Origin of the sequence: Geosporobacter ferrireducens, from assembly GCF_001750685.1 — a bacterium.
GTDB lineage: Bacteria > Bacillota > Clostridia > Peptostreptococcales > Thermotaleaceae > Geosporobacter > Geosporobacter ferrireducens.
In genome coordinates this window covers 3,460,291-3,690,976 of record NZ_CP017269.1, presented here as the reverse complement: position 1 = coordinate 3,690,976, position 230,686 = coordinate 3,460,291, and the positions used below count along the sequence as shown (strand labels likewise).

The 230,686-nt window shown below is 39.6% G+C and carries 203 protein-coding genes, 9 tRNA genes, 6 rRNA genes, 5 riboswitches and 4 other annotated features (1 of these 227 cut by a window edge); of the genes, 26 read left to right on the top strand and 192 right to left on the bottom strand.

The window, feature by feature from the left end:
- From cysE to Gferi_RS17180, 17 genes are all read right to left on the bottom strand, one after another.
- Nucleotides 1-123, bottom strand: partial view of a serine O-acetyltransferase gene (gene cysE, locus Gferi_RS17260; RefSeq protein ID WP_456297970.1) — the start only. Its footprint begins 540 nt before the window's first position; only the first 123 of its 663 coding nucleotides appear in the window; the start codon lies at nt 121-123; the stop codon falls past the left edge of the window.
- Between the two features lie 53 nt (nt 124-176).
- Nucleotides 177-390 (bottom strand) — a binding site (T-box leader).
- A 127-nt stretch (nt 391-517) separates the two neighbouring features.
- Complete coding sequence (gene gltX, locus Gferi_RS17255) at nt 518-1,996, bottom strand: glutamate--tRNA ligase (protein WP_069978658.1); 1,479 nt, start codon at nt 1,994-1,996, stop codon at nt 518-520.
- Between the two features lie 170 nt (nt 1,997-2,166).
- Nucleotides 2,167-3,609: a proline--tRNA ligase gene (proS, locus tag Gferi_RS17250; protein ID WP_069978656.1), complete on the bottom strand. Its 1,443-nt coding sequence runs from the start codon at nt 3,607-3,609 to the stop codon at nt 2,167-2,169.
- 104 nt (nt 3,610-3,713) lie between these two features.
- Nucleotides 3,714-3,935 (bottom strand) — a binding site (T-box leader).
- A 49-nt stretch (nt 3,936-3,984) separates the two neighbouring features.
- Nucleotides 3,985-4,482: a 2-C-methyl-D-erythritol 2,4-cyclodiphosphate synthase gene (gene ispF, locus Gferi_RS17245; protein WP_069981491.1), complete on the bottom strand. Its 498-nt coding sequence runs from the start codon at nt 4,480-4,482 to the stop codon at nt 3,985-3,987.
- 53 nt (nt 4,483-4,535) lie between these two features.
- Nucleotides 4,536-4,868 (bottom strand): hypothetical protein, encoded by a 333-nt coding sequence (locus Gferi_RS17240; protein WP_069978654.1) that lies wholly within the window; start codon nt 4,866-4,868, stop codon nt 4,536-4,538.
- Nucleotides 4,869-5,077: 209 nt separating this feature from the next.
- On the bottom strand, nt 5,078-5,341 hold the full coding sequence (locus tag Gferi_RS17235; protein ID WP_236932620.1) for an HPr family phosphocarrier protein: 264 nt from the start codon (nt 5,339-5,341) through the stop codon (nt 5,078-5,080).
- 24 nt (nt 5,342-5,365) lie between these two features.
- The gene (gene lpdA, locus Gferi_RS17230; protein WP_069978650.1) at nt 5,366-6,787 is read right to left on the bottom strand and encodes a dihydrolipoyl dehydrogenase; all 1,422 of its coding nucleotides are present in this window, start codon (nt 6,785-6,787) and stop codon (nt 5,366-5,368) included.
- A gap of 34 nt (nt 6,788-6,821) precedes the next feature.
- On the bottom strand, nt 6,822-8,150 hold the full coding sequence (locus Gferi_RS17225) for a 2-oxo acid dehydrogenase subunit E2 (RefSeq protein ID WP_069978648.1): 1,329 nt from the start codon (nt 8,148-8,150) through the stop codon (nt 6,822-6,824).
- A 12-nt stretch (nt 8,151-8,162) separates the two neighbouring features.
- Nucleotides 8,163-9,161 (bottom strand): alpha-ketoacid dehydrogenase subunit beta, encoded by a 999-nt coding sequence (locus tag Gferi_RS17220; protein WP_272481978.1) that lies wholly within the window; start codon nt 9,159-9,161, stop codon nt 8,163-8,165.
- Nucleotides 9,154-10,110, bottom strand: a complete 957-nt coding sequence (locus tag Gferi_RS17215) for a thiamine pyrophosphate-dependent dehydrogenase E1 component subunit alpha (RefSeq protein ID WP_069978646.1) — start codon at nt 10,108-10,110, stop codon at nt 9,154-9,156. The genes Gferi_RS17220 and Gferi_RS17215 overlap by 8 nt, the downstream gene beginning before the upstream one ends.
- Before the next feature lie 19 nt (nt 10,111-10,129).
- The gene (locus tag Gferi_RS17210; protein ID WP_069978644.1) at nt 10,130-10,930 is read right to left on the bottom strand and encodes a Cof-type HAD-IIB family hydrolase; all 801 of its coding nucleotides are present in this window, start codon (nt 10,928-10,930) and stop codon (nt 10,130-10,132) included.
- A 74-nt stretch (nt 10,931-11,004) separates the two neighbouring features.
- Complete coding sequence (locus Gferi_RS17205) at nt 11,005-12,294, bottom strand: NAD(P)H-dependent oxidoreductase (protein WP_069978642.1); 1,290 nt, start codon at nt 12,292-12,294, stop codon at nt 11,005-11,007.
- 30 nt (nt 12,295-12,324) lie between these two features.
- Nucleotides 12,325-12,678, bottom strand: a complete 354-nt coding sequence (locus Gferi_RS17200; RefSeq protein ID WP_069978640.1) for a PTS glucitol/sorbitol transporter subunit IIA — start codon at nt 12,676-12,678, stop codon at nt 12,325-12,327.
- Nucleotides 12,679-12,765: 87 nt separating this feature from the next.
- Complete coding sequence (srlE, locus tag Gferi_RS17195) at nt 12,766-13,758, bottom strand: PTS glucitol/sorbitol transporter subunit IIB (RefSeq protein WP_069978638.1); 993 nt, start codon at nt 13,756-13,758, stop codon at nt 12,766-12,768.
- 12 nt (nt 13,759-13,770) lie between these two features.
- Complete coding sequence (gene srlA, locus Gferi_RS17190; RefSeq protein WP_069978636.1) at nt 13,771-14,301, bottom strand: PTS glucitol/sorbitol transporter subunit IIC; 531 nt, start codon at nt 14,299-14,301, stop codon at nt 13,771-13,773.
- A 111-nt stretch (nt 14,302-14,412) separates the two neighbouring features.
- Nucleotides 14,413-14,796, bottom strand: a complete 384-nt coding sequence (locus tag Gferi_RS17185) for a transcriptional regulator GutM (RefSeq protein WP_069978634.1) — start codon at nt 14,794-14,796, stop codon at nt 14,413-14,415.
- 12 nt (nt 14,797-14,808) lie between these two features.
- Nucleotides 14,809-15,756 carry a sugar-binding transcriptional regulator gene (locus tag Gferi_RS17180; RefSeq protein WP_069978632.1) on the bottom strand — a complete coding sequence of 316 codons (948 nt, stop codon included), beginning with the start codon at nt 15,754-15,756 and terminating at the stop codon, nt 14,809-14,811.
- A gap of 475 nt (nt 15,757-16,231) precedes the next feature.
- Here Gferi_RS17180 and hprK point away from each other — a divergent pair, with 475 nt between their 5' ends.
- Entirely contained in the window at nt 16,232-17,143 is a 912-nt protein-coding gene (hprK, locus tag Gferi_RS17175; RefSeq protein WP_069978630.1) for an HPr(Ser) kinase/phosphatase, read from the top strand.
- Nucleotides 17,144-17,184: 41 nt separating this feature from the next.
- Here the strand turns inward: hprK and ispD are convergent, their stop codons facing one another.
- From ispD to Gferi_RS17160, 3 genes are all read right to left on the bottom strand, one after another.
- Nucleotides 17,185-17,877 (bottom strand): 2-C-methyl-D-erythritol 4-phosphate cytidylyltransferase, encoded by a 693-nt coding sequence (gene ispD / locus Gferi_RS17170; RefSeq protein WP_069978628.1) that lies wholly within the window; start codon nt 17,875-17,877, stop codon nt 17,185-17,187.
- A gap of 216 nt (nt 17,878-18,093) precedes the next feature.
- Nucleotides 18,094-19,215, bottom strand: a complete 1,122-nt coding sequence (locus tag Gferi_RS17165; RefSeq protein WP_069978626.1) for a PIN/TRAM domain-containing protein — start codon at nt 19,213-19,215, stop codon at nt 18,094-18,096.
- A gap of 179 nt (nt 19,216-19,394) precedes the next feature.
- A complete protein-coding gene (locus Gferi_RS17160) occupies nt 19,395-19,871 on the bottom strand; it encodes a CarD family transcriptional regulator (protein ID WP_069978624.1) in 477 nt (158 codons plus the stop codon).
- A gap of 284 nt (nt 19,872-20,155) precedes the next feature.
- On the opposite strand from Gferi_RS17160, the gene Gferi_RS17155 reads away from it, so the two are divergent.
- On the top strand, nt 20,156-20,551 hold the full coding sequence (locus Gferi_RS17155; RefSeq protein ID WP_069978622.1) for a nucleoside triphosphate pyrophosphohydrolase family protein: 396 nt from the start codon (nt 20,156-20,158) through the stop codon (nt 20,549-20,551).
- Nucleotides 20,552-20,789: 238 nt separating this feature from the next.
- Here the strand turns inward: Gferi_RS17155 and disA are convergent, their stop codons facing one another.
- From disA to Gferi_RS17060, 18 genes are all read right to left on the bottom strand, one after another.
- A complete protein-coding gene (gene disA / locus Gferi_RS17145) occupies nt 20,790-21,842 on the bottom strand; it encodes a DNA integrity scanning diadenylate cyclase DisA (RefSeq protein WP_334292702.1) in 1,053 nt (350 codons plus the stop codon).
- A gap of 254 nt (nt 21,843-22,096) precedes the next feature.
- The gene (gene radA, locus Gferi_RS17140) at nt 22,097-23,485 is read right to left on the bottom strand and encodes a DNA repair protein RadA (protein ID WP_069978614.1); all 1,389 of its coding nucleotides are present in this window, start codon (nt 23,483-23,485) and stop codon (nt 22,097-22,099) included.
- Between the two features lie 318 nt (nt 23,486-23,803).
- Nucleotides 23,804-24,697, bottom strand: coding sequence for a homoserine kinase (thrB, locus tag Gferi_RS17135; protein ID WP_069978613.1), 894 nt, complete (start codon nt 24,695-24,697; stop codon nt 23,804-23,806).
- Between the two features lie 4 nt (nt 24,698-24,701).
- Nucleotides 24,702-25,754: a threonine synthase gene (gene thrC, locus Gferi_RS17130; protein ID WP_069978612.1), complete on the bottom strand. Its 1,053-nt coding sequence runs from the start codon at nt 25,752-25,754 to the stop codon at nt 24,702-24,704.
- A gap of 84 nt (nt 25,755-25,838) precedes the next feature.
- Nucleotides 25,839-26,279, bottom strand: a complete 441-nt coding sequence (locus Gferi_RS17125) for an ACT domain-containing protein (RefSeq protein WP_069978610.1) — start codon at nt 26,277-26,279, stop codon at nt 25,839-25,841.
- A gap of 142 nt (nt 26,280-26,421) precedes the next feature.
- Complete coding sequence (locus Gferi_RS17120; RefSeq protein ID WP_069978608.1) at nt 26,422-28,884, bottom strand: ATP-dependent Clp protease ATP-binding subunit; 2,463 nt, start codon at nt 28,882-28,884, stop codon at nt 26,422-26,424.
- Between the two features lie 84 nt (nt 28,885-28,968).
- The gene (locus Gferi_RS17115) at nt 28,969-30,003 is read right to left on the bottom strand and encodes a protein arginine kinase (protein WP_069978606.1); all 1,035 of its coding nucleotides are present in this window, start codon (nt 30,001-30,003) and stop codon (nt 28,969-28,971) included.
- A gap of 12 nt (nt 30,004-30,015) precedes the next feature.
- The gene (locus Gferi_RS17110) at nt 30,016-30,528 is read right to left on the bottom strand and encodes a UvrB/UvrC motif-containing protein (protein WP_069978604.1); all 513 of its coding nucleotides are present in this window, start codon (nt 30,526-30,528) and stop codon (nt 30,016-30,018) included.
- Between the two features lie 16 nt (nt 30,529-30,544).
- Nucleotides 30,545-31,000 (bottom strand): CtsR family transcriptional regulator, encoded by a 456-nt coding sequence (locus Gferi_RS17105; RefSeq protein WP_069978602.1) that lies wholly within the window; start codon nt 30,998-31,000, stop codon nt 30,545-30,547.
- Between the two features lie 188 nt (nt 31,001-31,188).
- Nucleotides 31,189-31,428 (bottom strand): hypothetical protein, encoded by a 240-nt coding sequence (locus Gferi_RS17100; protein WP_069978600.1) that lies wholly within the window; start codon nt 31,426-31,428, stop codon nt 31,189-31,191.
- 96 nt (nt 31,429-31,524) lie between these two features.
- Nucleotides 31,525-31,758 (bottom strand): hypothetical protein, encoded by a 234-nt coding sequence (locus tag Gferi_RS17095; protein WP_069978598.1) that lies wholly within the window; start codon nt 31,756-31,758, stop codon nt 31,525-31,527.
- 53 nt (nt 31,759-31,811) lie between these two features.
- Entirely contained in the window at nt 31,812-33,878 is a 2,067-nt protein-coding gene (gene fusA, locus Gferi_RS17090) for an elongation factor G (protein ID WP_069978596.1), read from the bottom strand.
- 242 nt (nt 33,879-34,120) lie between these two features.
- Nucleotides 34,121-35,020: a GGDEF domain-containing response regulator gene (locus Gferi_RS17085; protein ID WP_069978594.1), complete on the bottom strand. Its 900-nt coding sequence runs from the start codon at nt 35,018-35,020 to the stop codon at nt 34,121-34,123.
- Between the two features lie 4 nt (nt 35,021-35,024).
- Nucleotides 35,025-35,471, bottom strand: coding sequence for a response regulator (locus Gferi_RS17080; RefSeq protein ID WP_069978592.1), 447 nt, complete (start codon nt 35,469-35,471; stop codon nt 35,025-35,027).
- A gap of 1 nt (nt 35,472) precedes the next feature.
- Nucleotides 35,473-37,140 (bottom strand): sensor histidine kinase, encoded by a 1,668-nt coding sequence (locus tag Gferi_RS17075; protein WP_083273614.1) that lies wholly within the window; start codon nt 37,138-37,140, stop codon nt 35,473-35,475.
- Between the two features lie 289 nt (nt 37,141-37,429).
- Entirely contained in the window at nt 37,430-38,251 is an 822-nt protein-coding gene (locus tag Gferi_RS17070; RefSeq protein ID WP_069978590.1) for a Nif3-like dinuclear metal center hexameric protein, read from the bottom strand.
- Between the two features lie 100 nt (nt 38,252-38,351).
- Nucleotides 38,352-39,641 carry a 4Fe-4S dicluster domain-containing protein gene (locus Gferi_RS17065; RefSeq protein WP_330389355.1) on the bottom strand — a complete coding sequence of 430 codons (1,290 nt, stop codon included), beginning with the start codon at nt 39,639-39,641 and terminating at the stop codon, nt 38,352-38,354.
- Between the two features lie 150 nt (nt 39,642-39,791).
- Nucleotides 39,792-40,319 carry a type 1 glutamine amidotransferase domain-containing protein gene (locus tag Gferi_RS17060; protein ID WP_069978588.1) on the bottom strand — a complete coding sequence of 176 codons (528 nt, stop codon included), beginning with the start codon at nt 40,317-40,319 and terminating at the stop codon, nt 39,792-39,794.
- Between the two features lie 254 nt (nt 40,320-40,573).
- Here Gferi_RS17060 and Gferi_RS17055 point away from each other — a divergent pair, with 254 nt between their 5' ends.
- Entirely contained in the window at nt 40,574-41,089 is a 516-nt protein-coding gene (locus tag Gferi_RS17055) for a ferritin (protein ID WP_069978586.1), read from the top strand.
- Nucleotides 41,090-41,363: 274 nt separating this feature from the next.
- Here the strand turns inward: Gferi_RS17055 and Gferi_RS17050 are convergent, their stop codons facing one another.
- Together Gferi_RS17050 and Gferi_RS29500 are read right to left on the bottom strand one after the other, a co-directional pair.
- On the bottom strand, nt 41,364-42,170 hold the full coding sequence (locus Gferi_RS17050) for a CsxC family protein (RefSeq protein ID WP_236932619.1): 807 nt from the start codon (nt 42,168-42,170) through the stop codon (nt 41,364-41,366).
- Nucleotides 42,171-42,408: 238 nt separating this feature from the next.
- Nucleotides 42,409-42,561 carry a DegV family protein gene (locus Gferi_RS29500; protein WP_408607511.1) on the bottom strand — a complete coding sequence of 51 codons (153 nt, stop codon included), beginning with the start codon at nt 42,559-42,561 and terminating at the stop codon, nt 42,409-42,411.
- A 69-nt stretch (nt 42,562-42,630) separates the two neighbouring features.
- On the opposite strand from Gferi_RS29500, the gene Gferi_RS17045 reads away from it, so the two are divergent.
- Nucleotides 42,631-43,023, top strand: coding sequence for a (2Fe-2S)-binding protein (locus Gferi_RS17045; RefSeq protein WP_069978583.1), 393 nt, complete (start codon nt 42,631-42,633; stop codon nt 43,021-43,023).
- 49 nt (nt 43,024-43,072) lie between these two features.
- Here Gferi_RS17045 and Gferi_RS17040 read toward each other — a convergent pair whose 3' ends face one another.
- The 5 genes from Gferi_RS17040 to Gferi_RS17020 form a co-directional block, all read right to left on the bottom strand.
- The gene (locus Gferi_RS17040) at nt 43,073-45,424 is read right to left on the bottom strand and encodes an ATP-dependent DNA helicase (protein WP_069978581.1); all 2,352 of its coding nucleotides are present in this window, start codon (nt 45,422-45,424) and stop codon (nt 43,073-43,075) included.
- 65 nt (nt 45,425-45,489) lie between these two features.
- Nucleotides 45,490-47,898 (bottom strand): leucine--tRNA ligase, encoded by a 2,409-nt coding sequence (gene leuS, locus Gferi_RS17035; protein ID WP_069978579.1) that lies wholly within the window; start codon nt 47,896-47,898, stop codon nt 45,490-45,492.
- 53 nt (nt 47,899-47,951) lie between these two features.
- Nucleotides 47,952-48,164, bottom strand: a binding site (T-box leader).
- Between the two features lie 200 nt (nt 48,165-48,364).
- A complete protein-coding gene (locus Gferi_RS17030) occupies nt 48,365-48,646 on the bottom strand; it encodes a pyridoxal-phosphate dependent enzyme (RefSeq protein WP_069978577.1) in 282 nt (93 codons plus the stop codon).
- Between the two features lie 154 nt (nt 48,647-48,800).
- Nucleotides 48,801-50,285, bottom strand: a complete 1,485-nt coding sequence (locus Gferi_RS17025) for a hypothetical protein (RefSeq protein WP_069978575.1) — start codon at nt 50,283-50,285, stop codon at nt 48,801-48,803.
- 266 nt (nt 50,286-50,551) lie between these two features.
- A riboswitch (cyclic di-GMP riboswitch) is annotated at nt 50,552-50,649 on the bottom strand.
- Nucleotides 50,650-50,878: 229 nt separating this feature from the next.
- The gene (locus tag Gferi_RS17020; RefSeq protein ID WP_236932618.1) at nt 50,879-51,820 is read right to left on the bottom strand and encodes a M15 family metallopeptidase; all 942 of its coding nucleotides are present in this window, start codon (nt 51,818-51,820) and stop codon (nt 50,879-50,881) included.
- Between the two features lie 202 nt (nt 51,821-52,022).
- Here Gferi_RS17020 and Gferi_RS17015 point away from each other — a divergent pair, with 202 nt between their 5' ends.
- Nucleotides 52,023-53,255, top strand: coding sequence for an LL-diaminopimelate aminotransferase (locus tag Gferi_RS17015; RefSeq protein WP_069978573.1), 1,233 nt, complete (start codon nt 52,023-52,025; stop codon nt 53,253-53,255).
- Between the two features lie 275 nt (nt 53,256-53,530).
- Entirely contained in the window at nt 53,531-53,641 is a 111-nt protein-coding gene (locus Gferi_RS17010; RefSeq protein WP_069978571.1) for a putative holin-like toxin, read from the top strand.
- A 413-nt stretch (nt 53,642-54,054) separates the two neighbouring features.
- On the opposite strand, the gene Gferi_RS17005 is transcribed toward Gferi_RS17010, so the two are convergent.
- Nucleotides 54,055-54,747: an aspartate/glutamate racemase family protein gene (locus Gferi_RS17005; protein ID WP_069978569.1), complete on the bottom strand. Its 693-nt coding sequence runs from the start codon at nt 54,745-54,747 to the stop codon at nt 54,055-54,057.
- Nucleotides 54,748-55,014: 267 nt separating this feature from the next.
- Between Gferi_RS17005 and Gferi_RS17000 the strand changes: the two genes are divergently transcribed.
- Complete coding sequence (locus Gferi_RS17000; protein WP_069978568.1) at nt 55,015-55,353, top strand: RidA family protein; 339 nt, start codon at nt 55,015-55,017, stop codon at nt 55,351-55,353.
- Between the two features lie 81 nt (nt 55,354-55,434).
- Complete coding sequence (locus Gferi_RS16995) at nt 55,435-56,049, top strand: nucleotidyltransferase family protein (protein ID WP_069978566.1); 615 nt, start codon at nt 55,435-55,437, stop codon at nt 56,047-56,049.
- A 70-nt stretch (nt 56,050-56,119) separates the two neighbouring features.
- Here the strand turns inward: Gferi_RS16995 and Gferi_RS16990 are convergent, their stop codons facing one another.
- From Gferi_RS16990 to purR, 57 genes are all read right to left on the bottom strand, one after another.
- Nucleotides 56,120-56,896: an N-acetylmuramoyl-L-alanine amidase family protein gene (locus Gferi_RS16990; protein ID WP_069978564.1), complete on the bottom strand. Its 777-nt coding sequence runs from the start codon at nt 56,894-56,896 to the stop codon at nt 56,120-56,122.
- Between the two features lie 259 nt (nt 56,897-57,155).
- Nucleotides 57,156-58,031, bottom strand: a complete 876-nt coding sequence (locus tag Gferi_RS16985) for a YegS/Rv2252/BmrU family lipid kinase (RefSeq protein WP_069978562.1) — start codon at nt 58,029-58,031, stop codon at nt 57,156-57,158.
- 327 nt (nt 58,032-58,358) lie between these two features.
- Entirely contained in the window at nt 58,359-59,315 is a 957-nt protein-coding gene (locus Gferi_RS16980; RefSeq protein ID WP_069978560.1) for a 2-hydroxyacid dehydrogenase, read from the bottom strand.
- A 102-nt stretch (nt 59,316-59,417) separates the two neighbouring features.
- Nucleotides 59,418-61,781, bottom strand: coding sequence for a vitamin B12-dependent ribonucleotide reductase (locus tag Gferi_RS16975; protein WP_069978559.1), 2,364 nt, complete (start codon nt 61,779-61,781; stop codon nt 59,418-59,420).
- Nucleotides 61,782-62,077: 296 nt separating this feature from the next.
- The gene (locus Gferi_RS16970; protein ID WP_083273609.1) at nt 62,078-62,584 is read right to left on the bottom strand and encodes a thioredoxin family protein; all 507 of its coding nucleotides are present in this window, start codon (nt 62,582-62,584) and stop codon (nt 62,078-62,080) included.
- Nucleotides 62,585-62,874: 290 nt separating this feature from the next.
- A 5S ribosomal RNA gene (rrf, locus tag Gferi_RS16965) occupies nt 62,875-62,991 on the bottom strand.
- 63 nt (nt 62,992-63,054) lie between these two features.
- Nucleotides 63,055-66,117 (bottom strand): 23S ribosomal RNA (locus Gferi_RS16960).
- 161 nt (nt 66,118-66,278) lie between these two features.
- A tRNA-Ile gene (locus tag Gferi_RS16955) sits at nt 66,279-66,355 on the bottom strand.
- A 62-nt stretch (nt 66,356-66,417) separates the two neighbouring features.
- Nucleotides 66,418-67,936, bottom strand: a 16S ribosomal RNA gene (locus Gferi_RS16950).
- The 16S, 23S and 5S rRNA genes sit together here with 1 tRNA gene alongside, the layout of an rRNA operon.
- Before the next feature lie 505 nt (nt 67,937-68,441).
- Nucleotides 68,442-69,920, bottom strand: a complete 1,479-nt coding sequence (gene lysS / locus Gferi_RS16945) for a lysine--tRNA ligase (protein WP_083273608.1) — start codon at nt 69,918-69,920, stop codon at nt 68,442-68,444.
- An 18-nt stretch (nt 69,921-69,938) separates the two neighbouring features.
- The gene (gene greA / locus Gferi_RS16940; RefSeq protein WP_069978557.1) at nt 69,939-70,415 is read right to left on the bottom strand and encodes a transcription elongation factor GreA; all 477 of its coding nucleotides are present in this window, start codon (nt 70,413-70,415) and stop codon (nt 69,939-69,941) included.
- Nucleotides 70,416-70,622: 207 nt separating this feature from the next.
- Nucleotides 70,623-71,555: a quinate 5-dehydrogenase gene (locus Gferi_RS16935; RefSeq protein ID WP_069978556.1), complete on the bottom strand. Its 933-nt coding sequence runs from the start codon at nt 71,553-71,555 to the stop codon at nt 70,623-70,625.
- A 67-nt stretch (nt 71,556-71,622) separates the two neighbouring features.
- Nucleotides 71,623-72,588: a tRNA dihydrouridine synthase DusB gene (gene dusB, locus Gferi_RS16930; protein WP_069978554.1), complete on the bottom strand. Its 966-nt coding sequence runs from the start codon at nt 72,586-72,588 to the stop codon at nt 71,623-71,625.
- 53 nt (nt 72,589-72,641) lie between these two features.
- Complete coding sequence (locus tag Gferi_RS16925) at nt 72,642-73,415, bottom strand: type III pantothenate kinase (RefSeq protein WP_069978553.1); 774 nt, start codon at nt 73,413-73,415, stop codon at nt 72,642-72,644.
- Between the two features lie 77 nt (nt 73,416-73,492).
- The gene (locus Gferi_RS16920) at nt 73,493-74,017 is read right to left on the bottom strand and encodes an ECF transporter S component (protein WP_069978552.1); all 525 of its coding nucleotides are present in this window, start codon (nt 74,015-74,017) and stop codon (nt 73,493-73,495) included.
- A gap of 289 nt (nt 74,018-74,306) precedes the next feature.
- The gene (locus tag Gferi_RS16915; RefSeq protein WP_069981484.1) at nt 74,307-75,296 is read right to left on the bottom strand and encodes a biotin--[acetyl-CoA-carboxylase] ligase; all 990 of its coding nucleotides are present in this window, start codon (nt 75,294-75,296) and stop codon (nt 74,307-74,309) included.
- Between the two features lie 173 nt (nt 75,297-75,469).
- On the bottom strand, nt 75,470-76,633 hold the full coding sequence (locus tag Gferi_RS16910) for a sodium ion-translocating decarboxylase subunit beta (RefSeq protein ID WP_069975305.1): 1,164 nt from the start codon (nt 76,631-76,633) through the stop codon (nt 75,470-75,472).
- 50 nt (nt 76,634-76,683) lie between these two features.
- Entirely contained in the window at nt 76,684-77,085 is a 402-nt protein-coding gene (locus tag Gferi_RS16905) for a biotin/lipoyl-containing protein (protein ID WP_069975307.1), read from the bottom strand.
- Between the two features lie 55 nt (nt 77,086-77,140).
- Nucleotides 77,141-77,497, bottom strand: coding sequence for an OadG family protein (locus Gferi_RS16900; protein WP_083273443.1), 357 nt, complete (start codon nt 77,495-77,497; stop codon nt 77,141-77,143).
- 46 nt (nt 77,498-77,543) lie between these two features.
- On the bottom strand, nt 77,544-79,091 hold the full coding sequence (mmdA, locus tag Gferi_RS16895; RefSeq protein WP_069975309.1) for a methylmalonyl-CoA decarboxylase subunit alpha: 1,548 nt from the start codon (nt 79,089-79,091) through the stop codon (nt 77,544-77,546).
- Between the two features lie 55 nt (nt 79,092-79,146).
- Nucleotides 79,147-79,551 carry a methylmalonyl-CoA epimerase gene (gene mce / locus Gferi_RS16890; protein WP_069978551.1) on the bottom strand — a complete coding sequence of 135 codons (405 nt, stop codon included), beginning with the start codon at nt 79,549-79,551 and terminating at the stop codon, nt 79,147-79,149.
- An 89-nt stretch (nt 79,552-79,640) separates the two neighbouring features.
- On the bottom strand, nt 79,641-80,570 hold the full coding sequence (gene meaB, locus Gferi_RS16885) for a methylmalonyl Co-A mutase-associated GTPase MeaB (protein ID WP_069978550.1): 930 nt from the start codon (nt 80,568-80,570) through the stop codon (nt 79,641-79,643).
- Nucleotides 80,571-80,658: 88 nt separating this feature from the next.
- The gene (locus tag Gferi_RS16880) at nt 80,659-81,057 is read right to left on the bottom strand and encodes a cobalamin B12-binding domain-containing protein (RefSeq protein ID WP_069978548.1); all 399 of its coding nucleotides are present in this window, start codon (nt 81,055-81,057) and stop codon (nt 80,659-80,661) included.
- Between the two features lie 95 nt (nt 81,058-81,152).
- Complete coding sequence (locus Gferi_RS16875; RefSeq protein WP_069978546.1) at nt 81,153-82,829, bottom strand: acyl-CoA mutase large subunit family protein; 1,677 nt, start codon at nt 82,827-82,829, stop codon at nt 81,153-81,155.
- 248 nt (nt 82,830-83,077) lie between these two features.
- Nucleotides 83,078-84,577 carry an acetyl-CoA hydrolase/transferase family protein gene (locus Gferi_RS16870; protein WP_156782425.1) on the bottom strand — a complete coding sequence of 500 codons (1,500 nt, stop codon included), beginning with the start codon at nt 84,575-84,577 and terminating at the stop codon, nt 83,078-83,080.
- A gap of 179 nt (nt 84,578-84,756) precedes the next feature.
- The gene (locus tag Gferi_RS16865) at nt 84,757-85,092 is read right to left on the bottom strand and encodes a DUF3870 domain-containing protein (RefSeq protein ID WP_069978542.1); all 336 of its coding nucleotides are present in this window, start codon (nt 85,090-85,092) and stop codon (nt 84,757-84,759) included.
- Between the two features lie 370 nt (nt 85,093-85,462).
- Complete coding sequence (locus tag Gferi_RS16860; RefSeq protein WP_334292701.1) at nt 85,463-86,041, bottom strand: Fe-S-containing hydro-lyase; 579 nt, start codon at nt 86,039-86,041, stop codon at nt 85,463-85,465.
- Between the two features lie 63 nt (nt 86,042-86,104).
- Nucleotides 86,105-86,947, bottom strand: a complete 843-nt coding sequence (locus Gferi_RS16855; RefSeq protein ID WP_069978534.1) for a fumarate hydratase — start codon at nt 86,945-86,947, stop codon at nt 86,105-86,107.
- A gap of 130 nt (nt 86,948-87,077) precedes the next feature.
- Complete coding sequence (locus Gferi_RS16850) at nt 87,078-87,476, bottom strand: thioesterase family protein (protein ID WP_236932617.1); 399 nt, start codon at nt 87,474-87,476, stop codon at nt 87,078-87,080.
- 445 nt (nt 87,477-87,921) lie between these two features.
- Nucleotides 87,922-89,757, bottom strand: a complete 1,836-nt coding sequence (ftsH, locus tag Gferi_RS16845) for an ATP-dependent zinc metalloprotease FtsH (RefSeq protein WP_069978532.1) — start codon at nt 89,755-89,757, stop codon at nt 87,922-87,924.
- A 122-nt stretch (nt 89,758-89,879) separates the two neighbouring features.
- Entirely contained in the window at nt 89,880-91,274 is a 1,395-nt protein-coding gene (tilS, locus tag Gferi_RS16840) for a tRNA lysidine(34) synthetase TilS (RefSeq protein ID WP_069978530.1), read from the bottom strand.
- Between the two features lie 69 nt (nt 91,275-91,343).
- Entirely contained in the window at nt 91,344-92,252 is a 909-nt protein-coding gene (locus tag Gferi_RS16835; RefSeq protein ID WP_169833010.1) for a protein kinase domain-containing protein, read from the bottom strand.
- Nucleotides 92,253-92,311: 59 nt separating this feature from the next.
- Nucleotides 92,312-93,052 carry a vWA domain-containing protein gene (locus Gferi_RS16830; protein WP_069978522.1) on the bottom strand — a complete coding sequence of 247 codons (741 nt, stop codon included), beginning with the start codon at nt 93,050-93,052 and terminating at the stop codon, nt 92,312-92,314.
- On the bottom strand, nt 93,033-93,185 hold the full coding sequence (locus Gferi_RS28210) for a hypothetical protein (RefSeq protein WP_156782423.1): 153 nt from the start codon (nt 93,183-93,185) through the stop codon (nt 93,033-93,035). The genes Gferi_RS16830 and Gferi_RS28210 overlap by 20 nt, the downstream gene beginning before the upstream one ends.
- A gap of 23 nt (nt 93,186-93,208) precedes the next feature.
- Nucleotides 93,209-95,617, bottom strand: a complete 2,409-nt coding sequence (spoIIE, locus tag Gferi_RS16825; protein ID WP_069978520.1) for a stage II sporulation protein E — start codon at nt 95,615-95,617, stop codon at nt 93,209-93,211.
- 284 nt (nt 95,618-95,901) lie between these two features.
- On the bottom strand, nt 95,902-98,181 hold the full coding sequence (locus tag Gferi_RS16820) for an ATP-binding protein (protein ID WP_069978518.1): 2,280 nt from the start codon (nt 98,179-98,181) through the stop codon (nt 95,902-95,904).
- A gap of 128 nt (nt 98,182-98,309) precedes the next feature.
- Nucleotides 98,310-98,386, bottom strand: a tRNA-Asp gene (locus tag Gferi_RS16815).
- Nucleotides 98,387-98,390: 4 nt separating this feature from the next.
- Nucleotides 98,391-98,467, bottom strand: a tRNA-Met gene (locus Gferi_RS16810).
- Nucleotides 98,468-98,536: 69 nt separating this feature from the next.
- Nucleotides 98,537-99,466 carry a Ppx/GppA phosphatase family protein gene (locus tag Gferi_RS16805; RefSeq protein ID WP_069978512.1) on the bottom strand — a complete coding sequence of 310 codons (930 nt, stop codon included), beginning with the start codon at nt 99,464-99,466 and terminating at the stop codon, nt 98,537-98,539.
- A gap of 63 nt (nt 99,467-99,529) precedes the next feature.
- Nucleotides 99,530-99,970, bottom strand: coding sequence for a S1 domain-containing RNA-binding protein (locus Gferi_RS16800; RefSeq protein WP_069978510.1), 441 nt, complete (start codon nt 99,968-99,970; stop codon nt 99,530-99,532).
- 101 nt (nt 99,971-100,071) lie between these two features.
- Nucleotides 100,072-100,380 carry an FtsB family cell division protein gene (locus tag Gferi_RS16795; RefSeq protein WP_069978508.1) on the bottom strand — a complete coding sequence of 103 codons (309 nt, stop codon included), beginning with the start codon at nt 100,378-100,380 and terminating at the stop codon, nt 100,072-100,074.
- Between the two features lie 60 nt (nt 100,381-100,440).
- The gene (gene yabQ, locus Gferi_RS16790; protein WP_069978506.1) at nt 100,441-100,950 is read right to left on the bottom strand and encodes a spore cortex biosynthesis protein YabQ; all 510 of its coding nucleotides are present in this window, start codon (nt 100,948-100,950) and stop codon (nt 100,441-100,443) included.
- Between the two features lie 73 nt (nt 100,951-101,023).
- Nucleotides 101,024-101,320 (bottom strand): sporulation protein YabP, encoded by a 297-nt coding sequence (gene yabP / locus Gferi_RS16785; protein WP_236932616.1) that lies wholly within the window; start codon nt 101,318-101,320, stop codon nt 101,024-101,026.
- Nucleotides 101,321-101,386: 66 nt separating this feature from the next.
- Nucleotides 101,387-102,373, bottom strand: a complete 987-nt coding sequence (locus Gferi_RS16780; protein WP_156782422.1) for a SpoIID/LytB domain-containing protein — start codon at nt 102,371-102,373, stop codon at nt 101,387-101,389.
- A 132-nt stretch (nt 102,374-102,505) separates the two neighbouring features.
- A complete protein-coding gene (locus Gferi_RS16775) occupies nt 102,506-102,748 on the bottom strand; it encodes an RNA-binding S4 domain-containing protein (RefSeq protein ID WP_069978502.1) in 243 nt (80 codons plus the stop codon).
- A gap of 61 nt (nt 102,749-102,809) precedes the next feature.
- The gene (locus tag Gferi_RS16770) at nt 102,810-103,088 is read right to left on the bottom strand and encodes an HU family DNA-binding protein (protein ID WP_069978500.1); all 279 of its coding nucleotides are present in this window, start codon (nt 103,086-103,088) and stop codon (nt 102,810-102,812) included.
- 73 nt (nt 103,089-103,161) lie between these two features.
- Nucleotides 103,162-104,649 (bottom strand): bifunctional methyltransferase/pyrophosphohydrolase YabN, encoded by a 1,488-nt coding sequence (gene yabN / locus Gferi_RS16765; RefSeq protein WP_069978499.1) that lies wholly within the window; start codon nt 104,647-104,649, stop codon nt 103,162-103,164.
- Nucleotides 104,650-104,694: 45 nt separating this feature from the next.
- Nucleotides 104,695-106,302 (bottom strand): putative polysaccharide biosynthesis protein, encoded by a 1,608-nt coding sequence (locus tag Gferi_RS16760; protein WP_069978497.1) that lies wholly within the window; start codon nt 106,300-106,302, stop codon nt 104,695-104,697.
- A 172-nt stretch (nt 106,303-106,474) separates the two neighbouring features.
- Entirely contained in the window at nt 106,475-107,026 is a 552-nt protein-coding gene (spoVT, locus tag Gferi_RS16755) for a stage V sporulation protein T (protein ID WP_069978494.1), read from the bottom strand.
- A 206-nt stretch (nt 107,027-107,232) separates the two neighbouring features.
- Complete coding sequence (locus Gferi_RS16750; protein WP_169833009.1) at nt 107,233-108,180, bottom strand: peptidylprolyl isomerase; 948 nt, start codon at nt 108,178-108,180, stop codon at nt 107,233-107,235.
- Between the two features lie 56 nt (nt 108,181-108,236).
- Complete coding sequence (mfd, locus tag Gferi_RS16745; protein WP_236932615.1) at nt 108,237-111,740, bottom strand: transcription-repair coupling factor; 3,504 nt, start codon at nt 111,738-111,740, stop codon at nt 108,237-108,239.
- A 93-nt stretch (nt 111,741-111,833) separates the two neighbouring features.
- Nucleotides 111,834-112,391 (bottom strand): aminoacyl-tRNA hydrolase, encoded by a 558-nt coding sequence (gene pth / locus Gferi_RS16740; protein WP_169833008.1) that lies wholly within the window; start codon nt 112,389-112,391, stop codon nt 111,834-111,836.
- A 102-nt stretch (nt 112,392-112,493) separates the two neighbouring features.
- Complete coding sequence (locus Gferi_RS16735; protein WP_069978491.1) at nt 112,494-114,491, bottom strand: methyl-accepting chemotaxis protein; 1,998 nt, start codon at nt 114,489-114,491, stop codon at nt 112,494-112,496.
- Between the two features lie 228 nt (nt 114,492-114,719).
- Nucleotides 114,720-115,667, bottom strand: coding sequence for a ribose-phosphate diphosphokinase (locus tag Gferi_RS16730; RefSeq protein ID WP_069978489.1), 948 nt, complete (start codon nt 115,665-115,667; stop codon nt 114,720-114,722).
- Nucleotides 115,668-115,683: 16 nt separating this feature from the next.
- A complete protein-coding gene (glmU, locus tag Gferi_RS16725) occupies nt 115,684-117,066 on the bottom strand; it encodes a bifunctional UDP-N-acetylglucosamine diphosphorylase/glucosamine-1-phosphate N-acetyltransferase GlmU (RefSeq protein WP_069978487.1) in 1,383 nt (460 codons plus the stop codon).
- A gap of 282 nt (nt 117,067-117,348) precedes the next feature.
- Nucleotides 117,349-117,621 (bottom strand): septation regulator SpoVG, encoded by a 273-nt coding sequence (gene spoVG / locus Gferi_RS16720; protein WP_069978486.1) that lies wholly within the window; start codon nt 117,619-117,621, stop codon nt 117,349-117,351.
- A gap of 147 nt (nt 117,622-117,768) precedes the next feature.
- The gene (gene purR, locus Gferi_RS16715) at nt 117,769-118,584 is read right to left on the bottom strand and encodes a pur operon repressor (RefSeq protein ID WP_069978485.1); all 816 of its coding nucleotides are present in this window, start codon (nt 118,582-118,584) and stop codon (nt 117,769-117,771) included.
- A gap of 262 nt (nt 118,585-118,846) precedes the next feature.
- Between purR and murC the strand changes: the two genes are divergently transcribed.
- Nucleotides 118,847-120,232: a UDP-N-acetylmuramate--L-alanine ligase gene (gene murC / locus Gferi_RS16710; RefSeq protein WP_069978483.1), complete on the top strand. Its 1,386-nt coding sequence runs from the start codon at nt 118,847-118,849 to the stop codon at nt 120,230-120,232.
- Between the two features lie 42 nt (nt 120,233-120,274).
- Here murC and Gferi_RS16705 read toward each other — a convergent pair whose 3' ends face one another.
- The 4 genes from Gferi_RS16705 to Gferi_RS16690 form a co-directional block, all read right to left on the bottom strand.
- Complete coding sequence (locus Gferi_RS16705; RefSeq protein ID WP_069978481.1) at nt 120,275-121,411, bottom strand: hypothetical protein; 1,137 nt, start codon at nt 121,409-121,411, stop codon at nt 120,275-120,277.
- Between the two features lie 309 nt (nt 121,412-121,720).
- Nucleotides 121,721-122,683: an LCP family protein gene (locus tag Gferi_RS16700; protein WP_069978479.1), complete on the bottom strand. Its 963-nt coding sequence runs from the start codon at nt 122,681-122,683 to the stop codon at nt 121,721-121,723.
- A 151-nt stretch (nt 122,684-122,834) separates the two neighbouring features.
- Nucleotides 122,835-123,683 (bottom strand): 3-hydroxybutyryl-CoA dehydrogenase, encoded by an 849-nt coding sequence (locus tag Gferi_RS16695; protein ID WP_069978477.1) that lies wholly within the window; start codon nt 123,681-123,683, stop codon nt 122,835-122,837.
- Between the two features lie 29 nt (nt 123,684-123,712).
- Nucleotides 123,713-124,492 carry a short-chain-enoyl-CoA hydratase gene (locus Gferi_RS16690; RefSeq protein ID WP_069978475.1) on the bottom strand — a complete coding sequence of 260 codons (780 nt, stop codon included), beginning with the start codon at nt 124,490-124,492 and terminating at the stop codon, nt 123,713-123,715.
- 198 nt (nt 124,493-124,690) lie between these two features.
- On the opposite strand from Gferi_RS16690, the gene Gferi_RS16685 reads away from it, so the two are divergent.
- Nucleotides 124,691-125,194, top strand: a complete 504-nt coding sequence (locus Gferi_RS16685; protein ID WP_083273605.1) for a peroxiredoxin — start codon at nt 124,691-124,693, stop codon at nt 125,192-125,194.
- A 35-nt stretch (nt 125,195-125,229) separates the two neighbouring features.
- Here the strand turns inward: Gferi_RS16685 and Gferi_RS16680 are convergent, their stop codons facing one another.
- From Gferi_RS16680 to Gferi_RS16665, 4 genes are all read right to left on the bottom strand, one after another.
- A complete protein-coding gene (locus Gferi_RS16680) occupies nt 125,230-126,741 on the bottom strand; it encodes a leucyl aminopeptidase (protein ID WP_069978473.1) in 1,512 nt (503 codons plus the stop codon).
- Between the two features lie 45 nt (nt 126,742-126,786).
- On the bottom strand, nt 126,787-127,110 hold the full coding sequence (locus tag Gferi_RS16675) for a hypothetical protein (RefSeq protein WP_069978471.1): 324 nt from the start codon (nt 127,108-127,110) through the stop codon (nt 126,787-126,789).
- A gap of 141 nt (nt 127,111-127,251) precedes the next feature.
- Nucleotides 127,252-128,865, bottom strand: coding sequence for a putative manganese-dependent inorganic diphosphatase (locus Gferi_RS16670; protein WP_069978469.1), 1,614 nt, complete (start codon nt 128,863-128,865; stop codon nt 127,252-127,254).
- Between the two features lie 130 nt (nt 128,866-128,995).
- Nucleotides 128,996-130,201, bottom strand: a complete 1,206-nt coding sequence (locus Gferi_RS16665; protein WP_069978467.1) for an aspartate kinase — start codon at nt 130,199-130,201, stop codon at nt 128,996-128,998.
- 133 nt (nt 130,202-130,334) lie between these two features.
- Nucleotides 130,335-130,524: riboswitch (Lysine riboswitch) on the bottom strand.
- Nucleotides 130,525-130,893: 369 nt separating this feature from the next.
- On the opposite strand from Gferi_RS16665, the gene nhaC reads away from it, so the two are divergent.
- Complete coding sequence (gene nhaC, locus Gferi_RS16660; protein WP_069978465.1) at nt 130,894-132,306, top strand: Na+/H+ antiporter NhaC; 1,413 nt, start codon at nt 130,894-130,896, stop codon at nt 132,304-132,306.
- A 107-nt stretch (nt 132,307-132,413) separates the two neighbouring features.
- Here the strand turns inward: nhaC and Gferi_RS16655 are convergent, their stop codons facing one another.
- From Gferi_RS16655 to Gferi_RS16630, 6 genes are all read right to left on the bottom strand, one after another.
- A complete protein-coding gene (locus Gferi_RS16655) occupies nt 132,414-133,073 on the bottom strand; it encodes a hypothetical protein (RefSeq protein WP_069978460.1) in 660 nt (219 codons plus the stop codon).
- 132 nt (nt 133,074-133,205) lie between these two features.
- Nucleotides 133,206-134,579 (bottom strand): dihydrolipoyl dehydrogenase, encoded by a 1,374-nt coding sequence (gene lpdA, locus Gferi_RS16650; protein WP_069978458.1) that lies wholly within the window; start codon nt 134,577-134,579, stop codon nt 133,206-133,208.
- Between the two features lie 31 nt (nt 134,580-134,610).
- Nucleotides 134,611-135,888: a dihydrolipoamide acetyltransferase family protein gene (locus Gferi_RS16645; RefSeq protein ID WP_069978456.1), complete on the bottom strand. Its 1,278-nt coding sequence runs from the start codon at nt 135,886-135,888 to the stop codon at nt 134,611-134,613.
- A gap of 12 nt (nt 135,889-135,900) precedes the next feature.
- A complete protein-coding gene (locus Gferi_RS16640) occupies nt 135,901-136,884 on the bottom strand; it encodes an alpha-ketoacid dehydrogenase subunit beta (protein WP_069978453.1) in 984 nt (327 codons plus the stop codon).
- A complete protein-coding gene (gene pdhA, locus Gferi_RS16635; protein WP_069978452.1) occupies nt 136,884-137,972 on the bottom strand; it encodes a pyruvate dehydrogenase (acetyl-transferring) E1 component subunit alpha in 1,089 nt (362 codons plus the stop codon). The genes Gferi_RS16640 and pdhA overlap by 1 nt, the downstream gene beginning before the upstream one ends.
- 256 nt (nt 137,973-138,228) lie before the next feature.
- Nucleotides 138,229-138,756 carry a tryptophan transporter gene (locus tag Gferi_RS16630; RefSeq protein WP_236932614.1) on the bottom strand — a complete coding sequence of 176 codons (528 nt, stop codon included), beginning with the start codon at nt 138,754-138,756 and terminating at the stop codon, nt 138,229-138,231.
- A 130-nt stretch (nt 138,757-138,886) separates the two neighbouring features.
- Nucleotides 138,887-139,135, bottom strand: a binding site (T-box leader).
- Between the two features lie 162 nt (nt 139,136-139,297).
- Between Gferi_RS16630 and Gferi_RS16625 the strand changes: the two genes are divergently transcribed.
- Entirely contained in the window at nt 139,298-139,585 is a 288-nt protein-coding gene (locus Gferi_RS16625) for a 2Fe-2S iron-sulfur cluster-binding protein (RefSeq protein WP_069978450.1), read from the top strand.
- Between the two features lie 35 nt (nt 139,586-139,620).
- Here the strand turns inward: Gferi_RS16625 and ppx are convergent, their stop codons facing one another.
- The 3 genes from ppx to Gferi_RS16610 are packed head-to-tail and all read right to left on the bottom strand — an operon-like array spanning nt 139,621 to nt 144,874.
- The gene (gene ppx / locus Gferi_RS16620; protein ID WP_069978448.1) at nt 139,621-141,138 is read right to left on the bottom strand and encodes an exopolyphosphatase; all 1,518 of its coding nucleotides are present in this window, start codon (nt 141,136-141,138) and stop codon (nt 139,621-139,623) included.
- 11 nt (nt 141,139-141,149) lie between these two features.
- On the bottom strand, nt 141,150-143,315 hold the full coding sequence (locus Gferi_RS16615; RefSeq protein WP_069978446.1) for an RNA degradosome polyphosphate kinase: 2,166 nt from the start codon (nt 143,313-143,315) through the stop codon (nt 141,150-141,152).
- Nucleotides 143,312-144,874, bottom strand: coding sequence for a Ppx/GppA phosphatase family protein (locus tag Gferi_RS16610; RefSeq protein ID WP_069978444.1), 1,563 nt, complete (start codon nt 144,872-144,874; stop codon nt 143,312-143,314). Before Gferi_RS16610 ends, Gferi_RS16615 begins: the two co-directional genes overlap by 4 nt.
- Before the next feature lie 229 nt (nt 144,875-145,103).
- Between Gferi_RS16610 and Gferi_RS16605 the strand changes: the two genes are divergently transcribed.
- Together Gferi_RS16605 and Gferi_RS16600 are read left to right on the top strand one after the other, a co-directional pair.
- On the top strand, nt 145,104-145,775 hold the full coding sequence (locus Gferi_RS16605) for an alpha/beta hydrolase (protein WP_069978442.1): 672 nt from the start codon (nt 145,104-145,106) through the stop codon (nt 145,773-145,775).
- A gap of 95 nt (nt 145,776-145,870) precedes the next feature.
- A complete protein-coding gene (locus tag Gferi_RS16600; protein WP_069978440.1) occupies nt 145,871-146,548 on the top strand; it encodes a metal-dependent hydrolase in 678 nt (225 codons plus the stop codon).
- Between the two features lie 62 nt (nt 146,549-146,610).
- On the opposite strand, the gene hisC is transcribed toward Gferi_RS16600, so the two are convergent.
- The 7 genes from hisC to Gferi_RS16565 form a co-directional block, all read right to left on the bottom strand.
- Nucleotides 146,611-147,687 carry a histidinol-phosphate transaminase gene (gene hisC / locus Gferi_RS16595; protein WP_069978438.1) on the bottom strand — a complete coding sequence of 359 codons (1,077 nt, stop codon included), beginning with the start codon at nt 147,685-147,687 and terminating at the stop codon, nt 146,611-146,613.
- 101 nt (nt 147,688-147,788) lie between these two features.
- On the bottom strand, nt 147,789-148,160 hold the full coding sequence (locus Gferi_RS16590; protein ID WP_069978436.1) for a hypothetical protein: 372 nt from the start codon (nt 148,158-148,160) through the stop codon (nt 147,789-147,791).
- A gap of 61 nt (nt 148,161-148,221) precedes the next feature.
- Entirely contained in the window at nt 148,222-149,634 is a 1,413-nt protein-coding gene (locus tag Gferi_RS16585) for a [Fe-Fe] hydrogenase large subunit C-terminal domain-containing protein (protein ID WP_069978434.1), read from the bottom strand.
- 100 nt (nt 149,635-149,734) lie between these two features.
- Nucleotides 149,735-150,250, bottom strand: coding sequence for a thiol peroxidase (tpx, locus tag Gferi_RS16580; RefSeq protein WP_069978428.1), 516 nt, complete (start codon nt 150,248-150,250; stop codon nt 149,735-149,737).
- 103 nt (nt 150,251-150,353) lie between these two features.
- On the bottom strand, nt 150,354-151,808 hold the full coding sequence (locus tag Gferi_RS16575) for a flotillin family protein (RefSeq protein WP_069978426.1): 1,455 nt from the start codon (nt 151,806-151,808) through the stop codon (nt 150,354-150,356).
- Nucleotides 151,809-151,821: 13 nt separating this feature from the next.
- Nucleotides 151,822-152,352: an NfeD family protein gene (locus Gferi_RS16570; RefSeq protein WP_069978424.1), complete on the bottom strand. Its 531-nt coding sequence runs from the start codon at nt 152,350-152,352 to the stop codon at nt 151,822-151,824.
- A 135-nt stretch (nt 152,353-152,487) separates the two neighbouring features.
- Nucleotides 152,488-153,249: an ATP-binding protein gene (locus tag Gferi_RS16565; protein WP_069978422.1), complete on the bottom strand. Its 762-nt coding sequence runs from the start codon at nt 153,247-153,249 to the stop codon at nt 152,488-152,490.
- A 197-nt stretch (nt 153,250-153,446) separates the two neighbouring features.
- Between Gferi_RS16565 and Gferi_RS16560 the strand changes: the two genes are divergently transcribed.
- The 3 genes from Gferi_RS16560 (at nt 153,447) to larAH10 (ending at nt 157,354) form a co-directional block, all read left to right on the top strand.
- Nucleotides 153,447-154,697: a pyridoxal phosphate-dependent aminotransferase gene (locus Gferi_RS16560; RefSeq protein WP_069978420.1), complete on the top strand. Its 1,251-nt coding sequence runs from the start codon at nt 153,447-153,449 to the stop codon at nt 154,695-154,697.
- 167 nt (nt 154,698-154,864) lie between these two features.
- Nucleotides 154,865-154,971, top strand: a riboswitch (SAM riboswitch).
- Between the two features lie 275 nt (nt 154,972-155,246).
- Nucleotides 155,247-156,059, top strand: coding sequence for a MetQ/NlpA family ABC transporter substrate-binding protein (locus tag Gferi_RS16555; protein ID WP_069978418.1), 813 nt, complete (start codon nt 155,247-155,249; stop codon nt 156,057-156,059).
- An 11-nt stretch (nt 156,060-156,070) separates the two neighbouring features.
- A complete protein-coding gene (gene larAH10, locus Gferi_RS16550; protein WP_069978417.1) occupies nt 156,071-157,354 on the top strand; it encodes an NPN-dependent 2-hydroxyacid racemase, LarAH10 family in 1,284 nt (427 codons plus the stop codon).
- 57 nt (nt 157,355-157,411) lie between these two features.
- Here the strand turns inward: larAH10 and Gferi_RS16545 are convergent, their stop codons facing one another.
- A complete protein-coding gene (locus Gferi_RS16545) occupies nt 157,412-157,603 on the bottom strand; it encodes a zinc-ribbon domain-containing protein (RefSeq protein WP_069978415.1) in 192 nt (63 codons plus the stop codon).
- Between the two features lie 419 nt (nt 157,604-158,022).
- On the opposite strand from Gferi_RS16545, the gene Gferi_RS16540 reads away from it, so the two are divergent.
- A complete protein-coding gene (locus Gferi_RS16540; protein WP_069978413.1) occupies nt 158,023-159,096 on the top strand; it encodes an NAD(P)H-dependent flavin oxidoreductase in 1,074 nt (357 codons plus the stop codon).
- Nucleotides 159,097-159,116: 20 nt separating this feature from the next.
- Here the strand turns inward: Gferi_RS16540 and Gferi_RS16535 are convergent, their stop codons facing one another.
- Nucleotides 159,117-159,965: a sugar phosphate isomerase/epimerase family protein gene (locus Gferi_RS16535; protein WP_169833007.1), complete on the bottom strand. Its 849-nt coding sequence runs from the start codon at nt 159,963-159,965 to the stop codon at nt 159,117-159,119.
- 149 nt (nt 159,966-160,114) lie between these two features.
- Here Gferi_RS16535 and typA point away from each other — a divergent pair, with 149 nt between their 5' ends.
- Complete coding sequence (gene typA, locus Gferi_RS16530) at nt 160,115-161,926, top strand: translational GTPase TypA (RefSeq protein ID WP_069978402.1); 1,812 nt, start codon at nt 160,115-160,117, stop codon at nt 161,924-161,926.
- Nucleotides 161,927-162,007: 81 nt separating this feature from the next.
- Here typA and cls read toward each other — a convergent pair whose 3' ends face one another.
- From cls to Gferi_RS16460, 15 genes are all read right to left on the bottom strand, one after another.
- Entirely contained in the window at nt 162,008-163,624 is a 1,617-nt protein-coding gene (gene cls / locus Gferi_RS16525) for a cardiolipin synthase (RefSeq protein WP_236932613.1), read from the bottom strand.
- A 161-nt stretch (nt 163,625-163,785) separates the two neighbouring features.
- Entirely contained in the window at nt 163,786-164,478 is a 693-nt protein-coding gene (locus Gferi_RS16520; protein ID WP_069978399.1) for a helix-turn-helix domain-containing protein, read from the bottom strand.
- Nucleotides 164,479-164,563: 85 nt separating this feature from the next.
- Nucleotides 164,564-165,205, bottom strand: a complete 642-nt coding sequence (trmB, locus tag Gferi_RS16515) for a tRNA (guanosine(46)-N7)-methyltransferase TrmB (protein ID WP_069978397.1) — start codon at nt 165,203-165,205, stop codon at nt 164,564-164,566.
- A gap of 156 nt (nt 165,206-165,361) precedes the next feature.
- Nucleotides 165,362-165,453 (bottom strand) — tRNA-Ser (locus Gferi_RS16510).
- A gap of 4 nt (nt 165,454-165,457) precedes the next feature.
- Nucleotides 165,458-165,533: transfer RNA gene (locus Gferi_RS16505), tRNA-Gln, on the bottom strand.
- 7 nt (nt 165,534-165,540) lie between these two features.
- Nucleotides 165,541-165,624 (bottom strand) — tRNA-Leu (locus Gferi_RS16500).
- A 12-nt stretch (nt 165,625-165,636) separates the two neighbouring features.
- Nucleotides 165,637-165,712: transfer RNA gene (locus tag Gferi_RS16495), tRNA-Val, on the bottom strand.
- 19 nt (nt 165,713-165,731) lie between these two features.
- Nucleotides 165,732-165,806 (bottom strand) — tRNA-Asn (locus Gferi_RS16490).
- Between the two features lie 7 nt (nt 165,807-165,813).
- Nucleotides 165,814-165,930: ribosomal RNA gene (gene rrf / locus Gferi_RS16485) — 5S ribosomal RNA — on the bottom strand.
- 63 nt (nt 165,931-165,993) lie between these two features.
- Nucleotides 165,994-168,918 (bottom strand): 23S ribosomal RNA (locus Gferi_RS16480).
- 51 nt (nt 168,919-168,969) lie between these two features.
- Nucleotides 168,970-169,045 (bottom strand) — tRNA-Ala (locus tag Gferi_RS16475).
- Nucleotides 169,046-169,110: 65 nt separating this feature from the next.
- Nucleotides 169,111-170,629: ribosomal RNA gene (locus tag Gferi_RS16470) — 16S ribosomal RNA — on the bottom strand.
- A 403-nt stretch (nt 170,630-171,032) separates the two neighbouring features.
- Nucleotides 171,033-171,512, bottom strand: a complete 480-nt coding sequence (locus Gferi_RS29195) for a VanW family protein (RefSeq protein WP_334292680.1) — start codon at nt 171,510-171,512, stop codon at nt 171,033-171,035.
- 48 nt (nt 171,513-171,560) lie between these two features.
- Nucleotides 171,561-171,839: a hypothetical protein gene (locus tag Gferi_RS29190; RefSeq protein WP_330389347.1), complete on the bottom strand. Its 279-nt coding sequence runs from the start codon at nt 171,837-171,839 to the stop codon at nt 171,561-171,563.
- A gap of 21 nt (nt 171,840-171,860) precedes the next feature.
- Nucleotides 171,861-172,043 (bottom strand): hypothetical protein, encoded by a 183-nt coding sequence (locus Gferi_RS16460; protein ID WP_069978395.1) that lies wholly within the window; start codon nt 172,041-172,043, stop codon nt 171,861-171,863.
- A 293-nt stretch (nt 172,044-172,336) separates the two neighbouring features.
- Here Gferi_RS16460 and cobO point away from each other — a divergent pair, with 293 nt between their 5' ends.
- A complete protein-coding gene (cobO, locus tag Gferi_RS16455; protein WP_179948107.1) occupies nt 172,337-172,855 on the top strand; it encodes a cob(I)yrinic acid a,c-diamide adenosyltransferase in 519 nt (172 codons plus the stop codon).
- Nucleotides 172,856-172,862: 7 nt separating this feature from the next.
- On the opposite strand, the gene Gferi_RS16450 is transcribed toward cobO, so the two are convergent.
- The 3 genes from Gferi_RS16450 to Gferi_RS16445 form a co-directional block, all read right to left on the bottom strand.
- Nucleotides 172,863-173,207 (bottom strand): hypothetical protein, encoded by a 345-nt coding sequence (locus Gferi_RS16450; protein ID WP_069978391.1) that lies wholly within the window; start codon nt 173,205-173,207, stop codon nt 172,863-172,865.
- An 18-nt stretch (nt 173,208-173,225) separates the two neighbouring features.
- Entirely contained in the window at nt 173,226-173,390 is a 165-nt protein-coding gene (locus Gferi_RS28205) for a hypothetical protein (protein ID WP_156782421.1), read from the bottom strand.
- 81 nt (nt 173,391-173,471) lie between these two features.
- A complete protein-coding gene (locus Gferi_RS16445; protein ID WP_069978389.1) occupies nt 173,472-174,200 on the bottom strand; it encodes a hypothetical protein in 729 nt (242 codons plus the stop codon).
- A gap of 284 nt (nt 174,201-174,484) precedes the next feature.
- Nucleotides 174,485-174,591, top strand: a riboswitch (SAM riboswitch).
- A gap of 104 nt (nt 174,592-174,695) precedes the next feature.
- Between Gferi_RS16445 and Gferi_RS16440 the strand changes: the two genes are divergently transcribed.
- The 3 genes from Gferi_RS16440 (at nt 174,696) to metA (ending at nt 177,677) form a co-directional block, all read left to right on the top strand.
- On the top strand, nt 174,696-175,154 hold the full coding sequence (locus Gferi_RS16440; protein WP_069978387.1) for a YbaK/EbsC family protein: 459 nt from the start codon (nt 174,696-174,698) through the stop codon (nt 175,152-175,154).
- A 43-nt stretch (nt 175,155-175,197) separates the two neighbouring features.
- Nucleotides 175,198-175,304: riboswitch (SAM riboswitch) on the top strand.
- Between the two features lie 123 nt (nt 175,305-175,427).
- A complete protein-coding gene (locus Gferi_RS16435) occupies nt 175,428-176,717 on the top strand; it encodes a homocysteine synthase (RefSeq protein ID WP_069978384.1) in 1,290 nt (429 codons plus the stop codon).
- A gap of 36 nt (nt 176,718-176,753) precedes the next feature.
- Complete coding sequence (gene metA, locus Gferi_RS16430; protein WP_069978382.1) at nt 176,754-177,677, top strand: homoserine O-acetyltransferase MetA; 924 nt, start codon at nt 176,754-176,756, stop codon at nt 177,675-177,677.
- A gap of 50 nt (nt 177,678-177,727) precedes the next feature.
- On the opposite strand, the gene Gferi_RS16425 is transcribed toward metA, so the two are convergent.
- The 15 genes from Gferi_RS16425 to Gferi_RS16360 all read right to left on the bottom strand — a co-directional run bounded on the left by Gferi_RS16425 (nt 177,728) and on the right by Gferi_RS16360 (nt 192,469).
- Complete coding sequence (locus Gferi_RS16425; protein ID WP_207645763.1) at nt 177,728-178,738, bottom strand: ThiF family adenylyltransferase; 1,011 nt, start codon at nt 178,736-178,738, stop codon at nt 177,728-177,730.
- Nucleotides 178,739-178,761: 23 nt separating this feature from the next.
- Nucleotides 178,762-179,583: an ATP-dependent sacrificial sulfur transferase LarE gene (gene larE / locus Gferi_RS16420; RefSeq protein ID WP_069978380.1), complete on the bottom strand. Its 822-nt coding sequence runs from the start codon at nt 179,581-179,583 to the stop codon at nt 178,762-178,764.
- Nucleotides 179,584-179,630: 47 nt separating this feature from the next.
- Entirely contained in the window at nt 179,631-180,083 is a 453-nt protein-coding gene (locus Gferi_RS16415; RefSeq protein ID WP_069978378.1) for an S-ribosylhomocysteine lyase, read from the bottom strand.
- Between the two features lie 178 nt (nt 180,084-180,261).
- Nucleotides 180,262-182,109, bottom strand: a complete 1,848-nt coding sequence (locus tag Gferi_RS16410; protein WP_069978377.1) for an ASKHA domain-containing protein — start codon at nt 182,107-182,109, stop codon at nt 180,262-180,264.
- Between the two features lie 136 nt (nt 182,110-182,245).
- Nucleotides 182,246-182,944: a GntR family transcriptional regulator gene (locus tag Gferi_RS16405; RefSeq protein ID WP_069978375.1), complete on the bottom strand. Its 699-nt coding sequence runs from the start codon at nt 182,942-182,944 to the stop codon at nt 182,246-182,248.
- Nucleotides 182,922-183,617 carry a cobalamin B12-binding domain-containing protein gene (locus tag Gferi_RS16400; protein WP_069978373.1) on the bottom strand — a complete coding sequence of 232 codons (696 nt, stop codon included), beginning with the start codon at nt 183,615-183,617 and terminating at the stop codon, nt 182,922-182,924. The genes Gferi_RS16405 and Gferi_RS16400 overlap by 23 nt, the downstream gene beginning before the upstream one ends.
- Nucleotides 183,618-183,869: 252 nt before the next feature.
- Entirely contained in the window at nt 183,870-184,013 is a 144-nt protein-coding gene (locus Gferi_RS28490; RefSeq protein ID WP_169833006.1) for a hypothetical protein, read from the bottom strand.
- A 14-nt stretch (nt 184,014-184,027) separates the two neighbouring features.
- Nucleotides 184,028-185,182 carry a uroporphyrinogen decarboxylase family protein gene (locus Gferi_RS16395; RefSeq protein ID WP_069978371.1) on the bottom strand — a complete coding sequence of 385 codons (1,155 nt, stop codon included), beginning with the start codon at nt 185,180-185,182 and terminating at the stop codon, nt 184,028-184,030.
- Nucleotide 185,183: 1 nt separating this feature from the next.
- Entirely contained in the window at nt 185,184-185,822 is a 639-nt protein-coding gene (locus tag Gferi_RS16390) for a cobalamin B12-binding domain-containing protein (protein ID WP_069978369.1), read from the bottom strand.
- A 197-nt stretch (nt 185,823-186,019) separates the two neighbouring features.
- Nucleotides 186,020-187,417, bottom strand: coding sequence for an MFS transporter (locus Gferi_RS16385; RefSeq protein WP_069978367.1), 1,398 nt, complete (start codon nt 187,415-187,417; stop codon nt 186,020-186,022).
- Nucleotides 187,418-187,585: 168 nt separating this feature from the next.
- Nucleotides 187,586-188,950, bottom strand: coding sequence for a uroporphyrinogen decarboxylase/cobalamine-independent methonine synthase family protein (locus Gferi_RS16380; protein WP_069978365.1), 1,365 nt, complete (start codon nt 188,948-188,950; stop codon nt 187,586-187,588).
- A gap of 1 nt (nt 188,951) precedes the next feature.
- Nucleotides 188,952-189,590: a cobalamin B12-binding domain-containing protein gene (locus tag Gferi_RS16375; protein WP_069978363.1), complete on the bottom strand. Its 639-nt coding sequence runs from the start codon at nt 189,588-189,590 to the stop codon at nt 188,952-188,954.
- A gap of 152 nt (nt 189,591-189,742) precedes the next feature.
- Nucleotides 189,743-190,552, bottom strand: a complete 810-nt coding sequence (locus tag Gferi_RS16370) for a methyltetrahydrofolate cobalamin methyltransferase (RefSeq protein WP_069978361.1) — start codon at nt 190,550-190,552, stop codon at nt 189,743-189,745.
- A 142-nt stretch (nt 190,553-190,694) separates the two neighbouring features.
- Nucleotides 190,695-192,197, bottom strand: a complete 1,503-nt coding sequence (locus tag Gferi_RS16365; RefSeq protein WP_069978356.1) for a sodium:solute symporter family protein — start codon at nt 192,195-192,197, stop codon at nt 190,695-190,697.
- A 2-nt stretch (nt 192,198-192,199) separates the two neighbouring features.
- Complete coding sequence (locus tag Gferi_RS16360; protein ID WP_069978354.1) at nt 192,200-192,469, bottom strand: hypothetical protein; 270 nt, start codon at nt 192,467-192,469, stop codon at nt 192,200-192,202.
- A gap of 758 nt (nt 192,470-193,227) precedes the next feature.
- On the opposite strand from Gferi_RS16360, the gene Gferi_RS16355 reads away from it, so the two are divergent.
- A complete protein-coding gene (locus Gferi_RS16355; RefSeq protein ID WP_069978352.1) occupies nt 193,228-193,947 on the top strand; it encodes a DUF1638 domain-containing protein in 720 nt (239 codons plus the stop codon).
- A 137-nt stretch (nt 193,948-194,084) separates the two neighbouring features.
- Here Gferi_RS16355 and Gferi_RS16350 read toward each other — a convergent pair whose 3' ends face one another.
- The 8 genes from Gferi_RS16350 to Gferi_RS16315 all read right to left on the bottom strand — a co-directional run bounded on the left by Gferi_RS16350 (nt 194,085) and on the right by Gferi_RS16315 (nt 199,748).
- Nucleotides 194,085-194,888, bottom strand: coding sequence for a dihydropteroate synthase (locus tag Gferi_RS16350; protein ID WP_069978350.1), 804 nt, complete (start codon nt 194,886-194,888; stop codon nt 194,085-194,087).
- Nucleotides 194,889-194,909: 21 nt separating this feature from the next.
- Nucleotides 194,910-196,037 (bottom strand): uroporphyrinogen decarboxylase family protein, encoded by a 1,128-nt coding sequence (locus Gferi_RS16345; protein WP_069978348.1) that lies wholly within the window; start codon nt 196,035-196,037, stop codon nt 194,910-194,912.
- A gap of 1 nt (nt 196,038) precedes the next feature.
- On the bottom strand, nt 196,039-196,659 hold the full coding sequence (locus Gferi_RS16340) for a cobalamin B12-binding domain-containing protein (protein ID WP_069978346.1): 621 nt from the start codon (nt 196,657-196,659) through the stop codon (nt 196,039-196,041).
- 28 nt (nt 196,660-196,687) lie between these two features.
- Nucleotides 196,688-197,125: a hypothetical protein gene (locus tag Gferi_RS16335; RefSeq protein WP_069978344.1), complete on the bottom strand. Its 438-nt coding sequence runs from the start codon at nt 197,123-197,125 to the stop codon at nt 196,688-196,690.
- A gap of 6 nt (nt 197,126-197,131) precedes the next feature.
- Nucleotides 197,132-197,740 (bottom strand): GTP-binding protein, encoded by a 609-nt coding sequence (locus tag Gferi_RS16330; RefSeq protein ID WP_069978342.1) that lies wholly within the window; start codon nt 197,738-197,740, stop codon nt 197,132-197,134.
- 181 nt (nt 197,741-197,921) lie between these two features.
- Complete coding sequence (locus Gferi_RS16325; protein ID WP_069978340.1) at nt 197,922-198,647, bottom strand: GntR family transcriptional regulator; 726 nt, start codon at nt 198,645-198,647, stop codon at nt 197,922-197,924.
- A 25-nt stretch (nt 198,648-198,672) separates the two neighbouring features.
- A complete protein-coding gene (locus tag Gferi_RS16320; RefSeq protein WP_330389340.1) occupies nt 198,673-199,311 on the bottom strand; it encodes a cobalamin B12-binding domain-containing protein in 639 nt (212 codons plus the stop codon).
- Nucleotides 199,312-199,409: 98 nt separating this feature from the next.
- Nucleotides 199,410-199,748 (bottom strand): winged helix-turn-helix transcriptional regulator, encoded by a 339-nt coding sequence (locus tag Gferi_RS16315; protein WP_069978339.1) that lies wholly within the window; start codon nt 199,746-199,748, stop codon nt 199,410-199,412.
- A gap of 139 nt (nt 199,749-199,887) precedes the next feature.
- Between Gferi_RS16315 and Gferi_RS16310 the strand changes: the two genes are divergently transcribed.
- On the top strand, nt 199,888-200,289 hold the full coding sequence (locus Gferi_RS16310; protein WP_069978337.1) for a pyridoxamine 5'-phosphate oxidase family protein: 402 nt from the start codon (nt 199,888-199,890) through the stop codon (nt 200,287-200,289).
- Nucleotides 200,290-200,362: 73 nt separating this feature from the next.
- On the opposite strand, the gene Gferi_RS16305 is transcribed toward Gferi_RS16310, so the two are convergent.
- The 19 genes from Gferi_RS16305 to pyrE all read right to left on the bottom strand — a co-directional run bounded on the left by Gferi_RS16305 (nt 200,363) and on the right by pyrE (nt 226,050).
- Nucleotides 200,363-201,628, bottom strand: a complete 1,266-nt coding sequence (locus Gferi_RS16305; protein WP_069978335.1) for a DUF1576 domain-containing protein — start codon at nt 201,626-201,628, stop codon at nt 200,363-200,365.
- 124 nt (nt 201,629-201,752) lie between these two features.
- Nucleotides 201,753-203,150 carry an oxaloacetate decarboxylase subunit alpha gene (locus Gferi_RS16300; protein ID WP_069978333.1) on the bottom strand — a complete coding sequence of 466 codons (1,398 nt, stop codon included), beginning with the start codon at nt 203,148-203,150 and terminating at the stop codon, nt 201,753-201,755.
- 105 nt (nt 203,151-203,255) lie between these two features.
- Nucleotides 203,256-204,809 (bottom strand): citrate lyase subunit alpha, encoded by a 1,554-nt coding sequence (gene citF, locus Gferi_RS16295; protein ID WP_207645762.1) that lies wholly within the window; start codon nt 204,807-204,809, stop codon nt 203,256-203,258.
- Nucleotides 204,810-204,820: 11 nt separating this feature from the next.
- Nucleotides 204,821-205,699: an HpcH/HpaI aldolase/citrate lyase family protein gene (locus tag Gferi_RS16290; protein ID WP_069978331.1), complete on the bottom strand. Its 879-nt coding sequence runs from the start codon at nt 205,697-205,699 to the stop codon at nt 204,821-204,823.
- On the bottom strand, nt 205,686-205,958 hold the full coding sequence (locus Gferi_RS16285; protein WP_069978330.1) for a citrate lyase acyl carrier protein: 273 nt from the start codon (nt 205,956-205,958) through the stop codon (nt 205,686-205,688). Before Gferi_RS16285 ends, Gferi_RS16290 begins: the two co-directional genes overlap by 14 nt.
- Nucleotides 205,959-205,973: 15 nt before the next feature.
- Nucleotides 205,974-207,311, bottom strand: coding sequence for a citrate/sodium symporter CitS (gene citS, locus Gferi_RS16280; protein ID WP_069978329.1), 1,338 nt, complete (start codon nt 207,309-207,311; stop codon nt 205,974-205,976).
- A gap of 245 nt (nt 207,312-207,556) precedes the next feature.
- Nucleotides 207,557-208,321: a response regulator gene (locus Gferi_RS16275; RefSeq protein ID WP_069978327.1), complete on the bottom strand. Its 765-nt coding sequence runs from the start codon at nt 208,319-208,321 to the stop codon at nt 207,557-207,559.
- Entirely contained in the window at nt 208,311-210,056 is a 1,746-nt protein-coding gene (locus Gferi_RS16270) for a sensor histidine kinase (protein WP_169833005.1), read from the bottom strand. The genes Gferi_RS16275 and Gferi_RS16270 overlap by 11 nt, the downstream gene beginning before the upstream one ends.
- A 209-nt stretch (nt 210,057-210,265) precedes the next feature.
- A complete protein-coding gene (locus Gferi_RS16265) occupies nt 210,266-210,625 on the bottom strand; it encodes a hypothetical protein (RefSeq protein ID WP_069978323.1) in 360 nt (119 codons plus the stop codon).
- 1 nt (nt 210,626) lies between these two features.
- Complete coding sequence (locus Gferi_RS16260; RefSeq protein ID WP_207645761.1) at nt 210,627-211,811, bottom strand: DUF1576 domain-containing protein; 1,185 nt, start codon at nt 211,809-211,811, stop codon at nt 210,627-210,629.
- Nucleotides 211,812-212,316: 505 nt separating this feature from the next.
- The gene (locus Gferi_RS16255; protein WP_156782420.1) at nt 212,317-214,476 is read right to left on the bottom strand and encodes an aldehyde ferredoxin oxidoreductase family protein; all 2,160 of its coding nucleotides are present in this window, start codon (nt 214,474-214,476) and stop codon (nt 212,317-212,319) included.
- A gap of 42 nt (nt 214,477-214,518) precedes the next feature.
- The gene (locus Gferi_RS16250) at nt 214,519-214,953 is read right to left on the bottom strand and encodes a 4Fe-4S binding protein (protein WP_069978321.1); all 435 of its coding nucleotides are present in this window, start codon (nt 214,951-214,953) and stop codon (nt 214,519-214,521) included.
- Between the two features lie 121 nt (nt 214,954-215,074).
- Entirely contained in the window at nt 215,075-217,435 is a 2,361-nt protein-coding gene (gene hypD, locus Gferi_RS16245; RefSeq protein WP_069978319.1) for a trans-4-hydroxy-L-proline dehydratase, read from the bottom strand.
- 7 nt (nt 217,436-217,442) lie between these two features.
- Complete coding sequence (locus tag Gferi_RS16240) at nt 217,443-218,345, bottom strand: glycyl-radical enzyme activating protein (protein ID WP_069978317.1); 903 nt, start codon at nt 218,343-218,345, stop codon at nt 217,443-217,445.
- Nucleotides 218,346-218,632: 287 nt separating this feature from the next.
- Nucleotides 218,633-220,123: a sodium-dependent transporter gene (locus tag Gferi_RS16235; RefSeq protein ID WP_069978316.1), complete on the bottom strand. Its 1,491-nt coding sequence runs from the start codon at nt 220,121-220,123 to the stop codon at nt 218,633-218,635.
- A 242-nt stretch (nt 220,124-220,365) separates the two neighbouring features.
- Nucleotides 220,366-221,790, bottom strand: a complete 1,425-nt coding sequence (locus Gferi_RS16230; RefSeq protein ID WP_069978309.1) for a sigma-54 interaction domain-containing protein — start codon at nt 221,788-221,790, stop codon at nt 220,366-220,368.
- Nucleotides 221,791-222,368: 578 nt separating this feature from the next.
- Nucleotides 222,369-223,055 carry an anaerobic ribonucleoside-triphosphate reductase activating protein gene (locus Gferi_RS16225; protein WP_069978307.1) on the bottom strand — a complete coding sequence of 229 codons (687 nt, stop codon included), beginning with the start codon at nt 223,053-223,055 and terminating at the stop codon, nt 222,369-222,371.
- A gap of 17 nt (nt 223,056-223,072) precedes the next feature.
- Nucleotides 223,073-225,199 carry a ribonucleoside triphosphate reductase gene (locus Gferi_RS16220; protein WP_069978305.1) on the bottom strand — a complete coding sequence of 709 codons (2,127 nt, stop codon included), beginning with the start codon at nt 225,197-225,199 and terminating at the stop codon, nt 223,073-223,075.
- Between the two features lie 215 nt (nt 225,200-225,414).
- The gene (gene pyrE / locus Gferi_RS16215) at nt 225,415-226,050 is read right to left on the bottom strand and encodes an orotate phosphoribosyltransferase (protein WP_069978304.1); all 636 of its coding nucleotides are present in this window, start codon (nt 226,048-226,050) and stop codon (nt 225,415-225,417) included.
- 351 nt (nt 226,051-226,401) lie between these two features.
- On the opposite strand from pyrE, the gene ytaF reads away from it, so the two are divergent.
- On the top strand, nt 226,402-227,031 hold the full coding sequence (ytaF, locus tag Gferi_RS16210) for a sporulation membrane protein YtaF (RefSeq protein WP_069978302.1): 630 nt from the start codon (nt 226,402-226,404) through the stop codon (nt 227,029-227,031).
- Nucleotides 227,032-227,069: 38 nt separating this feature from the next.
- Here ytaF and Gferi_RS16205 read toward each other — a convergent pair whose 3' ends face one another.
- The 3 genes from Gferi_RS16205 to Gferi_RS16195 are packed head-to-tail and all read right to left on the bottom strand — an operon-like array spanning nt 227,070 to nt 230,624.
- Nucleotides 227,070-227,999 carry an ABC transporter permease gene (locus tag Gferi_RS16205; protein ID WP_069978300.1) on the bottom strand — a complete coding sequence of 310 codons (930 nt, stop codon included), beginning with the start codon at nt 227,997-227,999 and terminating at the stop codon, nt 227,070-227,072.
- Nucleotides 227,992-229,101: an ABC transporter permease gene (locus tag Gferi_RS16200; RefSeq protein ID WP_069978298.1), complete on the bottom strand. Its 1,110-nt coding sequence runs from the start codon at nt 229,099-229,101 to the stop codon at nt 227,992-227,994. The genes Gferi_RS16205 and Gferi_RS16200 overlap by 8 nt, the downstream gene beginning before the upstream one ends.
- Nucleotides 229,102-229,112: 11 nt before the next feature.
- Nucleotides 229,113-230,624: an ABC transporter ATP-binding protein gene (locus Gferi_RS16195; RefSeq protein WP_069978296.1), complete on the bottom strand. Its 1,512-nt coding sequence runs from the start codon at nt 230,622-230,624 to the stop codon at nt 229,113-229,115.
- Between the last annotated feature and the right edge of the window lie 62 nt (nt 230,625-230,686).

Below are 230,686 nucleotides of genomic sequence, written 5' to 3'. Positions count from 1 at the left end.
ATGATTGATAATTGCATGAATGCCGGGATAGCACAGCAGTACTTCCAACCTGCTTTTAGCAGCAGGATCTCTTTCCATTACTGCCTTAATATCTTCATTGATCATTTGAAAAAACTTACCCACACCTGTTCCCCTCCAATTCAAATAGAAATAAAAAAAACCTTCGTCTCAATAAATACAGAGACGAAGGTACTTCGCGGTTCCACTCTGCTTAGGCTATTGCCTCAGCTCAAAAGCATATAACGGTGCCTACCGGCTGCGCCTACTGATCTTTCGGGCAGCAACTCCCAGGTGCACTTCAGTAAAAGTATCGCCTTAAACTACTCTCAGCCAATGGTAGTTTTTCTCTGTCAGGTTCTCTTTACTTACTCTCCTGTTCCAAGTCTTTTAAAGATTTACACGATAAAAATAAATACATTTGTATGAGGCAAACCTTGTGTCTGCCCATTTTTCGGAACAGCACAGGGGCTGTTCCCTACAGTTATATTTAATTTCAGAGACGTTTGTTTATATATAATTATAATAGATGTTCTTTCACATATTCTATGCGGGAAAGAATATTTTGTTTCCCTAAAACTTTAATAATCAGAGGCATATCCGGCCCATGGGCACTTCCTGTCAATACAACACGCACTGGCCGGAATAGATTCTGTCCCTTGATACCCGTTTCTTTCTGAATTTCTTTAAATACTTGCTTTCCAAAGGCTTCATCTATCGCTTCGGCAGCAATTACCTTTTGCTTGAAAATCTCTACGAGCTGTGGCACATGCTCTAGCTTTAATAATTCTTCTGCTTCACTATCTTCAGGCTCAATTTCTGTCTTAAAGAAAAGATCCACCTTATTGACGATTTCTCCTACGTAAGACAGATATCCTTTTAGTACTCTAACCATGTCCACCAGCCATGCATATTTTTCCTTGGCTTCTTCTTCAGTAATATACCCTGCTCCTATTAAATGTGGTATGGCCAAATCTGTAATTCGTTCATCACTGCTTTCTTTAATGTAATGGGCATTGATATAGTTTAGTTTATCAGTGTCAAAAACTCCGCCACTCTTAGATACCCTATCTAAAGAAAACTGTTCTATTAACTCTTCCATAGAGAAGAGTTCTTTATTCTCTTCAGGACTCCAGCCGACTAGAGCGATATAGTTTACCAATCCCTCAGGCAAATAGCCCTTTCGAATAAAATCTTCTACCGCCACATCTCCTTGCCGTTTGCTCAGCTTCTTTTTGTCCGCATTGAGGATGTTTGGAAGATGTACAAACTGAGGCGCTTTCCATCCAAATGCTTCATAGGTAAAAACATGCTTTGGGGTAGAGGGCAGCCATTCCTCACCTCTTATGACATGGGTGATTTCCATAAGATGGTCATCCACCACCACCGCAAAGTGATAGGTTGGGAACCCATCAGATTTCATTAATACTTGATCATCCATATCTTCTGTGTTCACAGTCACATGGCCTCTAACAATATCATGAAAATGAATGTCTCGATTAGTAGGTAATTTTAGACGAATTACATGAGGTTCACCTTTTGCTGCCCGTTCTTTTGCTTCTTCTAAGGAGATTCCTCTACAAAATCCATCGTATTTCGGCAGCAATCCCTTTGCTTTCTGAACCTCTCGAACCTCTTCGATTCTCTCTTTGGAACAGAAACAGTGATAAGCATGTCCACTTTCTAGCAGTTGCTGTATATGATTTTGATAAATATTCAAACGTTCTGATTGTATGTAGGGTCCTTTTTCACCTTTTTGTACGATATGATCTCCTTCAAAAACAGCACCCTCATCATGATTGACACCGGCCCAAGACAGTGCCTGGATCATTCCTTCTACCGCACCTTCCACATAACGGGTTTGATCCGTATCCTCTATTCTTAAAAGATACTGGCCTTCATTCTTTCGTGCAAATAAATAATTGTATAGTGCAGTTCTTAAGCTCCCAATATGAACAAATCCCGTAGGACTTGGTGCAAATCTGGTTCTTACTGACATGTACATACCTCCCTATAGCCAATGTAAATCCGTTTATCTTAAATTAACATTGTTTTTTCAACTATCTCCAGTATATTAGCTTATTATACCCCAAAAAAAATTTCCAATCAAGAAATTTGTCACATGCTTAGGGGAAAAACAAGACAGCGATCTCTCGCTGTCTTGTTTGATTAGTATGCTTTCGCTACATATACCATATGTTTCGCTTCTTTGCCACAGAAATGGCATTTATCTCCCAAATCCTCCTGCTCAAAAGGAATGCATCGAATGGTTGCACTGGTTTTTGCCTTAATGTTGTCTTCACATTCCCGGCTGCCGCACCACATTCCCTTAGCAAAGCCTGGAGATGTTTCCATTTTCTTTACAAGGTCTTCAAAATCTGTAATATAGTATGTTTTTTCGTCTCTTAGTTTTCTTGCCTTTTCTAATAATCCCTCGTGAATATCATCCAACAGCTTTTCCACGGTTTCCTTTAATCCATCCATGGAAACAGGTTGCTTTTCCAATGTATCTCTTCGGAAAATGACTACCTGATTATTTTCGATGTCCCTTGGCCCTACTTCAATTCGAATCGGTACACCCTTCATTTCCCACTCATTAAACTTCCAACCCGGTGAATAATTCTCACTGTCATCAATCTCTATACGGATTTCATCTCCTAGTGCTTTCTTCAACTCATAAACCTTATCTAGTACGCCTTCTTTATGTTGCGCAATTGGAATCATAACTACTTGGATCGGTGCTACCCTTGGGGGCAGTACCAGTCCGCGGTTGTCTCCATGCACCATGATGATCCCGCCAATGAGTCTTGTAGAAACACCCCAGGAAGTATGATATGGGTTCTGAATTTCTCCGTTTCTGTCTAAAAATGTAATCTCAAATGCCTTTGTAAAATGCTGCCCAAGATTATGGGATGTTCCAGCCTGCAAAGCTTTTCCATCATGCATCAGTGCTTCCATCGTATAGGTCGCATAGGCACCGGCAAATTTTTCCTTGTCGCTTTTTCTTCCGGTAACCACTGGAATAGCCATCAGATTTTCCGCTGTTTCTTTATAGATCTGCAGCATTTGTAAGGTCTCTGCCTGCGCTTCATCATAGGTTTCATGCAGCGTATGACCTTCCTGCCATAGGAACTCAGAGGTTCTTAAGAAAGGTCTTGTGGTTTTTTCCCATCTTACCACACTGCACCATTGATTATATAGATAAGGAAGCTCTCTATAGGACTTTAACCACTTTGCATACATTGAGCAAATAATCGTTTCCGATGTTGGTCGAACACATAGTCTTTCTGGCAGTTCTTCTTTTCCACCATGGGTAACCCATGCCACTTCCGGTGCAAATCCCTCCACATGCTCTTCTTCCTTTTTCAAAAGACTCTCAGGAATGAGGAGTGGAAAGTAACAGTTTTTGTGACCGGTATCCTTAAATCGTTTATCCATGTATTTCTGGATATTCTCCCAGATGGCATAACCATAAGGTTTAATCACCATAAATCCTCTTACCGGTGAATAATCAACTAAATCTGTCTTTAAAATCACATCGGTATACCACTGTGGAAAATCTACTTCCATGGGAGTAATATCCTGAACAAATTCCTTTTCTTTTTTTGCCATAATCTTTCTCCTTTCTCATTATATGTAGGTTAAGCATATGCTCGAAAATGTATTCAACTGCCGCAGAAGCGTACAAAACAAAAACCTCTCTTCTCCACTGCTGTTGTAGAGACGAAAGGTTGATTTTCCGCGGTACCACTCTAATTAATCTCCTTTAGGAGACTCTCTTGATTCGGCTGTAACGGACCGAGGCCGTTAAGACTTACTGTTTTCAGTCCCAAACTCCGGGGCGGGTTCGTAAAGCTGCTCCTACAGAATCTTTCAGCCAGAGGATTCTGATCTCTACAAAGTGCTAACCTTCTACTATTCCCCATCTTTGTTTTTAATGTTTTAAATTTAAGTATATATTAACCAATTCATTTGAGATTGTCAACGCTAAATTGCATTCTTCATCAATACTTCCTGCGAAAAGATCGTTACTACAGCCTGGGCTGCAATCCCCTCGCCCCTGCCTGTAAAACCTAATTTTTCTGTAGTCGTTGCCTTAATATTGATATTATCCAGGGGAATTTCCAATGTTCCTGCAATTTTTTCACGCATGGTTTCGATGTAAGGAGCCATTTTAGGTGCTTGTGCAATAATGGTGGCGTCCACATTATTTACACCATATCCTTTTTCTTTTAATTTAACTTTAACCTCTTGCAATAACTTCATACTGGAAATACCACGATAGCTTTCATCACTATCTGGAAAATGACGTCCAATATCACCTAAAGCTGCTGCCCCTAACAGTGCATCTTTAATAGCGTGCAGCAGCACATCCGCATCAGAATGACCCAATAGTCCCTTTTCAAATGGAATTTCGACACCGCCTAAAATCAGTTTTCTTCCCTCTACCAATTGATGTACATCAAAACCGCTTCCCACTCTTATCATACTGATCCTCCCTGTCATCTTATCTTAGGTGCTGCTTTTTTCCGTATGACTTATTCCTTTCTTTCTCCTGTCATATCCTTTAGAATCTTGAATTCCTTTATCATACGATAAGGCTTGGTAACAACTCGAAAAGGAATAGAACATAGGAACTTTGACAGATCATCACGCATTTCTTTGCTCATCCGTTCCGGTTTACTGGTGACTCTTCCCAAAACATCTGCTGCATAATTAGAAAGTACCAGCTTTTCATCAATTTCCAAAGAGGTTTCACATTCGATACAGGAAATTTTCTCGATGTTTTCTCCAAGATACACCACCTCATGGAGGGTATTTTTATTACAGTTTATGCAATAAAGATCTGCTTGCATTTTTGTAATATTCATAGAAACACCCCATTCATTTGAGTATATACACAATTCTTAAAATAATATATGAAAAACCATTGGTATTTATAATAACATCATATTATATATTCTACTATTTGAATAGTTGTTTTATTTTATTCTTCTCCTTTTGTTTTCTTTTATAAAGAAGTATTGCCATAGAAATCTCCTTTCTACAGCAATACCCCTATCCTCCATACTTAGATTTCTTATTCACCAAAATTTGTTTGGATTAATGCTACCATAGATTCTACTGCCAGTTGTTCATCTTCTCCCTGCGCTGATATGAGAATATCACTACCACATGTAATTCCTGCAGACAGCAACCCTACAATACTTTTTCCATTTATCTTTCTTTCTTTAAAAGTAATCGTTATATCCGCACTAAAACTGGATGCTTTTTTCGTAAATTCTGATGCCGGTCTAGCATGCAATCCTGTTTTATTTGTAATTCTAACTGTTTTACTGTACACCAGCCTTCCCCCTTTCATCATATCTTATCCTTTAGGAATTAGATGAATTGATTGACCAATACAATCTGCACAGGCTTCCATAAATGCTTCCGAGAAAGTCGGATGCCCATGAATAATTTTAGAGGCTTCATATACGGTAATCTGCATATCCATTAGGGCCGCGGCCTCATTGATCATTTCCGCTGCCCCTGGTCCAATGATATGTACACCTAAAATCTCTCCATAAACGCTATCTGCAATTACCTTTACAAACCCGATCTTTTCCCCCGAGGCCAACGCCCTTCCATTTGCTCGAAAAAAGAACTTCCCCACACTGATGTCATAGCGTTTAGCGGCTTCCTCCTCTGTTAATCCCACTGTTCCAATCTCTGGAGTAGTATAAACACAGTTAGGCACTATATCCAGCTTGATCTTTTCTTTATGCCCCAGTGCATTGGCAGCTGCTATCTCTCCCATTTTAAAAGCCGCATGGGCAAGCTGGCTTCTTCCGTTTACATCGCCCGGTGCGTAGATTCCGGCTTCACTGGTTTCCATGTAATCATCTACTTGAATCATTCCATTTTTAACCGCTAACCCGAGGTCCTTAATCGCCTCTAAATTCGGTGTTCTTCCCACAGCAGCCAGAATATGGGTAGCTTCCAGCGTTCCTTTTTCTCCGAGATTTAAAACTGTCATATTTCCTTCTTTTTGGACATCTTCAACTTTAACAGCCGTAATCACCCTGATTCCCTTTTTCTTAAACACCTTCATAAGAACAGCAGATAGGTCTTTATCCATCCTTGGGAGAATTCTATCTGCCATTTCTAAGATTGTAACCTTGCTGCCATAGGCACGAAATATCATGGCTATTTCTACACCGATGACACCGCCGCCAATAATCGCTAGTTGCTTCGGAATTTCTTTAAGGTCTAAAATCTTATCACTGTCTAGTACAGATATCTCTTCTTTTTGCAATGTTTCAAGTACTGCTGGTTTTGATCCGGCGGCTAAAATAATCTTTTTTCCTTTTAGCAGCTTTTTTTCATCTACCAAAACCTCTTTGTTTTTTGCAATTCGTCCGGTACCTTTATAGAGTTTCACCCCATAGGCCTTGAGCAAGCCTTCTACACCAGTTGTTAGCGTAGTTACCACATCATTTTTATTTTCTACTACCTTCTCCATATCCACGCAGATAGCTGGATTTTCAATTATAATTCCCCGTCTGGCTGCTTGTTGAATGTATTCAATAAGTTCTGCATTTTTTAGGTAAGTTTTCGTAGGGATACATCCTCGGTTTAAACAGGTTCCTCCCACCGTATCCTGCTCGACTAAGGCTGCTTTTCCTCCCAACTGGGCAACTTTAATAGCTGCTACATATCCAGCTGGCCCACCGCCGATTACAACAACATCAAAGGCCTCATATTCCATCGTCCTATCAGCCTGTGGCATGATTTCCTTGGTTGCCATGTCTCCACTCCTTTTTACAGATTTACGCTAAACACTATACCAATATCTCCAAAGGATTTTCTAAAAGTGTTTTAATATGCTTTAGGAAAATTGCACCCTGTGCTCCATCTATCAGACGATGGTCTACAGTCAAGCTTAGTCCCATCATCTTTCTATTTTCGATTTTCCCGTCAATCATTTTTAATTCTTCATCAATGGCACACACCCCTAAAATTGCACTTTCAGGCTGGTTAATAATTGGTGTGAAGGATAATATATCGTACATACCTAAATTGCTGACAGTAAAGCTTCCATTTTCTACTTCGCCAGGTAATAATTTGCCTTCACGTCCTTTCTGTGCCAGTTCCTTTGTCTTTTCTGCCAAATCTCTAAGTGTAAGCCGATCCGCATCTTTAATCACAGGCACAATCAATCCCTCTTCTAATGCAACAGCCATACCGATGTTAATGTTTTTCCTTAACAGGATTTCCTCACCGTCCAAACTAACATTAACATTCGGATAGGCTATCAGCGCCTTTGCTGCTGCTTTGATAATAAAATCATTGAATGAAAGCTTTAAAGACGTTTGTACCTTTAACTGTTCTTTAAGCAGAGCCAAGGCAGTTACATCAGCTTTCGTATTTAGTGTAACAGGCGGTGCCAGCAAGTGACTAGCCAGCATCCGCTCTGCAATAATCTTTCTGATACCTGTCAAAGGCTTTTTCTCAGCAGCTTCTATAATCTGCTCTCTTTTTATTGCTTGTGGATCATCTGCTTTGGATGTAGTTTCAACCATAATAATATCTTCTTTTCTGACCTTCCCTTTATAGCCGCTCCCTTGTATTCTTTCAAGATCAATATGGTTCTTTTCTGCAATTCTCTTAGCTAAAGGCGTAGCCTCTATGTTTTTTGCAGAATAAATATCTCGTGCTTTGATCTCTCCACTTTTCCCGGTTCCTTTTATCATACTTAAATCAATTCTGCTTTCTTTGGCCAGGGTCCTGGCCAAAGGCGTTGCGGCTATTTTCCCGTTCATGCCAACCCTTTCATGTTGTCGGGTTTCTGTTATATCTTCATGGCTTTCCGCTTTCCACTCAACACCTATTGCAGGCTTATTGCCTTCCAAATCTTCTTCTATTTTTTCTCCTGGCTGACCAATGTAACCAATTGTCTCTGTTACAGGAATCACATCTCCTTCCTGTCCTATGATTTTTAGAAGAGTTCCAGAAACCAGCGCCTCTACTTCCATATTAACTTTGTCTGTATGAATTTCAATGAGGGGTTCGCCAACTTCAACTTTTTCGCCTTCTTTTTTTAACCATTTTACAATGGTGCCTTCTTCCATAGCCATGCCTGCCTTTGGCATGATGATTCTTACAGCCAATTCAATCCCTCCTTATGCTAGCAATTCAAAAATAGCTCTTTTAATTGTTTCATAGGTAGGAACCACATTTTTCTCCAACTCAGGACAATAAGGAATCGGTACATCTAATCCTCCCAGCCTTTTGATCGGTGCATCTAAATAGAAAAAAGCTTCACTGTCAGCAATCACCGCTGCAATCTCTCCGCCAAAGCCCCCTGTTTGTACTGCTTCATGCACAACCAACAGCCTTCCTGTCTTCTTAACCGATTGAATTAATGTCTCCTTGTCTAATGGAAGCAATGTCCTCGGGTCTACCACTTCCACTTGTATTCCATCCTTCTCCAAATCTTCTGCTACTTCAAGACAGGTTGGAACCATTCTGCCATAGGTAATAACGGTCAAATCACTGCCTTCTTTTTTTACCTCTGCTTTTCCTAATGGAACAACATAATCTTCTTCCGGCACAAATCCTTTTTTTCTATATAGAAGTTTTTGTTCAATAAATACAACCGGGTTCTCATCCCGTATTGCTGCTTTTAAAAGTCCTTTTGCATCATAGGGAGTTGACGGCGTTACTACTTTTAATCCAGGCACATGACAAAACCAAGATTCTAAGCTTTGAGAGTGTTGAGCTGCGGCCCCTGTCCCAGATCCTCCTGGAGTCCTGATCACCATGGGTACCTTTGCCTTTCCGCCAAACATATATCGCATTTTCGCTGCTTGATTGACCAATTGATCCATCGAAATCGTCATAAAATCACTGAACATAATTTCAGCAACAGGTCTCATACCCGTAACAGCTGCACCTGCAGCTGCACCTGCAATCACCGCTTCAGAAATAGGTGTATCTCTAACCCGTTCTTCTCCAAATTCTTGAATCATCCCGACAGAAACGCCAAAGGCTCCGCCGTATAAGCCTACATCTTCCCCCATCAGAAAGACATTCTCATCCTTTCTCATCTCCTCACTCATGGCTTCATTAATTGCCTGTGCATAGGTTATTTCTCGCATGACCTTCTCCTCCTTACGCATAAACATCCTCCATGATTGTATCTATCGATGGATACGGGCTAGCTTGTGCAAATTCTACGGCCTGTTCGATCTCCTCCGTGGCTTGCTTTTCTATCGCATCTAATTCTCCTGTTGTAGAAATGCCATTCTCCGTTAAATATTTCTTCAATCTTTGAATTGGACACCTTTCACGCCACGCGGCAATTTCTTCCCTGCTGCGATAAACATTGGCATCACTTTTTGAATGGCCCATCCATCGGTATGTCTTCGCTTCAATCAGCATGGGACCATTTTTCTTTACGTACGTCTTCGCTTCCATGACCGTATTGTATACTGCTATGACATCATTCCCATCAATTATTTTGCCAGGTATTCCATAAGCTGCTGCTCTATCGGCCACATTCTGAATCTTCATTGACTTCGATGTAGGTACAGACATACCATAGAGATTGTTTTCGCAAATAAAGATAATGGGCAGGTTCCAGACCGAGGCTAGATTTAGGGATTCATGAAAGCTGCCTTCATTGGCAGCACCATCACCAAAGAAACATACCACTACTTGATCCAGCTTTTTCATTTGGACTGTCAATCCAGCCCCTACTGCAATCGGCATACCGCCTCCCACTACACCATTGGCCCCTAAATTGCCTCTGGAAAGATCTGCAATATGCATAGAACCGCCCTTACCTTTACAATAACCTGTCGCTTTTCCTAATAGTTCCGCCATCATTCTATTTAGATCAATACCTTTTCCAATGCAATGACCATGACCCCTGTGGGTACTCGTAATCAAATCTTTATCTTCTAAGGCACTGCAAGCTCCGACTCCTGTTGCCTCTTCTCCCACATATAAGTGAGTCGTTCCATGAACCATTCCCATTGAAAAAAAATGTGCCACTTTCTCTTCAAATTTTCTTACATGAAACATTTTCTTGTACATCGTTTCTAAAATTGTTTTATTGATAGTCATTTCTTTTCACCTCTCTGTCTCATTTATTCAAAATAAACTTTTCCAAAGCTTTCGCCACACCATTTTGCTGATTCGATGCGGTAATATAGTCAGCGCTTTCTTTGGCCGCTTGGCTGCCATTCTCCATAGCAATACCCATTCCCGCATATTCGATCATAGAAGCATCTGTCTCTCCATCCCCTATCGCGATGATCTCCTCCTGTTTAATTTGGTAGTACTCTGCGATATATTGCAGTGCCCTTCCCTTTGATACATCCTTATTAAAGATCTCTAAAAATATAGGTTTGGAGTAGGAGAAGTTTAGTTTCTCAATAAATTTTAGAGAAAGATTTTGTCTCACAGGTTCTAACTTTTCATTTTCATCAATTAGAAGAATTTTTGCTGCTCCAAATTCACAGCTGTATTCTTTCAGGGAGGGCACATAATCTATTTGTATATTGGTCAAGTTCATATAGGCATCCGCTTGTTCGGTCCGCTTACTGCACAATACCTTGTTGTTATGATAATAATTTATATGAACCCCTGAAGGTTCGATTTCCTTTAATAGTTCATGACAGATATCCTGATGAATAGATATCTGATGCACGATTTCATCATTCTCCGGCATGATAATGCTTGCCCCGTTTAGACTTCCACACAAATGTTTGAGATTTAGCAAATTCACGTACCTTTTTATTGAAGCATAACTTCTCCCAGATATAATCGTTACAATGATATTCTGACGCAGCAACTTTTCAATAGCTTCCCTATTTTGCCGGGATATTTGATAATCATTATCTAAAAGCGTATCATCTAGATCTACTGCAACCATTTTATACATCGCATTGACTCCTTTTGGTAAATTAGGAGCACAAATCCTCTCTCTATATAGAAAAGAATTTGTGCCCTCCTGCTTTAGAAGAATGTATCCTGCAGCTTTCGCAGCTGAACAATCAAAGAATCCTGATCCAACGCTACCATATCATAAGTAATTAAATCACCCTTTTTTACACTTTGTTTAAGAACCGTATTTTTATTGACCAAACCAAGAGGCAAAGCACCCATCGTTTTTGCAACTTCTGCCCTTTCTATGGTTCCGTATACTGTATACCCCCCAATTCCATCCAGCTTTTGACCTGCATTCAAATCTTTCTTTGCCACTGTTACAGTTTCAGAAACAGGTCCGCCCATGGGTACAATCGTAGGCTGTTTATCCAACACTGCAAGCACTACGGATAAAGGTGTTTCTAAACTGCAGAGATGATAGGGTCGATAAAGGACATAGTTCGGCCCAGGTCCCATGCTTAGGTACTGCATTTCATGATTTACTTCCGGCAGTTTACTGGATACGATAACAAAAACACCAGGAGCTACGCCATTTACAAAATCAACGATACCATATTGATTTAAAATGCCGCCTTCTTCTTTTAACCTAAATAGCTGAGGAAGCTCTTCAACCGTACCAGAGGCGCCATGTCCGCCTCTGATATCTGGTATATATCCTGTTGCATTGGACATCGCTGTCATTTCTACCATTGTTTTGGTTCCATCTTTAAAAGAGGTCAGCATCTTAGGACTCACGCCTCTTCTCGTTGCCTCCTCTAGGACTGAATCAGGATTTGCATCAAAATCCAACTTATTATTTTTCCCTTTTCCAATTACCTTCACTTCAAATCCAAGGGCATTGGCAAAATCATATAATTCTTTTACCGAGCCCGGTTCATCTCCCGCTGATCCCGTATAGACTACCCCTGCGTTGTCTGCTAATTTCTTCAGCAAGGGCCCAATGACAATATCCGTTTCTACATTTAACATGACAATATGTTTTTTATTTGTAATGGATTCAATTGCTACCTTCGCACCAACTTCTGGTACTCCTGTAGCATCCACTGCTACATCAATCAGATTCGCTTTAGATGCAATTTCTGCATTATCCGAAATGATATATTTTCCCTGTTCCATCCACTGATTTGCTTCACTGAGACTACTGACGATCCGATAGTCATCCTCCTGAACTCCTGCATTTTTATAGGCTCTAACTGCACTCTCAACATTGATGTCAACAACCACCGCAGGTTTGATTCCCTTCATGAGCATCATCTGGCTAACCATACCCTTACCCATCTGCCCGGCCCCTACGATGCTCGCCATGATCTTTTCACCACGTTCTTCCAACGCCCTTAATTTATAGTTTATCCCCAACATATCCACCACTCCTATTCCATTGACTTGCCATTATTTAATAATCAACAAATCTCCAATTTTTACTTTCGGCATGCCGTTGCCCTGTAATTCTATATGTCCTGGAAGTTCTACATCTTCCTTTCCTGTAAATTTGAAGGTACAATGCCCCATTTGCCTGAAAGTTTTATTCGCCTCTTCTCCTACAGCTGTAACTCTATATTCTTGCTTTGAAAATATAATTACATCCCCAACCCGAATATCCCCGGATACCTCCTCAATTGTATGCAAGACGGATATTTCAGCCAACTCCGCTGGCGCATTCTCGTTAAAAAGAATCAGAAGGTTATCTGCAGCAAAATCAAGAGCTAATTCGCCTAAGCCCGTTATCGTTGATTGGTATTTCATAGAATCCTCCATTATGAATAAGACTTAAAGTTTGTCTAAATTTGGGGTATAATACTCATAAGGAGCATTATACCCCAGAATTATTTGCTAGTAGAGTCCAATACTGAAAGCATAGGCAATGAGAACAGATATTGGCCCTGTAATCAATCTTGACACGAGAATTGCAGGTACCCCAACTTCAATCGTTTCAGGCGTAGCTTCTCCCAAGCTAAGTCCTACAGGAATGAAGTCACATCCAACTTGTGGGTTTATAGCAAACAATGCTGGCAATGCATACTGAGGTGGAATGCTCCCTTTTCCTATCTCAACTCCAACTAAGACACCTACAACCTGAGCAATAACTGCACCGGGGCCTAACAGCGGTGACAATATTGGTATAGCACAAACTACGGATATTACCAACAATCCAGGAAGCGTTCCAGCGTAAGGGGATATTGTGTTGGCAATCCAATCACCAATTCCTGACTTTAAAATAATACCGATCAACATACTTACAAATGCCATGAACGGAATTACGTTCTTAATAACCTGATCAACGGTCTCTCTTCCTGCTTGATAAAGCTTTCCAACAACACCGCCTACACCTTTTCCCATTTTCGTAAGGAAATTACTTTTTGCAGGCACAGCAGCTGGTGTAGCTCCATGTTGTGCCGGTTTGACCTCTGCAACGATTTCTTCAGCAACTTCCACAGTTCCTTCATATAGGCTGATATTATTTTCCTTGACACCTGATACATAGATATCTTCTTTGATGTATTGTGCCAAAGGTCCTGATGCACCTACTGAAGTCAAATTTACTGTAAATATTCTTTTTTTAGGATAAACGCCGCATCTTGCAGTTCCACCACAATCCACAACAACCACTGCGATTTCACTATCAGGCACCCCAGTATTAAACCCATCTACTGGAATCCCCCCTGTTAGCTCTGCAATTTTTTGTGTAACTGAATCTATTCCCCCGCCGGTAATGGATACAATTTTATTTCTTGTGGCTGTCGGCTGAATAATTAGTGGACCGCCCCACCCACTGCTTCCCTTTTCAATTTTAACAGCTCTATAGGTTGCTAAAGCATCACTCATCTTAATCCCTCCCTATGCATTCTTTATAGCACGCTTCATCATAATACTAGTGATTCTTTCAGTAAGCACACCTCTCAAAAAGATCACTACAACCCCTGCTAAGAAGTATCTTACTGCTAAATCCCCAAGGGGAAGACCCTGCTCTTGAATGCCTTGAGCAATTCCCATGTAGACAAATAATTCACCTGCGTTTGCATGTGGGAAAAGACCCGTAATAGGATGGACAAAGGAAACCGCTGCGTCATAAAAAGCCGGCTTGTATTTTTCCTCTAAAAACTTACCGAAGGAATAACACATAGGATTTGTAAGAAAAAATACCGCGAGTACTGGAAATACAGTATATCTGGTTATGAAGTTTTTCGTAGCAGCCTGCGCAACTTTATGTACTTTTTCCTCTCCGATAATTTTAATAAGTGCATTGACAGCGGTAATCAGTACAATCAGCGTTGGCAAAATACCTGTCACAAGACTTACAAAAACATTTCCGCCTTCTCGAAAAAGTCCGATAAAGCTATCTGCTAGATTTGCTAAGGTTGTTAACATGCTTTTTCCCCCTTTTCATTCATAATGCTATCTGCTTTAACGCTATGAATTGGTACAACAAGTCTTTTTTCTATCCTCCTTTACAATAAAATAGAGTTTTTATGTTTTTCATTAAAGCACCTGTTCATGGCTTTCTACAGCCCTTTCTAGAGTATCAATGGCCTGGAGCATTGCTTTTGATGCTGCATTCTTTTTCTTTTCCGTATAAATTTTTTTTAATTGGGAAAGTGACATTCCTGCCAAGGAATCGATTTCCCGAAAACGGCTGAAAACTGTAATACCTTCCATTTGCTCGCCTGTGATAACTTTACCCTGTTTGCTGCAGACCAGGATAGTAATATTACCAGCCCGCAGAAACCCCTTTTCTCTGCCGATTCCCACAAGCCCTTTCATTTTCAATTCTTTGATCCGTATTTGATAGTTCTTGATCTGTTTAAAGGAAAATATGCCTTGCAAAATAAATAAAATGAATGCAATGATAAAAATTTTTTCCATAAATCTACCCCTTTACTTTAAGAGTTTTTTACCACAGCTATAATTCGTCACCAACACATTGATATACTTTCCATGTATGGCACCCAGGATCGCTTTCGTTTTTTCTTCTCCACCGGCTACCCCAATTACTTTATCAATATTTTTTAGCTGCGCTATTTCTATGCCAAATACTCTTTCATTAAATTCAAAGGGCTCCGTATTTCCATTGATATCATAAAACTGCAAACAAATATCTCCAACCGCTTTCTTTTCTTTTAATGCCTTCATATCCATTTCGTCATAGTATCCGGTAGCCATCATAGTGGATCGCTTATCTGTAGGCACCCCAATTCCTACGACTGCAATATTGGTTCGCTGAATATCTGCCAAAATATGCTTGATGCCTTTTTCATCCTGTAGATTAGATTTGATACTTACGTCGGATATCACTGCCGGTGCATGGAGCAATGAAAATTTTCCACCAAAGGCCTTTGCCAGCTCCAGTACAATTTGATTGGGATGAATATCAATACCAATCTGCCCTACACCACCAATGAGCGGTACAAAGGTTACTTGAAGGTTGCTGGTATTTTTCACATATTGAGTAATTTCTTTGATTGTTGTCCCCATTGAGACACCGACGACATCTCCATTGGCGACCGTCCGTTCAAGATATTTTGCAGCAGCATTGGCTAACTCAAGCTTTTGTCCTGCTGCATCCAGCTTATCTTCTACGATAATGACTTCCTTCAGCCCTAAATATTTTTCAAGTTTTCTTTCAAGCAGTTGGTAATCTGATTGATAGCCACGGTCAATCTCAATTTTGACAATGCCAGTTTCTTTGGCCTCCTTTAATAGTCTAGATACGGTAGGTCTGGAGATCCCTAGAAGCTTAGCAATTTCTTGCTGTCCTATATCTTCTTCATAATATAAAATGCAGCATTTAACCATCAAACGAATATCTCCAACGATTTTTTTCATTAAATATGCCCCTATTCTTTGTTATTTTTACATTTGTTCTTATGTTGCACATTTTTTCTTATGTTATTATATTCTAAATTTTCGTACTAGTCAATCGTGCTTAATTACATACTTTGTCTATTTATTAACCAGCGAATCACATATTTATTGTTTGTCATTCTACTCTATCTATTGCTATCCTGAAGCATTTATTTTCTTTTTCATTCATGCTATAAGAAAAGTATGAATATGCTCTTATTTACCTAGTTTCTCTTTATTAGGCGCAACAAATGACGTAGGTACATCAAGTTGCAATCATTCGTTGTTCACGATATAATTCTCTATAATTATTATTTTAAAAAATTTTATTTTTACATAATTTCAATTATATATAACTCTGAACAAATGACATTGTGAATTTGATGTCAATTTTATAGAAAAATTTTTAGAATTTTTTAAGAAATAAATCTCATTTTAAGTAAAGGAGTGTTTGTGTATGAGTGTACAGATACAGGAAATCATCCGAGAGTTTAATTTGGATGTTTGTAATGAGGGAGATGCGGACCTATTCGTCACAGAGAATGAATTAAATCGATGTGGTTTACAGCTGGCAGGATTTTATGGATATTTTGCTGAAAAAAGAATTCAGATTTTAGGCAATGCAGAAACCAGTTATTTTCAAAGTCTTTCCCCTGGAAAAAAACAGAAATCTGCAAAAACTCTTCTAGCTCATGAAATACCCTGTGTTATTATTACTCATGGCAACTGCGCCCCTGTAGAAATTACAAGTTCTGCAAAAAAATATCACCGATGGCTCCTAACAACTCAAACTCCCACTTCTATCCTAAATGTAAATCTTACCTCCTATTTGCTCCATGAATTGGCAGAAAGTACAAACTACCACGGGGTTTTATTAGACGTATTTGGTGTAGGTGTATTGATCACTGGCAAGAGTGGAATCGGCAAAAGTGAAACAGCACTGGCCCTTATTAAAAATGGACATCTTCTCATCGCCGATGATAATGTAATCATTAAAAAACCGAGTCCAGATACCTTGGTAGGTACAGGCTCGGAACTAACAAAGCACCTGCTGGAGATAAGAGGGATTGGCATCCTGGATATAAAGTCCCTTTTTGGTTTGCAGGCTATTCGCATACAAAAATCTATTGAAATGGTCATCCACTTGGAACCTTGGAACGAAGACACCTATTATGATCGTGTTGGAGACACTTACCAGTACCGTGAAATTATGGGTGTTCAAATTCCTGAGATTGTAGTCCCTGTCCGTACAGGCAGAAATCTCGCCGTGATCATTGAAATAGCGGCACTTAACTATCGGCAAAATGTTATGGGCTATAATACTGCAAGGCTTCTGGATGAAAGGATTAAGAGCCTGAGCCAAGGTTAATAAAAAGGGCCAAAAATTCAGCAGAAATTTTTGGCCCTTTTTCATAATCTTCGTTTATATCCCAAAATAGCTTCAGCTGCAATTAAATCCTCCGGAGTAGTAATTTTGATGTTCTCATAATCCCCTTCTACCATCCTAACCTTCTCTCCCATGTGTTCTACCAACATCGCATCATCCGTACCTAAAATTTCATGTAAGATAGCAAAGTCATGGGCTTTTTTAATGATTTCAAGCTGAAAAGCTTGTGGTGTTTGCGTGATCCATACATCTTCTCTTTTTGGTGTATATTGTACAAACCGATCTTTTGTCATAATTTTAATCGTTTCTTTGATAGGTACACCGGCGGATACGGCACCAAATGCTTGCGCTCCCTTGACACATCTCTCAATAATCTTTGAAGTAACCAAAGGCCGGGCGCCATCATGTACAAGTACAATTTGAGATCTTGGATCTACAACATTGAGGCCATTATGTACCGATCGCTGCCTTTCAGCACCTCCGCCGATAAGCTTTGTTATCTTTTTATATTTAAAACGGTCTAAAATCCTTTTTTTGCAAATTTCTTCTTCCTCTGGATTGATCACTAAAATAATTTCATCGATGAGTGGGCAATTCTCAAATACAGTTATTGTATGGGCAATAATTGGCTTATCTTTCAAAACCAAATACTGCTTGTTTAACTCTGCTTTCATCCGCGACCCTTTTCCTGCAGCTAGTATAATGGCTGAATTCATCTATCTGTAACTCCTTTTCGTATACTTATCTATAGGGTTATCCAAAAAACCTATAAATTATGAATATCCCTTTTCCAACCTGGTAATAAATACTTGAAGCCCTTTTCATTTTACACAATTTGCTTCACTTATTCCACTTTTTTATGAGTTTTCATCAAAAATAAGAAAGCCTGGTTCTTACCGGGCTTTCTTATTTCATAATAATAACGTATTATATTATGCCGTTTTATCAGCCATTGATTTAGGTTTTGCAAAGATCATTCTTCCTGCCGCTGTCTGCAGTACACTGGTTACTAGAACTCCCATGGTTTCACCAATATGTTTTCTTCCACCTTCTACTACAATCATTGTGCCATCATCCAGATATGCGACTCCTTGTCCTGATTCTTTTCCTTCCTTAATAACCTGGACAATCATTTCTTCACCAGGCAGCACCACCGGCTTCACCGCATTGGCCAATTCATTAATATTCAGGACCGGCACCCCTTGTAACTCTGCAATTTTGTTTAGATTATAGTCATTGGTTACTACCTTCCCTCCCATAAATTGGGCCAGCTTTAAAAGCTTGATATCAACCTCTGCAACATCTTCAAAATCTTTATCTGTAATCTGAACCTCTACCTGGAGTTCTTTTTGAATCCGGTTTAGAATATCTAATCCCCGGCGTCCTCTATTTCGCTTTAGACTATCCGATGAATCTGCAATATGACGAAGCTCTTCCAGAACAAACTCAGGTATCACAATAGGTCCTTCTACAAAACCTGTTTGGGTAATATCAGCGATTCTACCATCAATGATTACGCTCGTATCCAAAATTTTGGGCTGACTTTTATATTCCTTTTTTGCGCTTGCTTTATCCTTCCCTACCCCGCTTTTCTTGAAGAGGGCTGCTAAATTCCACAGGTCATCCCGCTTCTTGGTAGCAATGCTCACACCTAGATATCCTAAAAAGATGTATAAGAGTACAGAGAGGATTGTTCCTAAAAATGGTATCGGTATTCCCATTAAAATTTGGCTTATTAAATAGGCGATAAAGAGGCCTATGATGAGTCCAAGAGATCCAATGACCATGTCAGTGGTCGGTATTTTTTGTAATTCTCCTTCAACCCAGTTGGCTGAATTTAAGCCTTTCTCCATCAGCCATGGAGTAATAATAAAAAATATGATTCCACCGGCGAATGCACCCATACCATAAATAACGAATTCCATAATAGGCGTAATCTCAGGCACCTCTATAAACTGCTGCATACCTACAAGCTTTGTCAGTAATACGGCTGTTGCATACCCTGCAGAAGCACCTGCCAGAGTTAATGCTCCTCTAATAATTTTGTTGAACATCCATATTCCACCTCCTATCTTAGCAGTATAACCATGCTAGTTCTATTTTATAACTAAATAATCAGGTATTTCAATAGGTTTTCATAAATAAGATTCAGGGCATTGGTCTTAAGTTTCTGAATTCTCGGTTCCTGACATAAAATAGAAGCGTCACAATGACGCTTCATATAGCCCTATCCTTATTGAACCGCATCGTTTATTAATTCTTCTGCCGCTTTTTCCTCAATTCCTCTTGCTAAGACAATTTCGCTGACCAAAATCTGCTTTGCATTGCTCAGCATTTTTCGTTCTCCTGTAGATAATCCCTTCTCTCGATCCCTCAGCATTAGGTTTCTTACTACCTCAGCTACTTCGTAGATGTCTCCACTCTTGATTCTATCCATATTGGCACGATAGCGCCGGTTCCAATTCAACGGCATTTTTGAAATGTCATCGCTCAAAACTGCGATCACTTGGTCTACTTCACTTAGAGAAATAATCTCTCTAATTCCTATATCCTCAACCGTATCAAGTGGAATCATTACCTTCATATCTCCCAAAGGCATTCTCATGATGTAATATTTTCTCTTCTTTCCAAGGATCTCTTTTTCCTCTATCGCTTCAATGATACCCGCTCCATGCATAGGATAAACAACTTTATCACCGATATTAAACATTTAACAAACCCTCCTAAAATATTACATTGCCTGGTTATAAGTATATAGGAAAATCCAAGTTTTGTCAAGTTTAAATTAATATTTTATCACAGCGCGTATTTATTGTCAACTTACTTTTTAAGTTTTATTTTAGGTTTTTGTTTACCTGTATTTACTTTTTATACGAGGAAAAAACTGCAAATGGATTTACCTGAACAATTTATCGATTGGCCTTTCCCTTTTTAATATTCTATGCTAAAATAGACGTGAAACAGATAAAATATGGTATAGAGGTGGTTCAAAGAATGGATTCCACAACATTTAACAAATTTCAAGATTCTGTCTCAAAGGTACTCGTTCGCCACAAAAGTATATTGGATGTGGTCACTAAATATCAGGAAAGCTGCGCAAAGGTTAACCGAGCTGTCGTAAAATCAGCTACTAGCTGTGGCTGTATTAAAATCAGCGCTGAAAAACAAAACATCCCCGATGATGCTTCCTATGAAGAATTACATGGTTATATGAGTACTCACCTTAACGGGGCCCCTTGTGATGTATGTAGGGATAAAATCGAAAAAGAAATCGGCAACCATTTGTTCTATCTGGCAGCGCTCTGTAATACTTTGGAATTAGAGCTAGATGATATCCTAAAAAACCAATTAAAAAATATCGATACTTTAGGTAAATACAGCCTCTATTAAGCAAGCATGGCTTTTCCCGTGAACCATCTGCAAAAATATACAACACCAATGGCTTCTTGGTGTTGTTTTATTTTTTGTAAACAAGTATATATAAGTTGCAATAAATAGGTTACATCCGCTACGCCAGGACAGTTTCTCAGGCACATAGAAACCATCTGTGCCAGAGGAACCGTCCCCATGACTCCACTATCTCACACAGCGTTGTAATAGCTTTATTGTAACTTATATAGTTCATTTTTTATCTTATGTGCCGATCCATAATTACCTGTTCTTGCACCCGCCTCAGCCCTTCTTTTATCGTTCTAGCCCGTATCTCTCCAATCCCCTCTACATCATCCAATTCTTCTATAGATGCCTTTAATATCTTTTGGAAATCTTTGAAATGCAGCACTACATTTTGTATGATGGACATTGGCAGTCTTGGAATTTTATTTAGAATTCTATAACCTCTTGGAGACACCTGGGTATCTAAAAGAGGTGTTAAACCTCCGCTATAGCCTAATATCTTGCCTATAATCGACAGGTCCAGCAATTCTTCCGAGGATAAGTTTTTTATTTGCTTTGTGATGACTGCATAATCTAAACCTTCTCCATGGACACGATAATCTTCGATGACATACTTTCCATCTTCTCTTACATTGTCTAACAGCTCTTCCAACTGCATGTTAACCAGTCGGCCTTCATTGCCTAGTTCGCAAATATATTTATCTATCTCTGTAACAATCCGCATTACCATCTCTGTACGTTGAAGAACAGTAACTACATCATGGATAGTTACGAGATCTTCAAATTCTAAAGCACTAAGACTCGTCATTGACTGGTCTAATACTTTCTTATATTTTTCTAAGGTTTGAATCGCTTGATTGGCTTTTGTTAATACCTTATTTGTATCTTGTAGTACATACTTGGAATAACCTTTATAGAGGGTAATAATATTTCTTCTTTGAGAAATAGATAGTACCATTAGCCCAGTCTGCCGTGCTACCCTTTCTGCTGTTCGATGTCGAATTCCAGTCTCTGATGACGGAATTGAAGGGTCCGGAATCAGCTGGGTATTCGCGTACAGAATTCTCTTTCCATCAGAACTTAAGATAATTGCTCCGTCCATTTTTGCCAATTCATATATATATGCTGTAGAAAAGTCGATATTTATTGCAAACCCGCCATCTACAAGACTCATTACATCTTCGTTGTCACCGACAACAATTAATCCCCCGGTTTTTGCCTTAAGAATATTTTCCAAACCTTCCCGCAGCGGTGTGCCAGGAGCAAGAATCCTTAGGGATTCCATAATTCCGTCTTCCTTTACTCTATCTTCTCGCACCAATCCCATTGACCTCCCAGTCTCTTTTTCCTATGCCCTATCTATTATAGTATACCCGCATCTTCCTTTAAAGGTGTTTTCGTCATTTTGATAAAATTATATTAATTAATTTGTTATTCAGAAAAAGACTACTTAAGAAAATAAGGCCATAAATGTGCTATTTTTGCCGCTCACACAATGTCTTATATTTTCTTGTTTAAAGTATAAATGCTTACACCAAACTAAAAAGGGTGCTCCTTACTGAAAAACATACTTTCTATAGCATCCTTCAGAAAATGAGCTCCTATCAGTTGAATAGGCTCCTGAATCTGGAGCTTCTTTAAATTCTTAGCCGGCAATATGCATTTTGAAAAACCCATTTTTGCAGCTTCTTTCACAATTTTCTCCGCATTAGCTACAGGTCTTAACTCTCCCGTTAGACTGATTTCTCCAATAGCAAGGGTAGTGGTAGTCGGAATCGGAAGTCCTCTCATGCTGGAAAATATGGTTAAAGCCAGCCCTAAGTCCGCAGAGGTTCCTTCCAGTTTTAATCCGCCTACCACATTTACATATACATCTTGATTGGTTAAAGGGAGTCCTACTTTTTTCTCTAATACTGCAATAATTAGATTCAGGCGATTTACATCTACACCAATTGCCGTCCGCCTTGCAAATCCTAAACTGGTCGGTGCTACCAGGGCTTGAATCTCAAGAAGCAATGGCCTGCTCCCTTCTAATCCGCCAATCACCATCGCACCATCCACATCCGGTGTAAGGCCTTCTAGAAACATTTCTGATGGATTGGCTACCTCAATCAGGCCTTCTTCCTTCATTTCAAAAACACCGATTTCACTGGTCGTTCCAAAACGGTTTTTGAGCGCACGGATCACGCGAAATTCTTGGCTTCTTTCCCCATTAAAATGAAGTACTGTATCTACTAAGTGCTCTAGTATTCTTGGCCCTGCCAGCTCTCCAGTTTTTGTTACATGGGCTACAATAAACACGGGAATGTTTTTTGTCTTTGCAATGTGCATAATATGATTGGCACATTCACGGACTTGCGAAACACTTCCCGGTGCTGATGTCAATTCTGGCTTAAATAGGGTTTGAATAGAGTCTATAATGATAAATCCAGGGTTAAACTCCTGTATGTACCCCTCAATAACCTCTACATTGGTTTCCGATACAACCAACAGTCGGTCAGAAAGGGCATTCAGCCGCTCTGCCCGCATTTTGATTTGTTCTTCGGATTCCTCTCCGGACACATAGAGTACTGTTCCGTATTTCTCTGCAATAACGCTGCTGACTTGGAGGATCAATGTGGATTTTCCAATTCCAGGCTCTCCCGATATCAGCGTCAATGAACCCTGGACCAATCCACCTCCCAACACCCGGTTGAGCTCTCCTATATGCGTATCTAAACGATCATAAGAGCCCGATTTGATTTCCTTAATAGGTTGTGGTTTGACAGAACTGGTTATGGTTGCTGATTTTTTATAAATTGCACTGCTGCTGGCCTCTAATTCTTCTACCATAGAATTCCAAGCCCCACAAACGCATTGTCCCATCCATTTTGGACTTTCGTAACCGCAGCTTTGACACACAAAAACGCTTTTTACTTTTTTCGCCATCTGATCCTCCCACAATCATTCTCTATAATAAACTGATTCGTACAGCAATTTGTTAGGATCTCTATAGTTATTAGAACTATATCCTATCTATACTGATTTTATACTTTCATTTCCAAAGCGTCAATCACCACAAAAACGGGTCTGAAATGTATACAGACTGTATAATAAAAAAACATTATGATATGATCCACAAGGCACCGATGCTGTTGATTCAAAAAATACAACAGGCAGGCACAAGGCCTGCCCCTACGACAATCAGATAATAAAATTAAACTTCTCAATCACATATTTATATGAAACAAATGCGCCATCAATGATTTAATAAACTACAGCACCCTTTTCGTCTGCCTCAAGCATATGGATTTTCCATCCGCCTGGCAGAGTATTTAAATAGTTTTCCATTTTTTCCTTAAAATCTTTATTTTCTCTCTCCACCATAGCTAATAAGGTGGAGCCAGAACCGCTGATGACTTCTGCCTTTGATCCAAAGTCATTCGCTTGTTGAAAGATCTCATAGATATTCTGGATTAAAGGTGCACGATAGGGCTGATGCACTTTGTCACCGGTGGCAGCGCGCAGTTTTTCCAGTTCTTCCCTTTGCATAGCCGCTACCAGCAAAGCTGCCCGTGATATATTAAAAATACAATCTTTCTTTTCGTAGACTGAAGGTAGAGCACTCCTAGCCTCATGGGTAGACAGCTTGAATTCCGGTACCATGACCGCAAATTGCAGTTTCCTTGGGATACTTACATTTGAGTAAACCACATTCTCCCCATCCATGATCGATATAGTCAACCCACCTAAAACCGCAGGCACAATATTATCTGGATGGCCCTCCATTTCCGTCCCTAAGTTTATGATCTCTTCTACGCTCAATATCCGATCCATGCAATGATTGGCAATGAGTATCCCTGCTACAATGGAAGCCGCACTGCTGCCCAATCCTCTGCTCATAGGTATATCAAACTGTTTTCCTACAATGCGTATACTCTCTGCTTTTCTTTTATATCGTGTTAGAACCTTCTCCATAGCAGTATATACCAGATTTTCACTTAAGGGGAGTCCATTAAATCCATGAATTTCGATTCCATTGGATATCTGTTCTATTTCAATCTCATTATAAATCTGAAGCGCCATACCCATGCTGTCAAAACCAGGACCTAGATTAGCGGTAGTAGCAGGCACTCTTATAGTGAATTTTTTCTGTTCCATAAGCTTAACCTATAATTGCCTTTTCGATGGTTTCAAAATCTGCTTCTAAAGCTTTAAACGTTCCACCCATCTCTACTGCAATATCCGGGTCCTTTAGTCCATTTCCAGTTAGGATACATACTACCTTTTTACCCTTTTCCAAAAGTCCTGCCTGATGCAACTTATAGATTCCCGCTACTGAAATGCAAGAAGCCGGCTCAGCAAAGATCCCTTCTCTACTGGCAATCATACGATAAGCTTCTAGAATTTCTTCGTCTGTAAGCTTATGAATCATACCCTTGGATTCCTCCAGTGCCGCCACTGCCTTCTGCCAGCTGGCTGGATTTCCAATACGAATGGCTGTTGCAACTGTCTCTGGGTTCTCAAAAACACGATTTTCCACAATCGGAGCTGCACCGGCCGCCTGAAACCCTAAGAGTCTTGGCAGTGCACCGCTCTTGCCTTTTTCCTGATACTCCTGAAATCCTTTCCAATAGGCTGTAATGTTTCCTGCATTTCCAACAGGGATCGATAAATAATCTGGTGCATCACCTAACTGATCGCAAATTTCAAAGGCACCGGTTTTTTGTCCTTCAATCCGATAAGGATTAATTGAATTTACTAAAGTAATCGGATGTTTCTCAGATATTTCCTTTACCATACGAAGAGCATCATCAAAGTTCCCTTCTATAGCAATGATTTCAGCTCCATAAGCAATAGCCTGAGCCAATTTCCCCATGGCTATTTTTTTATTCGGAATAATTACTATACAACGAATTCCTGCTTTCGCCGCATAGGCTGCTGCTGCTGCTGAGGTGTTTCCTGTAGAGGCACAAATAATCGCTTTCGCACCTGCTTCTACCGCCTTTGTCACGGCCATCGTCATACCCCGATCCTTAAAAGATCCGGTAGGATTTAAACCATCGTATTTTAAATAGACTTCTAATCCTTCCATTTCCTTTTCCAAATTGGTTGCTCTGATTAAAGGTGTATTCCCTTCACAAAGGGTAACCGCCTCTACTTCCGGACCTACTGGTAAATATTCTCGATAATGATTGATTAAACCTTGCCATCTCATGTTGCACTCTCTCCCAACTTTATAATCTTATTCATAAAAATTGACTGCCAGTTCTTTTATAAATCTGTGATTGATTACTCCTCTCTATTCCATTGCAATGAGTTCAACCTTTACTACACCCTTTATGCCTCTCAATCCTTCCATCAAATCGTCAATTCCTGTTTTTGCTTCCGAAATATCGAAAGTGATACTTACATTTGCAATATTGTTGATGGGAATATCCTGATTGATGGTTAATATATTGACATTCCAAAAGGCAAGCTTATTTAAGAGATTCGATAAAACTCCGGGGGCATGACTTAAAAGTAAGGTAATGGTTACTTTTTGACCTTTTGTTCCCTCAGAGGATGCAAAAATAAAATCTTTATATTTATAAAAAGTACTTCTACTGATTCCTGTCATCTGCACAGCCTCCGTTATCCCCTTGGCACGACCTGTTCTTAATATTTCTTTTACTTCCAATACCTTTTCATAGACCTCTGGAAGAATCTCCGTATCAATAATCAAATATTTCTTATCCGCCATGCCCTCACTCCTTTTGTCCGTCAAATTAATACACTTGTATCTCATATGAAAACTATAGGGATAATCTTATCATATTTCTTTCGTGTATACAATATCTTTTGCAAAAAAAATGACAGACATACTGCCTGCCATTTATAAGATTTTATTTTATTGAAGCTTTTGCTCGCTTTCTGTGAAATACAAGACGATCATTCTCCGCCTCAACGACAATTTCATCATGCTTGGAGATATTTCCCCGCAGCATCTCTTCTGATAATTCATCCTCCAGCATTTTGGTGATCGCTCGTTTTAAAGGTCTTGCACCAAAGGCTTGGTCAAAGCCTTTTTCAGCCAGCAGCTTTTTGGCTGCTTCATCTACTTGAATTTGGATATCCAGATCCTTCAAACGCTTGGCCAGATCCCCTACCATAAGATCTACAATCTGCTGAATATGTTCTTGTTCCAACGCATGGAATACAATGATGTCATCAATTCGATTTAAGAATTCCGGTCTAAATGTTCGCTTTAAATCATCCATAATATTTTCTTTCATCTTCTCATAGGCACTTTGCTTTTCGTCTTGTTCTATACCTGAAAAACCTAAAGTTCTTTGCTTCTTAATCGTATGCGCACCTACGTTGGAAGTCATGATTACGATGGTATTTTTAAAATCTACCAATCTCCCCTTCGCATCCGTCAACCTGCCATCATCTAGGATTTGCAGCAGAATATTGAAAACATCCGGGTGGGCCTTTTCTATTTCATCAAACAAAATAACAGAATAGGGTTTTCTTCTTATCTTCTCGGTCAATTGACCCCCTTCATCATAGCCTACGTACCCTGGAGGAGAACCAACTAAGCGGGATACGGTATGCTTTTCCATATATTCCGACATATCAATACGGATCATAGCGTCTTCATCGCCAAAAATTGCTTCCGCCAAGGCTTTTGATAACTCTGTTTTTCCTACCCCTGTGGGACCTAAGAATATAAAGGAGCCAATAGGACGTTTTGGATCCTTTAAGCCTACTCGTGCTCTTCGAATAGCCTTGGAAACAGCTTTTACTGCTTCCTCCTGTCCAATTACCCGTTGATGCAGTATTGTTTCAATATTTAACAGCCTTTCCGATTCCTCTTGGGCCAATTTTTTTACAGGTATCCCAGTCCACTGTGAGATGATATGAGCGATTTCCTCTTCCCCAACCATTTCTTGATGATTCGTTGTAGTCTTCCAGTTATTCTTTCGGTTATGAAGCTCCTCCCGTATCTTCTTTTCTTGATCTCGCACACGTGCGGCCCTTTCGAAATCCTGCGCGCTAATCGCTTCTTCTTTCTCCTTCGAAAGTTCTTCCAATTTTTCTTCCAAGTCCTTCAACTCCGGCGGCTGTGTCACTGTTTGCAGCCGAACACGGGATGCTGCTTCATCAATTAAATCAATCGCCTTGTCCGGCAAAAACCGGTCAGTAATATATCGATGGGATAATTCTGCCGCAGCGCGTAATGCTTCATCTGTAATCTTTACACGGTGATGGGCTTCGTAACGATCTCTCAAGCCCTTTAGAATCTGTATAGTCTCCTCTACCGAAGGCTCTTCCACCGTAATCGGTTGGAATCGTCGCTCTAAAGCAGGATCTTTTTCTATATGTTTTCGGTATTCATCTAAAGTAGTCGCACCTATGGCTTGCAGTTCTCCTCTGGCTAAAGCAGGCTTTAGAATATTAGAAGCATCTATAGCCCCTTCTGCTGCTCCTGCTCCAATGATTGTATGCATTTCATCAATGAAGAGAATGACATCGCCAGACTTTCTGAGTTCTTCCATTACCTTTTTCAATCGATCTTCAAATTCTCCCCGATATTTGGCACCGGCCACCATAGAGGCTAAATCTAAAGTAACAACCCGCTTGTTTCGTAAAATTTCCGGAATATTTCCCTCTACAATCCGCTGGGCCAAACCCTCTGCAACTGCCGTCTTTCCTACTCCCGGCTCTCCAATTAGGCATGGATTGTTTTTTGTCCTTCTGCTGAGAATCTGTACAACCCTTTCAATTTCTTTTTCTCTGCCTACCACTGGATCCAGTTTTCCTTCCCGGGCCATTTCTGTTAAATCTCGCCCATATTCATTTAGGCTGGGCGTCGTAGTTTTTCCAGTAGTCTCATAAGCAGGTGCTTCTCCATCACGTGGTGTGGGATTGCCTAACATCTTCATGATCTCTTCCCTGGCTTTTGCCAAGTTCACACCACTATCCACCAGTATCTTTGCCGCTATTCCTTCCCCTTCTCGTATCAAACCCAAAAGTAAATGTTCGGTACCTATATAGCTGTGTCCTAACCTCCTGGCTTCTGCAAAGCTTAACTCAAATACCCGCTTGGTTCTAGGCGTAAACCCTAATAATTGTGTCCCCTCTTCTTCCCCTATACCAATTACCTGCTCTATTTTCTCTTTTAACTGTTCTAAGCTGGCTCCCATGCTCGTCAAAACCTTAGCTGCGATTCCTTCTCCTTCTTTTACTAATCCTACCAGCAGATGCTCTGTGCCCACATAGTTGTGCCGCAGCTGCTGAGCTTCCTCCTGAGCCAACAGAATAACTTTCTGTGCTCTCTCTGTAAATCTTCCAAACATAGCCATATATCACACCTCCGTAACAATGAAAATCATCCTTATTATTATCTTTCTAAGAAAAATCCAACAATATAGCAAGGCATTTTATTTTTATCCAAGGCTGCCTAATTTTTGTCTAACGATTGAAGCCCTACGAACGTCTCTTTCATGGGTACTTAAACTCTTCTCTGCAGATTTTTGGAGACAGGCAGGCTGGGTCATTACCATTAACTGATTTACTTCTTCCAGCTGTATATCCTTTAAAACTTCCAGATCAATTCCTAATCTCAAATCTGACAAGAGTTTCATACATTCCTGAGAAGTTAAAATTCTCGCATTAGATAAGATCCCATAAGATCGGTAAATTTTATCTTCTAGGCCCAATCTATTGCTATTTAGTAGTGTGCTTCGGGCATCTCTTTCTTTTTGAACAATCTGCCGCATAACATCCTTGAGGTTAGAAATAATTTCTTCCTCACCTCTCCCTAAGGTAATCTGATTCGAGACCTGAAAAACATTACCTACAGATTCTGTTCCCTCACCATATAATCCCCTTACAGCTAAACCGATTTGATTTGCTGCCTGAAGTACACGATTAATATATCCTGTCATCGTGAGGGCAGGCAGATGCACCATGACGGATGCGCGAATACCCGTTCCAACATTGGTTGGACAAGAAGTTAAATAGCCTAGTTGCTCATCAAAGGCATAATATAGACTCTCCTCCAATACATCGTCCAACTTATCTGCAGTATCCCAGGCTTCCGTTAATTGAAGCCCCGGCAAGAGACATTGAATTCGAATATGATCCTCTTCATTAATCATAATGCTAACAGATTCATCCTTGTTTAAAAGCACTGCACTCTTTTCAAAGTTTTCCATCAGGCTAGGGCTAATTAAGTGTTTTTCCATCAATACTTGTCTTTCCATCATCGGCTGATTTTCCATCTCCAATAATTGAAAGTCATGCTTTAGAACCGTGTTGCCTTCTAAAATCACAGCACTAATCTTTTTAATAATTTCCTTGCTTTTTCCTTTTGTGAGTGCCACTGGAAATGGATATTCTTGTAAATTTCTTGCTAAGCGAATTCTGCTGCTAATAATAATATCTCCATCAGGTCCCAATTGTTCCATCCATTTTGTCATGTTCCCACCTCCCTACACCACATCTGGAATCTGACTTTCCAATTCACGTATTTTGTCTCGTAACACTGCCGCTTTTTCAAATTCTTCCTTACGAATCACTTCATCTAGTTGAAGCTTTAGTTTCTTAATTTCTTTCTTAAGTCGAATAACACCGCCTGACCGCTTTGGCATTTTTCCCGAATGCACTTCATTTCCTTGGACTCTCTTAATCAATTCCAGCAATTTTTCATGAAAAGCATTATAACATTGCCCACAGCCTAATCTCCCTAACTGTTTAAACTTACCATAAGTCATCCCGCAATGATCGCACTTTGTGGTCTTAATATAATCCACTTTTATAGGAGAATCTTGTATCGAATCCAGCAGACCAGTTAAGAAATTATTTATTGTAAAGGATGCATCAAATGCCATCTCCTCACTTTGTTTTGCACATTGTTCACAAAGATGCAGTTCTGTTTTGTTTCCATTAAGGATTTTTGTTACATGGACTGTGGCATTCCGTTTGTTGCAGCTTTCACACAACATTTTATTCCCTCCCAGCCTAATTAAATAAAACCATTAAAATATTTTTTAATATTCCTGCTCTTACCGTATCCTTGATATTCATCGGTACGTTGATGCTTCGGTCACTGAGAGCTGCTGCCATGATTCGTGCCTCTCGGTCATTGATAAATCCCTTTTCCTTGAGCATGCCAATCATAGCCGCAGCGCGCATCATACTAATTGCTTCATTTGTTTCTTCTAAAAGCATTCGAAGCAATTGATTTTTATCTATATTTAATTGAATAATTTTAATATAGCCGCCTCCACCTCTACGACTTTCAATCACGTATCCTTTATCCAGTGTAAACCTGGTAGTCAATACATAATTGATCTGAGAAGGAGCACAATTAAAATAGTTGGCCAACTCATTCCTTTGAATTTCAATAGCCTGATTATTAGCCTCTTCCAAAAGTTCCTTAATAAAGCCTTCAATGATGTCAGTAATTCGAGACATCTCTACCACCTCGTTTTGACTTTCTTTGATCTTCTTATATTTTAAACAAATGATCTTAGAATTTCAAGGTCAATTTTTAGTATTTTTTTGGAATTTTCTTCAGTTTTCACTTTCTTTTTATTCAATTTATAGATTTATTTTATATTTTTACCACTTTTAAAAACAGCCAATCATAGGATTGGCTTTGTTTAGCTTCTTTTTTTATGCGCGATAATATGATACTCCTTGCCGTCATGACTGCCTTTCGTTAGCACTTCAAATCCATTTTTCTCAAGTATTGCAAAAAGGTAATCTGATTGATCATCATCATATTTGTCAATCGTAATAATGAGTTCATCATCCGCGCCTACCGACTGCATAACATCCATCAATCTGTCATTGGCACTCAGACCTAATTCTTCTTCTAAATGTATATAGTGATCTGACATTCAAAACCCTCCTTCTATCTTTTTCTTACTTATTTTCTGTAATCCCTAATATATTATGCCTATATCTTTCAATTTAAAAAGAGTCCCGTGGACTCTCTAGTAATCAATTTCCTTTAACAGTACTTGCAGTACCGGTTCATCTTCTTTGAGGCTAAAGACAGATTCTTCTACAACAGCCTTTGTCAATCGTACACTATCTCCTACCCGAATCGGATACTCCACCTTGCTGCAGTTGAACAGTCCATATAATTCATCTTCACTCAAATACATTTCCCGTATATGCTCTTTTTTAATCAGCGGACCCATTTGAAAAATAAAAGAAACTTTCATTTCAACCTACCCCCATATCATTCAAACAGAAACGGAGCCGAAGCTCCGTCTGATTATTTCTCTGATTTTGCTGCATCAATAACCTTTTGACTCAGGTGCTGAGGCATTTCATCATACCTTTCAAATCTCATGGTAAAGCTTCCTCTTGCTTGTGTCATTGATCGTAAATCCGTTGCATATTTAAAAAGTTCTGCCTGAGGTGCTTCTGCAATGACTTTTTGTGAACCGTCGCCCAGCGGCTCCATTCCTAGAATTCTACCGCGGCGTTTGTTCATATCTCCCATGATATCTCCCATATAGTCTTCCGGCGCTACGATTTCCACCTTCATAACTGGCTCCAGTAGTACCGGTTTAGCCATTTCCATCCCTTTCTTAAAAGCTAGGGAAGCAGCAACTTTGAAGGCCATTTCCGAAGAGTCTACATCATGGTAAGATCCATCATAGAGTATTGCTTTCATATTCACAACAGGATACCCCGCTAAAACACCTGATTCCAAACACTCACGCAACCCTTTTTCAACAGCAGGAATGTATTGTCTAGGTACAGAACCGCCAAAAATCTCCTCTGTAAATACAAAGTCCTCGTCGGCAGGCTCAAACCTGATCTTAACATCCCCATATTGTCCGTGTCCTCCGGATTGCTTTTTATGCTTCCCTTGTACATCCGCTTTTCCTTTGATGGTTTCGCGATAAGGGATTCTCTGCTCTGCCAGTTGAACATCTACACCAAACTTATGCTTCAGTTTATTGGTAATAACATTGATGTGCATATCTCCCTGTCCACCAATAAGCGTCTGCTTCGTTTCCGCATTTCGAATTACAACAAAGGTAGGATCCTCTTCCGTCAAGCGGTTTAATCCTACTCCAATTTTCTCCTCATCCCCTTTAGCTTTCGGCTCTACTGCCATGAAAAGCGTTGGTTCTGCAAAAGCAACTTTATCGTATCTTACTGAATTGCTCTTATCGCACAGCGTATCTCCCGTTGATGCATACTGCAGTTTAGCAATCGCTGCAATATCTCCAGCAACAACTTTGCTTACATTGATTTGGTTCTTGCCTCTAAGTAGGAAGAGGTTCCCTACCTTTTCCATTTCATCTTTATCTGGATTATATATTTCCATATCGGAGGTCAGCTTCCCGGAGCATATTTTCAATAGTGAAATCTTTCCTACATATGGGTCTACGATGGTTTTAAATACATAGGCTGAGAAAGGCTCCTTCTCATCGATGGTCTTTTGTACCGGTTTATTTTCTCTTACATGAACCCCTTCTACCACTTTAATATCCCCTGGAGAAGGCATATAGTCATTAATCATATTCATCAAAGTGTGAATACCAATATTATTTATACCAGAACCTAGCAATACTGGTACAATATCTCCGCCCAGCACACCTTTTCGAAGGCCTTCGTGGATTTCTTCCGTAGTAAACTCCTCACCGCCAAAATATTTTTCCATTAGCATTTCGTCACTTTCTGCCACGGATTCCATTAACATTTCACGTACTGCAGAAACACTGTCCATCATATCTTCCGGTACAGGCTGGTCTGTACAGTCTTTTCCATCATATATCCTTGCTATCATATCTACTACATTAACAATCCCTTTAAAGCTGTTTGCATCTCCCAAAGGAATAGCGAAAGGCGCAATGCCTTTTCCAAATTTTTCCCGCAAATCATTCAATAATTTATCAAAATTAACGTTTTCCTTATCCATCTTGTTAATAAATATAAATTTAGGCATCTTTCTATCAATAGTGTATTTCCAAACCTTTTCTGTTCCAACTTCTATTCCAGAAGATGCATCCATGACAATTACAGCTCCGTCGGCAACCCGTAATGCACTTTGTACCTCACCGATGAAGTCGAAGTATCCAGGAGTATCAAGTATATTATACTTGCAATCTTTCCACTCAATAGGAATCAAAGAGGTACCAATTGAAATCTTACGGGCGATTTCTTCCTTATCAAAATCTGATACAGTGTTTCCATCCTCGACTTTTCCGAGTCTGTTTGTAACTTTCGTGGTAAATAGCATGGATTCCGTTAATATCGTCTTCCCGCAGCCTCCATGTCCTACTAATGCTACATTCCGTATTTTGTCGCTTTGATATTCCTTCATTTAAGATCCCCCTCGCTTCAATATTTCTTGTCATAATTGGACAACTATATCTATAATATTCTATACTATTCAGAAAATTCCTTTTAGTTTTTATATTTTGTTATCCGAATGTAATATTTTTTATTTTATATAGTTGTCTAATGTTTAACTATTTTTCTATATTATTCCATAAACAAATTCCAATATACATATAAAGTCCATAAAAAATCAATTTTTCATGGACTTTATATATATATACTTTTTTATGAGATTATATTGTAAATATTTTTCTTATCTCTATACATATTTTCATCAGCTATTCTCAGTAACTCCTCTATCGTTCGAGGCTGATTCGCACAATGCATGGCAACACCAATGCTTGCGGATAATTTGTAAGGCCGGTTCTTTAAATGGTTATGCTTTTCTACCATAAGATGCAGGCGCTCTGTGATTGTTTCCATAGCCTTTACTTCTTTACACAAGGCAATCACCACAAATTCATCGCCTCCAATCCGAGCAATAATATCGGATTCTCTAAAGGTATTTTTCAAAATTGCAGCGGTATCGATAATTGCCCGATCCCCTTCATGATGCCCGAAGGTATCATTAACTTGCTTTAAGCCATCTAAATCTATATAAATTAATAGCATAACTTGGTTTGTACGCACTGCCGCCTTTCGTTCCCTTGCAGCGAGATCTAAAAAACCGCGTCGATTATATAACCCCGTTAGTTCATCAATGCTAGATTGTATTTGCAGCTTTTTTAGAAGCTGCTGCCTCTCAATAGCGTACTGGATGGATCGAATCAATATTTCCTTTGTAACTTCCTCTTTGTAAAGATAATCTTGGGCACCTTCTTGAACTGCCCGGATAGCCATGTCCTCACAGCTCAATCCAGTAAGAAGTATAATTGGTATTTCATCGCTTTGTTGTTTGATTTTCAAAAAAGTTTCATAGCCTTGTGAATCAGGCAGCCCTAAATCCACCAACGCTATGTCTAGATTTTCTTCTCTTAGAATCTTACAGGCATCCTCTAGACGCCGCACATGGGTTATTGCAAATTTTATATCGGATACTTCCTTTAATATTTCTGTAATAAGTCTGGCATCCCCATGATTGTCTTCCACCAACAGTAGTTTAATTAAACGGTTATATTGACACATTTTCTCACCTCCTTGGTAATTTTACAGCAGTCATCCAGAATTCTTCAATCGCCTTTACCATCCGAATGAATTGATCAAGCTCTAAAGGTTTAGATATATAACAATTTGCATGCATATGATAAGCGTTATAAATGTCTTCTTCTGTTTGAGAAGAGGTCAGTATGATTACTGGAATATGCCGCAGCACGATATCTTCTTTAATTTCCTGCAGTACTTCATATCCACTTTTTTTAGGCAGATTCCAGTCTAATAGAATTAAATCCGGTAATGTCCCATAGACTAGCGCACTCTGAATGCGAAGATAGTTGACCGCCTCTTCACCATCTCGTATAACACAAATCCGATTGCTGATCTTAGCTTCTTTCATAACTTCCATAATTAGTCTAATATCACCGGGATTATCTTCTACTAGAAGTATTTGAAAGGGTTCTCCCGGTATTTTTCTTTGCATTTTAATTTCCCCCTATAGCCGGTATTGAAAAATAGAAAGTTGTCCCCTCATTAACTTCTGATTCTAGCCAGATTTGACCTCCATGCCGCTCTACAATTTTCTTACATATGGATAACCCGATACCTGTGCCTTCATATTCCTCCCTTGTATGGAGTCTTTGAAAAATAGAAAAAATTCTTTTTTGGTGATGATAAGGTATACCTATACCATTATCCTCTATACGAAAGACCCAATACGCTTTTCTTTTCATGGCTGAAATATTTATCTTTGGTTTATCATGACTGTTGAATTTTATTCCATTGCTAATTAGATTTTGCAGTAGTTGAATCATCTGTGTTTCATCCCCATAGATTTCCGGAAGTGAATCATAGGTAACTTTGGCATTCCTTTCATGGATATATATGGATAAATTATCTAACACCTTTTGGAGCATGTTTTGGGAGCTGATCATAGCAAACTTTTCCTCTTTTGTATTCACCCGTGAATATGTCAAAAGATCATTGATAAGCTTTTGCATCCTTTTTGCTCCATCTACAGCAAAATGAATAAACTCATCAGCATCCTGATCTAAACGTCCCTTGTACCTTCGCTCTAAAAGCTGCAAATAACTGCTTACCATTCGCAAAGGCTCCTGAAGATCATGGGATGCTACATATGCAAATTCTTGAAGGTCTTTATTCGACTGCTCAAGTTTTTTCGTTGTTTCTTTTAGTTCAAGTTCTGCAAGCTTTTGCTGTGTAATGTTTTTAGCAATCCCATGTATTCCTGTAACTTGTCCATTCATAATGACAGGGATATTGGTAATATTAAAATAAATCTTTCTGCCGTCTTTGCCAAGGATGGCCAATTCATAATTTTGAGATTCTCCGCACAGAGCTCTTTCATGATGATATTGAGCCTTATCTCGGTCTTCCGGGGAAACAAAATCTAAAAAAGATCTAAAAAGCATCTCTTCTCTTTGATATCCGCCAGCCTTTCCGCAAATCTGATTAAGGTCTTGAAAATTCCCTTCACAGTCGATGGTATAAACAGCATCGGGATTTAAATGAAAAAGTGCCCTGTATCTTTCTTCACTATTTAGCAGCTGCTGCATATTATCACTTATCGTGCTGGACATTTCATTAAATGCTTTGCAAAGAGCGCGCAGTTCTATGGGAGCAGAAGCAATAACATTTTCTTCGATTTTAAAATCATAGTCGCCTGACTGAATAATCTCCGTACCCTGTAGAACATATTGAATGGGTACCTCTATTTTTTTACTTAATCTCAAGATGAGGAGTATCAGCAAAAGAAATACAATGATGAGCGTAGTTCCCCAGAAAAACAGCTGCTTGTAAAATCTATGCAGAAGAATATTTTTGGCGATTTTATTAATGATGTCCCACTTTCCATGTTTGGTCCGGTGATAATTACGATATGCTTCGGTTTCTCGATAATCTACGTAAGAAGTTTCCATCCTTTTGCTATCTAATACACTGCGGAGTATTTCCGTATCTACCTCAAGGTCCGCTACGAGAGAGACTTTTTCGTGCTGAAAGCCAATGTAGAAAAATGAAATGATTGCAATACAACTTAGCACTGCAATCATAAAGCAGCCCCAAAACCGAAGCTGTCCATTCAATGTCTGTAATCCTAAAGCTTTTTTAATTCTATCCATATTTTTCTTCAAAATATCGCTCCTCTTAAGAAAGCTACACCCTATAATATTACCGGCAATTTTCTCATCAGCATAATTTCTCAATTATTTATTCGACATATTTCGACTTTTTCCTTCATTTATTACTTTTCTCTTTTCTATGAATTTATTCATATGGCATTTTAAAATGAGCTGTGTATTCTATTATGGGTCCAGGCACGTATTGATTGGAAAAATTAAACAGCGGTCAAATTGGCTTTCACATCAGCCATTTTGATCGCTGTTTAATTTAATGGGCGTATTTTTTTATCAAAAATCGTTTTTATTCAATAATACCTGACATTGTGATCACTTCTAATCCTCTATTTCTTAATTCTTTAATCAATATGTTCAAACCAATAGAGTCGCTTGCCATATGTCCTGCTACAATTACATTTCCAATATTTTGCTTCTCCACTTCTTCACGGACATCATCAGGTATATGCATGCAAATAATAGTACCTACTCCCGCTTCAAAATATGCTTTAAAAACATCCGTCCCCCCATTGGTTCCACCTGCCATTAGTACCGCTACTTTACCGGCATAGTCATCACTTCCACCTACGCGAATCACGGGACCTGCCGGTGTACTTTGATACTCTCTGATTTGCATAAGAGTATTTATAACATCTTTTAAAGTTGCCTTCGGGTTATTGTGGAGCACTTGATCAATGTAATTCTGAACATACTTTTCAGTAATCCTGTCAGCAGGCAAGTGGATGTTCATATAGGGCATTTTTAATAACTTTGCTGCAGATTGAATCCGGTCATAGTTTTTCACATGGGCATTTCGCTCAAGGCTGTTAACCTTTTTTCTCAATGCTTTTTGCGCTTTATTGATGGGAATCCCATAGGATATCATTTTATCGATTTGAACTTCCAATACCTTATGAAAATGGATTTCTTGCTCACCGGTATGAGGATGATGACTAATTACCAGGTCTACACCTAATTCTTTTCCCAATAAGAGCTCTTGTGTTTCCATATCCACGCCAAACAATACTTTTTTAATATTATCTCCTTGAACCACAATTCCAGAATCCCATGGAATCTCTTTTAGGTCTGACAATTCCAAGGCTATGTCCATAATTTCCTTCGTATTCATATGCTTCACCCTTTATGTATAAGACTTTTTCTATGTATATTGTATATTTTTTTTCTTTTTCATACAATCTATTTCGTAGTGCGAAACAAAAAAACATGGTCTAATTCCGGCAGAGGCGACCAATCAATCGGTCAAGATAATGGGATTTCATTTGCTGACTGGCCATCGCCTGCTTTACTGGCGGCAATCTTAGAATAACCCCTAGAATAGCGGCCATAGCCCTATGGCTCATATACGCCTTATTATCAAAAATAAGATGATGCAGCTTTCCTCTTTCAATCGCCATAAGGACTGCCCGATGCGTAGAATTAACCGGTGTAATAATCCTTTGGTTTCTTGATTGTAATGACAAGGCTTTTACAGGGCAATTTCGAAGGCATAGACCGCAGCCTAGGCAAATACTTTCATCAATTTTCACCTTTCTATGGATAGTATTTTGTAAGTCATTGTTCTTTACTATAGTAGCAGCTTCTACAGGACAAACCGCCACACATTTTCCACAGCCTTTACATTGATCCACGTTCACTACGGGGAGAAAATTAGTGGTGTGGATGGGCTGCAATACCCCGAACTTCTTTGCAGCTATCATGGCTTCACAACAGCAGCTGCAGCAGTTGCAGATGAAATTTACTTTTTCTCTCACATTTTCGCCGAATTGCACGAGATTATGCTCCCATGCTTTCTCCAAGAGTCTCAGCCCCTCTACTTCATCTACAGGTTTAGCATATCCATGCTTAATAAGAGATGCTGCAGTACCATGAAAGGTCATGCAGATCTCCATCGGTGCATTGCAGGCTTTACCCACATGCTGCATCTTATGTCTACAATAACATATGCCGATTCCAATATGCTTCGCTCCTTTTATTACCTCACTGGCTCTTTCATAATCCATTACATGAAGAGCATTCTCACTGGATAAAACTCTTTCTTGTACAAATACTCTCCCCAACTGCGTTTCTCCGTGCAGTAATAAATCTTTGATAAAATCCTCTTCTACATTAAGATATTGATAAAATAATTCTCCTAAAAGCTTCTGATCTATATCTCCACGAAAACGCATCATAGAAAACTCAAAAAAACCAGCCATCGGCGGAGGCAGAATATATACTTGCCTTCCATTGCTTTCCATATCCAAAAGAATTGCTCTACTGGACAATTCGTCCAATATCTTCTTTGCTTCCATTGGCTTCATATTCCAGATCTTTGCAGCCTTTTCTACTGTAAATGGCTTGATTGGCAGCTGCGCAACCAAGTGAGCCTCACTTTCACTAAACAGCATTTTCAAAATCTGGAACAGTAATGCTGTAGGCGGCGCCCCTTGCGGAAATCGATTTAATCGTTCGGATAACCGTCGGTATCCGGACTTAATCGTATGATGGGCCATTGTCATTCTCACCCCCTAATATTTTACTGACATATGAAATTTTTTTCTATTGTAGTATATTCATAATTTCTAGGAATCATAAGACAACCTTTAAAATTTTATAAAAAGAAAACCCCATACGGTTAAATTATTTGTATGGAGTCAATCGGATTAGAATTATTTATCTGTTAATACCGACGCAAAGGCTTTTACATAGGCCCCTAGATCCGGAGGTCTACGGCTTGAAATAATATGTTCATCAACCACAACAGCTTCATCCAACCAGATAGCTCCGGCATTTTCCATATCATCACGGATGCCTGGCGTACTGGTTACTTTTCTTCCTTCTAATATTTTTGCCGAAATGAGTACCCATCCTGCATGACAAATCTGTCCTATAGGTTTGCGATTTTCATCCATATAGCGAATCATTTCTAATACCTCCGGATATCTTCTTAATTTATCCGGCGCCCATCCTCCTGGAACTAAAATGGCATCATAATCAGCAATATGAATATCTTTAAAGGCAAAGGCTGAAAACACAGGAACACCATACTTTCCTATGTATTTTTCTTTAGCTTTTGGCCCTACCACGTCTACTTGAGCACCTTCTTCCCTTAGGTACAGCAGTGGATACCACAGCTCTAAGTCTTCAAATTCAGATTCTACCAAGGCAACAATTTTTTTATTTCTTAATGCCTTCATCGCTTACCCCTCCATATTTTTTAAATATTCATAACTCTTAATCTATTCATTCTCATTATACCACCCTTTTCCTTCCACCAAACTGAAAAATTGTTTTTTAAAAGTTATATCTGGGTACAATACTAATAAAAACAACAAAGATACATATTTCTCTAATCTTCCTACTATATTTCTTTCTATAGAAAGAAAAAGCTATCAATAGACAATATCGAATTTCTTTGTTCAAGATGAAATGACTATGAGGAGGAAACTAGATGATTAGCAAAAAGTTATTTTCAGAATTAAATGATCAAGTAAAATATGAACTTTTTTCTTCTAACTTTTATTTGGCGATGGCCGCCTACTGCGCCTCGGAAGACTTGAATGGCTTTTCCAACTTCTTTAGAGTACAAGCTGAGGAAGAAAAATTCCATGCGATGAAATTTTTTGACTATATTATAGAACGAAATGGAAGAGTAAAGATTGCAGCACTAGACCAGCCTGATAATGACTATCGTTCCATGCTGGATGCTTTTCAAAGAGGCTATGTTCACGAGCAATTTGTAACAAAACGGATCTACGGCCTTATGGATATAGCTATGGATGAACGGGAGCATGCAACCATTAGCTTTTTAAAATGGTTCATCGACGAACAGGTGGAAGAAGAATCTACTTTTAACAGCATCATCAAAAAACTAGAGAGAATTGGCAATGACACCAATGCATTATATATGCTGGATGCAGAATTGGCTCAAAGAGTATTTACTCCGCCAACTGATACCAATCAGTAATCCTTCTCCTAACATAAGCTTTACTATAGTAAAAAGAGCGTCTACGACGCTTTCGCTAGGGAACCCTAGGTTCCCTTCGACGACTGCTATCGCAGTCTGAGCACCCTCCTTAGTACGGCAGGGGATTTCATCCCCTACAACCCCTATTTTTTATATAATAGAAAAGTAAAACTTTCCTACTTATATAAAAAAGGGTGTCTTTATTTAAAGACATCCTTTTTTGATGATTTTTTCAATAGCTATTCTAATTTTTTATGATTAATTCTTAGAAGGCCTAGCAATAGTCATCGTCTCTAAGACCATCGAGCGCTGGTACAGCAACTTGTCGTTTTTGCAATATCTTAAGTGTCAAATATACAACTGCTTTTTCTTCTATTTTTTTGAAACATTTTTCTTCAAATGGGAATTCCCCTTTGATTGGTTGAGTTCGATTGAGTAATTCATCAAATTCAACGATTCTGCTGCTGATCAGTTCACAGAAAGGAAGTTCATTGAAGTATTCTGTGCTGATTTGGTTAAACTCAGACAAATCGGAAGACAGCAGATGATCCTTTTCTGCAAAGTCTGGCCCTTTGAGGTCTTGTTTTCTAAAGTAGCGGAATTCTGTTGCTTCGCTTGGTACAATTGGCAGCGGATCAATTCCATTAAAGATTACCGGAGTCGTACAGCTGAAAGGTGCATCCACGGTACAATGTTTGATATCTCCGCAAATTCCTTCATTCGTTGAGCATTTTGCTGTAGCATATTGGATATTCTTTCTGATGAATCCTTTAATGAACAACATGTTTGTGTCTTGTATTAAGAGGCATTGGGTGATCTTCAAGTGCTTTTTGATATCCTTAATCTCAATGGCAGGTTCCGGTAAAGTAATAATAGAATTCACATTGATCTGTACCGTTAATTCTGCTAGTACAACGGGTATTTTTGCAACTGCACCCGTTGCAAGGGGTGTAATAGCTACTGGGATGTTCCCACAATCTGGTGCAGTTCCTCCAATAACCTTTGCACAAGCAGATTTTACTAATGATTTTCCATCGGATGGTACTCCGACCTTTGGCATGTTATATTTGTTCCATGGCATATTCTATATTCCTCCTTCATTATATTATAGAGATCTGATTTTTCTTGGACTATCCTTGTTGTCCTAGTACAGGATATTCATCCTGTCCTAAATATGCTACCTAATTTTAATTAAATTTTTTATTATCTTTTCTGCATTTCGTTCTAATGAGCAATAGATTTTTATCTATTCCTTGAAATTTCAAGAAAAAGAGCAATGCAACAAAGCACTGCCCTTTTTCTTGAATCAATTTTACATCTTACCATTTAAAACAAATTCCAATTGCCTTTGGTCCTAAGTGGGTCCCAACCACCGGGCCTAATTCATCTACGGTTACCCATGCATTTCTAAATTTTTCTTCTATTATTTTCTTTAATTCATTTGCTTCATCTTCATTTAATGTATGGCAAATATTGATTAATTCCTTATATTTTAAAGATTTTTTTGCTTTTATAAGGGTAATTAAAATATAACTAAATGGATGGGGGGATTTCTATGTATAGCAAAAAAAGATCATTTTAATCCCTATCGAAAAGCAATTATTGTAAATAAAGATGAAAACTTTGAAGGAATCCTCGGTCATAAGGACCCTGCCCAAAATATTATATGCAAATGCGAACAGGTTACAGAGGCGGAAATCATCGATGCCCTTCAAAGGCCGATCCCTATTAAATCTTTGGATGCAATCAAAAGGCGTACCCGAACAGGTATGGGCCTTTGTCAAGGCCACTTCTGCGGACCAAAGGTTAAGGCAATCATCTCAAGAGAAACAGGGTTGTCTGAAGAGGAAATCACTCCCCGTGGCAAGGGGTCTTCTATCCTCCCACCCCGGGCAGAGCGCAGTTTTTTTATCAGGCTGAATGCAAAGCCATAAATTTGTCAAAAAACAGTCTGAAATCTAGACATACTGTATATGCTAGATTTCAGACTGTTTTTTCAGGCCAAAATTCTTCCAAAGCTTTTTTTAATCTGGCAAGTGCCTTTATTCGTAAACAGTTTCTCCATTCCATTGGAAAGATCTGCTGGTATCTGCTGGTTGTAAACCTTTCATCAATTAACAGAATCACACCCTGATCTTCCTCTGTTCGAATTACCCTGCCGGCTGCCTGCAGCACCTTATTCATACCGGGATACATATAGGCAAACTCAAAGCCCTGTTGATTTTTCTTTTGAAAATACTCCCGGATAATATCGGTCTCTAGACAAATCTGCGGCAATCCGACACCTACAATGATCGCTCCAATTAACCGTTCACCGGTCAGATCTACACCTTCTGAAAAAATGCCGCCCATAACAGCAAAGCCAATTAAGGCATCAGATCTACCCGGTTGAAAGTTCTCTAAAAAAGCTTTCCGTTCTTCCTCGCTCATTCCATTTTGCTGTACGATTACAGTCATATGAGGATACTGTTCTTGAAAAATGGCAGCTACCTCTTGCATGTATTTATAGGAAGGAAAATATACCATATAGTTTCCTTTTTTTCCGCATACGGTTTCATAAATATATTGAGCAATGGAGGTGTAACTCTTTTCGCGATCTCTATATTTAGTAGAGACATCGCCGGCAATCATCAAGCACAGCTTTTCTCGTTCAAAGGGCGAGGGTAACAGTAGTTTACGCGTCGCTTCGTCACCTCCAAGGATTTCCACAAAATAATCCATCGGTGACAACGTGGCAGAAAACAATACAGCAGCTTTCCCTCGCGCCAAGGCTTCTTTGAGAAGTTTGGAAGGATCCAGGCAAAAAAGCTTTAGCTTTAAATCTCCCACTTCTTTCTCCACATAGGTTACATACCGTTCATCATATAATTCTGCAATTCTGAGAAAAGCAGCGGCCTCAAAATAGAAATCCAAAAGTTCTTCATATCCACTGGTTTTTTCATTTTTTTGAAGCCATTCATCAGCCTGTGTCATAAATTTTCTTAGCATGGGATATATCTCTTTTGGCTCTTCTGTCATAACCAATATACCCTTCTCTTCCCATTGCTTTCTCATCTGTATCATATAGGCATTCAATTGATTGAGACTTTTAAATAACTTCGGTTCTTTCTCTTTCATCATTTTTTTCAAGTGGAGTATTTCCTTTTTATTTAGCGCTGCGGAAAACATCTCCCGTGAACGGTCCACCAGATTATGGGCTTCATCGATTAAAAAGATATAATCCTCATTTTGTTCTTGGAAAAAACGTTTTAAATATACTCTTGGATCAAATACATAGTTATAATCACAAATGACACAATCAGCCCATAGAGCCAGATCCAATGAAAATTCGAAGGGACAGACACGATGCTTTTGACCATAGATTTCGATAATCTCTCTGGTAAGAGCATTTTCATTCTTGAGAATATCCTCAATGGCAGCATTCACCCGATCAAAATGTCCTTTTGCATAACTGCATTCCTCTGGCACACATTTTGCTCCTTTTTCAAAACAGATCTTCTCCTTGGCAGTCAACGTAAGGGTTTTACAATCCAATCCCTTCTTCTGCATTCGCTCAAATGCTTCTTCTGCAACACTACGGGTAATCGTTTTGGCTGTCAGATAGAATATTTTTGAAGCATACCGCTCGCCTAAAGCTTTGACTGTAGGAAAAAGCGTAGAAATCGTTTTTCCCGTCCCTGTAGGCGCCTGGGCAAATAATTGCTTTCCCTCTTTTATTGATTTGTAGACAGCTACAGCCAGATTACGCTGTCCTTTTCTATATTGACCAAAAGGAAACTCCATCTGTTGAATCGATTGGTTCCGCTTTATTTCCCACGATCTGGTCCAATTTGCCCAGCTTATATATCCTTTAAGCAGTTCATATAAAAACACCTCTAGCTCCTGTATGTGAAAGGCTTTACGAAATCTCTTTATTTCTTCTGTATCCAGCTGATAATAGGTTAATTGGACACTGATTTCATCTAATTGATTCTGCATACTATATATATAGCCATAGCACTTGGCTTGCGCCCAATGAAGCAGATTCTCCCCATCCAGCTCCTCTAGGGGTCGCATGGTGGTCTTAATCTCATCAATAACAGGCCCATCAGCTTCTAGAAAAATCCCATCGGCTCTCCCTTGAAGAGTAAGTATGATTTCTTCATACTGTAGGGTATGTTTTAGGGCAACTTCCGGAATATAATTTTCCTTATAAGATTTTTGAAGCTTCTGGTGAGCTTTTGTTCCTTCGACCGCTCGACTGCTGCCCATGAACCGACTATCTAAATTACCTGCACGAAGAACAAGTTCCACCAGATTGCGTACCGACAGAATAATTTCTTGCTTCTGTTCCATAATTTCATCCTTCCTATCAAAATAGAAAAGATGGTATTGAGGCTGTAGCCTCAATACCATCTTCTTTATTGTACCACAATATTATAAATTCTGCCCGGTACGTAAATTTCTTTCACAACTTTCTTTCCTTCAATAAATTCAAAGATTTTTTCATCTTCTTCCAGCTTTCTTCTAGCATCCTCTTGAGTACCATCGGAAGGAATTACGATCTTGCCGCGGACCTTACCGTTGATCTGTACAGCAATCTCAATCATCTTCTCAACAGTCTTAGCCTCATCCCATGCAGGCCAAGCCTGTTGATGAATCATACCTTCAAACCCTAGTTTCTGCCAAAGCTCTTCAGCGATATGTGGTGCAACAGGCGTTAAAAGCAGCAAGAATGCACTCATTTCTCCCTTTGTTACCTTTCCTGCACTATTAAAATCATTCAATAGCGTCATGAGCGCTGCAATACCAGTGTTGAATTTCAAGGTTTCGAAATCCTCGCTGACCTTTTTAATGGTCTTATGCATAGCAGTTTCAAGCTCTGAAGAGAAGTGCTCCCCTTCTACAATTAGACTTTGAAGTTTCCAGACCCGGTCCAAGAATCTTCTACAACCTTTAACACCATTTTGAGACCATGGAACACTCTTCTCAAAATCTCCTATGAACATCTCATAGACACGGAAGGTATCTGCACCAAATTCTTCAATAATATCATCAGGATTGACTACGTTCCCTCTGGATTTAGACATTTTTTCATTATTTTCTCCCAGAATCATCCCATGGGAAGTTCGCTTCTGGTAAGGCTCCGGCGTAGGCACAATACCGCAATCATATAGGAATTTATGCCAGAACCTGGAGTATAGCAAATGCAGGGTTGTATGCTCCATGCCCCCGTTATACCAATCAACCGGCAGCCAATAGTCTAAGTTTTCCTTACTTGCAAAGGCATCATTATTGTGTGGATCCACATATCTTAAGAAATACCAGGAAGAACCTGCCCATTGAGGCATTGTGTCGGTCTCCCTGCGTCCAGCCCCTCCACATTTCGGGCAAGTGGTTTCAATCCAATCGGTTATCTTTGCTAAAGGAGATTCCCCGGTTTCTGTAGGTTCATAGCTTTCTACCTCAGGCAGCAGCAGCGGCAGTTCTGCCTCCGGTACCGGTACCCATCCACAGGTTTCACAGTAAATCAAAGGAATCGGCTCTCCCCAATAACGTTGACGTGAGAATACCCAATCTCTCAGCTTAAAGTTTACTTTCCGTTTCCCTAGGCCCTGCTCTTCCAGCCATTTGCTGATCTTTTCCTTTGCTTCCTTCACCTTTAATCCATTGATAAAGTCAGAATTGACTAAAATACCCTCTTCAATATTTGTATAGGCACCCGCTTCAATATTTCCGCCTGAAACTACTTCGACAATGGGTAGTCCGAATTTCTTTGCAAATTCCCAGTCTCTGTCGTCATGGCCCGGTACTGCCATAATGGCTCCGGTTCCATAAGACATCAATACATAATCAGAGATAAAAATAGGAATTTCTTCCTTGTTTACCGGGTTGATGGCCGCAATGCCTTCTATTTTTACACCGGTTTTATCTTTCGCCATCTCTGTACGCTCAAAGTCAGATTTCTTATTGGCATTTTCTACATAGTCTTTGAGTTCCTTCATATTTTTGATATGATCTTCTAATTCTTCAAGTAATGGGTGTTCTGGTGCAATAACCATATACGTAGCACCAAACAATGTATCAGGACGGGTAGTATATACCGTAATTACTTTCCCCCCAGTTACTTGAAAATCTACTTCCATACCTTCAGATCTTCCGATCCAGTTTTTCTGTTGAATTTTTACACGTTCTATATAATCTACCAAATCTAAATCTTGAATGAGTTTTTCTGCATATTCGGTAATTTTTAGCATCCACTGATTTTTAATTCTGCGAACCACTTCACCGCCGCAACGCTCACAAACACCATTTACTACCTCTTCATTAGCTAACCCTACCTTACAATCTGTACACCAGTTAATCGCCGCTTCTTTTTTATAAGCAAGTCCCTTTTCAAATAGCTTTAAGAAAATCCATTGGGTCCACTTATAGTAGTTCGGATCTGTAGTGTTGATTTCCCTAGACCAGTCAAAGGAAAGACCTAAGGCTTTTAACTGGCCTTTGAAGCGCGCTACATTTTTCTCTGTTACCACTCTAGGATGAATCTTATTTTTGATTGCATAATTCTCCGTAGGCAACCCGAAGGCATCCCACCCAATGGGATATAGTACATTGTAGCCCTGCATTCTGCGTTTTCTTGCCACAATATCCAATGCAGTATAAGGTCTTGGATGTCCTACATGAAGTCCTTGTCCAGAAGGGTAAGGAAACTCGATTAATGCATAAAACTTTTCTTTTGACTTGTCATCAGAAGCATAAAAGGCGCCTTCCTGATCCCAAATCGCTTGCCACTTCTTCTCGATTTCTTTTGGATTATATCCTGTCATAAACTTTCACATCCTTTTGGGAATTTTTAATAAACAAAAAAGCCTCCGTCTATGTTAGAGACGAAAGGCTCGCGGTACCACTCTATTTGACAGTTTTACACTGCCCCCTCAAACATGATAACGGATTGAATCCGGTTACGGCTACTTGTCTAATTTCACCCTAACAGCTCCGAGGCGAGTTCGGAAGTCAGTGCTGTCATCTTCCACCAACCGATGACTCTCTATCAACAATGTAACCACCTACTACTTCTCTTCAATGCCAAATTATGAATTTTGAATGTATTGTATCAAATTCTGCGGCAAATTTCAACGCTTATTTATTATATTTCTCCTATTATATGAAATTTTATGTTTTTTTGTATCAATTTTTTTCATCAATCGCATAAAATGTACTTTGTCATATATAATTTTTTATTTCAAAATCAGGTTGGGGATAACTTTTTTCAGTAGTCTGATTATCCACACCTTATTCAGGCTTATTCCTCTTATTTGCTGCATAGCTGACGCCAATACCATGATTGCCTGAGGATACAGTTATAACACCTCTTGCTTTCTCTTCTTCCGATAGAGAAGTGAGCTTACTAAAGGCACCTCTAATTTTAAAGGCCTTTAATAACTGCTGACATTCCAGCTTTAGGTAAACTTTTGTCTTTTCATTGCTAAAGTTGATGGAAAAATCCAAGGGCGTTCGGTAGATATATTTCTCAATTCGATCTCTTGCTGCTTGTACATCCTCAAAGGTAATCATATATTACCGCCTCCTATTTTTCTATTCATCTTAATTATACCTATAGTATTCCCCACAGCAATAAGAACTCAGGCAGAAAATATTTTGCCTGAGTTCTTATCATTAATGAACTACATCATTCATAATCTCATAGTCTGCTAATTATTCTCTTTATTTATTCTAAACCAGTTCGAAAATCATAAGGGCAAGGTGTTGGTTGCACAAAATTCATATTATTATTTGCATCATCCAGTGCATTTTTATAGTATTCCTGCTTTGTACGATTATTCTCCAATAATGCGTCGTTTGCTGATTCCATTAATTCATCTATTGTCATAAATTCGTCACCCGTCCATACAAAGCGGTTCTCATCTACAAATCCATTTAAAACATTTAACTTCATAGCAGCCAGCTGAGCCGATAGCATATATCCCATATTTACTGAATTTGCTCCTCGAAGCCAATTTTTAAATTGACTATAGCCATTAGGATCAAAAGATGTACCGTCAGACTTTACAAGATTTAATCCTATCAATACTTGCAAATCTTCATCAGATACCAATTTTTCTCCATTTTTATTTCCCCAAAAGCCGATGGTATGGCCACCGCCTCCACCTAAGCATATATTCCCAAATACAACTTCTTCTTCATCGCCATTTTGCAAAGTTACTTCAACAAGCATAGAAGTAGTTGCTACCCAATGGTCTAGGATATATTCTTCTATTGTATAGGTACCTGGAAGCACATATTCGTCATAGGCTGTAAAAAAGTCCATTTCACTTCCATCTTCATAAATTATTTTCACTTTCCAGTCAAGCAGTTCTGGCTCATCATCATCCCATTGTCCATTTACATTAATATCATAGAATTTTCTTATAGTCAACTTCGGAAGCTCTGGAATAATATTTTGATCGCAATAGAAGAAAGTAACATGGCTGATTGCATAATTTTTACCATTCTTCTGATTGATTGGCGTGTATAGATTGCTGCCAGCAGTAGCACCCTCTGAACCATAATCATATAGGTGTCCACCATGACCGCCCTTTACCCATACATATCTTACAGGTTCAGTTGAAGTCCATGATATTACTCTTCCATTTTCAACATCTAATTCTGCCTCAACGGTAATTCCATTCTTTGTTTCTGAGAAAATCCCTTCACCAGCGGGATTATTAATTTTAATTAGATCGCATACATTAAAAATTCCTTCCAGATCCTTATCATTGGCACCCCATATGCGCTGTGGTTGCGGTGTTGGTGCATAAGTAGTCAACACAAATGCATTTAGTGCAACAGCTTCCGGTATTAGTTCTTCTTCTACCACTGCATCTTCTTCTACCACTGCATCTTCTTCTGTCGCTGCATCTTCTTCTACCGCTACATCTTCTTCTACTGCTGCTTCTTCTTCTACCGCTGCTTCTTCTTCTGCCGCTGCTTCTTCTTCTACCGCTGCTTCTTCTTCTACCGCTGCTTCTTCTTCTGCCGCTGCTTCTTCTTCTACCGCTGCTTCTTCTTCTGCTGGTTCTTGGGATATTACTACAGGAGATTTAGGACCTTTTTCAACCGGTGGTTTCGCATACACATTGATAGCTGCTCCAAAAGCCAGTAATACAATAAGTGTCATGGCAAAAATAACTCTTATTTTTCTGTTCATTCTCATCTTTTACTCTCCTCCTTTTTTCATAAACCTGTTTTTTTAGATTAAAATCACTATAAATCTCTTTTGTATGTAGCTCCATAGCTAAATATACAGTCCAATTTCGTTGTCTCTCCTGTTTGCAATCCCTCCTTTTATCCTATTTCGTTTTTTAAAATTTCAAGAGTGTTTCTATTTATCCCTCTGCTGTAAGAGGAAAAATGACATCTAAATGATTACTTTTATAGACATTATTTACTTGAAAAAATAAAAAGCTGCCGCATATCTTCTACGGCAGCCAGACGATCATCATATAAATCTCTTCGATTTATACCTTAGATTCTGTACTTTGCGTCCCATACTTTCGTATGGTTTGCCTTTATCATAGCCTATTATATCTAGTAGTATACCCATAGGTTCTTCTTCCAAACTGTTAATGATAAATATTTTCTTTTGAATGTCATTCCTATTTGATTAGTTTATATTCTTAAATTCATTAATATAGATATCCACCTTTTAGTGGCAATATACCACTTTTTTACACCTTAACTAGAACTTTTTTCCCATACAGCGGATAGACAAAAAACTGACCTGTATTTTATTACAGGCCAGTTTTTCTAGTCTAAAGCACTCTCAATCATCTGTATATAGCTTCTGGTAGTATCATCCAGTGAAGCGAGTCCTTCATACCAATGTTGGTCTGGCTTTACTTTTTTCGAAAAGTATCTGGATTTCAAGATTAGCTCCGGCCGATACTCAAAATGAAGAATATCAAAATGCGCCCATTTTCCACCCCATATAAATCGATTTTTTTCAAAGATTTCTACGATTTCTCTTGGATATACCGCCAGCCTTTTCTCACCCTCTTCCCGGGTAGTCCACTTCCAATAATCCTTGTTATTTCTTGCTAGGTCGATAGCTGTTCCAAATGCATGGGGACTAAGCTGCCCTGTTCCTGCAATATTTCTATAATTAAAGGTACCGCTCATAGGAAATACAAAAGAATAAATCCTAGGGTTATTTCCTGCCATTGGCACCAATTCATCTATTACAAGATCCAACGCTTCAGCTGCACCATTTTGCTCATTAAATAAAAGATATTGAGATCCGGCTTTTACATTTGTGAGATTTCCTTCAACCTGAGTTTTTGAATTTCCATAAATCTCATGAAGAAAAGGATATACACGAATTCTCCCGGGATCAAGATTTGGAGCCATTAGGCTCTGTATATCTTGCAGCGGATATATCTGTTCCAGCATGTCCTGAAGATCTGGATTAATCAATTTCTCCTGAAAGTTCTTTTCCCTTTTATCATCATATAGAATTCTTCTTCCTGAACGCATAACAATAAATATATCCTTATCATTCTCTGCTTCTATACCCGTTATATACCCCGGATATGCCATCATTAGGCAGAGTAAGTCTTGTTTCATCGTTATATTATATTGATCCTCTTCCTCTGCTAATATTAGTTGATTCCGTACATAATCCCGATTGATTGTACCAAATCCTATGGTCAAAAAGAGCAATACCATCCATAATGCTGCTTTCTTCATCATTTCCAAAATCCTTTCCAGTAGTATTCTGCCTATTATAGTATTCTCACTTTTCTATTCAATTACTATCGCTATTTCTTCTTTAATTATTAGTTATATATTTATTATTCCTCTTTTACCGAATAACACTTTCTTTTCCAAGAGAATATTATGATAACAAATTGCTTTTCCTTCAGTCGTTTTTATATTAAAGGGGGCATTCTAAGTGGATTTTGTACAGGAAAATATCGCTGAACGCCTTGGCGGTATCAATTTTGAACCTTCGAAAAAGAGCTACAAGTTTGCAAAAATAAAAAAAATGAAAGCAGCCGTTAGCGCCATGTATCCTCATATCCCTATCATCGATTTGGGTATAGGTGAACCCGATTTGCCAGCCGATTCATCGATTGTAAATACCCTGTTTCAGGAAGCCGGCAAACCCGAAAACCGTTGGTATGCAGACAACGGAATTCTGCCCTTTCAGGAAGCTGCAGGACAATTTCTAGAAAAATTTTATGCTGTACACGATATTGATCCCCAACGGGAAATCTTGCACGGCATCGGTTCAAAACCCATATTGGCTATGCTTCCTCTATGTTTCATCAATCCGGGAGACATAACACTTACCACCGTTCCCGGATATCCAGTCATGGGCACCTATACACAGCATCTTGGTGGAAGTATTTATCCTTTGCCGCTGTACAAAGAGAACGATTTTTATCCTGATTTTTCAAAAATCCCAGCTAATATATTAAAGAAAGCAAAGCTTCTCTACATTAATTATCCCAATAACCCTACGGGACAAATGGCCACTAGAGAGTTTTACGAAACCGTAGTCGAATTTGCTTGTCGAAACCGTATTATAGTGGTTTCCGATGCATCCTACAGTGCTATTACCTTTGATGAAACAAAACCCCTAAGCTTTTTATCCATAGAAGGGGCCAAAGAGGTAGGGGTAGAAATCCATTCCCTATCTAAGGCTTTTAATATGACGGGTTGGCGTCTTGCCTTTCTTGCAGGCAATTCCAGAATCATTGAAGCCTATGGCTATATCAAGGCCCATACAGACTCAGGCCAGTTTATAGCTATCCAAAAAGCAGGGATTTGTGCCTTATCCCAACCAGAGATCATTCAGAAAAACTGTGAGCGCTATAACAGAAGACACAGCTTGCTCGTATCCGTACTAAAAGAAGTAGGATTTGATGTAGCAAAACCAAAAGCCACTTTCTACTGTTATGTTCCCATTCCTAAGGGAACAAAATCTGGAATCTGTTTTAAAAATGCAGAAGAGGCAGCAGAATATCTTCTCAAAAAGGCTTTTATCTCTACCGTTCCATGGGATGATGCAGGATCTTATCTACGATTGTCTGTTACTTTTGAGGCTAATGATTATGAGGAAGAAAAGAAGATCATTGAGGAGCTAAGAGAAAGGCTTTTAAAACTTGAGCTGGTATTTTAGTATAAAAAGTTCATATTATTACATTCATGCAGCTGTGTGATTAAAAAATTTTATTTTTCGGGACGACACGAGGTCTTCCCTTACAATATTTGATTTTCCTAGGGGCAGGCCCTATGTCTGCCCGCAATATTTTACAGTCTCTTGATGTCTTATCCCTTATGACGATTTATCCAAACATGTCTATTTTTTCCCATTTATGATATTTATATATAATGTAATCGGATAAAGCAGGGTGTGATTGTCACTTCTATTTACGAAAGAAAGGAGATGGTGCGATGAGTACATATCAGGCAGTTACGTTAATGATTGCATTTGGAATGTTTACTGTATCGCTTATCTCCTTAATTGTTATCCTAACAAAGGACAACAATAAGGAAAAAAAATAATCACCCTGCCCGTCACGCAGAGTGATTATCATTGATAAACATCTCGTGGCAATCGCATAATGCGAATGCCGATTACCTCTATTAATTGTATTATAGCACAAAATCCTTAAAAGTAAGCATTTGAAATTCCAAATATTCATCTTATTTTTTTAATCTCTTTCCCTTAAACCGCTTCCCTTTTAATACCTATACTTTCCCCAGCAGACTCCGAAGTCTCCACTTCATTTATACCAGGTTGCCTTATTCAAAGGTATTTCGCAACATTGCTTTTTATACTTTATACTTTAATATATAAGTAAAAACTGTTAATATAGCGGTTCTATGTATTCGGCATACCTTTACAAATATTCCATAAGTTAATTGCCTGTACTGATGAACATTGATCTAATGAGAAGTTCATGCTCGTTTAAATCTTATTTATTCTCTATGTACCTCTCTACTAAAGATTTCGCCAGCGCTTCTGATGAATCATACATATTCAATCCCTGATTCAGGCTGCTTAATATACTTAAATCCGTACAGGCAATCACAATTCCATCCACACATTTCCCTTTGACTTCATTGATAAGTTCTTTCCAGCTTGAATTAATAGAATCTCTATCTTTCTTCATCTTTATGGAAGTAATAATACTGTTAATTTTAGGCTGCCAAGCTTCCAAAAAAATAAACTCATGCCCGGCAGATATAATACCTTTCTGATATAATCCAGACTTAATAGTAGTTTCAGTTGCAAATACTGTAATACGTTGTTTCGTGTTGGGTAAACATTTTACCGTTTCCTCTATTATATCTAATAAAGGTATACTAATTGCTTTTTTCAACTCTTTATAATAAACATGTGCTGAATTGCAAGGCATGGCAATTATGCGTACTCCCGTTGATTCCAACTTTCTTAAACCTTCAATTATCGTATCTTTCATTCGTGAATGATCTATTTCCCGATCAATATAAAAAGGGGTTGGCAATGAATAAATCATAATATGGGGATAGTCTATATCATGCTTTGCATTATATTGAACTTGACATTGGTCAAGAACTAATTCCAAAAAAGGACTCGTTGAACGCGGACCCATACCTGCTAAAATTCCAATCATTGGCTGTTCCATCTAAATCTTCCCCCTCCAATATTTGATTAATCATATATTTTTTACGTCGTCTACTTTCCTGTTCAGAAATATATTTGCCTTTTATCTTTTAATGTTTACCTATACTATATTCTATAATACCATACTATGGATCACCTTTATAGAAACTTGTAGCGATTATATATCCAAGTACTACCTGAACTTCTTGCCTGAAAAATAAATTGACTTCCGAATACATGTTCGGTATAATTTCCATATAAATACTTTTTAGGAATGAGTGATGAAAAAATGATAAAAAGAATAATTACAAATTGTGATGATGATACATGTCCTTCATGTGTCATTGCAGGAGACTACATATTTTTGGCTCATCATGCAGGAGGACATGATAAAAATGATATTGTGCATCAGATGGAAGTAAGTTTTAATAGCTTAAAAAGTACTTTAGAAGCTGTGGGCGCTACATTAGATGATATGGTACAAATCAATCTATATCTTAAGAATATTGAAGATTTCAGGCAAGCAAGGGATGTTTTCTATAAATACTTTCAAAATGGTTTCCCTGCAAGAATGACAACCACAACTGATTTTATATCCCCAACATGCCTATGCATGATGATGGGATAGCCTATAAAAAACATAATTGACCTGCACCTATAAAGAAATGTGGTAAACTCTGAGAATTATAACATAGTAGGAGGGCGCTTTATGAAGGATAGACAAGTAACTGCTTATAACGCAGACATTCATACACAGCTAATCGTATTAGAGAAAATCATCCTGTCAAGCAAAATACTGTATGAAGCAATACATAGGGCTAGATTACTGGACATCAAAAATTACTACATAGGTGCTGGGTGCATTGCACAGACAGTATGGAATTATCTATCTAATAAACCATTGGATTACGGTATTGATGACATTGATTTTGCTTACTTTGATCAAAAAAATTTAGGCTATTCTGCAGAAAATGAGGTCATTCAAAAAGTCCATAAACGCTTTTCAGATTTAAATACTAAGATAGATGTAAAAAACCAAGCCAGAGTTCACTTATGGTATGAAGGTCATTTCGGTTACCCTATGAAACCTTATCTATCCCTCGAATCCGCTTTAAATACGTGGCCTACAACTGCTACTGCCATAGGCGTTAGGCTAGGCAAAAATAATGAATTGAAAGTATATGCTCCCTTTGGGTTGAATGATTTGTTCGGAAAAATCGTACGCCCCAATAAGACACAAATAACCGAAAACATTTATAGTGATAAGGTCAAAAAATGGATTCAAAAATGGCCCGACTTAGAAATTATTCCATGGGAGACTTAATGAATCAATTGTTCTATAGCCATTTTAAATATTTCCTAATTTTGGCCCTCCTGAATCACTCCAGTAATACTTATTGCTCATCAGAAATAATCACCGGAATATCTATAGCTTCTGTTTTTTCATCTTCCATAATATGTTCTTTTATTCCTGACACAATTGCTTTGGCAATCTCAACCTGGTACTCTTCTTTTTTTAATAACTCCCTTTCCCGTTGATTGGTGATAAAACCAAGCTCCACAATAACGCCTGGTATCTCTCCTTCCCTTAGAAGATAATAGTCACCTTGCCTCGGTTTATGTTCTTGTAAATGATACTGCTTCATTACGCAATTCAGATGATTCTGTATTGTTTCAGCCAACTTTTGGGATTCTGCGTCTCTTTCATAATAATATACAATCGCACCTGTTACTTGAGGATCTCTTGGCTCCGAATTAATATGTACACTCAGCAGCAGGCTGCCTTCTTCTTTACGGATGATCGATAATCTTCCCTCTAAATCTCGAATATGCCTGGAACCTTCTTTCAAACTCATTTGCTCTAAGGAATAATCCCCCTCCCTGGTCAAAATGCTCTTTACCCTTAAATCATTTAGATTTCTCTGTATTTTTTTCCCTACGGAAAGGTTGATCTCTTTTTCAATAAAGTCTTTGGTTTTCGTTCCCGTATCAATTCCTCCATGACCTGGATCAATGATAATTATAGTTTTTTTACTAAATGAATCTTCTTTGAAGCTTGATATGATAAGATGCCTATGTATATACAAACCGGCGTTCACAAATAAAATTGCAGTACATAACAGGCTGGCCAACAACATACGCTTTGAAATAATAAGAATTCTTATTTTCATCCAGTACCACCTCATTCATATCATTTTCTATATCCCAGCTGCGGCTTAAGCCTTCTCTCATATACAATCTATTAAAGACACTATGCCTATATGATGAATATATTCCTCTAATCTTCTCTGTAAAATAAAAAGAGACCAATCTAGAGGAATTGATCTCTGCATATTGGAATCTATTGAATAAATAAAGATAGGCCTCATAATTTCCGCCTTACAGACTTCCAGTATTTTAACTGAAAAATTTATTATAAATATATCTGCTTCAGGTAATTATTTTTAATTTTTTTGGAATAACGGTAACCTTTAAAGGAAATAGCGGTCCTTCTTCCCCATCCAGATCCGTTCCTACATCATTTTTCGTATCAACCGTTAACTCTTTGGTTTTAAAGTGAATTACATTTAAATTATTAATATGTTCTCCATTAATAACAGCCAATAGTAAGGGAGCCAATTCATATATCGGACATTTCTTAAAAATGAATATATCCAACAAGCCATCATTAATTGATGCACAGGGTGCTATTTTATTAAAACCGCCTGCAGATTTACCATTCATAATTAACATGAACAGTATCTCTCCATCATAGTTTAGCATTTCACTATTTACTCGTATCTGAACAGGTTTAATTTTTGACAGTTCCCCTATTCCATTCAGATAATAGGCCAGTACGCCTAAACTGTTTTTAAGCTCTGTATTTGTTCTTTGACTAATGTCGATTAATACGCCAAGACTTGCAACATTAATAAAATACCTTTCATTTACCAGTCCAATATCCGATAATGTATAATGATCTCCCAGAAGAATTTCTACGATTTCTTCAATTTCGTGAGGAAGGTTAAAATACTGAGCATAATCATTGGCTGTTCCAACAGGAAAAATACCCAATGGCAATGTAATGTTGTACTTTAATAAGCAATTTACAACTTGGTTAATGGTACCGTCCCCACCTGCAACCAGCACCTTACTATACTCTTTTTCATTCATTAAAGAAATCATCTTGTCCAGTTCTTCCTTTTTACCGGTTCTAAAGGGCTCAATTTGCAGCCCTGCTTCCTGAAACTTCTCAATTATATAATCAAGATGGTTCTTAAACCTCCCGTGTCCTGAAACTGGATTATAGATTAATTTTACTTTCATACATTCACCAGCCTTTAAGTTTATACATTGCTAAATAATGGGGTATTTAATGCAAATCTTTTAAAATTTCTATTATTAATCATTTCTACATGTCTTTAGGATTTCCTTTTACCAAAAAAGACAGGCCCTCTTTATCAGCCTGCCTTAATTAATTCTATACTTTTGTATTTAAATCTTACATGTCCGTAAGTGTTATAGATTTACGCCTTTAAAGTAAGATCTATTTTTACATAGGTCCTCCACTACGTATATTCATCTTTAGAAGCGTATATCTATAGAAAACTTTTATGCTCCTTTAAAGCTTAAAACTCAATACAAAGGTTTTAATTAATACTTCATCGTATTCTTTGGTGTTCCTTCTAACCAAGCATATACATTGTCAAAGGTAATTTTCGCTCTTCTGTAGATTGATTCTTCAGAAGCATATGCCACATGAGGCGTTAAAACTGCATTTTTTGCATGTAGTAAGGGATAGTCTTCCGGAATTGGCGGTTCCATATCAAATACATCCAATCCAGCTCCCGCAATCTTGTTTTCATTTAATGCATCGGCTAATGCTTTATTATCTACAACTGGCCCTCTTGCAGCATTAATAAGTATGGCAGTTTCTTTCATTAACGACAACTTTTCTGCATTCATAAAGCCTCTTGTCTCACTCGTTAATGGTAAATGCAATGAAACAATATCACTTTCTTTCAGCAGGTTTTCAATGGATACATACTTTATATCCATTTCTTTTGCTTCTTCTGACTCAAAGGCATCATAGCCCAACAAATCACAATTAAAAGCCTTAAATAGCGCCGCGGTTCTTCTGCCAATTCTACCGGTTCCAACAATACCGACTGTTTTTCCACTTATTTCATTACCAATTAGTCCAGCAATGGTCTTTCCGTTTCTTGTGGCTGCATCCCCTTCCTTCATATTTCTTAACACATTAATGGCTAATCCTATAACAAGTTCTGCTACGGTTTGATCGCAATATCCTGCAGCATTGGAAATAATAACATCTTTCTTTTTACATTCTTCTTGTCCCACATGATCAATACCAATAAATGCAACAGATAACATTTTTAAATTCTCTGCTGACTTAATTGCTTCATTCGGTAGTGGATTGTTCGCAATCATCAGCACATCTGCATCTTCAGAACGTTTTTTTAATTCTTCAATGTCCGTCGTTTTCTCATTATAATATGTGAATTCATGCCCTGCCTCAATAAATTTTGATGACAATTCATCAATAACTTTTCTGTCTACGCCTAATGGCTCTAGCAATTTGATTCTCATGACTTTTCCTCCTTTAGTATACTGGATACATTTTTTCCTGCAGAAATTGTCTATAATTCTATACAATATCTTAGGCAGAAATTATATAAAATAATCCTATCACTACCCACACTTAGAAAAGCCGCAGCTTCTGCAGATCATGCATCCGCCTTCATGCTCTACCCTCATGCCGCAGTCGGGGCAAAGGACTTCTGTCTTTACACCACCCTCTTCTAAACCTAAGGTTAACTCTTCCCGATACTCATTATTGCAAATTTCTGCCATACTGCACAAGGAACAGTTGCTGCTGCAGCCTTCTCCTTTTTCATCTTCCATCTCCATAGCGATGTCTAATACATTAGGCTCATCTGATTTGACACACATATTTAAAACCTTTTCTAACGTCCTTCCAATTGCATCTGGGCAAGATAGTACTTTAATATTTTTCTGATCCTTACCTCTCTGTCTAAGCGTCGAGTGGCATCGTATACCTTTTAACTGCTCGATAATAGATTCTGCACGAATCCCGGAGCGTAAAGCAATAGAAATTAATCGGCTGGTAGCCTCACTTTGACTTGGGCAGCCCCCTGCTCTTCCCAGGTTGGTGAATACTTCACAGATTCCTTTTTCATCATAATTTGCAGTGATATATAAATTTCCGCAGCCAATCCGAACTTTTTCTGTCAACCCTGTAGTAATATCAGGTCTTGGCCTCGGTACGATATCAGTTGTATTCGAATTCGTGCTAATTCCAGCCGCCTCTTCATTCGTTTTATCTAAGGTACCAATATTGAGCACCTGCCCTTCCCTGCTTCCGTCACGATAAATCGTAATTCCCTTGCATCCCCATTGATGCGCTAGGCGGTAAGCCTGATGAACATCTTCTTCCCTAGCTTCATAGGGAAAGTTTATTGTCTTAGAAACCGCATTATCTACATGATTTTGGAAAGCCGCCTGCATACGAATATGCCAGTAAGGAGACACATCGTGGGCTGTAACAAATATTTGCCTGTATTTTTCCGGAATTTCTGATATACCTTCAACCGACCCATGAGAAGCTACCTTTTCCATAATTTCTTTTGTATAGAAACCTTCTGCTCTCGCAATCTTTTCAAATATAGGATGGGTTTCTATCAGCTTATCATTATCCATTACATTTCTAAAATAGGATAGAGCAAAGAGCGGTTCAATTCCACTGGAGGTTCCTGCAATGATACTAATCGTTCCTGTAGGTGCAATGGTAGTGGTAGTAGCATTTCTGAGCCTGACGCCTCTTTTTTCATGCATACTGCCAGGAAAACTAGGAAAAACCCCTCTTTCTTTCGCAAGCTTTATAGAAGCTTCCTTAGATTTTTCATCTATAAAGCGCATCAATTCTTCTCCTAGTTTTACACCTTCCTCTGAATTATAAGGGACACCTAAAGTGATCAGCATATCTGCAAATCCCATAATTCCTAAGCCAATTTTTCGTGTACTTTTAGTCATTTCCTCGATTTCTTTTAATGGATAATTATTGATATCTATAACATTGTCTAAAAAATGCACTGCCAGTTTTACTCTATTCTCTAGTTTTTCGTAATCTATATAACTTTTTTCTCCTTCTTGTTTGAGCATTTGCAATAAATTGATGGATCCCAGATTACAAGACTCATAAGGAAGCAGCGGCTGTTCCCCGCATGGATTTGTGCTTTCTATACTTCCTAGTTGAGGAGTCGGATTATCCCGGTTCAATCGATCTATAAAGATGATACCCGGTTCTCCATTTGTCCAAGCCATATGTACGATTTGTTTAAATACCTCGCGCGCATTTAGTTTTCCTACAGATTCTCCGGTCTTAGGATCAATTAAAGGGTACTGCACATCTGTTTCTACTGCCTCCATAAAAGATTCTGTTATTCCCACACTTATATTAAAATTCGTAACTTCTTCATTATTTTCCTTACATCTAATAAAATCCAATATATCAGGATGGTCTACCCGTAAGATTCCCATGTTGGCACCTCTTCGCGTTCCCCCCTGCTTTACGGCCTCTGTGGCTGCATTAAATACCTTCATAAAGCTTATAGGGCCAGAGGCAACACCTCCCGTCGAGGCTACCGTCGCACCCTTAGCGCGAAGCCTTGAAAAGCTAAATCCTGTACCACCCCCTGATTTATGAATGATGGCTGCATTTTTAATGGCATCAAAGATTCCCTCCATAGTATCCTCTACCGGCAATACAAAGCAAGCAGAAAGCTGTCCTAGATCCCTTCCTGCATTCATTAATGTAGGAGAATTTGGTAAAAACTCTAAGTTTGTCATCATCTGATAAAACTGTTCTTCCAGTTCTTGAAGATTGGCATCCGGATTATATATATGATCAGCCTTGGCAATATGGCTGGCTACCCTTCGAAACATTTCATCCACTGTCTCAATGGCTTTTCCTGTTTCATCTTTTGTTAAATATCTTTTTTCAAGTACCTTCAATGCATTCTCTGAGAATTGCATGAATACACCTCCAATTACAATATTTAGTATATTTTACTTTATTCATGTACCAAATATTGTATCACTTGCCATTTTGGTTGTCAAAACCCATTTATCGGATTTTGGCGAATAGATAGGTGTTTTTCGTACTATTTTCATTTTCAAGCTTTATTTTTTATATCACACGTGCTTTGAAGTAGATCTTCAGTGAAATATTTAAAGCAGTTTTTTTCACATTAATCCCCAATAAAAGAGCGTCTACGACGCTTTCGCTTTTATATAAAAAAACGGCGAAATCGCCGTCTCATATGCTTTATTTATCTTTTTACAATTTCTAATATTTCTTTTATTGTTTCCGAAATATATTCTCCTTTTCTATATTTACGCTTCGCCACAATAATTTCCACCTGATTTCCTTTTCCTTCAATTGTTTTAATTACTTGGGGTTGCTCTATAAACGCACCTATTTCAGTAAAATCCTCTTCCATAAAAATAAAAGTAGGAATTTTAGGTTTGCCATTTATTCGATAGTTTTCCATATAGGCTTCATTACCTTCTCTTGAAACAATGCGAATAGTAAAATGATTATTGTACTCTGCGATCTTTTGCAAGGCAGGCACATTAATCATACAATCAGGGCACCATATTTCTGCGAATACCAAAACATAGATAGGTCTGTCTACTGCTTGGATAGCTTTTTGTAAATCTTCGTCAACAATAATTTGATTATATAACTCCAATGTTTTCTCTTGATAGGTATCTTTATCTTGATTCACAAATTCAATAAATGTAACACCCTTTTGAAAAAATTCCTCTATGACCATCAAATCCCCCCTTTTCTATGTGTAGCTCTTTACAAAATAACCTAACAAATTTATTTATTAGTAATATTTTATTGTGCCATCATCATATAATCTATTTACTATAGTTATATGATATCTTATACAACTTTAGACTTGCAACATGTTTTTACAATAGGAAGTAAATACTATTTTTATAAAAGTTTTCTAGCTCAAAAGAACTTGAAAAATTTAGAAAGAACGCTGTTCTTCGCTATCATATTCAAAAACAATAAAACAAAAACCTCAGAAGAAAATCTTCTGAGGTTTTTTAAAACCAGCAACGACCTACTCTCCCAAGGCGCTTCCGCCTAAGTACCATCAGCGCTGAAGGGCTTAACTGCTGTGTTCGGTATGGGAACAGGTGTGACCCCTTCGCTGTAGTCACTGGATTTTATGAAGTTAGAAGGCATATACCTTCAAAACTGAACCATGAAGTTAGAGAAAAAATACATTTGGTCAAGTCCTCGACCTATTAGTATCGGTCAGCTGAAGACATTACTGCCCTTACACCTCCGACCTATCAACCAGATAGTCTATCTGGGGTCTTACTCCTTGCGGATGGGAAATCTAATCTTGAGGGGGGCTTCGCGCTTAGATGCCTTCAGCGCTTATCCCGTCCGTACATAGCTACTCAGCCGTGCTCCTGGCGGAACAACTGATACACCAGAGGTACGTCCATCCCGGTCCTCTCGTACTAAGGACAGCTCCTCTCAAATTTCCTGCGCCCACAGCGGATAGGGACCGAACTGTCTCACGACGTTCTGAACCCAGCTCGCGTGCCTCTTTAATGGGCGAACAGCCCAACCCTTGGGACCTACTACAGCCCCAGGATGAGACGAGCCGACATCGAGGTGCCAAACCTCCCCGTCGATGTGGACTCTTGGGGGAGATAAGCCTGTTATCCCCGGGGTAGCTTTTATCCGTTGAGCGATGGCCCTTCCACTCGGAACCACCGGATCACTAAGCCCGACTTTCGTCCTTGCTCGACCTGTACGTCTCGCAATCAAGCTCCCTTCTGCCTTTACACTCTACGCGCGATTTCCAACCGCGCTGAGGGAACCTTTGGGCGCCTCCGTTACTTTTTGGGAGGCGACCGCCCCAGTCAAACTGCCCACCTGACAGTGTCCCAAAGCCGGATTCACGGCTTATGGTTAGAACTCCAGTATTACAAGAGTGGTATCCCAAGGTTGACTCCACCTAGACTGGCGTCCAAGCTTCCAAGTCTCCCACCTATCCTGTACATGCAATACCAAAATCCAGTGTCAGGCTACAGTAAAGCTCCACGGGGTCTTTCCGTCCTGCTGCGGGTAACCAGCATCTTCACTGGTACTACAATTTCACCGAGTCTATTGTTGAGACAGTGCCCAAATCGTTACGCCTTTCGTGCGGGTCGGAACTTACCCGACAAGGAATTTCGCTACCTTAGGACCGTTATAGTTACGGCCGCCGTTTACTGGGGCTTAAGTTCAGTGCTTCACCTTGCGGTTAACACGTCCCCTTAACCTTCCAGCACCGGGCAGGCGTCAGCCCCTATACATCGTCTTTCGACTTAGCAGAGACCTGTGTTTTTGTTAAACAGTCGCTTGGGCCTATTCTCTGCGGCCACCTCGGGCTTTAACACCCTACCGTGGCACCCCTTCTCCCGAAGTTACGGGGTCATTTTGCCGAGTTCCTTAACAATAGTTCTCTCGCTCGTCTTAGGATTCTCTCCTCACCTACCTGTGTCGGTTTGCGGTACGGGCACCTAGATCTAACTAGAGGCTTTTCTTGACAGTGTGGAATCAGTCAGTTCGCTACTTAAATTTCACTCCCCATCACCTTTTAGGATTGTTAGAACGGATTTGCCTATCCTAACTCCCTACGGGCTTAGACGCACACGACCAACAGTGCGCATGACCTATCCTCCTGTGTCACCCCATTGCTCAAACAATCTTCGGTGGTACAGGAATTTCAACCTGTTGTCCATCGCCTACGACTTTCGTCCTCGGCTTAGGTCCCGACTAACCCTGAGCGGACGAACCTTCCTCAGGAAACCTTAGGTTTTCGACGGGTGGGATTCTCACCCACCTCTCGCTACTCATGCCAACATTCTCTCTTGTATGCAGTCCACCACTCCTTACGGTGTGACTTCTACCCGCATACAATGCTCCCCTACCCCTGATGTAGAACCAGTACTACCCTCTAGGTTTTAGCTTTTTGGATCTTGGCGTAAGTTTTCTCGCTCTTTTAGGTAAGCTCGAAATCTTTCGCGAAGATGTCCTTCATCCCGTTAGGGATTTTCCTAAAGAATACTATTGGTTCTACATCAAGCCGTAGCTTCGGTGACAGGTTTGAGCCCCGGACATCTTTGGCGCAGGATCACTCGACTAGTGAGCTATTACGCACTCTTTAAATGAGTGGCTGCTTCTAAGCCAACATCCTAGTTGTCTGTGCAATCCCACATCCTTTTCCACTTAACCTGTACTTTGGGACCTTAGCTGACGGTCTGGGCTGTTTCCCTTTTGACCACGAAACTTATCTCACGTAGTCTGACTCCCAAATATAAGAATACGGCATTCGGAGTTTGATAAGCTTTGGTAACCGGTGAGGGCCCCTAGGCTATTCAGTGCTCTACCTCCGCATCTCTTCATTTGAGGCTAGCCCTAAAGCTATTTCGGGGAGAACCAGCTATCTCCGGGTTCGATTGGAATTTCTCCGCTATCCACAAGTCATCCCAGCCTTTTTCAACAGACATGGGTTCGGACCTCCACGAAATTTTACTTCCGCTTCATCCTGCTCATGGATAGGTCACCCGGTTTCGGGTCTACGGCATGCAACTGTATCGCCCTCTTAAGACTCGCTTTCGCTGCGGCTCCGCTGCATAACAGCTTAACCTTGCTGCATACCGTAACTCGTTGGCCCGTTCTACAAAAAGTACGCGATCGTCCATATAAAGGACTTTCACTGCTTGTAAACATAGGGTTTCAGGTTCTCTTTCACTCCCCTCCCGGGGTTCTTTTCACCTTTCCCTCACGGTACTATACGCTATCGGTCACCAGGTAGTATTTAGCCTTGGGGGGTGGTCCCCCCTGCTTCCCACAAGGTTTCACGTGTCTCGTGGTACTCTGGAGTATACTCAAGACTTTAGTCGTTTCATCTACAGGACTCTTACCTCCTATGGTGGGCCTTTCCAGACCGCTTCGACTACAACTGCCATCTCTTAATGAGTATATCCGCAACCCCAAGAAGAAATCTTCTTGGTTTGGGCTAATCCCCTTTCGCTCGCCGCTACTTAGGGAATCGAGTTTTCTTTCTCTTCCTCAGGGTACTTAGATGTTTCAGTTCCCCTGGTATGCCTCCTCACTACCTATGGATTGAGTAGTGGGTAACTGGGTATTACCCCAGCTGGGTTCCCCCATTCGGAAATCCCCGGATCAATGCCTGCTTGCGGCTTCCCGAGGCTTATCGCAGCTTACCGCGTCCTTCTTCGGCTCCTGGTGCCAAGGCATTCGCCCTATGCTCTTTATAACTTGACCAGAAATTGTATTTTGATTCTCTCTTCATTGTTCAGTTTTCAAGGTACATTTACCAGACGCAAGATGCGAGAATAAAAGCCCGTCTCTGCGGGCCGTTCTCTTTTTTTCCCTAAGCTTGAGGTTTTTTCTCCCCTCTCGCTTCTGGCCTCTTGCTTCTATTTTGGTGGGCTTAGGAGGACTCGAACCTCCGACCTCACGCTTATCAGGCGTGCGCTCTAACCACCTGAGCTATAAGCCCATATTGAAAGACTATTAGTCTCTCAAAACTAGACAGTGTAAGAAAAAGCCTTAGCTCCTTAGAAAGGAGGTGATCCAGCCGCACCTTCCGATACGGCTACCTTGTTACGACTTCACCCCAGTCACTCATTTCACCTTCGGCAGCTGCTTCCTTTCGGTTAGCCCACTGACTTCGGGTGCCCTGAGCTCCCATGGTGTGACGGGCGGTGTGTACAAGACCCGGGAACGCATTCACCGCGGCATTCTGATCCACGATTACTAGCAACTCCAGCTTCATGTGGGCGAGTTGCAGCCCACAATCCGAACTGAGACTGGCTTTTAGGATTTGCTCCAGATTACTCCTTCGCTTCCCGTTGTACCAGCCATTGTAGCACGTGTGTAGCCCAGAACATAAGGGGCATGATGATTTGACGTCATCCCCACCTTCCTCCGAGTTATCCCCGGCAGTCTCTCTAGAGTGCCCAGCTTCACCTGCTGGCAACTAAAGACAAGGGTTGCGCTCGTTGCGGGACTTAACCCAACATCTCACGACACGAGCTGACGACAACCATGCACCACCTGTCTCTCCGTCCCCGAAGGGATTTCACCCGTTACGGCTAATGCGGAGGATGTCAAGTCCTGGTAAGGTTCTTCGCGTTGCTTCGAATTAAACCACATGCTCCGCTGCTTGTGCGGGTCCCCGTCAATTCCTTTGAGTTTCACTCTTGCGAGCGTACTCCCCAGGCGGAGTGCTTAATGCGTTAGCTGCGGCACCGAGGGCTGTCGCCCCCGACACCTAGCACTCATCGTTTACGGCGTGGACTACCAGGGTATCTAATCCTGTTCGCTCCCCACGCTTTCGTGCCTCAGCGTCAGTTACAGTCCAGTAAGTCGCCTTCGCCACTGGTGTTCCTCCTAATATCTACGCATTTCACCGCTACACTAGGAATTCCACTTACCTCTCCTGCACTCAAGCCAATAAGTTTCCAAGGCTTACTACGGTTAAGCCGTAGCCTTTCACCCCAGACTTTATCGGCCGCCTACGCACCCTTTACGCCCAGTGATTCCGGATAACGCTTGCCCCCTACGTATTACCGCGGCTGCTGGCACGTAGTTAGCCGGGGCTTCCTCCTAAGGTACCGTCATTCTTCTTCCCTTAGGACAGAGCTTTACGACCCGAAGGCCTTCATCGCTCACGCGGCGTTGCTGCATCAGGGTTTCCCCCATTGTGCAATATTCCCCACTGCTGCCTCCCGTAGGAGTCTGGACCGTGTCTCAGTTCCAGTGTGGCCGATCACCCTCTCAGGTCGGCTACTGATCGTCGCCTTGGTGAGCCTTTACCTCACCAACTAGCTAATCAGACGCGGGCCCATCCTATACCGATAAATCTTTGACCGGCGCTCCATGCGAAGCATCGGTGTTATGGGGTATTAGCACACCTTTCGGTGTGTTATCCCCCTGTATAGGGCAGGTTGCCCACGCGTTACTCACCCGTCCGCCGCTAGATTGCTTCGTAGCAAGCTACTCCACAATCCCGCTCGACTTGCATGTGTTAGGCACGCCGCCAGCGTTCATCCTGAGCCAGGATCAAACTCTCAAATAAAAATGCTCGCTTCGTTCAAATTATATTGAACGGGTTTGCGCTTACGCGCTATATTTGCTGGCTTTAATTCTTACACTGTTTAGTTTTCAAAGACCAATTTATTTTGGCGTCTTAGTGACACCGACTTAAACATATTATCATATTTATCTTGACTTGTCAATCTCTTTTCTTTAGAATTTTTTAATGGATTTTTCTTAGAGACGACAACGAACATATTATCATTCATTGCACATTACGTCAATACTTTTTGATTTCCATTTTTTCTCATCTGTGCAATCATGATTCTATAGAAATATTGCTTCTAAAGACAGATTCTAATATATCATACTATTGGCCTCTTGACAAGCATATTTCCAAATCACTATTAACCATTATATGCAGATATCTTTATAATATTCATTCTTTCTCAGCTTTTCTTTATCGTTTCTTCATCTAATTATTTCCTTATCTTCTTTATTTAAGAGAAAAAAAAAGAGCTCGGATTGATTTCCAAACTCTCTCACTTCTATTTTTCTATTGGTTTCATTGTTGGGAATAAGATAATATCGCGTATAGATGGTGAATCCGTAAGCAGCATAATGAGTCTATCTACACCGATTCCCAGTCCTCCTGTTGGTGGGAGGCCTACTTCTAGTGCATTAATGAAATCTTCATCCATTGGATGGGCTTCTTCATCTCCTGCTTCTTTTTGTGCTAATTGTTCTTCAAATCTTAGTTTTTGGTCTATCGGATCATTTAATTCAGAAAAAGCATTCGCTATTTCCCATGTATTTGCAAAAGCCTCAAATCGATTAGTGATTAAAGGGTTCTCTGGATTTCTTTTCGCCAGCGGTGAAACTTCTACTGGGTGGTGCAGCACAAATGTAGGCTGAATCAAATCCTTTTCACAGAATTCTTCAAATGCAAGGCTTACAAGATGTCCCCTTTTCATATGTGTTTCTACTTCTAAGTGTAGTTTTTCTTTTGCTGCTTTTCTTGCTTCTCCATCACTTTCAAAGGCATAGAAATCAATGCCTGTTTTCTCTTTTACCAGATCATGCATAGAAGCTCTTCTCCAAGGTGGTTTAAAATCTATTTCTGTTCCCTGGTAATTGATCACAGTAGTACCGTGTGCTTTTTCAGCGCAATAGGCCACGATATTTTCTGTAATTTCCATCATATCCTCATAATCCTCATATGCAGCGTAAAGCTCTATGTTCGTAAACTCAGGATTATGCTTAATAGAAATCCCTTCATTTCTAAACATCTTACCCATTTCATATACTTTATCAAATCCACCTACAATTAACCGCTTCAGGTAAAGCTCATTTGCAATTCTCAACTGCATATCCAAGTCCAAAGTATTGTGATGTGTAACAAAGGGTCTTGCTGCTGCTCCACCGGCAATCGTCGTAAGAATTGGTGTTTCAACCTCTAAGTAGCCCCTGTCATCAAGGAATTCACGTATGGCCTTTATGATCCTATTTCTCTTTAGAAAAGTTTCTTTTACTTCAGGATTTACAATTAAATCCACATATCTCTGTCTGTATCGGATCTCTTGATCCTTCAAGCCATGCCATTTTTCTGGCAGCACTTGAAGCGATTTAGAAAGCAACAGCACCTCTGATGCCTTTATAGAAACCTCACCTTGTTTTGTTTTAAAAACAGTTCCTTGAATACCAACGATATCACCGATATCATATGTAACAAGAATGTCGTACTCTTCCTCTCCAATGGCATCCTGTCTTACATAACTCTGAATGCGACCTTGCTTATCTTGTATATCTAAGAATGCTGCTTTTCCCATGGTCCGCTTTGCCATAATTCTTCCGGCAATAGAAACTGGCTTTCCTTCCATGGTATCAAAGTTTTCTTTTATTTCTCCACTAAAGGCAGTAGCCTTATATTTTTCAACCTTAAAGGGGTCTCGTCCCATCTCTACTAGCTTTTTTAGCTTTTCTCTTCTGACTCTTAGTACTTCGCTGAGATTCAATTCTTCACTCATCTTTGGTTCCCCCTTCAGCTATCTTTTGATTTCTAGAATCTGATACTTTGTCACACCATCTGGTATTTGTACTTCTACTGTTTCTCCAACTTTTTTCCCTAATAAAGCTCTTCCTACAGGTGATTCATTTGATATTCTCATTTCATAAGGATCTGCCTCTGCAGAACCTACGATCGTATATTCCACTTCTTCGTCAAATGCAAGATCCTTTACCCTTATTGTAGCGCCGATACCTACCGAATCAATAGAAATTTCATCTTCATCTATAATTTTTGCTTTTCTTAGCATAGATTCCAGCTTTGCAATTCTCTCTTCTAATTGCGCTTGCTCATTTTTTGCCTCGTCATATTCTGAGTTTTCACTAATATCTCCAAAGGCGATGGCCTGTTTGATTCTTTCTGCAACTTCTTTTCTTCGAACAGTCTTCAGAATCTCCAAATCATCCTCAATCTTTTTGAGCCCTTGTGGGGTCAATAGTACCTCCTTATCGGTCATATATTCCCTCTCCTTTTCTGTTTAATTTATAAATGTTTGATAATAAGTATATGTAACGACTACTTATTTATTCTTGTAATCCCCTGTTGATTTACCCTTGATTAGTATAAGAAGCACTGAAAAAAACAGTGCTTTTCTTTAATGCCTGTTATATGCGAATAATTATAATGTAGATACAATTTATTGTCAAGCTATATACTGGATATTTTACCGTAATTCGGTTATTGAATCCTTCTCCTGTAAGGATATGATTCTAGGCTCTAGTGCAAGCTTTCGGATCATATTCTTATAATCCGCTTCTGTAACCTCACTTGTATTCTTTCCAATACAGGTAATAATTATGGCTTCCATTACATTCGTTCCAAAAGACCTTCCCTTAAATTCTGGCGTTGTTGTAATCAGCGTCTCTACTCCTCTACTCCTCATCTCCTCTATATCCTGAGATGTGACTGTATTCGTAATGACGATTTTATTTTCCAGTCGTTTCGGCATAAATCGGTGAATATAATGAAAATCCCCTGCGATGATATCTGATTCATGATAATACTGTTCATATTTATAGATTTCATTCTTATGCTGTTCTTTTCCTGTTGGATATAGCAGGTGGAAAGGCATTTTTACAGCAATCGGTGCTATTATCCCAGCAATCCTATAAAATAATTTCAATGATTTTACAGGATAAGGGATACCTAATGAAAACATTAAGTCTCCACAAGTTAATGTACAGCCTGCAGCCTCTAATGCCTGTGCCATTCCGAATCGGTCTGCAGCAGATACCATCAAAACTTTTTTTCCGGAAAAATCGATCAGCTTTTGCTTTTCCAGATACTCTATCACATTTCTTTCTAAAGTATTTTTTAATCCTGAGCCATCTACAATAGGCGTATATCGTACCGCTTCTCTAAGTGGCAGCGCATCCTTGATCGTATATCGTTTGCTCCCTACATAGATATATAAATCTATGCCGCCCATTCCAAAAGCATCTACTTTCCCATCCAATGTCTTCAATATTTTTATTGCCTTTTCTATGTCTCCATTGGTTCCAATGCGTTCTATGATAAACTGTTCCCCTAAGAGATCTACTTCTGCCCGGTGATTTCTTTCAGTAGAGCCAATGCTTACGCTTACAATATGTTTCATAACTTTCACCCTTCCCCTAAAATTCCTTTTCTAAGGGAATTCTCTCCAACTAATATCTAAATTAAACTTATCGGATGCTATCCAGAAAATTCATCATCAAGCCTCTTAAATCCTCTTTATTATTCATTTGATTAATTTGTCCCCGGATCTGCGCAGAGTGACGGATCCCTTTTAGATACCAAGCGATATGCTTCCTCATTTCGCGAATACCGATGTATTCTCCCTTTTCTTCAATAACCATTTCCATATGAATTAATGCTGTATTGACTTTCTCTTCTGCAGAAGGTTCTGGAAGAAGCATTCCGGTTTTTTGATAGTGAGCAATGCGTTCAAATATCCAAGGATTTCCCTGTGCGCCTCTGGCGATCATCAGGCCATCGCACTTTGTCTCCTCTAATATTTTCAACGCATCTTCTACACTGAAAATGTCCCCGTTTCCAATTACAGGTATAGATACTGCAGCTTTTACCCTTCGTATAATATCCCAGTCTGCTTTTCCGCTATAAAATTGTTCCCGGGTTCTCCCATGCACCGCTATGGCCTTTGCTCCACTTTCTTCAACAATCTGCGCCAGCTCTACAGCATTTACATGGGCTTCATCCCACCCTTTTCGAATTTTAACCGTAACAGGCCGATCTGTAGCTTCCACCACTGCTTTTACGATCCTGCCTGCCAGTTCAGGATTTTTCATCAGCGCAGAGCCGTCACCATTCTTTACAATCTTAGGGGTCGGACAGCCCATGTTGATATCCAAAATTGCATGATTCTGGCGATTTAGTTTTTCCGCCGCCCGGGCCATAAATTCCGGTTCTGAACCGAATATTTGTAAACTTACAGGTTTTTCTTGCTCTTCAATTTTTAATAAAGACTCCGTATTTTTATCTTCATAGCAAATTCCCTTGGCACTGACCATTTCTGTATATACCAAACCACACTGCTTTTCCTTGCAAATCAGTCGAAAAGTTAGGTCTGTTACGCCAGCCATGGGCCCCAGGGATAAATTGTTTTCCAATTGTATATTTCCAATTTTCATCTAATCACCACCTTATGCATATTAAAATAGCCAGGATTTCTCCTGGCTATACACTACTCTTTATTTCGTTCGTAGATAATCCTGAGTCCTTCAAGGGTTAGCAGTTTGTTCACTTCATCAATTGTCTCCGATTCCGAAGCAATTAATCCTGCTAATCCACCTGTAGCAATTACCTTCGTCTTAGGATTGTCTCCCAACTCCTTTTTCATTCTGCGAACAATATAATCTACTAAACCAATATAGCCATATACAATACCTGACTGCATACTGCTTACGGTATTCTTGCAAATCACATTGCCCGGTTTCACCAGTTCCACCCTTGGCAGTTTGGCTGCACGCTGGAACAAAGCTTCACTGGATATCTTTATCCCCGGCGAAATCGTTCCTCCCAGGTACTCTCCCTTTTCAGAGATCGCACAAAAAGTTGTTGCGGTTCCAAAATCAACGATTACCAAAGGTCCGCCATAGGCTTCATAAGCAGCAACAGCATTTACGATTCTGTCTGCACCAACCTGTTTCGGATTATCGTATTTTATATTTACACCTGTTTTGATGCCGGGACCGACGACCATTGCTTGTTTGTGGAAATAAGACATTGCCATATGCTGCAGTGAATACATCAACGGGGGTACTACCGAGGAGATAATAATGTCTTCTACTTCCTTCATATCCAACCCTTCGTATTGGAATAACTGATAAACCAGCATACCATACTCATCAGAGGTTTTACTTTTATCGGTGGAAAATCTCCAGCTATTGATTAACTCACTGCCCTTGTAAACACCCAATACGATATTGGTGTTACCCACATCAAATGCTAACAACATATACTTGTTCAACCTCTCTCCAGGGTTACCTCATTCATAACATAACCCTTTTTTCATCTGTTACAATCTATCGTTTCTTATCGCATTACTTTCTTTAAGGACTTTGCTACTGCCACTACAATCAGAGAAGACACAATTACCTCTGTTGTACCATTCACCCCTGCAATACCCAATACAACATTGAGCGGCAGGTAACCAAAAGCAAAAACCAGCGACAATACACCAATGGTATTGGTTAAGGTTCCTACAACTGCAGCTGCTAAGGAGCTCTTCGTCCACTTATATGCATAATAAGATGTAAATCCAATCAGCAATCTTGGCAATATAGCCACAACAGGATTCATAAAGAAGGGGTTGTTGGCTCTTAAAAAGCTTGATACTCCAAAAATTGCCCCTACCATTGTTCCCACCAGCGGTCCTGATACAATCGATGCAATAATTACAGGAATATGCATAGTGGTTGCATTAACATTTGCTAGCCAAGGAATAGGAATATACCCAAGGGGTGTCATGCTTAATGCGATTGCTACGGCCCCCAATAATCCTGCTACTGTAATCTGCTTCAATGACAATGATAAACCGTTGTTTGCAACTCTTTCCATTTTTTCACCTCCGTTCCAGTTCCATATAGGATACCGGACAAATATGTTTCACTTACACTTTACCTGTGCAACATAAGTCCAGCTCAATTTGATGCTGGCTGTTACCCCTAAAATATCGTACCATTTGTGTTTTTGTTTTGCAAGTGAATTTATCAAGTTGGCAAACAGTTTTATAATTTTTCTGTAACGTTGATTTCTATTTTACAGTATACCCAAATCCCTATAGCCTATTCTTGAGCAGCTATAAATGTGCATGGTCTTTCTTCAGAATCTTACTGTTTAATGCATTTTATATATAATCCGATACTCCTCTCACAGATACTTCACCGGATATGATTTTTTCGATTTCTCCTGCTTCATTCCTTATTAGCAGTTCACCATCTTCAGTTAGATCTACAGCCTCTGCGTAAACAACCTTATCTTTGCTAATAATTCTTACTTGATTTCCTAATGTTACAGAATATTTCCTGCAAATCCCCACACTCTTATCTATACTTTTCCTTCGAATAAAATCTAAGTACAAGTCTTCAAATATCCGCAAAATCTCTAGAACGATTTCTTTGCGGTAGATTTCATGTCCTACACTTTCTTTTACCGATGTTGCAATCGATCTTACCTCTTCGGGAAATTCTTCAGGATCTACATTTACATTAATCCCCATACCCACGATGATATGATTGACGGAGTTCAACTCAGCACTCATTTCCGTTAATATACCACATACTTTCTTCTTATTAATGATAATATCATTGGGCCACTTAATCCCTGCCTCGCAGCCGGTCACATTTCGAAGAGCGGTTGCTACCGATGCCGCTGTTAATTGTGTAATTTTTGCGGCCTCAGCAGGCTCAAGCTCCGGCTTTAAAATAATGGACATCCATATTCCGGTTCCCTTTGGGGATACCCACTGTCTGCCCAGTCTTCCTCTTCCCCCGGTTTGCTCATCCGCAATAATCACCGTTCCTTCCGGCGCCCCTGCAGCTGCTTCTTTTTTCGCTTCATTATTGGTAGAATCGATACTTGGATAATAAATAAGGTTGCTACCGATTAATCGAGTTTTCATATCGATTTGAAGCTCGTTTAGTTCTAGTGTGTCGGGTTCTTGGATTAGGCGATATCCCCTTCTAGAAACCGCATCAATATCATATCCATCTTCCTTCATCTGTTTGATATGTTTCCAGATGGCTGTTCTTGTAACCCCAATTTTAATGCTTAATTCTTCTCCAGAAATAAATTTCCCCTTGTTCTGCTTTAATGCTTCCAATATTTCCTTCTTCATTTTTCCCACATCCTCTATCAGCATTGTAAACCATATTTCACCCTAATGATTATTTTACCACATCCAAAAAAACAATGAAAGAAAACAAAAAAGTAAGATATGCCCGTTTTCCTAACGGACATACCTTACTATGACTATTCATAAAATGAATGTATTAAAAGGCAGGTCACCTTCTAACCAAATATAGACAGTAATACCCCTGCTGCAATAGCAGATCCGATAACCCCTGCAACGTTTGGTCCCATTGCATGCATCAACAGGAAGTTTGACGGGTTCTCTTTCTGGCCTACTACTTGTGCTACCCTGGCTGCCATGGGTACTGCAGAAACTCCTGCAGATCCAATCAATGGATTTACTCTGCCGCCAGTCATCTTACTCATTATTTTTCCGAATATGGTTCCTGCAGCCGTACCTACTGCAAATGCAAGCATACCAAGGGCAATAATCTGAATCGTTTGTGCTTTTAAGAACTTATCTGCGCTTGTGGTTGCACCAACGGTTATACCTAAGAAAATGGTTACAATGTTAATCAACTCATTTTGTGCTGTTTTAAAGATTCTGTCTACAACACCAGACTCTCTAAACAGGTTTCCCAGCATCAGCATACCTAGTAATCCTGTAGCAGATGGCAGTAATAAGGCACCTAAAACGGTAACAAGAATTGGGAATAGAATTTTCTCTATTTTGGTTACCGGTCTAAGCTGCTCCATTTTGATCATTCGCTCTTCTTTTGTTGTCAGTGCTTTCATGATCGGAGGCTGTATAACCGGTACCAATGCCATATATGAATAAGCTGCAACGGCTATGGGTCCCAGTAGATGGGGTGCAAGCTTTGATGTTAGGAAGATTGCTGTTGGTCCGTCCGCCCCGCCGATGATACCTATGGAAGCTGCCTCTTGTCCTGTAAATCCAAGGGCTACAGCTCCAATGAAGGTTGTAAATATTCCGAACTGCGCTGCTGCTCCCAGCAGTAAGCTTCTTGGGTTGGCAATCAATGGACCGAAGTCTGTCATTGCACCTACCCCAAGGAAGATGAGTGGTGGGAATATCCCTAATTTAACGCCTTGATATAAGTAATATAATACACCGCCCAGCTGTGTCATGTGAGGCAATCCATCAGCACCTATTTCATAAACCGGATATTCCATTAAACCTCCCAGTGGAATGTTTGTTAGAAGCATACCGAAGGAAATAGGGAGCAGTAGTAAGGGTTCATATTGTTTTACTATTGCCAAGTACAGGAAAAAGCAAGCAATTGCAATCATTACAAGATGCTGCCATGTGAGGGCCACATATCCGGTACTCGACCAGAAGTTTTGAATAACTTGTAGAAACATCTCGTCGTCTCCCTCTCTTTCTAAATTTTTATGCCGAAGTTATGCTGCCACTATCCTAATACGATTAAAACATCTCCAGCATTTACAGAAGCACCTTTTGCTACATTTACAGATACAATTTTTCCATCTCCAGGTGCCATAATTTCGTTTTCCATCTTCATTGCTTCTAGGATCACCAGCACTTGGCCATTTGTTACGGTATCGCCTTCTTTTACTTTGATATCTAAAATTGTTCCAGGCATTGGTGCAGTCACGCTGTTTCCGCCTGCCGGCGCTGCTTTAGGTGCTGCTTTTGGTGCTGGTGCCGCTTTAGGTGCAGGTGCTGCTGCCTTTGGCGCCGCTGCTGGGGCTGCCGCCGGTCTAGCTGCCGGTGCCGGTGCAGAAACGCCACCGATTTCTTCTACCTCTACCTCATAAGTACTTCCATTTACAGTTATGTTAAACTTTTTCATGTTCTATGATCCTCCTTCAATTTTCACAAATTGATTTATTGTTGTTTTAAGCAAATTAGAATCTGCTATTCATTTGTTCAACTCTGCCTGCTCTACCCCAAGTTGGTGTAGTGTCTCCTACACGAACGATATTTTGAACAATAATATTGTGCGTAGATGTTTGCAGACTGGCAGCTACCGCTGCTGTAATAACCGCTACTAATTCTTCCATGTTATCTTCTTCTGCCTCTGCCTCTGCTTCTGCAACAGGCTGCTCAACCACCTGTACCGGCGCTTTCTTCGGCTCTTTATAAAACAGAATTCTAAGTAAATCCAGCATAAAGGATAACACAATTAACGCTACGAAGGTTACACCCATACCAAGGGCGGTAACAACTAAACCTTCACCTAAACTAATCGTTTCTCCAAACAATGATATCACCTCTTTTTCTTGATCTTCACTGGTGAGTTGCTAATGATTATACCGGTAAGTTTCCGTGCTTCTTCGCAGGTCTTGCTTCTCTCTTGGATGCAAGCATGTTAAATGCATCTGCAAGTCTTGGTCTTGTTGCACTCGGCTCGATTACATCATCTACGAAGCCTCTCTCTGCTGCTTTGTATGGTGTTGCAAACTCATCGGTGTATTCCTGCACTTTTTTTGCTCTCTCTGCAGCAGGATCTTTCGCTTTAGCGATATCATCCTTAAAGATAATATTTGCAGCTCCTTGGGGTCCCATAACAGCGATCTCTGCCTGCGGCCAAGCCAGTACAACGTCTGCACCTAAGTCTTTGGAACACATTGCCAGGTAAGATCCACCATAGGCTTTTCTTACGATTAATGTCACTTTTGGTACGGTCGCTTCACTGTATGCATACAGCATTTTTGCACCATGCCGGATAATTCCGCCGTATTCTTGGTTTGTTCCAGGTAAGAAGCCTGGTACGTCTACGATATTTAGTAATGGTATATTGAATGCATCGCAGGTTCTAATAAATCTTCCAGCCTTATCTGAAGCATTGATATCCAAACAACCGGCTAATACTTTTGGCTGGTTTGCAATAATCCCAACAGTTTGTCCGTTAATTCTTGCAAAGCAGGTAAGGATATTTTTTGCATAGTAAGGTTGTACTTCATAGTAGTCTCCGTCGTCAACGATTCTGGAAATCACATCAAACATATCGTAGGGCTTATTCGGATTTTCCGGTAATAAATCATCTAACTCCGGTGCTAAACGGTTTACATCATCTTCTGTATCAAACAGCGGTGCTGTTTCCATATTGTTGGATGGCAGGAAGCTTAATAGTCTTCTGATTTGTGCGATGCAGTCCTCATCATTAGAAGCAACAAAATGCGCTACCCCGCTGGTTGAGTTATGGGTCATTGCACCGCCAAGATCTTCAGCAGATACCTCTTCGCCTGTAACCGTTTTGATTACCTGTGGTCCTGTAATGAACATCTGGCTGGTCTTGTCTACCATGTAGATAAAGTCCGTTAATGCTGGAGAATAAACTGCACCTCCTGCGCAGGGTCCCATGATTGCAGAAATCTGTGGGATTACACCGGATGCAATCGTGTTTCTGTAGAAGATTTTTCCGTAGCCGGATAATGCATCCACTGCCTCTTGAATTCTTGCTCCACCGGAGTCATTTAAACCAACGACTGGCGCACCTACTTTTAGTGCATTGTCTAATACTTTACAAATTTTAGCTGCATGCATTTCCCCAAGGGATCCCCCTACTACTGTGAAGTCTTGTGCAAATGCATATACCAATCTGCCATCTACCATTCCGTAGCCGGTTACTACCCCTTCACCGGGTGCATCCACTTTTTCCATGCCAAAGTTTACGCATCTATGGGTTATGAAGGCATCTAATTCTACAAAGGTGCCCTCATCAAATAACAGATTCATTCTTTCTCTGGCTGTTAACTTTCCACTTTGATGCTGCTTTTCAATTCTCTTTGCGCCGCCTCCAAGAGTAATTTTCTCTCTGCGTTTACGCAAATCTTCTATTTTGTTGTTTGCCATGTTTTCTATACCTCCTACTCTGATTTAAGCTGCCGGAATAATCGACAGCCTTATACTACTCTCTTTCGCTGATTTCTACAAGTACACCGTTTGTACTTTTGGGATGGCAGAAAGCGATTTTTGCTCCACCTGCTCCATATCTTGGTTTTTCATCAATCATTTTAACACCTTTTCCCATTAGCTCAGCGATTGCTTCTTCAATATTCTCTACACGGAAAGCAATATGTTGAATTCCTTCACCTTTTTTATCGATGAATTTTGCAATCGGTCCTTCTGGATCTGTAGACTCTAAAAGCTCAACTTCCGTATCTCCAACTGGTAGGAATGCTACTTTTACCTTCTGCTCTTCTACCACTTCTGTACCTTGAAGCTCTAAGCCTAACATTTCTTGATAAAATTTTAATGTCTCATCAAGACTTTTTACAGCTACACCAATATGGTCAACTTTTAATACTTTCATGAAAAATCCTCCTTTATATTTATAATTAAGGGCTTCTTCATCGGTCAACTGCTTCTGTCAATTGCCTCCCACCCCTATAAGTTGAGTTACTACTTTATTTCCTTTAACACCGTTTCAGCAGCCGTATAAGGGTCTGCCTTTCTAACAGCAACATCCGTTGCAAGGTTATTGATCAGATCTTCCTTGCCGGATTTATCTAGAATTATGCGCATCAAGTTTTCTTGAATGAGATCGATGATTTCCAATTTACTGTTTAATATTCTTTTCTTTTCAAGCTTTCCAGTTTCCTTCATATGGGCCATGTGGTCCATAATATGGCCTAGAAGCTCTTCGACACCTTTATTGTCTACGGCAATCACCATTTGAACAGGGGGTCTCCAATCGGTTTTATTAAAATCCAGCATCATTTCAATCTCTGTGGCCGTTCTTTTTGCACCATCGCGGTCCGCTTTGTTTATTGCAAAAACATCGCCGATTTCCATAATGCCTGCCTTAATCGCCTGGATATCATCACCCAGTCCTGGTACCATGACCATTAGTGTAGTATCTGCATTTTTTGCGATATCTACTTCAGATTGTCCTACTCCAACAGTTTCAATGAAGATGTAGTCCACACCATAAATGTCTAACACCTTCACTGCAGCCTGGGTAGCTTTAGATAATCCTCCTAAGTGTCCTCTTGTACCCATACTTCTAATAAAAACGCCTGGATCTGTACTTAGATCGTTCATTCTTACTCTGTCACCTAAAATAGATCCTCCTGTAAAGGGACTGGTCGGATCCACCGCAATAATACCCACAGTTTTCCCCTGTGCGCGAATTGCTTTAGCCAATTTATCAGTAAGGGTGCTTTTTCCTGCGCCGGGAGGTCCTGTAATACCAATAACATGTGCCTTCCCTGTTCGCTGATAAAGAGTCTTTAAGATTGATACCGCTTCAGGGTCATGATTTTCTGCCATCGAAATTAAACGAGCTGCTGCTCTTTTATCTCCTTGCAGTAATCTTTCAGCTAAATCCATACGCTACACCACCTATACGAACAAGAAACCTTGGCGACAAGCTTCAGATATTTGTACTTCAGCCTGTCGCCTTCGGTCTTTTTATTTATTATTTTCTTTTGATATTTTCTTTGATAAAATCAATTGTTACAGATGTTGGTGTTCCAGGTGTAAAGATTTCAGCGACTCCCTTTTCCTTTAAGAAAGGAATATCATCATCTGGAATAACGCCTCCACCAATTACTAAAACATCATCTACTTTTTCAACTTTTAGCAGCTCTACTACTTTTGGAAGCAATGTATTGTGTGCTCCGGAAAGGATGCTCATTGCCACTACATCTACGTCCTCTTGAATTGTAGCATTTACGATTTGCTCAGGTGTTTGTCTTAAGCCAGTATAGATTACTTCCATACCTGCATCGCGAAGGGCTCTTGCAATTACCTTTGCTCCTCTGTCATGACCATCAAGGCCAGGTTTTGCAACTAATACTCTAATCGGTCTATCCATGAATATTTCCTCCTTATATACAATCGGTTTTCAATTTTTAAATTTCATGCATATCTATTTCCAAATGTTTTTGTAAAGGCATTATATCTTTTATCTTACAGCTGTACAGATTGCTGATACTCACCAAATACTTCTCTCATTACACCACAGATTTCGCCAAGGGTACCATATGCTCTTACAGCATCAAGAATAAATGGCATTAAGTTTTCATCTGACTGACAAGCTTTTCTTAGTGTTTCAAGTTTTTCTTGTACAAGTGAATTATCTCTCTTCGCTCTTAATTCAACTAATTTATTCTTTTGTAACTCACCAACAGATGGATCTACTTTTAATAATCCCTTTGGTGCTTCTTCTTTAATTTGGAATTTATTCATACCCACAATAATTCTCTTGCCAGCTTCGATATCTTTTTGATAGTTGTAAGCTGCATCCATAATTTCTTGTTGGATATATCCTGCATCGATTGCCTTAGGTGCGCCACCGATTTCATCAATCTTCTTAATGTATTCCATCGCTTCTTTTTCGATTTGATTTGTTTTTGCTTCGATATAGTAAGAACCAGCTAAAGGATCTACTGTATCCGCAGCACCACTCTCATATGCAACGATTTGTTGTGTTCTTAATGCAACACGCACAGAATCTTCTGTTGGTAATGCAAGGGCCTCGTCCTTAGAGTTCGTGTGTAGAGACTGAGTTCCGCCAAGAACAGCAGCTAATGTTTGAATCGCAACACGAACGATATTGTTTTCAGGCTGTTGCGCAGTTAACGTGGAGCCTCCTGTTTGTGTATGGAACTTTAATGCCATAGACTTAGGATCCTTCGCACCAAATCTTTCTTTCATGATCTTTGCCCATAATCTTCTTGCTGCTCTATACTTAGCTACTTCCTCTAAAATATCATTGTGTGCATTGAAGAAGAAGGAAAGTCTTGGAGCAAATACATCTACATCAAGGCCAGCTTTAATTGCAGCATCAACATAAGCAATACCGTCTGCCAAAGTGAAACCAACTTCTTGAGATGCAGTAGAACCAGCTTCTCTAATGTGGTATCCTGAAATACTGATTGTATTCCATTGTGGTACATGCTTTGAGCAGTATTCAAAGATGTTTGTAATTAATCTCATAGATGGCTCTGTTGGGAAGATATACGTTCCACGAGCAATGTATTCTTTTAAGATATCATTCTGGATTGTACCTCTTAATTGATCAGAAGAAACACCTTGCTTTTCAGCCACTGCAATATACATTGCAAGTAATACAGAAGCAGGTGCATTAATTGTCATAGATGTGGATACCTTGTCTAGTGGAATACCGTCAAAAAGAATTTCCATATCTGCTAAAGAGTCAATTGCAACCCCTACTTTTCCTACTTCACCTTCAGCTAATGCATGGTCTGAATCATATCCAATTTGTGTTGGCAAGTCGAAAGCTACAGAAAGACCCATAGATCCTTGCTCGATTAGGTATTTGTATCGCTTGTTAGACTCTTCTGCAGTTGCAAATCCTGCATACATTCTCATTGTCCAAAATCTACCTCTATACATGTTCGTTTGAACACCTCTTGTATAAGGATAGCTTCCAGGCATTCCTAAATCTTCCATATAGTCAAACTCAGAAACATCTGCTGGTGTGTATAGTACATTCACTTCTGCACCAGAACCAGTTTCAAAAGTTTGTTTTCTTTCTGGTCTCTTCTCAATTGATTTTTGATGTTTTGCTTGAAATGCTTCAGCACTTTCTTTGATTTGGCCTAGTTTCTCTTTGTCAAACATTCTTTTTCCTCCTTAAATAAATCTACCTTATTATATTTTAATTTAACTGCTTGCCACTGTGATTGTAAGGGAAGTCGAATTTAATTTATATTTCCCTTTTTTATTTGAAAATAGTACTTAGACAGAAGGTTTCTTTGCATAACTACGGGGGAATCAAATCCCCCCGTAGTATACATGATTCATTTCTATTTCTGATGGGTAAATTCCTTCATTTTTCCAGTAAAACTATCAAACTTGCAATTTTCAGACTATTTTAGTTTCATTGAACCTGTATCAAGGAATCTTTGATGCCAGGATAATGCTTCTCCAATCAGGTGTGGTTCATGCTTTGTCTTGGTCTTTAACGCTCTTTCGAAATAGTCATTTAACATCGGCTGATAGTCTGGATGTGCGCATTTGTCAATAATTAATCTTGCTCTTTCAACTGGAGCAGTACCACGAAGATCTGCTAATCCTCTCTCTGTAACCACTACCATTACATCATGCTCTGTGTGATCTACATGGGATACCATTGGTACGATTGAGGAGATATCTCCATTCTTCGCAGTTGAAACAGTAGTATAGAAAGAAATATAAGCATTTCTTGTGTAATCTGCTGACCCACCTAGGCCATTCATCATACGGGATCCCATGATATTCGTAGAATTTACATGTCCGTACATATCAATCTCAATTGCAGTATTCATGGAAAGTACACCAAGTCTTCTGGCTACCTCAGGGTTATTGCTAATTTCTTGTGGTCTAAGGATAATATATTTTGCATATTTTTCAATATCTTTGTGCAGTCTTACCAGACCTTCTGTAGATGGTGTAATGGAAGTACCAGATGCAATCGTTACTTTTCCTGCATCAATTAGATCCAACATAGAATCCTGAATAACTTCGGTATAGCAAGTCAAGTCTGTAAACGGCGACTTTACCAATCCGCCTAAAACAGCGTTAGCAACTGATCCTACGCCAGATTGAAGCGGTAAAAGATTTTTCGGAAGTCTACCCTTCTTCACTTCATAATCAAGGAACTCAATGATATGGTTAGAAATTGCCTCAGAATCTTCATCAATTGGTCCCAGGGGTCTTACTTTATCTGTAATATCTGTTACAACGATAGCTGCAATCTTTGACGGATCGCATGGTATGTATGTAGTTCCTATTCTATCTCCTGATTTTTCGATTGGAATTGGCTTTCTATAAGGAGGATTTTCAGGAATGTAGATATCATGAATTCCTTCTAATGCCATTGGCTGGCTTGTATTAATTTCTACAATCACTTTGTCTGCCAGTTTTACAGCTGTTGGAGAAATGCCTACGGAAGTCGTTGGAATGATGCCACCGTCTTCTGTAATTGCAAGAGCTTCTACAACTGCAACATCAATATTTCCGAAGAAGCCATAGCTCATATATTGCGGCAAATGACTTAAGTGCATATCTTGATACATGATTGTACCATTATTGATGCCATTTCTTGTATCATTATGTGTTTGATAAGGGAATCTTCTTTTAATTACTCCGGCTCTAGAAAGTGCACCATCTAACTCATCCCCTACTGAAGCTCCAGTCAAAAGTGTAATGCCGATTTGTTCGCCTGCTTCTGCTCTTTTTGCCAATGCCAGTGGCACTGCTTTTGGGTAACCGGATGGCGTAAATCCACTGGCAGCTACCGTCATGCCGTCCTTAATCAGCAGTGCCGCTTCTTCTGCAGATACGATTTTGCCTTTTAGATCTTCTCTTCTTATTCTGTTGTCGATCATGCTCATATCCTCCTTTAATTCTATAATTTAATATCATTTTTATTATGCAAATAAAAACGGCTAGATATACCATTGACCTATATGCACGGAGGCGGATAGGTTAATAGTGTATCTAGCCGTAATTTACCTACTAGAGGCGGTAAAAGGGTTTTTTACCATCATAGATAATGAGGCTCTTTTTATTCTATTTCTTCTGTTTCAACACCTTCTATAGCCTGCTTATACTTTTCATGACATGTTTTTAACGCAGAAATAATAGCTTTCCTAGCTGAGCCGAAATAACTTTCATTAAGTATTTTTTCCATCGACTCTACATTGTTAAGGTTTTCCCCTATTACGATGTTCCTAAAAAAATTCTTTGCCGTCGCAGTCACTAAGGAGCAATCTCCTTCGAGGATCTCTCCGGTGGAACGATTGACCAAAAGCCCTACAGCGATGACACTATACAATTCTGTAGCTGTAATTCCCTTTGGTAATTTGGCATACCCACTGATAAATATTTTTTTTGATGCCATAGCCACACCTCTTATGTATAATATTCGACTATTTTTTACATTTTCCTTCTTAACTTTTAAAAAAATTAATAAATTTTTAACATATTTTTTTATGCCTTTTGCTCTACCCGGTAACTTTATTTTAATATTTGTGACATTATTGTATCACTTAATAAATCATTTGTATAGTATTATTCAAAGATTACTTTTGCTTTACTTATCCTTTTACCACACGAACAAACCCTTGTATTTTGAAGTCTCAAAGAGATTTGCCCGCTTATTTGATGATTTTCGCCTGCGCTCCTGCACGATAGGACTTTAGTCTGATTTTTAGGACTTGAGTTCTATCAAGTTTTCCGTAGACACAGATTTTAGATAAAACAGCGATGTATTAAATAAAATCCGCTTCCAGTGAGTCCAGATCTAGTTTTTCATATTTTTTTCTTTCTGTTTCATACAAATTTGTTCCTTCGCAATCGATCACTACGATCATTGGGAAATCTTCTACTTCTAACATAGTTACCGCCTCTGGGCCTAGATCCTCATAGGCTACGCCTTCCGCTTTCTTGATTGCATTAGCAATCAAAGCCCCCGCGCCCCCAATTGCGGCAAAGTAAACAGAACAGTGCTCCTTCATCGCATCCACTACCTTTTGGCTCCTGGTACCTTTTCCAATCATTCCCCTTAACCCTCTCTCCAATAAGGGCACTGTCAAATCGTCCATTCTCCCGCTTGTCGTTGGGCCTGCCGAACCAATCACTTGTCCTGGTTTAGCCGGTGAGGGTCCTACATAGTAAATTACAGAATTCCTTATTTCAAAAGGCAGCGGTTCACCTCTATCTAATGCAGCAATAATTCTTTGATGGGCAGCATCTCTTCCAGTATAAATAGCCCCCGATAGATAAACTGTATCTCCTGCCTTTAAACTTCTTACTTTCTTTTCAGTTAATGGGGTATGTATTTTTTTAATTTGCATTGATACACAACTCCTTTCTGAATCTCTAATTTTTGAGAAAGGTCGTATGTAAAAGTATTATAGAATTACTTCAACATGTCTAGCCGCGTGGCAGTTAATGTTCACTGCCACAGGCAAGCCTGCAATATGAGTAGGGAAGGTTTCCACGTGAACTGCCAATGCAGTGGTATTTCCGCCTAAACCTTGAGGTCCAATTCCAAGGTAGTTTAATCGTTGAAGCAGCTTTTTTTCCAAGGTTTTATAATATTCCTGTTCATTATAAGTGCCAATCTCCCTAGTCAATGCCTTTTTAGCCAGCAAGGCTGCTTTTTCCATCGTTCCTCCGATGCCTACGCCAACAACGATCGGTGGGCATGGATTAGGCCCTGCCTTTGAAACCGTATTTTCAACAAAAGCTATGACGCCTTTTTCTCCGTCAGAAGGATTTAGCATTTTGATTGCACTCATATTTTCACTGCCAAATCCCTTTGGTGCAAAAACAATCTTTACCTGATTTCCTGGCTTTATATCATAGTGAATAACGGCCGGCGTATTGTCTCCACTATTCTTACGCAGCAGTGGATCTAAGACCACAGACTTTCTAAGATAGCCTTCTTTATACCCCCTTCTTACACCTTCATTAATTGCTTCAGTTAAATTACCGCCTAGAAATTGAACTTCTTGCCCAATTTCTACGAAAAATACTGCCATACCTGTATCTTGGCAGATGGGCATATCTTTTTCTCTTGCGATCTGAGCATTTCTCACTAGTTTTTCCAATATTTCTTTCCCGATAGGAGAGTTTTCTTTTTGTATACTTGCCTCAAGTGCTTCTATAACATCCTCTCCCAGTTGAATATTTGCTTGGATGCACATCTTTTCTACTATCTCTATAACTTCTTTTACATCTATTAACCTCATTACAACGCCCACCTCACATGCTTTAGTATTGAATATACGTAGTGTTTTCTATGTTATACAAAGCACTATATGCTATTTCCCGGGAAATTCATGTAGCTTTTTATGTTATTCTTCATCATTTGACAGTAATTTATTTTTTTCCCTTCTTGTCTGCTGTTTGAACAAATTGGTCTACCTGTATAATATACCGACTATGGAAACCCTCGCCTATTTTATCCTTCTCATCGAAGGCTTCAATCTTGAACTTTAACTTTTTTCCATTAACTTCAAGAAGCTCTGCCTCCGCCTTCACTTTCATTCCTACTGGTGTTGCAGCCATATGCTTCACATCCAGGTGGGTTCCTACTGTTGCAAAGCCTTCAGGCAGATGAGGATCTACAGCTTTTAGGGATGCATTTTCCATCAGGCCAATCATCATGGGTGTAGCATATACTAAAACCATTCCACTGCCAAAACTTGCTGCCGTATCCTTCTCCTCTACCAGATGCTCTACGGTTGCTTTCATGCCCACTTTTAAATTGAATTCCAAAGAAATCTCCTCCAATCATAGTATAGTTTTTCACTATCAATATTTTTGTTGCATAATAGACAAAACACATTATAAACGGACGAACACTGTTCGTCCCTACGGTTTTAAGAATCTTTATAGGAGCTTAGAACCCATTTTAACCATTTGTGCAGTTGCAGTACACGGGTGGACAGAGTCATCCACCCCTACATCCCCTCTTTCTAAGCTCAAATACGATCAAAGGTCAGATTTTCTGTAGGGGAGAACAGTGTTCTCCAGATACACATATTGGCGGACGACCACAGGTCGTCCCTACGATTTTAGAAATCCATGTAGGGGGCGACCTGTGGTCGTCCGTTTGCAACTGAGTTTTTAGTATAAGCAGCTTTCCAGGCGCAATACAGCACTATCATTTGCTTGTAGATTCGAAAAAAGTGGTACAGTTCTGTACCACTTTCTAAAATTTCTATTCTTCTTTCTTATCGTCGTCGATATTTCCAAATAATTTTTCAAAATCTTCTGCGTCAAGGGTCTCTACTTCTAACAAGGTATTGGCAACTAAATGAAGCTTATCAATATTTTCTTTTAAAATATTTTCTGTTGTTGTATAAGCTTTTTCAATGATAATGCGTACTTCCTTGTCGATAGCAGAAGCAATTTCTTCTGAGTAGTTCCTCTTTGTCGAGAAATCTCTGCCTAAGAATACCTCATCCTCAGAACTATAGTTGATCGGTCCTATATTTTCACTCATACCGTATTTTGTTACCATCGCTCTGGCGATATTGGTTGCACGCTCTAAGTCATTGCTAGCACCTGTACTGATATCATCTAAAACAAGCTTTTCTGCAACTCTTCCCCCCAGAAGGTGTACAATCTGTTCTTCCATTTCTGTTTTGGTAGCATAATACTTGTCTTCCTTAGGTAAGATCATGGTAAAACCGCCAGCTCTTCCCCTTGGAATGATTGTTACCTGATGCACAGGATCTGTATTAGGCAGCATTCTTGCTACCACCGCATGGCCGGCTTCATGATAAGCTGTAAGCTTCTTATCCTTTTCACTGATCACACGGCTTCGTTTCGCTGGACCTGCAATTACTTTCGTAATTGCTTCTTCAATCGTATGCATATCGATCTTTTTACTATTGTGTCTTGCAGAAAGTAGTGCAGCTTCATTCATAAGATTTTCAATATCCGCTGGTGTAAAGCCTGGTGTTCTTCGTGCTAATACTTGAAGATCTACATCCTCCGCTAATGGTTTATTTCTAGCATGTACTTTTAGGATAGCTTCACGGCCCCGAACATCCGGCACGCCTACAACTACCTGACGGTCAAATCGTCCCGGTCTTAAAAGGGCTGGATCCAGAATGTCAGGTCTATTCGTAGCGGCAATGATAATAATGCCTTCATTTACACCAAATCCATCCATCTCTACGAGAAGCTGATTCAACGTTTGCTCACGCTCATCATGACCCCCGCCAAGACCTGCGCCCCGTTTTCTTCCTACCGCATCGATTTCATCTATAAATATGATACAGGGAGAATTTTTCTTTGCCTGTTCAAAAAGGTCTCTTACACGAGAGGCTCCTACCCCTACAAACATCTCGACAAAGTCAGAACCACTGATACTAAAGAATGGAACTCCAGCTTCTCCTGCAACAGCTCTTGTAAGATAAGTTTTTCCTGTTCCTGGAGGCCCTACCATTAAAATTCCCTTTGGAATTCTCGCACCTAGCTCAATATATTTTCTTGGATTTTTCAAGAAATCCACAATCTCTTGGAGTTCTTCTTTCTCCTCATCTAGTCCTGCCACATCCTCAAATGTGACACGTTTTTTTTCATCTTCCTTATGCAGTTTTGCCCGACTCTTGCCAAAAGACATCACACGGCTGCCTCCACCTTGAGACTGCTGCATAAATACAAACCAGAATACAACGAAAATCAAAATCATAAATATCGAAGGCAATATATCAAAAAACCAAGGTGTCTTTGCAGGCGGCTCTCCATCAAGCTTTAAAGCCCCTTTTTCCATTTGTGGATAAATATATTTTTCCATTAGCAATGGAGAAATGACCATAGGAGGTATATATGTCTCAAAGGTCTGCTCGCTGGTTCTGAGCTTGCCTCGAATCGTATTTTCCACAACATAGAGTTCTCTTACATTTTCCTTCTGCAGCTCCTGTACAAATTCTGAAAAGCCAAGGGTAACTTTATCTGGTGCAGGTTTGCCATAGAATTGTACAATTGCTACTATAATGATAAATATTAGTATATAGAAGCTAGCTCCCCTAAAGAATTTCTTCAACAAAAGCCCTCCTTTCAATGACAAAAATTGGCTCATAAATGGCGTCTTTTTATTCTATCATATTTTTTTCAGGAAAACAATAAATTAAAAGCGTTGGTGCCTGTGAATGGTTTTTTATCAAGCTACAGATTCTTGTAGCAATAACTGATCTTTAGTATTTGCTTCGTATTTTTATCCAGCTTATACTTCTCACTCATGCGATAACCGGCGACCCACATGATTCCTGCTTGATCACAAACTAGGGGGATCTCATCTCTCTTTTCCCTAGAAATCTTTTCGTCTATCATAAACTCTTTTAATTTTTTTGTTCCTTTGATGCCCAGCGGTGAGAATTTATCTCCCTGCCGTCTATTTCTAATGATCATACCCTCTTGAATCTTGTCTAAATCAAAATACTGGACTGCAGTTGCTCCGCTTAAGTCTTTTCTTGAGTCTTTTGGCAACACTTCTGCAGAAAAGATAATATCCAACTCCCTTATTTCAGTATTCTCTCCAATTTTCAAAGGATATTCAAAGAAATTTAGCCGCTTATTATTTTTTTTATTTCGAAAACAAAGTTTGCTATAGTCTCTCAGTACATTGATCCCATTCGGCAAGTCCAAACAGCTGCCCACCTGTCCTCTCTCTACAAGATCCATTAATTGATCTATGTGTATGGTTGTAATATTTTTTAGTTTTCCATCCAATTGCAATATGGATTCTCTTAAGACACGTTTTTGTACCGCAGTATGATTTTCTTGCAAAGCGCTAACAGAAATATGCACTTCATCTTCTACATTTATTGCTATGGCTTCAAAGATTTTCTTGCTTATAGAAGACATAAAGTCTGCATCCTCGCGCATTAAGCTTGCGGTTCGAGACAAGGTCTCTTTAATTCTCGGATTAAAGTATTTTTCAATAAAGGGAATTAGCTCTAACCGAATACGGTTTCTGGTATAAATCGACTGGAAATTCGTCTGATCAATTCTTGGATTCAATTGATGCCTTTGACAGTAGTTTTCAATTTCCTGACGACTAATATTCAAAAGAGGTCTAATAATATGTTCTCCTCGCTTATAATCCATTGCGCCCAAACCTTCAAGTCCTGAACCCCGCATTAAACGCATTAAGACTGTTTCTGCCTGGTCATCCAGGTTTTGAGCTACTGCGATGCAATGTGCCTGATTATCTAAAAGAACTTGATCAAATAACTGATATCTCCGTTCCCTTCCCCCTTCTTCAAAACTAATTCCTTTTTTTTGACTATATGCCTCTATATTTTCACTAAAGAAATAGCATGGAATTTCCAGCCTTCTACAAAGGTTCTTTACATAGTCCGCATCTTTTTCTGCTTCTTCGCCTCGAAACTGGTGGTTTAAATGAACAGCATAAAGCCGCAATTCAAACGCCTTACGAATCCTCCAAAAGAGATGCAGCATCGCCGTAGAGTCAGGCCCACCGGAAATACCCAGTACAACACCCTGTCCTTTTTCAATTAGTTGGTTTTTGTCTATGGTTTCCAAAAACTTCTCTAGCATAACATTACTCCTATTTTCTTATCGATCTTACCTCATTATTTCTATTTCAATCAGGGAAATACCTTTAAATTATAACAACTTTCCAAAAGAAAACCATAGAATAAAAATAAAAAGTAGAATGCTGCTTCCAAAGATGAGGTTGATCCTCAGATCTTTTATGGAAATTCTGCGTTTTCGATCAACGGCCAAGTTTTGCTCATATATTTTTTTTAACTGCTTTAAGTATCGATCTATAGATATTCTTTTTTGAAACAACCCTTTTTCTACTAATTGTACCAAAGCTAGCGGCGTATCTATCTGTCTCAATGCTTCCGTAACTTTTTCTATCCGATTGCTTATGCCAGGCATTTTTTCTCCTAACAGAAGAGATGCGAGAAGCATATTTAGGCTAAAAAGATCATATCCTTCCTCCGCTCTTCGAATGCCCATATTCCAACTGGCTCTATCATAAAGAGGCGTAAATTCCTTTATTCCCTTTCCTATGGCGGTTACGCCGCCTAAGTCAATGATTCTTATAAACCCTCTAGCTTCATCGATCATTAAATTTTCAAGCTTTAAATCCCCAAAAACATATCCCTTTTGATGAAATTTACGAAAAACATTCCCTATGATTAAAGCAATCCCTATGGCAGTTTGTCTAGAAATCACGCTATTTCTTATATATTCTTTCAAATTACAACCTTGTATGTATTCCATTAAAAAAAAATGTGCTTTTTCTCCATTACTTTCCCAATCATCCAAATCTCCTACATAGGGTGTAATATTCAATCCTTGAAAAGACTGGAGCTTGTCATACTCTTTTGTGATACTGTGTATGTCACAACTGATTTTCAAAGCTGCAATATTTCCCGTTTCTAACTCCTGAACCTGATAAACCGTCCCTATGCCGCCTTCGCCAAGTTTTGCTATTATTCTATAATGCTTTTGATTCCATTTTCCTGTAAGAATACTCCCCAGCTTCAAGTCTCTCTTCCACATGATCCTTCCCCCAATAATATTGCTTCCATGTAAAGAAAAACGGCCTAATTCAGCCGTTTCTATACCATGCTTTCTTTCAATAGTGGTGTTTGATTCCATTCACTGTCCGAGTAATCTATGTCACGCTCCCCCTGTATTAGTTCCAATGCTTTTTCAATAGCAGGTGCTGTAGGGGTTGTTCCCCCGGCTTTTAAAGAAAGGACGCTTCTTTTAATTTGATCTAAGTCCGCTGTAAAGGGGTGGATGATTTTACAATGCTCGCCATTCTCTCCTGGATAGGCAATGACTGCAATTTCACTTTTCCCGCCTCTTCCTTTCAGGGAATTCATCAGTTCAATAATGCTTTGGCGCGCAGTTCCAATTTTTTGTCCCATGCTGCCGCTGCAGTCCATCACAATACAGCACTTTAATCCGACACTCTCCCCCAATTGATCCATGTATTCTATAATCTTATTTCTCGATCGGGGTGGAATTTCTTCCAATTCACTTCCCAATATTTCTTTTAGCTGTTTCCCTACAATGGTCTCAATGGTTTTATTCATACTTTTTTGCGTTACCATATGCATTGTGTGCCCTAAGTCTTGAATCATAGTAATTTCTGATACGCCTTTCCCTGCTTGCGCAATTTCTTCTACTTCTTGAAGAAAGCGGTCATCCATCTCTTGCGGTGCCATGATGCCAATCACATTTACTGTAATTCCTTCTCTTGCTGCACAGACAGCAGCCTCTACCGGATTTCCACCTATATTTGATTTTCCGTCTGTCACCACAATAATTTGTTTAATCTCTGGCTTTTTCATGGGCTATCCCCCCTATACACTTTTTATCTTGATTATTGTCTGCTTTTCTGATTTCTATACCCCTGCCTTGATCCTTGCTTGTCCAATACAATATATGCTGTTTCAAAAGAAAAAATACCTTAAAAATCATCACAAAAAGAGCCCCCAAAAGAGGCTCTATTTTGATTCCCATATTTTTGATACCAGTACTGTCATATCGTCTTCAATTCGATTTCCATATTTACTGATTGCCAGATTCAGCAGTTCATCTGCAATAAACTGAGGATTCTTACTATCAAAAGATCGAAGAGCCGCCAGAATCCAATTTTCTTTTTCATCCATATTTTTGTCTGCATCCAGCACGCCATCGGATAGGATCACGATCAGGTCTCCGTTGTTTAATCTTTTGCCAAAGCTTTCAATATCCACATTGTTTAATATCCCTACCGGCAGGGAAGTAGATTTTATGATCTCTACTTCGCCGTTGGCCCGTTTAATAAAACTTGGAGCTGCTCCGATTTTGATAAATTCTAGTTTTCCACTATACAGGTCAACTATAGATAAATCAATGGTGGAAAATATCTCTTCAGAGGACTTGGATACCAATATGGAATTGATCGTACGTATTGCCAATTCCCGATTAAACCCTGCCTCTAATAACTGCTCCAGCAGTGTAATCGTCGTCAAACTCTCTTTTGCGGCCTTTTCTCCCGATCCCATGCCATCACTGAGTGCTACCATATACATACCGTCCTTAAGTTGAGAAAATGAGTAATTATCTCCACAAATATATCGATTATCCTTTGATATGCGGGCTACACCAGTAGCTATTTTGTATTTTTCCGCTTCCACCAGCTTAAATAGGCAATTATTGCTATCCTGAAGACTGGTACAGCGATGATTCTGTCGTATGACTTCTCTTCCTATTACCCTGGATACCATAGGGGCAACCTTATCATCACACTGTTTTCTATCATAACAAGCCCTTCGTTCTATATCGATTTCAAATTTACCGCTGCTCCGTTCCATAACGGTTACCTTTTCAACAGCCATTCCAGCCTTATCAAAAGCTACATAAATTGCATCCTCTATCTCTGTCCGAAAAGTTAGATCCTCAGTGATCTCGGATATCAGTTCATAGAAAATCTCCGATACACCTCTAAACTGCTCAGCAAGCAGTTGCCTGCTGTCAAATAGCTTTCTTTCCCATTTATAATGAATTTTATACAACTCAAATATATCTCTAATTGCCTGCAACAGAGGCTCTATCCGTATGCATCTTTTTTTTAGGCTCTGTGGAATCTTATCCTGCGGAATTGTCCCCGTGGCTTCCAGCTGAGAGATTACATCTACGATTCCATTGTAGGTATCATAAAACCCATTTTTCCAACAACTTCTACACATACCGCATTGGCTGCATACCTTATTGACCACTTGATCTACAATACTTGCCAGCTCCTGTTGGTCAATCATTCGCTCTTTTACGGATACCTGGTCATACGTACTGGCCAACTCCGAAAAAGCATTGGCATATTCGCGAAGCCGTTCATAATTTATTTGCCGGATTCGCTCACTATAGGACTTGTCCCATTCCATAGCACCGACGCCGCCATTTGCAAATTTTTCGATATATTGCATCATACCTTTTGGCATTATCAGAAAAAGAAGAATAGCCGCAAGGATTTCTTCAAATTGCAGGATAACCTCTGTAGAACCGTTAATATAAAATGTAAGAATTGTATTTCCTAATATAATTCCTACTGCAGATCCAAACTTTCCCAGATCTTTGAATATCCCTGCCAAAAGTCCAGAAAATCCGTATATTCCGATTACTGTTGGCGTTCCAATCGTCGACATGCTTGTAATGATTCCTATGGTAATTCCCACACTGGCTCCAATGCTTGCACCGCCCAAATACGAAAATATTAAAGTAAGTAAAATGCCTAACATATTCTTCAATGCATATCCGGCGATCGCTACATCCGCTAATCCAGTTATTGCAATCGCAGTAGATATGGCAATACAGATCAATTCTTCATTTGATAACTTCTTGCGCTTTGTGCGCTGCACAACGATTGGCAAGGCATAAGATAAAATATAGACAAATACAAATACTACCACAGATTCAAAGCTAGTCATAAACAAATCATAAGCATAAAACCCGGATAAAAAAATATGGACCACGCCAGTAGAAAACATTAATAAGCCGGCAATACTTGCCGTTCCTAAAATGGACAATGGTTTTTTTTCCCGAAAATAAGTAAAAACAACCCACGACAAAATTAAAATACTCCCATATTTTAACCACTCCGCAGCATGTTGTGCAGATAAAACACCTGCCATAATAAAGAATGTTAAATATCCATGTCCTTTTTCTCTTGAAATCATTGCAGCATAAAAAGCAATTCCAAAGGGAGCCAGTCCATCAAGGATGCTTGCCCTCCCCAATAGTATGGCAAGCAGGATGATCACGATGGTATTCTTGTTAAGACCTGTGCCAAATACTCTTTTGTCACTCCATAAAAGTGTTTTTGCTTGTCCGCCTTTACCTTTTCTGCCCGATACAATCTGGAATCTTTCGATCATAAAAACACCACCTATTGTTATTCTTATGGAGATTATAACAACAGGTGGATAAGAGATTTGTCAGCTTACCTGTATGAAACCTATGTTTTTTGTGACAAAGGATTTAGCTTTTTTACAAAATCCAGTGAATTTATCAGGAAACCATCAAAGTTCTTTTCGTGAATAGACAATGAAATAAAAATGTTCCTGTTTCCTTGCCGATTCATGAAAAAGAATCTGAATCTTTTCAGGAATTATCTTTTAAAATTATGCATATGCTAATTAATTACAAGATTTTTCGTTTTCTATGAATAAATATCTGAAAATTCAATATTAATGATTTCTGTCAATTCATTATCAGACCTTATTCTCCCCATGTCATTTTCTTTTTCGGAGATTTTTCGATCAGGCAGGAGTAAAGAAAATGTAGTACCCACATTTTCTTTGCTTTGTACCTCCAAGACCCCCCCCATCTTTTCTACAAGTGCCTTCACAAGAGATAATCCAATTCCGGTTCCTTCACTCCTTCTTGACAGAGAACTATCTACTTGTACAAACCGGTTAAAGATTTTTTCTATTTGATCTTTGGGAATTCCAATTCCCTGATCCTGTACAGATATTTTTATGTAATTTCTTACAACCTCTATCTTCACAATAATCTTACTGTGTTGTGGAGAAAACTTAAATCCATTAGACAATAAATTTAAAAGAATCCGTTCATACATATCTGTATCGATTGCAATTATATGACTTCTTTTAGATGCAACAAATTTTAAAGTGATTTGTTTGCTGGCTGCAAAGAATTGTAGAGAATCTATAATCCCTTTACTTACCTTTACAACATCTGCATTTATGTAATGTATCCGTAAAAAACCCTCTTCTATTTTCGTAATATCTAAAAAGTTATTAATGAGTCGAAGCAATCGATAGGAATTCTGTTTTATCTTTCCAATTAACCGCTTGGCTGAAGGAGATACATCCTCTTGATAATAGGGAGAAAGAAGCATTTGCGTAGCAGCATTTATAATCGCCGTAGGAGACCGTAATTCATGGGAAACAATAGAGAAAAACTCATCTTTTTGTTTCGTTATTTCTTCCATTTTCTTATTATATATCACCTGATTGGTCACATCCGATACCACCACAGCTACATGGGTGGTTTTACCTTCTTTGTCCAAAATAGGTGTATAGATACAATTATAGTATGTATCAATTCGCTTATAATACCTGGCTTCTTCACAAATCTCTCGTCTAGTTTCTGCTGCCTCAACTACTCTTTCTAAAAAAAGTGAATCCTGTAAAATAAATCCTACCTCCTGTACGCTTTTCCCTGTTATTTTCCAATCTGACTCCCCTACTTGCAGCAGTTTCATTAAAAGTTCCGTATTTTTTTGATTAGAAATCTCATAAACTAAATCCGGGTAGGAGATTACTACAGCTGCAACACCTAGGGCATCTAAGATACTGGTTACAAATTCTCTCTGTCTTTTTATATGCTCTTCTCGAATTGTCAGTTCTGAAATATCTGTATAAGTTGTTATAACATATTTAATGTTATTTCTCCGATTCCGCAAGGGTATGCTATTGGCGATTAAATGTCTTTTTTTACCGGTCCTTTTGCATTCCGCCGTAATAATATCTTTTTCAATCTTTTCTCCCCGCAGCACACGATTGACATAATAGTTTTCTACCGGAATTATCTTTCCCTTTTCATCCTTGAGTGTTATATAGACAGTGCTGTCTCCAACCTTCCCGAGCTTCATTTCATCGGAAGATAATCCCAGGAGGTTGTATCCCGATTCATTAGCCATAATGTAGTTTCCTTCTATGTCAGAAATAAGCAACCCATCTGACATATTATTCAATACCGTTTGGAGCAGTTCAGCTTTTTCTGCCAACTCCCTTTTTAGTTTCATTTCTTGCCGAATAGATTTATTTAATTTAGCATTAAGCTCTTCCATTTTTTCCATATAGTTAATATGGTGCAGTTCTCTTTCAATTCCATGTATGGCCGTAATAAGAATGCTGTATAGATTCTTACTGTCCTGCTCAGTGCTGGCGCTGATATCTACTACACCTAAGATTTTTCCATCTGTATTATGAATAGGTGCTGCCAAACAAGTGAGCTGGTGGTAATCTTCTATAAAGTGCTCTGTTCCAACTACTGCATAGGGCTTGTCCAATAAAAGAGCTATCCCTATACCGTTGGTTCCCATATACTCTTCACGCCAACATACACCCGGCTGAACACCAAGCAGATTTAAAATCTGAATTGCATCACCATATGCCCACCGTTGCAAAATATACCCATTTGGATCAGCAACCGCAAAACTGATATCTTTTACCTCTTCCACAGCAGCCAGAACATTGCGCGCATAGGTGTCTACTAGATTTATCAGTATTTTGTTTTCTTCCAGTGCACAGGCTAATTCCTGGGGCGTATACGCAATGATCGGGTTTGATCCCCAGTGGCTTAAGCCATAGGCTTTAGAGCGCTGCCAACTGGCCTTTATCGTTGCCTCTATCTGACCTATTTCAATTCCCTCTGTATTGAAACCCTTCCATTGTTCATATGTAGTTCCCATTAATACTCCCCCTAAAGCGGTTTGCTTTTCATCTAAATTTTACCATATCTTCTTCAAAAATGGTACTGCGCTCATATTGACAAATAAAAAATAAGCAGCCTGCGCTCTAGCAGACTGCTTATTTTTATTGGCGACCCAGAAGGGGCTCGAACCCTCGACCTCCAGCGTGACAGGCTGGCATTCTAACCAACTGAACTACTGGGCCATAATGGTAGCGGCGAGTGGACTCGAACCACCGACCTTCCGGGTATGAACCGGACGCTCTAGCCAACTAAGCTACGCCGCCATTAAACAGTGACAAAATATATAATACAGCAGAAATAATATCTTGTCAATATACTTTTTCTGGCATATTCTAAAACCTCTGTTTTTCTACTTGTTCAAATACAAGACCTTCCAAGTTATCATATTCACTAATTCTTATACTGGCAAAACCCAGCTTTGTAAGCAGCCTATCCAATATGGTTATTCCTGCCGTTATGACATCTGCCCGCTTTGGATGGAGTCCCTTCATCTGTTTTCTTTCTGTCAAAGTACTGCCTGCAACCATTTCCCATAGATCTTTTAGCTGTTGAGTACTTAGGTCAAGGTTATGTATCTGCTCCCGGTCATATACTTCTAGTTTTTTATGCATGGCTCCAAGGGTTGTAGCTGTACCTCCAATCCCAATAACCCGGTCAACGGAGTGTTTTTTTAAGATTTTAATTGCATCTTCAGCAACAGTATCAATTCCTTCAATCAGTTGCTCCATTTCCGCCCTAGTAATCGGATCCACAGTAATATATTTTTCTGTCATCCGCACTGCGCCTAAATTTAAACTCATCAGCTGTTGTATTCCCGCAGGATTGCCTATGATCAGTTCTGTACTTCCCCCACCAATATCTATCACAAGAATTTTTTCATCAGGATCCTTAGAACCCTTTAAAACACCTAAAAAACCAAGGTATGCTTCTCTTTCTCCACTGATAACATCGATATCCACATTTGCAGCTGCCTTGACTTTTTGTATAAAAGCATCCCGGTTTTGGGCATCTCTGACAGCACTGGTAGCAATGACTTGAAGGTTATCAATTCTATTTTGCCGAACGCGCTGAACAAAGTTTGTAATCGCCTTGATACTCCGCTCCATGGCTGCTTCAGACAATACACCGCTCTTATCTACATTCTCTCCGATGCGTGTAGTTTCTAAATCCTTATAGCACTTTACAATTCTATCTTTATCTACATAAGCAATTAACAGCCGAATAGAATTTGTGCCGATGTCTATTGCAGCATAAGGCTTCATAACTTTCCTCCTATAATAGAAATTATAAAACCGAGACATTGGCCTCGGTTAAAATCATCATATTTATTTTATAATCTCTTTACGATTATTGACTCCATTGCCTTTTCCATTGCCTTTTCTATTATCTTTACTGTGCTTTTTTAATTGCTGCTGTTTTTCATCACTGTCCTTGAGGAATTTAGACAGCTTATCTTCGAAGGATAGTCCTCCATCTACACTTTTCTTCTGCCACTCAGCCTGCATTGGCTGACTGCTTTTAATCGGCGGCTTTACTTGTGCTTGTCGAATAGAAAGACTAATTTTTCCATTTCCGTCAACGGAGATTACTTTTACTTTTACTTTTTGCTGCTCTTTTAAATAGTTATGAATATTCTTTACATAATCATCTGCTACCTCAGAGATATGACATAGACCAGTTTTTCCTTCAGGTAATTGAATAAAAGCACCAAAGTTCGTAATGCCTGTCACAGTGCCCTCTATTACTTTTCCGATTTCAACGGGCATAAATTTAATCTTCCTCCTTTTATCTAATCACAACCCTAACTATCACTAATTATAAAGGATAACTATAGGCATGTCAATACAATCCCTCTTTCTCCCAAAAACTACTCATGCTTTGCTTTTTCACTATCGATATATATAATTTCGTGAGGTTTCACCATTTTTAGTTGTTCGCGGGCTACCTTTTCAATAAACTCAGGTGTATTGGACTGTTGAATCTCTTCCTCTAGCCGGAGTACTTCCTGTTTTAATATCGCTACCTGTTCCTGTTTTTCCTGTTCTTGCTGTTGCAAGGCATTTAGTTTGATTTGCTGATTGCCAAAAACCCAAGCAACATATAGAATCACAGAAAAGATGATCATATAGAAAAGACGATTCCCCTTTATAAGGCTTTTCTTTCTCTTTGCACTCATGATCTCATCCCTCTAGAAATGACTTTGTATTATTATTCTATATCAGGATATGAATTCCTGCTACTTTTTTTTCAGGATTTTCATTATATATCTTTTTGCTTTTTTAAAAGTTTTTTTAGGTAGGTTACGGAGACGATGATAGATCTTGGGTACCCAAGCTAATTTTACTTTTATCTCCAATACCATTTTTTTAATTTGTTTTTTCGCTAATCCAAAGGGGTAACATATTGTTTTTACAATTTTTCCAATACCCTTATATATTATACGCAGGACTTTTCGAATGGTTCTTATTACGATATTGCTAAATGTCCAATAATATAAGAGCATTCCTAAGGAGAAACCTAAAAAGCTAAAAAATCGTATCTGTCCCGATGCACTGAACAACAGTACAAACATTGCTACCCCTGCAATGACAATCCAGAAGAAAAAGTCTTGTATCACTGTAGCAATTTTTCCCGGCTTGAAAACACCTCTGAAAACCCTGTATAAATCATAGATAAAACCTATGAGCATGCCTCCATAGGTTGCAGCAAAAAAAATATACAATTGTTCTAGTATAAAATCTCCCATCCAATCCACCTCGAATTCTGCAGAATTTGATCTGGCAGTCTTCACGATATTGAAAAAAATAACCGCCATGCGGTTATTTGAACATTCTTCCTAAAAAGCCTGCACCTTTGTTGCTTGTGCTTTCCTTTTCCGTATACTGCATTGAGTAAATGTGTCCATTAACGACCACATTTCCATCCTCTAAATTTAGCCTACTGATATCTAAGTCTTTTCCTTTTATGATTAAACCTCCCTCAATCGTTTCCAATAATACAATATTTTCATTAAAGCTGGTTACGTGCTCAACACCAGAAACACTGAGCCGCTCACGATTTTCCAGTATAATGCTTTGGCTTTTACTTTTGCTAGTTCTTCTCTCCTCCACCAGCATTCACCTCTTTGCCAACAATATTCTTATACTAAGATATTCTTGTACCTGAATCTTTATTCCAGGTTTTTAGTGCCAAAGCCTGACCAGATTGACATTCTTAAAGTAATAGTGTATGATTTCTTCGGCTATATATCCCTGCTTAGCTAATTCAAGAGCTCCCCACTGCGACATACCTACGCCATGACCAAAACCCCTGCCTTGGATGAGTATACCGTTCTTTTTTACCTCCATATGATCAATTAAAGTTGATCGCATTTTTTTACTTCCAATCTTCATGCGAAATCTTGCCGCTTCTACATCTATTCTACCTATTCGTAATGTTGTTGCTCTTCCGGAAGGTCCTCTCGAAACAATTTCTGCATGATCAATCACGCCCGGGTTCTTTCCTAATTGCTGACATGCATCTTGAACTTCCTTTTTACTAAAGACTGCACGCCATATTCTATATTCTGTCGGTGCATCTAAGGAATCCTGTGAATCCACAACTTTTATGTGGTTCGGTTCATCTCCCATCGTACCAAATCCCTCTCTGGCAAAGGCAGTCTTTCCCCCGCTATGGGCGTGATACCATGTTTTGGCATAGGTACCACCATAGGCAACTACCTGTCCTCTTGTTTGTTCTACCGCTTGAATAATACTTTCATTGACTGCATCCTGGTTCCACGCCTGAGCCTCTGTTACATCACTAGATATATCGGCCCCTTCATATTTTGACTGCCTTGTTAATAAAAAGTCCATTGTAAAAGTTCTAGCAATAATAGCCTGAGCTTTTAAAGCTTCTAGCGGCCAATTATTGGGCATTTCTCCCCCTAAAACTCCCTGAAGATAGGTTTCAAAAGGCAATTCAACAACGTCTCCCCGCGCAAGGATATAAACACGAATAGATGGTTCTCTTCCCTGCAGATCCTCAAATATTTTAGGCAGTGGAAGCTGTCTCCATTCTTCAGCTGTTTCTTCTGTGTCTATTTGATTTAGACTCTCAAAATTCACCAGCCCCATGATCCCTATGCATAGAAGTAAGAATAATCCCCCTCTTATTTTCCAGTTTTTCAATAGTTCCACCGCTTTCTAGCTAACTTGAATTTTACCTATAGTTTTCTTCCTGCATTTGGCCTCTATACAAACAAAGCAGAAGCAATCGAGAGGATTTATATTTGCTTATAAAAATAGCATCCTTATCGGATGCTATTCTATCACTCTGTACATTTCCCTAGAACTTTCCTTTGTCACATGCTCTGAAAGATCTAGTACCTCTACTTTTGTCGCTCTGATCCCGAATTCCAGCGTGATAATATCACCAAGCGCTACTTCTGTACCCGCTTTAGCCACTTTATCATTTACCAGTATTTTTCCCTGATCACAGGCTTCTTTTGCCAGTGTTCTACGCTTGATCAGTCTTGAATTCTTTAAAAATTTATCAATTCTCATTGACACATCGCTCCAACTTAAAAAAAGCAGCCTCGCTGCTTTTTTCGTTTTATGGTTTAAATTAAGCGTTCACCATGTCTTTCAATGCTTTACCAGCTTTGAAAACAGGTGCTTTTGATGCTGGAATATCGATTACTTGCTCAGGATTTCTTGGATTTCTTCCTTGTCTTGCTTTTCTTTCTCTAACATCGAAAGTACCGAATCCAACTAATTGTACTTTGTCGTCCTTTGCAAGAGCCTCTTCTACACTTTTCATAAATGCATTTAGAGAAGCCTCTGCATCTTTCTTTGTCAATCCTGACTTTTCTGCCATGCTGGCAACTAATTCAGCTTTATTCACACTCATAACCTCCTTATGGATTTAGAATACGTATTAGCATATTCTATCTTTTCTTCTAAATTCCTTCTTTTTACTAGTATTTTTTATCATTTTTTTTATTTTTATGTATTTTTGCCATATTCCACATATCATCCATCTCTTGCAATGTCATATCTTCCAGCCTTTTTCCATTTTTTCGTGCCATTTCCTCAATATACGCAAATCTTTCAATAAACTTCTCTGTAGTTCCTTTTAATGCTAATTCTGGATTGACCTTTAAAAACCTTGCTACATTGACTACAGCAAAAATCAAATCTCCAAGTTCTTCTACTATTTTGCCTGTTTCTGATGTTTTGTATACTTCCAGCAGCTCTTGTAGTTCTTCTCGGATTTTATCAATGGCGTCTTCTACATTGTCCCAGTCAAAACCCGCATCTGCTGCCTTTCCTTGCACTTTATAACTTCTCATTAGTGCGGGAAGCTGTTTGGGCACTCTTTTTAAACCTTCTGTATGACTTTTCTCATCCTTCTCCTTCCGTTTCATCTCCTCCCAATTTTGTAGTGCGGCTGTATCAGTATTTACACGGTAGGATCCGAACACATGTGGATGCCTGTAAACCAGTTTTCTGCAGATTCCCGTCAAAACATCTACCATATTAAAATGCCCTGATTCCTCCGCAATACGAGCGTGGAACACAATTTGCAGAAGTAAATCCCCTAGTTCCTCCACCATTAAATCTGAATCTTCTTTCTCAATGGCTTCCAGTACTTCATAGGCCTCCTCAATCAGATACTGCTTCAGACTCTCATGGGTTTGCTTACGATCCCAGGGACAGCCGTCTTTATTTCTTAATTTTGCCATAATCTGAATCAAATTATTCATAGTATAGTATTTTTCTGTATTTTCTTCTATTTTAGGTATATACACACTGGTTAAATAATCCATCCATCCAAATCGATCCAGTTCATAAAGCTTACAGTCTTGTATACGCTCTTCTCCTGGAATGCCGGCCCCTCGAATAATCACGACCGGAGTTTCATCCGGATAATAGTTCATTAACTTAAGTTTAATGTCAGAAGCTACGGCGCTGCTATATACCTGAGTTATAAGCACATCGCCATCCGGATCTGGTATCTGACAGTCTAACTGGAGCCCATCCAGGATTTTTAATCCCTTGATCGGGTCCTTCTTTAATACATGAAGAACAGCTTCTATGAAACTAACCCCCGGAACAAAAACTATGGCTATTTTCATTTCATCAGCTCGCTGAATAAGCTTCTGCACTGAATTTTCTGCAACAAAGGGGCTTCCAGGCACTGCATAAATCACATCTTCTTTTTGGAGCATTTCAAATAGCCTGTCCACAATCGCATCATAAACTTGATCAAAATCAGCAGCCCCTTCATAGAGACTGTCAAAGCTTTCCATTGAAATCCCCAGCGCTCTCAGTTCTTCCACTACGGGATGTTTCTGGGTCCGCAGTATGATTTTTTTTCCACTTTTCAGTCGTTCTACAGCCGTCATCGTAATATAGTCGATGCTTCCGGGCCCCAGACCCAATACTGTCAATTGATATTGCATCCAATCACCTTCTTCTCTAATGGTTCTTCTCCCTCTATCTTCCTATTATTTCCGCAGCAATCCGAAAATACGCAGCAGTTTTACAAGCTTTCTTCCTCCTGGCATCAGATCAAAATCCTCCGTCGTAATGCCTCCAGTAGCCAACAACATCAGGCCATAGACCAGGGCACCTATACCGATGGCAATCACTGCCGTCATACGGTTACCCATCAGGTTTACCAATCGACTGTAAACGAAGAGCACGACCACTGTCATAGAAGTAATCGCAACCAACGGTTTGATCACAAATTGCATTGCATCGAACTTGGTTCGTGTCAGCCTCCTTACTGCAAAAAAGTTGAGTATTGCAGCTACGGCATAGGCCATCACGGTTCCAAAAGCAGCCCCCTTAATATTAATGGATGGAATGCCTGTAAGAACATAGGTTAAAATAACTTTCACTACTGCACCAATAAACAGATTGCATACGGGGACTGTAGGTCTTCCTAGCCCCTGCAAAATTCCAGTAAATGTCTGTACTAAAGTTAGAAAAATTACACCCACTGCCAAAACCGCCAAAGGCGCAGCTGCACTGGCTGCACTTTCCGGCTTTAATGGATATAATAAAAGCATAATTGGCTTAGATAAGGCTACTAGACCGGCAGCCGCCGGCAAACCGATTAATAGGGCTACCCTCGTCCCCGTTTGTATGGTATTTTGAACCTGCAAGCGGTCTCGTCTTTGACTGGCTTCCGATATGGCCGGTACTAGGCTCATTGCCAACGCTACTGTTAAAATCTGGGGTAAATTGATAATCGTCATGGCCATACCTGTTAATTGCCCATACATATCATTGGCTTGTTCATAGGTAAAACCAATTGTTTGCAGTCTTCTTACGACGATTGCCACATCTATCATATTCATCGTCGGTATGATCGCCGCACCTACGGTAATAGGCACTGCAATGGTCAATAGTTTGTAAATAATTTTCCCCCAAGAATCCTGTTTGTGAACGGGCGTTCCCCGAAGCTCATTTAAAATACCGCTCCTTCTACGGAAGTAAATGAAAACAATCGCGACTGCACCAATAACACCGCCAGCAGCTGCCCCGAAAGAAGCTCCAGCAGCAGAGATCTCCAGTCCTCTATCTAAAAGCATAATCGCAAGACTTAATCCCACTACCACTCTGGCAAATTGTTCAGCAACCTGTGAAATAGCTGTTGGCGTCATATCCTGACGCCCTTGGAAAAAACCTCTAAAAGCAGACATGACTGGTACAAAAAGTAATGCAGGTGCAATTGCTACCATAGAATAATAGGCACCAGGACTTTTGATTAAATCGACGATGACTTTTGCCCCAAAAAATAAGATGGATGAAGTAAGAATCCCCGTAATAAACAATAGAATGAAGGACACTTTAAAGACCTTAAAGGCACCATGTCTATCCCCAATTGCATTTTTCTCCGAAACAAGCTTTGAAATTGCGGTGGGAATCCCCGCAGTGGATACGGTCAGCAGCAGTACATAGATGGGATAAGCTGCCTGATAATATCCAAATCCAGTAGCGCCAATGATATTTCCCAAAGGAATTCTGAAAAAAGCACCCATAATTTTTACAATCATTCCGGCAATACCCAATATAACTGCACCTTTTAAAAACGACTTATTACTCATTCCTTTTCCTCCACTCCCAAATCTACTGAGCATATAACTATTAAAACCAAATCTATTATATCAGAAATAAAGAATCCTTGTTATAGAGAAATCCCGTTAAATGTATTCTAACCACAAATAAAAAGTAGTAGCAAAATGCTACTACATAATTATGTATTATGCCCTCATAGATTTATTGTTCCATTTGCTTTCCTAAAAAACTAGCTGCAGTTTCCGCGACTTTTAATTCTAGTTCACTCATAGGCTTTGCAGGATCTTTGGATACAAGTAAAACGGCACCAATGGGATCTCCCTGCGTAATAATCGGTGCAATTACTTGAGATGTAAACTTTCTTTCCTCTCCTTCATCTGCAGCAAGTGGTGTAGTTCTTTCCTTTTCAGTAATGATGAGGGCTTTTTTATCTTCCATGGTCTTCTCCAATGCCTTACTTACACGCTTGTCCAAATATTCCTTTTTAGATCCTCCGGCTACTGCAATGATTGTATCCCTATCTGCAATCACAGTCATGTGTCCTAGAGCATCATTTAAGGATTCCGCATATTCTGTTGCAAATTCTGTTAATTCTCCGATCGGTGAGTATTTTTTCAAAATCACTTCGCCTTCTCGATCTGTAAATATTTCCAAAGGGTCCCCTTCTCTTATTCTTAGTGTACGTCTTATTTCCTTGGGAATTACAACTCTACCTAAATCGTCAATTCTTCTAACAATGCCTGTCGCTTTCACTCAATTTCCCTCCTAAATATCCTTAATGTAGACTGTACCTCGTAAGCTTATTATTTTACTAGGATACGTTTTTTATACATCTATGGGAATATTTCTGTTGTTATGGTATTTTATTACGTTTATAACTGAATTATAAAAATTCATAAAATAAAAGTTCTCTCCTTCCTATGCAGTAAGAGAGAACTTTTATTTTATAATATTTTTAGTTATTGAATTTTATCCATATATCTTTCAATTTTTGCTTCTTTCGTTAATTCATCAATCACATAATCGATCTTCGCATCACGCTTCATTTCTTCTTTCATATCTTGTACATCCAATACTTCAATGATATGATAACCAAATTGAGTTTTTACCGGTTCACTTATCTCACCAATATTTAAAGAAAAAGCCATATCTTCAAATTCTTTTACCATAATTCCCTTAGGGAAAAAGCCTAAATCTCCTCCCTGCACGGCAGACCCTGTATCCTTAGAATATTGTGTGGCTAGTGTTGCAAAATCTTCTCCATTACGAATTCTACTTACTAAATCTTTCGCTTCTTCCTCAGTCTCTACCAAAATATGTCTTGCTCTTACCTGTAGTTGGTAATCTACATATTTCTCGCTGTTCTCTGCTATATATTTTTCAATTTCTTCATCAGATACAGTTATACTTTGTCCAACATGCGCTACAAATTCTTCCATATAAGCACTAGATACAAAAAATTTTCTGATAAAAGCTTCATCAATTTGGTTCTCTTCGTAGTATTTTTTCTTTTCCGGTTGACTGTTTAATCGTTCTACTTGTTTTTGATACTCCGTATCGATTGCATCCTGATTAATTTGAAGGCTTTGCTTTTCAACATATTGCTTTAATAATTCATCTCGAATTAATCTTTCCACTAAATTCTCCTGAACAACTTGAAGAAAAGTCTTTTTATCTTGATAAATCTGACTCCATATTTTATCTCCATAGGATGCTTCTAATTCATACTTGATCATGGCAAAATTCTTCCGATATTCCTCATAGCTTATAGGGGTATCATTTACCTTCGCCACAGTGTCCTCATCTCCCACACTTCCTCCCTTTGGCTGACAGCCGCCTAGAAGAAGAGTAAATACTGTTAACGTAATGATCAGCAGCAATAAGCTTTTGTTTCTCTTAAAATTCACGTAATCCTCTCCCTTATTTTCCTTTTCTTTGCTCTTATTTTCCATTATATAAGAATTTATTTTTTATGGAAACCACTAATTTTTTCTAAGAATCCTTGGATTTCTTTAAGTCTTAGGCTAAAATCTTCGTATTTCAGCTGTATTGAAGGGCTTATTCCTGCATGTAAATGAATCCTATTTCCAAACTGATCGAGAATTTTTGCTACCATCTCCGGCTTCACCCGGTGAGCCTCATCAAATTGAAGTTTTACAAATGTCTCACTTTCAGATACTTGTATGACGCCGCAGCATTGGGCCAGAGTTTTAATGTATGCAATGAGAATCAGGTTCCGGACTGCCTCTGGTATGGTTCCAAATCGATCCTCCAATTCTTCTTCAATGTCATATACATCCTGCTGGTCCCGTATAGATGCAATTTTCTTATAGACTTCTAGCTTATAGTTTTCATTTTCAATGTAATTTTCCGGTATAAAAGCATTCACATTAATTTCAATAGTTGTATCAACGGGTTTTAAGATTTCATCACCTTTCATCTCATGGATCGTGTCTTCCAATAGCTTACAATACAAATCATAGCCGATCGCAGCCATGTGTCCGTGCTGCTCAGCCCCCAGAAGATTTCCCGCCCCCCGGATTTCCAAATCCCTCATGGCAATCTTAAAACCTGAGCCAAACTCGGTAAATTCTTTAATGGCCTTTAGCCTTTTTTCCGCTACCTCTGTCAGCACCTTGTCCTTTTGGTAAGTAAGATAACTATACGCCATCCGGTCCGATCTCCCTACCCGGCCTCTCAGTTGGTACAATTGAGATAAACCCATTTTGTCTGCATCATAAATAATAATGGTATTTACATTTGCAATATCCAATCCGGTTTCGATGATAGTCGTACACAGCAGCACATCATGTTCTCCTGCCAGAAAATCAATCATTACATTTTCTAGCTCCCTCTCACTCATTTGTCCATGAGCTACGGCCAGCTTTATTTCCGGCAGCATCTTCCTCAGCTTCCCAGCCATTTGCTGTATCCCTTTTACCCGATTAAATACAAAGTAAACTTGCCCGCCTCGGCTGATTTCCCTTAGAATGGCATCCCGAATCATCTCCTCTTGATACTCTAAAACATAGGTTTGTACAGGATACCGCTCCTCGGGAGGTTCCTCAATAACGCTCATATCCCTCAGACCAATCAAAGACATGTGCAACGTCCTAGGTATAGGTGTTGCAGTTAGGGTTAATACATCTACATTTTTACGGATCTGTTTTAATGCCTCTTTATGCTTTACACCAAATCGCTGCTCTTCATCTATAATAAGCAGTCCTATATCCTTAAATTGTACATCCTGTGAGAGGATTCTGTGAGTACCGATTACAATATCAATATTTCCTACCCGCAGACTTTCAATAATGTGCTCTTGCTGTGCTTCCGTCCGAAAACGGCTTAGCATTTCTACAGAAACAGGAAATTGACTAAAGCGCTGTACGAAGGTATTGTAGTGCTGTTGAGCCAATATGGTAGTGGGCACTAGAAAAGCTACTTGTTTTCCCTCCATGACACATTTGAATGCAGCCCGGATTGCAATCTCTGTTTTTCCATAGCCAACATCACCGCACAACAATCTATCCATAGGAGCCGGCTTCTCCATGTCGTCTTTCACTTCACGAATACATCTGAGCTGATCTTGGGTTTCTTCGAAGGGAAACATATCCTCAAACTGCACCTGCCAAGGAGTATCCTTTGCAAATGCATAACCCACTAAAGTCTTCCGCACTGCATACAAAGCAATTAAATCTCTTGCCATGTCTTCAATGGCACCCTTCACTCTGGCCTTCGTTTTTTTCCATTCTATTCCGCCCAGTTTATTGAGTTTAGGTGTACCGTCATCAGCACCGATATATTTCTGCACCAGATCCATCTGCTCAATCGGTACGTAAAGCAAATCACCGTCGCCATATTTCATTTTTAAATAGTCTTTTTTTGCACCTTGAACTTTTAGCTGCTCAATCCCTACATATTTCCCAATACCATGATTTTCATGAACAACATAATCCCCGATACTAAGATCCATAAAGGATTTTATCGGTCTTGCATCCTTCCGCTTAGCAGTCTGCTTCTTCTTTTTAGATACACCAAAAATTTCGTTGTCTGTTATGGTGATAAATCTATCTGAATAATATTCAAATCCTTTTGTAAGGCTCCCCGCTAAGATTATAATCTGCCCCGGCTGGAGCACTTCTTCTCCAATCCCTGAACGAACCCCTTCAATACCTAATTCTATTAAACTTTCCAGCAGCCTCTTTCGCCTGTCTTCAGTGCCACACAACAAGATCGTCTTATAGCCGCGAATTTTTAGGTTTTTGACCTCTTCTGCCAAAAGGTCGATTTTGCCATGAAAGGTCTGTGTCATTCGAGTAGAGAAGTTGATAATCGTTTTGGGTTGAAAATCAGGATTATCCTTTGGTAAACTGCTCAACACAAAACTTTGCTTTTTTTCTATACTGCGAAGAATTTCCTCATAGTCTGCTACAATCATCCCTTGCTCCGGCAGTACTTCTCCTTTTTCCAACAGTGCCTTAAAAGTTTCTTGAAACTCTTTATGCTTGTTTTGCGCCTTTTCCTTTATACGAGAAGGTTCGTCAACAAAAATAAATGCGTTCCTTTGAAGATAATCCGTTAACAGGTATGTTTCCTCAAAAATAAAATCGATATAATTCTCTATTCCTTTGGGCAGGCTGCCACTTTCTAATTGCTCAACAACCTCTCCAATTTTTTCTGCTAACTTGCGGCTGCGATCCCCTTTCAGTTTTTTCATGGTTCCCTGCAACGCAAGCTTCAGTTTTTGAATCCCCCGTTCTCGATTATGCTCATTTAAGAGAATTTCCTGAATCGGTGTAATAGACACCTCTTTAACTTTCTCTACCGAAAGTTGATTCTCTAAATCAAAGGTCCGAATCGAGTCAACTTCTTCATCAAAAAATTCGATTCGATAAGGCATATCCGTTACAACGGGATAAAAGTCTACAATTCCCCCGCGAATGCTAAATTGTCCCTTCGCTTCCACCCGTGTTACCCGCTCATAGCCTAATTGAGTAAAAACCCATAGCAGCTTCTCCATGGATACGGATTCTCCGTAACGGATTACCTGTGCCCTTTCTCGGAAAAGTTCCTTTGGCATTAATCGACTCATAATACTCTCAACGGATGCTACCACAATACATTGTTCCTCATTGGCGATCTTATTCAGAGTTTTCATTCGTTCCTCTAAAAGCTGATGACTGTGCGCATCAATATGGTAAAATACAGTCTCAGCAGCAGGAAAAAAGCAAGCTCTATCTCCCATAAAGAACTTCAGATCCTCGTAGATTTTTTTTGCTTGCATCTCTTGATCTGTAATCACCAGACATTGCCTTCCGTAAATCTGGCTCAGAGAAAAAGCAATATGTGGGATCTGCGAGTCGATTAGACCATGGATGGTAGCGGGAGACCACTGTTTTTCAATAGTCATATGAAGCTGATTATATTCTTGAAAGTTTTTTACAGCTTCTAAAAATATTTTCTGCAAGCGCCTTCACTTCCCCTTATCTATACGCAAACAGCCTTAGCCCAGGTTCTATTACCTGGGCCTACCTTTGCATCTTGCATTATCATCCTATAATTATTTATTATATTGATTCATAGCTGTTTGAATACCTTCTTTTATAAATACTTCCACAGCTTCAGCTGCATCACGAACAGTAATATCGATTAACTCTCTTTCCTCTTTCACAATTCGTCCCAACACATAGTCTGCAAGGTTTCCGAATTTGGGTTTTCCAATACCAATGCGGACTCTAGGAAAATCGTCGGTTTGTATTTCATAAATAATAGACCGCATTCCATTATGGGTTCCCGCACTTCCCTTTGTACGGATCCTTAGCTTCCCTGTTTCAATGTCGATATCATCATAAACTACAATAATCTGCTTTGGATCTAGCTTATAGAAGTTTACGATCTCTAATAAACTATGTCCGCTTAAATTCATATAGGTTTGTGGTTTTACCAGCAGTACTTTCTGATTTCCAATAAATCCTTCTCCGACAAGGGCTTTAAATTTAATTTTATTTACAGGGATTTGATTTCGGTCGGATAGAAGATCAATCACCTCGAAACCAACATTGTGCCTTGTCCCCGTATACTGTCTGCCTGGATTTCCCAGACCAACGATCACAATCATTTGGAACATCCTTTCTATATTTGCAGTCATTCATTATTATACCACAATTCTATCTTTCCCGTGCAAAATGCCATAGAAAAAGCAGCTTAAAAGCTGCTTTTTCTATATTTTAAATTTATTTAATTCGTTGCTTAAATGGCTGGCTAATCCATTCAGTTTGTCTGCTGCCTGTGCCACCTCATCTACTGCAGAGGTCTGCTGCTGCATGGAAGCCGTTACTTCCTGGGAGGAGGCCGCAGTCTCTTCCGAAACTGCAGATATATTTTCTATAGCAGCTACAATGTTTTGTCCGTCTTGGTTTACCTCTCCTACATATGTACCAATGCCTTCTATCTTTTCATTAATCGACTGAATAGATTTTGAGATTTCTCCAAAGGCTCTGTTTACTTCTTCTACCGCACTTCCCTGTTCTTTATTTCTTTCCTTTACATCCTGCATGATTTCCACCGTGGTTTTACTGTGTTCTTGAATACCCACTACAATCCTTTGGATTTCATCAGCTGATTTGCCAGACTGCTCCGCAAGCTTTCGGATCTCATCAGCTACTACAGCAAAACCTCTTCCTGCATCTCCTGCTCTTGCAGCTTCTATGGCTGCATTTAACGCCAATAGGTTGGTTTGCTCCGCAATGGTACTGATGGTTTGCAGAATCGTTCCGATATGCTGAGACTGGCCGTCTAGTTCCGTCACTGCTGTCACAATCCGCTCCGTAGCATCATTATTAAGTTTTGTTTTCTCTTTTAGCGCCTCTACGGTTTCTACGCCTTTATGATTGGCTTTCATTACATCTGATGAAACTTCCAGCATTTTACTGGTGCTTTCCCCTAACTTCTCCATCTTCCCTGCAAGACTAGCTACTAATCCGGAGCCTTTTTCTGCTTCCCCTGCCTGTTCTGAAGCCCCTTTGGCAATCTCTTCTACCGTTCTGGCCACTTCCTCAGCCGAAGCACTGGTTTCTTCAGCCGTTGCTGCCAAGGTCTCTGCCGAACCTGTTACCTCTGCAGCCACCTGTCTTACCTGATGAACCAAATTCTTTAGCCCCTCTGCCATTACATTAAAGCTTTCTGCTAAGGCGCCTACTTCATCCGTCGTCTTGATCTGACTTCGTACAGTAAAGTCTCCTTCTTTAATCCGCTCCATATCCTTGGACAGCTTGTGAATCGGCTTTGCTATGCTGTTGGCAAGCCATATCGACACAGCCGTTCCAAGTATCAGTGCAAGAATTCCAATGATGAGGGTTGCATAGAGCATACTGACATACTGCTGACGAATTTCCTTGATATACATGATGGACACAACTCTCCAGCCCATTTTTTCGATAGTATGGAAAACTGCAAACTTCTGTTCCATTACACCTTTTTCTTCCATTTTATAATCTATGATTGCCTCTGATTGTTTTTTCATAGCCTCTGATAACGCAGGAATAGGGATAGGTTGTCCGATCAGATCAGGATTCGGGTGCGTCATGGTGTTGCCGTTGCGATCTACTAAAACTACATATCCTAACTCACCCATTTTAATATTGTTAATCATATTGGATAGGTTTTCCAAAGATATATCGATTGCTGCCACACCTACAAAAGCATTCCCATTTTTAGCATTATATACAGGCTTAGCCACAGAAATGATTACCTTATCGCTGCCTGCATCTGTATAGGGTTCTGTCCATATAGCTTTGTTCTGTCTCACAGCTTCCTGATACCAGGGCCTCAAGGTGGGATCGAAATCAGCGGACAAACTTTGGGCTGGATAAATATACATCTTCTTCTCCGGCGTTCCTATATAAACATTCATGATATCCGGATAAGATTTCGCAATATTTTCAAATACCTGCAGCGCTTCCAATTCTAAATCTTCACTCGAAGTAATTTGCTCAATGTGTGTGTCCCTAGAAAGCATGTCTATATTACCCTCCATGCCATTCACAAAAACATTAACCATATTGCTGATTTCCCTATCGGTTAGGAATGTGCTCTGCTTCAGATTCTCTTTCATTAAATCTACTGATTCTGTAAAAACCCTTATTCCCAGTACAGTCATGGGTATTGTGATCAATAGGATAAAGCTCACAATCAGCTTAAGGCGAATTCCACCCTTCATATATCGTTGTTCCCCTTCCTTTGCTCTATTTTTGTATATAGCCTTTTAAGTCCTCACTTTCTAAAAATTTATTTCTACATAATTTGTCGACATGTTATGAAATTTTTTTATATTTTTCAGCAATCCATTATATACCATTTGCCTAGAATTCCATATCCTACTTTTTTCCTATTTGTGCATCACCGATGCAAAAAAAAAGGTGGAGTAAATTCTCCACCTTTGGAATGATTAATCAAACAGCTTGCTCACTGACATATTTTCATAAATCCGCTTAATTGCCTCCGCAAAAACTGGTGCTACCGATAGGGTCTTGATATTTTTCAACTGTTTTTCTTCTGGCAGCGGTATGGTATCAGTAATAATTAACTCTTTAATTACAGAACTCTCAATTCGCTCTATGGCTGGCCCTGATAATACAGGATGTGTACAGCAAGCGTATACTTCTTTTGCTCCGAAATCTTTCAATGCTTTTGCCCCCTGGGTAATGGTACCGGCAGTATCAATCATATCATCTACCAGAATCACATTTTTCCCCTCTATTTCTCCGATGATATTCATTACTTCAGATACATTGGCCTTTGGCCTTCTTTTATCAATAATCGCAATAGGCGTATCCAGTAAATTCGCAAGACTTCTGGCTCTGGTTACACTGCCCAAATCAGGGGATACAACAACTACATCTTCTAAATGGAGGGCTCTAAAGTATTCTGCCAGAATGGGCACACCCAACAGATGATCTACAGGAATGTCAAAATAACCCTGAATTTGAGCTGCATGCAGGTCCATTGATAATACTCTATCCGCCCCTGCTGTCGTAATCAGATCCGCAACTAATTTTGCAGTAATAGGATCTCGTGCCTTTGCCTTTCGATCCTGTCTTGCATAACCATAGTATGGAATCACTGCTGTAATTGCTCCTGCTGAAGCTCTTTTGAAAGCATCAATCATAATTAATAATTCCATCAAATGCCTATTTACCGGTGCACTGGTAGACTGAACTACAAACACATGGGCACCTCTAACGGTCTCGTTAATATTTACAGCAATTTCTCCATCACTAAAAGATCCTACTTGCGCACAACCAAGGCTTACACCTAACTCCTTACAGATATTTAATGCTAAAGCATTACTGGCATTACCTGCAAAAACCTTAATATTTTGTCCTTTGACATTCATTTGTAACCCTCCCAAACTAATCTTTTTTCAACAATCCTTTACGTTCAACCCAACCTTGCTTATTTTCCTGCTTTGCTCTTGCAACAGATAGTGCTCCAGCTGGAACTGTTTTAGTAATTGTAGAGCCTGTAGCAATATATCCATTTTTCTCTACGGTTACCGGTGCAACTAAATTCACATTACTTCCTACAAAAGCATTGTCTTCGACAATGGTTCTATGTTTGTTTTTACCGTCATAGTTTACAAATACAACACCACACCCTATATTGACATTTTTACCAACTTCTCCATCCCCTATGTAAGCCAAATGGGAAGCTTTTGAATAATCTCCAAGGGTAGAATTCTTAACTTCAACAAAATCTCCTATTTTCACATGCTTTCCCAACCTGCTGTTCGGCCGGAGATATGCATAAGGACCAATATGACAATCGTCCTCTACAAAGCTATCTTTTAAAGTAGAACTTTGTACTTCTACGCGATCCTTCAAAACACAGTTCTCTATATAACAATTATGACCAACGATACAATCTTCGCCTATTCTAGTATTCCCCTTGATAATAGCCCCTGGATAAATGATTGTATCTCTTTGTATTTGCACAGTCTTATCAATATAAGTATTTTGAGGATCAATAATGGTAACACCGGACTCCATTAGTTGTGTTAAAATTCGCATCCGCATCATTTCTTCTGCTTCAGCCAATTGTACCCTTGAATTCACACCCATGATATCCGTACTGTCTTTGATTGTAAACGCGCCTACTCTATAGCCCTGACGATTCAGAATCTCCACTACATCGGTAATATAATATTCTTTTTGGGCGTTATCATTCGTTAACTGTTTTAATGCTTCTTTTAAGAGCTTACTTTCATAGCAGTAAATGCCTGAATTAATTTCCCGAATCGCTTTTTCTGCTGCTGCAGCATCTTTTTGTTCTACAATTCGTTCTACTTTTCCATCGATACCCCTCACAATTCTACCATATCCTGTAGGATCTTCCAGAATTGCGGTCAATACCGTGGCTTGATAACCCCCTTCTTTATGGAAAGCAATCAAATCTTGAATCACACTCCCCCGTATTAAAGGTGTGTCCCCATAAAGAAGCAAAACTAAGCCTTCTTCCGGAAGCAAATGCTCCGTTTGCATCACAGCATGACCTGTACCCAGCTGGTCTGTCTGCAGTGCAAAGGATACGCTTCTATGTTCGGTAGCCTTCTTTACCAATTCTGCTTCATGCCCTATTACCAGTATAGTTTGCTCTGCAGAAATTCCCTCTTCTGCAACATCAATTACATGCTCAACCATCGGTTTACCACATACCTGATGCAAAACCTTAGGAATCTTTGATTTCATTCGTGTTCCAGCACCTGCAGCTAAAATAACCGCTGTTATTTTACTCATTTATGCCACTCCTTATTATACATGATTTTTAAAGTTTATTGTATACAGGATTCATTTTTTATTTTTATTATATAGAACTATAATTAGTATATGTAGGTAAACTTTTTCCCGTTCAATAGTATACCACTTTTTGTTTGAAACATCATCAAGGTTTTTCGAGTTTTTTCTTTATGTTTCTCCACAAGCTCTCAGACACAAAAAAACTATGGTCGCCCTTTAGACTTCCATAGCTTTATTTCGACTAAAAGGAGTATAGATCATGTCCATGATCTATACTCCTTTTTACTCTTCTTCTTTCTCATCCTTTACTTTTTCGTACTCAGAAAAGATTGCATCCTGCAATCGTGTTCTTGTCTCTGAGTTGATTGGATGGGCGATATCACGAAAATCTCCCTCACCCATCTTTCTGCTGGGCATAGCGATAAATAATCCGTTCTGTCCTTCGATAATCTTGATATCATGTACAACAAATTCATTATCAAAAGTTACTGATACTATTGCTTTCATTTTTCCTTCATCGTTAATCTTGCGAATTCGCACGTCAGTAACCTTCATAGGGTTCACCACCTTCCCGGTCCGGGCTAACTAAGATGATTAACTTATTCTCTAAAAATTTCCAATCTCCTGCTTGTCCAAGAACAAATTTACAAATAATTTGATCTTTTTTCTAAAAACCATCCTTTAGCATCTTTTTTTCATAACCTAGACCAAATTTTCATTAGGATATACAAGGATTCGTCCTTTTTTTTCATCTACATTCTGTAGAATTAATAAAGGAATATACTGATCTACCAGCTTACTTTCCGGTTCACTGGTAGCAATCATTACCCCAATTCCTTTTACATTGGCCTCAAATTCTTTCATCATATCGATCATTCCTTTTGCAGTTCCTCCTGCTTTCATAAAATCATCGATAATAATTACATTCGCACCATTCTTGATAGCCCTTTTAGAAATTGACATGGTTTGGATCTTTCCTGTTGAACCAGATACATAATTGATACTTACCGTTGATCCCTCCGTTACCTTACTGTCTCGCCGCAAAATAATTAAAGGCACATTTAAGGCATTCGCAGTCATCAGAGCTATAGGAATTCCCTTTGTTTCTACGGTCACAACATAGTCTACAGTTTCTCCTATAAATTGACTGGCAAAGATTTCTCCCATCTTACGCACCAAAGCTGGATTATAAATGATATCCGCCATGTACAGAAATGTTCCAGGCACAATTCGATTCGACTCTGCTAATTTTTTGCAAATATCTTCTAATACCACTCGATTATTTTCACGACTGGTAAACGGAATATATTTAACTCCTCCTGCAGCCCCAGCAATGGTTTCAATCTTGCCTAAGCTTAAGTCCTCCATCATCTTTTTTGCAACTACTATATCTTCACTGATTGTTGATTTTGCTGCATTAAAGCGATTTGTAAAATAGCTGAGAGTAAATATTTCATTAGGATGATCAGAGAGAATTTTTATCAGCGCACCTACACGCTCATTTCTTTTTAGTTTCATAAACTACGCTCCAATCCGAATATTTTGATGTTCATTATATAATTTTATTCGTTTTTTGAAAAATATTCAATCACTACTTAAATAAATCTTTATCAAAAATAATTTAAAATAATAGGATGTATGATATAATTTGACTATCCTTCTCTCGAAAGTTTTCGATAGAAGTAGAATATACATATATTAATAGGTTTTTGTGTCAATACTATTAAATAATTTTTATACAAGAACCTTTTTAGATACAATTGAAAATGGAGGAAATAGAATGGTTAATTTTGATCTAAATGCCCACCATATACAACATATTCACTTTATCGGAATCGGTGGCATTAGCATGAGTGCAATTGCAGAAATGCTTCTGTCCTTTGACTATAAAGTATCCGGCTCCGATCTAAAAGCGTCTAAAATTACAAATCGACTACAGGCAAAAGGTGCTGATGTTATCATCGGACATAGTCCTCAAAATATTCAAGCATGTGATTTGGTGGTTTATACAGCTGCAGTAAAGGAAGATAACCCTGAATTAGCAAAGGCTAGACAAACCGGTATTCCAGTAATAGATCGTGCAGAAATGTTAGGCTTGCTAATGAAAAAATTCGACACCAGTATTGCAGTGGCAGGAACCCATGGAAAAACTACAACAACCTCCATGATCTCCCTTATTTTAGAACATGCAGGATTTGATCCCACGATTCTTGTAGGTGGTGAATTAGATGAAATTGGCGGAAATATCAAGATTGGTAAAGATCAATATTTGGTAACCGAAGCCTGTGAATATGTAGAGAGCTTTTTAAAATTCTTTCCTAAGATTGGTATCATCCTGAATATCGATGCAGACCACTTAGATTACTTTAAAGATATGGATCACATTCTTGAAGCTTTTAGTAAATTTGCCCAGCGGATTCCTTCAGATGGTTTTCTGATTGCCTGTAAGGATGATCTTCATACAGAAGCATTAATTGAAAAGGTCGATTGCCCAGTTGTTACCTATGGTATAAAGAAGGAAGCTGACTATCAAGCGAAAAATATTCAGTTTAATCATCAAGGATTCCCTATGTTTGACTTATTTTACAAAGGAGAATTCTTAGCTGCATTTCAACTCTCGGTTCCAGGACACCACAATATTAGTAATTCCTTAGCTGCAATTGCCTGCTGTCATATACTAGGCGTTCCTTTAGACAGAATGCAAGAGAAGCTTAATCGTTTTCGGGGAACCCATCGACGTTTTGAAAAACTTGGTGAAATCAACGGACTTACTATTATTGATGATTATGCCCATCATCCTACAGAAATCAAGGCTACGCTGCAAGCAGCAACGCAATATCCTCATCATAGCCTATGGTGCATCTTTCAACCCCATACCTATACACGAACAATCACGCTGTTAGAAGATTTTGCTGAAGCGTTTAAGGATGCGGACCAAGTGATTATAGCAGATATCTATGCTGCTAGAGAAAAAGATACGGGTATGATCCACGCGCGAGATCTGGCAAGTGCAATCGAAAAGCATCAAGAAAACATCACCTATATTGGTGGTTTCGAAGAAATTACACGTTATATCCTCACCCATGCCCAATCAGGAGACTTGATTATTACCATGGGTGCCGGTGATATTTATCAAGTTGGTGAAATGCTTTTAGGTAAAATTTAAAAAGCTTGAGGGATTTTAAAAATTTAAATCCCTCAAGCTTTTTTATTGTACATCGAATATACTTCTTACGGAGTCGGCAATCTTGTTGCTAAAATAGATCTTATCTTGATAGATGATATGATTCTGATAAACTTTTAAATCCACATGTTCCTTTCCTACAGTAAAAGTCATCATAAATGCCCACCGTTCCTCTTCCGGCAGCTCTTTTACTTCCTTCAAGCTGCATTTAAGAATCCATCTGGGAATTTCAACGGGATAATAAGTTTCGTCCTCGAAATCATAATGGTTTTGTGCATCCTCTACAACTACCTTTTTAGACTTTAGTAAGTATGCAATCTCGTGTGAATCCGTGGTAGGCTTTATAGGTAATTTCTTAGAGACATACTGCCAAAGCTCCGGATTGTATTGATAATAAGAAAAGCTATCTGGAGAATCCACGGATAATATTTCCTCGTTTATCAAATTAATCCCATAAGTTCTCTCTCTACTGGTGATAGATATATAGTAATCCGGATAGCTTACAGGAACTTCAATAAATTTATCTCTTGGCAATGGAGCCAACAGGGCAATGGCATCCAACAGATTAGGAATCTCTGCCTTATCAACAATCCACTTCCGGTTTTCATCCCTTGCCTCAATAAATGCACTGTCTGCTTCTTTAAAGGTTACACTGGCGTTATACCGTCCCATATAAATATGTTCCAGTAGATTGACCAGTTCTTTCATTTTTTGATCGTCCATTACAAAGTATTGCTTCATACCTTGAACCTGTTCTACGAGCAATTGATCTTCCATAATATGAAGCTTAGCATTCTTACTCTTCATATGCATAATAAAAATGAAATGTTCCTCTTCCAATTCTTCCGACTCCTTTAACTCAACTGTCATAAAGAAATCGGTTATCTTTTTTAGATCTTCGCCTTCTACTTCGATGGACTCCGCTGCACCTGGATTGCTTTCCAGCCAAACTTCCTCCAACCCTTCGAAAAGCTCCGGCAGATTAATCTTTTGAACTAAATTTTTTTCCTCCTGCACAATCCCAGCGGTTAATTTCTCTTCTAGCCGTTCTTTTTGATTTTGCTTTCCTCGTACAATATAAAAGGTAACGGATGCACTAATCAAAGAAAACATGATAAAACAAATAACAAAAACACCTACATTATTTCTCTTTTTTTTCATATTTTCTCACTCCTAGTTTTTCAAGATGCTCAATAAATTGAGCCTTTCTCTTAATAGCTTAACAGCCTGAATAATTGGTATTGTTTATTATACTGTCTTTCTTTTAAAAAATATACTTGTACCTATTTCTCTGCTGCTACAAGAATATTATTCGTCAAATTTTCTTAAAAACCTTTTGGGCACCTTAAACTTATTCGTTATCTTCTTAAGATGGTTTAGCTGTAATCACGATAAAAGGACGAAGCAGTGCACCCGTCCCTTATCAGCCAGTTGAATAAATTCATAAAATTCTTCATCACGCTAATTTTTCTACAAGTTTTCATCGGATCTATAGATTTCTAACATTAGTTGTTCCGCCTGTTCAGCGTTATGCAAAAAATAGGAAACCCCTTTTTCTGTACTTTTTCCAGGTAAAGAATGGGTTTTCAAATCCTCCGCTGTAATTCCCACTGCATCTTTTGCATATACCAATATCTCCCCTAGATCTATACTCGTATCAATATACTTAAAGATTGTATTGGCTACTACTGGAAGTCTGAATCCTAGTGCCTTTCCCCAGGCAGCCTTCATAAACTGCTGCTGCGCACGAATCCGACCCAGGTCCCCATCCGGATAACCGGTACCATTATTATTCTGTCTAAAGCGCAGAAAATTCATGGCATGTTTTCCATCTAAAACCTGAGTTCCTTTTTTCAATCGAATGTGTAATTCTGGTGTAGCATAGGGATCATCGTACTCCATATCCATTGGCACATTAACTTTTACGCCACCAAGAGAGTCGATAATTCGCTCTACCCCCGTGTATGTAACTTTAATATAATGGTGCACCGGCACGCCTGCTAATACGTCGCTGACCGCCTTCATGGTACCCTTTGTCCCTTCATCTCCATAGACAGAGTTAATTTTTTTCTTCGCTGCAGTATCTTTCCCCGGGCGCGCATAATAGGTATCTCTTGGTATAGAAATTATATCTATCTTTTTCGTACCAGGGCTAAAACTTGCAAAAACAATAGTATCCGTTCGGGGTCCTTCCATTCCTAGCAATACGGTATTAATGCGTTTGCTGTTATCTATAAGCTTTTCCAATTCTGTTTTTTCCTCTACTTCCTCTGGCTGTTCCGGATCACTATCAATGATCTCAGCCTGATCTCCGTCACTTACTACCACATCATCAGAAGATTGATGGATTTTAGAAAAAACCGCAAATCCTACACCAAGCGTAACGGTAAAACAGATTAAAGATATTAGAAAAACTTTTAACCAAGGTTTCATGTTTTTCCCCTTTCACGATTTCAGTATCTCTTTTATTGTATCACACTCAATTTATGAAGTGGATTAAAATTCTATTACAAGTTTATGTGAATTTTCTGATTTCTCTCTGCTTAAAATGATAAAAGGAGTCATAATAGACTCCTTAAATTTTTTACGCGTTATAGTTAAAGAATCCTTTACCCGTTTTTCTGCCTAGCAGCTTTCCACGAACCATCTTTCGGAGCAATGGATGGGGTCTGTATTTAGAATCTCCAAATTCACTATATAAGACTTCCATAATCGCAAGGCATACATCATTACCGATTAAGTCAGCTAAGGCTAATGGTCCTATAGGATGATTGGCACCCAGCTTCATAGCTTCATCAATATCTTCAGCCTTTGCTACGCCTTCAGCTAAAATTCCTATTGCTTCATTGATCATTGGAATTAGGATCCGATTTACCACAAATCCAGGGGCTTCTTCTACCTCTACCGGCGTTTTGTCCATGGCCTTTGTTAAACGAATAATGGCAGTCCTTGTTGCTTCATCGGTAGCTACTCCTTTTATAACCTCTACCAACTTCATAACAGGAACAGGATTGAAAAAGTGCATGCCAATCACCTTTTGGGGTCTGTTTGTGGCAGCCGCAACTTCTGTAATCGATAAGGAAGAGGTGTTGGTAGCCAGAATGGCTTCAGGCTTACAAATTTTATCGATTTCAGCAAATATCTTTTTCTTGATTTCCATATTCTCGGTAGCCGCTTCAATCACCAAGTCACAATCTGCGATATCCTCTAAAAAGATAGACCCCTGGAGATTTTTTAAAGCACTTTCCTTTTCCGATTCTGTCATTTTTCCTTTTTGAATACTTCTGTCAAGGTTTTTGACGATTCCCTTGATACCCTTATCAATAAACTCTTGACTAAGATCCCGCAAAACAACATTATAGCCTTTTTCAATCAATACCTGAGCAATACCAGCGCCCATGGTACCTGCACCGATTACACATATCTTATTCATACGCAATTCCTCCCTATGTAGTACACTCACTATTTTCCCTGAAATACAGGTTTTCGTTTTTCCAAGAAAGCACCCATGCCTTCCTTCTGATCTTCACTAGCAAAACATAGGCCAAAAAGATCTGCCTCTATCTGCGTACCTGTATCTATATCGGTTTCGATCCCTCTATTGATAGCCAGTTTTGCATAACGGACAGCCAATGGCGCTCGTTCTGCCATACGGCTGGCTAAAGCAAGTGCTTCTTCCATGAGCAGCTCCGGTTCAACCACTTTATTTACCAGTCCAATGCGCTCAGCTTCTCCAGCGTCAATCATATCTCCAGTGTAGATAAGTTCCTTTGCTTTTGCTATTCCTACCAGTCTAGGTAGACGCTGGGTTCCAGCAAATCCAGGCGTGATTCCTAAACCCACCTCAGGCTGTCCAAATTTTGCTTTACTGCTGGCAATACGGAGATCACAACTCATGGCAAGTTCACAGCCTCCTCCTAATGCAAATCCATTCACAGCAGCAATGACTGGCTTCTCCATACTTTCTATTTCTCCAAATACTCTTTGGCCCAGCATACCAAACTTTCTTCCTTCATCTCCACGCAAATCTTTCATTTCTGCAATATCTGCCCCTGCCACAAAGGCTTTCCCGACCCCTGTAATGATAAGAACAAGCACCTGTGGATCTTCTTCCAATTGTTTTACAGCCGCCCCCAATTCCTTTAGCAGTTGCGTGTTTAAAGCATTTAATGCCTCGGGGCGATTGAGTTTTATGATACCCACTTTTTCTTTTTGTTCGATCTCTATCATTTGTAAAGTCATAGGATTCCCTCCCTCATTAATAAAAATAACTTCTTCTAATTCTAATACTTGCCATCTACTTCAAATTATATCCTTATTTGCCTGAGATAGAAACCCTTACCCTAAATATTATATTTCCTTGGTTCTGTCTATGCAACATGCATACTATAGAAAACTGTTGGCAACACTGAAATTGAGCAAAAAATAGGAGGTGCTACCGTGTTAAAAATTGGACATCCTGCTCCAGAGTTCTCAGTACCTAGTACAAAAGGACAAATTTCACTAAAAGATTTTAAAGGAAAATGGGTTGTATTATTTTTCTATCCTCTTGATTTTACTCCTGTGTGAGGCACCGAAGTACCGGAATTTAACAAGTCTTTAAAATACTTTGACCAGTTAAATGCCGTAGTATTGGGTGCCAATACAGATAGTGTTCCAACCCATAATGCCTGGGCACAGCATTTGGGCGGAGTCAGTTTCCCCTTAATCGCAGATTATGATAAGAAGCTGTCTCAAACCTATGAGGTTCTCACAGAGGAAGCTGGAGGAATTGCATTGCGTGGTGTATTCCTCATTGATCCCGATGGATTTCTCCAATATCAGCTCATACAGAATTTATCTGTAGGCAGAAATGTGAAAGAAGTTTTAAGGGTATTAAAAGCCTTACAAACAGGCAAAGCCTGTCCAGCCAATTGGGAAGAAGGCATGGCTACCTTATCTTAAAGAAAAAACACCGGGCATGTACCGGTGTTTTTTCTTTACTTTATATTTTCCACTGCCAATACCTCTGCCAAATGAGCCAGCGTTCTAACACCTACGCCAGTAGGTCCCTTTACCCGGTATCCTCGTTCCTTCTGTGTACTTACAGTTCCAGCAATATCAATGTGCACCCAGGGTTTCTTTTCAACAAAAGCACCTATAAACAGTCCGGCTGTGATCATTCCTGCCCAACGCCCTCCTGTGTTTTTGATGTCTGCAATATCACTTTTAATCAGTTCTTTGTACTCCTCAAAGGCAGGCATTTGCCAGATCTTATCTCCGGCTCTAGCTGCAGCTTCTTTTACCTGAAGCCACAATGCTTCATTATTAGCCAGTGCACCTGTGGTCACATGCCCTAAAGCCACTACGCAAGCACCGGTTAAGGTGGCAATATCTATAACTTTATCTGCACCCTTTTGAATCGCATAAGTAATGGCATCAACCAGGATGAGTCTGCCTTCTGCATCCGTATTAATAATCTCGATTGTTTTTCCACTCATACTCTTTACCACATCTCCCGGCTTTTGTGCCGTACCCGATGGAAGATTTTCGCAGGCTGGAATGATTGCAATTATATTTATTTGAGGCTTCAATGCGCCAATTGCATCCATTGCTCCTATAACTGCAGCACCTCCTGCCATATCATCTTTCATTTCTTCCATTCCTTGAGCCGGTTTTATAGAGATTCCCCCAGCATCAAAGGTGATCCCCTTTCCTACCAATGCAATTTTTTCCCCCTGGGGTGTTCCACCATTGTACTCCATCACAATCAGTTTTGGAGGTTCTGCACTCCCTTTTGCAACCCCTATTAGGGCATGCATTCCCAGTTTTTCCATATCTTCTTTCTCGAGAATTTCTATTCTCATACCATGATTGACTGCTACCTTTTTCGCCACCCCGGCCATGACTGTAGGTGTCATCCTATTTCCCGGTTCGTTCACTAAATCGCGGGTTAGGTTGACTGCCTTCCCAAGTGCTGTACCTCTTTGAATTCCTTTCTGGATTAATCCATCCTCAACTGCATACTTTTTCAAAAGAAAAACTTCCTCAATTTCTTCCTGCTTCTTTTCAGTGCTTTTATATTTATCAAAGCGGTAGAGCGCCATCAGCACCCCTTCAGCTAAACTCTGGCCTAGTGCAACGGGACATAGCTTTTTCTCTAAATCTTCTTCTAAGCAGAAGGCTACTTTTTTATTTCCCAGCTTCCTCGCCGTTTTCACTGCACTTCCCAATACATTTCTAAGTATTTCTTCATCAACCTTTTCTTCTTCTCCCAAGCCCGCTAATATGAGGTTCTTAGGCGTAATCCTTCCCAACGTATGAATGACTTGAACCTCCATCGCTTTTCCTTCGAAGGTTTCCGTTATGATCATTTCACCAATAACACCACCTAGTTGGCGATCTAATTCCTTTATCTCTGGAGACAAAGTTCTTATTCCCCTATACATGCACAACACCAAACTGTCTGACGCCATATCCCCTAAAGCTCCTCTAACAACCCGAAATTCCATTCCCCTTTTCCTCCTTATATATAATAAATGTGTTCTCCTTTTCTATCAATGCATTAGACTTTCTAGCCAAAAACCGATGATTACAATGAATATACCCATCAGCGCTGCCCCAATTCCCTCGGCGCCGGCCTGAGGCTCTCTCCGCCGTTCCGGACTAGCAAACATGGCTTTTCTCATGGATGGCGTGCCAATCAGCAGGGCAATGGCAACAATCATCGTGACAATGCCTCCTCCCAGCACAAATATATAGGCCCCTTTAAGCACCGGCCAACCTCTTATGAAAGAAAAGATGATACCGATTGCAGCAAAAGCAGCAGCGTACAGTACCGCCCTGATCGAATAGCGAAAAATATACTTTATAAAGGACATTTGTTTCCCTCCTGCGGGGTATTCTCTATTATGATTACCATTTTATTCTACGATATGATGATAATTCCCTTTCTATTAAGAAATAATTTTATTTAGCACAACAAAATAAGGCCATAGATGCTATCATCTACAGCCTAACTTCTATTTCAACATTCTCAATGCATCTGCTAACTTTGGAAGTATCTGTTTTTTCCTGGAAACGATAGCTTGGACAAATACACCCTGCTGTGGCTCTATGTCAAAAGCTACAGCCAACAAACTTTCATTTGCACATTGATATAACAGGTAAGATCCTTCACTGAGGATATCCGTAATAACCAGAAGGGTTAAATAATAGCTATTATGTCCATGGACCCGTTGAATAAAATCAGTAAATTGATCCTTACGGTTAAAAACATCCTCTATATCTAAAGTAAATACCTGACTAATCCCGATCTTGACTCCTTCCAGTTGAAATTCTTTAAAATCCTTATAAAAGACTTCTTCAATGCTGTACCCTTCTAAAGAGGTACCTGCCTTAAACATTTCCATCGCATAGGACTCCAGGTCCAGGTTCAGTATTTTATTTAATGCTGTTATTACATTCCTATCCCATAGGGTTGTAGTTGGGGACCGCAGCAGCAGTGTATCAGAAACAATACCTGAAAGCAAAAGTCCCGCAATCTTTCGCGGAATCTCCTTTCCTGCCTCCATGAACAGATAATAGACGATGGTACAGGTACTGCCTACAGGCATATTTCGAAAACTGATGGGTATAGACGTAGAAATATCCCCGATCTTATGATGATCTACAATTTCAATAATCTCTGCCTCTGCCAGCCCTTCTGCACTTTGGGCATATTCGTTGTGATCTACTAGAATCACTTTCTTTTTCTGTGGATTGATGATATGTCTTCTGCCAATAAAACCTAAGAATTTTTGATCCCGGTCAATTACCGGAAAATTTCTGAAGGTTGTATGGATCATTTCATCCTTTACTTCTTCCAGGTATTCTTCTTCCTGAAACTGAATAATCCCTTGACGCTTCATGATGGAGGCGATGAAATTACATTGATTGATCAGCTTAGAAGTCATAAAGGTATCTATGGACACCGCCAAAAGATTCACCTTTTTCTCCGCTGCCATCTGCACGTACTTTTCGGGCAGTGTCTTTCCTCCCGTTACGAGGATTAATTGAACCCCTACTTCAATAGCATTTTCAATAATGCGGTAGCGATCTCCTACAATAATGACATCCTTCTGGCTCAAGGTTCCTAGAATCGTGTCATCATAGAAGGCCATTATTTTAATTCTCCCTTTGATTTCCTCACAAGCTTTTACTAGGATTTCACCGTTCAAGTCAGCAGCAAGATTCTCTAAAGAAGTTTCCAATGTATAAAAATCCCCTTTAATCAAACCCATAGCAATATCCTTCATGGTCACAATTCCGGCTAATCGTTCATCCTCATCTACAATGGGCAGTGTCTTGAGATTGCGTTCCTCCATCAGTTTATACGCATGCAGGATGGAAGCACTTGGCGAAATACCTTCCACACGGTCATAATTAAGATCCTTTAGCTGAATTTTTACGTTCTTAATAAGCTCAGGTACAGATACCTGAAAATAATCCAGTACAAACTTTGCTTCCTCTGTTAAATTCCCCAGAATGCACGGCACGGTGTCCTCTCCCAGCATGTTTTTCAGCTTAGAAAGGGCAATGGCTGATGTTACGGAATCCGTATCAGGATTTTTGTGTCCAAATACTAATAAGGGCATTTCCATTCTCCTTCATTGGTTTTGAAATAATATCCATACTTTTCTTTTCTTAATTTTCTTTCCCAAAGATTTATATTATCATACATTTATCCCAATAAAAAGACTACCTTTCAATGGTAGTCTCCCTTTCTTATAGTTGAAATTCTCTGGCAACTGCTTCTATCGCTTTCTGCTTATCTGCTGTATCAATCGCATAGGATATTCTGATTTCGGAAGTAGTAACCTGCTTAAATCCAATGTTGTGATCAGCAAATATTTTAAACATCTTTGCCGCAACACCGGATTGGCTTCTCATACCAATTCCTACTACCGAAAGCTTCGTAATCGCCGTTTCTACATCTACTTCAACACCCTCAAAACGTTCCTTGATTTTGTTCATAATCTCTTCAATAATATGTTGGTCATTTTTCGGCGCTGTAAAGGAAACATTCACAAGTCCATGAGAAGGCGCCGTCTGGCTGATCATATCAATGTTGATATCCAGTTTCGCCAGCTCCTCAAAAATAAAGGAAATATTTTTTATGTCATAAGGCACATGATTGATTGTAACCATTAAATCTTTATCGCTAACGGATAATCCTGTAATTGCTCTACTTTCCATCGTCACATCATACTCCTTTATATAAGTTCCCGGCCAATCTTCCGTACTTAACGCAACATAGATCGGCACACTATATTTCTGCCCAATCTCTACAGCCCTTGTTTCCATTACCCCAGCTCCTAAACTTGCCATTTCCAGCATTTCTTCATAGCTGATGGTATCCAGCTTTCTTGCTGTAGGAACTAGTCGGGGGTCTACCGAATAGATTCCATCCACATCGGTGTAAATCTCACAAGTACAACCCAGCTTTGCTGCTACTGCCACTGCTGTCGTGTCCGAGCCGCCTCTTCCTAGCGTAGTAATATCCCCATTGGCATTAACACCCTGAAATCCTGCTACGACAACAATTTTTTCCTGTGATAAGTACCCTTTAATACGCTCTGCATCAATATCTTGTATTCTTGCCTTTGTATGAAATCCTTCTGTGATGATTCCTGCCTGCAATCCTGTTAAGGACACAGAATCATATCCCATTTCATTAAGTGCAATGGACAACAGGGAAATAGATACCTGCTCTCCGGTTGACATTAACATGTCTAACTCTCTTCTGGATGGTTTGTCACTAATTTCTTTAGCCATCCCCAGCAGCATGTCTGTGGTTTTTCCCATAGCCGATACCACTACCACAACGCTGTCACCCTTTTCTCTGCGCTGCGCAACACGCTTTGCCACCGCTTTAATCTTCTCGATGGTACCCACTGAAGTTCCGCCGTATTTTTGCACTACAATCGCCATACCTTCATCCTCCTAATACAATTCAGATCTTTATCCAACTGCTTCACACGTCTGTTTCAAAAACAAAAAACAGCCTGAGCGCAAAAGGTACTCACAGCTGTTATATTAACAACAGAATACGACTTCTCCCCTCGTGTGAAATAGCCCCTCACTGGTAAAATGGGTCTCTACCAGTGACAGTCCTATATTTGTTCAATATAGTCCCAGCTCTAGAAATCGAGGCAGATTTCTATGCTTCGGCAATGATTCCTTTCCGGCAGGATCTACGACGTCCTCACTCTCCCCTACCGTACTGATAATACACTGCAACCTCTAAGACACAATCCAAAAAATCTTAAGTATACTTATTAAGTTTTTCTGTATTTTAACACATCCATTTTTTTCTGTCAACTTTTTCCCTCCTACCTGTTTTTCCTCTCAGGCCAGTCTCTATCATTGAAAACGTTATCCTACATTTTTTTAGTATTCTAAAAATTGTTTCATTGATTTTTATATTTATGCATTTTATTATAGATAATATGCATTGCATACTGCCTCTTTATCGCTTTATCACAGCATCCGACAATTTTTTCACAATGCATAAAATTCAAAAACATGGTATCGTTTTCTTGAATTTATGGATATTTGTATGCTATAATGTAACTACTTTAATTCAACATTGGCCTAATAAAACTAAGAAAGGGGAATACCCAATGGAAAACAGAATTCCTAGAAGAATTACTTTTCTTGAAGCAATGTTTGTTATTGTTTTCTTGATTGCAGCACTGATGAGCACGCTGATGTTATTCGGTGGAGACCCGCACATGCCGATCCTGGCAGCGACAGTAGTAGCATCTCTTATTGCAATCCGTGCTGGCTTTAAGTGGTCTGATATCGAAGAAGGTATCATAGATACAATCAGAATGTCTATGCAAGCTATACTCATACTAATGATTATCGGTGCGATCATTGGTACATGGATTCTGGCAGGTATCGTGCCAACAATGATTTTTTATGGACTTAAAATATTATCTCCAGGTATATTCCTTATAGCCACTTGTTTAATTTGCGCGATCGTTTCATTGGCAACTGGAAGTTCCTGGACAACTGCAGGTACTGTAGGTATTGCATTGCTAGGTGTTGGTGGAGGTCTTGGCATTCCACTCCCTATCGTAGCCGGTGCGATCATATCCGGCGCTTACTTTGGAGACAAAATGTCCCCGCTTTCTGATACTACAAACTTGGCCCCTGCAATGGCAGGCGCAAATCTATTTGACCATATTAAACACATGATCTTTACAACCGGTCCAAGCTTAATCATTGCATTAGTATTATATGGTATCATTGGATTCAGATACGCTGGACAAGATTTAGACGTAGCTGGAATCAACATGATTCTAGACACATTAGGGGATCAATTTGCAATTAACCCATTATTGCTTCTTCCACCTATTCTTGTTATTGCAATGGTTATTTTCAAGGTTCCTGCAATTCCCGGCCTTATTGGAGGTACGCTGCTTGGAGCAATCTTTGCTGCACTCTTTCAAGGTGCAGGCATGTCTGAAATCATCGATGCAGCACACTATGGGTTTGTTTCTGAAACAGGAATTGAAGCTGTTGATGAGCTGTTAACCCGTGGTGGCTTAGATAGTATGATGTGGACAATCTCTCTGATTTTAGTAGCAATGTCCTTTGGTGGAACATTAGAAAAAACAGGTATGCTTGAAGTAATCGCTGAAAAAATTCTTGCTTTTGCAAAGAGTACAGGATCATTAGTCACTGCAACTATTTTAACTTGTATCTTTACAAACTTAACAACAGGGGACCAATATCTTTCTATCGTAGTACCAGGTAGAATGTATCGTCAGATCTTCGCAGATCGTGGACTCCATCCAAAGAATCTTTCCAGATGCCTTGAAGATTCCGGAACATTAACCTCCCCATTGGTACCATGGAACACTTGCGGTGCCTTCATGATGAGCACCTTAGGCATCCATCCTTTCGCTTATCTGCCTTATACTTTCTTAAACTTAATTAATCCGTTAGTATCTATTTTCTACGGTTTCACCGGTATTACCATGGAGAAGCTGCCAGAAGTAGACACCCGTACCGGAAAGCAAAACTAATCCATTTTCAAACTACCTTTACCTCTAGGATAAAGGTAGTTTTTTATTTCCAAATAAGGGCTCTCCATATTTCATCATGTCCAAGTCCATGGTTTTTCATTCTTGCTTTAATTTTTGTAGCTCAAACCATATCCTGTAGCCAACAGACTTACTACTTCAGAAATGGACAGCGGCTGTAAGAAAGGAATATTAATAATTTGTGCTGCCCCATCCAATAAGAACAGGACTAGTGGAAAAGTAAGAAATATTAATCTTAACCTTGCTTCCTCATCACGGTTCGTCCTTGCAGCTTTGTATGTGTAATATACAAGAAACAACAGTACAATCCCTTGAACAAATCCCAGACCGAGTTTCCAGTAATACTCCAATCGAATTTCATAGCCTAAAAAAGCTGAAGGGACTATAGATACTTTAGCCGTTACAATAAACAAACAGTAAAATAAAAGCAATGGAATGAGACGCAGAACCAACTGGTGCGCTGCTGTTCTCTTCTTTCCGTATAGATAGTGTATGGTAAAAAAAAGAGATGTTGTAATTCCCATAGCTGAAAAAAGCAATGTCCTTTTCCATTTTTCCAAAACATACCATTGCCCACCCATTCCGAATAGCATCACTCCTATATATTTGAAAACTATTAGAACCATCATGCAGCTTACCATCCATTTTGTTATCCTGCAGTCTGTCCGTATCGCAACATAGATATTATTCAAGGCTATGCTCCCAGCCATGAGTGCAATCATATAATAGGCGACTGTCATCCACAACATATTTTCCCTCTCCGTCCTATACTTTATTTGTCTAATATATATGCGACAACAGGGAAAATTTAGTCTTATTTATATAGGAAAAGTCCTTCTTTAAAATAAAAGAAGGACTTTATTTTCTGTCACACTTCTTTCTTAATGGTGAATAGGCTTATGGATGGCTCCATGAGCTGCCTCCATCATTATTTCCGATAGGGTCGGATGAGGATGAATTGCCTGGGCTACATCATATACGGTCCCTTCCATCTGCATGGACACAATGGCCTCTGAGATCATATCTGTCGCATGAACTGCCATAATATGCACGCCTAAAATCTCCCCATATTGCTTTTCAGCTACAATCTTGACGAAACCAATACTTTCTCCCTCAGCCAGAGCTTTTCCGTTGGCACTGAGCGGAAACTTACTGATGGTAACATCATAGCCCTGTTTCCTTGCATCTTGTTCAGTCAAACCTACGGTAGCAATCTCTGGAAAACTATAAATACAGGAAGGTACAATCTCATAATTGATTTTACTTTCTTGACCAAATATATTTTCTACCGCTGTAATCCCTTCTGCTGAAGCCAGATGGGCCAATTGGTATTTTCCATTTACATCACCAATTGCATAGACTCCTGGTATATTGGTTTCTAATTTTTCATTTGTCCGAATGCCGTTTTTGTCCATTTCTAGTCCTAAAACTTCTAAACCATCTGTATTTGGCTTGCGTCCAAGGCTAACAAGAATCTTGTCACCATAGCATATCTTTTCCTTGCCCATTACCTCCAGCACTACGGATTTACCTTGTACTCTCTTGATTTGACTGTTGGTTATAATATCAATACCCTTATCGATTAGGTGCCGTTGGAGTCCTTCTGCTAATTCTTCTTCAACATTAGTCAAAATTCTAGCAGACCGTTGAACCAGCGTCACTTTACTCCCTAGTGCATTAAAGAGGGTTGCAAATTCAACAGCAATCACTCCACCACCTAAAATTACAACTTCAGCCGGCAAATCCTTCAGCCCCAGAGCCTCTTTACTGGTAATCGCTATACCCGCTTTTGCTGCTTCTTCGATTCCCTCAATTGAAGGCATTACCGCCCTGGATCCGGTAGCAATAATGAGATTTTTCCCTTTTAATATTTGTCCTCCTACGACCACCGTATTCTTATCCTGCAGCTTACCTATTCCTTGAAAAACTTCTACACCATTCTTTTTTAGTAGATTGGTCACGCCATTTACTAACCGCTTTACTACAACATCCTTCCGAGTATTCATTTGCTCCCAATTGACTCGGATCTTATCTTTATCAATACCATCTATACCAAAAAAATCACTTTTCTTTATTTCTTCATAAAGTCTTGCACTTTTTAAAAGCGCCTTGGTTGGAATACAACCCCAGTTGAGGCATACCCCTCCGATATCTTCTTTTTCAATCAATGCCACCCGGCCACCCATTTGTGCAGCCTTAATCGCTGCCACATAACCGCCGGGTCCGGCCCCAAGAATTATAACATCATATATCAATTGAACACCGCCTTTCTAAAAATTTGCTACTTTACAGCAGTGCAAGCTTGTAGGGGTCTGATAAATATTTTTTTAAAGCGTTGATAAATCTTCCTGCATCGCCCCCATCCACAATCCTATGGTCAAAGGAAAGTGACAGTGGCATCATATATCGAAGTACTAGCTTATCTTCCCGAACTACTGGTTTTTTTTCAATTTTTCCTATTCCAATAATCGCGATCTCAGGATAATTGATCACAGGAACACCAAAGGTCGAACCTACTGCTCCATAATTGGTAATCGAGAAGGTGCTTCCCTTTAATTCTTCCAGCTTCAGTTTCTTTGCTCTCGCCCTCTCACTAAAATCTTCCAAATTTTTTGCTAATTCAAAGATACTTTTCTTATCTACATCCTGTATAACTGGAACCATTAATCCTTCTTCTGTATCTACAGCAATACCCAGGTGATAAAATCTCTTCAACAAAAGCTCTTGGCGCTCCTCATCGTAAGAGCTGTTGAGCTTTTCATTTTCCTTTAATGCCAAGTATACCGCTTTCATGATGAAAGGCATAAAAGTAATGCTAATACCGTAATCCCCGATAAATTTTTCTTTTATTTTATTTCTAAAATTCACCAAGTCTGTTACATCCGCTTCATCCATGGCAGTAGCATGAGGTGCTGTATACTTGGACTGTGCCATCTTCTTTGCGATGGTCTTTCGCATCATACTAAGAGGTACTCTCTCAATATTGGAAGCTCTAGATTGCATGGCTTCAAAATTTTGTACAGGTTCTTCAATTACGGCTGGAGCAGCTTGATTTTTGCTCTCCTCTGCCGCTCTTCGAATATCCGCTTTCATAATTCTCCCGACAGGCCCAGTACCCTTTATGCCACGTATATCCAAACCCAAATCATGGGCCATTTTTCGCGCAACCGGTGTAGCCAAAACCTTTTGGGTTCTCTCATTCTCAAATGAAGGATTTTTTCTTCCTTCAGCACTAGACGGGATTACTTTTGAAGATGCCTCCAGTGCTCCCACTACACCCGCATTTTCTTCTTCTACTACTTCTATTTTAGGCTCAAACGAATCACTCTGATCGTCGATTTTAATAATTACCTGCCCTACATGGATCGTACCTCCTACTGGCGCCAGTTGCTCCTCAACTTTTCCTCCATAAGGTGATGGCAGTTCTGCATTAACTTTGTCAGTTTCTACCTCTGCTAAAGGGTCTCCTGCCTTCACCATATCGCCTACCTTTACATGCCATTTGAGAAGAATTCCTTCGTGGATACCTTCTCCGATATCCGGAAACTTAAACTCACGAATCATTAATATCCCCTCCTAGGTCAAAAAGTTTACGACTTCATTTATTTTTTCATAAATCATATCGGGATGGGGCATGTAGAATTGCTCTCCTCTTGGCAAAGGAACGATAATATCCGGTGCGGTTACGCGGGCTGGCGGTGCTTCCAAGTGCAGAAATGCCTTTTCATTTACAAAGGCAATGATCTCTGAAGCAGCACTAAAACTCTTTACTGCCTCCTGAACAACCAAAATTCTACCGGTCTTTTTCACCGATTGAATTACCGTTTCTTGATCTATTGGAGAGATCGTTCTAAGGTCAATTACCTCCGGATGAATTCCTTTTTCGTTGGCTTTCTCTACAGCTTTCAAAGTATCCCTCACCATTGCTCCCCAGGTAACAATCGTAATATCTTCCCCTTCTTTCACGATATTGGCTTTTCCGATTTCGATCACATAGTCCTCTTCCGGTACTTCCTGCTTAAAAGCACGGTAAATTCTTTTTGGCTCCATAAAGATAACAGGATCTGGATCTCTTAATGCGGCCAACAACAACCCTTTGGTTTCATAAGGCGTTGAAGGTGCTACCACCTTAAGTCCCGGTATGTGTGCAAATAAAGCCTCCGGACTTTCAGAATGATGTTCTAAAGCACGAATACCTCCACCAAAGGGGAATCGAATAACCATCGGCAGCGTATATTTGCCTCTGGAACGATTTCTCATTCTGGATACATGGCTGATGATTTGATTGAATGCAGGATAGGTAAATCCGCAAAATTGAAGCTCTACAACTGGTTTCAATCCATTGATGGCCATTCCTACAGCCATTCCTACGATACCAGATTCCGATATCGGTGTATCAAAGCATCTATCTACACCAAATTTGGCCTGTAAATCCACAGTTGCCCTAAAAACGCCCCCTTCATAGCCGGCATCTTCACCAAAAACAACGATAGAAGGATCTCTTTCCATTTCCTGCATTAGGGCATAATTTAAGGCTTGAATATTATTTAATACTGGCATTATAGCATCCCCCTTTCCTGAAAGAAGGCTTTCCACTCTGCATATTGTTCCTTTAAGATGGGTGTCATTTCCGCATATTGGTACATAAATACATCGTCAAAAGCAGTGCCTCCGTTTTGTTCAATATCTGCAAATACCTGTTCTACTTCCTCTTCCTTTTCTGCCACATAGGCTTTCTCTATTTCTTCGTCCCATAATCCTCTCTTTTCCAAATAGATTCTAAATCGCTTCACCGGATCTTTCTCCCGCCAGGCTTCTACTTCAGTGTTATCTCTATATCGAGTTGGGTCATCAGAAGTTGTATGGGCACCTAGTCTATAGGTGTAGGCTTCAATCAGTGTCGGTCCTTCACCTTTTCTTGCTCTGTCTACCGCTTCCTTCGTAGCCGCATACATAGCGAAAATATCATTTCCGTCTACCTTGATTCCCTTAAAACCATAGGCATAGGCTTTTTGTGCAAAGGTTTCGGAGGCCGTCTGGAAATGCTTTGGTACAGAGATTGACCATTGATTGTTTTGGCAAAGGAATATTGTAGGGGTTTTATATACACCTGCCAAATTCAAAGCTTCATGGAAGTCCCCTTCGGAAGTTCCCCCATCTCCAAAATATGCAATAGATACTTCGTCCAATCCTCTTACTTTTGCAGCGTAGGCCAATCCTACCGCATGGAGCAGTTGTGAGGATATGGGTATTGAAACTGGTAGGATTCGTATCTCTTCCGATACCTTGCTTCCCATTTCGTTACCATACCAATAAAGGTATAGGGTCTTTAAATCTACACCCCGAGTCAGCCATGCTCCCAGTTCACGAAAAGCAGGTGCCATCCAGTCTCTTTGCTCTAAAGCGTATACACTACCGATCTGGCAAGCTTCCTGTCCTTCATTGGGCGCATAGGTCAACATTCTGCCCTGTCGTTGATACATTAGGGCCTTTCTGTCTATCACCCTGGTATAAAGCATTATTTTAAACAATCTTACCAGTTCTTCATCAGGGATCTCCGGTAATAGTTTCTCATCTGTAATATTGCCCTCCTGGTCTAATATCTGCAACATTTTTCCTTCAAAAGGGTTGTATTGATCTACAAGCATGAAATTCCCTCCTTCATGTCTTTTTCAAATATATAGCCTTTTTTTGAAGATTTAAACAGATTTATAAAAAGACTTATAGATGGACAAATAAAATTAAGTACAAATGATTATCATTTATTTCCTTTAATCCTATTCATAGAACGGATAAGCAATTCCTTATCATTTTTCCTATGGTGATTTTAAATGCAATGAAACAAAAGAACCATGGATAAAAATTTATCCATGGTTCTTTTGTTTCATTAGCAAGGCAAACGCGCTAAGCTTTTACTGGTGTATCCAGCTTAATTCCAGATACCTTGATAGCTGTCTTTACCGTACCGTAAATCACCAAGGTCATAAAAATGTTCACTACAGCCGTGGGAAGAACAACTACTGAAAAGAGTGTTGTAAAGGGCGCTGGCAGTCCGGTGATCATCAAAGCCGCCCCTAAAAAAATACTTCCGCTGATGACCGTTCCCACAAAACCTATAACACCTGTAATAACTGGATTTCCTTCAAATCTGCTGAGTACTTTAATCATATAATAAATCACCATGCAGGTAATCAATTTGTCAATAATATTAGGCAGCTGTCCTCCAGGAAAGGTAGTAGTCATCGCCGTAATCAGGCCTCCCAGTAGTCCAGTCAGTAGTGCATTTTTAAATTCACGATTAATTAATAGGGATACAAAGATCACAGAGAGCATAATATCCCCTTTCATTCCTCCAATTAAGCCAGGGATTAACTGCCGTAAAATAAAACCGATGGCCATTAGTAATGCTGTGAGTATATTTTTTCTTAACATAATCAATCTCTCCTTTTTGATTTTTATCTTTTTTCCAACACCAATCCACTTCTTCAGATGTTCACAACATACTAATCACCTCCTCTATAAGCTGCTGTATTTTTAGGCAAAATAAAAAGTCCTTCATCCCAAAAGGGACGAAAGACTTACTTCCGCGGTACCACCCAAATTAGACAGCCTAAACTATCTCTCTTATCAGATACAGAGCCCAACACCCGATATCCTGCTTCTGTAACGGGAAACTCCCGGCCCCGGCTACTCTAAATTTCACCTAGCTTCTCCCAAGTCCATTCACCAGTATCCTTGCTATCAGGCTTCCACCACCCCTGACTCGCTGCAGCTAGATTCTCCGGCTACTCCTCTTGTTCAACGAATTTGATTTATTGTTATGATTTTAATACAGAAAAGTGATGGAGTCAATAGATTTTGAAAATTTTTTCATATTTATTTTTGATCTGAAATAAGTTAAAATAGGAGTATGTTATAAGAATAATTATCATTATCTTTTAGATATTTCTTTAAATGATGGAAAGGAAAAACAATGAGCATACAAGTTAATTTTATCTGCAAGACTGAAATTAAAGAAGGATTAAATGCATTGAAGGCTGCCAAGGAAGCTAAAGTTAAAATTAAAGCGCCTTGTGACGGGAAAGGCAAGTGCGGCAAGTGCCTTATTCGGATAGTTGATGGTGATGTATCTGAGCCTACAAAACAGGAAAAGAAACTATTGGGAAAAGAGAAGCTGCGCCAGGGCTATCGCTTGGCCTGTGAAACCGCTATTTCTGAAAATGCAGTAATAGAGGTACCCCAAAAGCATTCAAAAATATAGAGAATTATAAAAGCTAGGGGGCAAAATCCTAGCTTTTAAACAATATATAACTTCTTATGAAAAAGCTTTTCAAAGAGCTTGTCGCTCTTCATGGCAGCCGCTATTTCTAATTCTGGTGTATTGCTTGTCTTTAACATCATTTGTACGCTGTCGGGCATAATATAACAGCTGATATTTTCCACGCTTCCGGATTCATTGCGATCCAGCTTTTCTGCAATCCGTACAAAGATACTGAGCCGCCTAATGATTTCATAATCATTCTTATCCATCAGCATATTATAATTTTTCCAATCTACCTTAAACTCTTCATTGCGATGCATAGCTACAATAAAAGCACACATAACCAACTCTCGATTCCTTAATCCGTTGAGCCTGGAATTTAAAGCCAGATAAAAGCCATGCTTATGATGATTATAATAATCCACATACATGCCGATATCATGGAGCTGTGCACCGACAAAAAGCAGCTTCCGTTCTGCTTCCCCTAGTCCGTGTAATGGCGTTAGCTGGTCAAATATAGATAGAGCCAGCTTTGTCACATGTAAACAGTGCTCCACATTTACATCATAATTTTTTAATGTATTGTCTACGCTATGGTAGAGCACATCCTCTAAGATTTCATCCGGATAACCCAAGAAATCTAGATAGTACTTGAAAAAGAGCCCTTCCCGAAGACCATTGCCACTAATAATAATTTTGTCAGCTTTTAAAAAATCCATCAAAGCTTTTACAGGTACTACACCTCCTGCAATAATATCTGCCCGTTCCTTTTCAACACCCGGTATGTCCTTACGGGATTCTATACTGGTCTTTGTTACCAGATCATAAGCATATATTACTTCCCGATATTCCATTTGATAGTTGTGGAGACTTTCTAAAGGAAATCCTATTTTACGTTTGTCAATTTTAGCCAAGGTTCTAATCGACCCTCCAAGGCCTACTACAGGAAGGCCTTTTACTTGCTCCAGCCATTTTATGCCTTTATACTGGTTTCTAATATAATCCACTAGTTTTTTAATGCGCTCTGACGTATAGTTTTCTTTTCCAAGGAAGCGCTCCGTTAGCGTTACAGCTCCAAAAGGAAGACTGACAGCTTCCCTCATTCTTCGGTTTTCTACCCAAACCAGTTCTGTACTGCCGCCACCGATATCTACGATTATACAATCTTCAATTTTTATGGTGTTCATCACGCCCATATAATCCAGATAAGCTTCTTCTTCACCAGAGATCACTTGAAAATCAAACCCCGTTTCCAGTTTGATTTTTTCCAAAAATGCCTGTTGATTGATTGCATTCCGAACAGCAGCTGTTGCAATGGCAAAGATTTCATCAGCCTTATGGGCTTCTATTAATTTCTTAAAGAGCTTTAGGGTAAATAGAGTTCTTTTAATAGCCAAGGGCTTTAGCGTCATCTCCGCCCCCATATCTTCACTAAGTCTCACCATTTCTTTTGCCTGATCCATCATTTTATAGGAGCCATCTTCGTAGATTTTCATAATGATCATCCGTACAGAGTTGGAGCCTAAATCTATGATGGCAATTTTCTTTCTCATAACTTCACCTTCTATTCTTCCTTACAATCCATCGCCACCTCATCTATACCATTTTTGCTATTGGATAAAATAGGTTCAAACAAGGACTTATTCGTCTCTTTATTATATCGCTTTACACGCTCATGGGCAATGTGACAAAATTCATTTTGTGAGTGGCGATGCTTTTTTCCCCGGAGATCTATCTTCTTATATTTACCGTCCACATCCAATAGTCTTGCTTTTACATTATCCTCTAAAATAATTTGTAATATAGCAATTAACCGATCCTTCATCGCTTTTTCTTCTATTGGGAAAAGCAGTTCTACCCGTCTGTCTAAATTTCTAGGCATCCAGTCAGCGCTGGAAAGATAAACATCTTCCCGCCCCCCATTATAGAAATAAAAGACTCTGCTATGCTCTAAGAAACGGCCTACAATACTCCTGACGCTAATATTATCACTTACACCCTCTATGCCTGTCCGCAAGCAGCAGATTCCCCGTACAGCCAGATCAATCTTAACGCCCGCAGCGGATGCACGATACAATGCTGAAATAATCTCCTTATCTACTAAGGAATTCATTTTCGCAATAATTCTTCCTTTCCCTTCTGAAAGACAAATCTGACTTTCTTGGTCAATCATCTCCAAAAATCTATTTCTTAAACCTTTCGGTGCCGTTTCGATCTTATACCAGCCTGGGGGCTCAGAGTATCCCGAAAGCATATTAAATACAGCAGATACATCTGCTCCAAAATATTCGCTGCAGGTAAACATACCGATGTCTGTATAAAACTTTGCCGTAATATCGTTATAATTCCCTGTTCCCAAATGAACATACCGTTTAATCCCTGATTCTTCTTGACGCACTACTAAAATAATCTTACAGTGGGTTTTTAGTCCTACCAATCCATAGATCACATGACATCCGGCCTTTTCCAGCCTTTTCGCCCATTGGATATTGTTCTCCTCATCAAAGCGAGCCTTTACCTCTACTAGAACCGTGACCTGCTTCCCTCTTTCCGCAGCATCCTCCAATGCCTTTACAATAGGCGAATCTCCACTGACACGATATAGGGTTTGCTTAATGGCCAATACCTTCGGATCCTGGGCTGCGTGCTTTACAAAAGCTACTACAGGGTCGAAGGATTCATAGGGATGATGCAGCAGAATATCTCTTTTATTGATGGCTCCAAATATATCCTCTTCACCTAAAAGATCTCCTGGAATTTGAGGATCGTTCTCAGGATACTTCAGATGGCCATAATCCTCAAAACTATATATCTTCATTAAAAATGTCAAGTCTAAGGGGCCATTGATGTAGTATATATCTCCATGATGAATTTCCAGTTCACTTTTAAGCAATTCTACTAAACGTCCAGCCATTTTGTCGTCTACTTCCAGCCGTATAGTGGCTCCCCATTTTCTCATTTTCAAGGACTTTTCAATCTCAATCAGCAGATCCTCTGCCTCTTCCTCCTCAATGCTTAAGTCTGCATTGCGGGTAATACGATAGGGATATGCACAAATTACATCTTTCCCTTGAAAGAGCTTATCAATATTCATAACAATGACTTCTTCCAGCAACACAAAGCATCGCTTTTTCACTTCCTCAGAGGGTAATTCAATCAATCTAGGCAGTACTGAGGGTACTTGGACAGTAGCAAAAATGTATCCTTCTTCTGATTCTTTATCTTTGATTAGGGTGCCTATATTTAGGCTCTTGTTTAAAATCAAAGGAAAAGGCCTGCTGGAATCCACTGCCATAGGAGTAAGTACCGGGTATATCATTTCTAAAAAAAAGCCCTGCAAATAAGTCCTTTGTTCTCCGTTAAGATCTTCCCGGTAAAGAATGTGAATCCCATTTCGTTTCAATCCGGGCATAAGTGCACGATTGAAGGAGGTATATTGCTCATCTACCATTCTATGCGTTCTTATAGAAATTCTTTTTAGTTGATGCTTTGGTGTAAGTCCTGAAGGATCTGCCCGATTAAAACCTGCATTTACCTGATCTTTGAGAGAAGCTACCCGAATCATAAAAAATTCATCCAGATTAGAGCTTACAATGGATAAAAATTTGAGGCGCTCAAAAAGAGGATTTTTTCGATCCCTCGCTTCCTCCAATACTCTGTCATTAAATTCCAGCCAACTGAGTTCCCGATTAATAAAGTATTCTGATTTATCAAAGTTTATCTTATTCATATGCCCATCTTCCTCTTTATTTTCATAATTGGGGTTACACCAAAAACTTCTTTGAAGAATTCTGCCTTTGTCTCAAAGGTCCATTCTTCCAGCAAAATATCTTCTTCTGTATCTACACGAAACAAAATCTCTTTTTCTTCCCAGACTATCTGTACCGTCTTGATTTTTTGCCGGTGACTTCGGTCCAGTGCATCGGCCAAGCGAATGATCGCTACTAATTTTGAAACGACAACCCGGTTTTCTTCACTTAGTTTTCTAAAATTATCATGATCTGCCCGGGGAACCACCTTGCTGTGGTAGCGGGATATATTGGCGATGATCTCCATTTCCTCCCTGGATAGTCCCATCAAATTAGATGCCAAAATAATGTGATAAGAATAAATGTAGTGCTCCAGAGGATTTACAAATTTTCCGATATCGTGTAGGATCGCTGCCAACTGCAGCAAAAAACGCTGCCTTTCCCCTAATCCATGCATTCGTTTCAATGCATCAAAAATCAACAGGGCCTTTTCTTCTACCTCTCTTCCATGTTTTTCATCGTATTTATATTTTACAGCTAAATAACGGGCTGAACAGAGGATATCTTCCATAAAATCAGCTTTTCTCTGGGTATTAAATTTTGTATCAATGATATCTGAAATAATCCCATCCCGCAATGAAACTAAAGGCGCATGGATTCCCTTTGCTGATGTCATATTGAAAAATTTTTTAAAAATCATCATAGAGGGAAGCAAAATTTCTGCCCGCTCCTGAGCTAATCCATACTGCTTCGCGGCATAGTAACCGGGCTGTTCCATTAATTCTTTATATACGCGTATAAAGTCCTCTTTCTTTATATATTTTAGTTTATGATAATCACTGGTTTTATTGCATAATTGGCTTATGATTCGAATTTCTCCGCCAAGTGCGATAAAGTTTTTATAACTTCCTTTTTCTTCTGAAACATCCAGGCGGTCGATATTGCTGCTTATGTATTCTTCCAATAGTCTTGGGAAATTTAAGGTTCTGTTTTCTATACTGGAAAGAACTTCTCTCAGTCTTAGGGATCCTAGCTTGATATTTTGCGTAAGGGCTAAATGGTTATTCTTGTAAACAGATATTTCCACACTGCCCGAGCCAACGTCTACAATCATAGCCCCCTCAGACCTGATTTTTTGATGGTAGGGCAGATTTTCACGAATAGATTTGTAGGTCAAAAACCGTTCTTCAGTATTATCGATTACATCAATCTTCAATCCGGTTTTTAGTTTGATTTGATCTACGATATAATCCCTATTTTGGGCCTCCCGGATGGCACTGGTAGCTACCGCCCTATAAGTTTCAATATGATAATCATTCATTAATTTCTTAAACCCTTTTAATATCTCACAGGTCTCATCCACCGTCTCAAATCGTACTTTCCCCATGGTAAAAGTATCTCGTCCTAGTGATATTGGATGACGAAGCATCTCTAGTATCTTTACTTTTTCCTCATTGTGAACTTCTACGATCTTCATTCGTAATGCATGGGAGCCAATATCAATACCTGCCATGGCCTCTCTTTTTGTTTTTTGATTCATTGAGAATCCTCCCTAAAACAGTTCTTTTGTTTATATTACCCACATTCTGCATAACACATCATTCATGTTTACAAATTATCATTTATATTTTGACAAATTCTTCTTAAGTAATTTCTTCTGCATTATAACATATGGAACTGCCGGTTTTGTTAATACTATGTTAATGAAGAAAAGTTCTGCTGAATTAAAAAATTTTACTTTGGATAATAGAAGTTGGAGGTGCTTTAGTATGAAAGGATGTTTATTGATCCACGGATACACCGGCGGTCCCTTTGAAGTTGAACCCTTAGCCCAGCGTTTGCAAAATGAAGGTTTTTATACCCTCTGTCCTATTTTGCATGGTCATGGCGGTATCCGAAAAAATCTTAGATATTCTTCTTGCGAAAAATGGATGAAATCTGTAGAAGATGCATATATAGAACTATCAAAGCAGTCTGATGAAATTACAATTATTGGCTATTCTATGGGAGGATTATTGACCTTTCAGCTGGCACATAAGTATAAGCCTAAATGCATTGTAACAATGAGTACACCAATCTATTGTATTGATTTTAAAAATCTGAAGGAGGACCTTCTCTTAAAAATTCGGATGCGGGACGTCCAACGTTTAAAAGAATATTTCTATTCCTGCTTCACGCCTATGGTTGCCAACCTGAATTTTCGTATTTTGCTTCATCATTCAAAGCGCTTAATTCCCCAGCTGGATATGCCCGCAATGATCGTTCAGGGCAAAAAAGATCCTATCGTAAAAGCTAAAAGTGCCCAATTTATCTATAACGAAATTCCTTCTAATGAGAAGGAGCTCTACTATTATGAAAACAGCAACCATCAGCTGCATTATAGCAGCGAAAAAGATATGATATACGAGAATATTATACGTTTTGTCAAGCAATACGGTTAAAACATTTTCACGCTTCTTTTCATAAATTTGGTTAAATTATTTAATTTATGGTATGATAAAAATAGAAACTATTGAACCCGAAGGAGATGATCAGAATGAAACTACGATACTTAGGCCATGCATCTTTTTATGTAGAGGAAGGAGACTTTAAAGCCCTTATAGACCCTTTTATATCCAATAATCCTAATGCACCGGTAAAGGCCTCTGATTTTAATGATATAACCCATATATTTGTTACCCATGGTCATGGTGATCATTTAGGAGATACGGTAACCATTGCCAATCGTACTAATGCAACCGTTATCACCAACTATGAGATTGCTAATTACTTAAGTGGAAAAGGTGTTCCCACGCACCCGATGCACATTGGAGGAAGAACAAAATTCGATTTCGGAAAAGTTAAAATGACTCCCGCACTTCACGGTTCAGGCATTGAAACCATTAGCGGCCTCATATACGGCGGCAACCCCTGCGGTTTTGTCATAGAAGTTAACGGAAAGAAATTGTACCATGCCGGAGACACGGGCCTGACTATGGATATGCAGCTTTTGGCTATTGAGAATATCGATGTGGCTCTATTGCCTATCGGCGGCAACTTCACCATGGATATTGAAGATGCTGCACGGGCAGTTGACTTTGTACAGCCAAAAAAGGTAATCCCAATGCATTATGGAACATTTCCTGTGATTACTGCAGATCCAGAAATCTTTAAAGAACAAGTAAAGAATGCAGAAGCAATTATTCTTAAGCCTGGAGAAACTTTTGAGTTTTAAAAATATGCAGAAACTTAATCAAACCCCCTCATAGAATTATGAGGGGGTTTGATTAAGTTTTTTCATTCGTGTTGGTACACAATTCCAAAAAGGGCATCCAAAAAATAATTATTCATCTCATCTGTTCCCAAGGTTACTCTAATACAGGTCCGATATTTCTCATGAAGAATAGGTTTCACTACGATCCCACGCTCTAACAGACGTACATATATATTGATGCTGTCTATACCTGTATTAATCATAATAAAGTTGCCGCTTGAATTAAAATAGGATATACCTTGTTTTTCCAACTGTCTAATCATCAACGCCTTACTCTTCTGATTAGAATACTTGATTTTACCGATATGAATAGGATCTTCCAAGCTTGCCTCTGCTGCAATTAATCCCAATGTATTTGTATTAAAAAGCAATCGTGCATCATTCAATTTTTTGATAAGGGTACTTTTTCCTGCAACATATCCGATTCTGCAGGCAGCCAGCCCATAGATCTTAGAAAATGTCCTGATTGCCAATATATTCTTTTTATTTATATATCGAATACCGCTAACATGGCTGCACTCATACTCTGCATAGGCCTCATCCAATACCAGTATCACATGCTCAGGTAATGCCTCTATAAACCTTTCTAAAGCCAGTCCTGATATAAAAGCCCCTGTAGGGTTGTTTGGGTTACACAAAAAAATCATCTTCGTCTTCTCTGTAATTGCACCTTGTATCTCTTCCAAATCAAAATTGCCCATTCGCATATCTAGAAATTTGCAGATTCCCCGGCAGCGACTAACTGCTACTGCGTAGTTGTCATAGGTAGGCGTAGGTATGATTGCCTCATCGCCTTCCTGCAGCAGGGCTCTAACAATTAGGTCAATGACTTCGTCGGCCCCGTTGCCGATAAGAATTTCTTCTATTTGAATGTTCCAGAGATTGCAAAGCTTACGTTTCAGACTGGCAGCCTGAGGGTCTGGATAAAACTGTAAATTTTCAACAGCATCCTTGATAACCTCTAGGGCCTTTGGAGAGGGTCCATAAACATTTTCATTATTTGATAACTTAACAATTAGTTCTTTATCTAAAATTCTCTTAATCTCTTTTTCCGGATACTCCTTAATATCTAATAGATTGGGAATGCTTCGTACATCCATATTTTTCCCCCTTGCAGAACCATAAATCTTGTGGTCATTATCTTAAAATTCTTAAAAATAATAAACCAATTATATCAACTTTCATTTTTTATGTCAACAAATCATTGGTTCACTGCTTCTACATAAAATCCTGCAACGGTTAAAATCAAACCCATAAATATTAGCAGTACTGCAAAGTTCAGATCCAACTGTTTATTGCTTCTGTCATAATCCATAAATTCTTTAGGTCCTGTTAAATCAATACGATAGGCAGCCTGCGGCAATCCACTATTTTTTGAAGGCTGGGACATAAATCCGGATATGGTCAGATCTCCTCCAAAAGCACCTAGAATGCCAATTGTAATAGAAAAAATCCCAATTCCCAGCATTCCCTTCCATAGGGTTATGTCTACTATATAGAGAATTAAGATAACACCACCAGCAGCCATTAAGCTAATGATCATTTGTTTAATCAAATGAAATATCCACTTCATACAAGCTCCCCCCTTTTTATTATTATCTCATATTTTATGACATAATACCATATTATGGATATTATTGTAAATAGTTTCCTTCCCCCAATCTTCTGCTCAAAAGCCCCCGGACATGTTCTTCTTCATCGATTTCTAATGCTTCCCATCGTTTTATTCCTAATCTGGTTATAAGCTGTAATACGTTATCATTGTCAAAGGGTGTTTCCATTTGGGTTTGAAGACTATATACATCTACTGCCTTTTTTCCCTCCTCAATGGATACAACAGCTCTCGGCCCTCCAACGCAACCACCTGTACAGCCCATGCCTTCTATAAAGTTAGCCTTTATTTCACCTTTAATGAGTTTTTCTAAACCAGCTTTGCACTCTCCAGTTCCTTCAAAGCTAATAGATTTAAATGGAATATTACGCTTTAATACCCGTTCTACCGAGCGCTCTACTGCCTTGCTTACACCTCCCGTTCTAGCATAAACTCTACCGGCAAAAGATGCTTCCTCTCTATTTTCTTCATCCAATGTTTCCAAATCAATCTCCAGCACAGCAAATATTTCTTTCAACTCCCGAAATGTCAGTACATAATCAATAGCACCTTCCAGTTCCGGGATCTTGGCCTCTGCTTTTTTAGCAATGCAAGGCCCTATAAATACGACTCTGGCAGTTGGATTTAATGCTTTTAATACTCTTCCTGATGCAATCATAGGAGATACGGATGGTGAAACATGCTCTGCAATTTCCTTATAATTTTTTTGAATCATCCCCACCCATACAGGACAGCAGCAACTGGTGATCAAGTAGTCTTCTTCTGTTCTCACCATATGATCAAACTCATAGGCCTCTTTTACCGTTAATATATCGGCAAATACAGCTACTTCCACCATATCCGTAAACCCCAGCCTTTTTAAAGCATTTCTGATTTTCCCTGGTGTTACGCCACGTCCAAACTGCCCTACATAAGCAGGTGCTATAGCTGCAAAAACCGGCGCTTGCTGCTCTTTCAGCAACTTTACCACAGGCAGGAACTCAATTTTGTCAGAAATAGCACCTAATGGGCAGTCTCCAATACAGCGGCCACACCCTATGCATCGATGCGCTTCTTCGGTACAATCTAGATACTCACGGGGACAATTTTCTCTCTCTGCCGCTGTTTCATTTCCGGGATGCCTTCTACAAGTTTCACAAACATCTTCAATGACCGATACCAAAGGTGCTTTAATTCTATCCTGATTCATTGCACTGTCTACATCCTCTTCTAATCTGTGATATGCATCACCAGTCAAAGGATCTAAGCCCATACTAATGCGAATATGATTCTCAACAATCCTCCTCTCTTTTTCATCTTGGATATGTCCTTTCAATATTTTCTCCGGCAATTCATCCGCCTCATGTTTAAGCTTACCTGCCCATGCCAATTTGACTACTTCACCAAAAACCATCATTCTATAATCTTGAACCTTATGATCAATTGCCCGTTCCATTTGAGTCCTCCCTATCCATTACATTCTTACCTTTATTTTCACTCTACAGAGTCCTGTTTATCCAAAATAAAAAACTCACCTTGTTAGGTGAGTTTTTACGCTAAAGCAATTTTTTCACAGCTTCTATTGCACGATCATAGTCTGGCTCCGATGCTACTTCTTTTACATACTCTACATAAACTACCCTGTTCTCGCGATCTAAGACCACGATACCCCGGCTTAATAATCTAAGTTCTTCAATCACAAAACCATATTGTAGCCCAAAGGACAGGTCTTTATGATCTGATAATGTGATCACCTTATCTATACCCTTAGCTCCACAAAATCTTTTTTGTGCAAAAGGCAAGTCTACACTAATAGTCAAAATAAGTACATCTCCTAATGCTGCTGCCTCTTCATTGAAATGAATGGTCTGGAGTTCACAAACACCTGTATCAATGGATGGAACTACACTAATAATCTTTATCTTATCTCCCGCATCTTTTAATGTATAGGGCTGCAGGTCATTTTGAACCACAGTAAAATTCGGTGCCTGATCTCCTGCCTTTATTTCGTTACCCAACAGGGTTAATGGGTTTCCCTTCATCGTTATAAGACCTTTTCTTGTTTGTGTCATCAAAAAATCTCCTTCCATATTATTTTTCCTTTACATATTACCCATGCACAGGACTTTTAAATCATCTCATAAAAATGAACCTCGGAATCGAGGTTCAAATTATTTATAAAGTTGTATCTTCACTTACGGTCTTTTCTGGTGTAGGTGTAGATATAGATGCAGGTACAGGCTTAGCCTTATGCTTAATCAATTCTGTCAGATCAATCCCAGTGATCGCATTTACTGTTTCCGGAAGCGTAGATATGATATCTGTTACATATCCGGTAACCTTTCCTGCGCCCTTTCCATTTTCTCCGGAATCCACGATAACAATTTTATCTGTCTTGCTAAGTGGCTCAGCAACAGCTTTGGCTAGCTCCGGTAATTTCTCAATAATCATCTGGGTTACTGCGGCTTCATTGTACTGCTTAAAGGCTTCAGCCTTTTTCAACATGGCTTCCGCTTCGGCTTTCCCTTTTTCCCGGATAATCTCTACCTCTGCAATTCCTTCAGCCCGCTTAGCTTCTGCTTTCGCTAAACCTAGGGCCTTGATCCCCTCTGCTTCCGCCAATGCATCTTGGACTTCTTTATATCGTTCTGCTTCGGTCTTCTTTTCGGCACTATATTTTTCTGCATCCGCTTGCTTTTTAATTACTGCTTCCAGTTCTCTTTCTTTCCGTAAAGCTTCTTGTTCTGCCAATTCGATTTCCTTTTGTTTCTTTACAATCAAAACCTGCATTTTTTCTTTTTCTGCATCCTGTTGTACCTTGCTGGTTTCAATCTCATAGGCCATATCAGCCTTCGCTTTTTCAGTCTCCTGCTCTCTCCGATATTCCTGTACCTTTAATTCCTTTGCCTTTGAGGCTTCTGCAATTTGGGTTTCTGCGATCAGTCTTGCTTCTTCCCCTTCTCTATTTGCTTGAGCTGTTTTTATTTTGGTCTCTTTTTTTGCACTGGCTTCTGCAATTTCTGCATCACGCTTTACTTCCGCAATCCGCTTCTTCCCTAAAGCTTCCAAATAACCGTTGTTATCTGAAATATCTCGAATCGTAAAAGCTTTAATTTCAAGTCCCATGTCCGCCAAATCCACGGCAGCTACCTCTTGAACCTGTGAAGCAAATTTTTCACGATTTTTGTATATATCTTCTACAGTCATCGTAGAGATAATTTCTCTTAGTTTTCCTTCCAGCACGTCTCTGGCAGTATCTTTAATGACTTCTATGGTTTCTTTTTCATTGCCTGTATTAAATTGTTCCACTGCAGCCAATATAGATTCTGTGTCAGACTTGACCTTCATTACAGCTACACCATCTGCTTTAATGTCGACCCCTTGTTCCGTAAGGGCACCATCGGTCTTGACATATATTTTCATATTTTCTAATGAAATTACATCCGTCTTTTCAAGCAGCGGAATCACAAAACCCCCGCCTCCAGAAATTACCCTTTTTCTTAAACCAGTTACGACCAATGCCTTATCCTGAGAAACCTTTCTCCACATGATAATCAAACCAAATAGCAATAGAATGATTACCAATACAATGACAAATGGTACAAATCCTACAAACTCACTAATATTCATCAGCTTTCCCCCTTTAAATTTTGTCTACGAAAAAGACATTTTTTTGTATATCTATAATAATTACTTCTTCTCCTGCTATAAATTCTTTGTCTCCCAAAGCCTTTGCAGGAGCAGAGTAAATATTACCGCCAACTGTATAACTGATTTTGCCGAACTTTTTTTCTTTAATGCTCAAGGTTACTTTTGCACGCTGGCCAATTAAATTCTTTTGTTCCACGGCACTAGTATTTTGAACTCTATGCAACGGCACCAGCACAAAATAATAAAGTACAGCTGCAATTGCCAAAGCGGCTAGGAGTGCAGCAGTAATGATTTGCATTGAATGCCAATCCTTCTTATGTTGAAAAATCAATCCAAATCCGCCAAAAGACGTTAGAAATGCAGCGATAATCATAGGTTTGAAGGGAGAAACATGCATGTTAAAGAGTCCCTCATCATCAAAATCTGCATCAAAATCCATAAAATCTAACAACTGCCCTAGAAGAAAGGTTACAATGGTATAAAGCGCTCCTACACCAAAAAGAATGTAAAAAAATGACGTCATCTGCTCACTCCTTTCCAAAAATAACCATGCTCCTATATTATACCAGTTGTTTTAAAAAAAGTCCTTAAAACTGGAAAATGTAAAACAACTGTAATGTAAAAAAGCAAAGCGTAGTACTCGCTTTGCTTTTTTACATTACAGCTTTGTAGCTTCTCCTTCAATCCCAATGCGGACTCTTTTAATGGATACATTATTTCCTGCATCCGCTACTGCCTTTTCCACGGCTCTGACGATGCCGGTGCAACAAGGCACTTCCATGAAGGCTACGGTAACGCTCTTTATGTTATTCATCTTTATGATCTGTGTCAGCTTTTCTGCATAGAGAGCAACATCATCCAGCTTAGGACAACCGATTACAACTTTTTTACCCTTCAATAGCTCTAAGTGATAATTTGGATAGGCAAAGGGTACACAGTCGGCCGTAACCAATAAATCTGCATCCTGGAAATAAGGTGCCGTTGGTGGTACCAGCATCAGCTGTACAGGCCATTGGGTTAGCTGGGATTTAATTTTGATCTCAATATCTCCTTGTGAAATCTCCGTCACAGCAGTTTTCTGTTCCTGATTGAAGCTTCTCAGCTTGCTACCAGGGCAACCTCCATGTCCATGACTGTGGCCGTGGTTCACATGAGTATGCTGCAATTTCGGCTTATTTTCTTTTTCCAGATGGTCTTTTACAGCCTCTTCATCAAATTCAGCTGCATCCCGCTCAATTATCAATATTGCATCTTTGGGACAGTCTCCAAGGCATGCACCTAATCCGTCGCATAAATTATCTGCAATCAGCTTTGCTTTACCATCGATGATTTTGATTGCACCTTCTGCACAAGATGGTACACATAATCCACATCCATTGCATTTTTCTTCATCTATATAAACAATTTTTCTTACAGTCATTTTCTATTCCTCCTCTTTTTCTATGTTTATGTCTTTATTATACTGCCTTCGGAAGCTTATTTCTGTGATATATATCAATATGCAAAAAATTTTTCATAATTTCAATCAACGGCTAAGCCGTTGACAATCAATAAGTATACAGATATAATATTCAGAAAATGATATCCATCATGCTGTTGTTAAGAGGAGGAAATATCATGTCTACAAAATTTTCTATGGTAGCAGCCCATTCTAGAAGACCAGCTGGAGAAGACAGTATCTTTGCAATTAATAATGCAGCCCAGCAAGCTGCCAAAGTACACGGTGCCGATAAAGTTGTTAATGCTTCGGTAGGTGCATTATTAGAGGATGACGGAAAACTTTCTATCATTCCTAGTGTTATTGAATTGTTGAGAGGACTTCCTGCTGTAGAGTACGCTGCTTATGCACCCATTGCAGGTCTTCCCAATTTTCTGGAAGCTGCTAAAAAAGCTGTTTTTCGTGATCAAACACCAGAAGGATATATTGAGGCTATTGCTACACCCGGGGGCAGCGGAGCTATTCGTCATACCGTCTGGAATTATTCTAATGCCGGTGATCATATTCTAACACCCGACTGGTATTGGGGACCTTATAAAACCATTGCCGAAGAGCATGGTCGTTTTATCTCTACCTATACCTTATTTGACGAAAATGATCATTTTCATATTGAGGCTTTTTGCAAAACAGTGGAAGAACTCCTGCAGAAACAAGATCAATTAGTGATCCTGCTAAACAGTCCCGCAAACAATCCTACCGGCTATAGTCTATCCAATGAAGAATGGGAAGCTGTATTGTCATTTTTAAAACAAAAAGCAGCCAACGCAGAAAAGAAGATCACCCTGTTTGTAGACATTGCTTATATAGATTTTGCTGGTAAGACGAATGAATGTAGATCTTTTATGAAGCTGTTCGGAGGTCTTCCTGAAAACATTCTAACCATTGTGGCTTTCAGTATGTCGAAAGGTTATACTTTATACGGCATGCGCTGTGGTGCAATGATTTGCATTACGTCCAATCAGGATGTGGCTGAAGAATTTAAAGCTGCAAATCAATTCTCTAACCGTGGTGTATGGTCTAATGGTACACGTCCAGCCATGACTGTATTGGCACAAATATTTGAAAATCCCGATCTGCTAAAAAAAGTAGAAACTGAAAGAAGCATACTGCAGCAAATGTTATCTCAGCGTGCAGCTGCATTCATGGAAAATGCCCGTAAAGTAAATTTGAAGGTGTGCCCTTATAAGGCAGGTTTCTTTATTACCATTCCTTGCAGTAATCCTGAAGCAGTTACACAGGAACTTCAGAAAGATCTGATTTTTGCAGTTCCTATGGGTAAAGGCATCCGCTTTGCCGTATGTTCTGTTCCAGAGAAACAATGTGCCCTTGTTCCTGAAAAATTTGTAAAAGCTATAGCCAAATTTGAATAAGTTTCAATGAGCCGCAATCTCTGCGGCTTTTTTTTATAATAATTTTTATTCCCTGTAAGCCTTGAAGAAAACATTTTCATACTTTACCGCTGTAAATAATAAAATTTATTTTTTAAAATGCTATTGACATTTATTTTGTAAATCTCTATAATCAAATCAATTGAATATTCCTATCAAGAGTGGTGGAGGGACTGGCCCTATGAAACCCGGCAACCGGCATTTTTTTTATGAGCACGGTGCTAAATCCTGCAGAATTTATTCTGGGAGATAGTAAATGAAACCAAAAGTCTTTCTATCTGTCGGAAAGGCTTTTTTTATTACTCTAAAGGAGGTGAACGTGTCAACCAATCCATCTTATTTCATAGGATTTCCTGTCTAGCCCTTCATTTACAGGAACGCTACAGCAACTACTGCCACAGATCAGTTGCACTATATTTACAAAAGCATATACAAACCGCCTTACCTACTCGTCCAAACACTTTGAGGATTGGTCGTTTCGTTCCCCCAAATATTGGACTCAATTAAATTATCATAAAAGGAGTGTTTTACGTGAAAAAAATATTATCATTATCTTTATGTTTACTGTTGTTAACAGCACTATTGAGCGGATGCGGCAGCAAACCTGCTGCATCCACTACTACTGGCCCCTTAAAGGTTGGTGTAACTGCAGGTCCCCACGAACAAATTATGGAAAAAGTTAAGGAACTAGCAAAAGATCAAGGTTTAGATATACAATTAACGGTATTTAGTGATTACGTGCAGCCGAATATCCACTTATTTGAAAAACAACTGGATGTAAATAGTTACCAGCATCAGCCTTATTTAGACAAATTCAATGCAGATCAAAAAATGGATTTGATTTCTATCGCCAGCACGGTAAACTTCCCAATGGGTATATATTCTAACAAAATTAAATCCTTATCTGAATTGAAAGCTGGAGATAAAGTCTCACTTCCTAATGATCCGACAAACGGAGCAAGATCATTGATTCTTTTACAATCTGCTGGTATTATCAAGCTCAAAGAAGGGTCTGGACTTGCTAGTACAGTAAAGGATATTGCTGAAAATCCTCTAAATCTAAACTTTATCGAATTGGAAGCACCAATGGTAGCTCGTTCACTTCCTGATGTAACTGCTGCCGCAGTCAATACAAACTTTGCCATCGAAGCAGGCCTAAACCCTGTTAAAGATTCTATTTTTATTGAACCAAAGGATTCTCCATGGGTAAATGTAATTGCAGTAAGAAACGATGGCTCAAAGGATGATCCTCGCATTCAACAACTGATTGAAGTATATCAGTCGGATGCAATAAAAATCTTTATTGAAGAAACCTTTGACGGTTCGGTTGTTGCAGGTTTCTAGGAGGCGATTACATGTCTGAATATTCATTTAAATATGGCAGCACATTATGTAATTTTGAAATCCAAAGTGAAGACCTTCTTCACATCTTAAAGCCTCGTTATGCAGATCCCATTACAGATGTTCAAAAAAAATGTATTGAGGCTTTAATGAATCCTATTGGCACACCGCCATTGGAGCGAATCATAAATCCGGGTGAAAATGTACTATTAATCGTCAGTGATATCACACGGGCCTGGATTCGAACCAATCAGTTTTTAATCCATATTATAAACTATCTCAACGATCTAGGTATCTCAGATCAGGATATTTCAGTACTCATTGCCCTGGGTACCCACCGCCCCTCTACAGAAGAGGAAAAACAGCTGATTGTAGGCGATGAAATATATAATCGAATTGCGGTCTATGACCATGACTGCTTTGATCCTGAACAACTTTCTTATCTAGGTACCTCCAGTGCTGGCACACCCATTTATATTCATAAAAAAGTGGTGGCTGCTGATCGTGTCATTTTAACTGGAGGCATTGTCTTTCATCTGTTTGCAGGCTTTGGTGGCGGTGCGAAAGGAATGGTTCCTGGCGTAGCTGGTTTAGATACGATTCAGCACAATCACCGCCTAACCTTCTATGAAGGAGAAAGTGCAGGTCTCAATCCTGATGCCTGTTCCAATAAGATTGAAGGCAATCCTATGCGGCAGGACATCACTGAAATTTGCCGCAAGGTTAATCCAGACTTCCTCTTCAATGCTGTTTTAGATGCAGAGGGAAACTTTATTGAATTTGTAGCAGGAGATTTTGAGACCGCATGGCTGAAAGGCTGTAATATCATCCGTCAGCTCTATGGTGTTGAAGTACAACAAAAGGCAGACCTGATTATTGCTTCTGCTGGAGGGTATCCAAAAGATATCAACCTTTATCAATCGGTAAAAACCATGGATAATTGTATTTTTGGCGGCAAGGAAGACAGTGTTATCCTACTCTTGGCAGAATGTAGGGATGGTCTTGGGGCAGATGAATTCTTACAATGGTTTCAATATGATACCTTAGAAAAAATGGAAGCTGCTTTAAAGCAAAACTTTACAGTTCCAGGATATGCAGCCTATAAAGCAGCTTACGTGGCAAAGTATCGTAAGCTGATCCTCGTATCTGCTCTAGAGGAGAAAGTTGTCAAGAAGCTTGGCTTTATCCCGGTTAAATCTCCAGAAGAAGCTCTATCCCTGGCTTATTCTCTGACCGGAGAACATCCTAAAATTACTTTAATGCCCTATGGTGCCAATACACTGCCGATCTTAATATAACAATAATATCCTTTAATCCAATACAAAACCCACACCTTCCGGTGTGGGTTATTTGTACTATCTGTCGTAAGATCTTCTTTGTCCACCATTATTTGGTTTTGAGAAATTTCTCTTTGCCTTTTGGCGACATTCTTTACATTTCTTAGGCTCATTGTCGAAGCCCTTTTCTGCATAGAATTGTTGCTCTCCTGCAGTAAAAGTAAACTCTACACCACAGTCTTTACATTCGATTGTTTTATCTTGGAACATTAAAACAACCTCCCTTCATCAATGGATTATAGAACATATAACATTACTTTTTTAAACAACCTAGCCATTGATTTGGGAAGGGTGTAGTTATAAACGCTATATATTCCATTATATTATAATACGTACATATTTGTATTGCAACAAATATTTTCAAAAATTTCTAAATTGTTCCTTGTAATTTTTTACTGTACAAACCATTATTTTGATATTTTACAAAAATATCAATACATCTCCTGGCCTATTTTGAAATCATAACTGCCTTAAGCCTTATTCTCAATATATGATTTATCCTCAGAACCTTCTAACTCTCCCCATTCTATGCATAGGATTTATAGAATGGGAAAGAATCATTTGAGAAGCTACTAAATTTAGTATATAATTGTTGTAAATACCTTATTTCATAGGAATGGAGTGTTGAAATGATTATACCGGAATTAAAAATAGGACACTTGACTGCAAAAGTTCCCATTGTGCAGGGTGGAATGGGTGTCGGAATCTCTCTATCAAGTCTGGCTGCCGCGGTTGCCAACTGTGGCGCCATTGGTGTAATTTCAGGGATCGAACCTGGATTTACTTTAGAGCACTATTCTAAGAACAAGTTCCAAGCTAATATAGACGGATTGATCCATCATATCCGCCGTGCTAGAGAGCTGGCCCCTCAAGGAATTATTGGTGTGAATATTATGACGGCCATTAACAATTTTGATGATATGGTGAAAGCAGCTGTCAAAGAAAAAATTGATGTTATTTTTGCTGGTGCAGGGCTGCCAATGAAGTTGCCTGAACTTGTAAAGGACTCTATGACGAAAATTGCCCCTATTGTATCCTCTGGCAAGGTTGCTCAATTGATTTGTAAACAATGGGATCGAAAGCACAGTTATCTTCCTGATGCCATTGTTGTAGAAGGCCCAGAAGCTGGAGGTCATTTAGGTTTTTCAGTAGAAGAATTGGAGCGTATAGAAGACTTTTCGTTGAAAAGACTGGTACAAGAAGTATTAGAAGCAATAAAGCCCTTTGAAGAAAAATATGATCGGAAAATTCCTGTGATCGCAGGCGGTGGCGTCTATGATGGAGCAGATATCGCTGCATTGCTGGAAGCGGGTGCTTCTGGTGTACAGATGTCTACACGTTTTGTTGCTACCTATGAATGTGACGCCTCTCCCGAATTTAAGCAGGCCTATATTGATGCCAAGGAAGAAGATGTAATGATCATCAAGAGCCCTGTAGGCATGCCTGGTAGAGCGATTCGAAATACCTTTCTGGAAAAGGTTTATAAAAATGAGAAGCCTAAGGGCATCAAATGTATTAACTGTCTGAAGCCTTGTAATCCTGCCGAAACCTTATATTGTATTGCCGACGCCCTGATTAATGCTCAGAAAGGTAATCTGGATATGGGTTTTGCCTTTGCTGGTGCAAAGGTACACAGAGTTGATCGATTAATGTCTGTAAAAGAATTAATCAATGAATTAATGGAAGATTTAAAAAAGCAATAGGAGCCTAATGGCTCCTTTTGTTATTTTAAAAATGCATATAAATTTTCCAGATTCCTTTTTTGCGCCTCTACCCCTCCAAAAATTTCATTCATTAAAATAGAATCATAATTCATCTCTTTTAGTTTTTTAAAGAAGCCAGCAAAGTTAATACTTCCTTCTCCCACTGATAAATGTTGATCTCTCTCCCCAAAATTATCATGGAGATGAATATATTTTAACCAATGTTCATACCCTTCCAGCCAGGGTAACAGGTCTGTTTTCACCAAAGCATGGGCATGTCCTGTATCCAAGCAGGCTCCTAAAAAAGGTGAGTTGACCTTCTCCAATACTTTTCTTATCAGCTGATGGCCTTTATCATGTATGTTCTCTAAAACAACGGTAACATTATATGCTTCAAATGCACCTATATTTTCTTTCCAAAAGTTTGTATTCTGATCTATAAAGTATTCGTCATATCCATCATCATAGGTCTTCATTGGATCATAGGATGAATGAATAATCATATACTTGCACTTTAGCGCAGCTGCCGCTTCCAAGCATTGATGATATCTGGCACTGCTCGCTTGACGGATAAGAGGATCAAAGCTTGTAGGCTGAAGGTCAATATATGGACCGTGTACTGTGAGAATTCCTTTATAGCCTTGGAGCTGCTGCTGATACTGTTTAATGATATGCTCTCGGCCAAGATCCAGATTATCAGGCATTACGAAATCCTGTATTTCTAAACAGTCGTAAGTTTTCATATAAAATTCCTGATCTTTTATAAACTTTTCCCAAAAGACCCCTACTCCAATTTTCATAACCTGTCTCTCACCTTCTATGCTAATTATAGTCGTTCCGCCGACACAAAATTCTTTCATCTCATACATTATCATGTTTCTCACCATAAGTCAAAATCACATCTTCTTTCCATGATTTGGACAAAATATTCTTATGAATTAACGCCGGAATGATTGTATTTTTTCCCGGCTTCATGGTACAATGTCATGTGGATAATTTATAAGAGAGGAAGTTTCTAATGATTCAGCACAATATTCGAAATATTGCTATTATCGCCCATGTTGACCATGGGAAAACGACTTTAGTAGATGAAATGCTAAAGCAAAGCGGAACCTTTCGCAGCAATGAGCAGATAGATGAGCGTGTAATGGACTCAAATGACCTTGAGCGCGAAAGAGGAATCACCATTTTGGCCAAGAACACATCTATTCTCTATAAAGATGTAAAAATCAACATTGTAGATACACCCGGCCATGCAGATTTCGGCGGCGAGGTAGAGCGGATTATGAAAATGGTAGATGGTGTTCTCCTTTTAGTAGATGCCTTCGAGGGCCCCATGCCTCAAACCAAATTTGTATTAAGAAAAGCCCTCGAATCTGGAATAAAGCCAGTAGTTGTAATTAACAAAATAGACCGACCGGAAGCAAGATGTGAAGCCGTTGTAGACGAAGTACTAGATCTTTTCATAGACCTTGGTGCCGATGATGAGCAATTGGAGTTTCCAGTTGTCTACGCATCAGCAAAGCAGGGAATCGCTAGATATGAAATTACAGATACCAATCAAGATATGCACCCTTTGCTGGATATGATTTTAGCAGAGGTGCCTGCACCTGAAGGCATTCTGGAAGATGGTTTACAGTTAACAATCTCTTCCATCGATTATGATAAATACGTTGGCCGTATCGGTATCGGGAAAATTACCCGGGGCAGCATTCGAAAAAACCAAGAAGCAGTATTATGTACTGCAGATGGTCAGTTTAAAAACTTTAGGATCAGTAAACTCTATGCCTATCACGGACTAAACAAGGTAGAGATGGAAGAAGCACAATTTGGAGAGATTGTGGCTATTGCCGGAATCGAATCCTTGAACATCGGCGAAACGGTCTGCTCTACTGATAAGATTGAGCCGCTTCCATTTATTAAAATAGATGAACCTACCATTGCTATGTATTTTATCGTTAACGATAGTCCTTTTGCAGGCAAAGATGGACAATTTGTTACCAGTAGGCATCTACGGGATCGTCTCCAGCGAGAATTACTTTCAAATGTTGCCCTGCGCGTTGAGGACACAGATTCTCCTGATTCCTTTAAAGTTTCTGGTCGCGGCGAGCTTCATTTATCCATTCTGATTGAGACTATGCGCCGGGAAGGCTATGAGCTTTCTGTATCTAAGCCCGAAGTTATTATGCGGACCATTGATGGCGCATTATGTGAGCCTATGGAGCATGTGACCATCGAAACGCCGGAAGAATTTATGGGTGTTGTCATTGAAACACTTGGGCAACGAAAAGGCGAAATGATCAACATGTTTACCAATAGTAACGGCTCTATAAAGCTTGAATTCCGAATCCCTGCAAGGGGATTAATCGGCTATCGCTCTGAATTTATGACGGATACTCGCGGTAATGGAATTCTCAATCATATCTTCGATGGCTATGCCCCACACAAAGGAGAAATCAAGTCTCGCTCCAGAGGCTCACTGGTTGCTTTTGAAAGTGGAACAGCCGTAACCTATGGTTTATACAATGCCCAAGAAAGGGGAAGCCTTTTCATTGTTCCTGGTACAGAGGTCTATGAGGGAATGATTGTAGGAGAAAATGCCAGGGCTGGAGACATTGCTGTAAATGTATGCAAACGTAAGCAGTTGACAAATGTCCGTGCTTCTGGCTCAGATGATTCCATGCGTCTGGTTCCTCCTAAGAAACTCTCCTTAGAACAAGCCTTAGAATTCATTGCTGATGACGAACTAGTAGAGGTTACACCCAAAAATATTCGACTTCGAAAAAAATTATTAGACAAGCACGCCCGTGCAAAAGCTACCCGGGGATAAACTTATAAAATCCCATGAATCGCTAACCGGTTCATGGGATTACCTATAGAATATTTTCCTTTCTCAGCGGTCCTTGCAATGCTATAGCAGAGGAGAAAAAAGCCTCCCTGTTGCTTCCTTTATCTTTTCAGAAAGCGGTCTTTGTAAATGGGCCTCCAATAATACCTCCTTGCTGTCTTCTATATCAGCTAAGAAGTCTTTCTCCATACGCATCACAATTTCCTTATCATAAACAAAGGCATTTACTTCAAAATTTATTTGGAAGCTGCGAATATCTAAATTTGCAGTTCCTATAGAAGCTGCACTGCCGTCTGCCAATAGAATTTTTGCGTGGGTAAATCCTTTCTGATATTTATATATTCTTACGCCAGCCATTAATAAGTCTTCAATATTAGCCATGGATGCCCAAAATACAGTTTTATGATCGGGTCTGCTGGGCAAAATAATCCGTACATCGATACCGCTTAAAGCCGCTGTTTTTAGCGCCATCATAATGCTTTCATCCGGTACAAGGTAAGGTGTGTTGATCCATATACGATCCTCTGCTGAAGAGATGATGGCAAAATAGGCCTGCATAATCGACTGCCAATCGGAATCTGGGCCACTGCCTGTAATTTGAATCAATTGCTCCCCATAATAATCCAGCTTTGGATAATAAGTTTCGTTGAAAGCGATGTGTTCCTTTGTAACAAATTCCCAGTCTCCTAAAAATATATTTTGCAAACCATAGACCGCTTCTCCCTCAATTTCCAGATGCGTATCCCGCCAAAATCCAAGATATGAATTATTTCCCAGATATTCGTCTCCAATGTTAATTCCACCTAGAAAACCGATTTTTCCATCAATAACAATAATTTTTCGATGGTTTCTATAGTTTAGTTCTCTGCTTAACAAGGGGAAGAATACAGGTAAGAAGCCGTAGATCTCTACACCTGCTTCTTTCATTTCCTCAAGATAGGCTTTGCCCAGCTTCCAACTGCCTACGCTATCATAGATCACCCTGACTTTTACACCCTTACGGGCTTTCTCCATGAGCAATTTCTTGATGACTCCACCGATAACATCATCTTTAATAATAAAATACTCCAAATGTATATGATCTTTTGCCTTTTCTAAGGCTTCTACAATGCTTTCAAAAGTCTCTACTCCATTGGTTAGTACTGTAACACGATTGTTAACCGTAAAGGGAGATTTTGCATTGTTTAAAATCAAACTAATTAATCTTTTTTTCACCAAACTATCATCCTCAAAAAATAACTGTTTCTGCCGAATCGCCTCTTGCTGAATTTTAGCTACTTCTTCTAATTGTTCAAAGTTTTTTACCCGTTTTTTTCTAAATATATTTTCCTTTCGAAAACTATGTCCTAAAAATAAGTAGAATATAAATCCAATTACAGGTATCAATACCAATACTAATAACCAGGAAATCGTCTTAGTTGGATTTTTATTTTCCATAAAAATCAGGATAGCGATAAAAACCGTATAAATCGTAAAAACGATTCCCATCACTCTTCTAAATTCCTTAAATCTCTCTGCCATGCTACCATTCGTTATATCCTCTTCCTGAATTTGAGCATGATCCCTCAACTGTGCTTTATCCATTGCCATGTGCCCTAATGCAGTAATTGAGGTAAAAAGAGGGGTGAACATTAATAACAAAATAATTAAGCCGATGAGCCTTTTACTTCTTCTGCACACATTTACCACCTCCTCTTTTCTATGTACTTCTATATAATACCCATTATACGATGAGAACTCTCAATGGTTTCCTTTATTAGAAAAAGGCCTCCATGACAGTTCCTATCTATTCGACACACTGACCATAAGAAGCCTCCTTATTTATTACTACCCGCTCTACCTTAATTCTTTACTAGATCTATTTCAATGCGCATACATCTACCTAATATTTTTACCTCTTTCATTTCTTTTATGATGGACTTTGGTTCATGAACATTAGAGATCAATTGAATTTTATTACCTTCTGCGCGCTTAACCTTTCGGATCATTTTGTTTCCTTCAGTTTCTAGCAGCAAAAAACTATTATCTACCCACTGATTATTCAAAAACACAAGCGTTCTATCTCCTTTCTGCATTCGAAAACCACTCATATTTTGGTCAGGAATTTCTATATATACAAGTTTGTCAGGATTCACACCTTCTACCTTACGATCAATGATCGGAAAACTCTTATGTCCTTTAACTTGTTCCATTTGAATATCATAAATAGGTATTTTTTTAATAATATTGGCCAATGCATTGTCCCATTGTTCTAGCGGCTCTACTGCCTCTCGTTTTACGGCGGGAGTTTCTATTTTTTTTGCCTTTGGCGCTTCTATTCTTTCCTCATTGGCGGGCTCAAGTATAATGTTTTCTTCTAGATTAACCCCTAATGCCTTTGAGATTTGTTCAATCAAACGCTCGTTAATAATTTTTTTTCCACTTTCCACTTCTAGAATAAAGGATTCTGTAACGCCACATTTTTTCCCTAGCTGTTTTGGTGATAAACCCCGTTTTATTCGCTCTTCTTTAATCTTATTTCCTATACGACTCATATAAACACCTCTCCATACATAACCCATATCTATTTTTATATAAAACTTACTGATACATCCATTCCACCATAGACTAAAAACTTTGTCAATTTCTTTTTCGTGCTTCACAGCGATAGATAGGCTTTCCCATCTGGACAAATTTATCTTCATACTCTGTTGTAATATTTTCTTGAAGATCACTCTGATGTAAATCAAAAGTGATTTTTTTCAGTTGAAAATCACAATGTGAAAATTCATTTAAGGAAAATTCGAATAACTTTGCATTATCTGTCTTAAAATGAATCTCTCCACTTGCAGCCAACAGATTTTTATAGATTTCTAAAAAACCGCGATAGGTTAGCCTCCGTTTAGCCCACCGATTTTTAGGCCATGGATCACAGAAATTAATAAACATGCGCTGCAGCTCACTATCTTCAAAAATTTCCGTTAACCGATTGGCATCAAGCCATAAAAAAGCAATGTTTTGCAGCTTTTTTTCTTCAGCCTTTATCACCGCTTGCAATAGCACTTCTTCCTTCATCTCTATGCCAACATAGTTAATATGAGGATTTCTTTCTGCCATAGTCGTTAGAAACTGACCCCTCCCGGTTCCAATCTCCACATGGATTTCCCCTTTTTGTTGAAAGTATGTATGCCATGTACCTTTGTATCTTTCCGGTTCCGCCACCACCAGCTTATCTTTACTTAAGAGTTTTTCCTCGGAACCTGGCTTCTTTCTTCTTCTCATTCTATATCCTCCATCGATCTTTCTTCAACCTCAATGACATTATTATATCACTTTTTTTTACTTCTCTATTCTATTTACTGTCTAGCATAACATAAAACTGTTTACTAGGTAAAAAAATACCTACCTTCATGAAGGTAGGTATTTTTTGCTTATGACTGGCGGAGAAGGAGGGATTCGAACCCTCGCACCAGTTTCCCGGCCTAACGGTTTAGCAAACCGTCCTCTTCAGCCTACTTGAGTACTTCTCCCTAATGGCTGGGGTAGCTGGACTCGAACCAACGAATGCCAGAGTCAAAGTCTGGTGCCTTACCGACTTGGCTATACCCCAATAAATTTGGTGCGGGTGGAGGGACTTGAACCCCCACGCACATGGCGCTAGATCCTAAGTCTAGTGCGTCTGCCAATTCCGCCACACCCGCAAAATAAAAAAATGGTGGTCGCAATAGGGATCGAACCTATGACCCCCTGCTTGTAAGGCAGGTGCTCTCCCAGCTGAGCTATGCGACCTTGCTTAAAAAACTTATAATGGCTCCAGAGGGGGGACTCGAACCCTCAACCTACCGGTTAACAGCCGGGTGCTCCACCATTGAGCTACTCTGGAATGCCTAAACCAGCAACGACCTACTCTCCCAAGGCGCTTCCGCCTAAGTACCATCAGCGCTGAAGGGCTTAACTGCTGTGTTCGGTATGGGAACAGGTGTGACCCCTTCGCTGTAGTCACTGGATTTTATGAAGTTAGAAGGCATATACCTTCAAAACTGAACCATGAAGTTAGAGAAAAAATACATTTGGTCAAGTCCTCGACCTATTAGTATCGGTCAGCTGAAGACATTACTGCCCTTACACCTCCGACCTATCAACCAGATAGTCTATCTGGGGTCTTACTCCTTGCGGATGGGAAATCTAATCTTGAGGGGGGCTTCGCGCTTAGATGCCTTCAGCGCTTATCCCGTCCGTACATAGCTACTCAGCCGTGCTCCTGGCGGAACAACTGATACACCAGAGGTACGTCCATCCCGGTCCTCTCGTACTAAGGACAGCTCCTCTCAAATTTCCTGCGCCCACAGCGGATAGGGACCGAACTGTCTCACGACGTTCTGAACCCAGCTCGCGTGCCTCTTTAATGGGCGAACAGCCCAACCCTTGGGACCTACTACAGCCCCAGGATGAGACGAGCCGACATCGAGGTGCCAAACCTCCCCGTCGATGTGGACTCTTGGGGGAGATAAGCCTGTTATCCCCGGGGTAGCTTTTATCCGTTGAGCGATGGCCCTTCCACTCGGAACCACCGGATCACTAAGCCCGACTTTCGTCCTTGCTCGACCTGTACGTCTCGCAATCAAGCTCCCTTCTGCCTTTACACTCTACGCGCGATTTCCAACCGCGCTGAGGGAACCTTTGGGCGCCTCCGTTACTTTTTGGGAGGCGACCGCCCCAGTCAAACTGCCCACCTGACAGTGTCCCAAAGCCGGATTCACGGCTTATGGTTAGAACTCCAGTATTACAAGAGTGGTATCCCAAGGTTGACTCCACCTAGACTGGCGTCCAAGCTTCCAAGTCTCCCACCTATCCTGTACATGCAATACCAAAATCCAGTGTCAGGCTACAGTAAAGCTCCACGGGGTCTTTCCGTCCTGCTGCGGGTAACCAGCATCTTCACTGGTACTACAATTTCACCGAGTCTATTGTTGAGACAGTGCCCAAATCGTTACGCCTTTCGTGCGGGTCGGAACTTACCCGACAAGGAATTTCGCTACCTTAGGACCGTTATAGTTACGGCCGCCGTTTACTGGGGCTTAAGTTCAGTGCTTCACCTTGCGGTTAACACGTCCCCTTAACCTTCCAGCACCGGGCAGGCGTCAGCCCCTATACATCGTCTTTCGACTTAGCAGAGACCTGTGTTTTTGTTAAACAGTCGCTTGGGCCTATTCTCTGCGGCCACCTCGGGCTTTAACACCCTACCGTGGCACCCCTTCTCCCGAAGTTACGGGGTCATTTTGCCGAGTTCCTTAACAATAGTTCTCTCGCTCGTCTTAGGATTCTCTCCTCACCTACCTGTGTCGGTTTGCGGTACGGGCACCTAGATCTAACTAGAGGCTTTTCTTGACAGTGTGGAATCAGTCAGTTCGCTACTTAAATTTCACTCCCCATCACCTTTTAGGATTGTTAGAACGGATTTGCCTATCCTAACTCCCTACGGGCTTAGACGCACACGACCAACGGTGCGCATGACCTATCCTCCTGTGTCACCCCATTGCTCAAACAATCTTCGGTGGTACAGGAATTTCAACCTGTTGTCCATCGCCTACGACTTTCGTCCTCGGCTTAGGTCCCGACTAACCCTGAGCGGACGAACCTTCCTCAGGAAACCTTAGGTTTTCGACGGGTGGGATTCTCACCCACCTCTCGCTACTCATGCCAACATTCTCTCTTGTATGCAGTCCACCACTCCTTACGGTGTGACTTCTACCCGCATACAATGCTCCCCTACCCAGCGCTGACGCGCTGCCGTAGCTTCGGTGACAGGTTTGAGCCCCGGACATCTTTGGCGCAGGATCACTCGACTAGTGAGCTATTACGCACTCTTTAAATGAGTGGCTGCTTCTAAGCCAACATCCTAGTTGTCTGTGCAATCCCACATCCTTTTCCACTTAACCTGTACTTTGGGACCTTAGCTGACGGTCTGGGCTGTTTCCCTTTTGACCACGAAACTTATCTCACGTAGTCTGACTCCCAAATATAAGAATACGGCATTCGGAGTTTGATAAGCTTTGGTAACCGGTGAGGGCCCCTAGGCTATTCAGTGCTCTACCTCCGCATCTCTTCATTTGAGGCTAGCCCTAAAGCTATTTCGGGGAGAACCAGCTATCTCCGGGTTCGATTGGAATTTCTCCGCTATCCACAAGTCATCCCAGCCTTTTTCAACAGACATGGGTTCGGACCTCCACGAAATTTTACTTCCGCTTCATCCTGCTCATGGATAGGTCACCCGGTTTCGGGTCTACGGCATGCAACTGTATCGCCCTCTTAAGACTCGCTTTCGCTGCGGCTCCGCTGCATAACAGCTTAACCTTGCTGCATACCGTAACTCGTTGGCCCGTTCTACAAAAAGTACGCGATCGTCCATATAAAGGACTTTCACTGCTTGTAAACATAGGGTTTCAGGTTCTCTTTCACTCCCCTCCCGGGGTTCTTTTCACCTTTCCCTCACGGTACTATACGCTATCGGTCACCAGGTAGTATTTAGCCTTGGGGGGTGGTCCCCCCTGCTTCCCACAAGGTTTCACGTGTCTCGTGGTACTCTGGAGTATACTCAAGACTTTAGTCGTTTCATCTACAGGACTCTTACCTCCTATGGTGGGCCTTTCCAGACCGCTTCGACTACAACTGCCATCTCTTAACGAGTATATCCGCAACCCCAAGAAGAAATCTTCTTGGTTTGGGCTAATCCCCTTTCGCTCGCCGCTACTTAGGGAATCGAGTTTTCTTTCTCTTCCTCAGGGTACTTAGATGTTTCAGTTCCCCCGGTATGCCTCCTCACTACCTATGGATTGAGTAGTGGGTAACTGGGTATTACCCCAGCTGGGTTCCCCCATTCGGAAATCCCCGGATCAATGCCTGCTTGCGGCTTCCCGAGGCTTATCGCAGCTTACCGCGTCCTTCTTCGGCTCCTGGTGCCAAGGCATTCGCCCTATGCTCTTTATAACTTGACCAGAAATTGTATTTTGATTCTCTCTTCATTGTTCAGTTTTCAAGGTACATGTTGGTGGAGATGAGGAGGATCGAACTCCTGACCCCCTGCGTGCAAGGCAGGTGCTCTCCCAGCTGAGCTACATCCCCAACTTTTTGAAAGACTATTAGTCTCTCAAAACTAGACAGTGTAAGAAAAAGCCTTAGCTCCTTAGAAAGGAGGTGATCCAGCCGCACCTTCCGATACGGCTACCTTGTTACGACTTCACCCCAGTCACTCATTTCACCTTCGGCAGCTGCTCCCTTTCGGTTAGCCCACTGACTTCGGGTGCCCTGAGCTCCCATGGTGTGACGGGCGGTGTGTACAAGACCCGGGAACGCATTCACCGCGGCATTCTGATCCACGATTACTAGCAACTCCAGCTTCATGTGGGCGAGTTGCAGCCCACAATCCGAACTGAGACTGGCTTTTAGGATTTGCTCCGGATTACTCCTTCGCTTCCCGTTGTACCAGCCATTGTAGCACGTGTGTAGCCCAGAACATAAGGGGCATGATGATTTGACGTCATCCCCACCTTCCTCCGAGTTATCCCCGGCAGTCTCTCTAGAGTGCCCAGCTTCACCTGCTGGCAACTAAAGACAAGGGTTGCGCTCGTTGCGGGACTTAACCCAACATCTCACGACACGAGCTGACGACAACCATGCACCACCTGTCTCTCCGTCCCCGAAGGGATTTCACCCGTTACGGCTAATGCGGAGGATGTCAAGTCCTGGTAAGGTTCTTCGCGTTGCTTCGAATTAAACCACATGCTCCGCTGCTTGTGCGGGTCCCCGTCAATTCCTTTGAGTTTCACTCTTGCGAGCGTACTCCCCAGGCGGAGTGCTTAATGCGTTAGCTGCGGCACCGAGGGCTGTCGCCCCCGACACCTAGCACTCATCGTTTACGGCGTGGACTACCAGGGTATCTAATCCTGTTCGCTCCCCACGCTTTCGTGCCTCAGCGTCAGTTACAGTCCAGTAAGTCGCCTTCGCCACTGGTGTTCCTCCTAATATCTACGCATTTCACCGCTACACTAGGAATTCCACTTACCTCTCCTGCACTCAAGCCAATAAGTTTCCAAGGCTTACTACGGTTAAGCCGTAGCCTTTCACCCCAGACTTTATCGGCCGCCTACGCACCCTTTACGCCCAGTGATTCCGGATAACGCTTGCCCCCTACGTATTACCGCGGCTGCTGGCACGTAGTTAGCCGGGGCTTCCTCCTAAGGTACCGTCATTCTTCTTCCCTTAGGACAGAGCTTTACGACCCGAAAGCCTTCATCGCTCACGCGGCGTTGCTGCATCAGGGTTTCCCCCATTGTGCAATATTCCCCACTGCTGCCTCCCGTAGGAGTCTGGACCGTGTCTCAGTTCCAGTGTGGCCGATCACCCTCTCAGGTCGGCTACTGATCGTCGCCTTGGTGAGCCTTTACCTCACCAACTAGCTAATCAGACGCGGGCCCATCCTATACCGATAAATCTTTGACCGACTCTCCATGCGAAGCATCGGTGTTATGGGGTATTAGCACACCTTTCGGTGTGTTATCCCCCTGTATAGGGCAGGTTGCCCACGCGTTACTCACCCGTCCGCCGCTAGATTGCTTCGTAGCAAGCTACTCCACAATCCCGCTCGACTTGCATGTGTTAGGCACGCCGCCAGCGTTCATCCTGAGCCAGGATCAAACTCTCAAATAAAAATGCTCGCTTCGTTCAAATTATATTGAACGGGTTTGCGCTTACGCGCTATATTTGCTGGCTTTAATTCTTACACTGTTTAGTTTTCAAAGACCAATTTGTTAACGTTTTCATCTTTAGCCACTTCTGCTGACTCTTATGATGATACACGCTTTTTTTCATTTTGTCAAGCCGCTTTCTATTCAACTGCTATCGTTGTTTGCTGCTTGAGGTAGAAATGATTATATCTTATTTTTCTCGATTTGTCAATATTATTTTTTCACCAATTATTAGGGGGTACTCCCCTTTCTCCTCCCTTGAGGACAGAACAAAATATATCATATATTATGCTTAGGGTCAAGAGATTTTATACAGGTAATTTGTTCCACATGATATGTTTTTGTCCCCTTCGCTTTTCCTATACCTATTTATTTTGCGCCAGTAAAGGTTCATACATCATGATTGCATGATTTTCTGTAATAAACTCATCTGCAACTTGGATTCCTTGCTGATTGTATTTTCGTCTATACAGTTTATTATGCCGCGTATAACCTCCCCAAAACTCCTGCCTAATGCAATGTTTCTTTTCATACACTTCATAGGAATATGCTTCCGCCCGATCTGAACGCCAGGCGCCTACCAAATGGTCTTCTGTTAGATATAACTCCAGAAAGTACGGTTTATCTGTTTCGTTTTTAATTTGCAAATCTATATAATTATAGGAACAAGTAGCTCCACTCCCAAAGGGCTGCGTTCTATCTGCGTCTGGAAATACATCATAGCTATGTCTCCATCGTTCTACTACTGTTAAAGGTGTATGTAGTGTCATCCAGTAGATTAAATTGGATAGCTGGCATATGCCGCCCCCGATTCCCGGCTTAAAATTTCCGTAAAATAAAACCATTCCTTCTACAAATCCATCTTTTTTTCTTGGCTTTCCAATGGTTTTCCATTAGGAGAAAGTCTCGCCTGGATGAATTACAATATCGTTCATCCGTTCTACTGCAATCTTTAGGTTTTTTACCTTGTTATATTGCAGCCACATGTCTACATTTCTCAGCTTGCGGAACAGGGGTGTTCTATGTTCGAAAATCAATTGAGTATACTTTTCAATATTATCTTTTTCTATTGCAAATTGGGTTTTAGAAAAGTACCAGGAAATATACCGTTTATAGGTATAATAACTTCTCCCTAGGAAAATTCTAAGGTTTGATCGCTTTTTGGGCTGCATTCCTAATCCTCCTTTTTTTGCCTATTTTCCTTTCTCTGGCTCGTAAACATCTTCCTCATAATCAAATTCGATCTTCTTTCGTGTTACCTTATTTGTAAACACATTCATCTTTTGCGATCTCTGGTTAATATTTTTCAACCGATCATAATCATCTTCCTCGTAATCAAAATTTCTTTTCCCGAACAGTTTCATTTTTTCGTTCATCACTTACCTCCCATATCTTTAAATTCCAGATAGATTTTTCTCCATTTTTTCATCTGAATTCTATATAATAAGAATAGCAAAAGAAAGGAGGAAGGACCAGTGAAAACTTCTGCTCTCCTATTCTTTCCTTTATATTATCAGTGCAATACTTTTCTTTATTATAGCGTCACAATCGAAATTTCTATTAAAGGATTACAATAGAAGTTTATTGTTTTTTATAACTGCTCATAGGGTAAAATAGAGGTAAGTGACGCGCATTTAACATAAGGAGAAAAAGATCAGGAGGGATGCTCATGAATCGAGGTTATGTTCATGTATACACTGGAGACGGCAAAGGGAAAACTACTGCTGCCCTTGGCTTGGCCTTGCGGGCTGCCGGAGCCGGAAAAAAAGTTTTTATTGCTCAATTCGTAAAATCAATAGAATATAGTGAATGGAAAGCATTAAAATCTCTTCAGAATTCTATTGATATTACGCTATATGGTCATGGCTGCTTTATCGCAAAAAATCCTGAACAGGAGGATATTTCCGCAGCCCGGAAAGGGCTACAGGATATTCACCGGATATTAATGAGCAAAAAGTATGATCTGATCATTCTCGATGAAATTACGATTGCATTATACTATCGTCTTTTATCTCTAGAAGATGTAATTACATTGTTGAAAGACAAACCTTATGAGACAGAGCTGGTACTAACAGGTCGTTATGCACCAGAGGCGATCATCGAGTTCGCTGATCTTGTAACAGAGATGAAGGAAATCAAGCACTATTACCAGCAGGGCGTTTTAAGCCGGGAAGGCATTGACCGGTAGGCTCCTGCTATTCATTTCTCTTTTTAAAAACATATTGTCCGTCTGCAGTGATTGCAACTACTTTATCGGCATGATCTTTCACCCGGTAAACCGGTGTTCCTTTAGCGAGCATATTGGATTGTCCTTCTTTGGGTATAAATTGGGGTGCTATTCTTTCCTGTATCTCTAGGATCAGATCGCCTATTTCCAGATCTTTCCCCACGGTATCCCAATAATATTGTTCACCATTTTGCAGAACAAGCATTCCCACATAAGATGCATTACCTGTGGGTTCAGTAAATATAGGTTTGCTACATCCAATCATCGACAATCCCCAAACGATCATAACAATAACCATTCCAATCTTCTTCACGATCCATGCCCCGTTTCTTTATTGCTTTCCTTTTTCCTTCGTTGATACTACAATTTCACAAACATTATATAGTATGAAAACAGTTATCCAAAACATCGGGTCAAAGTGTAGAATACCGAATCCAATCGAGGCCATCCCCAGTACAATACTGGCAACAAGCTGTATTACAAATCTTCTAATCATATAATTCTCCTTCCTATTAAGGTCATCATTATCAGCGAACCACATAGTAGATATTTTTTTCTAATAGTACACAACATATCCTTAAACCTTCTTTACAAAATTATTTTCTGCTTTAACGTCTTCTTTTTCCCTGAATGAAATTACTTTATTCAATAGAATATCCAGATTTTCCTTGTCTGAAGGTTGAATACATAAATCAGCCTCACACTTTTTGCCTTTTCCCAATAATGTCTTCCGGTTATAGTAGTAAATTTTCAGTTCATAATAGGGCTGCAGGCGTCTAAATTCCCGCCTATCCCAAAAATGTCCCCATTGAAACCCACAAACGGATTCCCAGGGTATGACTGCCCGTTGGACATAAATAGCAGTTTTGCATATTTGATCTCTTTTGAGTGCCGTGTAGACGCCATTTATTCCGGAGATCATGGTGATAATCATGCTAAATAAATTTACCATTCCACTATTTCTATATCTCTGTACGGTAAAAAGCTCCATCAACATTTCTCTCTCATAGTAGTATTGTCGCATGCTATCCAGATATTGATCGTTGAATAGTTGAAAAAAACCTTTTAAATCTTCAGGCTTCAACAGTTTATAAATGTCGCGGAAAACATGATACCAAAAATAAGCAAAAATCAGAGAAAAGACGATATTTATACATGAAAGGGCCAGCTGGCTGTTAAAGATTCTGATCGTCTCCATGATAACTTGGTCCGCTCTTTGGAGTCTTCGGAATTCTGTTACCAACATTATTCCTGCATTTACTAAAATAACAACGACAATACCGATTATGAAAGTATGATTTGTCATATCAGAGACACTCCTGCACACGCTAAAGTATTTGCTATAGTAATAGACTTTAGAAAGGATAAAAATGTTCCCGCCTTAGAGAACATATCTGTCATATTGTTATTTCCCCGGGAATTTCCTTCATAGGCTTTTGTAAATAATATTTTCCTGAAATCACTGCATCTGATTTTTAATTATGGCATGCATAATCAGAAAAAATATTCAAAAAAATGTATTGACAATCTTTTTCTCTCCCATTATACTATCTATTAACGGTAATTGAAATAAACTAAATATTGAGAGATTTCTCATCCAGAGAGGTGGAGGGACTGGCCCTATGAAACCCGGCAACCGGCTTTTTAGAAAGCAGCGGTGCCAATTCCTACGGTACGTTTGTATCGGTAGATGAGAGAGTGCGCATTTGCCTGTTGCCTCTTTCCCTGCGAAAGAGGTTTTTTATTTTTATTCATATTCGTGTTCCACTGCAAATATAGAATCAGGAGGTGCTTCATAGAAATGGCAGTTGAAGATGTAAGAAATTTTTTCATTGAAAAAGGATTGGAAGATCCGATTTTTGAACTATCTACCAGTTCCGCTACAGTTGAACTGGCTTCTAAGTCCATCGGCGTTGAACCCGGCCGAATTGCAAAAACTTTGGCTTTTCGTCTGAAAGATAAGGATATTCTTATTGTGGCCAAGGGAGATTCTAAGATTGATAATAAGAAATATAAGCAGTATTTCAAAACAAAAGCAAAAATGCTGACCCACGAGGAAGTTGAAGCAGTGACAGGCCATCCTGTAGGCGGTTTGTGTCCCTTTGGTCTGAAAAATCCACTTGAAATATTTCTTGATCAGTCTATTCAGCAATTTGACACAGTTTATCCTGCAGCTGGTTCAAGATATGCTGCACTGCAGATTACGCCTGACGAGATGCTCCGTTTAACGGCAGGCGCATGGATTGACGTGTGTGAATAAACAGTTCAAATATTTCAAGCAGTCAAAAAAATTTAATCATGAACTCATATCCAGAGAGGTGGAGGGTCTGGCCCTATGAAACCCGGCAACCGGCTTTTTATAAAGCAGCGGTGCCAATTCCTGCAGTATGAAAATACTGAAAGATGTGAGAGGAATATTATTCACAATGCCTCTTTCACTTTGAAAGAGGCATTTTAATATATCCTTCTAACTTTTTAACATGTTCTACAGGTAGCAAAATAAAATTTATAAAATAAAAAAGGAGAGATGAAAATGAGTGAAAGAAAGTTAAAATTTGATACCTTACAAGTTCATGGTGGTCAGAAGCCTGATCCCACAACAGGCTCCCGGGCTGTTCCAATTTATCAAACTACATCCTATGTCTTTAATGATACAGACCATGCAGCGAATTTATTTGCCCTAAAAGAATTTGGCAATATCTATACCAGAATCATGAATCCTACAAATGATGTATTTGAGCAAAGAATTGCCGCCCTTGAAGGAGGCGTTGGGGCCTTGGCTACAGCATCCGGCTCTGCCGCAATCACATATGCCATACTGAATATTGCAGGAGCAGGAGACGAAATTGTTTCAGCAAGCACCTTATATGGTGGTACTTATAATCTGTTTGCCAGCACCTTCCCCAGACTAGGCATCCATACAGTTTTTGTAAACCCTGATGATCCTGAAAACTTTCGAAGTGCAATCACTGCTAAGACAAAGGCTTTTTACATTGAAAGCATCGGTAATCCGGGAATCAATCTGATTGACATTGAAGCCGTTGCTGCCATCGCCCACGAGGCAGGTATTCCATTGATTGTAGATAATACCTTTGGTACACCCTATCTCTTTAGGCCGATCGAATTCGGTGCCGATATTGTGGTACATTCAGCTACCAAATTTATCGGCGGCCATGGTACCTCAATCGGTGGTGTCATCGTGGATTCCGGCAGGTTTGATTGGGTAAAAAGCGGTAGATTTCCATGGCTGACAGAACCAGATCCAAGTTATAATGGAATAAAGTACGCTGAAGCATTCGGCCCTGCTGCATATATTATAAAAGCCAGAGTGCAGCTTCTTCGCGATACGGGTGCATGCATCAGTCCATTTAATTCTTTCTTGCTGCTTCAAGGATTAGAAACCTTATCCCTAAGGCTGGAAAGACATATTTCTAACACTAAAAAAATTACTGAGTTTTTGCAGAACCATCCCGCAGTTTCTTGGGTAAACTATCCTAGCTTGCCAGGCAACAAATATTATCCATTGGCACAAAAATACTTTCCAAAGGGCAGTGGTTCTATATTTACGTTTGGCATCCAAGGCGGAACTGAAGCCGGCAAAAAATTCATTGAAAGCCTAGAAATCTTCTCATTACTGGCAAATGTAGCTGATGCAAAATCCCTCGTAATTCACCCCGCAAGTACGACCCATGCACAACTGACAGAGGCAGAACAACGGGCAGCCGGAGTTACACCGGATATGATTCGTTTATCTATTGGTTTGGAAGATGCGGATGATCTAATTTATGATCTGAATCAAGCCCTGCAAAAGGCTGTAAAGTAATTCACAATCGTATAACGCTTATAAAGGAGAGGTTTTATGCCTATTAAAATACCGGATACCCTTCCGGCTGCTGAAATTTTAACCAATGAAAATGTATTTATCATGTCCGATACCCGCGCATGCCATCAGGATATTCGCCCTTTGAAAATTGCCATATTGAACCTAATGCCTACAAAGATCATTACAGAAATTCAGATTCTACGATTATTAGGCAATTCACCGCTGCAGGTGGATATTACACTGCTGCACCCTAAAACACATATCTGCAAGAATACACCGGAAGAACATCTTACAAAATTCTATAATTCTTTTGAAGATATACAACAGGATCGCTTCGATGGCTTAATCATCACGGGTGCCCCTGTGGAGCATTTAGACTTCGAAGAAGTGACCTACTGGGAAGAAATTAAACAAATAATGGAATGGAGTAAGCACAATGTTTACTCCACCCTTTACATCTGCTGGGCAGCACAGGCCGGCCTGTATTATCACTATGGCATTCCAAAATATCCTGTAGGGCACAAAGTATCCGGCGTGTTTCCCCATACGATCAATCAAAAGACAAATAAGCTGCTCAGAGGCTTTGATGATGTGTTTTATGCACCGCACTCCCGACACACAGAAATAAGGAAAGAAGATATTGAGAAAATTAAAGATATCGAAATTCTATCCCAATCAGAAGAATCAGGGATCTACATTGTAGCTTCAAAAAACGGGCGGCAGATTTATGTAACGGGACATTCTGAATATGATCCGCTAACTTTAAAATCAGAATACGATCGAGATGTGGCTAGAGGTATGCCTATTGCAATTCCTAAAAACTACTACCCGGAAGATAATCCCGATAATCCTCCTGTGGTAAAATGGCGCAGCCATGCAAATCTGTTGTTCTCTAACTGGCTGAATTATTTCGTCTATCAGGAAACCCCTTATGAACTGGAGAAACTAGAAGAAATATAAACTTTAAATACCTGCACGCCTTAGCTTTTCCTTAGGCATGCAGGTATTTTTTATAAGCCGATATATTTGGCATAAAGAGATTTTGCCTGGGCAATGTCTGTAGTGTTTTTCAATATGGCTCTTCCATCATGAAAAAGTGTAAACTGCACATTTTCAATATTAAATCTTAGGAAAAATGCATTTTTTAGCACCCTTATTCCCATCGTTTCTAATCTTTTTATGATATTATCTGCATCAATTGAAGAATTGACCGGATTGATTTGTATGCTATCCTGCCCACAGAGATATACTGCATCTTCAGTATTATTTTGAAGATATGTGAAATTCTTTCTTTGGCAGGCAGGGCAGTCCTCTCTTATAGAATGGTCTAATATCTCATAATGGTTATCCCAGATATCTATGTATCGGCTGCCTTTAATCAAGGCATCTTTTTTTCCGATAAGCAGTTTGATCGCTTCCACTGACTGAAAAGATGCAACTACATTCACTGTACCGTTTAATACACCTACCAAATCACAGGTGTCTGCAGTACCAGCTGGCGGAACCTTCGGCATAATACATCGAAAACACGGTGTTTCTCCTGGAATAATGGTATGGGTCATTCCCATACTACTGACAGCTCCCCCGTAAATCCAAGGGATCCTCAATTTGACGGAGGTATCATTGATCAAAAACCGGGTGTTAAAATTATCAGTAGCATCCATGATTAAATCCATACCTTGACAAAACTTTTCGATATTTCTAGGATTTACATCAGCTATAATCTCCTCAATCTCGATACTGGAATTGATCTTTCTTAATTTTTGTGCAGCTGCAGCTGCTTTAGTCAAATTATTTTGAAGATCTTCCTCATCAAAGAGAATTTGCCGCTGTAGGTTAGACAGTTCAATATAGTCTCGATCTATAATTCTGATATACCCTACTCCAGAGCGGGCCAGATTATTGGCAATCACTGTACCCAATGCGCCACAACCAATAATCACGACCCTTGAAGCCAACAGCTTTTCCTGACCTTCTCTACCGATCTCCGCAAACAGCATTTGCTTCACATATCTCTCCAAGGTTTCACCCCCTGCCCGTTTCCCTATTGTTTCTCCGCTTCACTTAATACTTCGTTCATGCTCCCTGTTCTATAGCCTGAGGCATCTATCGTTACATAGGAAAAGCCAAATTCCTTTAGCTTATGACCTACTTCATCCAACAATTCCAGATCAAAGAATTTTTCCCTTTCCTGCTTTTCTACCTCTATTCTGGCCATATCTCCGTGATGCCTTACACGGATTTGTCGAAAACCTTTATCCAGTAGGAATTGTTCTGCCAATTCAACCATTTTTAGCTTTTCTGGTGTAATTTCCTGACCATAGGGAAATCTGGAAGATAGACAGGCAAAGGAAGGCTTGTTCCAGGTTGGCAGGCCCATGTCCTTTGACAGTACCCGAATATTCTCCTTTGTAAGCCCTGCCTCCTTTAGCGGACTCACTACCTTCAACTCTTTTGCGGCTCGCATGCCTGGGCGGTAATCTCCCAAATCATCAAAATTTGACCCGTCCAATACGATTTTTACTTGCTCTCCCTTCGCCACTTCCTGTATTTTTGAAAATAATTCATGTTTACAGTAATAGCATCTATTGGTCGGATTTTTTGAGAATCCTTCTATTTCCAATTCTTCTGAAATAATTACAATATGTCTTACACCGATACTTTCAGCAAACTGTTGTGCTTCTTTGAATTCTCTCTCTGGATATGTTGAAGACCGGGCAGTAACGGCAACCACGTTTTCTCCTAGAACATCCTGTGCTGTTTTTAACAGAAAAGTACTGTCTACACCACCGGAAAATGCCACAGCTACACTATCTAATTCTTTTATTATTTCCTTTAATTTCTCAAATTTTTCTTGCAGTGTCACAATATTCCCTCCTATTATGTCGCTTTAAACACGATTGATCCTACAACTTACAGATAGCTGGCTTTTAACTTTTCTAGAACTTCTCCGGCATATTCCTTCGCTCCAAATAAAGAAAGATCCCTGTAATTTCCACACTGAACTGGATTCGCTGCAGGCACTTCCTCTGATAACATTACCTTTTCTAAAGCATTTATCCATGCTTTTGCAATCTCTTCTTCCTGTCTGTCACCTACGAGGATCAAATAGAATCCTGTTCTGCATCCCATAGGAGACAAGTCTACTACATCTGCAATCTCTTCCCGGATGAATCCAGCCATCAGATGCTCCAGTGCATGTACTGCCCCCGTAGGCATAATCTCTTTGTTGGGTTGTGTGAATCTCAGATCAAACTTTGTAATGATATCTCCCTTTGGCGTTTCAATCCTTCCGCACCTCCTAACAAAAGGCGCTTCTACTGTTGTATGATCCATTGTAAAACTCTCTACCACAATCTTTTCCATGTGAATCCCTCCCCAGGTAATTATTTCTAATATTTCATACCGGAATACTTTGATTTAGTTTATCATAATTTGATAAAAGTATCAATTTGTGACCAAAAAAAAGTAGAAAAATAGAACCTATTCAAAATAGATTCTATTTCTATTAATTTAATTTCAAGTGCTTACAGATATACTATTTCTATCGAAAGTACATCGAACGTGCAAAAATGGATGAAAATTGGGGATGAGAAGCCAATTCTACAAAACCTACGAAATCTGCAATTTCTGCAGTTCTTTTATACTCGCTGACAGAAAGCAGTGCCAGTTTTGCACCTGTACCTGCAGCATTTCCCACCATTTTAATTCGATCTTCCAGTTCTTTTGGAATTAAACCAATGGCACAAGCACTATGTGGGTTTAGGTAATTTCCAAAAGCACCTGCCAGTAATACTTCCTGTATCTGCTCTACTTCTATGCCACATTTTTCCATAAGAATCTTCATGCCTGCAGCCATAGCTCCCTTTGCCAGTTGAAGTTCACGAACATCTTTCTGTGTAACCAAGATAGAGCTTTCATGGTCTGTAGAAGACGCATCTGCCAGCAAAAATGCTCCCATTCCCTCATGCTGCACAATATTCTCTTTGAAATTTTGCGCTGCAGGATTAGAAATTTCATCTGGCGGTAAAAATCTTCCCTTTTCATCAATAATTCCTGTGTGAAGCAATCCTGCAACCACATCTAAGAGTCCAGAACCACAGATCCCGCGAGGTTTGCCTCCTCCAATTACAGAGTATTCCAATTTTTCTCCAAAGTGGACGTGATCAATCGCTCCCGCTGCACCTCTCATCCCACTGCTGATTTGCGCTCCTTCAAAGGCAGGACCTGCTGCTGCAGAGCAGGCAAATAGTTTATCCTTAGAGCCAAGGGCGATCTCTCCGTTGGTTCCGATATCGATCATTAATTTGATTTCTTCGCTTTTATCCAACTCTGTTGCTAAAAGGACTGCAACTGTATCTGCGCCTACAAAACCCGCAATATTGGGCAATACCAGGATCTTACCTGCCTTGTTGATTCTGATGGGCAGATTTTGTGCACGCATCACTACAGGCTCGCTAATGGTGGGTATATAGGGTGATATAGAGATATATCGCGGACTTAATCCCAGAAATAGATGGTGCATACAGGTATTGCCTGCAACCGTAATCACATAAATCGCATCACTATCTACGCCAGCATTTTCAGTAGCCTCTACTACAAGTTTATTGATTGCTCTAATCACCGCAGAATGCAGATTTTCTAATCCCTTTTCTTCTTGATTTGCATAGTTGCTGCGACTAATCACATCTGCACCAAATTTTGTTTGTGGATTTAATGTAGAAACAACGCTTAATTCTTTCCCTGAGTTTAGATCCATTAGATACCCTACGATCGTGGTTGTACCAATATCAAAGGCCATCCCCAGCAAAGTTTCTGTTGTATCCTGATGTTCAATACCTATAACCTCACGTCCATAGGTAATAGCGGTCAAATGATATTGAGCTGACCGCAGCGCTTCCGGCAGCTGATGTAAAATAGGAATCTGCACATCCAGCGCTGCAGCTGATTCCTCTTCCCCCTCAAACAAACTCTTTTTAAACCGCTTCCAATCCGATTGATGGTCTCCAATAGAAGGTTTTCTAACCTCTATATATTTTTTGGTAATGTGAGGTTCCAGTTTTACAGTTCTTTCTTGCGATGCCAATAGAATTTGATGCTGCGCAGCCTTTACTTGAACAAGTTCTATGGCGGCATCACTATAGATTTCAGTAAAACAAGCAAGATGAATTCCATCATAGATTTCTTTCTCTCCCAGAAATTCTCTTTCCTTTTCCTGGGACTGCGTAATTCCATTTACAATACGAATCTTACACTTTCCACATTTTCTCGCTCCCCCACAAGGAAAATCATAATCAATTCCGGCTTCCCTAATTGCCTTCATTACTGTGGTTCCCTCATGGACTTCGATGCTTTGACCTGTTGGCTGAAAAGTTATCCTGTACTTTTTCAAAAGGTCTCCCCCCTTTTTCTTACATAAACTCACGAATACACATTTTGAAACTCTGCAGCTTAGCAAGCGTTGTCTTTTTCTATTTAAAAAAGAGTTACCCTCAAAAGTAACTCCTTTTCACTTTTCAATTACACGATTACTGACTGACTCCCTGAATCTTGATATAGTCACCTCTAAAGTAAGTGATTCCCAGCCCCATCGGCTTATCTTTACTATCGTAAAGTTTTTGTTCTACTACTAGTAGAGCAAGCTTATCATAAATATTCAGCAATTTTTTTGTACTCTCTTCAGGCGTTGTTGCATAAATAACCAATTCCTTTTTCATTGCAAAAAGTGAAGTATTTTTTGATATCATTTCTGGAAATGTGGCTTCCTTAATTTCTGTTTCTATGATGGGCATCCCCTTTTGATAGATCAGATACTTGATATCATAAGCCATAGGTTCTCCATCAGTATAAAATACTCTGCGAATCTTAATGATTTTTTTATTCTTACTTATTTGAAGTCTGTTGATTAATTCTTCATGCGGCTTTATAATGTCTACTGCGATCAACCTCGTATTGTCTACATTGTTAATTAAATTGTTCATCTCATCGTAATAAACGGTATATTTATTGTATTCAGGTTTTTTAACGTAGTACCCTTTTCCTGGAATGGAGTAAATATACCCTTCGTTTGCCAGAATAGCAAGACCTTTTCTTACTGTCATACGACTGGTATCATATTCTTTACATAATGTTGTTTCTGATGGTATGTCATCTCCCGGCTCTAAATCCCCATTGTTAACCTTATTTCGTATATCTTCAACAATCTTAACATATACCGGATTTTTCATCGTTTGCTTCTCCCTGCTTATTGATACGTTTCATCCAGCCTAGACACACCTTTGTTCCAATTGAGGCATCATTGGCAAAACCGTCCGCTCCAATATATTTGCAGATATCCTCATTGATGTGATTTGCACCTATTATGATTTTCACCTGATTCCGTAAGCCCACTTCAATGAAACCATTTACTACTTCTCTCATGGATTCAATCGTATAGGTCAATGCACCGCTCAATCCTACAATATCAGGTTTTTCTTTTTCAACGCTTTCAATGAAAACTTCCTTCGGAGTATCTACGCCAAGGTCAATCACCTCAAAACCATTTGTCTCGAGCATACCCTTAAAAATATCTTTGCCAATATCGTGAATATCTCCCTTCACTGTACCCAAAACTACTTTTCCCATCCTTTTTTTACAATCATTTTGAAAGTGGGCTTTCATTTTATCTAATGTCAATACTTCTCTAAAGATCAGTCCCGCAACAATTAGATCTGCAATAAAATAATCCTTCTGTTCATACAGCTTTCCGACCCGATTCATACCTTCATTGATTATTTCTAATAACGCTAGCGGCTCTATTCCTTCATCTATGGCTGCTCTAGATAATTCTATTACTTTTTCCTCATCTAACTGTTCTACATATTTAATAATGGATTCTTTTAATTCTTTTAAATTATTCATTGCATCCCCCGTTAACTCTCGACATGATTTTCGTTTTCATTATAAACATAATAGATAGGCTGTCCATTTGTATGGGCTTATATTTATAATAATATGACTATACCTCTCCTTTGTCAACGAGTATGTATCTCCTGCATAATTACTGCGAAGAGTACATCATCCAAGAGTTATAAAGACTTCTACTGTTTTTTCTCTGTTTATATCCGTGGAAATATTTTAAAAAAATTTTGAATTATAAGTATTCTTCCATTTTTACATCAAGAGCATAATAATAAAATTAAACATCATCTCTTCATATTGTTGTATTTTAGGAGCCATTACCCCTTCAAGTTTTTCATCAATTTCAGGATGGGCAGTCTTATATTCTTCCCATGTTTGATAATAATTTGTATTCATACAGTATCCTCCTTTTAATAATTTGCATTTTCAGCTACATACTGTAATACCGCCTGTAAGTTTTCAATGTTAACGCTATCTACAGTAATAATGCTCTTATCAAAACCAAAGTAGTACTTTCCTCCTGGAGCGAGAATATCAATAAGTTCTTTTGCTTTATCAATACAGTTCTGCTTTGTTCCTGTTTTTAACAACGTAAGAGGATAGAAACCTGTAAGAATATGTTTTTTACCAAGCTTTTCTTTTACAAGCTTGGGATCGCCAAATTCAAACATCATTCTAGTATTTTCTGGGAGTTCATATAAATAATCAATAAATCGCATCCAATCATGCTCAACAAATAAAGTTGTCAGCTGTCCTGCTGCTGCTAAATCTTCAACGAGCTTTTTAAAGGATGGCCAAAAAAATCTTTCAAAATCCTTATCACGCATATAGGGTGCCATATGTAATGGAATAAAAGTCGTTGAATAGTTTGATGGGGCCTTGGGCATTCCCTTTTTAACCATCATAGAAGTAACAGCATCACAAGCGGCTTCCACCTTTTCCGGATATCTTCTAACGTCACTGGTGATACCTTTAAATCCTCTTAACAGATCTGCTACGAAATCAAAAGGCGCTTCCGTTGCCCCTGAGAAGAGAGGTGGAGCATATCCATATTTTTGAGTCAATTTACCAAAAATGGCTCCCATATTGCCCATTTCATCTTGATATGCCTTAAAGGCTTTTGCCAAAACCACAGACTTGCGAACCGGATTCGTATCCAGCTCTGTATAAAGTCTTGGCATAATCTTTTCCATAATGCAATCATAGGGCGATGCAATGAACTCATCATATTCTTCCGGTTCCAGTCCATGAACCTCCGGATGCTGTAAAAATCCGCTGGATCCCATCACAAAGGTTCTGGCACCCAATATTTTGTAATAAGAAGGAAATCTTATGGAGCTTAGCGGAAGTGTATCAGAGGGAAAATCTTGGCACACCTTATCAAGAATCTCTTCTAAGGTAGAGGTATCCCACTGAGCCTCAGCCAGATCTTTTTCTGCGTATTGAATGGCAAACTCTGATGAAAATCTTGCAGCACCAATCGGTACCCTTTTTGGTAGCTTTCCATTGAATACATCCTGAAACATTTGTATGTTTTCCTGTTGTAACGCTTTTACATCCGTCATATTACTTCACCCACCCTTGACAGATTTTTACACCTTCTGCTGCATTGGTGGTAAATGCATCGGCACCAATTTGTTCACAAGCTTCCTTTGTTACCGGGTTTCCACCGATAACAATTTTCACATTGTCTCTTAGACCTTCATTTTTCAACTCATCTACTGTAACCTTCATCGCTTCTAATGCTAATGTAAGTACACCACTCATACCAATGATTTGCGGCTTTACTTCCTTCACTTTTTCAACAAATGCGCTTGGAGAAATATCAATTCCAAGATCATACACTTCAAAGCCGGCAGCTTCAGACATGCTTTTAAATATATTCTTTCCGATATCGTGTAAATCTCCTTGAACTGTACCCAATACAATGGAGCCTACCTTCGTTTTACTGCCGCTTCCGATCACAGGCTTTAGTACATCAATGGCACTGGAAAGCAATTCCCCTGCAAAGATTAAATCGCCTACAAAATACTCTCCTTTGTCAAATAAGTCTCCTACAAGTGCCATTCCCTGCTGACATGCATTTACTACTGTTTGTGCTTCTTCTTCACCTGGATTTGTTGCTACAAACTGGTTTAACATATCTAATACTGCGCTTTCATCAAGATCTCCTACCGCTTGCGTCAATGCATTTAAATCCATCATGTTAATCTTCCCCCTTATTTCTTATGATTTTATTTTTTACTAACTTATCTTTAATTTTATTAAAACCAGTATTTTCACTGGCGTTTTAAAAAATCTCATGATATGTCATGAAAACGGGGCCACTTCTTCAACGATTTTCTAAATCATCTATAGACAGCCCCGTTTATAATTTCAGAATCTAATCATTCAAATATAATCTATTGTACTGCTTGCGCTTTTCTCGCATCGATTTCTGCCTGGTAAGTTGCAAGTTTTTCCCTGGTCAGCCTATAACCAAAGGTAATAATGAATGCAGAGACTAAGGCGAATATGCCAGGAATAAATAAGAATACATTGATTACAGCTGTTTTTAATTCTACGGATGCAGTTGCCGGATCAGCCCCTGCAACAAAGCCTGCTGCTGCCAATACAAAAGGAATGATGGTTCCTCTTGAAATGATCGCTGTTTTAAGAGATAGGTTCATAAGACCCATAATAAAGGCAGTGGCATTTTTTCCTGTCTTCCACTCATTGTATACTACAACGTCAGAGTATAAGCTTACCATAACCGCTGTTAATACACCCAGGAATGCTCTTGCGAATACAACCACTATAAAGAACATGGTTACGTTCATCGCTACAAATTTACAAGCAATTAGTGAACCTGCAAGACCAAATAGACCCACAATAGCTGCGTTTCTTGTTGTAAGTGCCTTCGCCATTGCACCACTGACATAAGCACCGACTACCTGTGCTATAGCACCCACTAATAGATAGATTGGCATCAATGACATATCCTGTGCCACATAAGTAAAATAATATGCTGCTGCTGCAGTCATGATAAAATTTACCATGTATCTGAAGAAGTCTCCCAATAGCAACATCAGCAGCGGTGGATTTTGAAATACACTCTTTACCATAACGCTGACTGGCACCTTTTCAGATTTTTGAGGACCGACAGCAGCATTGTTTGCTTCTTTACCAGTTTCCTCGTAGCCTTCTGTAATCTTAAATACGATCCAGTAACCAAGCATCATTAAAAATGCCATAATTCCTGCCAATAATGTAAATCCTAGCACTTCATTTCCAGTACTTCTACCAAGAAGCAGCGCTAAAGGCATACCGATATAGGAGAAAAACACACCAGATAAAGCCGTCCAAGAAGCACGCCTTGAAGCCAAAAAGCTTCGTTCTTCAGGATTGTTTGCCATAACAGATATTAGCGAAACGTTTCCAACCCATGCAATGTTCCAAATAATGTGACTTAAGATAAAACCAGCACATACGATTGCTGCTGCAACTGGTTCCGGTCCAATCTTAGTGAACTGGAACATAAATAGTACTACAACTGCAGGAGGTGCTATGAGCATCCAAGATCGGTTACGTCCCCACTTTAATGCCTTTGTACCGCTTATAATGGCTCCATATACTGGGGATAAACAGGCATCTACGATACTTGTTACCGAGCCTATGAGAGCTACCATCGGAAGGGAGAATTTTGCTACGTTGGTTAAAAAGAATACGAAACAGAAAAGTTCAACACTGGTCATGAGAGAAAAGCCAAGATCACCAACCCCATAGAAAGTTCTTACGGCTTTATTTAATGGTTTTTTCATAAAATACACCTTCCTTAATGTTAATTGATAAGGATATAATATTGTGTAGATTAGTCCTTCTGATTCGTCATGGAAAAATCCCCATTCTTATATATCGATCGAAGATGCGATCATAAGTAAAGTCCTGAGAGGGTCTTTTATAAGAATGGGGATTTATTCTATATGTTATTACAATAAAAGGAACATTAGATACTGGAATATTCGTTCTTCAAAACCTTGAAGTTTTTCCTGACCAAAATCTGATACTTCTGGATTAGCTGCTTTATACTGATCCCATGTTTTGAAGTACTTGCTCTCTAGTGGTCTGGATGGAGTAGCTTTATAGTCCTCCTTATTAAACTGCATCCCAGCAGTTTCACCAGCATTGCTGTATACACCATAATCTCTAACGGTTTCTGCAACAGCAATAAGGTTTTCCATATTCACATCATTAATTGAAAGTGGGTTTTTATCCAACATAAATATGTACTTACCGCCCGGTGCTAGAATATCTATATATTCTTTAGCTAGATTGACACACTCTTCCTTTGTATGTGTTTTTAAATAGGTTAATGGGAAAAGTCCTGTGATGATGTGTTTTTTACCTAATTTTTCTTTGATTAACTTCGGTGTACCATATTCAAACTGCAACACAGTATCTGTTGGCAAGTCATATAAGTAATCCAAATATCTATCCCAGTTGTCTTCACAGAAGATTCTACAGTGTATTCCCATTGAAGCATATTCTTCGAGCAGCTTCTTAAAGCTAGGCCACCATAATTTTTCAAAATCCTTTTCACGCATAAAGGTCGGCATATGCAGTGGCAAGAATACTTGAGAATAGTTCGAGACCACTTTAGGCATACCTTTTTTTAGTACGATTGGGTAAAGCGCTTCACAGGCTGCAGCTACTTTTTCAGGCATTCTTCGAACATCCATGCTTACCCCTTTGAAACTTCTTAGTTGATCTGCTAGGAAGTCAAATGGTGCTTCTGTAAATCCGCCCGATGCAATAGGACCACCTGGATAATATCCATATTTCTCTATCATCTTACCCATAAGCGTACCGCCCAGCATCATATCATTGTTATAGCCAAGGATACTCTTTGCAAAGCTGATTGCCATATTTACAGGATCTTCTAAGTTCAATGCCTTATATTGTCTAGGGATTACTTTTTCAAGCAAACAATCATAGGGTTTCTCAATTAAATAATCATATTCTTCCGGAAGCATACCCACGACTTCAGGATGCTGGAAGAATCCATTCGATCCCATGACAAAGGATTGAGACTCTAGTGCTTGATAATAGGAAGGATATCTTAGGGAACTACCACCAGGGCAAACATCTGTATATATGGTTTGACAAAGCTTATCTAAGGCGCCCTCTGCAATCATAGGGTTCCACTGCGCTTCGACAATATTGATTCCCCCAAACTCGGCCAAAGCTTCAAAAGGTATACTCAAATTTACCGGTACTCTCTTAGGTATCTTATTGTCGTAAACATCGTAGAAAATACTAATCCTTTCCTGCTGTAATGCTTTTACATCAGTCATATTATTTCACCCACCCTTGACAGATTTTTACACCCTCTGCTGCATTGGTTGTGAATGCATCGGCACCAATTTGTTCACAAGCTTCCTTTGTTACCGGGTTGCCGCCGATAACGATTTTTACACTATCTCTTAGACCTGCATTTTTCAACTCATCTACTGTAACCTTCATCGCTTCTAGTGCTAATGTAAGTACACCACTCATACCAATGATTTGCGGCTTTACTTCCTTCACTTTTTCTACAAATGCACTTGGCGAAATGTCAATTCCAAGATCATACACTTCAAAGCCTGCAGCTTCTGACATACTTCTAAAGATATTTTTTCCGATATCATGTAAGTCTCCTTGTACTGTTCCCAGTACAATCGATCCTACTTTTGTCGTGCTTCCAGTTCCGATCACAGGCTTTAGTACATCGATGGCATTAGAAAGCAATTCTCCTGCAAAGATTAAATCGCCTACAAAGTACTCTCCTTTGTCAAATAAGTCTCCTACAAGTGCCATTCCCTGCTGACATGCATTTACTACTGTTTGTGCTTCTTCTTCACCTGGATTTGTTGCTACAAACTGGTTTAACATATCTAATACTGCGCTTTCATCAAGATCTCCTACCGCTTGCGTCAATGCATTTAAGTCCATCATGATTACGTGCCCCCCTTTATAATAATTGTTTTATACCTTATCACAATTGTGATAGAGTGTTTTAATTAAATTGTTTCATTGTGCTTAAAGCATTTTCCGGCCTTTATAGAAACGTTTTCCAAAACACCTGAATAATCACTAATCAAAAGATTCTACGCCTCTTTCAATGGGCCAATTTTATTCTTTCTGTATGCAGTAGAATAGTTTCTACAGTATTTATCTCTTCCCAACAATGCTTCTGTGGCAAGAAGCGTTGCCAGCATATCTCTATTGCATGGATCCATAATAGCGGAATCCATACCTATATAAGCAGCGATCGTCAAGAATCCTTGGTTTACAACTTTTCTTAATGGCATGCTGAAAGAAATGTTGCTTAATCCTGAAGTAACCTTAATCGTAGGATACATTGTTTTGATTGTTCTTGTGGTCTCAATAAAACTCATCAAGGAATTATTGTCAGTGGAAAGCGCCATTACAAGCGGGTCTATATGTATTCTGTCTGGTGTGATATCATATTTTGAGGCTTTTTCAACAAGAATCTTTGTAATATCCACTCTCGTTTGTACATCGCAAGGAATTCCATTATTGTCACAGGTTAATCCAATAACCTGCCACTGTGTCCCCTGAATCATAGGGTAGATTACTTCACATTTATCACCCTCTTCAGAAACAGAATTGATGACTCCTGGTTTTTTTGCATATTTAAAAACCGCTTCAATGGTTCTAGCATTTGGACTATCGATGCAAAGTGGCTTATCTACTACACTTTGAACAATATCCATCAGCCATTTTAAAGTTTCTACTTCAAATTCCGGTGCTGTACTTGCACAAATGTCAATATAGTCTGCGCCAGCATCTACCTGCTTTAGAGCAAGCGTACGAATGAATTCTTCATTCTTTTCTTCGATGGCCTTCTTGACACTTGGGATGGTTCCATTAATTTTCTCCCCAATTACAATCATCTAAAATTCCCACCTTTATTTTTAATATATTACATTCTGTATATACAGGTAGTTTATCTGTATATATTTTAATTATATCAGACGAATAGAGCATGTCAATAGAGCCAATAATTTTTTTTAAAATATTCTAAACATTTTGTAACTAAATTGCATCCTCATATACTTCTTCAAAAACAACAAAGAATTTCTCAATATTTTTATCCGGCGCCGGCTTCGTCAATAAGGATACTGCCACCAATAATACCGTAGATAAAATAAATCCTGGTGCTGAATAATGCATATTAAAGGTAGCCCATTCCGGCATAACACTAAAGGCACATAATGCCACAAAGGTGACCGAAGTAACTGCGGAAACCACTACACCCCACTTTGTACAGCGTTTCCAATAAAGTGCTCCTAAATAGGATGGGAATAAACAAGCAAATCCTGCAAAAGAAAATGTTGAAATCCCTAAAATTGTTGCTGGCCTTAATAAAACCAGACCATATACGACTATTGATAAAACCAAGATAAATACACGGCTAATTCTGTTTTCCTGTTTTTCAGACAATTGTATTCCACGTGATTTTAAAATAGGTTTTACCAAATCATCTGAAAAGATCGATGAAGCAGCTAGCAACATACCATCCCAGGATGACATAATTGCAGAGAGAATTCCTGCTCCTAATAGTCCAATCATCCAAACAGGCGCAAACCGTTCTGCAAGCATTGGAATGATATTCTCTGCCTCTCTAGGGGACAAACCTGGAATCGCTACACTACCCCAAACTCCTAAGCTTATAGTCATAAAGAAGAATGTTCCATATAACACTGGATAGATTAAACAATTAAGTTGAATAACCTTCGGGCTCGTAGCAGACATATTTCTAATCAATAGATGCATAATTACAGCATTTGAAAGTCCTGTACAGAGCATACTATAAGGAATCCATTGCCCCAAACTCTGAGGTCCTTTTCCGCTGAGTGCAAACATCTTAGGGTCTAACTTTGAAACAATTTCGCTACTTCCTCCTAGGGTTCTAAAGATCATAACCATCATAATTAAGATAACACCCATCATAATAATTCCTTGATAAATATTGGTCCACGCCGTTCCCCGCATTCCTCCTGAGTATGCTACATAAGTTGTAATAAGCAAGATAACCAGTGCACCTAACCAATAAGGAATCGTCCCTGCAGTAATTGTAGATAGTATAAGTCCTGCACCTATTCCACAAATCAAGATGTATGGAATTTCTAAGAATATTTGTAATACCGCTACTACATATCGGGCCAAATTGTCTCCCCAGCGATCGCCGAGAAAATCTACCGGTGTAACATAGCCATACCGGTCTGCCAGCAGCCATGCTCTATAACCGATTAAGAAAAATCCTGCTGTACCAACAAAAGATGCGAGTCCGGTTAGATAACCCATGATAGAATATCCCTGCTGATAGGCAATACTTGGAACACTCAGCATTCCGAAGGCAGTAATCTGCGATCCAAAAATAGACATAACCAGAGCAAGTAGTCCTAGTGATCTGTTCGCTACAAAAAGATCTAATAGTGACATTTGCATTTTTCTAGCGGCCAAATGACCTATGAAGATCGTTCCAATCAAATATATTAATACGATAGAAATCGTCAACGTCACGCCATTGTTCACATCTATTCACCTACCTTATCTTTAATTTCTGCTTTTGCCTTAGGCAGCGGCCAGCTTAATTTTTGAATGGAATAATTGGCCAAGGGTATAAAAACGATCAAAAATATCGTCCTATATAAGAACTCTTGCGGCATCCATCCAAAATATATATTTGGATTGCCCCAATTCCAAAAATCGCAATGTAAAATAGTAAGAATAACTAAAAGAATCAAAACATACAGCAATGATCCCGTTGAGGTTTTAAAAAACCTTTTTTTCACAGGCTTATCCATAGCCTACACCCCCAATCTTGATAAATAGCAGTTGGTTTACTTATGGATATTTTTATAGAGAATATGCAGCTTAATTTGTATAATTGATAAGTGCACTACCATAATAACAAAGCTTTATAGTATTCCATCACCTGCATTAAATTGATTACTTAGGTAAATACCACTGCAGCTTTCATGGCAAATCACTTCTGGAAACGTTTTCCGGTACAGCAACATCCAATTTCACTTATTCTCTCGATGTCTCCCCCCTCCAGCTAAGTTTAAAATCCCCTGCTTATCGCAATAAACACTTCAATCCCTTCTTCGTTCCTCCTTTTCATAAGTTTTTAACATCTGTATAAACAAGCTTTTCCATACAGTGAAATAACATGTATATACAGTTATACCCTACTTGGTTTAATGATAGACTATAAATTATATGCTGTCAACACAATTTTGAAAATTCTGTATTTTTATCTTTGTGAACTGCCCTCTATCCCCCAGCTTAAGATCATGCTGCCTATAAATCCTCTATTTATAATTTGACAGCAAATTGTCATTATATTATGATATATTATATAAAATACATTTTACATTTTCTTACTTCATTATAGATTTTTAGCAAATTTCAAGAGTTATTTGCTTGGTTGAGCAATGAATATCTATACTTGTACTTCTAGATAAATTACTGACGCCGTGGCATTTTCTTCTGCTTTGCCTCTATTACAGAACGCTTATATCAAAAGATTGACATGCAACTTCTAAAAGGGGGAAGTCCGATGAATACTTTGATTATTGCCTGTCGTACCATTGCTGATGAGCTGAATATGGCGATTCAGGAAACAGATTGTAAGTATCCTGTCCTATGGATTGAATCCGGACTGCACTTATATCCAGATTCTTTGAAAAACAGGCTTCAGGAAGAGCTTGACCATATAACCAATGTTGATCAGGTCCTAATGGGTTTTGGCTACTGCGGCAATGCATTGCTTGGCATTACACCACCTACTTATAGAATGATTTTTCCAAGGGTAGATGACTGCATTTCTCTACTGCTAGGCTCTTGTGAAAAACGCAAAAAAATTTCTGATGAAATGGGTACTTATTTTCTTACAAAGGGTTGGCTGCAATATGAAAAGAATATCTGGAGCGAATATCAAGAAACCTTAGAGCGCTACGGCAAAGCAAGAGCTGACAAGATTTATAAGATTCTGCTTCAGCACTACAAACGATTAGGCGTTATAGAGACCGGTTCTTATGAACTAGCGGAGTTTTTGGAGAAAGCCCGCCTGATTGCTGATGATTTACAGCTCTGTTATCAAGTCATTCCGGGAACCCTTACATATATGAAAAAACTTTTGACAGGTCCCTGGGATGAGGACTTCTCAATCATTCAGTCAGGAGAGACCGTTACCTTTAATCACATATATGGAAATAATTGGAATTCTACAGAAAGTGCTCCTGCTTACAGTTTTGCTACAAATGAAAAAATTGTGTGAAAAAGATAAAAAACCAGGAGACAGATCCATCAATGATCTGTCTTCTGATTTTTTAGCAAACAATCAAGTCTTCCTCCTTAAGCACCATAAGATCTTTCAATTTTCCATTCTATTCTGCCTAGTTCCTTTTATGTTTTTTATTTCTTTATAAATCCTGTTTTTGATGCAGTAGTATACTTCCTACAGAATTTATCTCTACCTAGCAGCAGTTCTGTTGCATATAGCGACTCAATGAGCTCTACATTGGAAGGATTCACTACCGCTGAGTCCATTCCTGCTGCTACTGCTAAAGTTAAAAATGTTCTATTAATCAAAGCCCTGTTCGGCAACCCAAAGGATATGTTGCTCAATCCGCCCGTTATATGTGCCTCCGGATAAGTCGCCCGAATAGTACAAATACAATCGAATGCCAGTGTTCCTGCCTTTTGATCTGTTGCTACTGCCATAATCAATGGATCGATAAAAATCTTATCATCAGCAATGCCCATTTCCCTGGTAGCTTTAAAGATACGCTCTAATACCATCATTCTCTCTTCAATAGTTTTAGGCATTCCGGATTTAGACTCATCTAATGCGAGAGCAATCACTGGGCAGCCCTTTTCCTTAATAAAGGGCAAAAATTCCTCTAACCGTCTAGGATCTCCATTGATGGAATTGATCATGGGTGTCTGCTTTACGATCTTTATAGCTTCCTGAATGGCAGAAGCTGTAGAGCTGTCGATACAAATCGGTGTTTCTACTACCCACTGTACTGTTTCAATCAACCAAAGCAGGTCCTCTGTTTCTCTTTCAGGCTCTGTTCCTGCATTGATATCTAAGTAGTCTGCACCGGCTTCTGCTTGGGATTTGGCGATCTCCTGAATGTATGCTGCATCTCTATCGAGAATTGCCTTTTTGATCACATTCCTGGTTCCGTTTATTTTTTCACCAATAAATATCATATCAGGTACTCCTTATACGCTTTATTTGTATTCTACCGCTGTCTTGAACATGGCTACCATATTCTCAAATTTTGCATTGGCAGGAGCGTCACAGCCTGGCGCCAGGAATACACCCTTAATGCCTATATCATCCAACAGTCTTTTAACATATTCACTAACCTCTTCAGGCTTACCTGTAGCTAATAATTGAGACGGTACATCCCCCATGAAAGCCATGTGCTCCCCTAACTTTTTCTTCGCATTTCTAAGGTCTGTCATACCATCGGTATTTAGGATACATGTTTTCGCAGGCAGTTCAAGAAATCTTTCGATGTCCCGATCCCAATTTTGGTCCAGGTGGAAAATCGGAGCTATGCCATTTTCAATCAATTTCATGGCAGCATCATACATATAGGGCCAAACGAGTTTATCCCATACTTTAGGTGATACCAAAGCACTGGCTCCGCGCCATCCTCCAACCCAGGTACCAATCCCATTTGCCGCCTTTGCTATGCCAATAGCTGAATTTACAATAGCAGGCTGCATAACATCGAGTGCTGCCTTTACCTTATCAGGCTTCTTATAGCAGTCCATGTAAAATTGTCCCATAGAACGGGCACCGCAAAGCTGCTCAAATGGAGGGCTTATCATAGAAGCAGTAACAACAGGGTAGCATGCATCAATGTATTTTTCTGCATCCCTTGCGCCATTCTCCCGGTTATATTGGATAAACTCCTGAAATTCTCTCATATCAATAACTTGTGGAAGCACTTTTTCAAACAGTGCATCGTACCCCTTTTCAACAACTAAATCATAATCCTCATCTTGCATGACCTTTTTTTCTAATACCTGCCACAAGGAATTCTCAGGTAACTCCCTACCGGGCATGGTTATTTTTGATAGCCATGCTGTGGCTAAGGCAACGTTCGGTTTTAACATATACCCAAAATTAAGACAGTCAACGGGTGCAACATCATTAATTTCATTTACATAACCTAACAATGTGTCAAGCCCTTTCTCAGGGTCTCTAGTATATTCTGCCATTGTTACATCCATATGTGCCGGAGGTGTCGCTGATCCCATATAACAGGTGGTTACCGAATCATTTTCAAAAGCGATCGTTTTCCTTACTTTTTCTAAACGCTCTAAAAATAATGGATTCATTTCCATTCTACATCAACTCCTTACATAGTTTTACAGCATCCTGGGCATCCTTACCATAAGCATCTGCCCCAGTATACTCTACTACCCCTTGATCTACCGGGCCGCCGCCGATCATGATTTTCACCTGATCTCTAAGCCCCGCTGCTGCTACAGCCGCTACGGTTTCCTTTACTGCATCATAGCAGGTCGTCAACAAACAGGAAAGTCCTAATACTTTGGCCCCGCTTTCCTTCAGTGCATCTACGAAGACCATTGGCTTTACATCTACCCCCACATCAATGACATCAAAGTTTCCGGCGCTAAGCATGGCCACTACTAAATCCTTGCCGATATCATGAATATCTCCTTCAACGGTACCTACCACTACTTTTTCTGCCTTTGATTCTTCTGTTGATTTCAGATAAGGTTTGATTAGATCTCCTACATCCTTGAAGATTGCTCCCGACATCATCAGATCCGACACAAAAAATTCTCCTGCTTGAAACTTCTTCCCTACCTCAACCATTCCATCCTGGCAAGCTCCAAATATCTCTACAGGATCGGTACCGGCTTCCAATTGTCTTTTTACCTCTGTCATAACATTTTCATCTTCTAGTTTTGCAATCATTTGAACCAATGCATTGCCCATATCACACTTCCCCCTTCTTTTGAATGCTTTATTTAACCACTTGGTGGCTATGTTTGTTTTGATGTGGTGCTCTTCCTGATCTCTCCATAATAAACGTGGTTTCCAGCAAAAACTCTCTTTCCAATTTTTCTGCAACATATTTCATTGTCCTTAGAGAATCCTCTTCCGTAACTCCATAGACTAAAGAATTGACAGTTATAGCGATCGTCTTATATAAAGAATGCCCTTTTATCAATAAATCTGCTGCTATATCCAGCTTGAACTTGCTATATTTTATATACTCTTGATCTTGGAGAATAGCGATGGCTTTAATATGCCCAATATATACATCCGGCCTATTACAAAGCTCCTTTGCATATAAAGAAAAGTAATAATTTAGAATATCACCCCACCGTTGAATCACTGAATTCTCTGGCAAGCTTAGCTGAACCTGAAAAGTAACAGGAGAAAACACAATCTGATGCAAAATCTCTCACCCCTTATCTACTAAATCTAAGATGTAAGATTCCAGTTCAACTGGAAAATGATTTCCTCTTTCGATTAGAAAAAACTTATTATGAATCGTATGAATATTTACATGTTGTGTACATCTGCCAACTGCTTCCCTATCCGCTAAATCAAGTTTATTAATAATCACAATATCTGACAGCTTCAGACTTGAAAACAACAAAGGAGATAATATTTCTTCAAACATGTCTATGCGGGTAGGATCTAAGACAAAAAAGTTGTGAATCTTGTTTTGATCCAGACCGGCATAAACCAGTGTATCATAAATTGTTTTTGGTTCAGCTGCACCACTCGGCTCAATAATAATCATGTCTGGATTATAATTTTTTTCTAATTCTTCAAGGGTATTTTCTAGACTGCTGGATAATGTGCAGCAAATGCATCCGCCAAAGATCTCCCACACATTATATCCTAATTGCTTCATATATTGATTATCAATACCAATCTCCCCTACCTCGTTAACAATCAGTGCTGCTCTCTTATTGTAACGAGCGAAGCATTCAGCTAATTGAATAATAAATGTAGTCTTTCCTGATCCTAGAAATCCAAAAACCAATAAGACATGATGGCCCATAAATTCACCTCTATTATGTACTCGTACGTATAGGTACATATTAATTCTAATCCTTTCTTTTATGTCTGTCAATGGATTTGTTTAAAATTTTTGAAAATTCATTCATGTTTTCTTTTCAAAAAAAAACACAAAGTATCACTTTTCTGTATACCTTGTATTTTTTCAAAAAACTTTTTATATTTTAAAAAATCTTCCTACTGTCATCTTCTTCAGGGGTTTTTGCAGTTAATATAAAGAACTCTTTTTTAATATAAAAGAGGCTATAGGTCAAAGGTGCATTATTCTCTTTTTTTAGTGTTTTTTTGCTAACCAAAAACACATCCTCACTTTCAACGATATTCAGTTTCTTGCATAGATCCCTATCAGCCTCTACGATTCGAATAGCCAGCTCTTTTTTTATCCCAAAGGCTAGTTTGGTTTCCAGTGCCTTTGAATAGTTTGCAAAATTCAGCTTATCTTCTACCACCGGCTTGTTCGGTATATAGGAAGTATATACAATTTCAAGAGCGATGGGTCTATGATCGCTGTAAATAAGCCGTTCTATGCGTACAACCTGTTCTCCGCTTTTTAATGAAAGATTGGATTGTATATCACCAGGAGCTGTGTCTATGATAACCGACAGCAGTTTGATTTCATCGATTTCCGTCAATAGGCTGTCATATTGGTTAAAACGGAATTCATAGGTATCTACATCAGGCTTTCTGATAAAGTTTCCTTTGCCAGGAACAGAATAAATATATCCTTGATTGGATAATAGAGACAGGCTTTTTCTCAGTGTCATTCTACTGACATCATATTCTTTCATTAACTCTGATTCTGATTTTAACATATCGCCGGGCCCTAATGCACCGGATATGATTCTTTTTTTAATATCTTCAACTACCGATAAATATAATACATTCGCCAAAACTCTTCATCCTTCCCAGGCAAACCTATCTTTTTTCCAGCATCCACTGCTCACATATTTGAAGGCCCTCATAGGCATCATTGGTAAATGCGTCAGCAGCATCTACCTTAAAATATTTTTTATTCATTGCAGCACCGCCCACAATGATTTTTACATGATTTCTTAGGCCCGCTTCTTCGATCCCTTTAATGGTTTTAAAAATATTATTGATGGATGTTGTAAGAATACAGCTTAAGCCTACAATATCCGGTTTATGTTTTTGTATTTCTTCCACAAATCTATCTGCAGGAACATCCACCCCTAAGTCAATCACTTCAAATCCATCTGCTGCCAGCATCTGCTTTAAAATATCCTTACCTATATCATGAATATCATCGCTTACCGTCCCCAGCATTACTTTACCTTTAAAAGTCTGATTGTTGAAAGACAAAGGATCTTTCATTTTTTCTAAGGACAAAATATCCTTCATCATCATACCAGAAACGATTAGATCTCCTATGTAATACTCGCCGGATTCGTACTTCTTCCCAATTTCATAAAGACCTATCAGCATCTGTCTTTGTATTTCTTTCGGCTCTATATTTTCACCCAACATCTTTTCTACTTCACTTTTTATATTATTCACATCCAATGCTGTCACGTAATCAATTAAATTGTATTCCAATTGGATCACACCCCTTATGTACGTGTACTTACTGTTATTATAATGAAGTCTGAAAATTATATCAATGCTAAAATAGGACTGTTTATAAATAAACGGTCCTATTGATTCTCAATAAATGCCATATAGGCTTCTCCCCACTCATACATTCTGTCCATCACCTTTAAAAATTCTCTGCCGATATCCGTTAATGAATACTCTACCTTCGGAGGTACTTCCTTATATACTTCCCTATAAACCAGTCCATCTTTCTCCAGCTCTCTTAACTGCTGTGTCAAGTAACTTTGCCGTATACCTGGCAAAGCTTTTTGCAATTCGTTGAAACGCTTTACGTTATCCTTTAATATCCAAATGATAACTAACTTCCATTTACCACTGATCACATTGTGGGCAACGCCGACAGGACATTTGATTTCTTTGAGTTCTTTTCTTGCTTCCACTTTAATCACCCTCTCTTTGGTACGAAAAATCGTACTATGTACGAAAAAAGAATGTACTTGTATAAAATAAACCCTTGTAATACTATTATAGTAAATTACACACAGTTTTTCAAAATAATAAATTTATGGAGGTATGAAAATGAAAGAAATCATCGGTTTTTTGTACGAAAACCCTTCCGGTGCATTTGCTACAGTCGATAATGGAAAAGCAAGGGTTAGGCCCTGGGGTTTTATGCTGGAAGAATCCGGTATGTTTTATTTCTGCACAGCCAATACAAAGGATGTATACAAACAATTGCAACAGGTCCCCTTTGCTGAATTTACTTCTACTTCAAAGGATATGGTAACAGTAAGGTTATCCGGGAAAGTCATTTTCACCGATGATGTTTCTATGAAACGTAAGGTCCTTGAAAATAACCCAATGGTAAAATCCATTTATCAATCTGAGGACAATCCAATCTTTGAAGTATTTTACATTGAACACGGAGAGGCAATCATCTCGGATTTTTCCGGCCAGCCTCCAAGAAAATTTACCTTTTGATTGCGTCTAAGATAAATGTGTATTTCTATCATCTAAAAAAATAGGACAGTTCAATGAAAAAACTGTCCTATTTCTAGTCTTCTTTCTTAAAAGCCTCAATAATGGGAACCAGTGTTGCTGCAACGATTCCTCCTGAAAACCCGTTATTGTATAGATTTAACCCTGCATGCAGATACCCCACATTTTGCACCACCACAGAATGAAGAAATCCTGCAAGAACGCCATATCCCCATCCAAATTGCCCTGCAATAGGCGCTAATGTAGTACCGAATAAGGCAGCTAACACCATCCCTGGGTCATTAATATCCCATAGATTTGTCAATCCGCCCAAGAATACTCCGGTAAATATGGGCAGCATGTTCGATAAATGCTTTCCAAAGGCGCTGAATCCGACAATTGTAAAAATTCCTCCAATGATAGGGCCATTGAGAACGCCCCCAATCAGAATCACGTATGCAGTAGCAAACAGTCCATTGATTCCCATGTTCATCAATGTTATCGGAAAACCTTCTAATACTATAAAATCTGTAACTGCTCTACCAGAATATTGATATAGCTTTTGAAAACCTTGTAAGGACATTCCGTTTTGAAAATAACCTATTCCTAACATACTTAAGAACATGATCACCAAGAGTACCGATAAGGGTGCCTGATGTCCTGTAGACCAAATCATTCTCGTATCCAGCTTAAGACCATTAGACTTGAAAATAGAAACAAGAATCGTTCCAATAATTCCTGCTGTAAAACCAATATTATATAGATTAAAGCCTTGATGAATTCTCATCATATGCGAAGAGAGAGGGGGGAGAATAAAACCAATAACAACACCTGTTAGGATTCCTAGAGGTATACTGAATGTTTTTGATAGGTTTAGCCCAAACATAACCTGTGTAACTGTGGGTGCCAGACTTGTTCCAAATAATGCGATATACACATACTTGCTGAATTTTTCCTTTTGGTACCGGGCATAGAGCCATACGCCCAAAATGATAAACCACACATTGAACAAATTTTTTCCAAAGAGTCCGAATCCGGACATTAACCATAGGCTTGATACGGCTGCTCCAGTAATTTTGACATCTAAAAAATGCAGTATACCTATGGAAATCAGCATTAAAAGTCCGGCGTTCACAAAAGCTGCCCCAAGTCCGCCTATGCTGATATAATCTGTAATCAGAAAATCCGGCTCTATAATTAAACGGTAAAGTCCCGAGACAATCCCTTTTGGCGTATCCATTGTCATGCCAAATACGAAAAGCATCAGTCCCCATATAATCAAAACTAAGTAATTGCTATGGTTTCCTAGTTTGCTTTCCCCATATAAAAAGGTAGGCTTCATATATATACTTTTAAAAATAAAAATCCCCCCTTACCCAATTCTATATCTCTAATTATGTCAAGTCTCATCTATAGGAGGACACGCAGGTCCTCCCCTACATACATTCATGTTTAGGAGCGTACATCTATACAGGATAGGTTTTTTGTTCTTTGTCTACGCAGCTGCTGTCGATCTGATATTTCTTTGCCTGTCTATATTTGAAATATTCTACTGCTACTTGAGGAAAAAGTGCATAGGATAATACATCTTCCTCCTGCTCAAAATATTCTTTCATTTCATTTTTTATGGTTTCAAGCTGGGGTGGAATCATGTCTGCAGGCCTGCAAACAATGATGTCTTCATTACCGACAATTTTCCTTCTGATTTCTTCTTTAATTTCTACCGTAGGTCTTCCATATTCACCTCTGACATAGGCCTTGATTTCTTTTGGAACCATCTTGTATCTTTCTCCTAGAACAACATTAAAAACAGCTTGGGTCCCTACCATCTGGCTCATCGGTGTAACCAATGGCGGGAAGCCTAGGTCTTCTCTTACTCGTGGGACCTCTTTCAATACTTCCTCATATTTATCCACAGCATTCTGTATTTTTAACTGTGATACCAAATTAGAGAGCATTCCCCCAGGTACTTGATATACAAGTGCATTTACATCAACCCCTAATACCTTCGGATCCAGCTGTTTGGTTTCCAGATACTTATCCCGTATCGGTCTAAAATGATCTGCAATTTGGTTTAGCACTTCAAGATTTAAACCCGTATCATATTCCGTTCCCTGCAATGTAGCTACCAGCGGTTCTGTCGGTGGCTGGGAGGTGCCCAGCGCCATAGGGGATATTGCACAATCTACTACATCTACACCCGCTTCAATTGCCTTCAGATAAGTCATGGAGGCGATTCCGCTGGTATAATGGGTATGCAGCTGTATAGGTACCTTTACAGTCTTTTTCAGCATAGTGATCAATTCAAAGGCATAATAGGGTGTCAGAATTCCTGACATGTCTTTTACACAGATGGAATCGGCCCCCATGTCTACCATTTGTTTTGCAACCTTTAGGTAGTTCTCTGTATTATGCGCGGGACTGATTGTATACGATATGGCAGCCTGAGCATGCCCCCCTTCCTTTTTTGTTGTATTTAGTGCAGTTTCCAGATTTCTTACATCATTTAAGGCATCGAATATTCTAAGCACATCTATACCGTTTGCAATCGCTTTTTTAACAAATTCAGAAACCACATCATCGGAATAATGCTTATATCCTAAAAGATTCTGCCCTCTAAGCAGCATCTGTAATTTCGTATTCTTCACATGCTTTCGGATTCGTCTTAATCTTTCCCACGGGTCTTCATTTAAAAATCGAAGACAGGCGTCAAAGGTTGCTCCTCCCCACACCTCAAGAGAGTGATATCCTACCTGATCAAGGGTTTCTAATATAGGAGCCATTTCCTCCGTCTTCATTCTTGTAGCAATCAATGACTGATGCGCATCTCTTAATACGGTCTCAGAAATCTTTATCTTTGCCATTTTTCTCCTCCTTGCTTGTTTTCTCTGCCACATTGCTTTTATAGCAAAAATAGCAGGCAGCTTTCAAATCCACCTGCTATCTTACTATTCAAAGGGATGTGCTCCTTATTTTACAACATTTCTTATTACATCCATTGCCGTTCCGTCTCTATACTCTATAATTCCTACAATCTTATCTCCAAATGCCACCTTTTCAGGCTTACCTGTAAAATTTTCAGCTAAGTTCTTTAACTCTTCGATGGTCATAACCGGCAGGTTGGTCTTTTTTAGCTTTTCCAGTAATTCTAGGTTTTTAGGATTTACGGCAATACCCCTTTCTGTTACCACTACATCTACCGTTTCTCCCGGTGTCACTACGGTGGTTACTTCATCTACGACAATGGGTATTCTCTTTCTCATCAATGGTGCCACTACCACAGTCAATTTTGCTCCTGCAGCAGTATCAGGATGTCCTCCTTGGGCCCCCATGATTACACCCGTAGAAGCAGTCATCACATTTACATTATAATGAACATCTACCTCTGTGGCAGAAAGAATCATGATATCGAGCTTATTGGCTACGCATCCCTTGTTGTGAGGGTTCGCATACATAGAAGCTGACATCTCCAGATGATTTTCATTCTTCACAAAGGATGTAGCTGCTTTTGCATCAAAGGTTTGTGTGTCCAGTAAAGTTCTAAATAACCCTTCCTCCAGCAGTTCCACCAGATAGGAGGTAGCCCCGCCGGAAGCAAAGGACCCGACAATATTATTTTCCTTCATATAATCCCTTAAAAATTTCGCTACTGCAAGGGACGCACCGCCGCTTCCTGCCTGAAAAGAAAATCCTTCCTTTACCAATCCTGATTGAATCAGGACTTCACTGGCATATTCTGCAATTAAGAGTTCTAAAGGATTTTTCGTTACCCTTGTGGCGCCTGCACTGATTAGACTTGGGTCTCCAATTTCCTCCACTACTACAACATAATCAACCAGGTTTTGTGGGATACTGATGGGATAGGCAGGGTAAGATACCAGGTTATCTGTTATCGCTACGACCTTATCTGCATATTGTGCATCTACCATCGGATATCCCATTGCACCGAAAGCAGATTTGCCCACTTTTCCATTCATATTCCCCATCTCATCACAACAGGATGCTGCAACAAAGGCTACGTCGATTTTTACGTCTCCGGATTCAATGGCTCTGGCTCTGCCACCATGGGTTCTAAAAATTACCGGTGTCGGCAGAATACAATTCGTGGTAATTTCCTTTGCAATATTGCCTCTCAATCCACTGGTATGAAGTCCGGTTACCACGCCTTTTTTAATATGCTCAATCAATCCCTCGTGGGCATTCGTCAAGGAAGAAGAACAAATCGTAATATCTTTAATCCCCATCTTCGCGATCTCATCCATTACCATCATGAGTACATAATCACCATTTCTAAGATGGTGATGGAAAGAAACAGTCATTCCATCCTTCAATCCTGTTTTTTCAATTGCTTCTCGAATTGATCCTAACAGTTTTTGATCTGATGGTACTACTTTACTATTTATGGCTCCATGTCTTCTTCCCTCAACTTCTGTATCAAATATTCCGTTAAAGGGCTTTAGTTCTCCGATACCCTCAATATAGGTGGGAACCATTCTTCCAACTTTATTTTTTACAAGTTCCATTTTCATCCCCCTTATTTTAGTACCTTCGCAGCTTTAGCCAAATCAACGATTCGTTCAGCTTTTTGAATGACTGGTACATCTACCATCTTTCCGTCTACTGTAATAACCCCTACACCTTTTTCTTCAGCTTCCTTAGCAGCGCTAATAATTCTCAAGGATTTTTCTATCTCTTCCGAAGAAGGCGTAAATATTTTGTGAACTTCCTTTACCTGTGCAGGATGAATACAGGATTTACCTGAGAATCCTAGTATTTTCGCCTCTTGGGCTTCGGCTCTAAAGCCCTCAATATCAGATACATCTGCCCATACCGTATCAATTGCGTCTACATTTGCAACACTGGCGGCAAGGACAATATAAGATCTTGCATGGGTCAGCTCTTTCGCTGTTTTTGTTCTATCCACACCAAGAGTCCTTGTGTAGTCTTCTGCGCCAAAGGATATGGCTACAACTCTCGGACTTGCTGTGGCAATGGCAAGTGCATTCAAAACTCCCTTTGGTGTTTCAATGGCACATTGTATTTTCACAGTTCCTACTTCAATATTGTTTTCCTTTTCAACTTCTGCCAGCAGGACTTCCAGTTTTTTTACATCCTCTGCCGTTTCGCACATCGGCAGTCTTATATTTCGCACACCGGCTTTTACTACCTCTCTTACATCGGTTTCCCCAAAAGTTGTATAGAGAGGATTGATTCTGACAAATATTTCAATATCCTTAAAATCTAAGGTTTTCACCGCTTCACACAATAAGTCTCTTGCACTGTCCTTTTCTGCATAGGCCACTGCATCCTCTAAGTCGAAAATAATACAATCCGGATTGTATACAGGGGTATTATAAAACATTTTTGGCTCGCTTGCCGGGCAAAATAACATTGTTCTTCTAAGCTTGTTCATATTTAGCCCTCCTAGCCCTTCTGATCGCTGTTTTCACTCTTGCTTTAATGGCAAAATCCAGAGATCCGAATTCCGACACTTCGATATTTGCGTTTTCAACCTTCATTTCATTGGCCGCATCTCTTACTGCTTCCAACATCAGCTTTCCAAATAGCAGTTTCAGCTTGCTATTGATATGGATGTTCAATCCACCTGTATCCTTTAAGGTCACCTTTACAAGACAGTCTTGTTCCTTTTCAAATCCTGCAATTCCTACCATATTTTCCCTCCTTAACTAAAACAGCATACCAAATACGATACTTGCTATGACGAGCATGATCCCTCCACCAAGTCTGGAAGAAATCTGTGCAAAGGATATTAAATCCATTCTCTTTGCAGCGCCTAGTACAGCCAAATCTCCTGAACCACCTCTGTTTGCCATACATAATCCTGCTGTAATCGCTGATTCAATCGGATAGAATCCTACCAGATAACCGAATAATGCAGTGCCCATCACTGCTCCTGTTACGATAAATGCAGCTATTACAACATTGGTCACGTTAATTGCAGCAATAATTTCTGCTAAATCTGTATAGGCTACCCCTACACCAACCATGATAACCCATAGGAATTGTCCCGAGAAAAAGCTTTGTAATTTCTTGGCCCCTTGCTTTAACTCCTCCGGAATGATATTGATCATATTAAATACAGCTACCAATAACACCATGTATGCAAAGGTATGAATCTTTACGCCACCGATTGAAGGTAAAATAGCCTTACTCATCAATGTTCCAAGAAGAAACATACCGATTGAAAGAACTAATCCAGCTCCAATTTCTTTATGGGTGATTTTTAAGTTTGATTTTTCATCCTCGGCATTAAAGCCTTTTCCTCTAACCAATTCTCCGTTACCGGTTAATACAGGTTTCTTTTGGCCTAATTTATTAAGGATTGCAGCAAAGAATATGGATATAATATTTGCAATTGTAAGAATCGGTAAAGCAAAAGATAAGAACTGTTTTGGATCTCCACCGGTTGTTGCAGCATAGATTTCACTCATCGGCAGTGCACCTGCGCCGGTTCCGCCTCCCATGATCGGCAGTACATACATCGTCAATACATTTGTAATTGGAACACCGGTAATCAATCCACCCACTGCGCCAAAGATCATTGCTCCAACAACACCCATGATGATCGTCGGTACATATCCTACCATTGCTCTCATCAATAGTTTTCTATTTACGGAAAGCATACTTCCTGTGATCAATACAGCAATAAAAAGTGTTAGAAAATCTGTGTCTTCCATAAATACGGTGATAGACTCTACTGTTTTTTCAGGCATAATTTTACTGTAGACCAAATAGGCAGAACCTAAGAATCCAAGGATTGCTCCTCCTCCGATATATTCATTCCAAATAGGAATACGATCTCCTATTTCCCCAAATATAGCACCTAGTACCAAACAAGCGCCCAAAGCACCCACAATCGATACAGGTAAAACCCCTGCAATAGACGCACCAATTGTGATCGCTGCAAAGATTGCAAATAGGGGCAGTGGAATACCATATACCTTTATTTGCTTTTTTTCCAGTTTTTCACCTTGAACTGCTTTTACACCTTGTGTAATTTCCATAATGTTCCTCCCATATTTTATAATTTTAAAAAAATAAATAAAAAAAGGCCAACACAGAAATAATGATTTCTGTGTTGGCCTATTTAAGCTAAATCGACAGACTTTCTCAAATAAACTCAAACACTTGGGTTATTATTAGGTTTTGACTTCCATAAGCTATTTTGAGAAGCTTTTCATTGAAAACCTTTTCAAACGTAGCTTTAATTTTAATATACAACAATTCTATTTTGTTGTAAAGTATTTTTTTAACAAATTGAAAAATAAAGTCGATTTTTGTCGTCTACAACATCAATTTCTACAGATTCTAATCGAATCTCCCATGGAAAAAAGGCCTTTATACTATCTCTCATTGCTTCTTCATAGTCCTTATAAAAAACTTCACGGTTATATCTTACGATGGATATATTTTTCTCTTTTTCTAAAAGAGCCTTCTCTAACTTTGTGAAAGCTTCTAATATTTCTATCTCTAATGTTAAACCATGAAGAAAAGCCTTTACATTTTTAGGGCCCTTTCCGGTTTTTTCCTTTATGAATTTCGCAATGGCATTTTTAATATTATCTTCTATCATCAGTTTTTCTTCTTTAGAAAATACTTTGTTTCTGACTTCCAGAAGTTCTCCCCTGTTTCTGAAAATCTTCACTGCAATACTCTCCATGGCCGTCACAAGTTCTCTAGCATCTAGGGGCTTGACCAGATATTTTTCAATGCCTACATCAACGGCTTTTAGAATAATGTCTTTCTCTGAAAAGGCAGTTGTAATAATAATGGGTACATCACTGATCTTCCGAATCTCCCTTGCCATGGCAATCCCATCCATAACCGGCATCTTCAAATCAGAGATGATTAGATCCGGCCTATTTAACTTAAATTCCTCTAACCCGTTCTTGCCGTTTTTAGCAGTTATTAGCCTTCCCGTTCGTTTTTTTAGAAAAAAGCTCATCTGCTCCATCACTTCTTCTTCATCCTCAACATAGAGGACTTTTAGATTTTTGAGCAGGTTATTGCTCATGCACACCACTTCCTCCCTTAGGTAGAATCATCACTGCCTTCATCCCATCCTTTGTATTTTCTATGAATAAATCTGCATTAAATTTTTCTTTTAATATATTCTTTGAGATATACAAGCCTAGCCCTGTTCCCTGATCCCCCTTTGTGGTTACATAGGGCTCGAATAGTCTGTCCTGAATCTCTGGTTGGATTCCCCCGCCATTGTCCGTAATCTCAATAATAACCGTTTCTTCTTTTTCTTTAATATCAATATCTATATATCTTTTTCCAATCCCTGCTGTCATAGCATCAATTGCATTATTTAGCAGATTTAGCACAACTTGAGAAAATACGTTGCTTTCCCCTTTTATGGTTAAATTCCGAGTACCTTTTAAGTTTACTTCAATTTCCAGATTGTTTATTCGCGCTGTGTTTAAGTCAATGGCAAAATTTACCGCTTCACAGACATTAAATTCTAGCTTTTCATATTGCGGTTTAAAAAAGAACTTAAAGTCATCAATAGTTTTTGCCATTTTGTCTATAAATTTATAATTTGACTCCATCAATTTTTTTAGGTATTCTTCATTATTTTCTCCTAATGTATAATAATCCTCAATATTATAAAGAGAAAGCTTAAGTGCATTTAGCGGCTGCTTCAACTGGTGGGCTATGGTGGCAAGCATTTCTCCCATGGCAGCAAATTTGGACTGGTGCATTAAAAGTGCATTCTTTTCCTTTAATTCATTTAAATATACAGTTTCTACCATGAGGGTATTCTTTTTTATTTCTACACGATAAATGTATCCTATAATCACTAAACCGGTTGTAATCAGCAAAAGGCAAGCTAATATCGTTACATTCGTAATACCTTGAATACCCGATGTAGTTTCCTTATAGTCCACAGAAAAATTGACAATAAGAAATGTATCTCCGATATCACTGGTAGTGAATGCACTAATTTTTTTAATTCGCTTTCCTTCACCATGCCATATGGAGTGATAGATTGCAACCCCTGTTTCTTTATTAATCTGCCTCTGTACAATGCTCTCCAGCTCGCTCCAGTCATAATCAGGATACTGCCTTTTTCTGACTTCCACCACATCTTCGCCGATTCCCTCCTTAGAAGGGTGGAACAGCAGCCTTCCATAGCGATCCTTTAAGGAAATATATCGCTTCTCGTTCAGCTTATAGCTTGCGATATAAGTATTAAAGATATAATCTGTATTCAGCTTCATTCTTATAAAACCCAAAACATCTCCTTCTATTCTAACCGGGTGAGTAATATTGATACTCCTATCTCCTATGGGTTCTATGAAATAGGTTTCCTTCCCTGCTATAACGGCATTTTTAATATCTTCTCCCATATTGTAAATATATTTAGGATCATTTGTATACGCCTTTAGCAGGCTTCCATTCTTGTCAATAAGCTCTAATGCAATATACTCCTGGCTCTGGAGTTTAAACAGCAGTTCAATGATCTTTACTTCCTTCACCAGACCCTTCGTTAATTTTGAGAATTCTTCCTGAAATTGTGGCTCACTTAACATCTCTCTGAGATAATGATCTTTCTTTTCAAAGTATCCTTCCATCTGTTCTGATACGGTTGTGACCACACTCAAAATATTATTCTGCTCAGAAGTCACGATCATGTCTTTATAATAGTGGTAACTTTCTACTACCAAACCTAAAATAACCAGCATTAATATAGCCGTTATCAATATCAACTTAAATATCCTATAGTATACCTTATGATTCATTTTACCTGCCTCATTTTGCATAGATAATCCTTTCTAATTTGTGAGTTGTTTTTTCCTTCTATTTTACCATGTTTAAAAAAGAGGTGAAGACAAATATGTTTTATATACACTATAATTTAGCATCTATTTTGGGAAATACACAAAGCTTAAAAGTTATTTTAAAGCCCTCGAAATTTTATTCCGGGGGCTTTAAAATAACCTTATATCATTTATTTTGACTTGTTTATCTTGTATCTGTATAGAATAATCTCTACATCCTCACCTTCACTATAGCGTACGGTTGCTTCATCAATCATCATTCCAACCAGACTTAGTTCATTGGCTACATCGCAGTCTCCTGTCAATGTCCAGTAGTACTCTTCCAGTTCCTCATGCTTTGTGCAATTCAGAAGTTTCACCAATTTTTCCAGCTTTTTTAGTGAGTTTTCTTTGTAATTACTCTGACAGTAAATCTTAAAATGATCTTCTGTTTCCTGCACGTTAAAATTAAATTCTGTAGCTCCCATATAGAAGAAATAATTCATAAGTTCTTCTACAATTTTAGATATTTTTAACCTTTCATGCTTCATGTTACTCCTCCTTCTTGAAGGCTTCAATAATCGGAATCATTGTTGCTGCTACAATTCCACCTGAAAAACCGTTGTTGTACAGATTTAATCCAGCATGCAGATAACCTACATTTTGCACTACAAGCGAGTGTAAGAATCCTGCGATAATACCGTATCTCCATCCAAACTGCCCTGCAATAGGGGCTAATGTTGTACCAAATAATGCGGCCAATAACATACCTGGTTCGTTAACATTCCACATCTTTGTTAATCCTCCTAGGGATACACCTAGGAATATCGGAAATATATTTGATAGATGCTTCCCAAAAGCACTAAAGCCTACAACAGTAAAAATACCGCCAATAATCGGACCATTGAGAACACCCCCTACAAACAGGATGTACAATGTAGAAAATATTCCATTAATGCCCATGTTGATTAATGTTACTGGAAAGCTTTCTAAAACCAGAAAGTCAGTTACCGCTCTTCCAGAATATTTATACAATTTCTGCAATCCTCGAAAGGACATTCCATTATAGATATATCCGATGACTAGCATGCTCAGAAATAACGTCATCAAAAGTATAGTCAACGGACCTTGGTATTCTGTAGACCAAATGATTCTGGTATCCATATATAATCCATAGGACTTAAATATAGAAACTAGAATGGTTCCAATAATTCCTGCAGTAAAACCAATGTTATACAGATTAAATCCTTGATGAATTCTCATCATATGAGAAGAAAGCGGCGGAAGGATAAAACCAACAGCAATCCCTGTAAGTATTCCAAAAGGAATGCTTAGCGTTTTAGACAGACTCAATCCAAACATGATTTGGGTTACGGTAGGCGCTAAGCTCGTTCCAAATAAAGCAATATACACGTATTTACTAAATTTCTCCTTTTGAAATCGAGCAAACATCCATACCCCTATGATAATAAACCAGACGTTTAGGATGTTCTTTCCGAAAAGACCGAACCCGGACATCAACCACATACTTGATACGGCTGCTCCCGTAATTTTAATATCTAAAAGCCGCAGCATTCCTGTGGAAAGCAGCATCAAAAGTCCTGAATTTACAAAGGCTGCGCCTAACCCGCCTATACTGATATAATCTGTGATTAAAAAATCAGGTTCCACAATGATGCGATATAATCCGGAAATAATATTCTGTGGTGTGTCCATTACCAGACCAAAACCTAACAACGTAAGCCCCCATGCAACTAAGACCATATATCTGCTGCGATTTTCCGATATACTTTCTGAATCCAAAAAAGCCGGTTTTACATATATACTTTTAAATATAAAAATCCCTCCTTCACAAAGCATATACTTATTTTGGCAGCCGTCCATACATTACTGAATCACCATCCATTCGCCGGTTCATCTTCTTCAGCTCATATAAGCTAGAGCAATCATATGAACTTTCCTGTGGCACCAATTATTTGAAATTCTTAAATTCGACTCTTAAGCGATTTACTCTAATGAATCATTGATACAATAATAACATAAGGTTCTTCTATAAAACAAGTTCCATTCGTATATTAAACTTTTCCAAAAATATTTCCTTGCTCTATTGATAGCTAATATTAACTTTAAGAAAAAAGCCCGTAAGTGTAAACAGAACTTTTTCTGTCCACAATTCACGAGCTTCGAACCAGTTTTTTGTTAATCTTCAAGCTTTTTATTATGGCTTCATCATTCCTTCAGCTTATCCAATATAGGCCTTCACTACTTCAATCACCTCCGGAAGATCCATACCTATTTTTTGAAGGTGCTCTATGGTAGGTATCCCCTTTAATGTCCACCCTCTTCTCTTATAAACAGCGTCGATAAGTTGTTCATACTGGCTTTCCCTGTACTTTCTCAAAACTTTAATTTTTTCCTCTGTTGATTTTCCCACAGGATTATATCCGACCAACTCACTTAACTGATGATCATATCTTTCCTGCCTGGACTCGTACTCTTCTACAGTTACAGGTCCCATAGCACGGTAAGGTATCGCGTCATCTTCTCTTTTGCCGTGACCCATTCTAATATTAAAAATTCTTTGGAAATTATAGACCCGTTCTGATTCTCTGATCAGTTCCTCTTTATCTATATTTTTTCCCGTTACGCCATTACATAGATCTACATAGTTTTGCACATGCTCCGGTATCTTTGCCGGTTCATCAGTCTCCCCATTTGTTTCCGGGCTGATATCATTCCACGGCAGCTTGCACAGTCCGTATAATCCAAACCATGTTCTAAACATCGGAAAATAGTGGAGCGCTTCTGCCTTATCCTCAAAGGTAGGTATTTGATTGTTTACCATATCCATGAAAATCAGCCATGCTTCATCATGCTGGGGTCCTTTATTGGTGAGGCCATATCCCCCTTGCTGTGCCAGGGATTCTTTTGGCAGGTATTCCGAAAACTCCAGCCCCTTTTGTTCCATACCGATATCCTTTATGAAATCCGGGTCTGCACCATATTCTTCTATAAAAAGCTTTTTCATCCTGCGTACACCTTGCCCGGCAGTCAAACCAAAGCCTTCTCCCCGTGACATCTGATGCAGAAGTGCCAGCGACGCTTCTGCATTTCCAAAGTTCAGTTCAAGGCCTCCAGTTATCTCTTTATTTAATATGCCTGCTTCATAGCATTCCATGACAAAGGCTGTGAGTGTTCCAAAGGATATTGTATCGATTGCATAGGTATCACAATAAAAATTAAGCTCCAGTATGGCTTCCGGATCAAATATTCCGCAGTTTGATCCGAGACCGGCTGCATTTTCATACTCTGGTCCATCGACAGTTACTTTATGGCCCTTATAGGGGCCTGTTTTTAGTTCAAAATGATCTGCAGCCTTTGCACAGGATAAAGAACAGCCGTACCAGCAGCCATCCGGCATTCCCTGCGTAATATACTTTTCGATAAATACATTGGATGCTATTTTATAGGTATCCGGATGACTGCCAAATTTGTAGTTATGGGTTGGAAGCAGATCATAATCATCCATTACTTCTATGATGTTGGCCGTTCCTATTTTTCTCATCTTATTTTGCACATTGTCAAGTTTGCAGATTTCTTTATGCAGCTTAATACCTGCTTTATTGATTAAAGACTGGCTGGCAGAATTGTTTAGATTTCCTTTAACACCCTTATATTTAACGACTAAGGCTTTGATCCTTTTATCCCGGAATACCGTTCCGATACCGCCTCTTCCGGCTTGCTTCAGCCTTGCTGCCTGTCTTCTAACATCATAGAAGCTAAAGTTGAGCAGCCCCAGACGTGTATGCTCAGCCGCTGTTCCAGCTGTTACGACAGATATATGCTTCTTGTCCTCTTCTGAATCTGCGTACATTTCCGTAAGTATCTCACTTAACACATGTCCATCCACAGGCTCAATCGGTGCCTCTTCGATTCGAACAGTTCCTGCATTCCCGTCGATAAAAATGATTACATCCTTTTCTGCTTTTCCCTGCAACTCCAGCGCATCCCACCCTGAGAATTTTAGATAGGGTCCAAAATACCCTCCTACATTGCTGTCCATAGGCATCCCTGTTAATGGCGATATGGTACAGACTAATGACTTTCCTGATCCGGGATATTGTGTAATACCACATATGGGGCCGCCTGCAATAATAATCTCATTCTCCGGATCATTCCATTTTGTCCTTTCGTTGACCGCATTCCATAGATACCATAATCCAAACCCTTTTCCGCCTATGAATTTGTCCTTCATCATTGCAGTTACAGGCTTTGATGTAATTGTACGATCGGATAAATTTATGTAGAGACTTCTATTGGTATAGCCTTTTTCTATTTTTCCCAAATTATATTGATATTCTGTTAATCGTCTATGTGCCTTTTTCATCTCTAAAAGATTCATGAATGCCTTCCTCCTTATCGGTTTTTGTATAAAAAGAACTGATTATTTACGCTCATCACTAGCTGCAATTTGTTCTAGCATTTCTAACTGCTGTCCTTCAATGTCCTCAATAAATACTGCTCCAGTTGGACATACCTGGGCACATAATCCACAAGCTATACATTTAAAAGGTTCTATATACGCATCGTGCTGCCGCATTGCCTCTTGTGGACAAAAGCCTACACACATAAAGCATCCGACACAGTCTTTCTTTTTGATGGTTACCACACCCATTTTATTTCTGGAGATCGCTTTAACCTGGCAGATGTCAATGCAAACACCACATTGGTTGCATAGATTTATCTTTTCTTCCTTGTCTGACTCGATCCTTATGCAAGACTTTTCTCTATTATTTTCCTTAAAATAGGTTTTTGAGCATACCTCTTCACAGGCGCCGCATGCTATGCATAATTCTTGTTTCTTCGATAATATTTTCATTTTCGCCACCCCATTTAATCAATTTTGTTTACGTAAAAATATCCTTCTCTTAATTTAAAGAACTGGAGAATAATGGCTCTATCCTTCTCCAGTTCTTGCCCAACACATTGGTTAAATGTATTTAAAAGCTCATATGCTCTGTTCTTGCAATGATCTCGTCTTGGAGTCCTTTATTGAGGTTATTGAAATAATCACTATAGCCGGCAACCCTTACAATCAGATTCTTGTATTTTTCAGGATTTTTTTGAGCATCCCTTAAGATATTCCCATCTACGATGTTAAGTTGTATATGGTGCCCATCCAGCTTAAAATAGGCTCTGATTAGATCTTTTACTTTTACCAGTCCGTCTTCTCCACGCACCACACTGGGGGTGAATTTTTGATTTAACAGGGTTCCGCCTGTTCTTAGATGATCCATTTTGGATGCTGATTTTATAACCGCTGTGGGTCCATGCTTATCGGCTCCCTGAACTGGAGAAATCCCTTCAGACAACGGAATTCCAGCCTTTCTGCCATCCGGTGTGGCCCCTACAACTGCACCAAAATATACATGGCAGGTAGTCGGAAGCATCTCTATCCGATAGGTTCCGCCGGTTACAGTAGGTCTGCCGTTTACTTCCTCATAGAAGGCATTAAATATCTCAAGCATAATTTCATCTGCATAATCATCATCATTGCCATACTTCGGTGTTTTGTTTAAGAATAATTGACGTTCTTTTTCGTATCCATCGAAATCTGCTTTTAATGCCGCTAGCATCCTTTCCATGGATAAATTGTTTTTATCAAAAATGTGGTACTGAATAGAAGATAGGCAATCTGTAATGCTTCCAATTCCAACGCCCTGTATATATCTGGAATTATATCTGGCACCACCGGCATTATAATCCTTTGCATTCTGAATACAATCATCAATGATTACAGACATAAATGGAGAAGGCATATACTCCGCGTACAACTTTTCGATAATATTGTTTCCTCTGACCTTAATTTCAACAAAATGGTGAAGCTGCCTTTTAAATGCATCGATCAACCGCTCTAAGGATTGGAAGTCCCTTGGATCTCCTGTCTCAATGCCGATCTTCTTTCCTGTTCGGGGATCAATCCCGTTATGCAATGTTATTTCTAAAATTTTAACTAAATTTAGATATCCCGTCAGAATATATGCTTCTTTACCAAAAGCTCCAACTTCTACGCATCCGCTGGTTCCGCCGCATCTGGCATCTACCAAAGATTTTCCCTGGCGAAGCAATTCTTGAATGACTGCATCTGCATTAAAAACAGAGGGAAATCCCATTCCCTGGCGGATTACTTCAGCAGCTTTTATAACAAATCTATCAGGATTCTTTTTACTTATCTGTACATTTGTGCTCGGTTGGAGAATTTTCATGTCTTTAATGACATCTAACAGCAGATAGGAAACCTCGTTTACACCATCTGACCCGTCAGCTTTTACTCCTCCGATGTTGATGTTGCAGAAATCTGTATAGGTTCCGCTTTCCTCTAAAGTAATCCCCACCTTAGGCGGCGCTGGTTGATTGTTAACTTTTACCCAAAAGCATTCTAATATTTCTTTAGCCTTTTCTGCGCTCAATGTTCCTTCTGCTACTTCTTTTTTGTAGAATGGATATAAATGCTGATCCAGTCTTCCCGGACAAAAAGAGTCCCACGTATTGAGTTCAGTGATTACCCCTAAGTGAACAAACCAATACATTTGCACTGCTTCTCTGAAATTTCTTGGCGGATTTGCCGGCACGTGGCTGCATACCGATGCAATTTCTTCCAGTTCTCTTTTTCTTTCAGGATTCATTTCTTTTTTTGCTAATTCTAAAGCTTTATTTCCGTGTCTGCGGGCATAGGTGATAATCGCATCACAACAGATAAGCATCGCTTTTAATTGTTCCTGCTTTTTATAGGCTTCACTGTCATTGTAGTAGTCAATTGTTTCAAGGGCTTTTTCAATATCTTTTTTAAAGTCTAAAAATCCTTTTGTGTAAATCTTCCCGTCCAATACAGTGTGGCCAGGAGCTCTTTGTTCCATAAATTCTGTAAAAATTCCAGCTTCATAACAATCTTTCCACTGGCTGGTCATCTGATCAAACAATAAGTCCCGAATTGATTTTCCGCTCCAGTATGGCATAATCTTTTCCTCATGGACTTTTCGGACTGCATCACTTACCTTAAAGGAAATCTTTTCTCGGTCGTTCATAATCTGCAAATCTTCCATCGTATGGCAGCAAAGTTCCGGATAGGTAGGCGTTGATTGAGGTGCGGGCCCCCGTTCTCCAACAATTAACTCTCCTTCGTTAATACATATTTCTTTATTTTCCATTAAATACTGAAAAGTCAATGCCCTTAATACCGGAATAGAAACTTTTCCTGCATACCGCTGATAAGCTTCTGTTACCAGTTCAGCCCTTTCTATAGATATATGGGGTATTGCCGTAACACTTTGTTCCCTTAATTTTGCTACTCTTTCATTCATGAATACATCATCCTCCAATCCTCACTTTTAGTCCACAAGATTTCAGGTTTTGGGCTATTTCGTTCATACATCTATCTGAAGGAGTCTGAATATCCGGCAGGCCATAGGTTTTACCCAGTCTCCTGTATTTATCCATCGCAATATTATGGTATGGCAGCAGATATATTTCTCTTAGCTTCAGTGAATCCATTAGGCTTCCTATTTCTGCTATGTTCTGGTCGTCATCATTGATCCCTGGTATAATAGGCACTCTGATCCAAATCCTTTTACCTTCTGCCACAAGTTTTTTTAAATTATCTAATATCGGCCTGTTCGATACGCCTGTCAAGGCCATGTGTTTCTGATCGTTCATGTGTTTGATATCATATAAAAACAATTCTACATGTGAAGATATTTTAGAAAGTATTTCCCAGGACGAATATCCAGAGGTATCTAATGCAGTGTGGATTTCAACTTCCCTGCATCTATGGAGTACCTCATGAAGAAATTCTGACTGCATCAAAGGCTCTCCTCCGGAAAAAGTTACACCACCGCCGGATTCCTCATAAAAGATCCGATCTTTTTCAATCTCCTTCATTAGATCTTCTGCTGTCATAGTCTTCCCAATCATCTCTATGGCTTCAGCAGGACAGTTTATTGCGCAATTCCCACACAAACTACACTTATTATTATCTTTTATCCGTTGACCTTGAATACTTGAAATTGCTTTACCTATACAGCCCTTATAGCAATCTCCACAACCGATGCACTTATCCGGTGAAAAGAGGATCTCCTGTTGAATACTCTGGCTTTCAGGATTATGACACCACCAGCAATTCAGTGGGCACCCCTTTAGGAATACGGTAGTTCTTATTCCCGGTCCATCATGTATAGCGTACTTTTGAATATTAAAGATCGTTCCGATTGTCAAATCAATCACCTCAAGTAAAAGTCATAATTGCCGCAGTTCATTATTCCTTTGAAAGCTTTTAAAGATGAATCCTTGATGACATATTAGCATTTCCTATTTATTCGCTCAATCAAGGATTCACCTTCAAGTTCATTCTGTCGGATCTATAAAGAGCCGAAGATAAAATTATTCCTGAGATTTTGTTTTTTCCTTATTTGCAGCTAAATTGGCAAAATATATAAATCCCCCTAAGTTTATGCCCAGCAATAGAATCATCCATAATACGGTTTGCATCTGCTCATCCTCCTCTATTCACTTTTTGCAGTACCCATTGGGGAGCTATCTTTTATCCAATTAGCCAGCCAGTTATTCGCAAGATAGAATAATATGCCTGTAATAACCCATTGGGCCACAACGGTTCCAACACTATCTACTACAAAGGGATTCCACCAGTCCTCCGGGTGCCATATAATGGATTGATAAGTCCACCAGCCTACAACAATGGCCAGCAGAACCGGGAAAATCCTTACACAGTAGTTAAACCATTTTCCAACATAAATATCGCTGCATGAATTAATGATTTCATTACGGAAACGGTCTACACCATATTTATATACGGCCATGGCAAAGAATAGGCCGCTCACCAGCAACCCTATACCCCATACCCAATCCTGATTATTTAGTATATCGATACTGTAAGCAGATGGAACACCCAGTATAAATACGCCTACACATACTATAATTGTAGATTTTTCCCTTGAAAATCCTGCATTTACAAAGTTTCTTACAATAACTTCTGTTTGTGGTATAATGGATGTTAATGCTGCAAGAGATAATGCCAAGAAAAAGATTATAGAAATCATTCTTCCTGCAGGAATATTAGAGAACAGCTTTGCTATGTACACAAAAGTAAGACCATAATTTCCGGCTGACAGGGCTTCGACAGCTGCCCCTTCACTGGCTGAGAGAGCGAAGACTGCCGGTAAAACAGCTAGTGCAGCGGTCAATGCCCCCAGCGCATCTCCAAAAGTAATCATAAAACTATTCACAGCAATGTCTTCGTTTTTCTTAAAATAATTTGCATAGGTTAACATCATCGCCCAACCTGCACCAGCAGACCAAGCCGATTGTGTAAGGGCATTCAGCCACAGCTTTGAAGTCCCCAGAGCGGCCCATTCAGGCACAAATAAATACTTTAAGCCTACAGATGAACCGGGTTGGGATATAGCCCATACGGCGGCGATAATAAGGGAAATAAACAAAGTAGGTATTGCAACTTTACCAATTGCCTCAAGGCCATTTTTAACACCTCTATAAATAACAAATCCAGTTAGAAGTACTGCAATTCCGTGGAAGAGTATGGTTTCACCGGGAGAATTCACAAAGTTTTCCCATAGCGCAGCAGAATCAAACCCCGGCTTCATAACTCCTTGTACAGCATAAACAAAATATCTCATTGCATAGCCAAATACTACAGCATAGTAAAAGGTGATAGCAGCACAGACAAAGGTAATCCATCCTCCAAGCCACGTTTTATTCTTCCCATAAAAATCTCTAAAAGATCCTATGGCGCCCAATCGGGTTGTCTTTCCGATTCCCATTTCCATCATCAGCAGGGGAACAACCCAAATCAGATTCGTAATTGTATAAGCCAAGATAAAAGAACCTCCATGATTGCTTCCTACAATACGCGGGAATCTCCAAATATTCCCCGTACCGACAGCCATACCCATAGCAGCTAAAATAAAACCTAACCGACTGCCCCATTGTTCATTCTTATGGGTGTTTTTTTGACTCATAAACAACCTCCTTATCTTATCTCTATTCTTTGAAAAACACCGATCCTCCTTCCATTTTCAAATTTTAATCATTTATTTTTAAATGGATATATTAGCAACTTACGTGCCAAATATTTAACAATTTGAAAAATACTGAAAAATGCACCATTTTAGCTTTATTCATTTTTTTACAAACAAAAACGTCCCAAAGTTGGGACGCAATAAGACGACTTTTGTTACATCGTCCCAATTTTGAGACGTTTTTATATTTTGGTTTGCCACATAATTTTGTATTTTTTAACCTTATTGTGTAATGTTTGTCTCGGTATCTTTAGGAGTCTGGCTGCCTTGGCACAATTGCCGTTCGTATTTTCAATGGCTTTTTGGATTAGCTCCCTTTCATATCGGTCTAATGCCTCAGACAAAGGCGGAATATCCTCTGGTCTGGCCGATTCAAGCCTTATAGTTTGTCCCTGTTTCATGCCGTTGAAAATATGCTGTGGGATATCCTCTAAGGCAATGATATCCCCTTCTATAAAGTTCATGGTACTTTCTAATGCATACTTGAGTTCTCTTACATTTCCCGGCCAAATATAGCTGCATAAGGCTTCTATCGTTTTTGCTGAAATATCTTTTACCTTTTTATTTAATTTTTTATTATACATATTAATAAAAAAGTTTATGAGCATTGGAATGTCTTCTCTTCGTTCCCTTAAAGGGAGTATATTCAAATTGATAACATTCAGCCGGTAATACAAATCTTGCCTTAGGATCTTTTTTTCAACTGCCTTCAAGGGGTCTTCATTCGTAGAAGCTATAATTCTTACATCTACGGTTATGGTATTTGTGCCTCCTACTCTCCGGATAATTCCATCCTGCAGCACCCGCAGCAATTTCCCTTGAAGTTCTATATCCATGGAATTAATCTCATCTAGAAAAAGAGTTCCTCCATCTGCCAGTTCAAACAATCCAGGTTTATCTTTTGCACCTGTAAAACTGCCGGAGGCAGTCCCAAACAAAATGCTTTCCAGTAAGCTTTTAGGCAGTGCCGCACAATTTTGCGCAATGAAAGGCTTATTTTTCCTAAATCGACTGGCATTGTGAATAGCTTGTACCAATAATTCCTTTCCGGTTCCTGTTTCTCCGTAAACCAATACAGGAGAACTGCTGTCTGCGATTTTTAGCGCCTTTTCCTTCAGCTTTTTTATCCCACTGCTTTCACCAATGATATCCTCAAATGTATAAACCGTTCCATTGCCTTTATATATTTTTTCAGTACCATTCTTTTTGAATAATTGGGATTGAAGATTTGATATTTTTTCAGACAGTTCCTTTACTTGGGTAAAGTCCCGGTATATTTCTAAAGCGCCTACCAATTCTCCTTTTTTCATCAAAGGGATTGTGGAGGTTACAGTTGAAACCTTTTTACCCTGAAAATTCATATAGGTTTGTACATAGTCAATGATCGGTTCTTTATTTTTTAATACATTATAAAATGTGCTGGTTTCCGGCGTCAAATCTGGAAATATCTCTAGAATATTTTTACCAATGGCAATTTCCGGTGTTATTCCCGCAATATTTGTGGCCGGTTCATTGTAGAAGGTCACATTTGCATCTGTATCTACTACCAAGATCCCTTCATCCAGCTGTTTTAGTATGGATGCCAATAGGAATTTGTAATCCACCATATCATTCCCCCTCGCATATCCCTATGATTTTCTTTGTAACTTCGCTATAGAAAATAGAAAATCCTTCATATTGGTCAATGCATATTGAGTAGATAGATAAGTCACATTAAGTGCATTACATCCGCTTTCATCGTTCAACTTCTGTGGCGGTCGGAGAGGATTCTCCGCCCCTACATATATTTCCCTACTGTAGGGGCGACCTGTGGTCGTCCGCTTAAGATGTATATCGGGCGACCTCAGGTCGCCCCTACGGAGGGATGTCTTTTGAGCATAAATATAGATTCCGTATAGGGGCATTGATCCGCTTTCATCGTTCAACTTCTGTGACGGTCGGAGAAGATTCTACGACCCTACATATATTTCCCTATTATAGGGTCGACCTGTGGTCGTCCGCTTAAGATATGTATCGTGAGAACACAGGTCTCCCCTACGGGAATATTTTTTCATGAGCAATAATTTGGCGGCACAGTGTGCGCCCGCCTTCTATCCTATTCTTTATCTGCTGCATACGAAGAACAAAACATTCCCATAAATAACCTGGAGCAGTTTTTTTCACCGCCCCAGGTCTTAGGTCTCTTCTATTTTCTTATCTTCAGGATTTCAAAATAATCCTTGGTTTCTCTTTCTATCTCTTCTAAAGTATTTATATCAAAAGGATGAAACCGGCCTGCTCCTCCTAGGACGGTTTCCCCATCCCGGAAGTTTTGCAGGGTATAACGTCTGCTTCCCTTGATAAATGATGCAATTTCTAAGATATCTGTTTTCGTCAACAGCTCCTTGCACACGGTTGTGCGAAATTCATAATCAATCCCTGCATGCTGTATCAACAGGATGCTTTGCCTAATATCTTCGATGCTCACCTGTACGCCTGCAACATCCGCATACAGGTACAGCGGCGCCTTTATATCCATGGCAATATAGTCCAGCAGCTTCTCTTGAAGCAACTGTTCAAGCATCTGGGGATTCGTACCATTCGTATCTAACTTTACCAAAAGCCCTTGCGCTCTAACCTTTCGGATAAAATCACATAATCCTTCATAAAGGGTTGGTTCTCCTCCAGAAATACAAACCCCGTCAATATATTTCTTCCGCTTTCTCAGAAACTGAAATACCTCTTCTTCTTTTATAGGATTGCCCTGCATCTTCACCAAAGGACCATTGTGACAGTAAGGACACTTAAAGTTACATCCTCCTACGAAGTATACGGTACAGATTTTGTCTGGATAGTCTACCAGCGAAGTTTTCTCTTGTCCTAGAAACTGCATTCCTTCTCACCCAATCTTTAGCACACTCTGCAAGCACAGTCCACTTCTTCTATCGCCTCAAGGTTTTCTTTATATTCAAATTCTTCCCGATCCTTGAATTCTTCCTGCTTTCCTTTATTCCAGGATTGTACCGGCCTATGGAAGCCTACAACTCTGGACCACACCTCTGCTTCCCTTCCGCAGTGCGGGCATTGGAAATGCTCTCCTGATAAGTAGCCATGCTCATCACAGATGGAGAAGGTTGGTGTAATCGTTATGTAAGGGATGCTGCTGTTTTCCATAAGCCTCTTAATCAGCAGTTTACAGCTCTCAATGTTTTCGAGTTCTTCTCCAATGAAACCATGCAGTACAGTTCCGCCTGTATATAATGTTTGAAGCTTTTCCTGTCTCTCTACGGCTTCGAAAATATCTTTCGTAAAGTTTACAGGCAGCTGTGTTGAGTTTGTATAATAGGGCTCATCCTTGCCTTGAGTAAAAATATTTGGATACATCTTCTTATCCAAACGGGCAAACCGGTAAGCTGCTCCTTCTGCCGGAGCTGCCTCAAGATTCCATAAGCTGCCTGTTTCTTCCTGGAAGATTTGGATCACACGATTCATAAATTCCATGACCTCAACAGCAAATTCATTTCCTTCTTCTGTAGTAATATCTGCACCCAGCAGGTTAATACATGCTTCATTCATTCCATTTAAACCGATGGTTGAGAAGTGATTTTTGAAATATTGTCCCATGCCATCCTTTACGCCTTGCAGGTAGAATCTGGAGTAAGGATATAACCCCGCATCCATATATTTTTCCAGCACATCCCGCTTACTTTCGCAAATTTCTTTGGCCAATTCCATTAACTCCCTTACTTTTCTTTTAAACTCTTCCGGTGTGGAAGACAAATAGCCGATTCTGGCCATATTTAAGGTTACTACGTTAATAGAGCCGGTTAAAGGATTTGCGCCAAAAAGACCTCCGCCTCTTTTTCTCAGCTCACGATTATCTAATCTCAGGCGGCAGCACATAGATCGAATATCTTCAGGAGACAAATCAGCGTTAAGAAAATTGGCAAAATAAGGGGTGCCAAACTTTCTGGTCATTTCCATGACTGCATTAACTACCTCCGAATCCCATGGAAAATCATGAGTAATATTAATCGTAGGGATTGGGAAACTGAATGCTCTGCCGGCACCGTCTCCCTCCATCATCACTTCACAATATGCTTTGTTAAACATATCCATCTCTTTTTGGAATTCTCCATAAGTTTTCTCCATGGACTGTCCGCCAATAATGGCCGGCATGTTTTTCAACAAAGGATGTGGTATAATATCTAAGGTTATATTGGTAAAGGGGGTTTGGAAACCTACCCGGGTTGGCACATTTAGATTAAATACAAATCGCTGGACGGCCTTTTTAACTTGGGCATAATTCAATTCATCGTAGTAAATAAAAGGCGCTAAATATGTATCAATGCTGGACACCGCTTGGGCACCTGCAGATTCCCCTTGAAGGGTATAAAGTAAATTGACCAGCTGCCCCAAGGCTGACTCAAAATGCTTAGGTGGTTTAGATTCAATCTTTCCTTTTGCACCTTTAAAGCCTTTTCTCAAAAATTCCTCTAGATCCCATCCACAGCAGTATGGTGCCAATAATCCCAAATCATGTATATGTAAATCCCCTCTTATGTGGGCATCTCTTAACTCTTTTCGATAAATTTTATTTAACCAATATTTCTTCGTAATGCTTTCAACGATATGATTATTTAATCCTTGTAAGGAAAAACCCATGTTGGCATTCTCGTAAACCCGCCAATCCTCCAGATTAACATATTCCTCGATCATTCTCTCTGCATCCATGAAAAGATTCTTTACTTCACGAATCTCTTCATGCTTTTTTCGATAAAGAATAAAAGCTTTGGCTGTTTTTGCATGTCCTTCTTCAATTAGAACTTTTTCCACAACATCTTGTATATCCTCTACCATTGGTATGCTTGCACCGTAGGTTTCATTGATAATTTCTACGACCATTTTTGTAAGCCTTTGTGCTACCATTTCATCTTTTCCACCAACAGATTTGGCTGCTGCAAATATTGCCGACTTAATTTTTCCTCCATCAAAATCGACAATCTCGCCATTTCTCTTCTGAACCTTAGTTATCACTTCGTACCCCTCCTGTTGTGCTGCTTTTTTCCTATCGTACTACATATTGTATATTATGCATCAAAATGGCCAAACATGACAATAATTCCATGGCCCTATTTACTCTAAAAATCTGATGTATTTCTACATTATCTCAGTCTTACGCAATCTGTCATAGATTTGAAATTTATTTGGCTTTTGGGGATTAAAATAGGCGGACACAAGGCCCGCCCCTATTATTTCTCTGTAAATATATAAGGATTTTTACTCCACTGTTCCAACAAGCTTATTTCTTTTTCCTCTAAAAGTCCTATTTCTTTTGCCAGCGGCAGTAAAATCTGATAACTGGTAAGCGTATGATACACTACACCTTCGCTGCTAAACAGTTGATCCAACTGATCAAATCCATAGCTAAAGATAGCCACAACCCCTAATACGTCAGCCCCTGCCTCTTGCAAGGCTTTAACTGCTTTCAGCGAGCTTCCTCCCGTAGAGAGCAAATCCTCTATAACTACCACTTTTTGTCCCTGCTGCACTTTACCTTCAATTTGATTTCCTCTTCCATGAACCTTTGCATTGCTTCTTACATAGGCCATGGGCAGATCCAGTTTTTGAGCCGTCCATGCAGCGTGTGGAATTCCTGCTGTTGCTGTTCCAACAAGCACCTCTGCTTCCGGATATTTTTCTCTAATTAATGCAGCAAAACCTTCTGCAATAGCCTCCCTTACCTGCGGATATGCCATAGTAAGACGATTATCACAATAAATAGGTGATTGAATCCCTGATGCCCATGTAAACAGATTTTGTGTGTCTCTTAGGGCAACTGCTTGGATTTCTAACAACATTTTTGCAATTCTCTTGCCTGTATTCATTTTTCTTCCTCCTTGTTAGCCTCACCGGACTTCTTTTAAAGGTTTTTTTATCTTGTCAATCTTACCATGACAAAAGCCAAGTGTCAAACAATCCTATCTCTCAAATTTACCTTTTTCCCCAAAAAAAATCCACACGGTTCCCTTTTTTCCCAATTAGCTTATCTGCAGCCCCTGTCTCTGGTTATATTGAAGGAATCCTTAGCCTATAAGATAACCGATTTCGCTTATATTGCATACGCTATAGATGAGAGCACAGTTGAAGATATAAATATTTTTATAAGATGTGAACGGTTAACTTTTTATTTCATACAATAGAAGTAACAAACTATGTTTTCTGAATGGAGGGAAGCCATGTTTATCTATCCTATCCTGCTTGCCATATCCATTAGCATAGATACCTTTGGCATTGGAGTAACCTACGGAATGAAACGAATTAAAGTACCTTTCCAATCATTACTTCTGATCAATATGGTATCTGTCTTATCACTCTTTATAGCTTTTGCTTTAGGCAATCTGCTTTTAACATTTATTACAGTTTTTCAGGCAAAGTTAATCAGTTCATCACTAGTTCTTTTGTTAGGATTTTTCTTTCTAATTCAGGCCTATTTAGATTGTCGCTTTCCCGCTAAAAACGGGCAAAAGATGATTAAGAAGATCTCCATTAAAGCCCTAGGCATTGTCATCAACATCATTCGAGATCCAATAAGCGGCGACAGCGACCATTCCGGAACAATAGAGCCCAAGGAAGCCATGTATATTGGTGTGGCATTGGCAGTGGATGCCTTTACCATTGGCGTGGCTATATCCATCATAAAAATTCATATGCTTAGTTTTATCGCAGCAATTTTCATCATCAATATTCTCTTTTTCAGGATTGGAGAATTTTTGGGAAAAAAGATTGGACACATAACACGCGAACACATTTTAAAGTATATTTCTGCTACCATACTTATCTTCCTTGGACTAATACGTCTCATTTAAAAGCTTCCGGTTTCATAACCGGAAGCTTTTTTCAATCATTATCGTTCTTCCCTGGAATAGCTTACTCCAAGTGCCGCTGGTGGTGCTACATTGCGTTTATTCTTGGCGGAAATAAACACCAAAACTGCAATGGTAAATATATAAGGAATCATTTTCATAAAGAAGGGAGATAGAGTGATCCCAAAGGTTTGGGCTCTAAATCCTAGAATGTCCAGTCCTCCAAAAATATAAGCACCCAGCATTGCCCGGAGTGGATTCCATAAAGCAAATATTACAAGCGCAACGGCAATCCAGCCCCGCCCTGCTGTCATATTTTCCAACCATGCAGGGGCATATGCCAAGGATAGATAGGCCCCACCTGCACCTGCCAGTACTCCTCCCAGCATTACATGAATATACTGCATTCTCGTTACACTTACTCCCAAAGAATCTGCTGCAGCCGGATTTTCTCCTACTGCTTTTAGCTTTAGACCCATGTTGGTTTTATACAAATAAATCCATACCAGGATTGCTAAAGCATAGCTTAAATAGATTAAGGCATCATGATCAAAAAATATTTTTCCCATATAGGGTATATTTACCAGGCCTGGAATGGGGATTTTTTGAAACTTTACAGGAGCCGGTATGCCGATCAAAGGCTTTCCGATAAAGCTGCTCAATCCTGTACCAAAAATCGTCAAGGCTAAACCGCTTACCACTTGGCTTGCCTTCAAATGTATGGTAAGAAATCCATGGATAAGGGAAATCATTGCTCCAGCAGCCATTGCTGCTAGGAAACCCATCCAAGGATTTCCCGTGATCACGGCTGCTTTAAAACCGCATACAGCACCGATCAACATCATTCCCTCTACACCTAAATTCAGATTGCCTGACTTTTCAGTTAAAAGTTCTCCCAAGGATGCATAGAAGATCGGTGTTCCTGCAGTTACTGCTGCTGCCAGCGTTGCAATCAACATGGTGTTATCCATGAACTTCGACCCCCTTTCGTACTACTTTCTTTTCTTCAGCAGACTTTTTAATCCAGCAGATTTGGTATTGGGTAAAGAACTCGGCCCCCAGCACGAAGAACAATATCAAACCCTGCATCATTACAGCAGTAGCAGCAGGCAAGCCGCTGGTCTGTACTGCATAACCTCCTACCAACATACCTCCGAATAAAAATGATACACCAATAGCTGCCATGGGATTTAGGCGTGACAGCCAAGCAATAATAATGGCGCTGTAGCCGTATCCTGGCGAGAAATTAGACTGGAGTCGATGTGTAATCCCTGCAAGCTCAGCCATCCCGGCGATGCCTGCGATCCCTCCGCTTATAGCCATAGCTAAAAGAATATTTCTTTTTACATTCATTCCTGCATACTTAGCTGCTTCACTGTTTTCTCCCGCCACGCGAATTTCATATCCCCACAGGGTCTTGTTGATGACTACATACAATACTACTGCCAGAAAAAGTGCGATAATAATTCCCATGTGCACTCTGCTTCTCCCGAAGGTAGGCAAAAAAGCAGATGGACTAAATTCAGGTGTAATTGGAAAATTAAAGCCTTTAGGGTCTTTCCATGGGCCGAATACCAAATAATCTACCCATAATATACCGATATAATTCATCATCAGTGTCATAATGGTTTCATTGGTTCCCCATAGGGCTCTCGGTATTGCTGGCAGCAAACCCCACACTGCACCGCCTAAAAATCCGGCTGCAGTCATCATCGGAATCAATAAATAGGCAGGCAGATGTCCAAGCTTCAATGCAACAGCAGCAGCAGCGATCCCCCCTACGTAAATCTGTCCCTCTGCACCAATATTCCAAAGCTTCATGCGAAAGGCTACGGAAATCCCTAAAGCAGCTAATAGAAGGGGAATTGTCTTTACGATGGTTTCATTGATACCATAAGAAGATCCAAAGGCACCTTCCAACATAGCTTTATAGACAGTGATGGGTGCATGGCCTGTAGACATCAGGAAGATGCCTCCTGCTATCAGTGCCAAAAAGATACCCACCAAGCGGATACCTGCTAGGGCATATTTATTTTGGATTTCTCTTTTCTCTACCTTAAATCGTCCATTCATAATCCTTCCTCCTAACTGACCCGGCCATTTAACATCATTCGTCCGATTTCTTCCACTGATGTATCCTGCGGTTTAACGATCCCTGTTGTTCTTCCGCCTTCCATTACCATAATCCGGTCCGACAGCTCTAAAATTTCATCTAAGTCCTCAGAAATGAAAATTACAGCACATCCTCTATCCCGCTGCTCCAATAATAGATTATAAACCGCTTCAGTAGTTCCAATGTCTAAGCCTCGTACAGGGTAAGCAGCAATAAGTACCTTCGGTTCCTCTAATATCTCTCTGCCCAATAAAATTTTTTGTAGATTTCCTCCGGATAAACTTTTAATCGCCCCGCTGCTATCGGCGATCTTCACATCAAACTGTTTAATAACTGCCTTCGCACGCTCTTTCGCTTTTTGTTTATTGATAAATATCCCCTTGCTGATCGGTGCCTTTCGGTAGTCCTTTAAAATCAAATTATCTGCAATATCCATAGAACCGATAAGCCCCATACCTAAGCGATCCTCCGGTACAAAACCAATTCCTAGATCAATGAGCTGCTTTGCCGTTTTCCCTGCTATTTCCTCTTGATGCATCTGTATGCTTCCACTTTCAGCCTTTCTCAATCCCGCGATGGCTTCAGCCAGTTCCTTCTGTCCGCTTCCGGATATTCCTGCAATTCCTAAAATCTCCCCTTGCTTCACGGAAAAGGATACATTTCTGACTGCATCTACACCCTTGTCACCCTTTACCGTAAGATTCTGCACAGCCAATACTGCTTCTCCTTCTAGATTTACATTTTTAACCCTTTCCCGGACTACCATCTGGCCCATCATCATCTCCGCAAGGATTTGCTCATTGACTTGGCTGATTTCCTGAGTGCCCACTTTTTTTCCTTTTCTCAGCACCGTAATACGATCAGCGATTTCCATAACTTCCTGCATCTTATGGGTAATAATAATTACACCGCAGCCTTCCTTTGCCATTTTTTTCAATATAACAAAAAGCTCCTTTGCCTCTTGGGGTGTTAAAACTGCTGTAGGCTCATCTAGAATCAGTATATCTGCTCCACGATAGAGGGCTTTCAAGATCTCCACCCGCTGTTTTTCTCCTACAGACATTTGATAGATACAATCCTGCGGCTGGATGGATAATCCATAAGCTTTAGAAAAATCAGCAATTTCCCGACTTATTTTTTTTCGATTTAATAATAGTCCTTTTTTATAACCCAAAATGATGTTTTCAGCAGCTGTCAGATTCTCCACCAATTTAAAATGCTGATGGATCATTCCAACTCCACAGGCAATGGCATCCTTTGGAGAATGAATGGTCACTGACCGACCGTGAAGGTTAATTTCGCCTGCATCCTGACGATATACTCCAGACAGGATATTCATCAATGTAGATTTTCCTGCACCGTTTTCTCCCAGCAGTGCATGGATTTCTCCTGCCTGCAGGTCAAAATCAATCCGATCATTCACTGTTTCAGCGCCAAAGCTTTTTGTTATTCTCCGCATTGATACCAACTGTTTTGCCGTCATGGTTTCTCTCCTTTCAAATCACTGGGTGTGAAAACTGGCACACAAGTAAAGCCCTGTGTGCC

What these genes read in the sequence shown, in the direction of transcription:
- Gferi_RS16760 (WP_069978497.1), bottom strand. Translation starts at nt 106,302, where the DNA reads ATGAGTAATAAGTCGTTTTTAAAAGGTGCAGTTATATTGGGTATTGCC.
- Gferi_RS16920 (WP_069978552.1), bottom strand. Translation starts at nt 74,017, where the DNA reads ATGGAAAGAGTTGCAAACAACGGTTTATCATTGTCATTGAAGCAGATT.
- Gferi_RS16265 (WP_069978323.1), bottom strand. Translation starts at nt 210,625, where the DNA reads ATGAAGCATGAAAGGTTAAAAATATCTAAAATTGTAGAAGAACTTATG.
- Gferi_RS17205 (WP_069978642.1), bottom strand. Translation starts at nt 12,294, where the DNA reads ATGTTGGGGATAAACTATAAATTAAGGGCGTTGGAAGAACGTGGTGAA.
- Gferi_RS16695 (WP_069978477.1), bottom strand. Translation starts at nt 123,683, where the DNA reads ATGAATAAGATATGTGTAATCGGTGCAGGTACCATGGGCGCTGGTATT.
- Gferi_RS16235 (WP_069978316.1), bottom strand. Translation starts at nt 220,123, where the DNA reads ATGAGTCAAAAAAACACCCATAAGAATGAACAATGGGGCAGTCGGTTA.
- ispD (WP_069978628.1), bottom strand. Translation starts at nt 17,877, where the DNA reads ATGAATTCAGCCATTATACTAGCTGCAGGAAAAGGGTCGCGGATGAAA.
- Gferi_RS29195 (WP_334292680.1), bottom strand. Translation starts at nt 171,512, where the DNA reads ATGGTTTTATTTTACGGAAATTTTAAGCCGGGAATCGGGGGCGGCATA.
- nhaC (WP_069978465.1), top strand. Translation starts at nt 130,894, where the DNA reads ATGGAAAACAGAATTCCTAGAAGAATTACTTTTCTTGAAGCAATGTTT.
- Gferi_RS17105 (WP_069978602.1), bottom strand. Translation starts at nt 31,000, where the DNA reads ATGTCTCGAATTACTGACATCATTGAAGGCTTTATTAAGGAACTTTTG.
- Gferi_RS16925 (WP_069978553.1), bottom strand. Translation starts at nt 73,415, where the DNA reads ATGTTGTTAGCATTTGATGTGGGTAACACCAATATCGTATTGGGTGTT.
- Gferi_RS16910 (WP_069975305.1), bottom strand. Translation starts at nt 76,633, where the DNA reads ATGTTTCTACAAGTTATTCAAAACTTCTGGTCGAGTACCGGATATGTG.
- Gferi_RS16730 (WP_069978489.1), bottom strand. Translation starts at nt 115,667, where the DNA reads ATGAATGTCAAAGGACAAAATATTAAGGTTTTTGCAGGTAATGCCAGT.
- Gferi_RS16535 (WP_169833007.1), bottom strand. Translation starts at nt 159,965, where the DNA reads ATGTATGAGATGAAAGAATTTTGTGTCGGCGGAACGACTATAATTAGC.
- Gferi_RS16560 (WP_069978420.1), top strand. Translation starts at nt 153,447, where the DNA reads ATGTCTACAAAATTTTCTATGGTAGCAGCCCATTCTAGAAGACCAGCT.
- Gferi_RS17120 (WP_069978608.1), bottom strand. Translation starts at nt 28,884, where the DNA reads ATGGCTATGTTTGGAAGATTTACAGAGAGAGCACAGAAAGTTATTCTG.
- Gferi_RS17050 (WP_236932619.1), bottom strand. Translation starts at nt 42,170, where the DNA reads ATGCCATGGAACAAATATAACATGCCAAAGGTCGGAGTACCATCCGAT.
- Gferi_RS16775 (WP_069978502.1), bottom strand. Translation starts at nt 102,748, where the DNA reads ATGAGAATTGATAAATTTTTAAAGAATTCAAGACTGATCAAGCGTAGA.
- Gferi_RS16985 (WP_069978562.1), bottom strand. Translation starts at nt 58,031, where the DNA reads ATGAAAGTAAAATTAATCTATAATCCAGTTTCAGGACACGGGAGGTTT.
- Gferi_RS16300 (WP_069978333.1), bottom strand. Translation starts at nt 203,150, where the DNA reads ATGGCAAAGATAAAGATTTCTGAGACCGTATTAAGAGATGCGCATCAG.
- Gferi_RS16915 (WP_069981484.1), bottom strand. Translation starts at nt 75,296, where the DNA reads ATGAAGAAGGAAATATTGGAAGCATTAAAGCAGAACAAGGGGAAATTT.
- Gferi_RS16970 (WP_083273609.1), bottom strand. Translation starts at nt 62,584, where the DNA reads ATGGTCATAGAGGAATTTTTTCAAAAGGGTGTTACATTTATTGAATTT.
- Gferi_RS16905 (WP_069975307.1), bottom strand. Translation starts at nt 77,085, where the DNA reads ATGAAAAAGTTTAACATAACTGTAAATGGAAGTACTTATGAGGTAGAG.
- Gferi_RS16575 (WP_069978426.1), bottom strand. Translation starts at nt 151,808, where the DNA reads ATGAATATTAGTGAGTTTGTAGGATTTGTACCATTTGTCATTGTATTG.
- Gferi_RS16370 (WP_069978361.1), bottom strand. Translation starts at nt 190,552, where the DNA reads ATGATTGTAATTGGGGAGAAAATTAATGGAACCATCCCAAGTGTCAAG.
- Gferi_RS16435 (WP_069978384.1), top strand. Translation starts at nt 175,428, where the DNA reads ATGAGTGAAAGAAAGTTAAAATTTGATACCTTACAAGTTCATGGTGGT.
- Gferi_RS17165 (WP_069978626.1), bottom strand. Translation starts at nt 19,215, where the DNA reads ATGTTCAACAAAATTATTAGAGGAGCATTAACTCTGGCAGGTGCTTCT.
- Gferi_RS16735 (WP_069978491.1), bottom strand. Translation starts at nt 114,491, where the DNA reads ATGAAGGGTGGAATTCGCCTTAAGCTGATTGTGAGCTTTATCCTATTG.
- lysS (WP_083273608.1), bottom strand. Translation starts at nt 69,920, where the DNA reads ATGAGTGAAGAATTGAATCTCAGCGAAGTACTAAGAGTCAGAAGAGAA.
- meaB (WP_069978550.1), bottom strand. Translation starts at nt 80,570, where the DNA reads ATGGATTTAGCTGAAAGATTACTGCAAGGAGATAAAAGAGCAGCAGCT.
- Gferi_RS16270 (WP_169833005.1), bottom strand. Translation starts at nt 210,056, where the DNA reads ATGAATCATAAGGTATACTATAGGATATTTAAGTTGATATTGATAACG.
- yabQ (WP_069978506.1), bottom strand. Translation starts at nt 100,950, where the DNA reads ATGGGAGATTTTATACTAGAACAATTGTATATTTTTTTTGCTGCAACC.
- thrB (WP_069978613.1), bottom strand. Translation starts at nt 24,697, where the DNA reads ATGGAACAGAAAAAATTCACTATAAGAGTGCCTGCTACTACCGCTAAT.
- Gferi_RS16290 (WP_069978331.1), bottom strand. Translation starts at nt 205,699, where the DNA reads ATGAACAAGCTTAGAAGAACAATGTTATTTTGCCCGGCAAGCGAGCCA.
- Gferi_RS17185 (WP_069978634.1), bottom strand. Translation starts at nt 14,796, where the DNA reads ATGGAAAAAATTTTTATCATTGCATTCATTTTATTTATTTTGCAAGGC.
- ytaF (WP_069978302.1), top strand. Translation starts at nt 226,402, where the DNA reads ATGTTTATCTATCCTATCCTGCTTGCCATATCCATTAGCATAGATACC.
- Gferi_RS17085 (WP_069978594.1), bottom strand. Translation starts at nt 35,020, where the DNA reads ATGTGTCAATATAACCGTTTAATTAAACTACTGTTGGTGGAAGACAAT.
- Gferi_RS17210 (WP_069978644.1), bottom strand. Translation starts at nt 10,930, where the DNA reads ATGTATAAAATGGTTGCAGTAGATCTAGATGATACGCTTTTAGATAAT.
- Gferi_RS16395 (WP_069978371.1), bottom strand. Translation starts at nt 185,182, where the DNA reads ATGACGGATGTAAAAGCGTTACAACAGGAAAACATACAAATGTTTCAG.
- purR (WP_069978485.1), bottom strand. Translation starts at nt 118,584, where the DNA reads ATGAAACTAAAAAGAAATGAGCGTGTAGGTGCGCTGATAAAAATTCTC.
- Gferi_RS16565 (WP_069978422.1), bottom strand. Translation starts at nt 153,249, where the DNA reads ATGACTGTAAGAAAAATTGTTTATATAGATGAAGAAAAATGCAATGGA.
- Gferi_RS17115 (WP_069978606.1), bottom strand. Translation starts at nt 30,003, where the DNA reads ATGACAAAATGGATGGAACAATTGGGACCTGATGGAGATATTATTATT.
- Gferi_RS16655 (WP_069978460.1), bottom strand. Translation starts at nt 133,073, where the DNA reads ATGTTGTGGATGACAGTCGCCTATTATATGATTGCACTCATGGCTGGG.
- Gferi_RS17005 (WP_069978569.1), bottom strand. Translation starts at nt 54,747, where the DNA reads ATGGAACAGCCAATGATTGGAATTTTAGCAGGTATGGGTCCGCGTTCA.
- Gferi_RS17020 (WP_236932618.1), bottom strand. Translation starts at nt 51,820, where the DNA reads ATGATGAAGAAAGCAGCATTATGGATGGTATTGCTCTTTTTGACCATA.
- Gferi_RS16225 (WP_069978307.1), bottom strand. Translation starts at nt 223,055, where the DNA reads ATGCAGTTTCTAGGACAAGAGAAAACTTCGCTGGTAGACTATCCAGAC.
- Gferi_RS16675 (WP_069978471.1), bottom strand. Translation starts at nt 127,110, where the DNA reads ATGTCCTTTATAAAGTATATTTTTCGCTATTCGATCAGGGCGGTACTG.
- Gferi_RS16865 (WP_069978542.1), bottom strand. Translation starts at nt 85,092, where the DNA reads ATGGCATCAAAAAAAATATTTATCAGTGGGTATGCCAAATTACCAAAG.
- Gferi_RS16640 (WP_069978453.1), bottom strand. Translation starts at nt 136,884, where the DNA reads ATGCCAGTATTAAATAATATTCAAGCCTTAAATTATGCCCTAATGCAG.
- srlE (WP_069978638.1), bottom strand. Translation starts at nt 13,758, where the DNA reads ATGAGTGATGCTTTAGCAACCTATAGAGCTGTTAAAATTGAAAAGGGA.
- hprK (WP_069978630.1), top strand. Translation starts at nt 16,232, where the DNA reads ATGAGTGTACAGATACAGGAAATCATCCGAGAGTTTAATTTGGATGTT.
- proS (WP_069978656.1), bottom strand. Translation starts at nt 3,609, where the DNA reads ATGGCAAAAAAAGAAAAGGAATTTGTTCAGGATATTACTCCCATGGAA.
- Gferi_RS16330 (WP_069978342.1), bottom strand. Translation starts at nt 197,740, where the DNA reads ATGGGCCATCATGTCTTATTGGTTTTTGGATTTCTAGGATCAGGAAAG.
- Gferi_RS28205 (WP_156782421.1), bottom strand. Translation starts at nt 173,390, where the DNA reads ATGATTAGAAGATTTGTAATACAGCTTGTTGCCAGTATTGTACTGGGG.
- dusB (WP_069978554.1), bottom strand. Translation starts at nt 72,588, where the DNA reads ATGAAAATTGGAAATATACAATTGGAAAACAATTTATCCCTGGGGCCC.
- Gferi_RS16350 (WP_069978350.1), bottom strand. Translation starts at nt 194,888, where the DNA reads ATGATATTTATTGGTGAAAAAATAAACGGAACCAGGAATGTGATCAAA.
- Gferi_RS17070 (WP_069978590.1), bottom strand. Translation starts at nt 38,251, where the DNA reads ATGAATACGAAGGAAATTATGGACATAGCCTTGGAATTGTCAGACCTA.
- Gferi_RS16805 (WP_069978512.1), bottom strand. Translation starts at nt 99,466, where the DNA reads ATGAAGCCTTATGCTGCAATAGACATCGGCACAAATTCTATTCGGCTG.
- Gferi_RS16975 (WP_069978559.1), bottom strand. Translation starts at nt 61,781, where the DNA reads ATGCAATTCTCAGAGAATGCATTGAAGGTACTTGAAAAAAGATATTTA.
- Gferi_RS16615 (WP_069978446.1), bottom strand. Translation starts at nt 143,315, where the DNA reads ATGAATAAGATAAACTTTGATAAATCAGAATACTTTATTAATCGGGAA.
- leuS (WP_069978579.1), bottom strand. Translation starts at nt 47,898, where the DNA reads ATGACAGGATATAATCCAAAAGAAATCGAGAAGAAGTGGCAAGCGATT.
- Gferi_RS16705 (WP_069978481.1), bottom strand. Translation starts at nt 121,411, where the DNA reads ATGAAAAAAAAGAGAAATAATGTAGGTGTTTTTGTTATTTGTTTTATC.
- Gferi_RS17080 (WP_069978592.1), bottom strand. Translation starts at nt 35,471, where the DNA reads ATGCAAAGAAAAATACCGGGAGAACCCTTTCAAATACTTCTAGTAGAA.
- Gferi_RS16665 (WP_069978467.1), bottom strand. Translation starts at nt 130,201, where the DNA reads ATGGCGATTGTAGTGCAAAAATACGGCGGAACTTCAGTGGGTACCATC.
- Gferi_RS16830 (WP_069978522.1), bottom strand. Translation starts at nt 93,052, where the DNA reads ATGAAAAAGCCAGAGATTAAACAAATTATTGTGGTGACAGACGGAAAA.
- greA (WP_069978557.1), bottom strand. Translation starts at nt 70,415, where the DNA reads ATGACCGATAAGGAGGTACTATTGACCCCACAAGGGCTCAAAAAGATT.
- Gferi_RS17180 (WP_069978632.1), bottom strand. Translation starts at nt 15,756, where the DNA reads ATGAAAAAAATCGTTGGAGATATTCGTTTGATGGTTAAATGCTGCATT.
- Gferi_RS16285 (WP_069978330.1), bottom strand. Translation starts at nt 205,958, where the DNA reads ATGGTAGGAATTGCAGGATTTGAAAAGGAACAAGACTGTCTTGTAAAG.
- tilS (WP_069978530.1), bottom strand. Translation starts at nt 91,274, where the DNA reads ATGCTAGAGAAGTTTTTGGAAACCATAGACAAAAACCAACTAATTGAA.
- Gferi_RS17220 (WP_272481978.1), bottom strand. Translation starts at nt 9,161, where the DNA reads ATGCGTAAGGAGGAGAAGGTCATGCGAGAAATAACCTATGCACAGGCA.
- Gferi_RS17055 (WP_069978586.1), top strand. Translation starts at nt 40,574, where the DNA reads ATGATTAGCAAAAAGTTATTTTCAGAATTAAATGATCAAGTAAAATAT.
- Gferi_RS16680 (WP_069978473.1), bottom strand. Translation starts at nt 126,741, where the DNA reads ATGGAATTTCGGGTTGTTAGAGGAGCTTTAGGGGATATGGCGTCAGAC.
- Gferi_RS16250 (WP_069978321.1), bottom strand. Translation starts at nt 214,953, where the DNA reads ATGAAAATATTATCGAAGAAACAAGAATTATGCATAGCATGCGGCGCC.
- Gferi_RS16345 (WP_069978348.1), bottom strand. Translation starts at nt 196,037, where the DNA reads ATGGAAATGAATCCATTATTTTTAGAGCGTTTAGAAAAAGTAAGGAAA.
- Gferi_RS16610 (WP_069978444.1), bottom strand. Translation starts at nt 144,874, where the DNA reads ATGAATCAAAAAACAAAAAGAGAGGCCATGGCAGGTATTGATATTGGC.
- Gferi_RS16600 (WP_069978440.1), top strand. Translation starts at nt 145,871, where the DNA reads ATGAAACTACGATACTTAGGCCATGCATCTTTTTATGTAGAGGAAGGA.
- trmB (WP_069978397.1), bottom strand. Translation starts at nt 165,205, where the DNA reads ATGAGAAGAAGAAAGAAGCCAGGTTCCGAGGAAAAACTCTTAAGTAAA.
- Gferi_RS16590 (WP_069978436.1), bottom strand. Translation starts at nt 148,160, where the DNA reads ATGAAGTGGATATTTCATTTGATTAAACAAATGATCATTAGCTTAATG.
- yabN (WP_069978499.1), bottom strand. Translation starts at nt 104,649, where the DNA reads ATGCAATATCAATTGACAGTATTGGGTCTGGGGCCCGGAAGCATCGAC.
- Gferi_RS17010 (WP_069978571.1), top strand. Translation starts at nt 53,531, where the DNA reads ATGAGTACATATCAGGCAGTTACGTTAATGATTGCATTTGGAATGTTT.
- Gferi_RS16670 (WP_069978469.1), bottom strand. Translation starts at nt 128,865, where the DNA reads ATGCCCTTATTAGTATTTGGACACAAAAATCCTGATACGGATTCCGTA.
- Gferi_RS17160 (WP_069978624.1), bottom strand. Translation starts at nt 19,871, where the DNA reads ATGTTTAATATCGGTGATAAAGTTGTTTATCCTATGCATGGAGCGGGT.
- Gferi_RS16305 (WP_069978335.1), bottom strand. Translation starts at nt 201,628, where the DNA reads ATGAAGCCTACCTTTTTATATGGGGAAAGCAAACTAGGAAACCATAGC.
- Gferi_RS16355 (WP_069978352.1), top strand. Translation starts at nt 193,228, where the DNA reads ATGAATACTTTGATTATTGCCTGTCGTACCATTGCTGATGAGCTGAAT.
- Gferi_RS16520 (WP_069978399.1), bottom strand. Translation starts at nt 164,478, where the DNA reads ATGAGTCGTATAGGAAATAAGATTAAAGAAGAGCGAATAAAACGGGGT.
- Gferi_RS16690 (WP_069978475.1), bottom strand. Translation starts at nt 124,492, where the DNA reads ATGACTTTACAAATGATAGAGATCGAACAAAAAGAAAAAGTGGGTATC.
- hisC (WP_069978438.1), bottom strand. Translation starts at nt 147,687, where the DNA reads ATGGATGTACGAAGCATTCCCAATCTATTAGATATTAAGGAGTATCCG.
- Gferi_RS16820 (WP_069978518.1), bottom strand. Translation starts at nt 98,181, where the DNA reads ATGGGAACTACATATGAACAATGGAAGGGTTTCAATACAGAGGGAATT.
- typA (WP_069978402.1), top strand. Translation starts at nt 160,115, where the DNA reads ATGATTCAGCACAATATTCGAAATATTGCTATTATCGCCCATGTTGAC.
- Gferi_RS16230 (WP_069978309.1), bottom strand. Translation starts at nt 221,790, where the DNA reads ATGGTGGATTACAAATTCCTATTGGCATCCATACTAAAACAGCTGGAT.
- Gferi_RS17155 (WP_069978622.1), top strand. Translation starts at nt 20,156, where the DNA reads ATGGATTCCACAACATTTAACAAATTTCAAGATTCTGTCTCAAAGGTA.
- Gferi_RS16700 (WP_069978479.1), bottom strand. Translation starts at nt 122,683, where the DNA reads ATGAAACCTTGGTTAAAAGTTTTTCTAATATCTTTAATCTGTTTTACC.
- Gferi_RS16400 (WP_069978373.1), bottom strand. Translation starts at nt 183,617, where the DNA reads ATGAATAATTTAAAAGAATTAAAAGAATCCATTATTAAATATGTAGAA.
- Gferi_RS16360 (WP_069978354.1), bottom strand. Translation starts at nt 192,469, where the DNA reads ATGGATAAGCCTGTGAAAAAAAGGTTTTTTAAAACCTCAACGGGATCA.
- murC (WP_069978483.1), top strand. Translation starts at nt 118,847, where the DNA reads ATGGTTAATTTTGATCTAAATGCCCACCATATACAACATATTCACTTT.
- pdhA (WP_069978452.1), bottom strand. Translation starts at nt 137,972, where the DNA reads ATGCTTGTAGATCAATACAACCCTTTTGAAGGAAAAATGTTGCAGATA.
- Gferi_RS16855 (WP_069978534.1), bottom strand. Translation starts at nt 86,947, where the DNA reads ATGAGGTTAATAGATGTAAAAGAAGTTATAGAGATAGTAGAAAAGATG.
- Gferi_RS16540 (WP_069978413.1), top strand. Translation starts at nt 158,023, where the DNA reads ATGATTATACCGGAATTAAAAATAGGACACTTGACTGCAAAAGTTCCC.
- thrC (WP_069978612.1), bottom strand. Translation starts at nt 25,754, where the DNA reads ATGAGATGGCAAGGTTTAATCAATCATTATCGAGAATATTTACCAGTA.
- Gferi_RS16310 (WP_069978337.1), top strand. Translation starts at nt 199,888, where the DNA reads ATGAAAGAAATCATCGGTTTTTTGTACGAAAACCCTTCCGGTGCATTT.
- Gferi_RS16605 (WP_069978442.1), top strand. Translation starts at nt 145,104, where the DNA reads ATGAAAGGATGTTTATTGATCCACGGATACACCGGCGGTCCCTTTGAA.
- lpdA (WP_069978650.1), bottom strand. Translation starts at nt 6,787, where the DNA reads ATGGCAACCAAGGAAATCATGCCACAGGCTGATAGGACGATGGAATAT.
- Gferi_RS16385 (WP_069978367.1), bottom strand. Translation starts at nt 187,417, where the DNA reads ATGAAAAAACCATTAAATAAAGCCGTAAGAACTTTCTATGGGGTTGGT.
- tpx (WP_069978428.1), bottom strand. Translation starts at nt 150,250, where the DNA reads ATGACACAAACAAGAAAAGGTCTTATAACGATGAAGGGAAACCCATTA.
- Gferi_RS16935 (WP_069978556.1), bottom strand. Translation starts at nt 71,555, where the DNA reads ATGAAACATATTGTAAGCGTAAGCATTGGCTCTACTGAAAGAAATCAC.
- Gferi_RS16205 (WP_069978300.1), bottom strand. Translation starts at nt 227,999, where the DNA reads ATGGATAACACCATGTTGATTGCAACGCTGGCAGCAGCAGTAACTGCA.
- larAH10 (WP_069978417.1), top strand. Translation starts at nt 156,071, where the DNA reads ATGTCTGAATATTCATTTAAATATGGCAGCACATTATGTAATTTTGAA.
- Gferi_RS16645 (WP_069978456.1), bottom strand. Translation starts at nt 135,888, where the DNA reads ATGATTCGTGAGTTTAAGTTTCCGGATATCGGAGAAGGTATCCACGAA.
- Gferi_RS16255 (WP_156782420.1), bottom strand. Translation starts at nt 214,476, where the DNA reads ATGAATCTTTTAGAGATGAAAAAGGCACATAGACGATTAACAGAATAT.
- spoVG (WP_069978486.1), bottom strand. Translation starts at nt 117,621, where the DNA reads ATGAAGGTTACTGACGTGCGAATTCGCAAGATTAACGATGAAGGAAAA.
- Gferi_RS16390 (WP_069978369.1), bottom strand. Translation starts at nt 185,822, where the DNA reads ATGATGGATTTAAATGCATTGACGCAAGCGGTAGGAGATCTTGATGAA.
- ppx (WP_069978448.1), bottom strand. Translation starts at nt 141,138, where the DNA reads ATGAGAAAGAAAATTGCCATCATAGATTTAGGCTCCAACTCTGTACGG.
- Gferi_RS17110 (WP_069978604.1), bottom strand. Translation starts at nt 30,528, where the DNA reads ATGTTGTGTGAAAGCTGCAACAAACGGAATGCCACAGTCCATGTAACA.
- cobO (WP_179948107.1), top strand. Translation starts at nt 172,337, where the DNA reads ATGAATCGAGGTTATGTTCATGTATACACTGGAGACGGCAAAGGGAAA.
- Gferi_RS17215 (WP_069978646.1), bottom strand. Translation starts at nt 10,110, where the DNA reads ATGACTATCAATAAAACAATTTTAGAAACGATGTACAAGAAAATGTTT.
- Gferi_RS17045 (WP_069978583.1), top strand. Translation starts at nt 42,631, where the DNA reads ATGGGGGGATTTCTATGTATAGCAAAAAAAGATCATTTTAATCCCTAT.
- Gferi_RS17030 (WP_069978577.1), bottom strand. Translation starts at nt 48,646, where the DNA reads ATGATTACCTTTGAGGATGTACAAGCAGCAAGAGATCGAATTGAGAAA.
- Gferi_RS16625 (WP_069978450.1), top strand. Translation starts at nt 139,298, where the DNA reads ATGAGCATACAAGTTAATTTTATCTGCAAGACTGAAATTAAAGAAGGA.
- Gferi_RS17040 (WP_069978581.1), bottom strand. Translation starts at nt 45,424, where the DNA reads ATGGAACAGAAGCAAGAAATTATTCTGTCGGTACGCAATCTGGTGGAA.
- Gferi_RS16440 (WP_069978387.1), top strand. Translation starts at nt 174,696, where the DNA reads ATGGCAGTTGAAGATGTAAGAAATTTTTTCATTGAAAAAGGATTGGAA.
- hypD (WP_069978319.1), bottom strand. Translation starts at nt 217,435, where the DNA reads ATGAATGAAAGAGTAGCAAAATTAAGGGAACAAAGTGTTACGGCAATA.
- spoIIE (WP_069978520.1), bottom strand. Translation starts at nt 95,617, where the DNA reads ATGATCGAAAGATTCCAGATTGTATCGGGCAGAAAAGGTAAAGGCGGA.
- Gferi_RS16870 (WP_156782425.1), bottom strand. Translation starts at nt 84,577, where the DNA reads ATGATCGACAACAGAATAAGAAGAGAAGATCTAAAAGGCAAAATCGTA.
- Gferi_RS16460 (WP_069978395.1), bottom strand. Translation starts at nt 172,043, where the DNA reads ATGAACGAAAAAATGAAACTGTTCGGGAAAAGAAATTTTGATTACGAG.
- fusA (WP_069978596.1), bottom strand. Translation starts at nt 33,878, where the DNA reads ATGAAGGAATATCAAAGCGACAAAATACGGAATGTAGCATTAGTAGGA.
- Gferi_RS16570 (WP_069978424.1), bottom strand. Translation starts at nt 152,352, where the DNA reads ATGACGTCATTTTTTTACATTCTTTTTGGTGTAGGAGCGCTTTATACC.
- Gferi_RS17065 (WP_330389355.1), bottom strand. Translation starts at nt 39,641, where the DNA reads ATGACAATGGCCCATCATACGATTAAGTCCGGATACCGACGGTTATCC.
- citS (WP_069978329.1), bottom strand. Translation starts at nt 207,311, where the DNA reads ATGGAAATTACACAAGGTGTAAAAGCAGTTCAAGGTGAAAAACTGGAA.
- Gferi_RS17240 (WP_069978654.1), bottom strand. Translation starts at nt 4,868, where the DNA reads ATGAATATTACAAAAATGCAAGCAGATCTTTATTGCATAAACTGTAAT.
- disA (WP_334292702.1), bottom strand. Translation starts at nt 21,842, where the DNA reads ATGGAATCCCTAAGGATTCTTGCTCCTGGCACACCGCTGCGGGAAGGT.
- Gferi_RS16275 (WP_069978327.1), bottom strand. Translation starts at nt 208,321, where the DNA reads ATGAGCAATAACCTGCTCAAAAATCTAAAAGTCCTCTATGTTGAGGAT.
- srlA (WP_069978636.1), bottom strand. Translation starts at nt 14,301, where the DNA reads ATGTTAACAACCTTAGCAAATCTAGCAGATAGCTTTATCGGACTTTTT.
- Gferi_RS16200 (WP_069978298.1), bottom strand. Translation starts at nt 229,101, where the DNA reads ATGAATGGACGATTTAAGGTAGAGAAAAGAGAAATCCAAAATAAATAT.
- Gferi_RS16545 (WP_069978415.1), bottom strand. Translation starts at nt 157,603, where the DNA reads ATGTTCCAAGATAAAACAATCGAATGTAAAGACTGTGGTGTAGAGTTT.
- Gferi_RS16990 (WP_069978564.1), bottom strand. Translation starts at nt 56,896, where the DNA reads ATGAAAATAAGAATTCTTATTATTTCAAAGCGTATGTTGTTGGCCAGC.
- Gferi_RS17100 (WP_069978600.1), bottom strand. Translation starts at nt 31,428, where the DNA reads ATGTCAGATCACTATATACATTTAGAAGAAGAATTAGGTCTGAGTGCC.
- Gferi_RS16445 (WP_069978389.1), bottom strand. Translation starts at nt 174,200, where the DNA reads ATGACAAATCATACTTTCATAATCGGTATTGTCGTTGTTATTTTAGTA.
- glmU (WP_069978487.1), bottom strand. Translation starts at nt 117,066, where the DNA reads ATGAGTAAAATAACAGCGGTTATTTTAGCTGCAGGTGCTGGAACACGA.
- pth (WP_169833008.1), bottom strand. Translation starts at nt 112,391, where the DNA reads ATGATTGTGATCGTTGGTCTGGGAAATCCAGGCAGACAGTATACGGGG.
- gltX (WP_069978658.1), bottom strand. Translation starts at nt 1,996, where the DNA reads ATGTCAGTAAGAACCAGATTTGCACCAAGTCCTACGGGATTTGTTCAT.
- Gferi_RS16995 (WP_069978566.1), top strand. Translation starts at nt 55,435, where the DNA reads ATGAAGGATAGACAAGTAACTGCTTATAACGCAGACATTCATACACAG.
- Gferi_RS16875 (WP_069978546.1), bottom strand. Translation starts at nt 82,829, where the DNA reads ATGTTTGACAAAGAGAAACTAGGCCAAATCAAAGAAAGTGCTGAAGCA.
- Gferi_RS16835 (WP_169833010.1), bottom strand. Translation starts at nt 92,252, where the DNA reads ATGTGGAAGAGAGACTTGAAGCTGGGGAGTATTCTTACAGGAAAATGG.
- mmdA (WP_069975309.1), bottom strand. Translation starts at nt 79,091, where the DNA reads ATGGCAAACAACAAAATAGAAGATTTGCGTAAACGCAGAGAGAAAATT.
- Gferi_RS17025 (WP_069978575.1), bottom strand. Translation starts at nt 50,285, where the DNA reads ATGAGAATGAACAGAAAAATAAGAGTTATTTTTGCCATGACACTTATT.
- Gferi_RS17200 (WP_069978640.1), bottom strand. Translation starts at nt 12,678, where the DNA reads ATGAAATACCAATCAACGATAACGGGCTTAGGCGAATTAGCTCTTGAT.
- Gferi_RS16980 (WP_069978560.1), bottom strand. Translation starts at nt 59,315, where the DNA reads ATGAGAATCAAATTGCTAGAGCCATTAGGCGTAGACAGAAAAGTTATT.
- pyrE (WP_069978304.1), bottom strand. Translation starts at nt 226,050, where the DNA reads ATGAATACAGGCAAGAGAATTGCAAAAATGTTGTTAGAAATCCAAGCA.
- Gferi_RS16375 (WP_069978363.1), bottom strand. Translation starts at nt 189,590, where the DNA reads ATGATGGACTTAAATGCATTGACGCAAGCGGTAGGAGATCTTGATGAA.
- Gferi_RS29190 (WP_330389347.1), bottom strand. Translation starts at nt 171,839, where the DNA reads ATGCAGCCCAAAAAGCGATCAAACCTTAGAATTTTCCTAGGGAGAAGT.
- mce (WP_069978551.1), bottom strand. Translation starts at nt 79,551, where the DNA reads ATGAAAGTATTAAAAGTTGACCATATTGGTGTAGCTGTAAAAAGTCTT.
- Gferi_RS17060 (WP_069978588.1), bottom strand. Translation starts at nt 40,319, where the DNA reads ATGAAGGCATTAAGAAATAAAAAAATTGTTGCCTTGGTAGAATCTGAA.
- Gferi_RS16630 (WP_236932614.1), bottom strand. Translation starts at nt 138,756, where the DNA reads ATGTTAAGAAAAAATATACTCACAGCATTACTAATGGCCATCGGTTTT.
- Gferi_RS28490 (WP_169833006.1), bottom strand. Translation starts at nt 184,013, where the DNA reads ATGAATACAAATTATTATCAAACATGGGAAGAATATAAGACTGCCCAT.
- radA (WP_069978614.1), bottom strand. Translation starts at nt 23,485, where the DNA reads ATGGCGAAAAAAGTAAAAAGCGTTTTTGTGTGTCAAAGCTGCGGTTAC.
- Gferi_RS17000 (WP_069978568.1), top strand. Translation starts at nt 55,015, where the DNA reads ATGATAAAAAGAATAATTACAAATTGTGATGATGATACATGTCCTTCA.
- yabP (WP_236932616.1), bottom strand. Translation starts at nt 101,320, where the DNA reads ATGCTGGTGGAGGAGAGAAGAACTAGCAAAAGTAAAAGCCAAAGCATT.
- Gferi_RS16880 (WP_069978548.1), bottom strand. Translation starts at nt 81,057, where the DNA reads ATGGATAGACCGATTAGAGTATTAGTTGCAAAACCTGGCCTTGATGGT.
- Gferi_RS16415 (WP_069978378.1), bottom strand. Translation starts at nt 180,083, where the DNA reads ATGGAAAAGATTGTGGTAGAGAGTTTTACAATGGATCATACAACAGTA.
- citF (WP_207645762.1), bottom strand. Translation starts at nt 204,809, where the DNA reads ATGGAACTTGTAAAAAATAAAGTTGGAAGAATGGTTCCCACCTATATT.
- Gferi_RS16795 (WP_069978508.1), bottom strand. Translation starts at nt 100,380, where the DNA reads ATGAGTGCAAAGAGAAAGAAAAGCCTTATAAAGGGGAATCGTCTTTTC.
- metA (WP_069978382.1), top strand. Translation starts at nt 176,754, where the DNA reads ATGCCTATTAAAATACCGGATACCCTTCCGGCTGCTGAAATTTTAACC.
- Gferi_RS16340 (WP_069978346.1), bottom strand. Translation starts at nt 196,659, where the DNA reads ATGGGCAATGCATTGGTTCAAATGATTGCAAAACTAGAAGATGAAAAT.
- Gferi_RS16405 (WP_069978375.1), bottom strand. Translation starts at nt 182,944, where the DNA reads ATGAAAAATCCGGTATATGTTAAGATTGTTGAAGATATACGAAATAAG.
- Gferi_RS16195 (WP_069978296.1), bottom strand. Translation starts at nt 230,624, where the DNA reads ATGACGGCAAAACAGTTGGTATCAATGCGGAGAATAACAAAAAGCTTT.
- Gferi_RS16380 (WP_069978365.1), bottom strand. Translation starts at nt 188,950, where the DNA reads ATGACTGATGTAAAAGCATTACAGCAGGAAAGGATTAGTATTTTCTAC.
- Gferi_RS16800 (WP_069978510.1), bottom strand. Translation starts at nt 99,970, where the DNA reads ATGCCCGTTGAAATCGGAAAAGTAATAGAGGGCACTGTGACAGGCATT.
- Gferi_RS16585 (WP_069978434.1), bottom strand. Translation starts at nt 149,634, where the DNA reads ATGGAACGGGCAATTGATCATAAGGTTCAAGATTATAGAATGATGGTT.
- Gferi_RS17095 (WP_069978598.1), bottom strand. Translation starts at nt 31,758, where the DNA reads ATGAAAGTTTCTTTTATTTTTCAAATGGGTCCGCTGATTAAAAAAGAG.
- Gferi_RS17125 (WP_069978610.1), bottom strand. Translation starts at nt 26,279, where the DNA reads ATGGCGGATAAGAAATATTTGATTATTGATACGGAGATTCTTCCAGAG.